The organism is Sulfolobus acidocaldarius DSM 639, from assembly GCF_000012285.1.
Classification (GTDB): Archaea; Thermoproteota; Thermoprotei_A; order Sulfolobales; family Sulfolobaceae; genus Sulfolobus; species Sulfolobus acidocaldarius.
The window spans coordinates 1,658,300-1,888,985 of record NC_007181.1 but is presented as its reverse complement, the minus strand read 5'-3'; the positions used below and the strand labels follow the sequence as shown (position 1 = coordinate 1,888,985).

Sequence of the window (230,686 nt, the reverse complement as noted above, 5' to 3'; positions counted from 1 at the left end):
CTTATTGAGAGGAGAATGAGTAAACACCTTCAAATTTTTAGGGAAAACGCTCTAACAATATTTGAGTGAATATTTTCTCTGACTGAACTTAACCTTATAAGCCTTAAATTGCAGACTGTATAACTTTTGATTGAAGGTATTTTAGATCCTGTACCTCACCTTACCTTTTAGCCCTATTTATTATTAGTACAAAAATTTATTTCTCTATTCCATGAATTTCTTAATCATCTCCCTTTCGACAATTATGATAATTGAACATAGTTGGATTGGTACCTTAGCATTACTTAAAAATAAAACAATTAGCAAAAGGTTGGGAGTACCACTAGCATTGTTTGAGATTTTCTATTACACGTATCTAACTGCCGTAATTAGTTTATTACACTCTGATCTCCTCTTCTCTACTTTCACCGTATTCTTCCTGATCACCCATGTGACGGGTGGTTCTTACTATATATTTAAAGGGGAGAGACAGTACGGCTCAGGGTTTTATAATGCATATTCCATTTATGAGTTCACTGAACTCGCTTTTCTACTTGCGGTGTTTTTCTTATTTGCTTGAAGACTTGTCTGAAGGTATTCAGGTAGAACGATAATATCCCTATTCCCTGAAGAGGGGCTGACAACAGTAATAAAGGGGAAGTAAATCCCATATCAAATATGACCCTAGTCAATAAACCTAAGTTGAGGAGTATTATTGGGATATAAGAGGGTTTCACCTTGACGTGAACACCTGTAGCTGAGATGAGCATATCTATTAGAACTACATCGACACCAAAAACTGTGTTGAATAGGAAGCCAACTGCAATACTATGTATGAAGGCATCATAACTAGTGAGAGAGAATATCGAGGACAATAGTAACCAGGTCCAGGCAATGGATAGACTAACTTTTGGATAAACTCTACCCCTTGCCTTTACTAATCCAGATCCGTGGAATGAAAGGAACCATCCTGCAAATATGAGTAGAGATGATGTCCAGTTAGGGTAAACAAGTAAACCCAATAGGAGAAAAGCGTAAGCAAACACTATCTCTTTATCCTTTATCAACCTCCCTCCAAAGACTAAACCTATATCTCTGCTCATTACTGAAAAGATAGTTAGGGTGGGGAAGATCAGGGAAATCCAGGGCAAATCCAGGAATATTTGAAAAGCTGTGACAAAAACTGTTAAGATTAGGGTCACGAATAACAGGTAATTGTAGGTAGTCGGTCTTAACCCCAGTTTAGAGGGACTGAGGTAAATCCTTGAGTGGTATATTAACATTCCTAAGGCAAGGAGGACTAGGTAAAAGCTATAAGGAGTTGAGGACAAGAGCAGTGAAACCAATACAGTTACGGCGAATCCTATAACGTAATAATCTGGTGCCTGCTCACCCTTCCACTCCATGCTTAAAGCCACAAGTATTTCATTACCTATAATGGTTAGGAAGAACCCATAGATCATTATAAACCAGTGGAACTCAAAGAATGTTGTGGGCAAAGGGTAGGGAAATCCTTGCATATCCATAAATGTCAGAACTGCAGGGATACCTCCGAAAAGAAGAATAATAAAGCCTTCAAGGAGAAGTAGCATTCCAACCCTCATTGTTCTTCCCCGTGTTGCATCTTCCACATTTGGACAATATCGTATCCAAATCTCTTTTTGAACGTCTCCTTACCCTCATCAGTCATCATTAATGGTGTCCATCTGGTATCTAGGTCTAGTTCCACATTTATGCTCTTAGCATTTACAGTTTCCTTTATGACCTGCTCTACAGTGTAAGCAATATCCTCAGTAACGGGACAATAAGGGGTGGTTACACCCACCCTTATGTATACATCCCCCTCCTCTGAAATCCTCAGCTCGTATATTAACCCAAGGTTAACGATGTCTATAGGTATTTCTGGGTCATATACATCCTTTAGTCCCTCCATTATCTTCTTTTTCCACTCATCCACATTCACAGTCAATTCTAACCCTCAAATTTACCTTTTCTAAGACCCTCTTCAACTTCCTCATGATCTCTTTCATTTGGTGGAGGAGACACTATATGAAGTATTTCCATTTCAGTCTCAGCTAAGACACCCCTCTTAACTCCTCTAGGCACTATCACTAAATCACCTTCCTTTACATTGTACTTATTATCTCCAGCTACAACCACACCTTTACCTTTTCTTATCAGAAGGATTACATCAATACTCGGTTTATGAACCGGAATGAACTGTCCGGGCTTAAAGTACGCTAGTATTACCGCATAAGTGTTTGTCCTGAAGATCTGGATGGGTGTGAATGACGTTTCTGATAGTTTCTTGTTACTATCGAAGTTCGTGACAATGGCTCTAGCCTCACCCTGAACCTCTTTCTTCTTTAGAAAAGCTATCCACTTACCTTCCTCTTCCTCCTTTGCATGATAAGCATTGATATCGAAATCGTCTCTATGGGATAAAAAGTGAAGTAAATGTACTGGTTCATGGTCGTTAATTATGTACATTCCTTCACCAGGTTTAAGTCTCTCAAACTCTTCCAAGATAAGGCTATGTCTTACAGTGGGTGAATATTTTCTCACATCTAAAACTTTTTGTGCCATGTCAATTAACTCGAACTGAATTATCTAAAACACACACCCTAAAAAGTCAGGGTCTTTCCCCTCATAAACTTTGGCACCCATCCATCAGGAATTTGTTCGTTTATTTCCTCTAGCTTCAATTCATTAAGCCTAGGATAGACGTTAGTCTCCTCTATGGCATTATGGACCTTAAGAAGTGACGATAGCATCTTAAGTGAGTTAATATCGTAAGATTCCTCAATTTGAGCCATCAGATTCCACATTGCAACATGTTGGTTCATTAACTCAATAACCATAGGATCGCTGAGATCTAGCTTTGGAAAGAGTATTTCTTCCTCTAAATAAATGTGGTATTTTAAATTTCTACAGAAAATGCTAAACTTTCTTCTCATTTCGTCACCGTTAGAGAGTTCTCTGAGTTCATCTAAAAGTCTATCTTCCTCTACGTGGTCATTTATCAACTTTTGGACTACTCCATTCATCTCCCTACACCTCTGCTACCCATAGTTCATTTCCTATCTTAGCCTTAAGTCTTAACTTGAAAATTTTCTCTGGAGGAAATCTCGTAATCACGACAAGTTTATTCATGGTGGGAGTTACCTGTAAAATGTCAAGGATTGGGAACTTGGTCGTAATGTCGTTATAAAGTTCTTCCACACTCTTTACATAGTGTTTATGTACCTCTTCTCCTATATCCTTTTCAACTTCTTCCATGACCTCCTCAAAATCACCATTTACGTTACTTAACCATTTGTTTTCTTCCTCAACAACGTGATTTATCATTACTATTGAGAATTCCCCTATTCTGTCTGTATCGGTAAATGCTCTGAGGGCGATCTTCCTTATCTCAGCGTGATCCCTTACAGTATCATCGAAGTTGACGAGTGATGATATCTTCTCCTCTTTCTTATTGTGGCAGTTTATCACAAAGTTTTCATAGAAGTCCTGATAAAAATCCAATATGAAGTCTAAGTACTTTTGGTCTTTGTACAAAAGACTAAGGGCATAAGAGTACAAAAGGGACTTAGTAGCCTTTAATATTATTGAATGTTCCTCCCTTATTTCCTCTTTCCACATGACTTTATGTTAGTGTTGAATTGTATATATTAAGAAACCCTAAATTTTAAGGTGAAGTTTTGGATTCTTCAGTCTCTAATGCCAGATTGTGATAGTGAGCTTTTAATGTGTTTTAGCTGTCATTCCCTTAACATTTAGGTTACATGTTTTTACCCTTATAGATTTATCAAGTCGCTATGAGTTCTCATAGGAAGGTCAGGAACCACGCCCTTTATGTAGTTGGGATTATGTCTTATGTGGTCTCATTAATCCCTTTTTATAATTTAAATTTCTTTAGGACGATAATCTTGATACCTATACTAGCTTATACATTACCTATCCTAGAGCGTTTACAACCTAAAGTTATGGTACTTAAGCTCAGTAAAATGGATTATATTTTAATTGTCTTAGCATCAATACCCTATCTCTTCATAAAACAGTCAATTCTCCTTCTTCTCCCCATTTCACTGATATTGTTGACATTTGCGTTATATTATTTTAAGAACACGATGTGGGGGAATGTCTTAGGTACCACATTTTTATCGTCACTGTCCATAGTTTGGAACATATTTGTCTACAACTCCTTCTTACTTCCATCATTATATTGGATACTGTACATTTTAGTTGGGGCACTTTATGTGGAGTACAAGATACCTTTTAGAAGGTTAAGTAAAGGAGTTGTTCAAGAAGCATGGGTAATTTCAGTCATCGTATTTGTTTTCCTAAGCTTATATGTCTTTAAGGTTCCGCTATTGCTACTGTCACTGATAGAACCGTCTTTACGTTTCTTAAGACCAGGACAAAAATTAGGTTCCATGAAGGATTTAGCTAGGTTAGGCAAGAGAGGAGTAAAGCGAGACGCTCTCTTCATTGCATTACTGTCTATCGTGTCAATAATATGGGCTTATCGAATCTCTCTAATAAACATCTGACCTGGAAATATAGTATACATGCATAAGAAAAACGAGTATGTCGTTAGCTCAATAACATTTAAAAATCACTCTTGTAAATGCAACTATTTCTTTCTTTAAGGGTGTAGATTAAAGAAGGAATTGCACAACTAAAGCGTCCTAAATTATTTTTCTAACAACAGTAATCTAGATCACTCACTAAGGGTACGTCATTCTCCATTAACCAAGACTCAGGAGATTATTTCGAACTAATGATTTCTTTCAGAGCTGGAATACTGTTGATCTTAATTACCTTCCTCAGTGCGTTTATTATTGCAGGTGGCATACTTATTATTCCTCCTTCTCCCAATCCAGCTACATGATTGGGATCACTCGTAATGTGCTGAACCTCTATGTTAGGTGACTCCATGGCTGTCAATACAAGATAGTCACTGAAGTTCTGGGATAAAGGAATGCCATCCTCATTATACTCAAGTGAAGAGAAAAGTGAGACCTCGACACCTTGAAATGATGCCCCTACTATTTGTCCCTCCGCCATCTTCTCATTAAGTATCTTTCCCGCGTCATGTATAACATATGCCCTTCTAATAAATGGCATTTCCGTCTCTCCAATTTCAACCTCCACCACTTGACCCATACAGCCGTAAGATATTGAAGAGTTTATTTTGCCCTCTTTAAGGTTATCAGCATAAGGTGATTGGAAGTGACCTACAGCGACTAACCCTTGTTCAGTATTTCTAAGTTTCACGGGGTCCCAGTGGAATATCCCCACCAGTTGCCTTAAGGATACCGATTTATCCTCAGTTACCGTGGTGACTTTTCCCTCCTTTATCTTTAGAGAGCTCTTCTGCACTCCTAAGAGCTCAGACGCAGCTAGCAACAGCTTGTCCTCTAAACTGTCCAGAGCCCTATTTAAGGCTTCCATGACTATGGGCGCAAATCTGCTGGAATATGTCCCAGAGGAGACAGCCCAAGGTCTCTCTGTGTCTGTCCTATATATCACGTCTACATCCTGAGGTTTTACGCCTAGTCTCCTTGATACTTGTTCCGATACTACAGTCTCATGACCTTGACCTTCATTACTCCCGTTCACAAAGACCTTGACTTTCCCATAAAGGTCAATATAGACCATCACAATATCTTGTGCTGAGGACTTAGGTAAGAAGTCCGATGACTCTCTAGCCAAATCCAGGTAACCAATATTTGTCCCAGAGGGCTCAATTATCAGGGAGACTCCTACCCCAATCCTCTTACCTTTTGCCCTCTCCATCTCTACATCAGTATTTAATTTGTCGTATAACTCCTTCATCCTCCTCAACACCTTATAACAGCTGAACGACCTATACTTACCACCAGAAGCTGTCTCATAGTACTCGTCCTTTATAACGTTCTTCATCCTTACGTCTATGGGATCCATTTTTATCTCATCTGCGAAAATATCAATTGTTGTCTCAATAGCTGTATACAAGTGGGGGGCACCGTAGCCTCTATTCAGACCGGTAGGAATAGTGTTAGTTAAAACTGCCATGTAGTTCACCTTCATGGACTTGATGTCATAAGCGCCTGTCAGGTTGCCGTGGTTCCTCAACAGGTTTCCTGGCTCTGGAGGTCTTGGATAGGCACCCAAGTTATCAATGGCTTTGATCTCAATTGCGTTTATTTTCCCACTCCTATTACCGTAAACCTTTACCACGGATTCCCTTTCAGCTCCTGCAGAGCTAGCAATAACGTGCTCTGTCCTCGTCTCCCTCCACAGCAATGGTCTCCATATTACACGGCTAGCTGATGCAATTAACGCCATGTAAGGGTAAATTGCGCTCTTTATACCGAAAGAACCTCCAATATCTCTTGGTCCTTTCAGTAGAACATCAGCTTTTAACGCCTTTGTAAGTAAATAGTGAATTGAGTACGGTCCTTGAAAGTTGGAGTATATCTCATATTTATCACCGTCGTATCTTGCAAACACCTCATAGGTCTCTAGTGGTGAACAACTGTATCTAGGGAACTTTACCCTATTTTCAACAACTACCTCTGACTTCTCTGATTCGTACTCGAAGTCACCATAAGTGAAAGTTTTATTCAACACTATATTTGATTTCACCTGAGGATGGATTGGTTCGCTTTTTAGTGAATCCTCTATGGTAACTACAGGTTTAATAGGCTCATAGTCCACCTGAATGAGCTCTTTGGCGTCCTCAGCCTCATATTGGTCCTTGGCTATTACTAGTGCTACCGGTTCACCGTAATATACAGCCTTATCCCTGGCAATGGGATAGTATTCTACCTTTGTATCCAGAGAAAGGGGAAATGGGCTTAAAAAGTTCATGAGGTCTCTAAACGTGATGACTTTAACCCCTGCTTTAGAAGCGTCACTGTAGTCTATTCTCTTTATAAGCGCATGGGCATAAGGAGATCTCAGTATTGAAACGTGTAAATGATTCTTGTACTCTTTTATTATCATATCATCGATGTAACTTCCTTCTCCCTTGACAAACCTCAGCCCTTCTTTAAACATGGCTATTTACCGTCAAACTTTGGCTTCCTCTTATTCAGGAACGCCTCTACCCCTTCTTTGAAATCTCCACTGTACTTCAACAATCCGAAGGTTTTTCTCTCGATATCATACCCAACATACATTGGTGAGTCAGCTATCTCGTGTAACACTTTCTTCAGTGCCTTTAAGGCTAGAGGTGAAAGACCGGCTAATTCCTTAGCAACTTCATACGTCCTTTCGTCTAACTTCTCTGCATCTACTATCTCGTGGACTATACCCCACTGATAGGCTAACTGAGAATCGATCCTCTTCCCTAACATGAGCATATACGTAGCCCTAGAGAGCCCTAGTACTTTAACCAGTCTTGTTATTCCCCCACTTGCAGGCACCATGCCCAGTCTTATCTCTGGTAGTCCGAACTCACTTCTTGGTGTTGCAATCCTTATATCACATGATAATGCCAGTTCTAAACCAGCACCAAATGTATAGCCATCAATAGAGGCTATTACAGGCTTAGTTATCCTCTCTGAGCTTGAAAGGTCTTCCCCCCAGTCAATTAGAGTTTCTGGAGTGAGGGAGAGGAACTCGCTAACGTCACCACCAGAACTGAAAGCCTTTCCTCCCAGCCCTCTCACAATAATTACTCTCACGTCTGGTGACTTCTCTAGCTCTAGTATTCTCTCTCCTATCTCTCTCCTCATACTCACAGTTATGGCGTTCATTTTCTCCTGTCTATCAATTAGTACCTTACCTATCCTATTCTCTTTATCCAACTCCACCTTAATCATTTATTTCACCACCAAATATTTTTGTTATAGATTTAAATTTTTATCCTTAATCTCATTAATTTATTACAATCATTCCTTCTTTACCGTCTCTGGGTTCTCAAGTGTACTTACATCTCCCAGTTGTGAACCACTCTCGATTGCCCTCAAAACCCTCCTCATGGTCTTACCACTCAGAGTATGTGGCAACTCTTTCACAATCTCCACCTCCCTAGGAACAACGTGGGCTCCTAGCTTTACTCTCACGTGGTTGATTATCTCGTTCTTCAACTCATCTGACGGGGAATAGTCCTTCTTAAGCACGATATATGCCTTTATTCTGAATCCCCTTATTGGGTCCTCAACTCCTATGACAGCTGACTCTGCGACTGCTGGGTGTGTCATTATAACGCTTTCAATTTCAACTGGACTGATCCTGTACCCTGAAACCTTTATTATGTCGTCAGCCCTTCCAAGGTACCAGAAGTAGCCGTCTTCGTCTATATAGCCCATATCACCAGTCAAGTAATACCCGTTCTTGAAACTGTTTTTCCACCTCTCCTCATCGTTCCATATACCTTTAGCCATAGCCGGAAAGTCAGGATCTAATGCCAGTATTCCCTTGGTGTTAGGCGGTAGGGGATTACCATTTTCGTCCACTACAAGTGCCTTTACACCTGGAAGCGGTTTACCCATTGACCCTATCTTAATGGGCATCGAAACGTAGTTTGCAATGACGTAAGTTGCAGTTTCAGTCTGACCATATCCGTCATGAATTGGTACCCCAAAGACCTCCATACTCCACCTTATTATGTCAGGGTCAACATACTCCCCTCCTGCGTGTATGAATCTGATTGAAGAGAGATCGAATTTTCTGGCGAGCTCAACACCCTCCTTTTTCAGTAGTCTAATCGCGGTCGGTGCAGTGGACATTAGAGTGACCTTCACCCTCTCTATGTTAGAGTACCAGGACTCTGCGTCAAATTTTCCCTCGTAAGACACTATTGGAATGCTGTTTAGCCATGCTGTCCACACCCCTGCAAACCCGGCGACCCATGCAGGATCTCCTGTGTGCCAAAACTTATCCTGTGCATGCATGTCAAAGTGGTATTTACCAGAGAAGTAATAGAAGGTCATGATGTCCTGTGAGTGCCATATTCCCTTTGGTCTCCCAGTTGTCCCTGAAGTGTACAATATCAACGTGGGATCATTTATTGACCTCTCAACATACGACGTGTTATGCACATTCTGTTCGTTCACTATCCCCTCCTCTGACGTTTTTAAGATCTTTATCCCTGAGATGTTCCTAAACTTATCAGCAAGTGATTCATGTACAATTGCCACCTTAGAGCCACTGTTCTCAACCCTATACCTAATTGCCTCCTCACCGAACGTGGAATATATGGGGACTATGACTGCCCCAATCATGCCAATAGCCAAGAGGGAAAAATATAGCGATGGTACTCTTTTGGACATTACAACCACCCTGTCCCCAGGTTTTACACCTGAGTCCTTCAAGACAGCCCCAAAACTTGAAGCTTTCACTTCAAGGTCATGGAATGTATAACTCTTGATATCTCCCTTCTCACTGATCCATATCAACCCACTCTTGTCTTTACCATCAGCATTTAGATCCATAACAAGCTTTGAGACATTTCCCTTTCCCACAAAGTTCAGCGTCTTTCTAGCGTTATCCCAGTTAAAATTCCTGTATATTTCGTCGTAATTTGTAAGATTTGGTTCCACTACTATCTTCTTGTCCCTTATTACTTCAACCATAATCCTTTCACATATTAAATATGGGGTTAAAGCATTTTTAAATATATTTATTAATTCATTATTTTCATCTTTAGTACATTAACGTGGGGTGTGGAAGGGAGTTAACTTCAAGACATTTCTCCTTCTTGTCAAGGGAAAAGTGTTCAAAAACCCGTGTAGCTGAATCTAAGGTTCAGACAACATGTTCTTTCCCAGCTTTTTAATGAAATTACTTACAATCTTTCTCTCTGCGTTCCTGAGGTGAAAGACGAAAGTGGGCTCTGAAATACCCAGGATCTCCGATAACTCCTTTGACTTTATCTTCCTGGGGTAGTCGAAGTAACCTAAATCTAGGGCTGTTGTCAACACTTTTAATTCTCTACTGGTGAGGTTTTCTGTGGGTATGTCGTCCTCAATGTTCACCTTGACTATTTCGGCAAACTCCTGGAACTCCTTAATGAGCCTGTTGACCTTATACTCATAAACCAGGAGGTTCCATATCTCTTTGCCATCATACTTCAGTGTACTTATGAGTATTCCATTGTTCCTGTTTATGATAGAGTAAATGGAGTTGTCATAATCTCTGACTAGGTCTACGTAAAACCTGTTTCTCCATTTATATATGTTGAAAATATCCTTTACCTTGCCCCTGGACTTCAGATTCATTATGTCCCTATATCCCTTCTCAGACATCAGCAGGGAGACCTTTAGAATATTCCTCTCAGGGTAGGGTGTCAAATTCAGTATGTTAGCGATCTCAGGTACCTCATAATACCTGCTCCAACAGTTCTCGTGTATAAGACTAAGTCTAAGGAACTTCAGGGGGTATTTTGTGAATGTCGCCATGATTAATTATATTTTTAACTAGTAATTAAACCTTTGTACATTAATTCAAAATTTCTTCCCGTGAAAAACGTAAACACCATGTCATATTGGAAAATACAGGTTGTAAGTTAAAAGAGATGGTGAATCTAACACAACAACCCTCTTCCTTAGCCTTATTTCACCACTTAGGGATAGTAAGTCCTCTCTTTCTCCTGTGATCACACTCTGGCTCCCTTCATTCATTTCTATCCTAAATAAGGCTATATTACTCCTCACCCTCACAGTGTTGTTTAAAGCCTCCTTAACCCTTACGTTTCCCACTATCCTCCTAAATCTGCTGAGGGAATCCTGAAGAGCCCACCCTGATGGGTGATATAGACGCTTAACCATCTCACTCAGTTTCTGCTTATTAGCCTTCATGAGGAAGGAGTCTTCCGTATACTTAAGTTTAGCTCCCTTTTCAGGCTGGACATAAGTTATAAGGTACTCAAAATCATCTCCAAGCATCTCTAACCATTCCCTATACATCTCGTTGTCCAAAATTTCAGCCTCGTGGTAGAGGAATTCGCATAAGTTTATGTAAACCTGTGGATCCACCATGGCAACGTTCACCATTTTACCTCATACCCCATTTCCATTAACCACCTTTTCCAAAAGGTCCTTGGACCATCTTCGTGGAATTGAGTTGGTCTGACTAAACCTGGACCACGCCAGTCCCTTAGAACTGGTAGATCTGAGACAGAATCTAACCCGCCTATAATTAGCTGGCTTATTCTCCTTGCCAAATTCCCTGAGGCTGACTTAGATATCCTCCTCCATATGGCAGTGTCATCCATTTCTGCAACTCCAGATGGACCAAAGTGGCTCGTTGTGACTTCATATACTCTCTTTGCTATTTCATCTGGTAGCACTCTCGGTACTACCACCCATGTCCACACTTCAGTCTTACCAGGACCTATAGGTTGCCATAACCTAATGAGGCTAACGGGAGAATTAGGTTTACCAGACTTGTCGGTCTGATCTGCAGCAGTGAAGAAACTCAAGTTAGGGAATATGGTACCGACCCAATGAGACACCCTCTGAAATACCTTATATTGTTCCTCTGACACACCTTCTGGTTTCGAATGCTCCCTGAAGTGATCTCCATAAAAGCCAAAGAAACCTGGTATACTTTCTTCAGGTGGGAATCGCATTCCGAATGCCCCAACTGGTCTTCCTAAACTGTCATTCAGATAACAGGCAGTTATTTCACTTAGACCTGGAGTCACATACCCGAACCTGGAAATGGGGCTAGCGTATCCCAACTCCACAACAGACCTGTGTGTGGTAATCGTATGTAGCCTGTCCTCTGCGAAATTAGACGCCCCTGACTTCCAGTCAAAGTCTGCAATGAACTTGATTGGCTTTCCTACAATTTTCATACCTCCGCTTGCCTTAAAGAAGATGTCCAGATACCACTTTGTTTCACCCAGGTAATCTGATAAGGACTGAGTTGAAGATCCTAAATTCCCAAAAATGAGGTTCTCGTACGTGTCTATCTTGATCTCATACAGGGAGACATCGCTGAGTTTAAACCTCTTATAAGCTATATCCTTTACGGGGACACCTACAAGCCTCCCCATATTATTATACGTCCATCCATGATAGGGACAGGTAAATGTACTAGCCCTTCCATACTCAGCTTCACATAACTCGGTTCCCATATGCCTACAGGCGTTGAAAAAGGCTCTTATCCTACCGTCCTCTCCCCTTACTACGATTACCGAGTTTAAGCCTATTCTCCTCACCACAAAGTCTCCAGGGTTTAAAACTTCATCCACAAAACCCAAGAAGATCCAGTTGTTTGAAAATATCCTCTCTATTTCCTCGTTAAATATGCCCTGGTCATTCATTGCCTTCAATGGTATGCCTAAGTCAAGGTCAGCGTTTAACATGAAATTTTCAGACTCCATGTTTATTATATATAATATTAAAACTTTACTGTCAAAATTTACTAATGAAGTCTAAAAAGTTAATGAATTCAGTGCGTTATTAGCGTCTTGTCTGATAATTAAATTGATATAAACCAGTTATAACCTGTGTAATATCTCTATTAACTTTGAGATAAGGCTTATAATTTACCCCATTAATGGGTTTCCAGATTAATATGAAAAAAGAAGAAAAATTTACTTCAAATCATTTTAAATGGACTTTAGCAACCTTTTTCACCTGGACATTCGACTTATATGACCTGTTCACTATCCTACTTGTTGCACCTTATATCTCTTCCCTGTTTTTCCCTTCAAGTATCACTTTCTTGTCTATAGCGGCAACATATGCGGGGTTTGCCACCTCATTGATCATGAGACCTGTAGGTGCTACAGTCTTTGGGTCTAGGGTATCGGACAAGGTAGGTAGAAAGAGGGCTATTTTTTACGGTCTAATAGGTCTTGTGATAACTTCCACATTACAGGGCGCATTACCGACTTATCAAGTAGTAGGAGTGATAGCACCAATATTACTGTTAGCAGTGAGACTGATTCAAGGGGTGTTCATAGGAGGCATAACTGCAGGTAGTCATGTGATAGGACCTGAGTCTGTCCCAGAGAGGTATAGAGGGATTGTAGGTGGACTAGGGTTTTCAGCTGCTGGAGTGGCATACCTCATAGCAGCTGGCTGGTTTTTCCTGACAACCATACTCTACCCTGGAAGTTCCTATCTGGTATGGGGATGGAGAGTGATGTTCTTTGGCGGGCTACTGAGCTTAGCTGTACTTGGATTTGTAAACTATTTAGTCCCTGAGTCTGAGGTTTGGACTAAAATTAAAAAGAGAGGGTCAGTGGTGAAGTCTCCCCTCAAGGAGATATTTTCGAAATACAGGTATCAGTTAGGCGTTGCACTGCTACTTTCAATTGGCTGGGGTGCAAGTTTTTACGTTACTGATGGTATACTACCTACGTTTTTAAGTAGTGTCAATAAATTAGCCAAGACTGAAATAGCAATAGTAATGATAATAGGGTCAATTGGGATGTCGATAGGACCATTAATAGGAGGGGAGATATCCCAGATAATAGGGAGGAAGATAACGTCATTAATAGGTGCAATTATTGTACTAGCAGTAGTTGGACCTCTCTTTCTCTCCCTGGGTTCACTAAAATCCGGTGACCTTAATCAGATAATTCTTCACTCTTTTGCAATCCTGTTCTTAGTCGATATAGGAGGAGGGATGCTAATGACTTACCTAAATGAGATATATCCAGCTAGCGTGAGGGGAACAGGGGTTGGCTTCACGTGGAATACTGGGTTTGCAATAGGAGGGACAATCCCAACCATAATCAGCCTAGCAGTAGCTTCAGCAGGTCTCTCTGCTTTTCCCTCTATAATGTTCTACACCTTAATAGTGGTCTCTGTAATAATATTAGTGGGTACAGTACTCACGAAGGAGACTAAGGGTACCATATCAAAGGAGGAGTATGAGATTCAGAAGGAGACTTTATAGGGTGTGGGAAATAAGATCAGAAAGCATGAAAATCGTTGTGGAGAAGGAAAGTTATGGCATTTTTCTCGAATTCAGACCTAGTCTGAGGTCGGATTATACATGAGTGTAGAGAGAGCAGAGGAGGGTGTAGTTATATGAAACATGTTCTACGTTATTTATATATGTGTGTATACAGACACACTAATAGTGAGATGACCACTAAATGAAAGCAATGCTATTACATAAATTCGGTGAGCCCTTACGCTTGGAAGATATGGATGTCCCTAAAGTCGGTGTAGGACAAGTGTTAGTGAAGGTGGACTACGCCGGTGTGTGCCACACTGACCTATCTGTAAGGTCAGGTGCGATATTTAACAGAATAAGCTCAAGTAAACCCACTCTACCATTAGTTATTGGTCATGAGATCGCAGGAGAGGTAGTAGAACTAGGAGGCAACGTAGAGGGCTTCAAGAAAAGTGATAAAGTACTTATAGATCCATGGATAGGTGATGGGTCCTGTCATTATTGCAAAATAGGTGAAGACCAATACTGCGATAATCCTAAGTGGTTAGGGATAAACGTTAACGGGGGCTATGGTGAATACGTGTTAGTCCCAGACTACAGGTATATGTTTAAGCTCAGAAACCTGTCAACTTCAACAGCCTCACCTTTAGCCTGTTCAGGTGTTACAGCGTATAGGGCTTTAAGGTTAGCTAATTTAGATCCCTCAAAGAGTGTGATGATCATAGGAGCAGGGGGAGGTCTAGGGAGCATTGCGGTACAAATAGCCAAGGCTATTCACGGAAGCTTTATAATAGGAGTGGATGTAAGTGAAGAGGGTCTAAAGTTAGCCACGAATTTGGGGGCAGACTACGTCACCAGCAAGGTGGACGAGGAGGAGGTGAGAAAGATAACTACTGGCAGGGGAGTAGATGCAATAATAGACTTCGTGGGCTCAGAGTTTACCACGAGTAACTACTACACTTTATTGGCTAAGTTAGGGAGATACGTGAAAGTTGGAACCTATGGCGGTGGACTTCCTCATGATGCCGGTCTGAGACTTCACTCCATGGGTTGGCAATTCATAGGGACTCTTACAGGTAACAGGAAAGATTTCTTGGAGGTACTGGAATTAGCAGAGAACGGTAAGATAAAGCCCATGATAACAAAGGTCTTAAGCCTGGAGGAGGCTAACGACGCCTTAGACAACCTTGAAAAGGGAAAAGTCAGTGGTCGGCAGGTACTTAAGGTCACCTAGTAAGAGGATGAAAGCCTCTACGGCATTCAATTGTAGGATCACTTGATCACTATGGGGTTTATTGGAGATCCAGTTCCGCCTATGACCTTAAGAGGGGAGGCTATGAAGAAGAAATCATACTGACCGTCTTCAGCACAATCCTTAGCCAACTCCTCTAGCCATAGCATCTCCATTATAGGTAGCCCCAAGTAGTTGAGGAAGAATATGTGCAAGGGAAGCATTATCCCCAGTGTGGAGGAGTATGTCTGCTCTGAGGCTATTGTGTCACTACCATAAGCTATGAACTCGTTTTCATAAAACCACTTCACCAGCTCACGCTCATAGGTAATTCCTGGCTCACTGAAGTCCTTGTAAAACTCATTTGGACCCTTCTCATAGAAAGTCTTCAGGAAACCCGTCCTTACCAGGATTATATCATGCTTGTTAATCTTTACGCCCTCCTCCTTAGCAGTGTCCAGTAAGTCAGAGAAAGATATCATTTCACCCTTATCTAAACTCCCTTTACCCTTATGTCTAGCTACGTCAAGTAAAACACCCCTACCTAAAATACCCCTCTCAGCTAACTTACTTACGTCGTCCTTGGCTAGACCACCGATAGTCGTCCTGGAGTCAAAGCCGTTGTATAACGTGTTGTCCTTCCAGTAATGACCCAATGCGTCAACCTGTGTACTGCCCTGTAAGTGCATTATGACAATATCATCTGCAGACTTTCCTCCCCCTGGTCTTGGTTCAGCCTTTCCTGAAATATAGGTTCCTTCGTCCTTTGTCATCAAGTGTACTGTGGGTCTTCTACCTATCCAGACTGGATCTCCCTCCTTTCTATTGATCCATAAGCCTAAAGTGAAAGTCTTCCCAGTCCTCGCAGTCATCAGTGATCTCAGTATGTGGTCTCTTGTGACGAAATTGAGAGTCCCGATCTCATCGTCTTTTCCCCACCTTCCCCAGTTCTTAGGGGCTCTCCTTAACTCTTCTTCAAAGTTATATATCATGACTTAATAAGTATAAAGAGCATTTAAAAAATTATTTAACTAAAAAACCTGATATTTAAACGTCATTTCCTACACATCCCTCGACATGGACAACAGGAGAAGTGATATTTCTCACCCACATTATTTTCTCATGAAGACTGCTCCTTTAAGGTGAAGTCGGTGAGAGACTAAGTCTTTTACCATAACAGTACGGTAATAGGCTCCGTGTTAAAGCCTTGTATTCACAGTTTGTCCATGTAACTAAACGTAAAGTTCTACCTGGACTTTACCGCTTTACATTAACTGTGAACCACACTAAGGGCACATGATTGTTTAAAAATTCAAAGTCATACTATATATACACAATGAATATACGAGATTTTATCGAGAGAGTGAGGGAACTAGGTCTCCTCAGAGAAGTCAAAGGTGCAAGTTGGGACTTAGAGATAGGAGCCATTACAGACCTAAACGCTAAGAGGAGGAAATTCACCCTACTCTTTGACGAAATTAAGGACTACCCTAAGGGTTACAGGGTTCTGACAGGTGCATTATTGGACTACAGGAGGGTGAGCTTAGCCCTGAATCTTCCTGCAAATAGTGATATAGAGCTGGTCAAGAAGTTGAGGGAGAGGCTGGCTTATGCTTCAAAGGAGTATGCGAACTACTCCCCCAGAGAGGTGAGCGACTCTCCCCTGTTAGAGAACGTTGACGTTGGCGAAAAGGTTGACCTATTCAAATTCCCTTCCCCTAAATGGCATGAGCATGACGGTGGAAGATATATAGGCACAGCTGATGCTGTTGTGACAAAGGACCCTGAGTCAGAGTGGGTAAATGTTGGGGCTTACAGAGTTATGTTAGTGGATAAGAACAGATTAGCAATTTTCATAGACTCTCCTCACCACGGTAGGATACACATGGAGAAATACCTTAGACAGGGTAAGAAGTGTCCCATAGTTATCTCTTTCTCTCCACCTCTTGACCTCTTCATCTTCTCGGGAATGGAAGTGCCCCAGGGTGTCTCTGAGTACAATTTCTCAGGAGCTGTGACGGGAAAGAGGGTTGACGTCTTGAGAGGAGAGGATACAGGGTTACCTATCCCTGCTGAGAGCGAGATCGCAATTGAGGGGTACATTACGGGAGAGTTAACTGATGAGGGACCCTTTGGAGAGTTCATGGGATATTATGCAGGGGGAAGGATGAAGAACCCAGTCATTGAGGTAAAGAGGGTTTATTACAGGAACGACCCAATACTCCTTGGTACTACTCCAGGTATTCCACCCTATGATTACTCTTACTTCAGGTGTCCGATAAGATCTGCAATGATCTGGGATATGTTAGAGAGAATTGGGATAAGGGATGTAAAGGGAGTTTGGGCACATGAGGTGGGATTCTCCAGGGCTCTGGTGGTTGTGGCAATAAAACAGGCGTTTGCTGGTCACCAGACCATGTTGGGGCATATACTAGCTATAAGCCCACTGACTTCCTACGGGGGGAGGTATGTAATAGTGGTGGATGAAGACATAGACCCCTCAGATTTAAATCAGGTGGTTTGGGCTCTGTGCACTAGGACTGATCCAGCCAACTCAATCGAGGTTGTAAAGAATGTACCAAGTACACCTCTGGACCCAATGGCTGAGAGAAAAGAGAATGTAAAAGAGTACGTCTCCTCTAGGGCAATAATTTATGCGACTAAGCCTTTCAACAAAAGCTTTCCTCTAGAGATTAAGGTGAGTGAAGACCTGGTAAAGAAGATAAAAGAGAACTGGAGTGAGATTTTTCAATGAAGTTGGACTATGCTTTGTGGAAAGTTTTAGAGGTCAGTTATTTGATTTCGCATTATCATTCTGAAAAGTATAATTTTCGTGTTAGTGAGTAGAATCTGCGGAAAAATCAATGTCTTGTTACACAAAGACGAATTTAAACCGAACAGTATGTGTCTTAAGATAGAACCTCTTTTTCATTAATTATAATGTTCTTATTACGTAATTAATTTTCTAAAACTAAGTTTTTCAGGTTTTATTTAGGAGTTCAATGGTCAGTACAGTTTGTTCTTTTTTTCCTTATAATTATGTTATCTTCCATCCGATTAAGTTGATTTTTGGTAAAAACTAGTTGACTCATGAGTGAACGGAGACAGAGTTGCTTAGTCTTATCCACTATTACCGATAGAGGCTATAGTTTTTGAAAGTGTAAAAAAGCAAAGTTTTTAAATTTTTATCGTCTATGTAATATTGAACCCAAGCCACGTATTGCCAACTGCTAGTTAGAGTGAACTCACGAGGGAGAAGATCCCTATGAGCATTCGCATCCTTATGAGCATTAGTATCTGAAACTAATTAAAGGAACTCTTCACTACTAAACGTAATGAAAATTGAGAGGAGCTATTAACCCCAACACCTTGTTTTACCCTAGAGAGGACGTATTCGTTAAAGCCTCCTACCCAATTTAAAGTAAGTTGTCGTAAAACGAGAAAAGATTATCTGAAAGTTAGTCAATCCTTTTTGATACTTGAATGGTCTTAATTAGATATAACATAGGATGAGACAGTGTAAATCTGTAGTGGTTAGGATTATTTATCAAAGGTCATTTAACCCATATTAATGAGCGCACTCTCTACTTATTAGTAACAAAAAGCATTTCTAAGGACCTTAAATATCAGCTTTATTTTAACACTCTATATTAGACTTTACTCAATTCCGTCATTAGTATTGTGTAGAGTTTTTCATACTTAGGTTTTCCAATTACGCCTGAATTTGTGACGAACTTTTGTGGCAATACAATCTTTTTCCTATAAGGGAAGCGTTTATCTGAGGTCACTACGATTGCACCGAGCCTCTCGGCATATAATGCTATAGCTATATCATACTTATATGGAGTCTCAATTACGCGGTATCCTAACAGCTCTAACCTCTTTTTAGCCCATCTAGCAAAACCTATGTTGGGGATATCAAATATCAATATCCTCCTCATGTTATATAATGTCCATCAGTAAACATTAATATTCTTTATTTATTTTGTCTCAACAACCTTAATTTTTCACGCAATTGAAAAACATGTTGTGTACTTTCGTTGGATAGTAAAGTTAGATAGAATAGTAACTCATTGACTTAACCTAGTCCAAAAGTATTCACATTTTGCAATTCCTGATTATTGATAGGGTTCAGTTTTTGGACGGTGAGCTCAAAGTGTTATTTTCAGACTCTTGGTTATTGTACATTATGAATTTCACCCTTCCGAAACCGTTTCTCCTAGACGAACCTACTCCCATCGCAATGACATCCTCTAAGATTTCATAGATAAGCTGACTGTTTTCAAGAACGGTATAGCTGAATTTGCCTAACAAGCCCAATATCTCCTTTCCGTCATATACTACCTTTTTATAGTATATCGTTGAAGGTTCAGCCCATAATACTCTATCAAGTATTTCACTTAGCAAAACTCACACCATTGAGGTATTCAAGACCTAGTTATTTCATAGCTGATTAATGAACAACACTTAGCTGATTTTTGAAGTGTTAATATTTTTCTTTAACTCAGTCACAATAAGAACTGAGAATTAATTGACAGTAATCCTTATTAAAATGGTGCTTCTCAATATATACAATGAGCTCCCAATCTAATGTTGAGGAGATCTTGGATATTGCTACAAAAATAGCCATATCGGCTTCTAAACCTGACAGAAACGGAGACCCCGTAGTGGACGCGTCTACGATAAACAACCTCTTGACAATATTACAGAATAGAAAAAATGTAGATGAGGTAATTGCATATATTATTAGGCAAATGGGAAGGGAGGAGATAGATCCTGATACAGGGAAGCTACTGTTGAAAGCATTGCAAGGTAAGGACCTGGAGAAAGCCCTTTCCATATTAGGCTATGTAAAGTGGATTTATGAGGGTATTTCAGGCTTAAATGTGGATTGGAACTCCATAAGTAAAGCTCAAACCTTCAAAGATATTGTGACCAAGCTAGTGGGGTCAATTAAATGAGTGACGCAGAGCCACCTTGCCATGACTTACATAATATATACATGATAGCTGTAGTTGAAGGAGAGTTAGTAAATGAGACACCACTTAGAGTGGGTCAAGGCAGATCTTCCTCTTTTGACGAGTTGACAGATAACCCAATAATGAGGAGAAACGGGAAGCCGATAATACCAGGTTAATCCTTAAAGGGGGCATTTAGGAGTTTAGTAGAATCTTACACTTATTCATTAAACGATAGCAAGTATAGAGTCTGTCAAATGAATGACGATGAAAAAGTCTGCAACAGTTGTGGTAATGGTACCTGTTGTATCCCCTGTGTCATATTTGGTTTTAAGGACCTATCCTCTAGGGTCTACATATTAGATGCTGAGGCTGATAACTATAAGATAAACACCAGGACTATGGTCGCGATAAACAGGGTATTCGGTGGTCAAATGACAGGTAATTTGTACAATTTAGACTTCGTGGAGCCCGGTGCCAACTTCAAGTTCAGGATGTACATTTATAACCTTAATATTATAAGCGGTGAGACAGATGATTGTAAGAGAGAAGCAGTTGAGGCAATTAAGTACCTGTTCAAGACCCTAACAACACAGGGCATATTCATAGGTGGGAGAAAATCTATTGGGTTTGGCTTAATAAAACTGAGAAACGCAGTTGTAAAATACTACGAAAAACCTGACCTTCTAAGTGAAAAAAGTAAAAAACTTGAGGAGGTGCTTTAATTGGTCAGTGCTTTTATCCAGAGGAATGTAATACAGAGGATCATAACAATTGAGGGACAGGTTGTTGTAATATCTCCCCTAAGGGTAGGGGCTGGAAAGTCAGCTATATCTCCGGGGGAACTGGCAAGAGATGTGGTACTAAAGGACTCAACTGGTAGACCAGTAATTCCAGGGTCAAGCTGGAAAGGTGTCTTTAGGTCCGCAGGAGAGAGGATACTTAACTCTAAGGGCGTGAAAGTGTGTACTGGAATAGGGAGAGATATCTGCTTGAGAAACTATGGTAAGTATGAGGATTTTCAACGATTCCTAAAGAGTGATATAAGGCAAGCTATCGACACTTTCTGGAAATACACTTGTCTTAACTGTAAGCTTTTTGGAACAATGAGCGTAAGCGGAATGGTTAACTTCTTGGATTCACTACCTATAGATTACAAACTAAACGTTAGGACAATGGTGGCTATAAGCAGGACAGAGGGTGCATCTGCAAGAAGTGCTCTAGTGCAGGTAGAGTACGTCGAGCCAAACTCTAAATTTGAGTTTAAACTCATGGGGAGAAACTTGCCAAATTACGTTGTAGGCTATCTCCTCACAATAATGAAGAATATACATGATGGGCTAACCCAAATTGGTGGTCATAAGACCAGAGGATTTGGATTCGTGAAGTTTGGTAATCTTAAGCTAACAATAAGCGGTGACCCTAAGATTGGTGAAGAGGACAAGGAGGTCCCCCAAGGTCTAAACAATGTTCAAGGGGAAGGAGATGATTTCTTCAATAAGGTAAAGCCGTATATGGAGGTGTTCCAGAACGTCAAGATTCCATACCCAGTCTCAGGCTAACTACACTTACAGGAATTCTCCAGGCATTGAGGGGTTCATAGAGCTGGAGATGAAAGTGGAGTCAGAGTTACTACATGTCGGAGGGGGTAAGTACACAATATCCTTGAATAAAGGGATATCTAAAAAAGACGTAGACCAGTGGATAGATAGTGTATTAAAGGGCAGTGTACCAGATCTATCGGGCTACTTTAATCCTCCAATTCACGAATTCAATAAGTATTCTGATGGTAGGTTAGTAATACCAGGTGCAACCATAAAAGGAATGGTGAGGACTAGACTGGAGTTGTCAATTCCAGACTCCTGTTATGTGGTGAATAGGCAATCAAATTACTCTTCACCTCGTTATATAAACATATTCAGACCAGCCTTTAGGAGATACTATCATAAGTTTCCTCAAGTATGTGTTGTTGATGACCTGTTAGGCACTGCTAAGCTCGCTAGTAGGGTCAACTTCACAGACTTTGTTGGGAGTAATGTAAAAGTCAAGAAAGTAAACATTAATAATGAAGACTATGAGTGCGCAGAGAAGGGCTCTACTTTCACAGGTAAAGTCTTATTCAGATCTATAAGGAGACCTGAGGAGATAGGTATGTTGTTGTATGGGTTTGGTTTCAGGTTAGTGAATGGAAAATTGCAACAGAAGATTCAGCTACTAGGTAGGTTTAAGTATATTGATAAGAGGTTTGGTAGGGTCTCTTTCTCCATAAGGTCTTCGTCATTGACAGGCGGTAAGATAGACTTAAGCCAGGCATTACAGAAATTCGTAAGTTCATATCGACCTAGAGATTTCAATGAGGCTTGGTAATAATGACTGATAAACTATGTATAAAATATGATCTGTCTGTGGTGATTAACTGTAGTGATAACGATCAAAAGAAATACCTTAAGTTCGTGGAAGTGGAGATGGAAAAGAGAAGGGAAGAAGATGAGGGGGGAAAAGAAGTAATACACAAGATCCGTTTACCCCGTAATCCTGAGGAACAATATCTGGCTAAGGTGATAGAGTATGACTCTCAGAGGTAAGCTTATACTCCCTGAGTTCGAAGTCAAATTCGTAGAGGAAAATAAAGTCAAAGCCCTTAGAGAGAAGATAATAAACATCATAACTCAAATATCCAATCTGTCCTGTGAAATTGCAGGTAATGACGAAAGGCAAGCCATGAACATATTAGCTGACCTGTTGGCTCTGATCTACAAGGCTCCCATGATATTATCATATGCTCCCTCTTTGCCTTCATCCAAGTATTCAGCTAATGCCTTTGAATACCTCCTGTACTATGTGATCCTCAGACACAAATATGGTAAGGAGCTCATGATAACTCCAGATTTAGGTGTAAAGGACCTCATGGATAAACTAGAAAAGTTACCTGCTGAGACAGTAAGAAATCTTAAGAGCTTCTTCCAGTCGTTTAAGGACTTAATGGATATCTATGAAGCGCTTCTGTACACCCCTGCTGACACTAGACCAGGGTTTAATTTCACTTCACTAGCCTCACATTTACAATTAACCTCCTTAGTGGTCTGGGCAATGCAACAACAGACTTATGACCAAAGTCAACTCAGGGTCGCAGCGTTATTACATGACATAGGAAAACTGGTAAATCCTGAACACCATGTAAGAGAATCTGTTGATATCCTAGAGGAGGTTTTGCGCAAATCAACAGGTGAATTATGCATAAAGGGTGGGATCGAAAAAATAAGGGACGAAGTATTACATCACCATGGTCAAATACAGACGATCTTAAATATGGCTGACGATGTGGCTGCATCCCATGATAGGATAAGTCCTATCGTAATGGAAGGTCTTGATAATCTAAACCTTTCAGTAAAAGAGTGTTACTCTAAAAGAGGCGAAGATTCCTTCAACTGTTTAGAAAGTAAGGGTGCTCAGGAGTATGAAAAGGCTAGCAAAGAGCTCTACAAATACTTAAGCTCAGTCTTACTTGACCCAAGTGTAATTCAGAAAGATGAAGCAAAAGTATTGAAGTACCTGAATGACGTAAAACCAGCACAAACCCCTAAGAGCACACAGCAAGCTTCAGCGAACACCACATCAAGGAATCCCATAGCTTATCTTGTATATGTGGACTTTCCAGGTATACAGAAATTCATAACTAATTTCCCAGGACTCAGGGAGATGTCCTTTGCGAGCTTTCTAGTTGATTTTATAACCTCCGTCTATGCCTTTGCCTTAATTGACAGCAAATTCCGAGACTTAGGTAAATCCATGTTACCAGTAGAGGCACTACTTAGCGGTTATGGCGGACACTCCTATATTGTTGTAAGGGCTGACCTCGATAAGCCTGATATTGAAGGTCTGTTTAAGAACTTGAAGTTAGAGGAAGAGCTGGACGCTAAATTAAATGTGACTGTATTGGACTTTATGTACGATAATGAAATCCTGGGAATTAACAAAATAAGCGAGGAGATCGGAAAACAATCATACAATAGGTATTTGCTCGACTTTAACGAGAGGCTCTACTCATACGGTCTTCACGAAACCTGTTCCTACTGTGGCATAAGACCTGCAGTGGACGATGTACCTATTTCGCCTGATGAGAAAGAAAGACTGTGTAAGAGGTGCAAGCTAGTCAGGGAGCTATCTAGTAACAGAGGGTTTAGTGCTAAGACTGATACTACATACATGATAGATGGGAGCTTTATTAGACCTGCTGACTTAGCCAAGAGTATATTCAAAGGCAAAGACAGTAGCGAGGGTGAATACCTGAACTACGCAATGGAATTCATTGCTGGTTGGAAAAATGAAAACGACAAAAAGTACATCTCGCTTGTTAAGGCTGACGGAAACTACGCTGGAATAATATTTTCCGCAACAGTTACGTTCTCAGACTATGTGGACAGAAGCTTTAGACTGGACTACGGAATTAAAAAAGCCTTCTACGAAACCTTGAAGGAACTTCACGAGAAGGAAACTAGTTCTGCTAATGCACAAAGTAGTACAGGAAACTCCCTAGTACCTAGAGTGCTTTCAGGAGTACTCTACTTAGGTGGAGACGATATTATGTTAATGTCCCCGTCAGTGATAGCAATACAATTTGCAGTGAGGTTGTTCAAGAAGGCTCAGGAGTATACAGGCTTTACATTTAAGGTTGGTGTTTTAACTGTGAAACCGGATCATCCTGTCCAATTTGCTTATCAAGCAGTAAATGAGTTGATGGAAAGAGCTAAGATAGGGCATCTAAATGGCTCTCCTGTAGCAATGTCTTCAATTGCAGCAATGTTATTCTCCAACAGTTTAGCTAATCGAAATGTCATAGACACTGAGATCAACAAGTACTCTGGGAGTAAACATAATGAGATTAAGTATAAGTTCTTAGTTGTCTCAAACCCTCTTGAAAATGTAGAGGAATTCCTTAAGTCCTTTGGTCTAGAGGACTTTAAGGAGTTAGTGAACTTGTACAACAACGAAAGGGAAGGGAGGAATAAGGTTAAGGAAGTACTTAGACCTATACAGGACGTTGTTGGTTACCTCTCCACAATTAATAAGGAGAACAAGGGCAGTGAGGATATCTTCTTCAAGGGCTTAGCTTACATGGTAAGGCAAAGAGCAAGGGTAAAGGAAAACCAGAGCAATACTGACAGTCAGAGAAAAGTACTCTCGACATTATTACAGAATACCAAGATTTCAAACGACGGTGGGAGTGCACCACTATACGACTATTATTTCATACTAAAGTCAATATTAGCAGGCTTAGGTGAAGCGTGATGGAATTTAAAATGAGAATCAAAAACTTAACCTCTCTGACCATAGGAGGAGGCAGTGTCATAGTAGGTACTGATATACCATTCAGTGAACTTGAGATACCTAGTTCTTCAATAAAGGGGGTTTTACGTACTGCAGTAACCCAGTTCTTACCCCAAGGCTTCACCAGTTGTAATGAGGTAGAGCCAAAAATGATCAGACAAGCCCATAGGGGGAAAGAACCCTGTGACGTATGTCAACTATTCGGTTATCCCGATGCGAGGACTGAGGGATGTGTGAACTTCATGGTCGAGACCAAGGATCTAAAGAAGTACAGGCTCATGAGGGTTTCAATTGAGGACAAGACTCAGAAGGCTAAGGAGGGGGCGCTATTCTCTCAAGAAGTCGTAAAGCCTGGAACTGAAGTAGTAGTAAATGTCATCTACAGGGATAACTGTGGTGAAAGGTTACTAAAACTCCTCTTAAGTTCTGTCCTTGCACTGAGGTATTGGAGGTTAGGGAGGAACGCACTAGTCGATGTGAAGTTAGAAGAGGATTTATGTAAAAGGGTTAAGTGTGACCCAGAAATGGGGAAAATTGTGGGTTTACTCACAAACTACATGTGGTGAGGTAAAATGAAACTACAACTCATAAAATTGGTTGTAAACAAGTACATTACCACTCAGATGAGAAAGGTTAAGAACTACTACTTCTCTACCACAGACTATATACCTGCTACTACTCTAAGGGGAGCAATTCTGGCTGAGTACTACTACCAGAAGGGGAAGATCGAAGAGGACTTCTATGTATCACCTGCATATCCACAAAATTCTGCGCCATCTCACTACTTTAGCCCAGCTGAAGGTAGAAAAGGTAGTGAGTTTGTTGAGGAGAGTAGGATATTGAGTATTAAGAACGATGAGATCAATAAAGGGAAGGATATGAGAGAGGTCATGAACCTTGGGATTGACAAGAAGCCAAGGATTGGGGTCATTATTAAGCCCAATGAAAAACAGAAGTCGCCAAATGAGACTAGGTACATAAAGTACACACCAAGTTCAACAATATTAATGCATGTAGCCATAGACAAGGTCTCAGCGTCGTCCTTCCACAGAATGTTATACGCCTATGAGTACTTGAAGTTTAACGAAATGTGGGCTTTAGCTAAGCCTGGAGATGTCATTGACACAGTAGAGCAGATAAGGATTGGTAGGAGTAGAAGCAGAATAGACAGTATTGTAAAGGTCCAGAAAGTAAAAGAGGTTAACTTGGAAGAGCCTGATGGACTAACATACTGTCTCTCACCATGTGTCCCATCATTGCTAGGCGAAAAGCTGTTTGAGATAAGGAAGCTGAGCTCAGGTAAGACCTTGGTGATAGGGGAAGAGTCTTACTACACTGGCTGGTTTACAACAGATACTCACTCTGGTGCAAAACCAGTTTTCAAGACTATGAAGGAGGGGTCCCTTGTGTATGTCGAGCATAAGGGGGACTACAGTAAATTAATGCCTGCGGGGCTAAACTTCATGGTGAAAATAGAAGACTTAGCATCACTCTTGAGTAAGGTGAGCCTATGATAACTCTTTACAAACTCGTATTTAAAACCCCCAACGGACTGAGGGTGGGCGGTGAGGATACACTAAAGCCACTGAAGTACGATAACGACTATGTCATACCATCAACAAGTCTTAAGGGCATATTCAGGAGAGTGAGTGAGATGATAGTTAACGACAAAGACCATATGGAGGAGCACCCTGTTGAGGACCTGAGTAGATATCAGAACGAGTTGAAACAAATCGAAAGCTGCCTCAATTCAAACTGCTTTGATATGAGGTTTAAGAAAATACTGAAGAGTAAGGGACTAGAGGATTCGAATGACAGGAAAGAAATGGTGAGGTTATATTTACTGTGGAACTGTCCTGTGGAGAGGTTATATGGAAGTGAGTACTTTGCCTCTGCTTTAACTATTTCAGATAGTGTTATAAGGCAGGCTGATATAGTGGAGAGGACGCATGTGGTCATTGACAGGAAGAATAAAAAGAATTTAGAGGGACACCTTTTCACAGAGGAGATACTCAACGTATATAAAATAGACGTCAATGTGGTATTGAGAGACAGTAGTCAGGGAAACAGTAAACAGGCAGGACAGAGCGAATTATGGCTAAAGACCTTAAAGTTCATGGTCAATGTGGGCACATTCGTCGGCGGTGGGAAGTCCAGGGGAATAGGTTTAATGGTGTTAGACCAGAAGGAAAGCCAGTTCGCCGAAATTAAAGACATTTATGACCAACCTAAATTCGCACCCCTTCAGGACAAATTGACCCAGGTAAAGTGAGAGGAGAGAGGGAAAATTCTATTGCAAAGACCACTTGTTTTTTATAGTTTTAAGTAAGATAAAGATATACACAAAAATACACTTGAGGCTCGATTCAAGCTGATTAAACCTTGTGTTTCTCGCTAACTTTTCCTTTCACGCAAAAGTTATTAGAGACGACCTGTTTAGGCTTCGACTACTTGTATGAGACCGAGTTACGAGAACTAAGGGATTTGTATGCAGAGAATAGGTTTTACCTCGAGGCTAAACCAATTTAACGTTTACGAGATTCACTATCGGCGAACCAGGTAAAAGGCCCTCAATTTAACAGAGCCTCTAATGACAAGAGGCAAACCGTCACTTAGGAAAAATAATTGAAGGCAAGATGTCTAGAGAACTATCTAGCTACGTTAAATGAATGCTCATTAACTTCAGGGTAGTGGGTAATTAGTTAAGAGACCGGAGATACGTTTTACTGATATACAATCAACGACCAAATCCCAACTCATGTTGATAGATTTTTCGAGTAAATTATTATGAGGAATATTTTTGACCGTCTTGTAGGTTTTATGGTAGCCAAGGCTCGTTAACTTTAAGCTTCTGGATACTAGTGTTTTCTCAATCAAGTAAGGTTAAGGAACTAAAACCTATTCAAGTTTCCTCGCCCTCTAACTACTTCTCGCCCTCAAACTAAAAACACTTGTTTTGCTCTCACATACAAAGAAATTCAATTTATGTCAAAATAAAAATACCGTCATTACATTTTAACTCATGGTATTAGGTAACTGGTTAACCTATCTATTGTAGGGTAAAAAGCGTAAAAGTTTAAGTTGTTATTCAGACTTAAAGAATTGAGAATTTGAAAGAGAGTAGGCTTTTGTTACTAAAATATACTTCAACTAGTCTAAATATATCAATCCTTTCACTTTCCTTTCTCAATTCATGTAAATTCCTGTTATGTCGTGGCGGTGACCTTTGATTTAAATGAAAAAGGGTCAATAAACTTGAGGAAAATCTATAAGTCCTGCAATTCATATTAAGGAATTGAATCAACTCGCCGTCTTGGGACATGATGAGACATATAATTAACTAAAAAATAAATAAAAATAATTATTTTCTTCATAAATATCAATTTATATAATAATGATATAATAAAATTACTTGTTAATCCTTATCTTCTTAGTTCCTTCCCAGTCTATCTCATAGATTCCGTTAGTTTCCTTAATTTTTACCTTATAGATCTTTTCAGCGTCTTCTACACTAATATATTCGTTGAGTACATCATTTAAAACCAGATTGGGATCTCTTTCCGCTGGATTACCCCAACCTCCACCTCCTCCGCTTCTTAAACTTACTTTATCACCTTTATAAAGCAATAATGAGGCTACTTTTCTCATCCTCTTAGGTTCTTCTCCTCTCTTAAATATCATACAATAATTTGGCGTCCCATTCATTCCACCCTCAACTCCCCATGTAGGGTACTTTGACCTCCCTATTGAAACTGTGAGGTAAGCTTGTTCACTCATTACGATGTAGTCCTTTATTATTCCAAATCCTCCTCTATATTTTCCATGACCAGTTCCATCACTAACGTTTAATTCCAATCTATCTACTAGAATTGGCATCCTCTTTTCGTACACTTCAGCTGAAGCTATATATGTTTCTCCATCCCCACTAGCTACCAGTCCACTTTCTCCATCGGAATTATTACTTGCTCCCCATCCTCCAGGCTGTGGTTCCACAATTGCAAAAGGTTCTCCATCTTCCTTAACACCCCCTAGTATGGTAGCGAGAATTGATAAGAAATGTCCGGCTGGAAGTCTTCCGTTAACGTGAGGAGCTAACGCTTTCCATATTAAATCTGTAGCATACGACATCGACTCCCAATAGGTTGATGTTGGAGCTGGTCTACTAGGATTAAATATACTACCCTCTGGAGCTATTACTTCTAGAGGTTTAAAATACCCAGCATTAGGCGGAGCATAAGGATCTGTAACTGCCATATATATTTCTCTCACTGCAGAGACTGTTGCAGGTAATGGAGAATTTATTGGTCCTCTAACCTGCCTAGAACTTCCAGTGAAGTCAGCTATAAATTTATCCTCAGTAATGGTAACTTTTACTTTCACATAAACTGGATTATCAGATATTCCATCATCGTCTATGTAATCTTCTGCCTCGTATACACCCTTAGGTAGCTCCTTCAGTCTCAACTTACTTAATCTCTCTCCATCTTCTATTAGCTTATCCATCGCCGTTAAAACGTTATCAACGCCATATTTCATGACCAACCTCTGAACTCTCCTGTATGCTACTCTCATTGATGCTAATTGTGCATCCATGTCCCCTAATGTGGCATCAGGCATTCTGGAATTAGCCTTTATAATGTCAATTACATCTCTATTGGGTTTACCTTCTATGAATAATTTTATGGAAGGTAACTGAAGTCCTTCTTGATATATTTCGGTAGCGTCTGACGTCCAACTCCCAAAATGCATTCCTCCTATTTCACTCCAATGTCCTTTATTAACAATGAAGCCTAGGAGAATATCCTTATAAAACATCGGCATTATCAGAGCTACATCGTTTAAGTGAGTTCCACCATCATATGGTATATTAGTAGCAATCATATCGCCAGGTTTTATCTCATCTTTCCACTTAGCCATTACTTCCCTTATGGTAAAATCCAACACTCCAGAAAATCCTGGGACACCTGGAGCTTGTACCACAAGACCTCTACCATACTTATCAGTTATACCTACAGCGAAATCTAACACTTCATATATTACAGGACTTCTGGCGGTTCTACCGAAAGCGTAAAACATTTCTTCAGAAGCTACTATTAGTCCGTTCTTAATTATTTCTAAGGTAAATTGATCCATTCATATCACCTCGTAATTATTACATTACCATAATCGTCTATTTCCCCTCTTTGTCCCTTAAGTATTATTATCGTTGATGTTGGATCTTCTAATATAGCAGGACCATGAACTTTACAGTCTGTAGACAATGTAGACTTATCGTAGACTTTAAACTCCTCGTATTTGCCATTTATGAATACGTTTCTAGTACTTTCCTTAATACTATTACCGTTTAGTTTACGCTTTAATAATGGTACCTTTTTTGCTCTAATTATTCCATATACACGGAAGTTAACGATTTCTATAGGACTAGCCGATTTAAAGGAGTAGGTCGCCTCATGTTGCAAGTGGAATTTATTTATTATTTCACCAATCTCTTTATCTCTTAATTCTCCGTTCATAACGTTAACCTTGACTGTATGTGATTGCCCATAATATCTCATTTCTGCTTCTCTAAATATCATGACATCATTTGCATTAAATCCCTCTGAGGCAAAGAATTGCAAAATCTTTTTCTCCAATTCATCAAATACACTATTAATTTTATTGATGGCATCTTCCTTGTCTATCCTAACCAATTCAGTTTTAACTAAGTCATGCCTAATATCGGCTACTAGCATTCCCCAAGCAGAAAACACACCAGGTGGTACAAAAGGTACTATAACTTTCTTTAAGTCTAATTCTTCAGCTATGAAAGGAGCAAACATTGGTCCAGAACCTCCATATGCAATTAGAACAAAGTCTCTAGGGTCATATCCTCTTTGAACAGAAACTAATCTTATTACATTTACCGCGTTATTATTCGCTAATCTTACTATGCCTTCAGCTGCTTCATCAACAGAGATTTTATAGTGATCTGCTATCCTTTTTATGGCTTTCTCTGCTAGGTCTCTTCTCACTTTCAATTTTCCTCCTAATAGCTCATTAGGATTGAGTAGCCCAGAGAGAATATATGCATCGGTGACAGTCGGCTCAGTTGCTCCTCTACCATATGCAGCTGGTCCAGGATATGAACCAGCTGCCCTTGGTCCTACTTTGAGATTATCTATCTCGTCGATCCATGCAATACTGGTACCCCCATTTCCTACCTCTACAATATCTATTGTAGGAACTTTTACAGGATAGCCTGGTGAATATGGATTCCTTTCAATATAATAATCAGTTATAATATTAGGCATTAAGTTCTCTACGAGGCTGGCCTTAGTAGTAGTACTTCCCCCATCTAATCCTATGATGTTTTTCTCATGAGCCAACTCGCCTATTGCGATAGCCCCTATTATACCTGCCACTGGACCGGATTCTAATGTGGTGATAGGAAAGTCCATAGTGAAATCAAATGTGGCCATCCCACCGTTCGAGAGCATAGCGTAATATTTCCCTTTAAATCCTCTTTTATCTATCTCTTTTTTTAGCTTTCTCAAATAGTTGTTCATCTTAGGTTTAATATAGGCGTTCAGCACTACTGTATTTGTTCTCTCATATTCTCCCCATTCTCTAGTAATCTCATGCGAGAGACTGATGAAAACGCTATCCCCTAGAATTTCCTTTAATAATTCCTTTACTTTTAATTCATGAGCAGAATTAACATATGAGTTTATGAGGGAGACAGCAATAGATTCCACACCTTTTTTTACAAGATCGTTAACCACTATTTTTAATTCTTCAATCTTTAAAGGCGATATTATCTCTCCAGATGACGATATCCTTTCACTTACTTCTCTTCTTAAATATCTTGGAACAAATGATTCTGGTTTCTTATACTTGAAATTATACATGTCTCTCCTATTTGCTCTTTGTATTTCAAGAATATCTCTAAATCCCTTCGTAGTAATAAGCCCTACTTTAGCTCCCTTTCTCTCTATTATAGTGTTTATAGCTAACGTTTGACCGTGAATAATCTCGTTTGCATTTTTCAAATCGACTTTTGATTCATCTACAGCTCTTATTACGCCTATCGAAGGATCTTGCGTAGTAGTCTCTACTTTGATCCACTCGAACTCATCATTGCTCTGGTCATAATACACCAAGTCCGTAAATGCGCCTCCTATGTCTATTCCAATTCTTATCATTATTTAATTGGATATCTACAAAAATTTAAGGATTTGTTTTCTAAAGTTTAATAACACATAGTCTTTTGAACTACTAAATCCATTCAAAGAACAAGGAGTATAAGGTTTTTATTTTTAAAAAATTATAGTTGACATGAAATGGCAAAAAAATGGGAAGATATACTTTCTAAATACCTTGATGAAAAGGACATTAAGATTTTAAAAATATTGAATAACAACGCTAACACTTCAGATGCTAAGATAGCTAGAGAAATAGGATTATCAAAAACTACTATTAGAATGAGAAGGTTGAGATTAGAAAATAAGAAAATTCTGAAAGTCATAGGAGTTGTAGTTCTTCAAAATCTAGGTGTACCTTATGCTGATGTACTTGTGAAATTAAAGAATGTAAAAGAACTAAGACAGACCTACATAAAGTCTTTGCTTTCCAATGAACTAATTTATGAGATATCTGAATATGTAGGAGAATGGGATCTTCTGGTAAGAGTTTTTCATTCTGATCCAGTTCAGTTAAAGGAGGAGATTTTAACTATAATCAATCACGATGCTGTGATGGATTACAAGATAAATTTTGCAATAAGATCCCATAAGGCGTGGGGCGCTACAATTCTAGAGTGAAAAAATTTCGCCCCATCCCATATAAAAATTTTTCGTATATCTAGTAGTCTAAAGTGATTTTATTCCATAGTTCGATATTGCAAGGTAACCTTGAAACAAAGGCTTACATATAACTGAATATTTTGAAAAGTAAATTTATCCTTAAATAACATGTAAAAATTTATTATTATTACTAAGTTAACTTAGAGTATGGAAGGAAAAAAAAGTAAAGAGGAAACTTCAAAATTTGATGATTATTCACTAGAAGAAGTACCTAAGCAGTCCAGATACGGATTCTATAACATGTTTTTAGTGTTTGCTTCTGTTTATGGTGCTATAGCTGTAATATGGGCTGGAGGAGCATTAGGGTATGGTTTAACATTCAGTCAGGCAATAATAGCAGTGTTAGGTGGTACTATAGTGCTAACAATCTTAGGTGGGCTAGCTGCCTCCATAGGTGCATATAGTGGACTTTCGACCTACGTATTATGGAGATTTCCTCTAGGTAGATGGGGAGGAAAAATTGCTGGATTTTTGTTAATTACAGTAACTACTGGAATTGGTTGGTATGCTGTTGAGACATGGCTATTTGGTATAGTTATGAATGAGATATTTCCCAATAATCCTTTCTTTTCGGTTGGTTTCGCAGCAATTTGGGGAGGTATAATAATGATCGTGATGACGTATATAGGATATAAAATGCTATCGTTCTTAAGCTATTTTACAATTCCATTTCATATATGGTTAATTGCAATAGGTATTGCGATAGTGATTGCATTAAAAGGTGGATTTTCCGCTGTCATGTCTGCTGCACCAACATCACATATGAGTTTATTAGACGGAATATCAGCCACTGTAGGATTATATAGCGCAGGAACTATAATATCCCCGGACATAGCTAGATTTGGTAAAACCGCAAAAGACGCTAGTGTAGCCTGGGTAGCACACATAATTTTCCTCTATCCCTTCCTGATATTAGGCGGCGTGGCAATGGTTCTAGTAACTGGTACATATTTAGTCACTAACGCTATGCTAGAATTAGGTATGGGAGCTGGTGTATTACTGATTATAGTATTTGGTCAATTCATAATAAATACAGATAACCTATATAGTGGATCTTTATCTCTTGTTAACTTATATCCGATGAGAAGAGAGTTAGCATCAGTGATTAATGGTGTAATAGGGACCGCCGTTGCAGCATATGTAGGATTTACCGCAGGTTCATCTATAACTCCCTTTGAAAATTTTATAACCGTATTAGGAAACATACTTCCACCTGTGGGAGGTATAGTAATTGCTGACTTCTTCATTGTAAGAAGTTACTTAAAAGGAGTTAAAGACCCTCATGAAAGGTATAAGTTTAAACCTGGTAACGCTTACTATAATCTTAATATTGCTGGTGTAGTAGCATTAGGATTGGGTGCACTAGTAGGATTTATAGTTCCATATGGTATACCTGCAATAAACGCATTGATAACAGGTTTCTTAGCATATATTCTAATATACTACATTTTTGAATTACTAGGGAAAAGTCCAGAGATCTTACCCTACACTTATAAAGGTGGGAGATTATCATGAATGTAAACAATTTATTTACATATTATTTAGTAGTAAATTTCTTAATAAGCATAGCATACATTAGCCTATATATGGCAGATGTGGCTTATTTTGTCAAAATTTATAATTTAACATATGGAGTTTTGATTCTATTTTTATGTATTTGGGATGCTATAAGATATCTCAGAAACAATAACATAGAGGATAGGACAAGAGCCGGAGTTCAATTTTCATGGCTAATAGTTTCCTTCGCACTTGGTTACATCTCAATAATTTATGCTCCAATACTATATACAACAATTTTCATAGTGGCTATAGAAAGCTTAATGTCAATAATTCAAGCAATATGGGGAGCATCGTTATTATATCTCGCATATAAAAAAGGATATTCAATAATAAAGGTGTAAATTGATGGAAACATATACTATAAGGTCTTCGGACGTAAATAATTTGGTGACTGGCGCTGCTTTCTTAGGTACTGGAGGGGGAGGAGATCCATACATAGGAGGCTTAATGCTCAAGAGAGCTATAGAGAGAAGGGGACCAGTAGAAGTGATAAGAAATGCCAAAAGTAATAACGCCCAAGTGGTCGGAAGTGCTATGATGGGTGCTCCAATAGTTATGATAGAGAAGATACCGAGCGGAGATGAGGCTAATAAAGCACTAAAAATATACTCAGAAATTACGGGTAGAAAAGTTGAATACATTACTCCTTTGGAAATAGGTGGGGTGAATTCAACTATTCCTCTTATAGTTGCTTCAGCTTTAGGCTTACCAGTATTGGATGGAGATGGTATGGGAAGAGCGTTTCCAGAACTCCAGATGACTACGTTTTATTTTTATGGAGTAGATCCATCTCCAGTAATAGTTCTAGATGAGAGGGGAAACGTTTCGGTAGTAGAAGGAATAGATGGTGTATGGGCTGAAAAAATAGCTAGGGTTATCACTCTGAGATATGGCGGAGCAGCATATATATCCCTCTATGGAACCACGTTAAACATGTATAATAAAACGGCAGTCTTAGATACGTTATCTTTAGCGCTACATATAGGTGAATTGTTAAATCAGATTAAGTTCAATGAAGTATTAGATTACTTAAAAGCTAAAATATTGTTTAAGGGAAAGGTTATTGACGTTATCAGAAGAATAGAGAAGGGATTTTCGAGAGGGTTTGTTGTAATAGAAGGAATGGAGGAGTATTCTAATAAATCCTTAAAAATAGATTTTCAGAATGAGTTCTTGATTGCAACTCTTGAAGATAATGTGCTAGTTTCAGTTCCAGATCTGATAACTGTTTTAGACATGTTTACCTTTAAACCAATAACAACTGATAGGATCAAATACGGTCAGAAAGTCTTGATAATAGGAATTCCCGCTCATGAAAGGCTCAGAACAAAAGAGGCATTAAAATATATAGGACCTAGAGTTTTTGGTTACAACATAGATTATGAACCAATAGAGAAGAGGAATGATGTAACATGGCTATAAAAATTGGTGTAGATATAGGTAGTACGCACACTGACGCAGTAGCACTAGAAGGAAGAAACTTAATATATGCTACAAAAGTAGAAACCACACCAGATCTAACAGAGGGATTACTTAACGCTATAACTGAGGTTATAAAAAACCTTGGTGAGAGGAAAAATGAAATTAAAGCTTTAATGATAGGGACTACTCATGGATTAAATGCGATACATCAAGCTAAAAGGCTAAATAGAGTAGCTGTCATTAGGATAGGATTACCTGCTGGAGAGGGCGTTCCTCCTCTTATGGAGTGGCCAGAAGGGCTCAGATCCTTTGTTACTAGCGTGCATTTAGTAAGAGGAGGACATGAATATACTGGAGAAGAGATACTACCTCTCGATGAAAACAAGATATATCAAATAGCTAGTGAGATAAATGGAAAAGTTGATAGTGTAGCGATAACATCAATATTTTCCATAGTTAATCCAGAGCACGAGAACAGAGTTAAGGATATTTTATTAAAGGAAGGAATAAGCGTACCAATAACGTTGTCACATCAAATAGGAGGTATTGGCCTTATAGAAAGGGAAAATGCTACAATACTTAACTCATTAATCCTAAACATTTTTAATAATTTAATACAAATTTTACAATCTCTTCTTCATAAGCTCGGTTTAGAAAATGTAGAACTTTATTTTGCTCAGAATGATGGTACTATCGCTTCTGCACAATTCATTAAAAAGTTTCCCATATTCACAGTAGCAGGACCAGTTTCAAATAGTATAAGAGGAGCTCATTTACTAACGGGAATAACAGACGCTATTGTTATGGATATCGGAGGCACAACAACCAATGTTGGAGTTCTGTATAAGGGATATCCAAGGGAATCAGCAAGTCCAGTTGAGATAGCCGGAATAAGAACGAATTTTAGAATGCCAGACATATACACTTTAGCATTAGGTGGAGGGACAATTATAAGAGGAGAAGAAATAGGGCCAGAGAGCGTGGGTTTCATGCTTACCAAAAGAGGATTATCTTGGGGAGGAGATACTTTTACTACTACTGACGTTTCAATGGTGGTTAAGGGAATCAAGATTGAGGGATCTAACCCAGAACTTGTAAGAAATAAATACTTAGATGGATACCTTAAAAAGATTTACAATAAAATGGTAGAATCCTGGGAGAACGCCATAGACATTATGAAAACTTCTAAGGAAGACGTTATAGTGATAGGAGTAGGAGGAGGAAGCATTATGCTGCCGGAAATTTTGAAAGGCTCTTCTAAGTTGGTAATTCCTAAAAATGCCCAGTATGCTAATGCTATTGGATGTACACTAACTAAAGTTGGGGCTACGATAGAGAGAACCTTCTCATATGAACAGACAAATAGAGATATTGCAATTAAATCACTAATAGAGGAAGCTAAGAAGACTGCGATATCGGCTGGGGCTATTGAAACATCGATAGAAGTTAGGGAAATTGAGGAGTTGCAAATGCCATATTTACCGGGTAATGCCATAAAGGTAAGCGTGAAGGTTGTGGGAGAATTAAAGATTTAATAATTTTTTATACTCATTTAATATATTTTTTGAAATTATCTCTTCTCCTCCTATTTCTCTCCATTTTGGTGAAACGGGAATTCCGATAACTCTAACCCTAATACCGTATTTAATCATATCTGACGTAATTATTTTATTTCTATAATCTACAAGATTTATTATATTTGGTGCAATTGAAACAATATTATTATTGACTTCAAATAATAAGTATTCATTCTTAACGTATAACTTAGCAATGTAATCCTTGTATTCCTCTAAACCTTGAATCGTTACTATAGCTGAGTTGAAACCTGGCAAATTAGTTCTTCTTACATCTATAACTTTTCCATGAAAGAGAATCCTACCCTTAACATAATCTAACATGGAATCCAGTCCTTCATTATTCAGTATTTTACCGATATCTATGCTAAGCGAAATACTCCCTAGTATTGCACTTTTAATATAACTCTCTCCATTCATAGGATAAATAGCAATATAACCTCTTCCTCCAAATCTAACAGTTATACTTCTAGCGATTTTTTCAGCATAGTAGTTATCAACAGAGTCTAAAATTACTTGATTACCCCTCTCATCTACTATGCACATTGGCGTAGCATTTATACCGATAAAATGCGAAGTAGTCATATAAAGTTCTGGAAAAGCTCTTCCCTCCAAATCACCATCAACTAAGGGCTTATTGGCGAATAACGAGGCAATAAATGGTACCACAGAGTTTATACCACCTATTTCTATTGATGTTATCCTGGATGCTTCTCTCTTGAGAAATTTAGATAAACATTCATAGGCTTTAAAATATTCTGTACCAGCTGGTATTTTTTCTATACCTACCAATGGAGATCCCATACCTCCTACTCCAATAATGAAATCATTATCAGCTATTTCCTGTTCATAATATAGCTCGTCTTTATTGAGTTCTTTCATTTTCGTCTTTAATATTTCATATCCTAGAAACGGATTACCTCCTCCTCCGGAGCCTAAAACTGAACTACCTATCGCTAAATGATATATATCTCTCTCAGAAACCCTATACATTATATTGACCAAATTAGAATTACAAAACTTATTTAAAAAGTTATCTAAAATATAGAGTATTTTGGTCTATGTGTCTATCGACGTTTATAGTTTTCAACCTTAAGGAAATTGTAAAAAGTCTTTAGTGGAGACACCTGTTGGAGTAAAATAAAAAACTATTTTATTTTTTATTATTGCTTTTTAGATATTTAAGATATGGCTTCAATACGTAATCCCAGAACAGAGCACCTAAGATGCCTCCTATAAAATCTGGGATACCATAGACGAAGAAATACTGCCCTCTAAAGTTGAACGCTCCAGTTCTATACCCAAATAAGTAAAGGGCTAGCATTGGTCCCCAGCTTCTGGCCTCATTTATCATACCCCCCGTTAGTTGAGCCTCAAACAATAAGAATGGCATCACATAACCTATACCAATAGCCCATGGAGCTAAGCTTTGATTGAAAAACGGTGAATCAGTGTCAGTAACCGCTAAGACTATCAATAAGAGTAAGAAAGTCATCAGCAATTCAGCGAAAGCACCTATCCATAACGGAAATACTTGATTAACTTCAGAAAACAGTGAAGTCCCGCTCGCTGAATTTGGTAGCAGTAATTCTTTAGGCCAATATTGACCCCAGAAGGATGGATTTGGATATTCTGTAAAAAACGATGCTCCTACTTGGGCATATAAAGTGGGTGGAGGATCCATTTTAGTAATAATGCTACCCCACCAGGCTAGTAATATTCCTGCTGCAGCAGCTGCTCCTAACGTTTGGAACAATATATAGGGAATTACATCTCTCCACTTCATCCTTTTTGTAACTGCGAAAGCTAACGTAACGTTTGGATTTATATGAGCTCCACTTATTGGACCTACAGCGTAAATTGCTAAGACAACTCCGAATCCCCATGATATCATAATAAATCCATAACCCGGTGATGTACCGTTAGTTACTAAGGACGCTACTACTGCACCATCACCGAAGAGCATTAAGATAAAGGTACCCACAAATTCAGCAAAATACCTCCACAAACTATCCCTTACAACTTCCGATGCCATTTTGTCTCAACCCCCAATAGTCTTAGCCCAACCTAAGGCTCTTCTCACTGCTTCTTTCCATCCTGAATATAATTTTTCCCTATATTCATCATCCATCTTAGGTTCAAATACCTGGTCAATTTTCCACTTCTGTTTTAACTCATCCATAGAGTTCCAATACCCTACACTTAAGCCTGCTAGCATCGCAACTCCCATCGAAGTCGTTTCCATAATCTTCGGTCTTACTACTTTCATTTTAAGTATGTCAGCTTGAAATTGCATTAGTAAGTCGTTCTTTGAGGCACCACCATCTACCTTAAGTGCGTCTATCTTTATCCCAGAGTCCCTCTGCATTATTCCTAACACATCCATTGTCTGATATGCCATCGATTCTAATATCGCTCTAGCAATGTGAGCCTTAGTAGTACCCCTAGTTATTCCTATTATTAGTCCCCTTGCGTAAGGGTCCCAGTATGGTGCTCCTAATCCCGTAAATGCAGGGACGAAATACACCCCACCATTATCTGGAACGCTACCGGCTAAAGGTTCTATTTCATCAGATACATCTATAGCTCTAAGACCATCTCTGAACCATTGAACAGCTGCCCCAGTGATGAATATACTGCCCTCTAAAGCATATGTGATTCCTTTACCTACCCCCCATGCTATAGTTGTTAGCAGATCGTTAGAGGAAACTAAGTTACTCCCTGTATTAAGTAAAATGAAACTACCAGTACCATATGTGCATTTCACATCTCCTTGGTTGAATGCTATTTGACCAAACAACGCAGCCTGTTGGTCTCCAGCGTCTCCTGATATAGGTATAGAAGAATTAAGAATCTCAGCGTAACCATAAATCTCGCTTGAAGGCTTTACATCAGGTAAAATAGCCTCGGGTATGTTAAGTATTTCCAATATTTCTCTGTCCCACTCTAATTTTCTTATATTAAATAGCATAGTCCTAGACGCGTTTGAATAATCAGTTACATGAGCTTTACCGTTAGTTAATTTCCATATTAAGTAAGTATCTATAGTTCCAAACTTTATTTCCCCTTTTTCTGCCTTCTCTCTAGCATTAGGTATATTATCTAAAATCCACTTTATCTTAGATGCACTAAAGTATGGGTCTGGCACTAAACCTGTCCTATCCTTTATCAACCTCAAATAGTTAGCTTTAAGGTAATCAGTTATTGGGGCAGTTCTCCTATCTTGCCAAACAATAGCATTATATATCGGTTTCCCCGTTCTAGTATCCCACATCACTGTAGTCTCTCTTTGATTCGTTATACCTATACTCAAAATATTGTTTCGATCTATCTTAGCTTTCTCTAATGCTTTATTTATAGCTAACAACTGAGCTTGCCATATTTCCTCAGGACTATGCTCTACATAACCCGGTTGAGGATAGTATTGAGTAAACTCGTTTTGCCCTATTCCTAGAATGTTTAATTCCTTGTCAAAAACGATAGCTCTCGCACTAGTAGTTCCCTCGTCTATGGCTATCACGTATTTTTCAGCCATAGCATTTTATCCATTTCTATTTTCATATAAAAATTTTTCGTAAAAAATATAATTTATAATTATTTGATGTTTACTCTTTATTACTTCTTACTATTATATTATAGTAATTCTAAACCGGCTCCCTGCAACATTTAAATTTCATAGTAGAAAAATCATAGATTGTGAAATTCAGTATGAAAAGTGGAAACAATAAACATAGCTGCTGGCAATAAAATTTAAATGTAAAATATAAATTAGTTTTTTATGGAAATAAAAACAAGCGTTCTAGTAATAGGTGGGGGAGCCAATGGTCTATTTACTGCCTTAGACTTGGCTTTAAGAGGTATTGATGTAACTCTGGTTGAAAGGAGAGACATTGGATCTGGAACTTCTGGTAGGTTCCATGGACTTTTACATAGTGGTGCTAGGTACGCCGTAACAGATCCTGAGTCAGCAAAGGAGTGCATTCAAGAAAACAATATAATTTCGAAAATAGCTCCTCACGCTATAAGAGATACAGGGGGGTTATTTTTAGGTATTACTAAAGAAGACCTGGAATTTTTAGATAAGTTTCTTTCTTCCCTAAAGAAATTAGGGATAGAGCATAAGATAGTTGATAATAATCAAGTCTTACAAGAAGAACCTTATGTGAATAAAGACTTAAAAATAGCTATTTGGGTTCCGGATAAGGTAGTATATGGTTATGATCTTTTATCAAGCATAGCCGTAACGGGGTCACTAAACAAGGCTAGAATTATGACGTACAATGAGGTAACAGAATTTATTAGGGATGGAAATTCGATAAAAGGTGTAAAGGTTTTCGATAAAATTACTAATCAAATGAACCTAATAAAAAGTGATATAATAATAAATACCTCGGGACCTTGGGCGTTTAAAATCATTACAATGGCAGGATTAGAAGAGATTCCCATATTGCCTACAGCTGGAATAATGGCAGTGTTTGGAAAAAAGGTTAATAACGCAGTGCTAAACAGACTTAGGCCACCTTCTGATGGAGATATAATAGTACCATATCAAGATACTTCAATATTGGGTACTACGGCAACTATAATTGAAGACCCAGATAATTTTACTATATCAGATGAAGACGTGAAGATGTTAATTAAAGAAGGATCTCAATTAGTGCCTGAATTATCTAAAACGAGAGTTATTAGAACCTACGCTTCTGTTAGACCTTTAATGAGAACTAGTGAGGACGGTAGAAAAGCCAGTAGAGATTTCACAATATTAGATCATGAAAGAGAAGATGGGGTATCTGGTCTAATATCTATAATAGGAGGTAAGTTTACCACTTCAAGATTAGTAGGGGAAAAGGTTGGAGATTTGGTTAGTGAGAAATTGGGAGTAAGAGCAAAGAGCAAAACTAAGGAGACTAAACTCATCTCTCCCAGTGAAATAGATTTTGAAAAATATTTGGAAAAAATTGGAATATCAAAAATATTTTTAAAAAGTGTAATGGAGAGAAGAGGATCATTAGATGAAGAGAGATATAAAACTGTTTTATATCTTCTGTTATCATTAATTGCAAGAGGGAGATGAAATGGAGATCAGCGGAGAGTTTGTGGTAAACATGGTAAAGGCAAAAGTATCGGAATTTTTCACAGAACCAAAAATGTTTACAGAATGTCTACCTAGCTTACAAGGTTACGAGATTAAGGGAGACAATGAGATAAGTGCAACTTTTAAGATAGATGTCAGTGGCTTTAATATTCCGCATATGTCTACAATTACAGCCAATATAAATGCAAAAATAATCAAAGATAATGAGAAAATTGAGATAGTCGGCAATGGAAGATCGGCAGGGGTTAGCGTAAAGATTAACATTTCGCTTAACCTATATGAAATGCAAAAATCCACAAAAGTAATTTGGAGTGCTAAAATGGATATGGGGCTTTTAACTAAATTATTAGGAGAAAATAGTATAAGAAAAATAGCTGAGTCTAACGTTAATTACATAATTAACTGTATACGTTCTAGAGTTACCTAGCCCTTTCTTTCTCTTGTAACATCCTCAATAATATTTTTCCAGAACTACTCTTACGAAGATATTTAACGAATTCCATGATTCTAGGGTAGATACTACACGAGCTTCCAACACAGTTGGATGTTGATACAATTTATTTTCAACCTTGGTGGGCCATACTTTATACCCTTCTTTATTTATCATCCTCTTTATTCTATCTCAATAAAGAAGTAACCTTTGTCATCAATATAACCTAAATCCCCAAGCTCTGAAATATTCAATGGTATTAATTTTGACGAATAATTTTCGGCTCTCCTCTTCTTTATTCCTATATACTTTAAGTAAACTAGGGCATTCGACCACTATCTCGCATTCTCTATTCAGAGGTAATACCTCACCAATGGAAGGGTCTATTATTACGACATCAACACCAAAATGTTGTATTCCAATTATTGCATTATATACAAAAATTAGTCTAGTCTGTCTACAACAATAACTCCTGCAATCTTACCCAATTCCTTTACGTCTCTATCGAGGGAAATTATAGGCAAATTCAGTCTTTTGGCAACGCTAACAATTATGGCGTCATTTATCTCTTTTAAACTTAAACTTATGGCCTCTTTTATGTCTTCCTTCTTTACTCCTACTAAAATACTGTTCTTGAGTATTTCGTCGACCTTACTCCTTATATCTTCGTCTCTAATCTTCAATCTCCTTGAAACTAGAATAAACTCAACCAGTATATTTGGTAGTATTAACATTCTGTCTAATGAATTCAACAACTTCCTGCTAACATCATGATACTGTGAGTCTTCAATAAAGTCAAATATTAAGACATTCGTGTCAACTATCGCTAATTTCCTCTTCAGCAATCCTATCGATCTCCTCTGGACTTAATGTCTCTGCTCCAGGGACTCTTACACTGACCTTCATTGAAACCCTATTACTCCGCACTTTTCTTCTCCTTGAGAGCTCTTTTCTCAGCAGTTCATTTACAACTCTTGAGATGTTCTTAGTGTTACCATATTTCTTTACTGACAGGTTCACTATAGCCTCATAAACGTCATCATCAAAAGTAACTACTGTTTTTCTCATACTTAGATTCTTAGATATTCAGATATTTAAATATACTACTGACCTCCTCCCTAAGTGATCCCCCATCGGTTCGGGTCTATATCCCTCATACAGCGGGGTGTTAAGAGGCTCAGAGAACACCTCCCCTACAAATTCACAACTGTAATCATATCTCTGTCACCCTGATAACCACAGTTTCCACATTTATGGTGCTTGAGACACCTCTCTCATCTCTTTATTACACTTAATGAAACACGTTGAAGAATACTTGTGGTCAACAAAGACAACTTTCAGACCGTACTTCATAGACTCGACCCAGCACTGTATCCTATGGTACTGTATTTAGTACGACTTGTCACTAAAACCTGTTGGTAGTTTCTCAACCCTGTTTATCACGTTGTTCAAGTCCTCCAGCAAGATAGTATTAACACGTAGTGATTTAGTCACATTAACGACCCACTTACCAACCTTCTTGGCTGAGTCCTCCAGTATACTCCTAGCCCTCCTGTAGAGGTGTCTATCCTTTCAACGACCAATTACCTTCGACACTTTACTTCCCCAATTCAACATAAAAATATATATTGGATAGGCTATCCATACCTCATGCAAAACAAAAATACCCCCTTCCTCAAGCTGTCCCTCTTCTTCATATTAGAGCTCGTCATAACTACTGTGCTCTTCATATGGCTAGATACCCTATCATCGTTTTTCAACAGTAGCATAGTCTTCAGAGGTTCCTCAACGACCTTATTTGCCCTAGGTGTCTTAGCTTACGTGTTTGGTCTAAGACACGCAGTCGATGCAGACCACTTGGCAGCCATTGACAACACAACAAGGAAACTGGTGCAAGAGAACAAACCCTCTACCTTTACAGGTCTATTCTTCTCGTTGGGACACTCAACGATAGTTATTGTCTTGTCCCTCGTGATCATGCTATCTAGTAGGCTGTTGGACAACATAAGCTCTATTCAGAGCATTAGCTCCACCCTAAGCACTTTAATAAGTGGATTTTTCCTTTACATCATAGGTTTTCTTAACTTCCTGGTTGTGTTAGAGATTTACGGGATCTTTAAACAGGTTAAAAGCGGTAAATTAGATGAGGGAAAACTGAACGAGGTCTTACTCAGAAGAGGGTTCATGAACAGATTTTTCGGCAAACTATTCAAGATTGTGGACAGCCAGTACCACCTTTATGTTATAGGTTTCCTATTCGGTCTAGGCTTTGACACAGCAACAGAGACAGCCCTACTAGCGATAAGCGCGAGCTCTGCAGTACTTTTCTCCAAAGTCCCTTTGTGGTACCTCTTAGTCTATCCTCTCCTCTTCACTGCTGGAATGACACTTGTGGATACTACAGATGGGCTCTTCATGAACGGTGCTTATAAGTGGGCTTTCCTAGGAAATCCCCTACGAAAGGTGTGGTATAACCTTAGTATGACGCTTATCTCCATCATTGTAGCCTTTCTTGTGGGTACCCTGGAGATACTCGGACTACTACAGTCAGAGTTTAACTTCAGCGGACCTTTCTGGAGTCTAATAGACACAATCAACTCCGACGTCTGGTGGGAAAATGTAGGAATTATAATAATTGGGTCATTCGCATTAGCCTGGATATTCTCTTTTCTTCTATACAAAGTTAAGATACAGAGGTATGAGTACAGACCAGGTTAATAGCACTACACTCAGTGTAATGCGGTATTGTGAGATAGCCTGTTGAGTTACTAGATGGAATAGCAGTGGATCAAACCCAGGTTAAACGATCACGGATACACTCCTTAGTGATTGTGGTGTTTTTCACCCTCCTCTTTCAATCTCAGGTAGATACTCCTCAGCTCCTCCCTGAAACTGTGGGGGTCCATATTGTGGAGTATCCCCTTTAGTGCTAAATCTAAACCAGTTTTAGCCTCTCCCTGAACTCTCCTGGAGAAATCCTCCAGTAGTCTACTGTCTATCTTTAAGAAGAAGTTCACAGCATATGGAAAGGTGTGCTTTTCCACTGCTAGGTATTTGGTCAACCACTCTTGGTCTGTCCTGGAGAGTGACTCCTCACCAGTGTGAACTACTTTACCCCTGTTGAAGATCGCTGAATGGTATCCCCTCTTTATCCCCTCGATAGCAATAAGACTCTCGTTATAGCTTCCCCTAATGCTGTATTCAGGCACACTCAGGTTACTGTACACTTCCTTTTTGATGCTCATGTTAACCCCTGCTATGGCTAAGGTCTTCTCTAGGTCTTTTGAGTCATGGGGTCTCCTGTCAACTGAGAGACCTGTCTTGGTTAAGTATCCCACGTAGTCCTTAAACCTGTGGTCATATTCCTCCATGTAGACTGTGTCCTTGAACAGTTGAAACGTAAAGTTGGGGTAGTTTATCCACTTCTTACCCTCCACTACTCCTGAAGCTACACCTATTTTCTCATTCCTCTCATGAAATGAGACGTGGTCTTGGATCCACGTGTCAGAGGGTATAGCGTCATCATCAGTTATGAGAAGGATTGAGGAGTGGGACTCCCTAAATATGATGTTTATTGCCTCCTCGTAATACCCGTCCTTTTGCTCTATTGCCCTGTTATAGTCCTTCGTCTTCACCTCTCCCTTGTACACCAGTAGTATTTCTACGTCCTTCCATGTCTTCAATTTTCTCAGCAGGGGGTAAAGGGAATCTCTTCCTAAAGTTGGAATACCTACAGTAACGTCCAATAAAAATCATTTTAATTTTGTGGCTTCACTATTTTTATATTTAAATATAAATATGAGGAGAAGAGTTTTCATGTGTCGAATTTAAAAATTATTATTCAAATTGTGAACCTTTGATAAAAACTGAGGAGAAGAAGGACTTTCATGGAAATGTAATTTAGTATCTTTCTTTAGTTATGTTAGTCAGGTAAGGGAGGGAGGTTATCGTGGGATTTAGTTAGACGGAGTTTATATTTCTCTATATAAGTAATTATTAAACTCACGTGGTTGAGTTTTACTAACACCTTTCTTACCTTATTTCTAACTCTTTAACCGATTAAAGTAATATATAATTATTTACAATTTATATCGTATTTATGTAGAAAATTATTATTAATTCATGAAACTTACTCGCAAGAGACTCTTAGACTAAATAGCGTAATAAGAAAATTTTCCAACGTCCTGTTATACACGGGGATACGTCATTTCCTCTTTCCCCTCATTTTACGCAGAGCCTCTAAGGTCTTCTCTACCTCATCTCTGGATATCTTATATTGCTGGTTATCTGGGTTGAGCTTAATTGCTTCATCCAATTCCACAATAGCCTCCTCATACTTACCCAGTGTCTTTAACACTACACCCTTCTGGTAGTGGGGCAGAGGGTCATTGGGGTTAAGTGATATCGCCTTGTCGTACTCCTTTATTGCCTTGTCATATTTCCACAGAGCCTTTAATGCGTTACCCTTGTAATAATAGTATTGGGGGTTTTGTGGATCAAGCTTTACAGCCTTATCAAACTCCTCCACAGCGTCCTCATACATCATAACGTGGAAAAGAGCCAGTCCTAACTGGTAATGGTACTCAGGGTTATTCGGGTTTAGCCTGACGCTCTCCTCTAGTTCCATTACAGCCTTCTCGTATTTTCCCAACTCGTAATAGAGGACTCCCTTCCTGAAGTGGTACTCAGGGTTATTCGGGCTCAGCTTTATCGCATTATCATAGTCCTTGAGGACGTCGTCATACCTCTTTAGCTCCTTTAATATTAACCCCTTCTGATGATAATATTCAGCCACCTGAGGGTTGAGGGATATAGCCTTGTCCAATTGGTCAAGGGCTTCTTTCAATTTGCCCATGGATTTCAGGAGAAGAGCTTTCCTAAAATAGTAAGTGGAATTCTTGGGGTTTAGCCTGATGGCAGTATCTACTTCAGCAATTGCGTCAACATACTTCTCCTGGTCCTGAAGGATAATAGCCTTCCTGTAGTAGTACTCAGGGTTCCTGGGGTTTAACTTAATTGCGTCTTGATACTCCAGCAAAGCCTCGTACTGTCTACCTAAAATTTCTAACGCCAAGCCTTTCTGATAGTGGTACTCAGGGTTCTTAGGGTCTATTTTTATAGCCTCATCAAACTCCAGGATCGCCCTCTCATACAAATCTGATATACCTGCGTTAACACTCCCACTCCGTTGTAGAGCTATTAAGGACAGGGCTTTGTAGTAATGACTGTCTGCGTGGAAGGGGTTAAGCCTGATAGCCTCATCGAACTCCCTGATAGCCTCACTGTAATTATTCAGGTTAAAGTAAGCGAGACCTCTGTTAAAGTGATAAAGGTAACCCTGATCCTGGGAGGGGTTTTGTTCACCCATCTCGTCATAATTTTTGGAAGTTTCATTAGTATTCATTTCTCTAATATAATAGTGTTCAAGAATTAAAAATGTTCTTGAGAGGACTAGCGGTTTAGGCAATGGGTTTCACCACACTGTAATATTGATAAAGCGTATAGTGATCCGAGTGACTGTTGGTTACACGTTATTTTGTACAAATACTCACGTGAAAATTGGTATTAGATTCGCTCTTTACTAGAGCTCCTTGGAACTGATCTCTTCAAAAGGAGTGAGACGTGGCAATTTGTTCAAATAAAATGGAAGAAAATTCGTTGAGGAGCTACACGCTCTTTTACTCAAACCCTAAACACTCTACCTATAAGCTTTTCAGCAGGACAATATTCATTTTTCTCCTCGTCCTTTACTATCCAGGATGAGTCCATCAGGTTGTTAAGGTAGTTATAGATCTCTGAGTCGCTAATCTCTCTACCCTCATGAATCTCCACAGCGGTCTTTATCTCGCTCCATCTACTACAGCCATTCGCTATTCTCTTCATTATTACCATATACCTCTCCTTAGCTATTAGCCTCTTAGAGAGGAAATTGTTGAACTCCTCCATCACCAACCCTTTAGCCCTCTCAAGCGTTCTGTCCATACTCTCCTCTAAGTTCCTTGTCTGGATAAAGTAGTAGCCAAAATACGTTAACCAGCCTGGTATTCCTCCCAGCTCTTCATAAACCCTTTCATATTCCCTAAACTCAACATTCACCTCCTTAAAGCCTCTCCTCAGAAACTCTATGCTCTTCTCGTGGTCAAAGGGTCTAAGTTCGACCTCATTCATTGCCCTCCCAAATAGTGGTGACTTTGGGTTTTCAACTCCCAAAAACCTGTAGAGTAACCTCATCTCACTTCCACTCATTATTATTCTCACCTTTTTGAGGTTATCAAATGTATAAGCCAATGGGTAAAGTAAGTTTACTCCCCTGAGGTTTATCAGGTCTTGGGCTTCATCAAAGGCTATAATGACCCTGTCCTTTGACCAATCATTTAGTGTTTCCAACAAGTCACTGAAGTTTAACCTATTTTTTACTCCCCAGTTAAACCTCACCTCGTTTCCTGCTATACTTACCCCTTTAACTCCCTTTAAGAAGTCTACTAGTGACGGGAACTTCCTTGTGAGTTTTTTCACTTCTCTCTCCAACTCAAGTAGGAGGTCTTTAAAGGAGATGTATGCCCTGTCCTCGAATTTCCTCAGGTCTAAGTATATGTATGGCAAAGATAACTCGTTAAGTGCTATCTTTATGATAGAGGATTTACCTGTTCTCCTGAGTCCTAAAACTAGTGTAATTGGTGAGGAAAGTGATCTGACCCTGTTTATCTCCTCATCTCTATTAAAGAAGTCCTCCCTGTTGTCCTTTGGAGTTGGGTCGAAAAGCAACTTCTACCCCTAGAAGTAACTTCTACCCCTAGAAGTTAATAAATTTTGGTGACAGTTTTAACTATTCACAGTAACACCTACGAGAGGAAAGTGTTGTAATTCCATCCTCCAATACTACGAATCCCTATGAAGACCATAAGTAAACCTGTCCAGTCACTTCTCAGTTAATTAAGGTAAGCTTTTCCTCCTGCTTTCTAGAAAGAATTAGAGTAAAATTTTGCTTTTCGTATATTCTTCTTTGACAACAGGAAAGTTAAACAATTTAGTTCTAGGTGAGACAAAACAGACACCTTTCATAGATTATCACCAATAAGGCTCGTTTAACGCAGTACTTTAAGGAACTGTTAAGTGAGCTGTATCTTTAAAGATAGACAATATCCCAAAGGAATTATTAGATCCCTTTATTGGGGGGATAATTTAGGTAAGACTTAAATAAATAATCACCATATTAAATATATGTGGAGGGGAAATATACAGGAACCGAGATCATTGAGAGAGCTAGAAGGACATCACTAATTTTCTCTCTAGTTAACCTTTTGTTAGGAACAATTTTAGTCCTAACTGATCCTCTCTATATGGTAGGGTACATAAACAGGGTATTTGTTGGCATAATGGACATCATATGGGTGGGGTATGTAGAGTATAAATATATTAAAGCTTACAGAGTGCTTAACAATGTAGAGGGACTAGGTTATAGATCTCTAAGATATTATGTGAGACTAATGTTAAGGACAGCTTACCTAATTCCCTATGTCATGTTTATTTTAGTCATTCTAATATTTACACTGTATACCTTCATCCATATCCTAGGAGTATCTAAGACACTATCCTATATTCTCGTTATACCTATGATAGGTGCTGGAGTAATAGGTGGTTTTAAGATCCACAGGTACATCGAGAGTCTTGTGAATACTCTCGGTGGAAGTGACTAGTCTCAATTGGAGACTCTATAGATAGAGACCCTGAGAATTAAACTCTCTTTAGTGGGCATTCTAATATCTGATAGGACTTGAGATAAAAGAAGGTTGTTTTATCTGAAAGATATTATGAGACTTTTAACTTACACTCTAGAACTCATTACATTCCATTTAAACCTGTCAATTGTCTGGGCTAAATCTCTTACCCCTATGACGTCCCTTATGAGCAATTCCCGTTTGTCCCTACACTGTCATTCCCATCATTCTATTGACATTCAAGGTCAAGTGTAGGGACTTAGCCCTCAACCACTCACCTAATCTTACGGTGAGTGGGTCATGGGACTCCTTCGAGCCCAACGGCATTGGGCTCACATAACCAGCCTTCTTTAAGAGGTTGTATAACGCTACTACATCCCTATGCCACTCCTCTCTACCCTTCTCACACATGCCCACCCTTGGAGCAGAGCTCCCATCGGGTGGGTAAATGATTTTACACTCATGTATTGGACAAACAGAGGAAGTATAAGCAGGGTTAACTAGTAAAACAGGTACACCAAACTCCTTAGCCTTCTCTACGATAGCATTTTTCAGAGATGCAAAAGCAGACTTGTAAATCCTGTCCCTCAGCTGTTTGTCCTTAATGTCTTGAACCATCTTCTCTGGAGTATTTTTAGGTAAGTCTTCTAGCACTATACCCTTACCCTCTCTCAAAGCCTCAGTGACAATCAGCTTAGCCAACTTTCTACGAATGTCCAATTTCTTAAACCTCTCTTTCAAGCTCTTCAAAGCCCTCTTAACATCCCTATCCTTCGTAGACCTACCCTCACTAATCCTCTTCCTCTTGTAAGCATAACCTAAAGTAATCTTCTTAACACTAGTCTCTACCAGTAAAGGTTTGCCGTCTAGCAGTAAGGAAACATTGTCCTCGTTTAAGTCAACTGGTATGAAGCCCTTGACGTCGTAAGGCTTTGGTAATGGTTTCTTAAAGACTGGGTAAAGCTTAACCACGTTTCCTTTACACAGTTTGAAAGAGGACTCGCTAGCTAGAGCCCAACCTTTATTGTAGTACTTCCAGAACAGTTTAGTGAAGAATGGCTTTAATGACACCCAACCCTTTCTTGTAGCAATCCTAACTTCGCCTAGGGAAAACCTCCACAAGTGGTCGTCTAGGTGGACAGTAACATTTCTAAGTTCAGGCTTGTCAGTGTACGTTTTTCCTTCCTTTTTCCTCCTCATAAAGCTCTTTAACCTAGCACTAGCGTCTTCACAAGCTGTGTAGATGTAATGAGATGGTAGAGAGGGGTGTCTAGCCCTTTCTTGCCTATAGATACCGGCCTTAAGCCTTGTAAACGACTTTATGTTATTCCTTAAACCGTAATCTATGGCGTCCTCAAGTATTTGCTTATACTCCTCCTCAACCTCCTTGAGCCTTGTATAAACTTCTGAGTTGACTTTAAGGCTTAACATTACAGTCCTAACTAGGTGATCATCACTTTTCACTTAACTCACCTATCAACTTTTTTACACCTTCTCTCAGCAACGTCTTCTTATGACTCCTTATACCGTAAAGTTTACCAGCAAAGCTTGTAACTATTGATAACAAGTCCTCTACAAGCTCTTGGTACGCATCCTTTGGCTCTTCACCCAGTACGACTTCTACCCTAACACCAAACTGTTGGAAGAAGTACTCTAGGTACTCGAACCCAAACCTAGTAAGCCTATCCTTGTAAGTTATAACTACAACATCAACCTTTCCTTCTTTGACTAGCTGGAAGAGTTTTAACAAGTTCTTCCTCTTAGTGTTTAAACCACTTGATATGTCACTTAATGTATCGACTACCTTATATCCCTTTGCCAAGCAATAGTTTGTCAGGTATTCTATCTGCCTATCTAAATCACTTTTTTGGTCTGATGATGATACCCTAGCGTAAATGACTGCTCTAACTTCGTTAGTTATCTTATTCTTTAAAATCCTCTCGACTTCACTGTAAGGTATCCTATAAATACCACCCTCAGTCTTAACAGCCTTTATCTTACCTTGATCAATCCACCTCAACAAAGTCCTATAACTTATGCCTAGAGTTTGGCAGACTTCCTTAGGTCTCAGTAGTTTTTCCACGAGTAATGTTTCAATAAATGACTATAAAAAGATTTTTGTGACAATGAAAAAGTATACAGCCCTCTTTCCACACTATCTTTATGTCTCCTGTCCCGTCTTTACCGCTCATCACCTTCACACCTTCGATCTCTAGGAGAGGTATCTTAGCATCATTGTACTTTAACCCCTTCTCGCTCACAATCACGTAATCACCACTATATCTAAATATAAATATCCACGGAACTAGCTCTACCACAATCACGAGAGGTAAGAGGGATTTGAAGGTTATTACAAGATAACCCGTGATGAATAGGGTCATTACGTAGTTTATGAGGTACAATGTATGCAATTTCTTACCTTTTGTCGTAAAGAATTGAGCCCTTGGCATCTAACAACCTATTAATTATATTATTTGTTCCTGTTAATTAAAATTTTTACCATTCAGCAGATGATCCAGTTCACTTAGGATTAGCCCTGTTTATGTCAAGGGAGAGTGGCTCTAGGACTGACCCTATTGGTACATGCTTAATATGTTGTGCATTAAATTCATGAGAGGTGTGTATAAGAATCAGTCTAACTGCTTCAAATTTTTCCACACTACGTCCGATGTGAACAAAAAAGTATCCTAGTTTACACGGGCGATATCAAAACGTAAAAGTATGATGACATGACTGTAACCTCAGACTAATTTTTCTCTTCTAACCTCTTTAGCCACTACACTCCAATTGGTCATACTTTCAAGTGCTTAAAGTTAGTCAGTCTCAGTTTCTCCACGATCTCCTCCAAAGCTCTTTCCTTAAGCTCCTTCACCCTCTCCTCATTAAACCCACCATCTTTTCCTAAACATACGGTGTCAAACAGATATCTGTCCCTCATACTTCCCATTTCCTGGGATATGTCCTTCAACACATCTGAGCTCAGGTCAAGGCTCTCCACTAGGAACCTCACTTCCCTCACTATCTTCCTAATAGAGTGAAACTCCACCTCCTCCTTCAACCTCCTGTAGTCGTTGTAGATCCTCTCCGCAACTAGGAGTCTGCTACCGTAAAGTCTTGGGAGCAGGTACTTCCTCATGACTTGAAACATACTCACAGTCTCCCTAGCTAGCTTGTCTCTGCTATCACTCCTGACACAGGCTAAGATGTCCATGTCCCTTATTTTCCCAAGCCTCTTCATCAACTTACTCGCCCTTAACACGCACTCAGGGTTGTTATGTAACTTATACGTTGTCCTGGCTATGGTCAAGTACTTTCTGAGCTCCACCCTAGCGTCGTGTATATCCTCCTGAGATATACCTGTTATGAGGAGGAACTTAATGAGGTGGGCGTTGGCATACCTTTCAGGCGTCAATTTTCAGCTCCTCCCTCACTAACCTCTCTATCTCCCTGTTAACTTCATTCACGTTGTTTTTAGTAACTAGGACATTTGGGGAGATCGACTTCAAGTGACTCTGAAACTCCTTCACGTATTTCTTATACGCCAAAAACGTGTCTTCCTTCACGTTGAGGTCAACGCTCTCACTCAGCGGGTCAAGAAACCCCTTCCTCTTTATGATCCTCCTCATTATCTCTGTGGGGGGCGATATCAGGGAAATTGAGAGAGACGCCTTAGGCAGCATGGAGAGTACCCCCTCGACCCACTCCCTCTCCAGTCTCCTGGTCAGAGCCCAAGCCTCCAGTGTCAGGACATAACCATCAGCTATGACAATAAAACCTGAGTCCAGTGAGGGCTTCACTAAATTCTCCGTCTGGTCTGCTAGGTCAGTTACATAGGCTAAGAACAGTGTCCTCCTCTGGAACACAATGTCCCTCTTCACACTGGCAATAGCGTCCGCCATGAGCTTTGACGACTGTATACCTATAGTTGTAACCACATATCCCCTGTCCTCCAGGTAGTCCCTCAAGCTCTGAACGTGGGTGGTCTTACCTGAACTCATTATACCCTCTATTGCTATAATCCTTCCCTTCTCCATAACTCCATCACCTTACCTCTTATCTCACTCTGTACTTGTCTTGGGTCCTTTGTGCCGTCAACAACAACAAAGTTGTTCTCCTCAGCTATCCTGTCGTAGACTTCTATGATAGACGACTGGTACTTTATGAAGCCCTCCTCAGGGGTAAGGTTAGGGAATACATCAGCCCCAGCCTCTGTTGGCTTGATCTGTCTCCTTGAGCTCTTCAACCTCTTCAGTGCCACCTCAGATGGAACCCTTATGTAAAAAGTGATGTCAGGTTTGACAGCAAAGGAGTATAGCTTCTTGACCCACTCGATGTCGACCCCCCTCACACTGTCCCTTGCATAGGCAGTGTATATGTACCTGTCAGCTATTACAACAAACCCACACTTTAACATTGGTAGTATGTACTTCTCATACCTGTCGGCAAAGTCAGTCGCGTGGATTAGGCTAAATGTCAGTGGGGTCAGTAAGTTCTTCTTCTTAGCCTCCTTTATGATGTCGTGGATCCACTCAGATGAGTTCCACTCGGTTATGAAGGTATACCTCCTCTTTGACAACCAGCTCTTGAGGAGGGAAGCCTGACTTGACTTACCCGAACCGTCTATCCCCTCAAAGGCTATGAGAATACCCTTCATAGCACACCAGCCACTGACGACTCTACTACCCTCCTTATCTCCTTCCCCTTCTTCAGGACTTCAGACTTGTTTGTGACACTCTTCAGTGAGCCTAAACTCTTTTTCTTCAACTCCCCAGTGGAGGCTTTACACAGGAGGGACATCATGACCATCTCACTTGCAGTAAACCCGGGCACCACAGCGTACTTAGTGAATTTGTGGCACATCTCGTATGGGTCCAGAAACCCTGTCATCCTCATTATACCTGATATGTACGACGCCACCTTCATGTACTGGTCATTGAAGTAGTTGTATAACTCCCACGGCGGGTCAACATTAAACCAGTAGGCTATTGACTCCAACCACCTCTCCCTGGGGTTGTCAAAGACTCTCTCCATTAGTACACCTTCCCTCAGACCAAAGGAGGAGATCATGATGGTCGGACTGTCCAACGCGTTACCTAACTCCTCAATGACAACTGAGGCTGTGTGCACTGTGTATGACCTCTCCTTACCTATCCCAGGTAAGTTCTCCCTCTCCTCAGGGTCGAGGTTCATTAACACCTTGGAGTACTTGCCTATCTGTTTTGTCTTTATCACGTAACCGTGGATGGACTTAAGTGGAAAGGCTGAAACTCTAGCGTCCATCTTCGCTATTGCCCTTATATTCCCCCCTGAACCGACAAGCACTCCCTTTATGGGTTTTAACACCGAGAGCTCACTCCTTATCCTCTTTCTCAACTCACTCTCGTCTTTCAGCTCTCTAGCTAACTTCAGTGCCCCAAGGTCAAAGTGGTAGACCTCCTTAACTTGCCTAGAGTCAAAGTAGACCACTTCAAGTGACCCTCCTCCAAGGTCAAACATTGCCCCTGAGTCCACAGGGAGAGTGTTCAGTACACCTACGGCAGACATCTCCCCCTCTTCTTCCCCTGTGAGGACTCTCATTTTAACCCCAATAATCTCTGACAGTAGTTCAGCCACCTGGTTGCCGTTGGAGGCATACCTGAAAGCACTTGTCCCCACTAGTTTTACGTCCTTTATACCCTTCTTGTTGAGTATTGCCCTAAATGACTTGAAGACCTTCTCAGCTTCGTTTACCCTGTCAGGGGAAATGGGGGAGCCCTCCTTCACCCCCTCTCCAAGTCTCAAGAAAGACTTCTGGGAGCCTAAAATCCTGAAAGTCTGGTTTGGGAAAAGGTCGTAAATACACAGCCTTGTGGAGTTGTAACCCGTGTCTATTACCGCATATCGCATTCACATCAACTTCATTACCTTCTGGTTAAGTAGTAACTTCAACTGCCCTTTACCCTCCTTGGAGTCGTACTCCACAACGGCAAGGGCACCCTTCTTCATCTCAACATTACCCCCACACAGGCTCTTTATCAAGTGGGAGAGAAAAGGCTCATGTCCCACAACTAGGATACTTATGTTGTCCAGGTCTTTCAGCCTGTTTATGAACTCAATTGGGTCCCTGTCAGGGTTGAGCTCATTAAGGGTCTCTATCTTGCCCTGGTCCTCCCCTAACTCGTCTAATATGACTTCGGCACTCTGGTAAGCCCTCATCAAAGTACTGGTCAGATACCTGTCAATTGTGTAGTCCATCTGGTCAAGTAATGACGCAACTCTCTTCATCTGCTTTATACCCTTCTTTATGAGTTTCCTGTCCTTATCGTCGGTACCGTCTACCTGGGGCTCAGCCTCCCCGTGCCTAACTATGATTAAATTTATCATAATGTATAATTGTTCTCTAAAGTAATAAGCTTTTTCGACTTACACTATAGAGGGCTGTGGGCTTTTCCAAACCCTCTGATCCCCTGACTTTTTCCAACTTAGACCGTAGAGGGCTGTGATGAAGAATTTATACCTCCTCGCACTAGAGTATAGTGTGATCCTTACCTCAGACGAGGCAACCTACCACTCCTTACCCTCCCTCCCCCTGAGGCTCATACCTGACTTCTTCCCCGGGAGTAAATACCCTCCATATGGCTTGAGAAAAATAGAGAGCTTAGTCAACGGTGTCGTTGTCCCACCTCACAGGATAGAGAGATACTTGAGGACAGACAAAGTGTTGGGGATTTACGTCAATGACCCCTTAAATCAGACTGAAGTCTCTGCAAAGCTCTCTGAGATATTTGGAGAACCGCCCTACGTCTTCCACGCATTCCAGGAACTATCAAGGAGAGTCTCAAGGCTAAAGGATAGGTATGACTTCAAGGTAATAGTGGGTGGTCCTGGTTCATGGGAGTTTTCACTCAACACTCCAGAGTGGGTCGATACTGTACTAATGGGGGAGGCTGAGGAGACATTGCCCAAACTGCTTAGAGAGGGTAGCGATAATCTACCTAAGGTAGTGTATGGGGAGAGGGCGAAGAATTTCGTAGCCATCAGGAGACCCTCTTCGAATGCAGAAGTGGAGGTAAAGAGAAAGGACAGGAAGATACCCCTAGAGGTGGTTGAGGCAGAGTTAGAGGTCCAGTCAAGGTACCACAACTACCTTAACCTGATATCGGATGACCTGCTCTCTTATGGTACAGAGGACGAAATCTTAGGTCTCCTGAGGTTAGCCTCCAGTTACGGTAATGAAAAGAAAGTTGTATTTTCTCAGATAAGCGCTGAGTCCTCATACCGCTTTCAACTGAGCAAGATCAGGGAAGTCCTGAGGCTCAGTGAGAATAACTGGAGGTCTCCCCTCTTGATCAATCGACCTAACTCCTGTGTTCTAGGCGAAATAGACACTGGGGTGATCAAGGAATTGAACAAGAACTTCATTTACCCCATGGTGTATGTACCTGAAGAGAGGGTCGGGGACTTCATGGATCACAAAGTCCTTCTAATCCCGTTGCCTCAGACTGAGAAGTTTTACGATGTCTTATACAAGTGCTGGGTCCACGATAAGGGGGTATTGAGGATGAGGTTCAGCAGGGTTATCGACTACGTGTTGGACAAGAACAGGGAGACTAGGGGTGAATACTTGAAGAGGTTGAATGTTAGAGGTGTCCATGTCTTCAATCTGGTCTTACTTCTCATTAGGTCATATATGTGGTGACTTTTGTATTGCGGAGCCCCACACTTCTCATCATGTTTAAGATTAAAACGTATTTGTTGGAAATATACAGAATCAAGGAGGGTTAGGAATGAGTTAACACTTCATTACTCTCTATGCTAGCTCTCGTCATATTCCTCAGGTATGTCAATCAGCATTTCTTCAATCAGTTTATGGATTAATCATAACTTACTAGGAACGTCGAACACGATCGTGTTCTTTCAATTCTTTTTGGGATACATTCAAGGATAAGTTCAGCATGGACTATAATCCAAAGACCCCGGACTTTCAATCCCTTTTGGGATTCATCTGGTTTGTTTTTATATCCCTTGTCTTATTTTTCCCTTTCCTTGTATTTAAATTTTAGGTGTTTTATGGGGAACTTTAATGCGACCTTAAGTCCTAGTAATTGTGTTTAGGTTTTTTGGTCGCATGGTGCTTAACTAGAGTTGAAAGATGGTTGTGTATTTATAAATGTTGAGGGGTTGTAACTAAGTTGGGATGGGTCGCATTGAGACTCGAAAAACAACATTTATAAACTTCATGAAAAGATCGAAGAAAAGAGTAGTTACTTTCCCAGTTTAAGGTTTTCTCTTAGTATGGTCACCTTAACTTATTTTCATTCTTAAATGGTGTACTTAGAAAATTTTTTAAAATAAGGATATAGAAAAAACATATAAACAGCTTTTTAAATCCCCTTGTTTACGTTAAAATTTTAGCCCTATATATTAAAAATTTTTTATTCCGTCAAAAATACAGAAAATCAACTAGAATATTACTCAATACCTAGAGTTAACCACGACACACAGAAACTTGATATCGAGCAGCTGTAACTGATACGTTATGTTACTGAACAATATCAACAGGGTAAGAAGAAAAGCCTTGATAACATGACGACAATTCCTGCCCTCTGAGGAAGGCAGTATACTTTGCACATCTCAGCTTATATGATGACGCTGGAAATACTTTTTCTGAAGTCCACATCAATTCATCCCATTCCCCTCTTCCGCCGACCTACCGATAACTAGGAAGATAATATCCACGGAGTAATGTCATGAGTTGTCCCTTGAACTTTATGGTGCAAGATAAAAAAAATCATAAACTAGACACGTACTGTTGTTTTCACTATGACTAATCCTTAATCTCATTGTAAAAACCCCCTAACTACACGTAGATATATCCACTAGGATAGAGTCCTACTTACCTTTATGTAGGAAACCCCCTTTAACCCTAACCCTAAAGTTTTTTACTTGTCATGTCCTTTTATCATTGTGTTTTTCACAGTCCATGATATAATGTTGCTGTCCAAGAGGATGAAACAGACCCAGAGAGTTATTTCGGAAGACCTAAGGGGGTGGAACTGGAATGAGCCACCTATATACTCCCCCTCAACTACTCTGCTCAACGTATCAGACCTTACAAACGGGCTTTGTGAGACCAATAGATACGCTTACCTGAGGCACACTGGGGTAAAATACCAGGTCAAAGAGGGTGTGGCTGACCTACATTATGTTTATGTGGAGTCAATAGAGACAATTAAGAGGCTGATATATGAGAACGGTAGCTCACTGGATGGGAGTAGGCTTAGGACGCTTATGGGCGACGAGTATTATAAGGTAGCAGAGAAAGTCTATGACCCATAATCGGCTAAAACCTTGTGGGACTACATAACTAACATATATTCAGCCGAGCTAGACAAGCATAGGAGTAAGGGTTTCCTCTCTAAGGACTCTCTTGTATACCTTGTGACACCGTTCCACGTTGAATTTCCAGTTGACGGGTCACTTATAGGGTTACAGCAGAACATCAGAGTGGACGCCTTTGTCCCCTCAATCCAGCTAATAGCTGAAATGAAGACCGGGAAGTATAGGAGGGCTCATGAGCTGTCCTTAGCTGGATATGCGTTAGCTGTGGAGAGCCAGTATGAGATACCTATAGACTTTGGCTATTTGTGTTACGTGAGTGTCTACGGGGGTAGCGTAAACCCAAATTGCAGGTTAATGCAGATTACCGACTCATTAAGGAGCGAGTTCCTAGAGGTTAGGGACAGGGTAGCTCAAGCTATCGAAGACGGTATGGATCCAGGTTTACCTAAGAAGTGTGACAACAACTGCCCATATCTCAGTTATTGTATGGGAAAGCGATAAGAGACCTGGACTGAGAGAAGAGAGGTTAAGCCTTTGTAGTCTTCATAGAGTATAGTGCTGAGTGCTTCACTGTTCAAGTTGTAGAGACAACGCGCAGTAAACTAATGCATGTACTTTTTTCCCTCAGGACTTTTACCGATCTTAAGAAACTGCATGATGGATTGGGATTCTATGTCCAAGTTACTTAAGACCTAGCCTCACGTCTACTTCTAGCCCAGCTATGACAGTGTGTACTTACCCATAAATAGGGGTGTTAAACATACGCTTATCAATCTCATCGTGATATCGAATAAATGGTTTACTCTGTCAGGTCTTAAGACAGACAAACTCCCCTCAACTGGGAAGTGTACATAGTCCATTAAAGTATAAGCTCCCCCCACCTCTAACGTAGTCAACACTAAAACGCTAGCTATGGGTAGGGTAAGTCAAATTGAAACAACATCTTTACTCTCTCAGTTGTATATTGGGAGGGATATACGTATGTATATACACACAATACACATAATTGTTGCCACGCTAATATGTAATTGTAGCAATGATTACCGGATCTACTATAAAGCACTACTTTTACTGCCCAGCAATTGTGAAGATAGAGAGCCTGGGCTTTAGGGAAAGGGTTACGGAGGCTATGGTGGAAGGTGAGGAGGTATAAAAAGAGAAAATCGTCCAGTTCTTATATCCTCTCCTAAAGGCTAAGGATGTGATAAAGAAGCCCTTCTTACGCTACAGGGACTTAACAGGTCAGCCTGACTATATCCTAGCCTTCTATCACTACTTTTCTCCGTTAGACATCAAGGCTGGTGAAAAGGTAAGATTGGACCACAAAATGCAAGTTATCTTTTACTCCTACCTGATGGAGAGAAAAGGAATGTTGGTAAAGGAAGGTTTAATATATTACGTGAAGCTAAAAAGGATAGTTAGGGTCAAGTACACTAATCAGGAGAGAAGATATATCGAGAGCGTAATTAATAAGATAAGGGGAACAGAGAGCGGAAGGAGAAAAGAGAGGATAGTCCAACCTGCAAAGAAATGTATCAACTGCGGATTCTTGCCCTACTGCAATCCCCTAAGGCAAGGGAGTCTTTATGTAAGGGAGATATAGGTGTTGTATTGAAAACTTTTCAGTATGTCAGACCTGTTAAATTTAGGTCAAATACGTGGGTTTATAAGTCTATTTATAAATATTTTGATAAACATATTTTGAAAAATAATTACAGATTGCCTGAGATGGCTGAAGAACTTTTTAAGTTTACGTTACTAAAAACATAATTGTAGGTTTGATGAATCGCACTCTTTTCTTCGATCTTTTCATGAAGTTTATAAATGTTGTTTTTCGAGTCTCAATGCGACCCATCCCAACTTAGTTACAACCCCTCAACATTTATAAATACACAACCATCTTTCAACTCTAGTTAAGCACCATGCGACCAAAAAACCTAAACACAATTACTAGGACTTAAGGTCGCATTAAAGTTCCCCATAAAACACCTAAAATTTAAATACAAGGAAAGGGAAAAATAAGACAAGGGATATAAAAACAAACCAGATGAATCCCAAAAGGGATTGAAAGCTCTGTTCACAGAAATATTTGTCAAGCTCAATCTTAAAGGATGAATCCCAAAAGGGATTGAAAGAGTTTTGGGAACACTTCTCTTCCCTTTATCTGTTAGTTCATAGATGAATCCCAAAAGGGATTGAAAGCTCAAATCGTTTGCGTACTGTTTAAAGCTTTTTAAACTCGATGAATCCCAAAAGGGATTGAAAGAGCACCCTATTTTCAGGTGCTGGCTGACTAGAACTTTGATGAATCCCAAAAGGGATTGAAAGGGGTATAAATAAAGTATGCCAGCCTGTGCTAATGACAGGATGAATCCCAAAAGGGATTGAAAGAGTTTATTATGTCATTGGACAGCAAGTCATACGAGAGATGAATCCCAAAAGGGATTGAAAGTTTTCTCCTTTTTTCATAATACTTCTTTCCATATTTCCGCAGATGAATCCCAAAAGGGATTGAAAGGCTCTGCTAACATTAGCCTCTTCTCCTGCTAGAGCTAGATGAATCCCAAAAGGGATTGAAAGATCTTGTCGCTTATGTGAACGTCTAGGGAGTCGATAATGATGAATCCCAAAAGGGATTGAAAGCCAAACCAAGTTAGGTTTTATGTTGAAGGGGACTCTGATGAATCCCAAAAAGGATTGAAAGACGGCAATTATGGTTATATCATAATGATAATGCTAAGTCGAGCGTATTAGACTAGTTATATCTAAGGGATGCGCTTTACTCACAGGTAGTATAGGAGTAGTGTAGACTTGGAGGAGGAATAACGCCATTTATTAGCTCTACCTCCACAATAGTTTAATGCAGCAATAATGTCGTCTCTGGACAATCAATATAGATCTAGAATTGCTAGGAAGGGGTGCGTTTTCGTAAGCTATACTTCTCCTCACACGCACGTTAGTGTCTGTACTGAATTACAAGAAGATCTTCTACTTTAACGGCACAACACAGAGCTCTAAGCGATAAAAAAATTAATAATGAAATAAATATAAAATTAAGTATGAAAGATGGGAAAAAGATAGCATTCGTTAAGGACCACGGGGCTCACCTGAGGGTCAACAAGGGAATGATAGAGTGCTCAGTTAAAGATGAGGTCAAGTGGTCTGTGTCTCCTTCAGAGTTGTCCTCGATCGTCGTGATCTCAAGGTCAGCTATATCCTCTGAGGTGATAAAGTTAGCCTATGAGCATGGTGTAGACCTGGTATTCTTCGAGAAGTATGAACCAATAGCTAAGCTCATACCAGCTAGGTATTCTGGGTCAATGAGGCTTTGGCTGAAACAGATGCTTGTAGTGCACAGGAAGACCATGTACTTGTACGCAAGGGAGTTTGTCTACGGCAAGCTTCACAACCAGATGATGACACTAAGGTACTATGAGAGGAAGTACTCCTTAGACCTTAAGACTAGAGTGCTAAGTGAACTTGCAAAGAGTGTGTTAGCACTTACAGATGTGAAAGAGATCATGCAGGTTGAAGCACAGGGTGCCAAGGTCTACTGGAGTGGAGTGAAGAACTTACTCCCTAAGTCCCTGGGGTTTAAGGGGAGGAAAAAGAGGATTGAACTTAACAAGGACCCCTTTAATGTGGCTTTAAATATAGGCTACGCCATGTTGAGGAAGCTGGTCCTCTCTGCTCTCATATCTGTGGGGCTCAACCCCTATATAGGTTTTTTACACAGGGTGAGGAGCGGTAGGACGTCACTGGTTTTCGACTTAATGGAGGAGTTCAGATCTCCACTTGTGGACAGGAAGTTAATAGGGATAGCAAGGGAAGACCCTGAAAAAGTTAAGGATCCTAAGACAGCCTATACACTTAACCTGGACGAGGACTTGGTGTATACTCAGGCTAGGAAGTTGGCAAACTCGCTACTCCACGACGAAGAGTATAAGCCATTCCTCAGTAAGTGAGGTACAATGTTATATGTGGTGTTTTACGACATAAGTGATGACGACCTGAGGGGGAAGGTAGCTGACTTCCTTAAAAAGAAGGGACTGGTAAGGTTGCAGTTCAGTGTTTTCTTTGGAGAATTGAACTCCTCTAGGGTTAAGGACCTGACAGCAGGCTTAAGGCTTTACGCCAAAAGGAGGTCTGAGGGGGAGAGGTTTAACGTGTTGATACTGCCTGTCACAGAGACCCAGTTTAAGCAGAGGATAGTAATAGGTGGTTCAGGAGAACATGAAGAAAGGGGAGACTCAAACGTGTTGTGGTAAGTGTGATAGGAGTGTTCCCGGTGTGTATTTCAGATCAACATGGAAAGCCTTGTGTTGAAGACCTGAAACATATTTTACATGAAGGGGGGGATCTAGACACAGACTGATAGAAGAGCGACAAACCCCCTTCGGGAGTAAGTCAGAGTTCTAACTTAATCTATCTAGTTGTATTAAGGTGATTTGCTGACACTTGAACGGTGTTTCTACCCAAGTGTATGGGGAGAGGCTGACTGGACGGACTAAACAGGGTAGCCTTCAACATACTCAGTGTACAATTGGTCTTCTCTCACTTTATCTACATGAATAATTTTGAAATGACCATTGTGACTAAGAAGGGAAATTAGACCCTTTCAAGTTATCACTCCCGTTCTAGGATGAGTTGAGTGTTATCCCCTCTCCTCAAACTCAGAGGTATGAGGTCACTTTTTTGTTTAAGTTTGCTGAAAAATAGTTGCATACATATACACTCTCTCTTCACCTGTATTGTTTTTCTTCCCCAAACAATTACTATCTACCACCTACCCCTTCGTCGCTCGGTAACAGTAATCCTTATAAAAGTGTTCTTCGGAATAGAATGCATGCTTGAACTTCTTTTCCTAAGAACCCATGATAAGTTGTATAATATGCGTAGTCCACGACGATTGTGGGCAGTGCTTCAGGGATTTAAGGAGCATGAAGATACACGCTGAGAAGAGCCAAATACCTTATTGTGTGGTGTGTAAGAAGGAGATAAGGTCAAGGAACTTTAGCGACCTTAAAAGGCATTTGAAGAGGTGTAAGGATGACAGACACCAGAAATACCTCATCAGCAATTGGCAACTGTTCAACTGAGGGGTAAGCCTAGAACGGACAGACAATGTCTAAACTACTACCGCGTCACTCTTTTTTCCTTTCCAATAATACTGAACCTCTCACTCCACACTTACCCTGTCTACCTTGACGATATTGCTATAGTGAACCCTTATGGGAGGGGTTCTCTGAGCCTTTCGACTTCACCATATAAGGGATATAGACCCGAAAAGGTGAGGGAACCCTTCAGTGGTTTATCAGTCTATGTTAGAAAAGTTTATAAGATATAGAAAAAAGAGTCAGATAGTTTAAAACTAATTAGTCAGAAGAACCTGTTGGCTATAACAACAGCGAGTATTATCACTGCAGGAATATCGTCAGCCATATCGTCGGGATGAGGAGCTTCTATAATGGTCCACACTAACTTTATTGCCAGGGCTACAACAAATACGGTTAAATAGATGTTGTTAAGACGTTTTAGACCTTCAACTGACCTTGACCTCATGGCAAAGTATAACACAATGCCCACGATCCCTAGAACTAACACCAAAATATCGTCTAAAGGATAGACCATGTTGTCAGCTATTTCTGCTGCAATATCTGACCCAAACACTAATAGGGTTATGGAAAAGAAGAGAAATACTCTTGTCCTGGCTACCAACTTTTCAATCTCATTGGAATCTGGCATATTAAATAATAATAAATAAAGTGTTTTTTTAAAGTTTTTCTTTTGCTTTTATGTATTGACTACAATTCTAGTTATTTTGGTATAAATTGGTTTTTTGTTTGTTTACAGGTGTATTTTTATTGTAAGTTGGAGCATGAATACCATAAACTTTTCTGTGTCCACTAAATAACCCCTTTAAACAAGTATTAGACATGGTAACAGATATCGTGGGTTAACCTTAACCTCTAGTTAGCTAGTTTTCGTCTGAATAAGAGACTTAATTGTCTGGTTTTAGAGAGGAGTCTCATTCTCCCTCGCTGGTAAGTCCTATCACACGTTACACTAACACCACTAAGACCATATTCCCTCATCATCACTGGAGTTAAAGTAAATGAAGAGAATGTATAAAAATGTAGTTGTCATACACTATTATTGTGATATTCTACACATCCTTTGAGATCACTACTGACCACGACATAATACTCCCACCTTTCACCTCAAAGTTAAGTAGGTTAATATTGGTGAAGCTCTCAGACACATACTCAAAACTCCAGTATCAGAACACTTCTTATAAGCCCCTGAGGGTGACTGTTATTAAGGACCCAGAAGGGAGACCTGTTTACGCAAGGGGAAGGGGAAAGTCGATAATTAACGGTAATCAAAGTTATTCCTTTACCTTTTCTTTTCAGGACGAGAATATTTTCAGAGAAATAATGGAGAAAGTACAGACTACAGTCGAGGCGTGGAATACTAAGTTCCAGGTCAACCTAAAGGACATTAAGGTCGTAGACCAGACGGAGAGCCTTAGATCTGAGAGTAAGCTTTACAGGATGGAGTTTTTAACACCCACCCTCCTACAACCCATAAGACCTAACCTGAAGAGGAAGGACAACAGGTTCGTCCTCTTTCCATATGTGCCCATACTCCTGTTCTCCATTGTTAAGCACTGGAACCAGAACATGGATCAAAAAATACACGGAGTCACTGGGCTTAAGACGTTATATTATATGAGGGAAGTGGACTACAGGCTACGTCCAGTCACAACTTATTATGACGGAAAGCCTGTGAGGGGCTTCACAGGGTGGACCGTTTTTGAGCTAAGGTCAAAGAGGAACAGTAAGATCACTAGGAATGTCCAGAAGTTGCTGGAGTACGCAAACTACTTCGGTGTAGGCAAGAGTAGGGCAATTGGCTTTGGTGAGGTAAATGTTAAGGTAATAGATGAATGAGGAAGTATTGTAGTATGGGCTCATTACGGGCAATCAACTTAGTCCAGTTTTATGTCTTAACCGGTTTTATGTCTTAAAGAGTAAGTACTTAATACTCTTGGGCTTGAGGGTTGATAATCTCTGAGCTGTAAGTACATGTGTGAAAACATGGTGCCACTATTTAACCTGAGACGACCTTGTGGTGAACCTCTCTTCAAGACATCCAGCCCTGTGTCTTCATATCCAATGACAAAGCTATCCATGGGATCAGAGGCTATAAAGGTGGAGTTTGAGACGGATTAAATTAGTTCCACGTAGAACCTCTCTTCCAAAGTAGTTTTATAAATGCTTAAAGTTAAATTTTATTCAATGTCTAGTCTATATTTCTACTCACATGAGTTCAGACTCGCAGTCTTTTCGTTAGTATGCTTAGTTGCAATACATTATGCCTTTACGTATTTTTACCCTCACGACTTAATTTCCGAGGTCATCGTTCTAGTGAGTGTAAGTGTTTTTTCCTCCCTTATCTCTCTCGTCTTTCTGAGGGGCTTCGAACCAGGGAAGTATCTCCTCTGCTGGTATTGGGCGTATTTCATTAACCTATTCTTTCTGGGCACTCAGACCCTTTACCCACTGGACTTAGGTACCTTAAACCCCGTTGCGTGGGCATTCCTCTTCTCTATACTATCACTGATAGTAACAACTATCGTCAGGTTAATCAGGAGAGGGGATGAGATAAGTAGTTCGCTCTCCGCATACCAGTTATGGGCTTCCACAGTCTATTACACAGGTCTTCTCTATGCCTCCCAGTACATATTACCTTCTTTGTTAAAGTTCTTAGTGCCTATTCTTTTCCTATCCTATGTCCTCTCCTTCTTTGCTTTCAGGTTAAGCAAAAGTACCTACTTCAACCTGTGCCTTGTTGGGCTCTTCTTAACAGCGATCTACATGTCTAAAAATGCCATAGTAAATGCAGACCGCACATTCCTCCTATTCCTCTTTGTATTTTCTCTAGCCTATTATTACCTCACAATGAGGGTGGTGCTTATTAACACTGAAAATGGGTTATATGGTGGTGTTGTATCGTCCTATACCTCAACCATATTCTTCCCTCTATCAGTGGTTGTCGTCTGGTATTTTGTCCACGAATTCCTCTTAATATTTCCTCCTGTAAATGCCAATGTCTTCCTCTCGCTCTTTTTACCCTCAGCCATAGGAAGTGTTCTAGTGGACACCTTAAAGGGAAGGAAGTTACCAAGTGGTATAGTGGGAGGAGTTGGAATGGCAGATGGACTTTGGTTGGACATGGTCAACTTGGTCTTGTACTACCTTTTCATAATAAAATTCGGAGTATTAGACGGCTCTATACTCTACCTAGTAGTAAGCCTGTTAATACTCAGGTTCTTGTTATAGATATCCCAATAGCGAGGTGGATCTATCCTAAATCTCTGGACCTGTTATATGTCCAGTGGTAAGATATACAATTGTTTTAAGATATGTTACTGGTAACTGAGTCTATTACCTTTTTAGTTTCCGATAAGAACTTATCGGTCTCTCCAATCTCCTTGAACTTATAGATAATTGTCAAGACATAGGTATTCCTCAATGCAGGATAATTACTTAGTCTTATCAATGAATTCTCTTCAGTGATCTCAAAGCCACTTAACTCCTTACCAAAGAGCTTACAATCTAACTTTAGATTTCCTTTTACTAAGATCTCTGAAACAAGTTCTATAAAGTCTATGTCCCCTAACCTTAATTCCTTTACTATCTCCTTAAAGTCACTAACCGCTTTAGGAATTTCATCAAATGATGAGACTGAAAAGCTCATAACTCCTGAGCTGTTATTAAACTCGAAGACTATTGAGTCCTTACTTGCCGTGAAACTACCTATTACTATTGACCCCGGTGGTGATGGAGGTAAGTCTCGGGGGACTATGTACGCATTATCTTGTATAACCTTAATCATATCTCTGAGGTCAATAACGTGAGGATAAGAGAACCTTATTGTTAGTCTACAAGACCTTAATTGCATATCTCCGGACACCTTCCTGTGGTGATATGGTTACGTTAGGGTTTGTATATATAATTCTAGTTTCGAGCTCTGGGGTTGTCTTTAGTATCTTTCTCTTTTCTTTTTCAAGAAACCCCATATACTCTACTAACAATTCCTGAACAAATGAGATAGCTCTAACTCTGTCCTTCTCGTATAGCAAATCTAATAACTTAGCCTTATTCTCCTCATCAATGTACTTCGCAATCTCCCAAATCCAGTGGTATATTGCACTTCTGGTTATCCCTATCTTCTTAGCTATTTCAGAAATATTGACATTGTATTCATCACGTAATATGTTGACTATTTTTACGCAGTCTGTCTTAGTAAGAAACTTTCCAAAAGATTCACCAAATGTCATATGTATATTGATAGTACACACCCATATATATTTCCAACTTCAGTTAATTGTTCCTCATTAATGAGGTTCAGTATGACCATAAACTTAAAGTAGATAAGGCAGCAGGTGATTTGCAAAACTTCATAATTGGGATGAATCTTGAATTTATTGCTAATTATTCAGTCTTTGGCTCCTCTTGTGAGATCCCTGGACATGCAAATTTTTATCCTCTCCTTAAGATAATATGCCACGTTTATGGAAGAATGTGAACTGCCCTGCGATAGGACCAGTGTTGATGAGCAATTTAAGAAAATAATGAATGACCTGGTTAAACCATATCCTGGTTTTGAAAACTTAATTAAGAATATAGAGGTTGAAATGAGTTACACCATGCCAGGGAAGGGAATAGTAAGAGGAGTTTATGATTATGAATCTGGCACTCTCAAGGTATTCTGCATACGTTATAAAGTCTGTGTGGAAACTCTAATCCATGAAATCTTACACTCGAATAGGAAAACTAAGAGGAGAGGTATTTTTGACGAAGGGCTTACCGAGCTGTTCACTCTATATTATCTAAAAAAATTCTTACCTCAATGCATAGACCACAGGTTAACTGACGCATTATGTATGATAAACAAGGAGTATGAGTATTATGTCAGACTATGGGGGAGTATAGCTTTGGAAGTTGGTATTGAGAGACTATGGAAATATTACACGAGAGGTAATGATGAGTTATTAGATGAAATTGAGACGAAAGAGAATTTATTCGAATCTGAAAAACTAGTGCAACAAAAGTTAAAGATTAAGATATATGACTTGATCGATATATTAGACAAATTATGATAAGACATCATTCCTAAAACTCTGAAGCTTAATTAAACTCGTACAGGTTTTACGACTATATAGTACGCAAAAGGTCAATAACACATATAGCATGGGCAAACCATGAGTGCTTTAAAAATATTATGTTAGACCTTTAATGTCAATCTTTGTAACTACTACTAATGAAAGCAACTGACTTGTAACAAAATGGGGAAAACCTCGCCCTGGTGGTAGGAAAGTATATAAACTTCTCTCTTTTATTTTTCTCAGTTGATGGGCAGGGAGGAAACTTAAAGGGTGAGATTAGAATCAGGACTATCAGTCTAATAATGTCTCTCAGACTAGGCATATGTCAGAGAATCGAGGAGGTAACCCTGATTATTGTAGTAGAGGAAATCAGTATCCGATCCATTCGCTGACAATTGACTCAATATATATCTTTAAATGAGGGCTAAAACCTTAGCCGGAAAATAAGCCATAATGTCGTTAACCTCTAAATGAATGAATGTTATTAATTCATTACCGAGGAAGAAGAGAGTTTTTGACTTTTACATTAGAGAAATGAGTGTTAAATTGCCCTAAGTAAAAGTTGACAGGTAAGTGTTCAGAGAACTTATTTGAGGAGAGTTTATCTGAGAACACTCTTATTATTACTTAGTTTTAAACTAACGTAATATTTCTTAACATATATCTGTAGACTTGTTTGCCCCTCAGATGTAAATAAAGAATTAGATCTCCACCCTTACCAGCTAGAAATAAAGGACAGTCGTGTAAGGTTTATTTGAGTGTACTTCTTACAGTACACTATGGAAATTCAAACTGTCACCATAAGGATCGATACAGAGGTGTTAAAGAAGATCGATGAACTAATAACGTTAGGTATATTCAGCTCTAGAAATGAGGCACTGAATACTGTAATCAGGATAGGACTGGATGAGTTAAAGTTTTGGAGGGAAATAATAAGGAAATATGAGGATTTGAAAAAGAAAAGGGTAGAGGTCTTCATAGATAAGCCACTTGAGGAACTCCTCAAAGAAAGGGATAGGTTTTGAGATATCTCGACACTAGTGTGATTGTACTAGCCATAAGTAAAGAAGACCTATTGCTTTAGAGGAGCATATAGGTGGTGGAGTAATATCAGAGCCAGGGTTGGTGGAACTAACGAGTTATCTCTCAAGGAACATCAACGATAACCCCTTACCTTATGTACTCAAAGTAATTAATGACTTCAACCTGACAGTATCAAGCCCTGACGATAGTTATGTGAAGATGCCCTATCTGGGAAAGGTAAGAAGTGTAGTCGCAGTCTCACTAATTATTTCTCAGAGAGTAAAGTTAAGGACGTTAGACTTATTACACGTCTCCTACGATATTCTCCTGAGAGTAAAGGAATTTGTAACAGCTGACAAGGAGTTTGCAAAAGCAAAAGATGTCCTTGATGAAAATGGGATTAACCTGAAGATTATAGTGTAAGCGTAGTGTAGTAACCTCAGTCCTTATGTCTCTCTAGAATATCTCACATTGACCAAAGAAGCTCCTTTTCCTACTCAGACTCTTACTCTCGCATTGAGATCTCTGTGTCCCTCAAATCTATGTTATTCTGGAGTTGCCTTATAGTGACATTAGGATAATGAGCTATTCATAATTCCCTTGGTATATCACAAGAAGGTTTATAGTGAAAGAGCGTTTTTCTTACAAATTAATGAAAGCCTTGCCTTATGGCGGGGAGGAAATCAGTTGAAGGAGAATAATTGTTGCCTTGCTGAAAGATTAAAAGATTCTGGTTTCACGTCTTTATTTGCGTATTCCTGAACACGATTAAGTAGATTACTGTTAGCAGGAAATCTAGTACCCCGCTCATTGTTAATGCTTGAGATAATGTTATTGGGTATACCAATGGGTTGTATGACATGGGGTTGAGGTAAAAGCTAATTGAGCCTATAGCCATGTCCATCTTAGTCCTAAATATATATTCGTAATTTGAGACTAGGTTTAATGATGCAGTTGGAAACAGAATGGTAACTAACAACCCTAATACTGTGGCACCAGTTTTATTCCTGACCAAAGAGGTAAGTAACAAGAGGACAGAATAGTTAAGTAAGAAGAATAGTACTTCCAGCAGTAACTGGATATCTCTTAGGATGAAGTAGAGAAACGTTAACTGTATTATCGCGTAGAAGCCAACGTAAATTAGGAGAGATATCATACGTCCTATCGACAAAATATCCCAGCTTCCCAAAAGCGAGATTTCAAAGGCAGTTAGCTCATTAGACCTAAAAATGTGAATAGCTCCAGATACAAGGATCAAGAAGTTACTAAAGATGATAAGATTCATTAGGAATACCATTCCAGTTTGCTTTTCGTTAGACATTAAGAAGAAATAGTTCCATATCGAATACTCTCCCAGGAATGTGAACAGGTAGATTGGTACTATGAGCTTAAGGGAAAATAGTCCCTTAAAGTACCACCATAACTTACTTATAATATCTCCTCACCCCTATACTCTTAAAACCTAATATCTTTCCCTCCTTAAGCATCCTGCTCAGTTGTTCCTCAGTGGACTTAACTACCATGACACTCTGAACTTTGGATAAAACTTCAAGACCCAGGTCAGTCATATTGTACCTCACGAAGACCTCGTATATATTTGAGTCTTTTATTTCCTCATAAGACCCACTCCATACTAGCTTTCCATCCCTCAGTATTACTAGGTAGTCGGCTAACCAGTCTGCCTCATCAGCTACATGGGTGGTTATCACGAACTCGAAGCCCCTCTTTAATAAGTACTCACCCAGTAACCCAACCTTCATGGGGTCTAGATGTGCGAACGGTTCGTCAAGCACCTTAATCTCAGTTTTTCTGCATATAGCTTGTGACATGTTTATAAGCTGTGTCTGTCCGCTCGAAAGGTCGTTAATGTGACTGTTAGCCAAGGACTTCATGTCCAACTGTTCCCAAAAGAACTCCATGCAGTCAGAGTCTTCAAACTCCTTCAAGAAGGAGTAGTAATCCCTGACCTTCATGTTGAGCTCAAATCTGGGCTTCTCAAAGGAGAAGGAAAGTAGCTTCAGTACACTTCCCTTATGCCTGTAGGGCTCTATGCCGTTTATAGTTAAGTTGCCTGAGTTTGGTCTAAGTAAGCCTGAAATTATGTTCAAGAGAGTAGTCTTTCCTGAGCCGTTGTGACCCAATACTACAATGTTCTTCCCCTCAGCCTTAAAACTCACGTTATCTAGAGCTTTCCGCTTTCCTAAGACCTTTGTTAAACCGTTGGACACCAGGATCATGTTTCATCTAAGCCTCCTCCTGATGTAGAGGATAATCATTATAACACCAGTGTAAAATAAGATAGCGTTTATTGGGAAGACAAGCAATGAACCGTAAACTAAGAGCTGATAGTCTATTACTATATAGGGTTTAACGTTGGAGTTGACAACACTAAATCTGATGTCTACAAACGACCTTGACCCGTTTTCGATAGCCTTAAGTAAGGAGTCGTAGAAAGGTAATCCTTTGTACAGGAGATTTGTCAAGAATAAGGAAAAATCTTTGCTTACGTTAAGCGGTACCATTAGATACTCAGGAGGGTTAGTGGCAGCTGTAAAGTTTTGGTTATTAAACTCTACCACCTGTAGTGCTGCTTGTTTGCTTGCTAATAAGTAGTACCCTATCGGGTTAAAAGGTGTTATATTTATCACGGGCTTACCATTAATCGTGTTAGGCGTAATATACATTCCATGTACGTTGTATGTATCAAACCTTGTATTTAAAGCAGTTTTATAAGAGAAATTCCCTACCGTGGTATTATATATTTTAATTACCTCTGGAAACTTTGGATTTACATTGGGGGAAGGAAATATTATGTTAAATATAGCTGGATCTTTAACTACTTTGTGAACTTCAATCGCATATCGGTAGTTTTCTCCTGCTCCTTTTATCGTGAAGTTCACCTGGTCAGAATTATATTGCCCAGGCTTTAACGGATAATCAGTTTGTAAGTTAGGGAAAAATTCATCTACTCTTATCGTATTATTTCCTAGAAAAGTAATGTTTAAAAGCACAGAGCCACCATTGATAAATGTTCCATCTGTAATTGAAAAGAGATTAGTCCCATTATATATGAATTTTGCACCAGGCACTAAAGAGCCATAAGGTATTTTCATATAAACTCCATAGTAATACATAAGTAATGGGACTACGCTAATAATAACACTAATAACTAATAAAATAATTGATAATACTAGAAAAATACTTATCTTAAGCACTTTCACCATATTCACCTATCTAACCCGAGAAGTCTAAAGTTATGGTTACAGGTAGCTGAAACGCTGTATTGGATGAATAACTGTCCTCATTAGTATTTGTTCCGTAATACACGGTGGCATGAGTCGGGTCAATAGTGTTATAATATATGTTATCATATAGAGTACCTTTAACTGTTTCCTGTAAAGGTGGTAAAAGAGGAAGGAATACTGAGACGTCGATTTCAAATGGAACCGAACTCGCTATAGAAGCTTGAGATTGCGATACTGAGCCTGTCATTGTTACGGCTCCTAATGATACTGAACTAATTATAAATAAATAAAAGTAACCTTGTCCTCCGTAGGGTCCTAAATTCCACGTGAAAGAGTTTATTTCGCCATTACTTACATATACATCAAACCCTACGGTCAACCACACTCGTCCTGTTAAATAACCTATCGTGTAATGACTCATTCTTGCTCCTACTGAATTTGGACCATAATGATCTGCGCTAACTACGAGTAATCCATTATTAGACAATAAGAATGTTACCACTACCATAGCTAGAAAGAATGCAGATCTCAGACATTTGTATATTTCTTTTTGATCTACTAGTTTTACCCGCATAACTCTCACATTTATATTATTTTAGTTCTCCTTTTTTTTAACTCTAAATGCTTTATAATTCACCAGCTTTCTATCTAAAATCTTCATAATAATTTGCTTATAAACCATAATATTACACTTTCAACAAGCAAGGACATCCTAAAAATATTTTAGCAAAAACCTTAAATATAACTGTAATCAAACAGCTACTATTTCCTTGTTAACTTAATATATAGTTAAATAAAAAACTCGGTTTTAGATGAGAACTAAAACCAAATAGAGGACCATTCACCTTAAAACACAAACAAACAAAAGAGCGTTAGATTATACAAATCAGCATCAGCTTAAACCCTTTTCAAGAGCACTTTAGCACTAGAGATGAATCGCTACCCTAAGGTGCAGGCGGGATGTCTAGGGAAACTCTATTGACAGACTCTGGGATCAAGAAGCCTTTAAGCCTTGAACTGGCTATCTTCTTGCCATAAGCGAGGCCTTCCACATTTTGTAAGATTTAAATCACCTTGCAACGCTATTCCCCCTTAAGAATACAGTATAATATTCCCTGTGGTCTTCTATAGCTTTATTACATTATTCTTTTAAATACTTGTGGAGTTTGAGTAAACAGCATTTTTAAATGTTTGTGGAGTCTAATTACACAAAAATAATCGAAGAGTTTAATCCTTTGTGGGTTTCTAAAGATCTAGTTAAGAACAATGAGTACTATAAAAAATTATGAGAATTCTCCAGTAAGGTGGGACGTCGATCTTGACTTATCTTTATAGCCTTTTTCATTAAACTTCTTGTTTGGTCCTAGGCAAGTGGGAAAGTCAACAGCACTTATCCTTTTAATCAAAGAGCTGTTGGACAAGGTTGACAACCAGAGGGCAATCTTTTACTTCTCTTGTGATAAATTAGTAGACTATAAAGAACTAGATGATATACTTTCAGCTTACTTGAGGTTAAAGGAAAGGGAGAAAATTAGAACCTCGTATATATTACTAGACGAGGTGACCTTTCCCAAGGAGTGGTATAGAGCAATAAAGTTACGAATTGACAGAGGAGACTTCAAAAATGACGTTTTAATACTTACAAGCTCACTATCAATGAAGGCTAAGGTAGAGATCGAGAAATTCCCAGGTAGAAGGGGTAAAGGAAAAATTCTGGTAATGTATCCATTACCCTTCTCAGAGTACGTTAAGCTCTTTGGTGTCCACATACCCCAGGGTGACCTAGACTTTGCGATAAAATAGCACTCCAGATACATTGCTTACCTACCACACCTCAACAAGTTATTCGAGAGTTATCTCTTAACTGAAGGATTTCCTAACGCAGTAAAGGACTTCTTTTTAACAGGGAATGTTAGTCTAACTACAGCATCAGATATGATAAGTTTCATCATAAGTGATATTAACAAGCTGAGGAGGAGTGAGAGGTTCTTCAAAATTACTATTAAAGCCATAATAGAGAGGGCTTCCAGTACTTTCAGCTTTCACACGCTTTCAAGAGATTTTGGTGTTGGTACAGTGAAGACCGCAATTAGTTACGTTGAACTACTAGAAAAGCTCTTTCTATTGAAAGCAGTTGAGGCTATTGACCCTAACAGTGGAGTGCCCTTACTGAGGAAAGAAGTTCTACTTTATAGACCCCATGCTCTATAACGCATTCTCTAAATGGACTATGACTAAAATTCCTGACGACACTAAGCTAGCTGAAGCTGTAGCAGTAACTCATCTAGCAAGACTCTTTGACGTGCATTATTTGAAAACTGTCCAAGACGAAGTTGACGTAGCCTTTAGGGAGGGTGATAAGTTAGTGGGCTTAGGGGTAAAGTATAACAGAGCGAAGGGTAGAGTAGTGAGAATGGGAAAGGTTAAGGAGTTTTACTTCATAAGCAAAGATACTTTAGACGATAGAACTATACCAATTCCACTGTTTTCAGCTATGTTAAAGGTTACTATAGTGAGGGAGCTCGAGTTCTTTCAGTCCTAGAGAGTTTGTGTTGGAGACAGCTTGGTGTCTGTGATAGAAATGGCTTCAGTAATACGCAATAAATACCTTGAACTCCTCAGAAAGGGTGAAAAAGCAATGGCTAAAGGTTACATAGAGTTTCTAAACCTGGTCTTATCTCAAATTAGAAACAATGTTGTAGAAGTTACATTTAGTGACATCGAGGAGGGTATCAAAATAATGTTTGAGAGGGACGTAAACCTTAGCGAAGCAATAAACGCTATAATCGCCAGGAGACTTAAGGCCATCGTCATCAGTAACGATAAGGACTGGGTGAGGCTAAAAGATCTAGTCAAAAGAGTAGAGAATGTGTAGCAGTTAAGGACGTAGATTAATTACGCGAAAAACGTGACTACTTCTGGCAAACTCTTTGTGTATGGGTAACATTTTCATTAGCCTCCATAAAATTCAATTTTAACTTATGCCGTTAGGTCTTATTCTACTACGAAGATTGTCTTTAACCATCTCGTGTCTCTCTTTGAGTTCTGTGTTAGTCCATGCTCGTTAGTGTTAAGCACGTCAGCTTTTATGCGAGGAGATCAAACGTATACACCTTCCCTCGCCTCCTATTAATCCTCGCCCTCACACTAAAAACACTTGTCTTTTGATCATAAGTGGAAACAATTTCAATTTATGTTAAGATAACAAAATTGTTGTCAACATATACGGGGGGGGGATACTGAAGAAAAAATAGTCAAGGTCATAAGACACTCTACTTATTTACTCTTTCTCTCAAACTCCTTCAGTAACTGCCCTAACCCTTCGTAAGCTAGTAAGAAGCCCACAAGCGTAGTAATGCCAAGTGGTATTGCACCTAGGATCCCACCTATCTTGACAAGACCATTCTGGAACTTCTCCCCAACTTGGTATAACGCAACTCCTATTAGTATTGTAGCAAAGGCGTTCACTACGGGTATTACCAGCAGTAAAGTCCCTATCTTACCTAAGCCTACGTTATTCATGTATGGTGTGAGCCCCACAAAGCCGTTGTAAAGCCTGGTGAGCCCAATAGCGATTATTGCAATCGCCAATACACTAATGCCGATTATAAGGGACGCGGAATTAAGGCTAGTGGGAGCCATGAATATGCCCACTATGAGCAAGAAGACAGCTAAGAGGTAGATTGGTACTCCGAGTAGGGCGAATATCACTCCATCCCTCAACTTCTTAATTGAGTCGTAGATTGTGTCCATGTGGTTATATACTATTGAGGAGTATAAAGCTTTACCCTTTATCAAGAAGTTGGCCAATTTTAGACACTTTGTTTTTCACATATCTACTCTAAGGTTGTGAGCCTGAGTTTTTAAGTAGTCAAGAGTGTAAGCATGGAATCGAGTGGAATGAGGGTAGTTAACTTCGAGATCTTCTCAGTTTTTCTATTACTATGCTTAGAGGCTGACATAGAGGTTGAGGCTGAGAACCAACAGGGTGTTGTGACTCGGAGACTATCTGACACAGTCAGGACTGATCTTGAGCCTGGTGACATGGAGATTTTAAAGGCAATAAAGGAGGGTTATGTGAGGATTAAGGACATAACTAGGAAGATAGGTAGGCCTGTTAGTACTACTTGGAGGAGGGTAAACAGGTTGGTGAAAGAGCGTTATCTAGAGAAGGATGGGGAGATGTTTAGGCTAACGACTAAGGGTGAGATACTTGTTCAAATTAGTGATGTAAGTAGGGAGGTGGTTTTCAAAAAAGTGGAGTAACTCGAGTAGTGGGATTGATGAAAGCGGATTGATCAGCTCTAGTAATGTTTAAGAAACTTTCCTTTTTTCAAACTTTTTATTCAAAATCTTTATAATTGAGTATATTAAGGTATTTAAATGATTTAATTTTTACACTTAAGAAGGTGAATAGTATACCTTCCCTAACCTATACGAAGGTCTTTAAAACTAATTTACTTATTGACTAACTCTTCCGAGCAATTCCAAATACGTTATGAGAAATTATTATTTCACTTTTTCAATTCCGTGGAAAGACAAACACAGGTTTTATCATGGTTTCTAAACCAGGTTAGTAAACTTTAAAGCTACACTTTGAAAGTAGTTACGATGATGAAGCCTCGCCTTGCTTATCTGCGAAGAGACCTTGTACTACTGACCTCTTGGAGTTTTAGAACTAACCCGGTCAACTCCCATTGAAAGATTAGTGGGAGAGTATCATGGAGTAGAAGCAAGAGATAAGTAACTTGGTATAGGGGACATTGAATGGTGTTTAAATGATCAATAAGTATAGTATAATTTTTATCATCAGCTTTTTAGAAGACAACACTACCGTAGTACCTTAGCCTCTAACCCAATAAGAACTTATACAAGGGGACTAGTTTAATGGGTTTTCCTTCAGCTACCCTTTCCTCACCCTCAATGTCATAAGTCACTATTATCTGTTCCCTTACCCTTAACTTCTCATTTGCCCTTATCAATCCCTTTATCTCCCTATCTTCCACTTTATCCGTAGCGTAGGATACCTGAATTAGCCTGCTATTTACCTCGTCGTAGAAGTCAACCTCATAATCCTTATCCTTTATATAGTACAAACCTTTTAGTTGGTTTTCTTTTAACAACTTGAGCGCTACCATGTTCTCTATAAGCCTACCCCTGTCCTTCTTCCTCGCTGCCACCCTCGAGATTAAGCCTGTGTCCACGATATACACCTTCTTATTGTATGTCAACCTCTCCCTCAGTTTCTCTCCATATCTAGGTAAAAAGTACACTGAGTAAGCATTCTCCATGCCGAAAGACCATTGAAACACTGTCTTTTCATCAATTCCCATAGACTTAGCAAGTCTGCTTAAGGAGACCTCTGAGGAGTAATAGGATATGAGTGTGTTAGCGAAGTCCTTGAATCTGCCTATCTGCTTTATCTTCAACCTCGAGACTATATCTTTAAAAAGTATGTCATTATATATGGTCAGAGTCTGTTCCTTACCCAAGATCAATGACTCAGGGAATCCGCCTACGTCTATGTAACTTTCGAGCTCGTTCTTTATCTCTGCCCTCTCCCTAGTTGAAAGTAACTCCCCAAACCTGACTCCCTTGAACTTCAAGTATTCCCCGAAGGAGAAAGGAAACAATACGTAATCAGAATGTCTACCTGTAAGATGGGTAGCTAGCTCTCCTGAGAGCATTTTTGAGTTACTTCCTGTGACTACTAATCTCTTTCCGCTTTCTCTCAGCCTTGAGGCAAATAATTCCCACCCCTTCACGTTATGGATTTCGTCAAATACCATATACTCCACGTTACCATACACCTGATAGATTGCCTCCTCTAATCCCCTCAAGTCCTCAGCCCTAATGCCATATAAACTCTCGTCATCGAAGTTTACGTAAGAGAACTTAATGCCTTTTAAGAGCATTACAGCCAATGTCGATTTACCGCTCCTCCTAACGCCTAGTATAGTTAAGATGTTAGGAATCTTCAGATGATCAAGAATATTTGGAACGTCCCTTGGTACGTAGTCCCTTGATAGTTTGTCCTCTAGGATTTGTTTCTGGTCTGTTAACACTTTTTTCAACTCTTCTGGGAACATATGTTAGTATACTTCAGTAAGTTATAATAAAGTTAGTGGAATATACTCCAGTATATCTTAACTTTCGTAGGAAGCATAATGAAATTGTGAAGTATGAAATGCAATTATTAAGTTACTGTGTGGGGAAGTATATGTGGATATAGTGCCGTCATGAGGATAAAAAAGTACCATGTAAAGTACTTCTATTTCATGAATGCAATAATTAACTAGCAAAATACCTACGTATATTCCTCCTGATCAACGAACTTTACTTTTTACGACGGCACTAATATCCACACATTCTCTCGCCCTACATAAAATAATCCTAGTGAAACATACTTGTTAAACAGATTGCTCATCAAGCCCAAACATTGCAAAAAACATATAATTACCGAATAGTACTATCTAGTTTAATGAAGTTTTTAAAGAGGACTAATGAATACGGGTTTACATAATTCCACGGAGTACTATTACGTCTTAGATCAAAGATATTTAGTCCCAATTTATCAGTACTCGAGATAGGTAGAAATTGATAATTTTTACGAAATAATCTATCTGGACGAGGATAAAATCTCTGCCAAGCCAATAGTAGAATTCTCCTTCTCCAACAAAGGTTATTTGCACGTCAGCAAGTTTTTACTAAACGAGATAGGCAATAATGGAATCCCCCGCCCCAAACTCTACGGTAATGAAGATCCATATGAGTATTGTAATAAGTTCAAATTAGATCCTCAAGACATGAAAGAACTTAATGACTATTATTCTCTGTTTTCACCTATGAAGGAGGAGACAATCAGTTTCTTCAAAGACTCTTTAATATTAGTCGGAAGGCAAGAAAGGTTAAAGGAGGCATTACAAGGTCCGTGCCCTATAGGGTGTCTAGCTCAATACAAAGGAAGAGGGGATTGCATTAGGGTCGTGAAGAGGTGGTTATATCAGCTTTGGGTGTTGAAGCTTGTTATAGAAGCCCTCAAAATTGATAAACTATGCAAGAGGCCATATGAAGAAAAACCTAGAATTGAAATCTTGCAAGGGTCACCCACACCTGCCGTTCTAGGTAGGAGCGCCCTAGGATATGATGTTACGATTTGGTTCGAATTCCAACCTACTGAAGACATTCATTTAGTCTTACCATTAGCTAGACGTAAGAGAACCTCTGTCAGGCCTGACATCGTAATAACTAAAGGATTAGTTCAAGACTATAACTATACGTCAAGACTACTGGATGTCATTAGGAACAGGAGTATAATAATAGAGTGTAAGGAGGACCCATACAATAAGTGGGGGAGAAGTATTAGAAATCAATTGTCAGACTACAGAGACCTCTATGCACCTAAGCGAATTATAATAGCGAGCTTAAGATTGACACAAGACATCCAAATAGCTGACAAGACCTTTCAAACCTTTCGCCACTTAATGGGCAGGTAATAAAAGAGTTCAAAGAGTACTTGGTCAGAGGACTTGAATTACTCTCGTAATTTGCGCTGTTTTGAGATGAAAAATTTAATTGTTGTACTAGTCAGTTGAAATTGATGCTTACATCCTTAAATTCCATTAAAAGAGTAAAAAAGTAGTTCTCTTTTAACAAGTGATGTCTATGTTGACAACCATTTTGTTATTTCGGCATAAATTGAATTTATTTCTGTTTATGAGGAAAGATAAGTGTTTTTAGGATGAGAGCTATATTTCTCAAATTTACTAGACTATTCAGCAAGGAAGTTATCTGTTTCGCACAAGTTGGCGTTCATACGATATGGGTTTAAACTGACCTGAAATTCATCATTCGCTATCATGACACCAAAACACAAGGCTGCTATTCCGACATAAGGAAGTATATTTACTGAGGCTCGTAATTCTCAATAAAAAATTCTTTCTAAACCTGAGCATAAGTTGTTAATTATCTCATCAGTGGTACTGTTCCTTCGCCTTAACTGTATCTTTACTTTTAACGTTGTTATCGTTTATATTTTCTACATCCCTAATAACCCTTTGGGCTATTTCATCTGGTATCGATATTATGACACCTTTACCCTTTATGATCATGTTAAAGCTACTCAAAAAATACTAAAGAGGCTCTACTGAAAATAATCAGTAGATGACCTTCTTCTCAGCTTCTACTAAATGTTAGTTCAAAACGGATATAATTCTAGATTTCAGAAGATTATATTCATAATACATGCCTTGAATTAGCAGAGGCTAAGTTTAGACATGGATAAATATCCTAATTTTCATATATTAGGCTATGCACTCAGAATGGCTATCTTACAGGGACTCGTTCAAATTCCTAGAGGAGAACCTTGACGAGCTAAAGAAGTACATAGAAACAAAGAACTTTTACCCATGTATTTTCAGGAGTAGTAAGGAATTAAATTCCAACCTTAATGGGTCAATAATTTACTCAATCCTAGGGGAAATCGGATACGTCTACTGGGGTGATAACAAGGGCTCAGTGAGAATAAGGGGGGAAGAGATAACAGGTTATATATTTCCTGCACTCTTCCGTAGATACTTCGAGTCTTACTTCAAGGTAAATGGAGACAGAGTTGAAGAAACACCAACACCCAACAAAGCACTAATAGGACTGCTCTATGGTCCTGAAATCGGTTACATTGCAGCTGGCGTAGTGACTGATATAAACCTTGATGCTGTAAGGAACTTTAAGCTATGGAAAGAAGAGGGGGATAAGTATTGGATAGTCAGGTTCAGAATGAAGGTTATATGGTTACCTGATTCACTGATGACAAAGATTGAGGAGCTAAAGGATAAAATATTGGAATGGGCTAAGCTTCGCAATGAGCCTCCAGATCTTCTAAAAGACCTCAAGGGCGAAAATATACCTAACGTTAACCCGAACCAGGCCAATAACTGCTATAGGGATGACAACTACGTAGAAGCTATAAAGAATTTCCTCCTAGAAAAGTTCAACAATAACGAAGTGTCAAAGACCATTCAGTTTTATAACGAGATCTCCTCCTGGCTCGTCCAAAAGGTTCCTGAAGAAAAACTACCTATTGTTGACTCAGGGACTAGATGCAGGCCATTAAGTGAAGCGTTAAAGATCGCAAGGGAGAGGATTGTAAATGAGGTATACATTCAGGATAATACTACAATTGATTATATGTTGAGTGTATTAAAGAACGGCAACATCCTCCTAGTAGGTCCACCGGGAGTAGGAAAGACACAGATAGCAAAGATCATAGCAGAGTCGCTATGTGACGACTACTTAATGGCTACTGCAAACGCCCTATGGACGAGGAGGGACTTGATAGGGGGAGAGAGCATAAGAAATAGTAGTGTAATATGGAAAAAGGGCATATTGATGGAGGCATTCCTCAAAGTACCTAAGACTACTGAGGAAGTTCTCTTCCCTGTTATCTTGGACGAGATCAACAGGGCAGATATCGATAAGGCTTTTGGCGACTTCTTTACAACGTTTTCCTCAGCTAGACCAGAGGAATGGGTAATACCCTCTTGGCTTGTGGAGGAATTAAAGTATTACTCCTCATTTCAAGAAGAGCTGAAGCCGTTACTTAGCGCTCTACATAGCGATAAGCAGAGGCTAAGTAAGATAAGGATAATAGCCACAATGAACCTAAAGGACTTAAGAAACTTATACCAGCTAGGAGACGCACTCACCAGGAGGTTCTCAGTGTTCTACTTGGAGTGCCCTAAAAATTTAGACGATGTAGAGTTCGTAATACAGAGGATGAAAATAAACCTACCTCCTCAAGTCTTAGATGACCTCAAAAGTACTGTAAAATTGATAAGGGATAAGATGAAGACTGAGTTCTGCTTCTCCACAGCTACTGTTTCCAAGGTGCTGACTCAGTTAGGGGTATTACAGCAACTGAGGTCAAGCTCAACTAGTGAAATAACTCCTGAAGATATTGTCATGCTCATTAAGACAAACCTAGGTACCGTAGATCGCAAAGTGGTTAATAATGTTAAGGAAATTCTCGAAGAGAAGAGAACCAAGGTAAAAAAGGCTTAGTGAAAGTTTAGTCTGCGTGGGAAAAGTTTCCAGTCCTGAACAAAAAGCTTTTTTACAACATTGGCATAATAACTTCATATTGAAGCTACATGATAGAGACATCTGCCTGATCCGGAAGACAGCGAAATATTACTTACAATACAGAAGAGCAGATACGCTATCAAGGTTAAAGGGACTGTTAGGTGAAGTCGAGAAGGTTAACCTTGAGGACACTGAACGCACAATAGCTTCCTATTTAGCCTACTCAGCTACTAGAACGGTTAACATGTGCATAACTTCTGCCCTAAGGGACTTATGGATTAGACGCGAATATACTATTCATCTTGGAGACGACATCGTAGGAGTGATCGATGTGGCTAGATCAGTGCCATACTACCCTTTTTACTACGCCTCTCTCCTACCAAATCTGAAAATGGACGAGCTCTCATACCTCTCATACATAGCTAGGAAGGTGATGAAGTTGGCAATTGAGAGGTTAGAGAACTCTAAAGTGATACCCTTCCCCTTCTTTAAGGAAATGAAAAAAGAGATTAAGAGGCTTAGGCAAAAATTGGAATTACTCCCCTCTCCTTCCTCCCCTTTAGTAAGTGATTCGTCACCAGACTGGCTGAAGAAGGCTTATTTTGCCTACGTTATAGCCGAGAAGCCTACTGTGGGTGTCAGAGATCAGGGGGAAAAGATTGGTGTGAAACTCGTTTTGAGTAAGCTATATGAACTCTTCGTTTACATGCTTGTTGCGAGGGTACTAGAAAGCTCTGGATTCTCCTTGAGTATTGATGAGGGATCCATTAAGGTTAAAGATGCTAACATTGTGATTATTTTCAATGCACCTCCGTCAGGAACTGACGTCATAGAAAGGATTGACGAGCTAGACCCTAACAAAGAAATTAATTATAGGATTAGGGGGAGGCCCGACATATCGATTCGCTATGATGACAGGGAATTGATATTAATTGAGTGTAAGTACTCTGAAAAGCCTAGCTATATTACAGAAGGTAGGTTCAAGGTAATGGCTTATACTTATGAATATGGGGCCGGAGCCTCACTCCTCGTTTTCCCCGGGATAGGAGAGGGTGTTAAGAGTGAGGAGGAATTTGGTACGTTGGAACTATACCGACTAATGGGTGAAAAGGGATGGGTTGATATTAGGCTCAGAGACGGAAGGAAGATCTACATGGTTAAGGTTGATCCCCTTGAGGACACTAATACGTTACTAAACAGAATGTCACAAGTGTTACTCTCGATACTTTCAATAAAACGAACGTGACCGTAAAGAGGGTGAGGTTTGATTAAGTGAGAGTTGAGAAGACTAGATACTAGTAGTCGTTCTTGTAACTCCATTCTTAAGGGCTCATACTTTTTTATTTTCAGGACAATAGACTTCTTTATCCTAGTGTGATGGATTTTAGGTCTCTTTCATAAGGATAAGGGCTCGCACTAGAGTTTACCAGGTTTTTTCCACATAAACTAATGCGTAGTTAAAGGTTTAAAATCTAGAAGATACTCCAATACTTCATAAATTTTCCTAGTTAATGATAGGAATAAGGTGTTTAGCGGATACTAATAAGGCTAATCTCGTATTTTCCCCCGTAAAAACCCTCGATGTTTAATCCACTAATGGATTTGACTAATTCTAAAGAGAACGGCTCTTGAATTAGTATTAGTCTTTCGACCGGCAGAGCTAAGCCTTTAGAATTCATCTCACCACCTCTTGTTGAACACGAGCAGGGATACTTATATACACATAGGCACTATTTGCCTTTACCTCCTCCTCAACAGTACTATGGCTATTATAACTACAACTACTATCACAACTGCTGTGATCAAGTACAGAGTGGGCACTAGGTTAGGTGTTGCAGAAGATTGACTCCCCTGAGTTAGAGGTTCAGTCTGTGTAGAGCTCTGAACACTACTCCTCATATAACGTCAAATGTAGTATGTAAATTCTCTTAAAGTCTACCTCGTCAACGTAATTGATTAAAGGATAGATTGCTGAAGCATCAAAAGCAACTTATCTCTCATCCCTACCCTACCTAACTATTTCAGCCCACTCCTCCTCGCTAATACCCTGCATATGTTCTTGGAGTTTTCTGGCTATAGTTCTTATCCTCTACATCTCTTTCTCTCCTATAGCCTCTTCAAGTGCCTTCTCTACCACTTCCCTCAGGTTAATCCCTCAACTCTTCTGCCCTCCTCTTCAGTTCCCTTCTCACCCTTGTTAAAATGACGTCTGACGTAACTAGGTATTCATAATTATGTATGAAAGTATTGCGTAAACGTTGAGTTAATAGAAGTCAATAATGAAGTTTAATTCTACTGACTTCCTCCTTGTGCTAAGAGGCATGTAGTCATCTCGTCATGTCCTAATCCAAGCAAGAAATATAGCATTAGGTCATCATAAGGGATATATAAAGGTTATGTAGAGAATAACATGGACAAAAATACTAAGCCATAGCTTAGGCTCTCCTCATGACAAGAAATCCTTTACGTTTTTCCAACACTCCCCATAAGATATCACAACGTCTTCACCATTGAGGTTATCACTCTTCTTGACCTGAACCTCTACAAGGTTTCTCAACAGCCCACCGTGGGCTATGAAGTTCCTTATCTCGTCCTCTAACTTCCCTCCACATTTCTCGCTCTTCTCTTTTTCAGTTTCAAATGTTAAAGGGTAAATTTCACTATACTTCACCTTCCCCTTGCAGACAATCTCTTTCCCCTTTTTCTTCACCGTACTAAGTAGCACACTTACCTCGTGAGATATGATAGCAGAAGAAACTTCAGATATGAGACTGTATACAGTTTTGGTAAGTTCATTGAGCACCCTTAGGTTAACCTCTCCGTGTACATCGAAGCTGTCCTCTATAGCCTTTAGTAGGAGGTTAAGGTATATATCGTTCCTCTTCTTTGCCTTCTGTTCCCTAAGATTGTAGTCAACTACGAGTTTTCCTGCCTTATTTTTCAGATTCACTTTGTCATAGACACTGTCCAGACTAGGTATCTCTATCTTACTCTCCTGAAGGTATTGTGAAAGGGCTAGTGGGGCATTATAAATTAACGCATTATAAGGTATAAGTAGTCCCCTATCACTTATATCTTCAAGTGTCCTTATCCTAGGTTTAGCATCTGTGTTAACTTTGACTATTACAAACTCTTCATTACTTGAGGGTATAGCGTTGTAGAAGCGTACCCTAATCTCTTTCTTCAGCTTGACTGACAGTATGCTGGCTATGTCCCTGCTCATGAGCTGTGTCATTATGGCAAAGTAGTTAATACCGTGAGTAGTGTCAACAATTATCTCATCGATATCCTCATCAACGTCTTTTCCATTAATAGCGTCAAAGAGGGCTATCAAACCCACTGAGTACATGAAGTCATAGACTGACTTCGACTCAAAAAGAGGTGAAATGTGGACTAGGCTGGACGTTTATTGAAGTCCTGAGGTTTGAGGGGAGTATAAACACCTCGTGGTTCCTTATTCCCAGCCTATCTAGTATGCAAGACGTGTAGTCCTTAACCTTCTTTACCAGCTCCTCGTAAGTACTTATAGGTTCATTGAGCCATACTGCTTCTCCCCTTTCAGCCGTGATGTAGGCGTTAATCTTTTGACCACATTCTTTACACTCGTCGTTTATCCGTTTAAGGGTGGTGAATACTATGGAGTCCTGTACCAGGACGTAAAACTTCTGTATATCGCTGAACTTCTCTGCTAGTAGTCTTAGGGAGGATATGGAGGCAATCTTTCTTGGGTTTTGGGAGCTGTCCTCTCCGTCTATGTATGTTACACTCTTCCAAGCTGACGGGTCTCCCCATGACGCGATTACTAACTTTTTACTCATGTGATATTTTTCAGGAGATTTCATTCATAAAGATATTTGGAATAACACTCCAAATCGCTGGAATGTGGTCTTAAAGTCCGGGTCGACTAGTTATTTGCTCCTCAGCCTTTTTTAGCTCTCTCGTAGAACTTTGGACGGACTTAATTCTCTTCAGATGGCTTCTCCTCATTTTCATAAAAGTTAATCAGGAGAAAACCTCTAAAGAGTCAGCTCCTTTAAAATGTCTTAATAAACGTCTGAGTTGGCATGGTTTCACTTTTAGATATCAAAACATACCATACAACTTCTTAGCGTTAGAACACTGCTTTGACTTTACTTTTCAGCTCTTCATCATTACTAACTAATTCTAATTTGTTCTCAACAGCTGTAGCTACATGTATTGAGTCCTCCAGGTCTAACTTATACATTTTCATAACTCCAGTTATTTTGTCCCACGGAGGGAGATCTAAGTACTCGATACCTAGGGAGTCTAGAGCATCGACTACGCTCTTTGCAAATTCGTGGTCCCTTAACGACCTTCCTAGAACCTTGCTTAACACGAGTATTACAAAAAGGGGAGTTATCGAGGAAGTGTACTTCTCCACAGTGTTAGCTAACCAATACTTAGCCCTTTGTCCATTGGTCCTGTCCCCGGTAAGGTAGTAAACAAACACGTTAACATCAAAGTATCTAGAAGTCATTTCTTGTCAACTCTGAGAGCGACTCCCTCAAGACCTTATCTACGTCCATATCTCCAGGATCTTTCCTAAAAATACCGTAGTATCTGTCTATATCTATTTCCATTGGTTCCAAAATTATCTTGTCCCCCTCGACCCTTATTTTTAACATCCTTGTTTTTATTCTCTCTCTGATCTCCTTGGGTATCGTGATCCTTCCCCTGTCGTCCATGACTACTATCTCAGTCTCCATATTTTCCCATTTCATTACCCACATATATAAGCCTTTCCACTCCACTTTTGAGTTTGGTTATGGTTGATAATTTTGATGTAGTAGGATCAAGTTTAGCCTCATATCCCAATAGGAACGAAGGGCTGAATGTTGGTTGAGAAAGTTGATGTTTTACTTCTATGGCTTATTAACCAGCATTAAAGATTGTCTTCAGTAGTCTGTTTAACGTTAAGGATCTAGCTCTAACAGATTAGCTATTTATGCTGGTGTTGAGTTGATCTGCGACACTACAGTTATGTAGTTTACGCGAGGGACCAGTTTAGTTTGTGAAGTTTCACCATCTTTGTCCATCATAGTTGGATATAATAGACGTTCCCACAACTGAGACAATCACATGCAAAGTCATATTATTACATTAACTATAATAACAGGTTAATTTAAAACTTTACTAATCTATGTAAACTCAAATTATTCAGATAATTTACTTCAAAACAAATTTTAAGCTCAACTGGCAGAATTAAATTGCAGCTGATCACAGTCGTCTAGACGTGTTTATTTGAAGGCGAAAAATTTTCCTCCTCTACTTTAAAGCTGACCTTACCTTGACCGAGTTTGCCCTTCATTTCTAACACTCCAGTCTCCCTTAAATTTTCACAAAAGGAGAGGAAACTAAACTGATATGATTAGGGTACGGGTCCTATCAAGACTCCATGAAATAAAGACTTTGTTGTAGAATAACTAATCTATAGGCTGAATAAAATTTCCTCTCTATTAGCAAAACTGAAAGACAGTTTAAGTCCCTTATGTCCCCTTGATCCGCATTCAACTTAGGTTATACTCTCTTTTAACTTTAAGTGTAACGATATCTCCTTAACTGAAGAGTTGTAATCTCTAAACCTGATAGACGTAAACTTACTAATAAAGGAGCCTATCAGACCTATAGAAGAGCGCTGAAGTACGCATATCCCTCCTCCCTACCCATAAATACTGAACGAGAACCACACAAGGTTATCTTTATTAATTTATCTCGAGAAAAAAAGTATGAGATGGTTAAAGCAGTAGTATATATAGAACATTCATCAACTGTCTGCAAAAGTCTCAAGTTCATTAGAGATGTGAGAGTCAAGTGCACACAGGGTAGTAAGATCGAAGCCCTAAAAAAGTACGGCATACCAGATGACGACTATCACTTTGCGAAATCCTTCATCCATGACTGCTTGAGGTTAAATCCGAAGGAGTGCATTGCAGTCATTAAGGACGATAGGATAGAAAAGCTCATAAAAGGTCTCATTAACGAAATACCAGAACTGAAGTACAGGGTCACAGTGACGATAACGCATAAGTTCTGCATGAACAACGACGAGATGATTGAGTTTGCAAAGAGGATACTGACCAAGTACCTGGTAGCTGAAAAGAGGTAGTTTTTACCTAAAGTGAAGAATTTTCCCCACGTGAAAGTACAAGGAGGGTCTCGAGTTAGAAGGCAAGATTTACAACCACTTTTACTTCTACACTTAAGTCTCTTGTAACTGATAATCAAATCGTAAGATTGAACCATTTTTACGCTGATTCATCCGCTAGTCAAGGCGTAGTTTCCACAAAGACTGTAGAAATACTTATAAAAGCCTTGATAGATTACCTCATATGCAGTCTGGAGACCTTAAACACTTAAGGCGTGGGCTCACCCTCATGGTTATATTCTACACGGTCTTCACAGTCTCTGACATAGCCCTCATCATATTTCTTGAGCCGTATATCACTTCAATCCTCAACACGTTGACCAAGGTCCAACTGCTAGAAGCCTTACCAACCTCGAATTTACTACTTGTCCCCCTCATGGGTTTAGGCATAACTTTCTTTCTACTCATACCAATCCCATTTTACTTTATGCTTAGGGGACTGAGGGGATGGTGGAAGGCTGGACCGTCTTTAGTAATAGCTTCTCCTGTGGTCTTCATCATCGCTCTATGGGAACTAATGAACAGGAGCTCAGGGGATTTCCAGATAATTGAGATCTTTGGAGTCTGGGCTCTGTTGTACTTCCTTGGTCTGCTAGTGACCTCATTTGGGGTATACAGTAGGGGAAAGGAGTTCAACTACAGGGGGCTGATGACAGGAGGAATTATAATGGTCTTAGGCTCGTTCACCAGCTTCCTGCCAGTACTCATGCTTATAGGCTCAGGGATAGCACTTTTATCCCTCCCACAAGCTGTACAGCCCAGTAAGCTCAGGTATGGGGACTTACTGAAACTCGATGCGGTGAACCAAATCCACTTTGCTGATAGGGAGGGAATTAAGAGGATAGCCAAAAGAGGAGCCTTTTTCCTTTCCACAGTCTTGTCATTGCTTATGGTGGGCTTTGGTATATTGGGGCTCTTCTCCATAGCCTCGTACTTTGCCTTCCCCTTCATGAATTCAATGGCTGGTATTCCTGATATTTACCTCATACTACTTGCCCTATTAGTTTTCCTACCCTTACTTATCTCGGGGATATCAATGTACTACAACAGGGGAGTAGAGACTGTGTTACTAGTCCCCTGGAGTGAGGTGAAGGACATTGTGGTCACACAAGTATTTACCTACCAACGGGTCAGTCTATTCCCAGCTGTCACTAGGGGAGTGTATTCACAAGAGGTAGGAAGGGTTGTTATCATCACGAGAGATGGTAGGACTATAGACATAGGGAATGTAATCTCACCATACCAGAAAGTGAAGTACTTAAAGGTAAAGTATGGGATAGGAAGTCATTGAACTCTCCTGGGGATGTGTACAACTACGTGATCTTGGTCTCTAAGTAATATTCCTACTATTTTGATACTATTTTGATAGCCCATTAATTTTTCCAACCACCCTATGCTAGTCTGTCGTTGTGATCGTGAAAATCATGGGACAAGTCTCGACCTAGAGATCCTACACGCTTATTAGGTAGCTAAACTAGAGCCCCTGTCCTAGAGTCCATGGGTTGACCTCCTCAAGCCCCGAAAGGCAAGTCTTTCCTCATACCATGAGAAAGGCTTTTCCTCAACCGTGAAAAGGACTGTTTCCTGTCTTCCAAGAGACATTCTATGATACGCCCTCCTCCCCTATTCTCACATAACTCTCTAAGCCCCATCTAATCTTCGAGAGTCTATTACTCACTTAGCCTAGGTTACACTTAAGTGGACACAATTTAAGTACAAAGAGGTTTCGAATAGTAAATCAGCTTCTTTTAACAGCCTTAGCTTAGGATTACCACAATACTCTATGAAGAGACCTTGGTTGAGAATATGGGATCATCATTCAGGGAGCCTTGGTCTCTCTGGTCATCTTCATTGAGGGTGTTTGCCGTAATCGAGTCTTGGAGAAAAAGTACTTTTTAGTTATTTAACTAGCACTTAAGTAATCATTGGACATTCAAGGAACAACTCCAGGGACTCCATCACTATAGGGGAAAGACTATTAAGTAGAGCAACAGTGTTTCGTGTCAGGGCATGACTACCTCGACACCTAGCTTCTCTGCAACTCTAGCCTGTTTGTCATCTCTCGTTATCAGTTGAGCACTGTGCTTTAAACATGCAGCTATGTAGAGAGAATCGTAAAACGTGAGGTTATTGTTCATTGCAATTTCAAACGCGTTCTCGACGTATTCCATCTCGTTTAGGAGCAGTAATGTCCTCTCATTTAATAGTTCAAACAACACCCTTTTCATTCCAAAGGCAGTCTTATCGTCTATTAGCTTTTTGACATTTTTCATTCTCCATATAGCGTTCATTGTCTCCTTTACCACGTGTTCTATGGAATGGGCTGGTGTGAAAAACTTTAAGATATCATCCCATCCCTCTTCTTTCAACACTAAAGCGGTGAGGGCTGAGGCGTCAACTATCCGCATCCCTGTCTTCCCTTGTTAATTGTGACGATATGCCCTTTTGAAACCCCCAGTCAGCATCTTTCAACTCTTGTAGAATTTTATTAACACCTTTTTTTGCCTCGATTTCAGCGATCTTTTGCTCCACAAACCCTCTCAACTCCTCTGACCAGTTGACCTCAGTCCTGTACAACTCCATCTTCTGCTTAATCTCCCTTTTCACCTTAAAACTGACAACTTCAGACATATGATAGTATATGGTGAGGTAGACCTTTAAAGTTTACTACGCAGTTTTACCCATGTATTCATAACTTTACGACAAATGGTTAACCTCGCCTTGACATAAGTTTCCTGACAACGCGTATTTTAGGTTATTGAAGGTTAAAAGGGATTTTGAGAACCTTGAAAAAACTCTATTCTCCGTACTATTATCAATTCGACTTAAACAGGTCTAGCATAATTAGCTTCTTGTCTTCAGGACTCAAGTGAAGGCGACGTTCCCTTTCCATCCGTCCCGCAGTAAAACAGGAAGTTATCCTTATGAGTACCACGTTTTCAGGTATTTTAAGGACATGTGAACTGAAAATAAGGGAATTTTCATTCCTATAGGCTGTTATGCTTTTGAGTCTGGGCTAATAGTTTTCTTCATGTTAATTAGCCTTAGAAGGTTCCATGTTTACGTGATATTAAATGGTATTAAGTTGGAGAACTGGAGGGATAGTGTTGTATTTATGCATGATAGGGCGTAAGTCTAACTAGCAGGAGTAAACAATCATTTCCCGTAGAACTCAACAGGGGAGAGGATAATGAGATAGTTAGAGGTGTTCTTCCTAACGCAATTCACTCTAAATATATTTGCATAAGCGAGAATAGAATTGAATTTTATAGTGGGGGGAAATTGTTTCACATGTCAGTCTTCTCATGATAATTACCCAGCAACTCACAACGTTTTAAAGATTTTTAATCGATTGTGAGAAGTCTAATTTTCACCTTCTCTCGTGTATAACTTAAATTGTTTAAACATCCAATAGCCTTTAATTGTAAAGGTTTTTGGTCAAAAGTATAGTGAAAATGTTTAATTAATAAACTGACTCGTGAAAATTTTGTCAGACGAAATTTTATATTAGCAGACTACTTTCTCTTATCCCATTCCCCCCACACAATACTCTACACTTACGAGAGGTAGGCAAAAGTCTCTACCTAGTTAACTTGCCTAACCTTGCATTACTAACGTTTGCAGTTATCTTATAGTTGACCTAACCAATTGAGAAGTTATTTTACATTATTCTATCACCCTAGTCAGAGGTGTAGCTTGGACTTAAGGATTACACAAACACTGCTATTTCCACCTCTCTTATCTTCAGATGGTAAACTAGTTAGCTAGAGAGAGACCTTGTAAACTTCCCTCTTAAACTACCCTTAAAGATGTGACCTATCTCTCTTTAACCTGGCTTTGACAAACTTGGAAGCTGGTAAATTTCTCTTTACTTAGTTTAAATTTACAAAATGTTTATATTTATTAAATACTACACAATCATATGGACATATTTGAGGCGGTATCAAACGAGATAAGGAGAAAGATATTAAATATGCTTGAAACCCCTAAGAGTTTCTCTGAGTTATGCGAAAGGCTTAACTTGGAGAGCTCTGCCCTAGCTTTTCACCTGAAGAAACTAGATGGCTTAGTAACTAAGGACGAGAACGGCAATTACGTTCTTTCAGAGTTAGGTAAAAAAGCCTTGTCCATAATAAACACTATAGAAAGCCAAAACTTAGTACTAACAGATGACCAGAGGGTAGTAACACCAATAGTACTTGAATACGCTGATAAAGTGGTGATAGACAAGAATATGTTGACCAAGATTAAGGAGGAGAATAAGAAGTTAGTGATAAGAAACGTGAACGAGGTTATCTTCAAAGGCGATATTGATGAAAACCTATTGAACGAGGTGCTAGAACTTGTGGAGAATGTTATAACTGTTCAATCCCCTCCTAATCTGAAGGACGTCATATCAAGAAAATCTAAGCAAGTTATGTCAATTGAAGAGGGGAGTGTTGAGGAAGATCAAAGGAGTGGTAAGGAGACAATCAGTGAGGATATAGGAGAGATTATTGGCGGAGTTGGAGGACTAGTGGGGAAAATAATATCCAGAGTTTTCAGCACCGATGACTCCTCATTTAACATAGGTTCACACCTAAGGGTATTGTATGACGGTCCCCTGAAAGTCAGTGATAGTTTAAGTGTTGAAATAGATGGTGGCGTGGTAAAAATAAGCAAGGGAGATCCCCATCTCTTCGCCAAATGTCGCCATGACGGTGACCTTGACATATATGACAGTAGCATTAGTGCAGATGGTTGTTACTTAAGGGTCACTTACCCTGACTTGAACCAACTTAAAGTAAACGTTGACGGAGGAAAAGTTGAGATAAACGGCATAAAAGCGAATAACTTGAAGGTCAATGTGGACGGAGGGCTAGTTAACCTAAATATGGAGTGTAAGGACTCTGTGGACATTTCCTTAGACGGGGGGAAGGCTGAGGGGGATGTCCACTTTAAAGATACTACTAAAGCAAGACTGAACATTGATATAGATGGGGGAGTAGGGAAATTCGGTGTTACAGTGCCCAAGGAGTTTAGCATCATAACCTCGTCTAGAGTGAGCGGAGGAGTTACGAGATTACCTCCCAGTAAAGCCGGGAGTAAGGGTGAGTTAGCGATAAATACTAATGTTGATGGAGGGACAATAACGGTAGATGTAAAGGAAGCGTGACGCGATGTTTTAACGCTCTGTAGTTTTTTAAATTCATAACAGTCTCAGACTGTTGAGGGGTTTCCTTGTTGACACTGCACACTGCATGTTCCAGAGGATGCAATATCGATAGACTCTAATAAACTTACGTAAAATAAAAGCCTGTTTCGAAGACCCTTTTTACAGAGCAAAGAGTTGAAAGTAATGTCAAGACGAAGGGCTATAATTAGTCTTTGAGATTATATACTCTCAACTAATTACTAGTTTATCTAAGACGCTAAAAATGGTCTTGATTTACGAAATGGGAAAGCACTCTAAAAATAATGAGCGACCAAGGAAAACAATTATGGTAAAGGAGTAAGTCAACCTAGTACTGTTTGACATAATGAGTAGCTTCAACTGTTTAGACTCTTGGAACACTTTGCTCCTAACCTCAGCCCAAGAGTAAACAAAGGACGTTCAACCATGAGAAGCTCATCTTAAACGATCTCTATGAGCTTCTTCGCCATGGTAAAGTACCTCACTGCCCTCTCCTTATCCACTACGTGTAGTTCAACAGGAGCGTCAAATGGTAAGCTATAAACGTCCATAGCCCTCTTCATGATGTTTATCCATATCTCTTTAATCTCCGTGTCAGTTAACTTCCCCTCAGAGACCACTAGAATGTCTATATCGCTCAGCACTGTTACCCTACCCTCTGCAACTCCGCCAAAGACGTACACTTTACAGTTGCTACACAAGTCTTTAGTGGCTTTAGCCATGATCTCTGCGTATTCTCTCCATCTCCTGAGGTGCTCAAATCTATGCTTTACCCAACTTGACATTATCAACTATCTCGTCAAGGAGTTTTATTAGACTTTCTGCTGTTTGGACTGAACTCTCAGCCTCATACCTTCCAAAATCAATGTCTTCATACCTAGAGCTTATGTATGCTTCCTCTATGCCTAGTAAGGTATCCCTGTTCTCTTTAGTAAACTCTACGATTCTCCGAGACAACTCCTTATATCCATTCTCCTCCAGTAGTTTAGTAAGGTAACTCAACAGTCCCCTTATACCATGGATAGTGTACTCCTTACCAAAGAGCTCAAATATCACTGCCTTAGTGTAGAGCTGAACTGCTTGCTCGACATGAAAAATGGCTATGTCATAATATCCGTTTTTCAAGTCGTCCTTGGCGTTATCGAGAAACCTTAAGCCCCTCCTCTTTAGCCTTTCGACCCTTAAACCGCTCATGCAGATAATAATTGTGTATGTGGATATAAGAGTTCATGGGAAAAACCCATAGAGGTCTAAGGAACTGTGTCTCTATATGAGCTTTTAGCTGCTAGTAAACCAAAAACACTGACTTAACTTCTTTAGGTCAATCACTCTTTAAAAAGATTTAGAAAAAGATTTAGGACTCTGAAAATCCTGTTATACCTCACCAGCTTTAAAGCTAGGGAGTCTGAAAGCGAATTAGGAGAATTTAGAATCAAAACAGACAAACTTACTATATAGTAAATTGTTTACTTTACACTAACACCTATGTGGTAGGGTCACATATATGATTTGTTATCAAGTTGTCCCTCAAGTACTGTCATTTTACTACAGCAATCCACCTTATCTCAACCAGGGATATACGTTTACCTTTTAGGATTATGTCAGACTAGCGAGTATGAATAGCCATTTCCCATGGAACTCAACAGGAAGCACGATAATGAGGTGGGTGAAAATATTCTTCTACAACACGATTTGGTCTAAATATACTTTGCATAAGTGAGAATGAAATTGAATTTTATGAAGTGGACAAAATTGTAGTCCACATATGATAAGACAAGATCTAAACTTTTAACCTTAAATAGAGTGTATAAATTGTGTACTTATTGTTGAAAGGAAGGTTGGTGAATTTCAGTCAAAGCCTAACAGATTATCTTGAAAAGAGGAGTGACATCATTAAGCAATATCCTTCTGACACCTTCCTCTGGGGAACAAGGAGAGGATTCTCTTACTTTTCTAAAGGAGTCGGAGTTTTCCTTTATCTATCTAAGGCTCAAAACTTTCCAGGTGGAATAGTGCTTTACGGGGAACTAAGAGAAAGTAAGGAACTAAACCAGAAGTATTAGCCTGAGGGCGAATGGCCTATACTCTTACCTATAAAAGTTATTAAATTTGCAAAGAACGTAACGGAATACCCTAAAGACCCAACTAAGTGGAAAGTAGTGACTTATGAAAAAGTTAAGGACTTGGGTATAAGACTAGTGCTTAGTTCTGGTCAAAAGATCAATGACGAAATAGGTGAAAGGATTATAAACTTACTCTAAGTTAAAGGTCTGCAATAGTGTGTAGAGAATAAGTATGTAAAGTTATTTGATACATCGTGAGTACTGTAAATATACAGTTCGTCTCACAAAGGGCTCGATTCCATGTAAGAGTCCGGTCATGTTACAGTCATTTCAGAGAAGTTTAAGAAGTTCATTCAGGTCTAGCTAATTAATGACGATAAATTACTGAACTTTGGGAAAAATTTCTTCTCATGTCAAGAGTACCTTCAATTTGAAGGGTATTATATAACAACACGGAGCCAAAGAGAGTGAAGTTTTTGAATGTATTTGAATACCTTAACCACAAACCAATGAACCGCCCTAAGAGAATTCTAGCCCTTCAGGCGAGAGGGGAGTCAGATGAGAGTAGTTCTTGGAAGATTTAATGACTATTTTGTCGTAGTCTAAATTTATTGTGGCGAGACTTAAAAACCAGTGCTCTTATCTTCCAGACCTTGAATTTGAAGTGGCGTCTCTAGATCGTTAGCACATAAAGTCAGTATAATATAATATCTCGCTCCCCTTAACGTCAATGACCTTCTGGTTTAGTATTATTTTCAAGTTATTTTCTTTAGCTTCTCTTAAAAGTTCTTCTAGGACTACTTTATGTCTAGGCTTGAAGGATTCACAGACACCAGTTAATTTTAAGAAAGGGTTAATATGTTCAATCCTAATATACGCATCACCATACTCATAATATAGCTCACTGAGGTTAAGGAATATTATCATCTTCAATAGTCCATCCTTGATATCCTCCTCTGAAGGTAAACAGTTAGACTTACTGTTTTTCGCTTCCACTATACATGCAGTCTTCGACTGTAAATTCACGTATGCTTCATCAATAGTGAAGTGATATAATCCCCCTAGGTAATTCTCGATATCTATAGGAGCTTTCTCACCTGTTATATTCTCCTTGGGCTGAGTGGTCAACACTTCCCTCTGTTGAGCTTTTTCTGACTGTGTCCTAGAATGATTTTTAAATTTTTCCAGGTCTCTATAAACCTCTTCCGCCTTATTTTTGGCAGACTGAATATCTTTTAATCTTACATTTAATCTCTGGGAAATTCTCTCATAAGCTTCAATAGCCATATTCATCAGGTCACCTATTTTATTCACTTGATTTATGTTCCAGTGCAGTGCATCAGATTGCCAATTAGATAATTCCTCAAATTGAGCTTTTAGGTACTCGTAGTCGAATCTCTGACTGGTAATTTTGCCCTGCGACTTTTTAGAAGCTTCAACGTAATATCCTAGGATCACATATACACCTAGTAGGCTCATTAGGGATATCGTATCCCACTGTATGAAATCTCTATCTCCTTCCTCTCCCTCATCCTTCATTACAGGTATGATTGTGACTTTTTTACCTGAAAATTGTAACGTGTTATACACCCTTGCATAAGGGTAAGACCTGGTGCGTTTAGGAGAGACCCACCAACTCACGGCAAATTTGTGACTTCCCAATTTGTATATAAACGCTGTCTGATTCTCTATTCCCTCCTTTAAAAGAGAGTACTCGTGAAGTACAGGCATTTTAAAAGAAGCTTTGTACCTTATACCCTCTATCTTTCCATAGAACTTCATATCCGGATCATCCACTCTTCTCTCACTGAGATTTCTTTTCTAACTTTTCGTTTATTTTTTCCCTCAGCTTAGTCCTAAGCCTCTTAGCGTCACTCCTCTCCACGAATACGACCTCATGGTTGTCAAATAAGGTAGGATGCCCAACCCTCTCCCTGATCACTTCCTTTAACTCCAGGTCTATCTCATATCCCACTGCATTTCTACTTAATATCCTAGCCACGTACAGTGTAGTCCCAGTCCCTGCAAATGGGTCAAGTACTGTGTCCCCCACATAGGAATATAGGGTGACAATCCTATTAGCGAGTTCTTCAGGGAAGGGTGCAGTGAACTTTGAGTATTTGTTGTTTGGAAGTACGTTAGTAATCTCCCACACGTTGAGGTACCACTTTTCCTTCTGGAACTTGTTCACGTCTATCTTGCTTTTTTCTTGGTTAGTAGTGTGGAACTTTCCAGGCTTTTTGAAAACTACTATGTCCTCATACACGTTATCGGGGTAGTAGTATAGTGGATAAGGGTGCTGTATTAAAACACCACTCCTCCTACTTATCCTTATGTAACCCTCAGGCTTCTTCCATATTATACGCTCTTGGTACTTGAAGCCAAGGTCTGTCATTATTCTTATTAGGTCAGCAACAATAGGGTAGAGCACTCCTTCAATCCTAACATCTGAGGTAACGAAAACAGCCACTCTACCGTCATCCAATACCCTGTATAGCTCTTTGCCAACGTCCCTTAGTAAATTCAAATACTCCTCATAACTAGGGAACAGGTCGGGAAAGTCAAAGGGGGCGTTATAATAAGGAGGAGAAGTCAGAACTAGTCCTATGCTCTTGTCCTCAACTTCGCTCATGTTTCTTGAGTCGCCAAATATTACTTTAATCATATGAGAATAACTCCTTTAATATACCTTATAAGTTTACGGACGATAAGGAAAAACCACACTACTGATAAAAACAAAACGGTATGACACCGTGGTGGACCATGAGAGACTTTAAGAGACTATGAGTTATGACACTGACATATCTAGTGTACAACGGAGAATTTTCATTTGATTTTCCCTGTTAAGACTAGGTGGACTTAAACTTCACAATAAAAAGTTATTTTTTACCACACACCATAATTACACATGGGAGTTAACTGACTTATTAAGACAGGAATATATGGTCCGTCTCGTCTAAACCTTTCGTGTTGAGTGTAGCATTCGTTATACTTAAACACAATTTTACTTACACCGTTGTGTAGTCCCTTTTTTAACAAGTATGTTCAACTCTCTAACTCCTTATTTTTACGCAAGTGAACTCCATCATCCCTCTTATTATGTAGTCAAGATTAAGCTACTTTACTCCATAAATTCTAGGAGTGTTCTAAGTCATTAAAAGTGTATTGACGGTCGTAGAGAAGTTGTTTCTTACAAACACAAGTTACTTAGCTCTCCTGCGGTTGACGAAGCCTTAGGGAGATCAAATTCCTCCATAGGAGGACCCTTAGTTGCGGAAGATCAGAAGTTAGTCTATCTTCAGGACGGTGTAATATATGCCTTAAACTTTTCCCTGAGTTTATCGTAGAATTTCATGTCTATAGTTTGTGGACTTATAACCATTCATTGCTATAATGGAGGTATATCGATGGGCTCCTCCTTATTTAATCCCATTTAGATGGTTTTGTCCATTACTACCCTTACCTCTTTGACATTAAACACTTCCTTTAATAATAGTATTGCAAACTTTAAGTTCTTCAACACATACTCCATATTCTCTTCAAACAATAGATCCCCTTTCAGGCTACATTTACAGAGAAGTATCTCCAGACTGTGGGTCATTAAAATAAGATGAATCGACGAAAAGGAGAGAGATGATAGTGTGATTTATAGACTGATATATGAAATGCCGATTCCCCTCTTGTTTTGGTACATCGAGGGAAATTTTCATGTAGGAGAGATTAAGTTTCCTTCTAAATACTTTTCAGTAATAGAGGTTGTTTAATTTTAGATAAAAGAAGGGAATTTATAAATTTATTTATAAACACTACTATGAACGTCTTTTGAAAAATTATACTATGAGCAAAGAAAATTATGAAAAACTTTTCAAGGTGACCTTACGATTTAAGTAGTTAATACTAGGTGTAATCTTACCATAATTTTCGATTTCGTCATAAGGTTTATAAACGTCATTTTTCGAGTCTCAATGCAACCTATCCCAACTTAGTCACAACCCCTTAACATTTATAAATGCACAACCATCTTTCAACTCTAGTTAAGCACTATGCGACCAAAAGACCTAAACATAATTACTAGGATTCAAGGTCGCATGATTAAGTTAGGGGCTTAAGCAAAAGTTTATTAACAAGAACGTCAAATTTAGGATAAGGGAATAATAAATACATCAGAAGAATCCCATAAGGGATTGAAAGCATATCATCATCTCTCATCATCTGCCTGCAACGTATCGAAGAATCCCATAAGGGATTGAAAGTCACATTCATCCCTATAGACATTTATTGAAAACGAGGAAGAATCCCATAAGGGATTGAAAGTTTGCTTTAACATAGATCGGTGAAAGCATCTCAAAAGGTAGGAAGAATCCCATAAGGGATTGAAAGTAAGTATATATCATTTGAATGAATGTTGAGAGCCACATTTAAAAGTCCCATAAGAAATTGAAGGCCGTATTCATTTTTATATAGAACTTTAATTATTGAGTAGAAGAGGTCAGTAATGAACATTTTAACTATTTACTTTCCCATTTCTCTACGGAGAAGTTCATTAAGAACTTTGATGATAAGAAAAGGACTCTATTATAATGAAGTAAAAAGTGTTTAAGTCAAGCAAGTGAAGCATAGGTACTAAGAGAGTCCTTTAAAATTTTATAGGGTATATCCCCATGAAGTATCTACTTATCATATTCGATAACGTAATCGAGAGGCGTGTTAAGGGCGTATAAGTTATGCAGGATTGAAATACGCTCAATTCTTGCATCATGTATAGGCTATAACAGAGAGCTGGTCATGAAGAGTTTTAAGAGAAACTCTTTCTTTAGATAGAGAATCACTTTAGGAGCCCTCATACCCTTTTATCTAGTTGAGACATAGGAAGAAACTAGTGAAGATAAGTGTAGATATTTTTCTAAGTCAAGTAACCTCGCAAGATGCCGTGATCTTTAGGTTTGATGATCTTGATTTACTTAAAGTAATAAAATAATAAATATTCACTGATCATTTTTACCCTAAACATCTTTAATTAGTAAAAGAATAAAATTAATAAATTTGATCTCTCTATAAAATTACATAATGAGTTTCAATCTTAACTCCAGATTAGACAAGGCTAAGGATATAGCCATAAAGATAGCTAGGGTAGCTGTTAGTGAGTTTAGCAAGTTGCCTGAAGTAATACAAGGGACACAAGAAAATAAGAGTATAATTATTCCGCCTGAATATACCCTCCCTAAAGGACTAGAGATGTGCAGTAAAGAGGCTTCTCTTTATTTCACTTTCGGTGTAGCTTTAGATTACATGACTGACTCTGACAAACTGTGGGAGAACCTCAGAAAGCTATATGAGGTCTCAATGAACAAGAGTACTAGATACCCTACCGTACCCTATGGACTATTTTACCCTGAAGTCATTACGGGCTATAAGAACAAGCAAGACGATTTGAGTGAAATATTAAGGAGTATGGTAAGACCGAGGTCACCAAAATACGGTGCTGGTTATTGGATAGATATAGCAGAAAAGCTCCAAGCTCGTTTTAACTCTGACCCCAGAAACATAACTGATAGGGAGAAGTCTGTATATGAGGTGTTGGAACAAGTTGAAGAGTTTAGAGGACTAGGAGGTTCCAAACTATCTGCCTTCTACTTAAGAGTTATGTGGAGCTTGGGTCTGTTCAAGATCAGTGACCCTGAGAATATTCCAGTAGCTGTTGATACTCATATTCATCATTTCACTTACGCTAGGTTATTCGGACATAGTCCTAATAGTAAGAATATTACCGACCGCGAAAAGGAGAGGTTAAAGGACTTCTGGAACTGCGTGTTTAAGCTCGCCGAAGACCAGATAAAAAGTCAGTCATTGTTTCAGCTAAGTTTTCCTTATTACCACTGTGGCGAGAAAACTTGGAAACATATTAATCGGATCATTCCTGGGTACCTAGATGTGGTCATGTGGAAGTACGACATGTATAAAATCCCGCTATAACTCTCTAGTTTAAGTTAAGTATATGGGCACTTGTTCGTCTTTATACCCTTTTTATTGACAAGTCTCTTTGAAGTCATTTTTATCGTGTGTAGGTGATTACTTATCTGATGGGAGCTCTGTCCCTGAAGTGGGTAGTGGACATGTATGAGCCGTGCCATTCGGCTCAAAGGAGTCCCATGACCTAACTTTCGTCAAGATCCACAGGTAACTAAGGGCAAATTCACTACACCTGACCTCGATTTTCGATAAAACGAAGGAACAACAGTGTATGGGAAAACAGTTTTGTAGAAACACATTAAGACTTCAGTCCATCACCCTTCCCTTCCTTGTCTCACTCTTCCTCTTAACCTTAAGTATTGAAAGCATCGCAGGGAAATAGATCGTCCTTATCACAAACGTGTCTATCAAAAGCGATATTATGAACGCTATGCCCAACTGCTCAAGGAACCCAATGGGGATTAAGGCTAGTGCACCCAATGACGCAGCAAGTATTAGTCCCAGAGAGGTGACTACTATTCCCGTCCTCGATATGGCAAGCTGAATCCCCCTCTTCTCTCCGTGTTCCTGCATATCCTCGACTACCCTTGATATTATGAACACAGTGTAGTCATTTCCTAAACTCATCAGTATAACGAAGAGTATTACTGGTATAAGGTAGATAAGGGCTTGGTTCAGGACAAACCTAGAGATCAAGTAGAGGAGCCCTGTCGCCCAGGTTATACTTATCAGCACACCTGAAATGGAGATCAGGGGGAACTTCCAGGACTTAAAGGATATGCCAATGATCAGGGCTACAAATAGTGTTATCAACACTTCTAACTCTGTAAAGTCTTGGGTAGTCTCAGCTTGCTGGTCGATGACTGAAGAAGTCAAGCCACCAACTAGGAGGTCGTGGTACTGTCTCAATGCGTTAACTGTGTGTATTGCGTTAGATGAGAACGGGTCGTATTCAGTGTAAGCGGTGAACAACAAGTAGCTACCACCCACGACAAACGCTGAGATGTTTGTGTTGTTTGCAATCTCCTGCCCATTAACATATGGTCCGTAAACCTTTGTTATGCCAGGGGTTGAGAGTATCTCCTTAGCTGTTGCTATGATCTGGTTTTTCAGTGCTGTGTTGTTGGAGTTTAGATCACTACTACCGTTAACTTTCATTAGGACTATGATAGGGTAAAGCTCATTGGCACCAAACTTGTCCTCAATGAAGTTCAAAGCCTTAACTGAGGGAAGGCTTGATGGTAACCCTGCGTTAAAGTTATAGGTAGTGGGAAGGTTTAGGAAGAACAGGATAGCCGGTATAGCTAAAGCCAAGATGACTACAGCCACAACGTATTTTCTCCTGACTGAGAGGTCACTCACCCTGTAGAACCAAGATCTCTCAAGGTTCTCTGTCGTCACTGTGTTTAGCCCACCTTTTGTAAAAACTCTCTTCCCAGTAATAGCGAGTATTGATGGTAACAGTGTTAAGATCAACGCGGTCGATATTACAACAGCTGAGAAAAGTACTAGCCCCCAGCTCAGGAAGTTGGGGACTAAGGAGAAGGATAATAAGCTAATTCCCACAGTTAGCCCACTTATGAGGACTGCCCTCCCAGCTTTACTAGAGGCTACCTCTAGAGCAGCTTTGTCTTCCCTCCCCTCCCTCAACTCCTGTCTGAATCTAGCTAGGATGAAGACAACATAGTCAGTAGTAACACCAACCAACACTGCAGTTAGGGTATAGTTAACTACGAAGTCCACATTAGTGACTAGGGCGCCCACTAAAAAAATGGCAAAATAGCCTATGAGCGTGGTTACGGATATGAACAGGAGAGAGACTAGCGAACCCTTGTAAGACCTTAACGTTATCCCTACGGCAATGGCGAGTATTATAAACACTAAGCCAAAGGCAAATGCGTTCTTAGAGGTTATCTGTTGGGTCTCATAGGCTATAGCCCCCTCACCTGTAAGTGAGGCGTTATCGCCGAAGTACTTTTGGGCGATGTCTTTGACCACGGGGTAAGCCTGTTGAGAGGGGGTTTCACCGTTTGGTAGTATGAAACCAGATGACTTATTGAATGTCAGAAATAGGAGGAATGTGGTGTTGTCAGGGCTGACATACCTAGAGGTGATGAAACTGGGAGCCCCTTTCAGACCGTTCTGTTCAACGTACTTGACTGAGTACTGGTGGGCTAGGGTAGTGTTGTGGTAAACACCTGAAAGCACAGCCGTTAGGAAATTTATGTAGTCGCTGAAAGGTGACTGAACACTTGACAGGTATGGAATATTCTTAGACAACGTTGAGTTCTGGAAGGAGAGTGACTGGTTTGCTGAGTAAGGGGTAAATGGGTTTTCCTTGACAACTACTATTAGAGTATCGTTGTTATAAGAAGTCCCGTTCAAAATCTTGTTCACTATCGCAGACTCGCTGTTAGACGGTAAGCTCTGCCCTGTGGAGTAGGAAATGTACTTGGTGTAGTTCATCACTGCTGGGGTGATAAGGATCAAAATAACTACCCAGACAGCTATTATCAACCACTTCCTTCTCAGTATGAAATTAGTAACTGCCATGGTAGTGTACTGGGTGAGGGCGTATTAAACTCCGTCTTAGAGGTGAGCTAAGAAAGATTTATATACAGAGGGGCTTAGGAGTTGTCCCTCCAGGGATTGAAGACAACTGGTTTAATGTTTAGAGAGAAGGACAGGTGTGTGTCTTTTCTCCTTATATACTACTCACTCTCAGTCTCCATCATACTGTAGATCTCAGCTATCAGGAAACCTATAATTATCCATGACATGAATACGTATACTACTATAGGTACTGAACCTGCAATAGAGTATATTAGTTCGTATACTGTGTAAAGGGCTGAGGCAACACCTACGATTAACTGTATTTTCCTCTTGAGTACTTTCTTTATGGATATCCTGATGAGGGAGAAGTTAGCAGACAAGTGGACAAAGAGGTTGGCAAACAAGGCTACGGAGGATATAAGTATGAAGGCTGTGAAGATACTTCTCAGGAAGTACAGTCCCACGGAGATTATGGCAAAGTATATCAGAACAGATAAGAGGACTGCCCTCACTGGTCCCTTATAGCTTTCAAACTTTGCAAAGAATTTCGGTAAGAAGTTTGACGAAGCCATAGCGAACACTGTCCGTGAGGTGGCAGTCAGAAACGCAAGGCTCCCCACAATTCCGTCATTGATTGATGCGAATAGCACAAATACTAATGTGAGTAAACCCAGTCTGTCCCTTATTAATGTCAAGATATCCACATTGTTCATGGATAGGTGGAAGTAAGAGACATATGTACCTATAGCATATACGTCAAAGGCTGCCAGGAGTCCACCTACCAGGATTACTGTTATAATAGCCTTACTTATAACATTCCTGGCGTTTTTAGTCTCACCTGATATTGGAGCAATTGACCCGTAACCTGTTGGGATGCTTGATCCAAATAGGATTGCTATGGCTAATTGGCTTAAATTCAGCTTCAAACTGAAGGGGTTATACAGGTGGAAGCCAGTTGATTGGATCAGGAGAACTGCAAGTGCAGTCATCATTATTATCTCAAGTAGAGTAGCAAATATGGCGTATTTTGTGCTTATCTTTATTCCGAGTATACCGAGAAGTGCGGAGATTGACATTACACCTAGTGTCACGATCCAGGGGTTGATGTTCAACACGTGGTATAGGACATACGCAGTACCGAAAACATAACCTGCACCATAAGTAGTTGAGTAGAGTATGTACATCCAACCTGTCTCAAATCCTAGCCTTTTGCTGAGTGAATAGAAGGCATAAGTGTAATATCCACCCTCCTTTGTAAACCTCTTAGACAGTTCATAGACAGACATCCCGTTCACCAAGACAAGTAGTGTGCCCAGAATAATGGCTATTGGACCAAACAGACCTGCATATAGTAAGGCTACGACACCGTAAGTCAATATGCTTAGGAAGGGTGACTGTCCACCTATGGAGAGGAAAACAATATCTGTGAAACTCAAATGACGTTTGGGCTCTTCTGGTACTCCTTTTGCTTCACTCTTGTCCATATAAGGGTTATTCACGTAACGTTCGTATTTAAATTCTACCTAACAATTTATGGTAACCAGATAGATTATATCTATTTCATTATATTAAATATTTTATTATTCAACAGTAAAAAATTATTAGACTGTTGAAATTAATTAAAGACAGGTATTACTCTCTTAGACAGATTACTAAAACAGGACTATAATACGCTAAATTGACCATGAATTCAGTTTTACGGTTCGTTTCTGTGACTACATTGGGGAAGTTAAAAGGCTTGAGAGCGTTGTAGTGGTTCGAACTCAAGAGGTATTAACATGATGAGACAATTGAACTCTTACTCCTCTCTAAAGGGTTTAGACAGTGGAACAACATCTCGTGTCACTCTACTTATTGCTAACTTATTTTACTTTTTAGCTTTTTATCGAACGTTAACACACTTAGCCCTAATCTCCTCGTGGTGGAAATTATCAGGAAGTCATTAAAAGTCATCATATTTTCTTGGCTCACTCCTTATTGCAAAATACAAGTCCTCAAGGATGTTCTCGATAACTTCCACTTTAGGGTCACTGAGTGTACTCTCTATGACGCTCCTGACTTCAATCCCATTCTTCACCAAGAAGTAAGCAATTTCCACTATACTAATAAATGGCAAGTAGGCTTTATCTAACTTTTTCCATCCTTTAGTACTTGTTCATGAAAGATATGGTTCAGGAAAATCCCATCTATGACGAAATTGGTGTCAACAACTCCCTCCAACTTCCTCTCCTGCTTCCTCTATTACTTTATTGACCTCTTCATCAGTAAACTTCCTACCTAACTTTAGGTTTAAGGACACTAAGTCACCCTTCTTTTTGACCAGTATTATTTTATCACCCTCGGTATACACTATGAGTTTATCACCGACCCTGATTCCCAGTTTTTGCCTGATAGTAGCTGGTATTGTTATTCGGTAATTCCTGGTGACTCTGCTCTCTTCAAACATATTTAGTAACTAGCCCTATTAATATATAAACTTCTTTTCTATCCCCCATGGTTAAATGAGAACATAGTAACGGATTTCTCAAGTATATCATGACGATTCCCAAACTCATATCGCACTTTAAAATTACACCACAACTGAATTTTGGTTCGCTATATTTTTGTTTCTCTCATTTTTCTCGTAGAAATTCATTAACCTCTGATTTAACATTGAATTAAGCAAGGTAGAAGAATACACGAGCGAATAGACAAGGTGTAAGTTATACCTACGTTTTTGCGCTAACAGTAGATCCACTCTGGAGTCGTTTCTTGGAGAAGATCTTAAAAATTTTCCTTCCTAAGATGAGATCCCTCATTGGGGAGAGTAAATAAAGTTATTACTTAAGCTGTGGTAGAAGTCTTATATCTTCTCAAAATACGGTACCTTTGATTCCTTCCCCAGGAATTTCACCCTGACCTTATCCCCTATCTCTACTGGCACAAGGAAGTTTGTGTACAACCTAAACCCCTCCTCTAGTTCCACTATACCGTAATAGACTTCTTTGTTGTCTCTGTCTCTGAACTTTGTCACAGAGAACACTGACCCAATCCCCCTACTCTCCTTCACCTCAAGCTCCCTACTCCTACATTTTGGGCAGTAGTCCCTGGGGTAGTAGAAGGAGTGACCGCATCTAGTGCACTTTAGATATGGTAGTTTCTCTTCTCTAAACATTTCTTGGTATTTCTTCTTTATCTCTTCAAACATTTCCCTCACCCAAAACCATGGTAACTGAGTGACCCCTGTTCCACCCTCCTATGCCATTTATCAATACCCTGTTAACGTCTTTCACTTGGTGGTTAGTAGCCATGTTATTCAGCTGGAGTATAGCCTCCTCTAGGATCACACCACCACTCATGAAGGCAGGCTGACCTACATTTAATGACCCTCCACCAGTGTTCACAGGGACCTCACCCTGATAGGTGATGTCAGTCCTCTCCACAAACTCCCCACCCTTCCCCTTCTTGGTCAAGCCTATGTCCTCCATCTGGAGCATTACAGTGATTGTAAATGAGTCATAGAGCTGGAAAGCGTCAATCCTCTCAAGGTTAACCCCCTTACTGCTCTCCACTGCAGGGGTGTAAACTATGTCAGGTAGTTCTGGAGGCATCTCAGACCAGTGGGACTCACCGTAAAACTCGACCTTCAAAGGTCTCACATCAGACTTCCTCTGGTGCTTACTCACAACAAACACGTGGAAGCCGTCAACGGGGTAGACTATCTCAAGGAGCCTCAAAGGGTCGCTCACCACTCTGGACTCTAAAACGTCCTTAACAGTCAACGGTGTCCTGTACATCGCCCTCTCATTTCCTAGGGCATTTTTCCTCTGCATAACTGCGATTAAGGCTCTCTGTTCATCACTGGTTCCGAACAACTTTGAATGCCTTTTTGCTACCAGGGCGTAGTCACTTACAGGGTTAAGGTCTTGATAAACTCTGAAAAGGTCGTCGTAAGGGGTCAGTTGCACACTCCCCAGGAACCTGTCTACAGCATCCACTGTAACCTTATTCTCCCTCAGGAAGGAAGCCTTTCCCCCAACTACACATAGGGCTGTGTCTATCTCTCCAGCCTCAATTAACTTCTCTGCCCTGTAAACCATGGTCAGTGCTGAGGGTCCGCCATACTCCACAAGCTCTATTACTTTGGGTCTTATTCCAAGGAAAGAGGGTATCTGAAATGACGAGAAGTGTAGTGATGCCTTTCCGTCAAAAACTCCCGGTAAGACAGTGTAAAACAGACCGTCTATGTCCTTCAGGTCAACAGTAGCCATATCTAGGGCTTTACTTACAGTCTCAGCCAAAAGCTGGAATGTTGACCCCTCATATTTTTTGTGTATTGAACTTGAGAACCCAACTATCATTTCACTCAACCCTGTATTTCTCTATGACCCTCTCATCTAAACTAATTCCCAGACCAGGCTTATCTGGGGGCAAAAACTCACCGTTCTCATACCTTATAGCCTCTCCTGCTAAGCTCTCCCTCAGGGGATTATACCTTAAATGGTACTCGATTATAGGTGAGTCTATCACAAGGGCTGAATGTAGGCTGGCAACAAAACTTATCCCACCTGCAGAGTAATGGGGAACTACAGGTAGTCCAAACGCCCTAGCCAAGTTACCTATTCTCACCATTTCGGTTATCCCTCCGTTCCACGATGCGTCCACCTGGACTATGTCAACTGAACGCTTAGTGATGAGATCTCTGTACTCGAAGAGTGTCGAAGCTGTTTCATATCCAGCTATTGGTATGTCTAACGCCCTAGTAAGCTCTGCACTCAGGTCTGGTAAGTCAGTGGATATGGGTTCCTCGAAGAACATCACTCCTAACTTCTCCAATTCCCTTCCCACCTTTAGGGCTGTGTTGAAGTCATATACATTGTTCGCGTCTACAGCAATGTTCAGTGAATTCCCAAAGTTCTCCCTTATTGCGTTAAGCCTCTTCATGTCCTCTTGAACACTTAACCCACCTATCTTAATCTTTACCGAAGTAAACCCCTTTTCAATATACCCTTTGACCTCCTCCAGTAGTTTCTCCATATCCTTATCTTGCCTGTAATATCCTCCAGTGATGTACCCTCTTATCCTCCTCCTCTCCCCTCCAAGCAATTTGTAGACTGGGGATCCCAGCTCCTTGCCCAGCAAGTCCCACAGAGCGATATCCACACCGCTCAGTGAGGATATTGTGACACCCCTTCTCCCTAGCCTGAAGGTGGTCTTATACATCTTATTCCATAGTCCCAGGATGTTAGAGGACTCCTCTCCCAGTAACAGAGGTCTGTAGATTTTTTCAATTGTTGTAGAGACAACATCAAGTATACCGTAAGCTATAGCTTCACCGTAGCCTATTTCTCCGTTGCTAGTCACAACACTTACCACAGCGACGTCCATGAAGTGCTCTGCCCCTCCCTTAACAGCCAATGCGTCCCTTTCATAGAACTCCTTTGAGGAAAGCTTGGTTACTTTAACTTCACTTATTTTCATTCCTGAACGCCCTCCTCATAATTTTGCCTGATGGGGTTTTAGGTATTTCCTTTACAAAGTTGACCACTTTAGGCACTTTATACGGAGCTAGACGTTGCCTACAGAAGTCAATAATGTCCTTCTTCAGCTCGTCACTCTCACTGAACTGTTCCCTGAGCTTTATGAAAGCCCCAACTGTCTCTCCCCTGTATTCATCAACTACTGAGACCACTGCCACCTCTTCCACAGCAGGGTGCATATACAAGACCTCTTCCACTTCCCTGGGCATGACCTTAAAGCCTGATGCGTTAATCACGTCTTTCTTCCTGTCAATAATGTAGACCCACCCGTTCTCTATTTTTCCAATATCGCCTGTGGGCAACCAACCGTCCTTAAACTTCTCCATCCTCCAATACCCCGAGACGACCTGTGGTCCCCTGACCAGGAGTTCCCCGTCATTGCTGACCATTACCTCAGTGTTATAGACAGGTATACCAGAACTTACCACGTTGTACTCACTGTCAAGGGGTAAGTCCCCTTCATAAGGATATGGCCACAGTGTCGCAGGTGAAGTGGTCTCTGTTAGACCCCATGCCATGTATATCCATGAGCCCAGCTTTTCCTTCCACTTCATCTCTAATGAACGGGGCATAGCCATACCTCCTGAGGACCACAACCTCATAGAGGATAGGTCTTCCTCACCCTTGTACGCATTGACCATGGAGGTGTAAGCTGTGGCAACTGCCATGGTAACTGTGGTCTTTTCCTCCTCAACCACCCTCAGGGTAAGGTCTGGGTTAAACCTGAAGAAAGTAGTTATCTCAGAACCGGAGAGAATTGAGGACGTTATCCCAAAGATCTGACCTGTTATGTGAAAGAAGGGGGCAATAGCCAGGTTCTTGTCCCTCTCACTAAACTTGAACCAGTGTTTGTATATAGTAGAGGAGGCAAAGATGTTTGAATGGGTTATTGGTACACCTTTAGGTTTACCTGTAGTCCCAGAGGTGTAAACTAGTAGTGCTATATCGTCTGATCTCACATCGGTTTCGTGTCCATTAGCTTGTTTACCACCTGATTTAAAATCGAGTTCCTCATTACAGTCCTTCAACTTCCAAGCCTTACTGTACTCACTTGGTATTGGACCAAATGTCTCTGGATTTGTCCTGACCACAGGTATCTTGTCTGTGCTAATAGACTCACATGAGGCTATCATTAGCTTAGCCCCAGAGTCCTGGATAAGGTAATCCAGCTCCCTCTCTGTATAAGAGGGGTTCACTGGTAAGACAATCCCTCCCCTTTTCCATATGGCGAACTCAGCTATTATAAACTGTGGGATATTCTGCATGGACAGGAGTACAACGTCGCCCTTCTCCAGGTCTAGACTAGAGGATACTGAATTGACCATGTAGTTGAGTTGCCTGTAACTTATCTTCCTTCCAAAGTAGCTTACTGCTACGTGGTCTGAGGAACTTCTCTCCTCTAATGCTTTGACTATGGAAAAAGGGTTATCTAACTCTTCTAGCTTTTCCCCCCTGACTATCACTGTGAGAAGCCTCCAGTTACTTCGATCTCAGCCCCGCTTATGTATGACGCCTCATCAGAGACTAGGAAGGCTATAATGTTAGAGATTTCCTCTGGTCTGCCCATCCTACCTGCGGGGATCCTCTCCAGGAACATCTTCTTTATCTTGTCAGGTAGTGGGGCAGTCATGGGTGTGTCAATAAACCCTGGGACTATGGCGTTGACTGTTATGTTGTACTTACCTAACTCCTTTGCCAATGTCTTTGTGAACCCTATTAAGCCAGCCTTTGCAGCTGAGTAGTTTGCCTGTCCTACGTTACCTTTCCAACTGATTGAGGACATGTTGATTATTCTCCCCCACTGATACTTTATCATCCCCTCAACTACCTGTTTCGTCATGTTGAACGCTCCGTACAAGTGGACTTTGATCACTTGGTCCCACTGCTCTCTGGTCATTTTAACGAAAAGGGCGTCCCTCAATATTCCGGCATTATTTATGAGTATGTCTACATGGTCTATTCCTAGAGAACTGAGGGCTTTGTTGTAGAACGCGTTACAGCTGTCCCAGTCTGTTACGTCTAGGTGTAAGCCTATGACTTTCTCGTTTTTTGTGGCTTCCCTAACGCTTTTTGCTTTCTCCTCTATGTTTGGGGCAATGTCTCCCATTATTACACCATAACCCAGTGAGGCTAACTTTATTGAGGTTGTATAACCTATTCCGCTCCCTCCTCCTGTTACGATCGCGTATCTCATAGAGAATTATTACGCAAATGGATATTTATATTTCATTATATTTTTGGTGTAAACTAATTATGACAGGACAAGTATTATAGTTAAAAAATTAATATTTACAGGTAAACGTTCATTAATTTAACATAAGTAAAGGTAATGGGTGACAATACTCTCTGGATATGAAATAAAAGACGGAAGAAAAGAGATCTACAATTTTATTAAAGAAGAACATTTCCCAAAGATATAACGCCAGAATAGTCAAATGAGGAGCTGAGCTTACCCCAGCAGTTGTTGTTAGTGATGCCAATAAGATCGAAATACCTGTTATTAATTACGATTACAGATAGTTACGGGCGTTACATATTATTTCCCATGACTTCACGATTATGACTCTTTAGATATAGCCTCACGTAGGCTGAGGTCTCAGGGTTAAGCTCTCCCTCATGGAGGCCTATGGAGAGTGGTCAAGTGCCTATGTAAACTTTCCTCCCATCCTTCAGTGTTACCTCCAGACACTTTCCACCCTTTCTAAGGTTATAGTACGTGACTTTTCCGTCTATTGTAGTTCCTGCAAATATTACGCCCTTAGTCCTAAGTAAATTACAAATTTCATCGGGTGCAGTTGTCTCCTCTATCCTTGTTATATCGTCTCTCTTGATCATTACGTTATACGAGAGACCGGGAATCTTTATTGTTATTCCATTATTGTTTATTTCGACACTCATGATTGTCTATCAACTTTTATAATTATAAATTATATCTGAATGTGCAATGGACTTATTCAGTTAGAAACCATGAGATTTTATTAGCTAGAATTACAGAAAACATAAGTAAGAAATCTGACTTCCTCCCTAAATGAAAAGGCTTTTCTCGTTTTGTATTATACCTCCCTCACACGTCTACCTCTATCCATCCACTATTGTCCCTGATCTGGTATGTCTTAAGCCCTAGTTTCTCCTTGGGTGCATCAGGTGCTACGTATGGTGGTTCTAACATATTACCAGTATTTAAATCAAACACAGCATGATGACAGAAGCACTTTACAGTTAGTTTCTCCTCATCCAGTTGACCCAATATGCACCTTGCGTGGCTACATACTGCGTCCATTGCATACAGTTTGCCCTTAATGTTAGCCATAAAAATTACTTTATCTTCCACCTTGACAGATGCGTACTTTGCCTTCTCAAGTGCCTTTGCGGAGATAGTTCTCTTCCAAACCATACATTCTTTTCATAAAGCTGAATATTTAAGTCTATTAGTTCAGGGGAGACTTGATGAGATGTCCTACTCTAGGGAATTAGTCTTGATATAGCACGTATCAAGAAGGAGATACATATCCATGCAATCTGGCTCCATCCTCACCATAAAAGGCGAGGCTTTCCTCACATCGTTAGTTCTTAGTCTCCTCATAATCACAATACATTACTTTTAAGATCTGTATCGGAAATCTCCCAATATGCTTCAGGTTTAGTCTGTATTGCCCAAGGAGACCAATCTACTACCTCCATTAGCCCGAATTAGACATTATGTGGCTTAGAAAACTTTAAACACGTTCTACCTTTTGTAGTTCAACGTTACTCAATAGGTAAATGGTAAGGGCTAAGAGCAACACCACTATTATTCCTGACAACGGATTGAGTTGACCTGATAGGAATGGGAATAGGAAGTTTATTTTAACACTAAGTCCCAGTGCACTTATAATGAAGTCCATAATCAGAGCAATGATGTCGTTCTTAAATATTATCCCGATAATAGTGGACATTAACACCAAAATGTAGATCTGGATAATGAATTTCGCAAGTGTAGTTAATGATGAGGTCATCCACAATGCCATGGCAATTGGTAGAACTGGTATGGTGGAGAACAGGAATAGTCTGGTGAGTATAATTTCCTTAGGGGATATTCCAACAGTATAGGTTAACGTGTACATTATTCCGTTAAACAGGTTACTTAAAACTAAATAAGTACAGATAAAGGACAAGAAAATAACTAGTATGAGATAGTTTATCATTATGTAAGAGTTCAGACTTATTTTGTATATCCTTTCGGCTATGGGCAACACTGTGAATATTAAGGGACCGAAGTAGCTTAACCCGTTTATTTTAATCTCTTTTACTATCCAGCTTTTCATCTTCCTCGACCATCCTCCTGTAAAAGACACTTAGATCAGCTACATCTATACCGAGAACCCATTCCATGTTCACATCCTTACTTTTAAGCTCAGTCAGGATACTTTCCAAAGTCGACTCACCCTCTATAAGTACAGAGTTCCCAAAATGATTCCCTCTACCCAAGAGCTTAATGATTTCCTGAGGTCTATTTGTTTTAATAATGACCAAGTTACCGTACTTATTACTGAGCTCCTTCAGGGTCCCATTAAATACTATCTTACCTCTCCTGATTATAACCAGGTTCGATGCTATATTGTTAACCTCTGAAAGCTCATGGCTAGCTATAAAGACGTTCTTCGCCTTACGGAGCAATACGTCATAAAACCTGACCCTCTTATCCGGGTCTAAGTTAGCTGTAGGCTCGTCTAGTATGTAAAGGTCTGCGTCCCTACCTAGGGCTATTGATATGCTGACTAACTTAGCTTGTCCAGTGGACAGTGAGTTGAAGTTCTTTTTAAGTATCTCCTCAGCACCTAGTTGATAGACTATCTCCTCATCAGCCTCAGCTATCTTAAGAATGTTTCTCACTTTGATATCGGGAAATACGGGCGTGTCAATGCTAAAGGAAACCCTCTCGTGAATCCGCTTACTGTCACGACACTCAATTCCTAAAATATGGCATTCTCCCTCATACTTATAGACACCTGCTAACACCCCTAAGAGAGTAGATTTTCCTGCACCGTTTGGACCAACTAACGCAGTGTATCCCTCTCTAACTTCTAAGGAGACATCGTCTAAAACCACTTTCTTACCAAACCTCTTCACAAGGTGTTTAAGGGTAATCATCTGCTCATCACCTCCTTCCTCCCTAGTAGTCTAATTGATAAGAGGACTAAAATAGAATTGTACGTGAGTAGCAGAACCAAGACCAAGAGATTGTGATAAAGAACTTGTAATAATACAGGCTCATTAGGAATCCCGGCACTCACATAGCTTGCCTCATCCTGTATATATAATGGGAACAGATTAGGTATCTGAATAGAGGATATTATGAATACAATTTGTAGTATAGTCCTCTTAGCGAAGTAGAAAACTGACAGGAGTATGGTAAAGAGCTCTGGAGCCAAGAAGCTGGTGACCAACGGGTAAACTATTCCAAGATCTTCTAACTTATTTGGGTTTGAAGCGAAAGTCACTGCCACAGGAAAAAATATGTTATTTACATACTGGACTAGGAATATGAGGATATACATAGTTGTCAAGGCGAGTCCGCTGTTTTTAGAGGAAATAAGGGCTAAACTCATTAAGGGTATTGGAGACATTAGCGCTGACTGCAGAAGTAATTTATTTATGAAGATCCTCTTAATATCAATCCCATAATGATAGGATATGTTAAAGTCCACCCTCCTTCTTAAGTCAGAGCCCAGGTAATAGTTTGTCAGAACGGATGCTAAAAGTGGATAAATAAAGAGTAATAGTACTTTAGCCGATGAGAAACTGACTACAAACGTAAATAGGGAGAGGGAGAGATATACCCAGAAGCCCAGTGAGTTAACGAGCCTATTGATTTCCAACTTGATTACTCTAAGATCTAATGCTGGATTCAGCATATCTCTCACCTGTTTCTGAGCGAGCTCAATATCCCATACACCATCAATGAAATAATAAGGGAAATGGCAATCAATGACTCTAACGTTTCACCATTGATTATTATAGGAGCCTTTATCTCAGTCAACTTTATCTGAACTATGTTTCCCCTTTGGACAACGGAGTTTATCACAAGGTAACCATCAGATAGCTTAACCAGAAATTGGTTACCAAGGACTTTACCTATAAGAAATGGAAATCCTAGACCTTGAGATATGGTATTCTGATGGTAGTTAAGAACTGTGATACCATCAAATTTAGTTACATTTTCGTATATTAACTGTACCCTAATACTCTTCATTAAGCCTATTTTGCATGCGTCAGGGTCAGTGAAATTGACACCCAGAAGTATTGGATAGTGGGAGATATATGAGATGTTACCGTAAGAGTTTGAGTATGTAGTTAGATACGACCCATTACTTAACCTTAATATGCTTGCGTTTAAATGCAAACAGCCCTGTGGGAAAACGATGAATTTGGAAGAGACATTTTTATCTAATGGGAAGAGTAAGAGAGAATAACTCAATTTTTCTACAACACTGCTGTTCAAACCGTTAAGTGAAAAATACTCATAAACGTAGAGTGAGATAAAGGATGCAATAAAGACTAGAATTAGTATCAAAATACCTTTCATCCACATTAATATGTTCACCTAATTTATTACCCAAAACATCCTGTATAGTAATCCACGTTCTGGTTAGACAGTCCTGCCATAACATGTGCATAACAATATCCATATCCACCAGCCTGCATATAAACGTCGAAGTACCCTGAGGCTAAATATACTTTTCCTATAAAAGGTAGGACGACATAAACTTGTATAGTAGAATTTGACGTGGACAATATATTATATGGGTCAGTTAAGACTGCGTTAGCAGAGGTCTGTTTCTCCACGTCGAACACAGATCCTGGACTAGAGATTTGAACTATTGGCTTTTCAAAGTATACTACTCTTCCATATTCATCCGAAGTCCAAACTTGAGTGTGAGTTATTCTATATATGACCTTACCGAAAAGGGTTCCATCCACATATACGTATTTACTGTAGACATTACTAGATGCGTTTACGGTCTGTAGGGACATTAGAAAAAGGCTAAAAAACACAAATGCAATCAGTGTAAAAAGGACAGCAATTTTTTCTATTTTTTCTGTAATCAAAGTGAAATAACACCCTCAGTATATCTATAATTGTACATATATTAAAATTTTACCATAAGATTTTAAAAACAGACATGAATTTGAACCTAGACTAAGAAAAATCTAAGAAAAGCAAATCACAATTAAATCAACACGAAATCATACTATGGCTAATATATATGGAAAAAGTTATACACTTGTGATAAACTTTTAGATGTCCTGGGTATAACTGGTTAATCGCCTCCTTTACCTCAGCAATGGGTTTTCCTGTTCCTCAGAATTTGTGGATTAGTTTTATATTAAACTAGTCCAGTTGCCCATTGGAGTCCCTGTATTTTAAACCTCGATTTCATCTGTAAGTGTAGTCTAGATCGTCTTAACAACTTTACGTCTAAAGTGGTCTTAACCACTCGTTTCCCATGAGTATGAGTCCCTGTTCCCTCAGTTTATTACAGCTTTGTCTCTTTTTATAATGAAAAAACTCCCACATTATTTCTAAAAGTGTCAAATTATCAGAAATAGTATTTAAACTTTCCTTTGGTAACTTGACGAGAATAAGTTTATAATTTAATTGTTCAGTATTGAACTAGATCCAAAATGGTCCAATACAAGTGGATTGCCCTTTCAAACACCACAATTGGTGTTTTAATGGCGTCAATAAACGGAACAATAACACTGATCTCTTTGCCAGCAATATTCAGAGGGATAAACATAAACCCATTAAACCCTTCCTCCTTCGAATACCTCCTCTGGATACTAATGGGGTATAACGTCGTCACTGCTGCCCTCTTAGTCACCTTCGGTAGATTGTCAGACATCTTTGGTAGGGTGAGGCTTTACAACCTAGGCTTTGCGATTTTTACGGTTGGTTCGATATTGCTGTATATAACACCTAATCAAGGAACTACGGGGGCACTAGAGCTAATCGTGTTCAGAGTTGTACAGGGTATTGGTGCAGCTTTCCTCTTCTCAAATAGTGCAGCAATAATAACTGACGCTTTTCCGCCAAATGAGAGAGGTAAGGCTTTAGGTATAAACCAAATAGCGGCGTTAGCTGGTTCACTGATAGGTTTAGTTATGGGAGGTATACTTTCAACGTTAAACTGGAGGTATGTGTTCTTAGTGAGTGTACCTGTTGGGTTACTTGGCACAGTATGGAGCTATCTGAAACTAAAGGAGACTGGAGTGATAAGTAGAGGGGAGAAGATAGACATACCCGGTAATGTGACCTTTGCCGCAGGGCTAATATCAATCCTCCTGGGTATAACTTATGGCTTAGAGCCTTACGGTAGTAGTGCCATGGGATGGACGAATCCTTATGTAATAACAGCTTTAGCTATTGGTGCTGGACTACTGATAGCATTCCCGTTCATAGAGAGGAAAGTGAAGTACCCAATGTTCAGGTTAGAGCTCTTTAAGATAAGGGGATTTCTGATGGGTTCATTGTCTCAGATACTCTTCTCATTTGCGTTCGGAGGAGTGATGATAATATTGATAATACTGCTTCAGGGCATATGGTTACCTTTACATGGCTATAAGTATGAGGACACTCCGTTTTGGGCTGGAGTTTATACACTACCAATGATGCTGGGCTTTGTGATTATGGGACCAATCAGCGGTGCATTGTCTGACAAATACGGTGCAAAGTACATCTCGACAGTCGGTCTAGTAATTATAGGTACAGCGTTCTTAGCGCTAAGTACTTTGCCCTATGACTTCAATTACCCTGAATTCGCTGTAACTATATTTGTACTTGGCCTAGGGAGTGGAATGTTCGGTGCTCCAAACATAGCTGCTATAATGAACAGTGTGCCAAGAAACAGTAGAGGAGCTGCCTCAGGTATGAGGACTACATTGCAGAACAGCGCTCAAACAGCTAGCCTGGCCCTGTTCTTCACCATAATCATAAGCGTGTTGATAAGTAATTTACCAACAGCCTTATCAAACGCAGTAACTCAAGCAGGGGCACCACAGTTAGCACCACTGCTATCTAAGATTCCAGCGACTAGTGCACTGTTCGCAGCTTTCCTAGGTTATAACCCAATAGGCACTATCCTCTCCCTATTGCCCAGTCAGCTCTTAGCTACAATAAGTCCTAATGCAATTGCAACACTGACTAGTACTTATTGGTTCCCTGAGACTATAGCTCCACCGTTTATGAACGCATTGAGGGTTTCATTTTACATTGGTGCAGCTTTAGTCTTGATCGGTGCAGTATTCTCCATAATGAGGGGTGAAAGAGTAGTGTATGAAGAAATAGCAGACCAGCCTAGGGCTGGTGGTGGAAATGGCTCAGCTTGAAGCAAAGGAAATTGAGATACTTAGGTTACTCTCAACTCTATATAAACAACTCCATAAGGAGGCAACTCGAGAATTAGGTAACGAGTTACTTCCCTTAGATGTAGGCATACTTAATGCCATATCCAAGGGTGTTAACTCCCCAGTGAAATTAGCCCATACTTTTGGTGTGTCCAAATCTGCTATAACATATGCTGTTGATAGGCTTGAGAGGAGGGGATATGTCCTAAGAGTTAGGAGTGAGAGGGACAGGAGAGCTATTACTCTTCAGATAACAGACCAAGGAAAACAACTCCTAAAGAGGATTGAAGAACTATACGTGACCTTAGTGAGGAGAAAGCTCAGTGTACTATCTGAAGAAGAGTTGAACACCTTGTTGAGCATATCTACAAAATTAGTTGAAAGAAATAAGTTAACACCCGTAGAAGATTGATATTTTTTGAAATAATTGGGCGAGTCTTGTCCTCAAATTGTCAGCACGATTTTGGGATAGTAGATAAGTTTATATATTAGTTAAAGTTATAGTATTAGCGTGGAGAAGGTAAAAGTTACTAGGAACTACCAGGTCACGATACCTTCATCTGTGAGGAACGTCCTAGGAATTAAGGAGGGTGATATTTTGGAGGTGTACGTAGAGAATGATAAAATAGTGATGAAGAAGGTAGAGTCTAAGAGACCTAGGATAAAGATTGAAAAACTTATGACCATAGAATATATAGAGGAAAGTATAGAGAGAGGCATGCATGAAAATTTTAGTTGATACTAACGTACTAATCTATGACCTCGTGGAGAACTCAAAGTTTCACAAGGAAGCTGAGGATATATTGGACAGAGCAGAAACTTGGGTCATACCTTCTGTAGTCGTTCATGAGCTAGTATGGTTCTTGAGGGCGAATAACCTGGAGAGAATGGACTACGTATCAGCATATGTGGAAAGCCCCAAGGCTGAAATAGTGTGCGAGGACTTTGATGTTTTAAAGAACGCAATGGAAATAATACTGAGGGAAAAGATATCTCTTTCTAGGTATAATGACCCAGTAATACTCTCACACGCGATTCTCAGGAAGTTACCACTTTCGACGTTTGATAGGAGACTCTCCAACTTGGCAAAGAGGTACGGAATAGACATAGTTAAGTGAAGAGGCTTTAACTCGACTAATATTTATGATGCGAGCACAAAAGGCAAAGAGAAACTTATTCTTTGACAAAGCCTGTTCTCTCCTCGTATTGTATTACATGTAGACTAACAATAGTTACTAAAACGCGTTTAGGTAATGTCGTGGTTAAAGGACTAGTCAAGAGATAATAGGCTGTCTGAAAAATGGTTAAACGGTACAACACAGAACTCTAGTGCTCAATATTTAAACCTAGGACTCGGTTTACTATCTCTTCTTTAGCTATGATGTCTTTGTCAAAAGTAATGAACACTGAAGCCTTAACTAGAGAGGCTGAAACAACCTGGAGTACGTCGAGTGTCTTGAGCTTTAGCCTTGGGCTTAACTGGAGAGCTTTCTCAAAAAGCCTGTTAAAGTCTATTTCAACCAGCTCCACATTACACACCTTTAAAGCGTATTTAACTGAAGCTTTAGCTAATACATCGTCTTTGAGCTTCCTTGAGTAAAAGGAACTCAACTCTAAGAGGGTCACCTCACCTGTCACTAACTTACCCCTTCTCTCCTCTACGATTTCTCTAGCCCTTTCATAATTCGCGTCCTGTTCAACAAAGGAAAGAATAACGTTTGTGTCGACGTAACAGTAATCACTCATACCTTTCCTTCCTCAAGTCCTCCGTAGACAGTCCCTTATAGGGAAAACCGTCATTTAGCCACTTCTCTACTAGTCTTTCCACCTCCTCTTCTAGCCTTACCATCCTCTCTACCTCTGCCCTACCGTATTCTATCAAGAGGTTCACAGCCTCGTTCTTAGTCTTAGCAATTCCTAGTTTTACCATTCTCTGTATTAGATCATAAATATCGTCACTTACCTTGATTGTTATGGGTGTGCCCATATAATATGTCAGTATACCTATATCTTATTAAATTTTTACCTATCTATAGTATGAACACAGTAGATTTGTCATATGCGACAAACTTTTTGTTATTTTAAGGTATATGTGGACGATACTGAACTCCTATCAACTTTGTGCTCACCAACCTGCTCTCCTTCTTTTTATCCCTCACTAGACTCATTCACAGACGTGGTGTTGTAGTAGAGATAAAGCTTGTTAACTCCTTATTTCTTAAGTATTGCCTATAGGTAGGAGTGGAAGAAGGGAAGCTTATGCGGATAACTTTCCACAGTGTAATAGCCACCACGTCGTTAATGTAGGTGAGGTTCAGGGTAAGCAAGATTATAGTGAAGGACTGTGGTAACAATTCTTAGAGCACTAAGCACAAGTATCCTAAGCACTTCAGGGAGTTAGCCTTAAGAATAATACTGTGGATTTTACCCCTCTCACGAGTGCCAAAAGCTAGTCTTATTCTCTAGCTGACCTCCTCCCCGCCATAAATGGCGAGGGTTCCCTTAGGACGGTTCATTAGTTTATGGTTTACCGCCTTCACTCTCATCGCTTCATAGCTAGTGGATGCATTAAGCACCCACCCCGCTCCACTCGTCCAGCGGTAGACCACTGGGCTGGTCTTAGCCCACTTTACCCATATCCCTTGGGTGTAGGAGCCCTCACTCCACCCTCCTTGGGACTCGGGGATATGTGTTGAGAGGGAGGGACACATATACGTACGCCAAATGCCCTTGTGGGCTTCCCTCCCTCAAAAAGACAATAGTGTTTTTAGACTAAAAAACCTTTACCCCGCCTTAAAAGGCGAGGCTTGTCTTTCGCTTTGTCACCTTTTTCATAGGTTCATCGAGTCATTGAGGTTTGTTGCCCCATACCACCTTAATCAAATGAGTCTCGATTTCAAGGAAAAGAGGAAGTCAGTTTAATAATAACATGACTTAATAATATAAAATATGGATAAGTGGATAGTTCCTAGGGAGAAATTTTCTAAGCTCTTCCCTTTTTCCGTTGACGCCAAAGATTTTTTTCTAAAATATATTAAGGATGAGAAGTTTTCAGTGTGTTATATCACAGGTAGATTAAAACAAATTGCAGATCATTTAACTTATTCCTTTCAAGGGGAAATCGGACATATGTATTGGAGTGTGAGGTATAAGGGTGTAAATACTAGGGTGGTTAACAAGTACGTTCAAGTTTACTTTGATAATAAAGAGGGTGATATAAATGATAGTGTACTGGTCTCTTTCGTATTTGCAAAGGAACTTGGACTATTGGGCTTTGGAATAATAACTGACGTTGAATTAGACGCTTTAAGAAAATATGTTTACACTGACGAGACGAGTGGGTTTTACCCATTGAGGATAGGAATTAAGGTATTTTGGCTTCATAACAGCATAATTAATTCATGGAAGGACTATACTAAGTGGGAAGGAATAAGGAAAACGCGTAACTCACCTTTAATTCCATTACCTGCCGGTGTAATATGTATTGAAAATTTTAAAGGGAAGCCGGTTAAACCATTTATTAAAGACTTCATACTTGAAATGGAAAGAGGGATTGAAGAGACATTATCCTTCTATAATGGTTTAAAGGAGGAACCTAGGAAGGACTTTAATCAGGCAAATACGTAATTCTGATTTTTTACAAGTATATGATAACATTACGTGAGAGGTAATCCACAAAATTTTTAGGTGAAATTGTAGTTTATCTAAAGGTAAAGGATTTAAGCTATAAAGGACCTGCCAAATGTAATTTCAACTATTCTTCTTAATCAGTAACTTAATCAGCCATCAAATTGTTCTTAAATTGAACAGTATTCTACTCATCTGACCTCCTCCTCGCTCTAAGCGTTATCCTTGTCGACTCGGGTCTACATCCCTCGTATAAGGCATTTCAGGCTCTTTTTCATCTAAGGAGAAAGATTCCTACTTTCAAAGTTTTTGTAGCATCAGTAAACTCTTCTCTCAAGTAAGTAAAATTCTGTGCGTCTACAGCAGTTTTTGTTATCTAGATATTAATTAAATTTTATTCTTCTTGAGAAGTTTTTTATTTACTTGGACGAGAATAGGATTAGGTTCTGTTTATGAGTCCTATAGCCTTGGTATTATTCTCTATATAGCCTATCTTTCCCCATGGGTTTATTAAGTCATTGAGCTAAGTTGCATGATGCTACCTTACAAAATAAGGGAAGCCTTTCCCTTCGGGGCAGTAAGGAAATCAGCGAATTTTAATCAGCCCTTTATTTGCTCAATAACTCCTTAAACTCGTTCAGGCTCTTTGTGTATTCCTCTTCCAGCTCGTTATCCCATATGTCTTTAAAAGAAGTGATGTTGTCTAAAATAAACTTAGTTAATTTTATGATATCCCTTATCGCCTCTTCCTTTGAAGAATAGTTGGTAATGCCCTTATATATTCCGTTATAAGCATAGGAGTGTAGAAGGAGTGCAGTTGAAGTTACATTTGATAGGTCCTTGTATCCCAAATCCTCCAACTCTTGCGTTATTCCCTTTATACCCGTGGTTGGAGCGCAAAAACCTATCTTATTGTACCACTCCTTTTGCTTTTCATCTTTACCTAATTTATCTAGGTTTAGCGTTACTAAAGCACTAATGAATGCCTTCCATGCCAAGAAAATCTTATTAGCCGAATTTCTTGAATACCCATCCTTCAGCATCTTTATTGATAGTCTAACCTCGAACAACGATTCAAGGACTCTATTACGTGCATAACCCTTTCTGTCTTTTACGTTAGGAAATTTTATTATTTCCACGAATTTCTTGTGATTACACTCATTAAAATACTTTAGTCAAGTGACGCACTGTGTACGTAGTTTGGCTACAATTACACTTCTCCCATATAGTCTCACTCATGTAGATTATGAAGGTTTAATCATTTTATAAGCCTCAGATCACCTCGTTCTATCATTTTAATGACGTTAAAATGGAATAGCACTCTCAGTTGACAATAGGTAAATTTACTGATAACTGTTGCTAGTAGAGATTCTTCAAATCTATTATATGTTGTCCTAGGTGATACATTATTTATAGGATTACTTTATCTGTATTTTGATCGAATCCCTTTAATGAATTACATTTTTCATGTTTTATAACAAAATTATAAAAAATTACTACTGACACGTATTGGGCCACAATAAAAGCGTAAATCGGATAAGACTTAAAGGAGGCATAAAAATTAGTAATTGTTATTTTTAGACGTATATCAACATTATACTAACAAATAATAATAATAAAAAAATTTTACTTTTCTTTTAATAAAAATCCTAGTGTATTTAGGTGATTTGTATCTTAGATAGAAGTTAACTTTCAACGTTTACGCTTTAACTCAGACTTGAGATTCTACGCTTTTCTACAGGATCATTTCTCTCTATCTCACCTTTTCCTTCAAAGTAATTCAACAGGATGGTCTCTAACTAATCAGGGACAATAGATCATATAAAAATTTTTTATATTTACTTTGAAACAATTAATAGATAAATATGAGTTGGGAACCAAGCGAGGAGTGGAACAGAGCCTTAAAAATGGCTTTCGTATCTTTCTCCGCAGGTATGTTCTTAGAGTCCTTCATCTTTGGACTGGAGTCCATTGCAACTAATTGGTACACCGTGCCTAAAATTCTGGAGAGTTTGTTACTCGCCTGGGCTCCCCTGTGGCTTATAATTGGTATAGCATTTGCTGGTCCCATAGCGGATAGGATTGGTAGAAAAACCACGTTATGGATCACACTGGCTATATACGTTATTGGAGGGATAGGATTAATTTTCTCGTTTAATTACGTTCTAGTGCTTATCTTCACCGCTATAATGCTATTCAGTGCCGGTGGAGAGATGAACACCATTATGGCAGCTACACATGAGATCATGCCTCAAAGGAACAGAGGCAGAATAATGTTTTTAGAAATAAACTTCATAAACCTAGGGGGAGCCGTACTAGGAGGACTAGGTCTATTAACCCAGTTCTCATCTATTTTCTTTCAAAGGCTAGTTCTCGGCGCAGTTATTATGGTAGCAGCTGTAGTACTCTTCATCACCAGGCTAGAGTTACCCGAGTCAGTTAGGTGGTTAAGTGCTAAGCGTAAAATGACCAATGGAGGTAGCGTAGTAAAACAGGGATTAGATAAGGACACAGCGTTTAAGCTGTTTGTGACTACAGCTATTGCATTTGCTAATTCCGCTGGATTTGGTCTAATAACATATGTGTTAGGACCTTACTTCTTTTCAAATCTAACCGGGACTATAATATTTGTGGCTGACATAACTGAGTTCATAGTTGGCTTAGTGGTTTCCTTCTTAGCAGATTCCTTGAGTAGGAGAGGGCTACTATTGTGGTCTAATCTCGGCATAGTGGTATTTACATTCTTAACCTATTATCTCATCCCCGCTTGGAAGTCAGACTTAGTAATATTTTGGGCTCTGTTAGTTGCCATAAATGCGTTCACAGCTGTGCAATACTTAACAGAGGATACGTTCAAAGCTGAGTTGTGGTCCACCATCAGAAGGGGAACTTATACGGCAATTGCTAGGGTAGTTTCAATAGGTCTTTACATACCAACCATATTCCTCACTCTATCCTTCTCGTTATCTCAATACGTCCTATTTAATCTAGGGATATGGAGCATAGGGTTGTTTGCTTCAGTCCTATGGTACATTTTTGGATTTGAAACAAGTAAGGGAACGAGTATTGATGATATAGAGAAAAAGAAGGTATTTGAAGATTAAAGGTTTTTAAACGCTTTTTCCAAAGTACTTCTAGTGATACTAACACCTATCATGACGCCTTCTACTCTTGACCCATGAGAATGGCTCTCAACTTGGTCAGGGAAAATAAGTCTCTTCATGAGCTAAGAAAAAGTGTGTGGGAATAAAGACATTACTAATTGTTACGTTGAACACTAAATGTAGAGCCAGCTATGTACTTACTAATCTATTCTCTATGACCTCTTTAACAATCTCCTGTCCTCACTTATACTCTCCTCCCTTTTACACACCTAGATATAACTTGTCGATGTTGCCTAAATCTCTTTTTCAATATCCTTAACTAAACTATAGCTTTATGCGTTCTATGACCCTCATCTGTCCGTTAATGTGTATTATGACCCTAATCATCAAGTTTTACTTACCCCAGCCTCTAAGAAGTCCCTCAGGTTTCTCATTAAGTTCGTGATCCTTTGTTAAGAACGTAATCTTTACTCAATCAGTACTGGGTTAACATACTTCTTCGCCTTTTCTTGTTGCTTAATGTCGTTCGTCACAAGCCTTGCGTTAGCCTTCATTGCTAACACTATGTACAAAGAGCCATTACCGGTAGCTCCTCAGTTAGGGACAATTTTAGGACTTCGTCTACGTACCTTGCATACTCGTGTACCCTTACTAGCCTGGTCAAGTCGTTCTTTAAAACATTAATAATTAGTTTAGCTTCGTCAACCCGTAACTCCTTTAACAAGTACACTTTCTTCCACACAGCGTTCGTGGTCTCAACCAAGACCAATTCAATGGTCTCTCCGTCCTTTAGGTAATTTGTTACTCTTTCCCTTCTTCTCTTGTCAAGATCTTAACGAGGGTTGAGGCATTAATTACTGTCCCTATCTTCCCTCACCAACCTCGCTACTTCCCCCCTCTTCACTCCCTTGATGTCTTTGAGCTTCTCCTCTGTCTCCCTCAAGATCTCCTCCTCCTTTAACTCCTCTGTCTTACGGGCTATGAAGTTTTCTATCTCCTCTCTCCACTTTATATTATATTTTTGCATCTCCTCTCGTAGACGCTTATCTATCCTTATACTGTAGACTACTTTCATTATAATATCGTATATATTACTGATTATATTTGAAGTTTACGTAATACGGGAAAAGTATGATGTAACTTATTTAGTCAGTCCTAGTTCTTCAGTAAAAATATTTGGAATACTAAAATAGTATGTAGTGGTGGTAAGTAAACCTTATGTACACATTCCACCCTACTTGTGAAAAGTAACCTGCTTGAGTCCTCCATGGGTTAGAAAAAGCCCTAGGGAAGGAAATGTCTTAACCTAGCCTTGATGAAGAACTCGACAATCCATGATCCTTATTTGTCAATTTCTATTAACCTTGAATATAAAAATCTTGAATTAACGTCATTTGTATTCCTTATTGTATTCACTCTGATTAAGAGGTATGGTAGAGAAAAATACTTATAACTTCTTCGACCCTGGGATAAGGCTAGGGATGGTTCAGGGTAATATCAAAGTTTGTTAATTAGACCTCTGGACATACTTGAATAGTCAAAGGACTATACAAGTGGGTGTTCACGATAATACACAGACAAGGGAATGTATCTAATATTCTTTTTCTAAGGATAAGAAAACCTTCAAGAATGTTAAAATACACTGCCTAGAGGGAGGTAAACGGGTAAGTAATGATTACAACGTTTACTTCGCCTTGATAAACCACACCGTAATATAGCCAATATTACGAAACGAGAGCAATGAGGGACAAACTCGTCAGACTTAATAGGGTAATAAAGACAGTAAGCATAGAAACGCTAAAGTACGCACCATATATATTTAAATGGGATTACAACTACAATTTATAGCTTCATGACGGCATTATATACACACATGAGACTTGTCTATCATTTAAAAAGTAGTGGGTCAGGCAACACGTTTATATTTACCTCCGATTTTGTGATACCATAAATTGAATTTATGATTAAGATGTCCTTGTGGTCTTAATCAAGAAGCAAATTTATATTATACCATGAAGAATTTTTAAGTGGGAGTATGATAGGGGAAAAATTCGAGAGGAAGGCTGACGAGAAGGGAAGGATATACATACCGGAGTATAAGGGAAAGACTGTTTATTTAGTCGATTCAGGTCACGGCTATTTCATCACAAGCGATAAGGGATTAGCTGATGCCGTAAGTAAAAATGCTTCTAGCTTCGTCACTGAGGAGTTTTTAAGGTTAGTTACAGAGCTAGATTTACAGTTAGAAGACGTTCACAAGGAGGCAGAAAACGAGTTAGCTAAGAGGTTTTTAAAGCAACTCAGTTGAGATAGTATGGAGACGCGGAAAAGGCTTTTAGACACGGACGTCCTATTGTCTAAAAAGTTTGTGGAAGTCAAAGAACCGTACGTTGTCAGCCTAATCTCCATTATAGAGATAACTTCAGTAATACGGAGGAAATACCTTGAACTTGCCAAAAAGGGTGAAAAATCAAGGGCTGAAGGGTATATAAGATTTCTAAACCTCACGTTATCTCACATCAGAAATAATGTCGTGGAGGTGACGTTTAGGGACGTAGAGAGAGGTATTGAGCTAATGTTTGAGAGGGACGTAAATCTAGGTGAGGCAGTGAACACTATGGTCGCCAAGAGACTAAATTTAACCGTAATCAGCAGTGATAAGGACTGGGAGAGTCTAAGGGATATTATTGATGTAGAGAACATGTAGTGGATGATCTCCTAGATTCTAAGATTTGTGGTTTACCCTCAGATAAAGGAGTTCAGCCTTTCACAGGGTTTTACCCTCGACCTCACTCCTTAAAAATGCTTTTCCACCATAAAATTCAATTCATATCAGGACAAATTGTTGTCCACACGTAAATTATGCAGAGTGAAGATTTTCTAAATTATTTAAATTAAACGTACGTATATTTTTTTAAATTATATAATAATATCATACGGTATATATTTTGACATACAGATTTAAATTAACAATTTTCTGATTTATCTATTACCTATATTAGAAATATTTATATATTTAAAAATTATAAGTATACACTGAAGTTTTATGACAGAACAAAAGAGGGCAAATCCCGCACCTCTTGGTCTATCTGGTTTCGCCTTAACAACCCTAGTTTTAAGCACATATAACGCAGGTCTGCTAACAAGTGGACAAAACGCAGTTCTAGGACTTGCAGCATTTTATGGGGGTCTAGCACAACTCTTAGCAGGGATACTCGAGTATAGGGCAGGTAACACATTCGGTTATGTAGCGTTTTTCACATATGGAGCGTTCTGGGAGTGGTTCTTCTTAACGTCATTAGGGATCTTCGGAGGAGTAACCGCTACTGGAATTGGCTATGTACTAGTAGCGTTCGGAATATTCACCCTAGTGATGTGGTTCGGTACCTTCAAATCAAACCTAGGGCTGTTCATAACATTTTTGCTGTTGTGGATAACGTTCTTCCTACTAGGAGCAGGTGCAATGATGGGAAACAACACACTATTCCATGCTGGAGGTTACATAGGAATTTTAACAGCCATAGCTGCATGGTATACAGGTCTCGCAATAGTAGTAGCTGAATCACTGGGCGCTAAACCACCACTAGGAAAAGCTCCCATGTCTTAACCAATTTTTTTATTTTTGTTTTTCCCCTTTCTTGGGAAAACCTATCTTTCGAAGTATTGAAATACATTAGTATGATTTAGTAATGTATAGTAGCTTTTCATTAATTTATGCTCTAATACAAAATTCTCTCTTCCTAGAATATTTTGAATTTAGCGTGTTGTCCTCGGCTAAATTTCTTCACTATTATTTCATTTTATGACTGGCTTCAACGTCCTCCTCACCACCATAAATGGTGAGGCTTTCCTCACTTTGTAAGATAAAAGAGGTAGAGAAACAACTGTTGTACCTATTCCCCGTGGTATTAGTATAATTTCACATATTTAATTAGTTTTTCTTCTAAGAAACATTTTTATTATTTAGATTACTTAAATTTATTTATGTCCTCTGCACTCCAGGAGATCTTAGATAAAATTGATAGAAGTAGAGTGACGAGACTGTACTGGATCATAACTGTTCTAGCTGCTATAGGGGGATTTCTTTTCGGCTATGACACCTCAGTCATAGGCACTGTAGCAGTGTTTGTCCCCTACAACTTCACTGGTTTCCTTTTGGGCTATGAGATAGCAAGTGCGTCTTTAGGAGCAGCCATCGGTGCACTTATAGGCTATTTCTCTACAGACAGATATGGGAGGAAATCCCTCCTCATCGTAGACGCAGGTATCTACACAGGTGCAGCCATACTGACCGCTCTGAGCGTAAACGATATAATGTTTTTGGTGATGAGGACAATTATTGGAATCGCAATAGGTGCTGACTCAGCAGTAGCGACTTCTTACATAACGGAATATGCCCCTAAAGATAGGAGGGGCTCTCTAGCAATTATGCAACAGTGGATGATAACAATCGGTATACTTGGCTCATACCTAGTGGGCTCAGCTGTACTTTACATCGCTCCCTCTCTAGCTTACACTGTGGACTGGAGATTACTCCTGGCTTTAGCAGCAATCCCCTCATTAATAGGCTTAGTGTTGAGGTTTATGATGCCAGAGTCACCGAGGTGGTTGCTGGTCTCAGGTAAGAAGGAGAAGTTGAAGAGTGATCTGAGGAGGCTCGGTCTACAAATTGATGACAGTCTATTGGACAGGGCAGCCTCAGAGGTCAGGAGTGAAGTTAGACAAAGTTTTGATATAGCGACTAAGAGGGCATTTACTATCGTAGCCCTGTGGATAATTTTCCAACAGATCACAGGTATAAATGTGCCATTCTACTACGGTCCGACCATAATCGAGAACCTGCACCTGTTCAGTTCCACCTCAAACCCTATGTACTCCCAGATCAATTCAGTTTTGGCTTCCTCAATTCTGGCTGTCATAAACACTGCAGCGACATACATTGCCTTTAGGTATATAGACAGGATAGGTAGGAGAAAGTTAGCCCTCTCTGCCTATACTGGTATGTTAATATTTGACCTCATTGGTGGTATTTTAGTAATGCAGGGTGTCTTGGTAGGTGCATTGATAGCATTTGCAGGTTTCATAATATTCTTCGCCTATGGCGTTGGAGGTACAGGGTGGTTAATCCAGGCTGAGTATTTTGACACTCCTGTTAGGGGGAGGATGGCTGCAATAATAGCGTTAATAGACTGGCTGGCGAACTTCATCATAATTGAGGTGTTTCCAGTTATGCTCTCTACAATAGGTTTAGCAGGCTCCATGTTTGTGTTTACTGCTCTTGATGCCATAGCTTTAGGTCTCTTCTACAAGTTACTCCCCGAGACTAAGGGTCTATCCCTAGAGACTATAGTTAAAACGTTCAGGGAGACTCCACTTACCAGAGTGGTCTCAGAGTTTAACTCAATAACTAAGGGAGAAGAGATAAAGGTTAAGGACAAGTAATGGAAAGACAGGGTGCATAAGGAGGAATAGGAAACATGATATTATTTATTTTTTCTTCTCTTTCCACTTATCCCACCTGGGGGGAAAGCTTAACTCATTTTGTAAACCAGAGCCTATGAAGCCTTAAGTTAAACATTCCGCCCTATAATGGGTTATACCCTATGAAATTACATTAAAATTTGAAAAAAATGAAGATGTCTTCATTCTCTAGCGGCTCAGTAATAGTATGTTATCGTTATTGTCTCGGTTGCACCGTTTATGAGGTTGTTATTCCCTACCCCTACACAGTAGTTAGAGGGAAGGACTGGGAACACTGCAGTTCCTTGGGAACCTACACTAATGGAATTATCATAGTTTATACCATAGGCATTCCAATACACTCTGGCGTAGGTTTGGGTAGTAGTTGAACTCTGTACATTTACTACAATATACCCAGTGTAGTTCGCGGTATAGCACCAATAACTGAAGTAACCAGCAGGCTGATTGACAACCTGATTCGATATCAATGTGTCGCTATAACTTAAAGATAAAACCTGTTTGTAATAGTTTAATTGTTGTTCTGATGTTTGATATTGCTGCTGTAATGTTTGATATTGTTGTTCTAATGTTTGATATTGATCTCTGTAATAGTTTAATTGTTGTTCTGATGTTTGATATTGCTGCTGTAATGTTTGATATTGTTGTTCTAATGTTTGATATTGATCTCTGTAATAGTTTAATTGTTGTTCTGATGTTTGATATTGCTGCTGTAATGTTTGATATTGTTGTTCTAATGTTTGATATTGATCTCTGTAATAGTTTAATTGTTGTTCTGATGTTTGATATTGCTGCTGTAATGTTTGATATTGTTGTTCTAATGTTTGATATTGATCATTCGTTTGACCTCCACCATTGTTCGTTACAACTGTGTTTGGAACACTGGACTGACCTATAACAAATCCTATTATTGCGCCTATAATCAAACTTACGAAGACCGCCACGACTATCTTTATTCCTGGTGTCATAACTTAATATAATGTGGAGATTTTAATAAAGATTGTGAAACACAGAGATTAACCTCAATTTTTTAACAAGAACTGAAAAAGCCCTCTCCTTCTAGGCTGAGTCAGGTTCCACAGTTTTGTGAATTATTCGTCTCTAAGGCGAGTTGGACATTAACCTTATCTTTTTCAAATCACTATATTAAGGTATTTTTAAAATCGATAAATTAAAATACCTAAATAAAAAAATATGTCTATGGAGATAGAGGAAGGTTATAAAAACATTTTAGGTCTTAGAATCTACTACAAGCTCTTCAAAGCTAACAGTGAAAAGAAGCTAATTACCCTCCACGGTGGACCTGGAGGTTCCCATGATTACTTGGAACCATTGTCTGAATTATCAAAACACGGAGTAAATGTCCTGTTTTACGACCAGTTTGGATGCGGAAGATCTGAGGAGCCTAAGGAGCTGAGCAAGTACACCGTAGACTATGGAGTAGAGGAACTGGAGGAGCTGAGAAAACAGATATTTAACGATAAGGTGGTTATCCTTGGTCACTCCTATGGGGGGTTATTGGCTTTGGCTTATGCGATCAAATACAAGGAGAACCTCAAGGGCTGTAGCCTTTTTTATTGACATAATTGACCATACCTCGTCATCTAGATTTACAAAAAGGTTTTTTAACTGGTAGTAAGTAGTAGTTAATGGGATGGTAAGGCTCAGATGCCCTAAATGTGGTCACGTGTGGGAGTATAAGGGAAAGAGTATGTACTATGCTACATGTCCAGTGTGTATGAGGAAAATTAACGTCGAGAAGAATAAGGTGGGATAAATGGACGGCAACCATATAGTTAGGACTGTAATGTTAAGCCTTAAAGTCAACTCAGAAGTTTATGCAAGGCTCAAGGAGGTTGAGGAGGAGTATAAGCAAATACTTGAAGACGCCATAGATTACGGTTTAAGGAATAACATAAACTCGTTTACAAAGCTTAAGGCCGGTATCTATAGGCAAGAAAGGGCTAAACATCACTCTTTACCTTCTCATTACATCTACACAGCTTGTGAGGATGCAAGTGCTAGGTTAAAGAGCTATCTGAAGAGGAGGAAACAAGGCAAGGCTTATACAGACAAGCCAGAGATAAGAAATGTCTCTGTCCACTTAGACGACCACTTGTGGAAGTTTTCACTAAGCGAAGTTAGGATTGTAACAAGAAAGGGTTGGGTGTCATTAAAGCCATTTTTCACTAAACTATTCTGGAGGTATTATAATGACGGTTGGGCTTTGGCTAGTGAGTCCTCTTTCAAACTGTGTAAGGGTAATGTGGTTAAGCTTTACCTAGTCTTCAAGAGACCATTACCAAAGCCTTTTGAGGCTAAAGGGTATATACCAGTTGACTTAAACGAGGACAATGTCTCAGTACTGCTAGATGGTAAACCTTTACTGGTAGAGACTAGTGTCAAGAAGATTACCCTTGGTTATGCTTATAAGAGGAAGAGGATTAGTGAGGGTAGGTCTACAAAGGATAGAGTTGTTAGGAGGGCTCTGAAGAGCTTGAAAGAGAGGTTTAAGAAGTTAGACATTCGTAGAAAGTTGGCTAAGCTGATTGTTACTGAGGCTTTGAGGGAGGGTAAGGGTATAATCCTAGAGGATTTGCCAAAGAACACTCCAGAGAAGATGGTTCAAGACATTAAGGACAAGCAGTTGAGGGACAGGATTTACAAGTCTGCTTTCGCCTCTCTGAAGAATGCTATCGTAGAGAAGGCTAAGGAGTTTGGTGTACCCGTCTTGTTGGTTAACCCTGCTTATACTTCCTCTGTTTGTCCAATACATGAGTGTAAAATCATTTACCCACCCGATGGGAGCTCTGCTCCAAGGGTGGGTGTTTGTGAGAGAGGAAGGGAAAGGTGGCATAGGGATGTAGTAGCGTTATACAACCTCTTAAAGAAAGCTGGTAATGTGAGCCCAATGCCGTTGGGCTCGAAGGAGTCCCATGACCCACTCACCGTAAGATTAGGTGAGTGGTTGAGGGCTAAGTCCCTACACTTGACCTTGAATGTTAATAAAATGATGGGAATGACAGTGTAGGGACAAACGGTTGATAGTCAGTAGTGGGCTCTCGAGTGTGCCATACACTGTGAAAGAGATGCAGAGGTTGATAAACGACCTGCCTGAAAAGTATAAGGCAGCAATAAGGAAATACGACCAGCTGAAGGACTACAAAAATCCAGAGTATTTAGAGGCAGTCAACTACTTCTACAAGACACATCTACTGAGATTAGACCAAATGCCTGAGGCAGTGAAGAGGACGTTTGAATACCTGGAGAAAAGGAAGACCTATGAGATAATGAACGGTCCAAATGAGTTCACCATCATAGGCACTATAAAGGACGTCGACTTAACAGACCAGTTGAAGAGGATAGCTGTACCGACACTCATAACAGTGGGTAAGTACGATGAGGTGACACCAAATGTTGCAGAGCTCATCCACAAAGGGATCAGAGGTTCTAGACTCGTGTTGTTTGAGAACAGTTCACATATGGCAATGTGGGAGGAAAGGGAAAAGTACTTGAGCACAGTCCTGGAGTTCATAAACCAAGTCTACCAAGTAAAATAGGTAAGATGTAAATGGTGAGGAGAAGGAAAAAGGTAAAACCCCTTTTACGCATATATTCACACTAACGCCTGCGTCTCTAGACATCTAAGGAAAAAGAGATATGCCTAGATGTGCCCATGGTTTAACATCCCTTTCCTTACCACTGTGTACCCTTGACAACAGGGGTCAACAGGGTACCTAACTTGGTAATACTTATCTCAACCACATCTCCGTGTCTTAACCCCTTGTCTTTCCCAGGAATAATGGCAGTACCAGTTGTCAATATAGTCCCGTCAGGTACCGGGTTATCCCTCAACAAGTACTGAATCTGTTCCTCAATCTTTCTCCTCATCTTGTTCGTGTTCACACTGCCTTCAAAAAGGACTCTGCCCTCCCTCATTATTTTCAACCTTATATCAAGGCTGTAGGGGTTACCCACCTCATCTGGTGTTACAATAAACGGACCAAAAGCACAGCAACCATAGTATATCTTTGATTGAGGTAAATAGAGCGGGTTGTCAGCCTCTAAGTCCCTAGCCGATACGTCGTCCAAGATTGTATAACCTAGAATTTTCCCCCTTGAATCGATCACGACCGCCAACTCAGGTTCAGGTAAAGTCCACTCTGAGTCACTCCTCACCACTATTGCCTCCCCATGTCCTACACACCTGTTCCCCGTAGCCTTGAAAAATATCTCAGGTCTCACTGCGTCATACACTTTCTCGTAGATTGTCTTCCCAGTTATTCTAGCCACGTCCTCCTCTGAATACCTCTCCCTAGCCATCTCATAACTTATACCTGACCCCCAAACCTCTATGGGGTCAAATGGCTTAGTTATCCTGGTGTCCCCATTCTTAAACTTCGTTAGCAGTTCCTCCAGGTTGAACCCTATTACCTTGTCACCTAAAATCTCCTTACTTTCAGAATACCTAATTAAAGCTTTAACTGGGTCTTCATCTAACTTTACTACATCGTTTCCTACTATAGCGTAATGTACATAATGTGAACCCTTCTTTACTACTCTAAATATTCTCATTTGTAACCCTCTACTCGTGACTGTATTTACGTGACTGTATTTAAATGTAATAGCAAACATGTTAACATTATATGATAAAAATTAGAATGATAAGATAATACGTATGATGAAATCGTATCAGGAACTGGCATATAAGTGGATAAGAGGTAGTGGAGAGGAGTACCTAGACGTAAACCCTGCAGACAAGGAACATGTATTGGCTAAAATAAAACTATTTACAAAGGATGACCTCAAAGAGTCCCTGAACAAGGCTCTGAGTAAGTTCGACGAGTGGTCAAGGACCCCATCACCAAAGAGGGGTCAAATACTCCTTAAGGCAGGAGAGTTAATGGAACAGGAGGCAAAAGAGCTAGCACTACTTATGACACTTGAAGAGGGTAAGACACTGAAGGACAGTATGGCAGAAGTGACCAGGAGTTATAATCTCCTGAAGTTCTATGGTGCACTAGCCTTTAAAATAGGAGGAAAGACACTGCCCTCATCTGACCCCGATTCGAGGATATACACTTTGAAGGAACCCTTGGGTGTCGTAGCCCTAATCACACCGTGGAACTTCCCCTTGTCAATACCGGTCTGGAAGTTAGCTCCAGCACTAGCCACAGGTAACACAGTAGTCCTAAAACCTGCCACCAAGACCCCACTGTTGGTAGCTAAGCTGGTTGAAATACTCTCCAGGGCTGGACTACCTGATGGAGTTGTCAACCTAGTTGTTGGAAAAGGAGGGGAACTTGGTGACATCATAGTCTCTGACGAAAACATATCAGCCGTGTCCTTCACAGGCTCCACTGAGGTGGGAAAGAGGATCTACAGGTTAGTTGGTGATAAGAACAGGATGACGAGGATACAGTTGGAGTTAGGGGGAAAGAACGCCCTCTACGTTGACAGGAGTGCTAACTTAGACTTAGCGTCAGAGTTAGCTGTTAGAGGAGCATTTGGGTTGACCGGTCAGTCCTGTACAGCGACTAGCAGACTAATAGTCCACAAGGATGTTTACGGTCATTTTAAGCAAAAATTGATAGAGAGGGTGAGGAAATGGAGGGTAGGTAATGGTACTGATGACGTAGACATGGGACCTGTTGTGGACGAAGGTCAATTCAAGAAAGACCTAGAGTATGTGGAGATTGGAAAGAGGGAGGGGTTTAAGCTGATCTATGGCGGAAACGTAATCCCAGGTAAGGGCTATTTCCTAGAGCCAACAATATTTGACGGCGTTACACCTGAGTCAAGACTGTTCAAGGAGGAGATCTTTGGACCTGTTTTAACCGTGACTGAGGTTGGAAGTTTAGACGATGCAATTTCCCTTGTCAACAGTGTGGAATACGGTCACACTGCAGGTATAGTCTCAACAGACATAAAAGCAATAAACAGGTTTGTAAGAGAAGTAGAAGCAGGAGTGATAAAGGTGAATAAGCCGACTGTGGGTCTAGAACTACAAGCTCCATTTGGTGGTTTTAAGAACTCTGGAGCTACGACATGGAAAGAGATGGGTGAGGAGGCTTTAGAGTTCTACTTGAGGGAAAAGACAGTTTATGAGGGATGGTAACCTTCACGTGAGTACGAGAGCCAATCCGAGAGAGGAAAGCCTTGCTAGCGTGGTTTGTGAACAACAATTTTTCATTAGGTAAATAAAATTTTACTCTAACCATGCTAGTGGATTTCGAGCCATATCTGAAAATTTTATCTACACTATGCAATAAACATGACAATAACCTACCTCCTCTACGACCTAAAGGCGAGCTTGCCTTTCGTTTTGTCAACAATTGTTATGCTAGAATGTGAAATTTATTTTAATCCACGGAATAGAACATCTAGTTCACCGAAATCTCCTAGTTGGCGTCATATTGAAGAGGAAGTTCCCCTCTCGTACTTAACTCCTTATTCGTGTATTAGGATAACCTCTGGGATATTTAGTTCCTTAAGTTCTTTCTCCTCTCTAGATAAGGCTCTAGTATTTTTTACCTTTGCAGTAGCTATTGTTGTACAGTCAGTTAATGAGATAGGGTATTTACACTTACACTTCCCAGCCTCACTGATTACTTTCCTATTAACCCCAACTACTCTAAATAACCCTGAACTTATTAGATGACTAACTACTTCCTCAGCCTTCTCCACACCCAAAGCTCTACAGGTAATGTAATAGGTTTCAACTAAGCTCAACGAACTAACTATAGGTCTTATTTCACCGCCCTTTATCTTGTTAAAAATTCCCTTGTACTTCCCCTCAACAAAGGACAGTAATACACCACTATCAAGGACTAAACTTCCTGACAATTCTGTCTTCGTCATCACTCCTCCCAGCCTTCAACATCTCATAGAGCTCAACGCCTTTAGCCACTCCAAATACCTGATCTAATAGTTCAGGTCTTTTCACCTTGCTCTCTTTTAACAAGTAGTTTATCGCGTCATCAACAGTGTACTTTCTTCCGTACTTCATCTCCAATTTGCCTATTAACTTTATTAATTTCTGTTTTGTTCTAGCTTTAACCTTGATTGTTACTAATTTTTCTCCTTTTTCCACTTCTCCTACCACTGTAATATTCCACACTATTTTTTATAAACTTTTCATATGTAAGAGGTTCTTCCATGTATCCTTATCTTACTCTCCCTAAGGGTTCACAGGATTTCATGACAAAAAGAGGACGAGCAGCCATTGGAGGAAGTCAATAACATATTTAAAAAGATAATACCTATATTATATATGCCATCTGTGGCTGAAGTAATAACAAAAGTATTAGAGGAGAGCGGAGTCCAGAGGATTTACGGTATTCCTGGAGACTCAATAGACCCTCTAGTTGACGCAGTGAGGAGATCAAAAGTGTCCTACATCCAGGTGAGACATGAAGAGGGAGCTGCATTTGCCGCATCAGTTGAGGCAAAGATCACAGGCAGACCTGTTGCGTGTATGGGTACCTCTGGACCAGGATCAATACACCTATTAAACGGTTTATATGACGCAAAGATGGACCACGCACCTGTCATAGCGTTTTCAGGTCAAGTGGAGTCAGATATGTTAGGACACGACTACTTCCAGGAGGTCAACTTAGTCAAGTTATTTGACGATGTAGCAGTGTTTAACCAGGTCCTTATTAACCCTGATAACGCAGAGTACACAGTGAGGAGGGCTATCAGGGAGGCTGTCACCAAGAGGGGAGTTGCACACATAAACCTCCCTGTGGATATATTGAGGAAGTCCTCGGAGTATAAGGGCAAAAGGGAGGAGATTGTCCCGAAAGTGGAATATAGTGTGGACTTCTCCAAAGTGAAAGAGTTGATCGAGAGGAGTGAAAAGCCAGTGTTAATGATAGGCGGGGGAGCAAGGGGTCTTGGTGAACAGATCAGTAAATTTGCAGAGAGGATAGGATCCCCAGTAATCTACGCCCTTAACGGAAAGGGCATACTACCTGACCTAGACCCCAAGGTAATGGGTGGAATAGGGCTACTTGGGACAAAGCCCTCCATATCTGCGATGGACAAGGCTGACCTGCTCATCCTGTTGGGGACTTCATTCCCCTATGTTAACTTTCTAAACAGAGACGCTAAAGTAATCCAGGTCGACATAAACCCATCAAACATAGGAAAGAGGATTGACGTCGACATATCCCTACCAATACCTGCAGAGGAGTTTCTCAAGATAGAGGTAAAGGAGAAGGACGAGAAGTTCTATGAGAAGTTGAAGGGAGAGAAGGAGGACTGGCTGGACAGGATAAGTAAGCAGGAGAGCAGTACAGATACACCCATGAAGCCCCAGAGGGTAGCTTATATAGTCTCACAGAAGTGTAAGGACGACGCTGTAATAGTCACAGACACGGGTAATGTGACAATGTGGACTGCCAGGCACTTCAGAGCCTCAGGAAAACAGACATTTGTCTTCTCCTCATGGCTGGGGTCTATGGGCATAGGAGTACCTGGGGCTGTAGGTGCATCATTAGCCACAAACAGGGAGAGACAAGTGATAGCCTTTGTGGGTGATGGTGGATTCACAATGACCATGATGGAGTTGATAACAGCAAAGAAGTATGGGCTCCCTATCAAGGTCATTATCTACAACAACTCGAAACTGGGGATGATAAAGTTCGAACAAGAGGTCATGGGTTACCCAGAGTGGGGAGTAGACCTGTTTAACCCAGACTTCTCCAAACTGGCTGAGTCAATGGGCTTTAAGGGGTTCAAGCTGGAGGAACCCGGTGAGGCTGAGAGTGTCATTGAGGAGTTCCTTAACGCAGAGGGAGGGGCTGTACTGGACGCAGTAGTTGACCCAAACGAGAGACCCATGCCACCTAAACTGACCTTTAAACAGGCAGGGGAGTACGTGCTATCAATATTCAGGGAGAAGCTACAGGGTGACTAGGTTGATAGTGATACTGGGGGGAGGGTTTGCAGGTGTCTCAGCTTACAACCAGAACAGTGAGGCAGTGGTGGTGGACAAGAAGGACTTTTTTCTCCTAACCCCATGGGTGATAGACTACGTGTGTGGTCTTAAAGAGTTGGAAGACGTGACAGTGAAGTACAAGAGAGTCGTGTTGGGTGAGCTGAGGAAAATAGACTATAAGGGTAAGAGGGTTATACTTGATAAGGACAGGGAGATAAGGTATGACAAACTTATAGTGAGTCTGGGTCACCACCAGAACTTGCCCAGGTTAAAAGGTGCAAGGGAATATGCACATAAGATAGAGACACTAGATGACGCTGTAGCACTGAGGAAGAGGCTTGAGGAAGTAAAGAACGTGGTCATAGTTGGTGGAGGTGCTACGGGTGTGGAGTTAGCTGGGAACATCAGGGGGAAGAACATTACATTAATCCACAGGAAGGAAAGGCTACTGCCGACAATGACCACAGGGTCGTCAAAGAGGGCTGAAAAGCTGTTAACAGAGCTCGGTGTGAACTTGATGCTGAAAGTGAGTGCAGAGGAGATAACTAAAGAAGGTGTTGTTACATCTAACGGGTTCGTGAAGTCCGAGTTGACAATATTTGCTGGTGGTCTCAAAGGTCCACAGATCATAGACACAATAGAACACAGGAATAAGGACCACAGGCTACTTGTTGACAAGTACTTAAGGTCAGTGGAGTTTAATGACATTTACGGTGCAGGCGACTGTGCCACATTTGAAAACGAGGACATCCCCATGTCAGCTAACACAGCTGTCATATCTGGTAGGGTAGCCATGAGGAACGCTATGGGAGAGGAGGTCGAGTTTAGACCCAAGAGGTTAGCTACGATACTGAGGGTTGGTGAGGACTTCTTTGGTGATTTTGGTGATAACTATGTGGAGGGTAACTCAGCTAGGCTGTTGAGAAGTATAGCCTACACCGAGTCATTGATGTTACCGGAAAAGTTGAGGAGATAAGAGGACGATATATAGATAGGATTTTAAATAAGTGTTTTTTAAATGTGTGACTACACGTTGTTAGTCCCTAAAAGTTTTTTACGTGCAATGAGAGGACAGAAAAGTTTGATAACTACTCAGTGCATGAGATAGTGTTTAAGAGAGAGGTGATTTCAGTCAATTATCCCCTATTGAAAAGATGATGAGTTAAATTCATGGCGCCGCGGTATGAGTGGTGATTAAGACCGCTAAGCTGATCACTAGTTACACTGGTTATAAATTAGTGAAGTTTACAGCGTCAATAAAAAGAGTTTCATATAACTTCTTTTGATACCCTCTCTCTTCTCGTCATCATCAAGCACTCTAGTTGGACTTCATGGACTATTTTCCAGTTTAAGGTATAACATTTACTCACCTTTTTTATTGCATACACATGTCTTGTTCTGAATGAAAATATAGCCAAATTACCTTCTATCGAAAACTCAGGGTAACTAAGTTTCTCACGCAAGTTAATGTTTTCATGATATTACAGAAAAGGAAAATTTCCCCACTTTTATTGAAAAAGCATATTAAGGAGACACCTTTAAATGTGGAGGTCTAAAAGGCTTTTATTTAACTGAGATATGATACTACCATGGAGTCATATTCACTCATAACCCCCTCCAACACTTCTATTAATGTTTATGTTTCATCTAACGTATCTTTTCCTCCCTCACCTAACATTATAATCAGGACCTTTAAGGACGGTATTTATATAGATTTTGGAGGCGAGCCTGAACAGGTAGAGTACCACGATGCTAACGTATAAATATGGAGGGATAAAAGAGGAAATATAGTGGCAATTGACATCATGTATGAGGAAAGTGTAGATAACCTATCAAACAGTTAACCTTATAAATTTCGATATTTTGTCCTTAGAGCCAGGTGTTTATAAATCTAGGATTGGACTCCCTACTTTATACTTTACACTCTCCTTTATACTCTCAACTTCAGTTTATTTAGTTTACTTTGAATTATTATTACACGGGTTTATTTTGATTACATTAAAGTTATAATTATGGACAAATACTACCTGGCACTACTCGGTGAGGCAGGAGCCACTGGTCTAGCAAAGGCATTTTACATGAGGTTTAAACTCAAGGAGTTAGAAAAGGCTTACCACCAGGAGTTATCACATTGGACTTATTTTAAGAAGTTCAGGTCGTCTAAGTTGGAGAAGCCTATATATTACGCACTTATCGTCTTTGGTTTACTAGTTTCCATCTTCGGTCTAAAGGTCACTAAAGCCGTTATAAGGAGATTAGAGGCAGGCGCAATCAATTTTTACCTAGAGAGGTTCTCTGGGGATAAAGACGTTGAATGGATAATAGAAAATGAGAGGGAGCACATGGAAATTTGAGTGGACTATTAATCCTTTTGAAGGACATAATCTAAATCTTTCCTAACGGACTTTACAAGCTTACTTCAAAAGATCCTATACTCTCCATGAGAGATAGGAATAAAGCCTTGAAGTTCAACTGAACCCTCCACTTTAGAGTATGACAACGTTTAATAAAGACTTTTTGTGCATAATTGATAATCAATAATTATGAGAAGGGTAGCCACGATTCCAGTTTCTGATACTGTGAAGGTAATCTTGGAGAGGGAGAAGGGAAATATGAATTGGGATGAGTTCCTGTTGATGTTAGTTAATGAGTACAAGAGAAAAAAGAGGGAAGAGGGAATAAGTGACCTGAGGAAAATTTTAACTGAGGACGACATTAGAGAGATATAGAAAAGTCATGAAGATATGCAAGAGGAATTTAAATTATGACTCTTATGGATACTCCAGTCTTAATAGAGATATTAAGGGGAAGAATAAGTGTTATCGGTGACTCTTTATCCGTTATTTTTACGATATACCCAGTAAAGTCACCAGCGTTTACTATCCCTTACGTTTAACCTATCTTCAGCCCATTAGTTCACAAAGACTTATCTCCGTAAATTGGAAAAAGTAAAATGGTGAGGAGACGATGTTAAACATAATTCAGGTGTCATGGGCTGTATCCATCTACATGACTGTCTCTAAATGTAGATGATATCTTTTAGCATATCCTACTTTCCTGGGGTGTTTTAGTCCGCTAAAATACTTATCCGAGAGACTGTTTTAGTTTAGTAAAACATAGTATCCACATGGGTTACTTTATGTTATGGACAACGAGAAGCTAGAGGGTATAATACTCGATCAGAGGGAAAGTATGGAAGACCTGTTATCAAAGGAGAGAATAATAAAAAGAGAGCCTTTGACGTGTCCAACTATTTAAATCACTCAAATTTGTTAACTGTCCTAAGAGTAACGAGACACGATAAGCCAATCTTTTTCTACACGCTCTTTAAGGACATCTCAGATAACTGTGCCTATAAAATTGATGTATCTAGTACAATCATTTCCATTCCGTTATTACACTAGTAAGAGGGTTTTCTTTTCTAGGCTGACAAGGGGACTTTATGTTAAACTTTTCCATTTCAACCTCTATTACTGAATCTACTATATGCCCGATAGTTAGTCCTATTGAAGTCGCTAAAACCGTCTTTGCTATATTATCAATAACCCTATCATCGGAAATCTTGTAGTCGCTTAAGTGGAGTAGCAGATTTGCACCCACACCGAGAACGATTTTACCTAATGGTGACATGTTAGTCACCTCAGATACTGAATACTCATCAACGCCATTGTTAAGTTTTTTACACAACGTCTCTAAAATACCGTCCAAATCCTCATATATTTTTGGCGCCTCTCCTTCAACTCTCAAAGAGTAAGTTTTTCCTTCTACCTTATACCTTATTATAAGCTTTACCATAGATTTCGGCTATATACCCACTGTTATATAACTTTTGCATCCACTAACTCTCTCCCCCGCGTAAAGGGTAAAGTTTTATTCGTTACGTAAAGACTTCAGTTGTGTTACACGTTGAGAGACGAACCCTAATATACAATACCGACATACGTATACTGGTCAATGCCTAAACGATGTATATCGTATTTAGATAAGGGTAGTAGGAGACAAGTAGCTTCCCTTCCTAAGAGCTAGACCGCTTATGTTAAAACTCTACCTGTTAACAGTATCGTTCTGCTCTCCTCCTCCCTGGAATTGAAGCTTCATCGACTCACCAGCCGAATAATTTCCGAGATCGGAAATAAATTGTTATAATAAATAACTTTTACCTTCTTTTTTGTTTTAAACTATTTATTAATTTTCTTATATACATCATTATAAAAACATGGTCTCTAACAGACCAGTCTTAACGTTAAAGTGGTCAGAATTAGACTTATTAGCCTAGGTTCTTATAACTTTTGTGGTACCAGAAGAGAGGTTTAGGAGTTACATTGCAGAGTGGTTAACCTCCTCATTACCAAACATTATAAAAAGAGATATCTCACTACCGTTACAGAGAGACTACATAATAACTGTAACAGGAGGTAGAAGAAATGGCAAGACATTCTTGCTATACCAAACAATACAAGAACTAATGAGGAGTGGTCTCGCATCTCAAGACGAAATACTTTACGTTGACTTTGAAGACTACAGACTAAAGGGCTCCAAGGTAGATGATCTGGACAAGATCCTGACCATCTTTGTGGAGCTTACTGGGAAACAGCCAAAATACGTTTTCCTGGACGAGATACAAAACATAGAAAATTACGGGAGCTGGTTTAGAAAGAGATCGAATTTCAGAGTCTATCTCTCTGGTTCCTCATCAAGCCTGACTCCATTTAGGATTGCTGAAGAGCTGAGGGGGAGAAGTGTGAACTATGAAATTTACCCCCTGTCCTTTAAGGAGTTTTTGAGGTTTAAAGGCTTTGAGTACAACAAGTTAATGGAATACACTGTTCAAAGAGGTAAAATCTTATCACTTCTAAGGGAATACTTATACCACGGTTCATATCCCGCAGTTGTTCTTGAGATCGAGAACAGTGAGAAATTAAGGCTATTGAAATCCTACTTTGACTCCGTTATTGTTAGAGACTTCTCGATAGTTAAGCCCGATATCGCCTCACTTTTCGCCAGTTATTTGATATCCAACTACGCTAGACCAATAACTATCAATAAGGTCTATGGATACATGAAGGGCTTAGGGATTAAGATAGGAAAGGAAACGGTAATAGAACTCTTTGAGAGGGCTAAAGAGACTTACTTCTCGTTCTTGGTAGAGGAGTTCGAGAAGAGCGAGAGAAAGAGGAAAGCTAATCCGAAAAAGCTGTACATAATAGACACAGGTTACCCTACAGCCTTGGGCTATGAGTTCTCGATATCCCACGCCATGGAGAACGCAGTGTTTATAGAACTCTTAAGGAGGGGGTATAGAGAGGTGTTCTATTGGAAAAAGAAAAGGGAGATAGACTTTGTAATAGCTAGAAATTTCAGTCCCACTACTCTAATTCAAGTAACATATGCTGGTGATAGGGTAGAAGATAGAGAAGTTGAGGCTATAGTGGAGGCTAAGTCTGAGCTTAAGGTCGATAATGCGATCATACTGACTTGGGACTATGAAGGCGAGATCAATGGTATTAAGGCAATACCCTTATGGAAGTGGCTACTAAGCTAGAGTGTTGGAGAGAGCTGAGAACATTGACTCCATCTAACACTATTCCTACAACTCTCTGAACACGTCCATATGAGAGGAGGAAGTAATTAGTTATGTGTTACCTCAGAATGAATATTGATCAATCTATCGGTCACTATACTACATTATACCTGACCTCAGCCTTACTCTTAAAGTCAGACTTAAATCCTATATACTCATAACTGTTCCAGGTAATAACATCGTAAGTCGTAAATATGCTCTCTACTCTCTCCCAAGTCAAGAAATGTTCATACATCCGTATGTGAGTACTAAATTACCCTTCTTTAACAACCATCCATTCCGCATCTGACTCCCCTCTTACCTTAAGAAGCGAAGAGTGTAGTTGCCTTATGAAATGACGTAACATGGATTTAGTTAAACCATTAACTATGACGTGTGAAGTGTGAAGTCGAGAATTATATTACCAATGCTATGAAAGACCTAACTACAAGAAGTCTTAATTCTTTACATGAGGGAGATAGACTCCCCCTTCAGGGAGGTGAGGAGATCAATTAAGTCGAAAGACTGTTTAACGTGAATTTTGCATTTGTCTGAATCCCTATCTAGCAAAAGTAGTTTATCGATTTCCATTCAGGTATCTCATGAATAAAACCTACCCTAAATTAGAAAGGACTAGGTAATACTCTGTGAGAGCCTTCTGACCTCAGTAATAACTATCTTGGCAATATTTAGACAGTTTATCGCAATTCCCTCATCCATACCTGTATCACCATAATCTGCGTCTTTCCTCCTCTCGTAAAGGTATAACACATCTTCAGCTAATTTATCCTTACCCAGGTGTTTAAGGATATTTATCAGCTTATCGTCCCTCCTAGGTATCGTCGAACCGAGCTTTATTGCTAAGTACTCTATCTCTTTTCTCACAGCGAAATACGAAGCTGAGACTGACTTGTTAAAACACTTGAATTTTAGGTCGATCTCCGCTTCGTTAAGCAGAATATCAGCCTTGTTCATTTTCTTCGACAACGTGGAAGTTTATTGAGCATTTATACTTTGCGTTCACCTCCAGTGCTGTCCTAGCTATCTCCCTAACAGTCTCATCATCCTTACTCCTAACCACAACAAGAACATTACTATCATAGCCGTTAAAATACTCTACACTAACGACATTACCTAGTTTCATCAACTTCTCCTTGAAGTAATTAAACGAAGCATCACAGTCCTCTCCTTCACTCCTGTACGTCAGAAAGGCTTTAATGAGCTCCTTATCGTTTTCACTTGCAACGTGGAAGTTTATTGAGCATTTATACTTTGCGTTCACCTCCAGTGCTGTCCTAGCTATCTCCCTAACAGTCTCATCATCCTTACTCCTAACCACAACAAGAACATTACTATCATAAACTAGTTCATCCTCGTTCTCTAGTCCAATTATCATGACCAGATTATCGCCAAGCTTATTGACTAGACTTTCTGAGAACTTAAATAACGCCTTCCCCCAATCACCTGCTAAGTTTATTACGTACATAGTATTAAGTATGACTTTAAGACAAATAAGGGTTAATGGTATGCTGGATTAGTGTAGATTTGATTTAGAGAAAACTCGATATGAAGAGGCTACAAGAAAAAGATAAGCCTCGCTGTTTAATAGGTCAGCTACTCTACTCAGGGAGTTTCCCTCATTGGTTTATGTATACACTACCCTACTAAACTAACCTTAGTCATTAGTTTTATATCACTGCTTAGCTAGAATATGGTATGAGCACGGTAAGTGAGCTAAAGACTAGTGTGATAATCAACGTGTACAAGCGATACCAATATCTCCCTTTTGCACTAGAATCAGTTTTTACCCAGAGCGTTAAACCCAATGAGGTCATAGTCATTGCAGACGATCCGGACAAGGTCCCTTACAGAGACAAAGTTTACGTTATAGAGTCTAAGGACGAGAAATATGGCACCAAGATAATTGAAGGCTTTAGGGCTTCAACAGGCGATTTAATATTTTTCCTGGAAGATGACGACCTCTTTCACAAAGATAAAGTAAAGATAGTCAAGGAAATCTTTCAATCTAAAAAAGATGTGGTAGCAGTACACAATCTCCAGGAATACATAGATACAGAGGGGAACGTTGTGATGGACCATAATAGATTTTCGTAATATATTACCTGGCAACCGACCACAAATATTATACTAAATAAACAAAATATTTTAAAAATATACAAACAATATCCTCTACTTCACCATAATGTTTCATCTATGACTATAAGAAGAGACGTTATCGAAAATAACAGACAAATATTTAACAGGATAGAGTTATCGCCTGACTTTGTGTGTTTCATTACTGCACTGAGAGAAGGTCAACTATTACACATTGCTGATAAATTAACTTTATATAGGTTAGGCGCTGGAAATTCCCAGTTCTCAAAAGGGAATTACAAACAAATCAAGTCACTATTCTGTATATGGAATAGATTCGCGCTCGACTTATCGATACTTTACGAATACGTAAAAGGTGACCCTGTCTTAAGGAAATTAGTATTAAGTCAGTTAGCAATACATTCTTATACTGTTTGGATTATCAGTCCTTATTCTACCCATTGTAAAACTACATATGAAATCTCAACTAGTGATATGCTAAAAATAATATGGTCGAGTTTATACGAAGCCAGAGCGTTAATGAGAAGGAGAAGAACCATTAAGTACCTTATCTTACTAGGATTCATTAGCATGTCACCATTAGTTAAAAGGAAGAGGATTGCGAACTGGTGGTTAAAAAGGAGAGGATTTGACCCGAAATTTTTCGAAACAAATTGACTATCTCAAATACCCTTGGGAAGAAATCAGTTTAATTTAGTCAAAATAACAAAATTGTTGTCTATACATCGACTGTAAACAGTGTATCTTCCTCTGACATTATTCCTACAAGTCTCTAAACTCATTTACCTTTCCAATTTCGCATTACTTCCAATTTCTCCATAAAAACTCTGCAAAGTAAAGAACAGACAATTTCTATTCTCATTCCTTTATTCTCTTGTAATTTCCTTAGATTCTTAATTCTTTAAATTCTAAAAATTTTCCTGTCTCAAGGACTGACAAATTTCCAACTTGTTTAACATTCACCCAGTATATCCATGAGATCCTCACACAGGAGTTTTCTTAGCTCAACTCTGAGTTCAGGACATACTATAATATTAGTTATTTTTAGTCTCGATGTTATTTCCGTGTCCCAGCCTGTATTACTACTATGCCGTCATCGATCACTCCTATATCGAATTATTATGGATTTCAACCACCTCATTATTCACCTTATGAAAATCCCTCCTAAGTGTAGTAAATCCAACAGCTAAAATACCAGTTGTGTCTACACTAAAGCTATTATCCTAATTTTTTACAAAATGGGGAGCGTCATTTATGGCAAGGAGGAAGGAAGTCAAACCCTTTAATATAGCAGTAACACACCCATTAATTTAACAAGATAAACAACTCACTTACGAAGCCCTTTTGGCGAATCTTATCTTTAAATACAAAATTAATCCCTAACCCATCCTTCTTCATGCTAACTCCCCCTTCTCACAACATAGGAAGAGAGATAACAGTATATGTATTTCATCATCCCTGCCATAAATTTAGAGTTCCTCAATTTGTAATGATACTATACTCACATAACAACTGGAAATGTCAGAAAGCTCTCAAATTTCCTTCAACTGATTTGATTATTCCATTAAACATGTTCTGAGGAGTAGAAGTTAATTGTAATGTCTCAGACTATGTCAGATATAACCAATTAATCCATACTTCACAACTTAATTTAATGACAAAATCACATTAAGAAAACAGTAAAGTGATAGTAAAACATTCTTACCCCTTATAAGTTTTAATAAATGTTTATTCTCTCTAGGATAAAGTCTATAAATAGAGTCATGGTCGTGGAAAACTCTTCGGATTCATTAAATATGTTTTGACAAATGAAAAATTTTATATTAGTCTTTATCTCAATAAAGTATGTATTTTTATGTGATCGCTGACGCTTAGAGGTAAAGCAGCAGAACTTCTTTATAACCTATCCTCTACTATTGGAGTATCACCAGACAACTACCTAATTTCAGTTTTACAGTCAAGGACTACCAAAAGGGTAGAGCACCTCCCCTTACAATTTAAGGCAAGGATAGCAGAGATAATAACAGAAGCCTCATATACAACTTTTAAAAACGTCTATGTAGTCTGGAGTGGTGGAAAGGACAGTACTTTAACACTTTACTTCGCTAAAGAAGTAGCTAAAAAGTTGAACAAGGAAGTTAAAGCGATTGTGATAGACCACTTTATGCACTTTGACGAGACCTGGGAGTTCATAGAAAGGGTAAAGAAGGAGTGGGGGGTTAGTGTTGTCGTTAAGGGGAATGAGAGGCTTAAAGGTCATAAGTACGGTGACGTGGTGAAGGTCTCTGAACTGTCAAGAGAAGACAGGGAAGAGCTACAGAGGCTAGGTTATAACAGGGAGGAGTTTGTCTTTGCCCTAAATAACATAGCTGGTAATCACTTATTGAAAACTGTACCGCTTAAGGAGGCAGTAAAAGATCTAAAGATTGATGCCCTCATTGTCGGGGTGAGGTGGGACGAGAACCCGGCTAGGGCTAGTGAGACCTTCTTTTCGCCCAGGGAAGACCCACCACACACTAGGGTTCACACTATACTCCTCTTCACAGAGAGGGACATATGGGAGTTCACACTTGGGAACAGACTACCTGTTCACCCCTTGTATTATAAGGGCTATAGGAGTTTAGACGACAAGTATGAGACTAAGAAGGTGAGCGATAAACCTGCGTGGGAGCAGAACTTAGAAAACACTCCTGAGAGGGTAGGTAGGGCTCAAGACAAGGGGAATATAATGGAGATACTTAGAAGACACGGGTATATGTAATGAGGAAGGAAAAGAGAGTTAGCTATGGAGAGACCTTGCTTGGTAAAGGTGCATCTAATTGAAGAGACCTAATATGATCTTAATAGTCCTCTACACACTCAGGTATGATTACTCTCATGGTTTAGACAAGTTGTTGGAGTACGGGTTTGTAAAATACGAGAACGCGTACTCTACCTCTCCCTGGACTTTACCCTCTCACATAAGCATGTTCACTGGTCTCTATCTTACATTCCACGGAGTCTATGAGGGGTATGAAATTCGTAGTGTTACTGACTATATGTAGCTAGTAAGGAGAGCATTGAGAAAGTATGATAATGTAAATACCGTTTTAAGAGAGGAGAGTTATCAGACTATAGGGATAAGTACTAACTTCTTTGTAATGAATAGATTTGGCTTTAACTTCGATAAGAGCTTAGCAGTTTACACGCCAGCAGAGATTGTATTAGACAGAAATGATATGCTTACTATTGTTGAGTAAAGGAAGTTATTTAAGAAGTCTAAAAGTGGGTTTTTGTAGAGATTTAACAAAAGAGTTTTGAAGCTCACTACTAATTACGTTGCTCACGACCTGTGTTTTCGATCAAGAAAATCGCTCAGGAGAAAGGGAAGTGTTGTATACAAGGGTTGTAAGCAGATAACTAATTGGGTAAGGAAAAAGATAAAAGAGTTAAGCATACCTTATTCTCTCTTCATAAACTTGATGGATGCACATGAACCATATTCCAAGGAATATGTTTATGAAGGTAAACTATCAAATAACAGTTAAAAAATTTATTGAACCAATACGTTAAAGGTTAGACTACTTTAGACGTTGTAGATTATTATAAGACCTTATATACCAAGCACGCTGAAGCATGTATGCGCTAGATTTGTCCACATTCTACGAATACGTAAAAACTGACCCTATCTTAAAAAATTAGTGTTAAGTCAGTAAGTAGCATTGTCTATTTTAGTTTGGATGACCTATCATTATTCCACTCATTGTAGAATTAGGTATGAAGTGTGAAATAATGATATGCTGAAATTAATATTGTCAAGTTTAAATGAAGCCAGAGCACTAATGGGAGTGAAAAGAACCATTAAGAATCTTATCTTACTAGGAGTTGTTAGCATGTCACCACTGGTTAAAAGAGAGAGGATTTGACCCGAAACCGTTCGAAACAAATTGATTATTTCCGATACTCTTGAAAAGAATGAGTTTAATTAAGTTAAAATAGGAAACAGGATATCCCATAAACTTATTCAAGGACTCAGGGAAAGAAGTCATATACCTTTCACACCCTTCACAGTCAATCTTCAGTATTGCATCTTCACTACTCAAAAATCTTATTACCACATGTTCAATAGAATTAGCCTCAATCTCCACTCCCTCATCTATTAATTTCAATTCAGCATAAGGGTTTAAGACACCAGGATCTACTTTTATCACCTCTTTCCTCTCCTATATGGCATACTTATGAGTAATTATCCTTGAGCTAAACTCATTAACTTGGATGTTCTTTATTTAGAGTTGACATTACTTGGGATAGAGTTCAAATTCATAGACAATTTTTGACGTTTTTTAGGGCGAAGTATATTGAGGAGCCATAGATTTAACTTCATATATCGACTACGACTCTATCCTCTACGTTTAAAGGCTTATATTCTTCAAGGATGAAATTCTCTACAAGTCTTCCTGCTATGTTAACAATAACGCCTCCCTGAAAGAATTTGAATATCTTATCTTTATATTTTAAGAGCAAGTAATCCTCAACTACATTCATCCCCAAATTTCTATTAACTCAGTTAGTAACTTGTTTCAAAGAGGCTCGTAGTAAGTTAAGTCCTTTAGTACTCTAAAACGGGACTTCACTAACGCTTTGAAGAAGTAATTTATTAGTTTAGGGTGGCTAACTACTAGCCTTAATGTTTCTTTCGTTGAGGTGTGTAACAGGCTGAATTGAAATGGTTTGTCACATTAAAAACTTATCTAACAACTCATTGAGTTTAGCATGAAATCTATCAAAGCTGAACCTGTATCTTGATTCAAAGACCTCTTTTCTAAAAACTGGATTAACTTTCATAACTTGGCCGATAGCAGAAATAGCCTCTTCAATGTCCTCATAGCCAAAGCCATACTTACCATACTCTGTTATGTCCTCCCAGGGTCCACCCACCTTAGGTACAACAGGTATTAGTCCATATGATATAGCCTCCGCTACCGAAAGTCCATAATGCTCATACCTCTTTGTTTGAAGGAACACGCTACATTTTCTAAAGAGAATATCTTTATTTTCTTCATTAGGATTAGGTATAATGTTGACGTTATCAGGTGATTTAGCCCTTAAGGAGTTGAAATAACTCTCATCACCTTTGTTAACTGCGCCTGCAACAATGAATCTGTATCTACTTCTCTTAGCAATTTCTATCACTACATCTAGTTTTTTCTCCCTATTTATCCTACCGAAAATTAAAACACATTCTTCCCTATTATCAAGCTCTACGTTCTCAGGCATCTTAACCGGTAAGTTAATAACATGTATAGAGTTTGGAGTTACTCCTAAGATATCAAGTGAACGTGAGACCATTTTTCTTGCATAGTTTCCTGTCACTATCAAATTCGCCTTCTCGTATTCCTTGTATATGCCTGACAGCTTCAGTAATTTGACGCCTATCCAGTTCCTTATATTGCCATTTTCATCAGTGAAGGGAGTTAAGAAGTTCTCATGGACGAGGTTTAAGGTGCCGTTATACACAAACACATTAGGGTGATTATTAAATACGAATAATGTTCTACTATTATTAACGTTCCTCTTCTCTTTTTCTATGAACTTCTTCAATAGCCTTCTTTCTCTGAACATTCTTATAGGGAAAACGATAAGAGGGTCGTTTTCAGAGTACGTGTATTTTCCTTCAAATACTCTATCGAACCGTAGTTTGGGCAGTTTTGGGTGAAACTTATCTGTATAGAGTAAGAGGTAATCAAACCTTTGCATAATAGCGTTATAAATATTTATGAATGCAATTTGTCCTCCACCAAGCCTAGTGAACTCCTCTATAAAAATTATTCCTCTCTTACTCATAAGGGGATACCTATAAGAAGATCCTTTACAGATTATTTAAGATTAGGCGGGAATTATGACTTATAATTTTCCTTTCATTAGTAATTCAGAGCAGGAAGGAACTTTCTAAACCATTAAAAATTGATAAATCATATACTTATCTCTTGAGGAATATTATTCCAATTGTGGAATTAATTTTTCACTGCAGATAATTGCTCCTGTAAAGGCACTAACTACATTAACATAATTACACTTTATGACTATATGATAAGGACGTCCTCCTTAAAACATTACATATATGTTTTAAGAGGGAGTTGAAGCCAGTTTTTTTACATTCTCCAGTTCGTGTAATGTAGCTTCAGCTACCTTTTCCCATGACGAATAAAATTTTATGAGTTCTTCTACTTTAGGGTCAAATAACTCTCGAATGTCCTTTTCCATTAAAGATTCTAGCGTTTTAGCCATTAACTTATAGTTCCCTACAGGGATTTTTATAACTGCTTTAATATCACCGTAAATTTCGTTGATAGCTGGTAAATTATAAGCTATAACAGGTGTGTCTAAGGCTAACGATTCCATGGTTATCAGTGAAAAACTTTCCTTATAAGAAGGTAATAAAGTGACTTTTGAATTGGAAATTATCTTGTATAATTCATTGTTCATGAAAGAGCCTAAATATACTAAGTTGGGCGGGAATTTACTGAAAAGTCTTTCCATTTCCTTATGATTATCAAAGGATCCTGCTAACATGATTTTTACGTTTGTCTCTTTTGCTATCTTAATTAAGTCTATAATACCTTTAAGATATGTTATTCTCCCTGCATACAAAGCAAAGTTTTCCTTTACTTTTTTACTTCTAAAGTGACTAATTGAAGTTCCGTCTATTGCATTAGCAGGTTTTAATACGTTTGTATATACTTTATAATCTTGGGCTAGCCTTTCAAGTTTAGATTGCTTAATGATTGCTCTAGATACTGAAAGGATACCTCTTAGTACACCTTCTCTTAATGCATTTACAAACCTCCTTCTATTAAACATGAATATATACGTAATCCCAAGATCATAAAACAGTCCTTTAATTCCTAATACTTTACGGTACCCTCTCCCGAACGAATTCGCGTAAGATTCACTCTGTAATAATATTACTAAAGGTACATGAAGTTTCTTTGCAATCATGTGTGAAACCTTAAAGTGGTACTCATTTTCGCTCATATCATATACTAAAGAAAAATTTTCACGTAAATCATTTGAAAACTCCATATCTTTCTTTGGAATATAACCAGAAGTAAGCGTTAACAGATAAGGGAATATATTTTCTTTTTCTTTTTCCATCTCCAAGTATTTCCAAACCTCTGGGAATACCTCTACTCCATTGCGTTCTAGCTCTTTTAAGTTTAAATACTTCCTTTCTTTTTCTTCAGGAGATTGTGGGATTGCGTGAATAAAGGGTATATATAGTTTTACTTCCAGACCTAGTTTCGGTAATATTTTAAGAACCTCTCTAGCATGTTTTGATGCGCCTCCAGGTGAAAGAGGATCTGTCACTACAAGTACTTTCTTTAACATATCTCTTACAAGACTGTAGGTTGTTATGTTCTTATTAGTTTTTCTACTCATAAGATCATTACTTACTATGTTTGATAACTCTTGCGATATAGATATAGACTTAGTAAATCCGTGATTACTCTGGAGTTGATGTGGTAAACTCAGGTTAAGTTATGTGCCTCAGTAATAATACCAGGTTAATTCGTAAATGAACCATAATTGATCTCCTAACGTTCATTAGCTTCCTAAAGACGAGAGATTTTAAATGTTAATATAGTACAAATTAGTTATAAGTATAACCATGCTTAGTATAACATTCCTTATTGGACGCTTACCTTTAACTGGAGGTAACTACTCCATACTCGAAATAGCTAATAGACTCTTAAGGAGAGGATTTGACGTAAAGATAGTCACTACAGGAGCTAAGGTGTGGTATTATGATCACAACAAAGTCCCCATAATATACCCTAAAGAGCCAAAGGTGTTAAAGTACTTACTTTCACCTCTCAGCTTTAAATACAAAATGATTAAGGAATTTGCAGGATTTGACTATTACTATGCTCTATCTCACCTTTTAGGGATTGATTTCGACTTTGCTAAAAGGGTTATGGAGATAATACCTCAGTCAGACTTACTAATAGTAAATGAGTTTAAAACAGCTTTATGGGGTTTCTTAGCTAAATGGCAAGGAAAAGTAAAACGCTTAGCTTTTTTCCCTCAGCTATTAGTGCCAATGTCAGTTCTGTATTCAAGTGACCCTAGGTGGTATCTTTCTTATTTCCTACCTCATGATTACTACTTTGCATTATCAAACATAGATGCTAAGTTAGCAAAACCCTTGCTCAGAAGTAGTACTAGAGTCTTTGTGACTGGAGTAGGTGTGGATAGTAAGTTATTTAGAGTTCTAAAAAGTTACGATAAACGCGAGAAAAACGTTATCATGACTATTCTCAGAAGCGAGAAAATCAAGAACTCAGAGTTAGCTATACGTACTTTGAACTCTTTGGCTGAAAAGATTAACTTCTCTGCAATAATTGTGGATCACGGTGTGTTAAATACTTTAAAAGACAAAATCAAGTTCAAATATATCAGCTATTCACATCCAACATATGAGGAGATGGTCAAATTATATAATGAAGCTTCTGTGTTTTTAATAACTTCTAGACTAGAAAGTTATTCGTTAACCACTGTTGAGGCAATGTCGTGCGGTACACCTGTTGTAACCACAGACAACATAGGCATGAGGGCGTATGTAATAAATAGAGAAAACGCGCTTGTAAGTAAACATCATGACGAAAAAGAGTTACTGAGTCTAGTTCTCGAAGTGTTAAGTAACCCTCGCTTAGCATTAAGACTGGTTGAGAATGGGATAAAGACTGCTAAGGCAAATGATTGGGATAACGTGATAGAACGTTGGATTGATGTCTTGAAACAGATTGAAGTTGATATATAGAGTAAGCTGATAAAATAGGGATCAGGAGTCACCACTCACAAAATCGTTGATATATTCTCATTAATTATTTATATAGTATGAACAAAAATTTCATTCACATATATAAAATTCAATTTTATATTTGTTATGCTAATAACACTTGAGTAAATCGAGTTATACACTGAGATAGATACCTTTAGTCGTATAGCTATCATCCTCCTTGTATGTAAAGCAATGATCAATATTTGGAAATCTATATATTAAACTCCTTGAACACTAACTCAGTAAACTCCTCTTATTAAAAATGTTAACATAGTGTTTTGTATCAAACCAGTTAAATGCGTTGTATGCTAGTGCCTTGCCATATACGGGGATCATTTTTCTTCCTCCAGTCCATAAGTTTAATACCGTTCAACATTACATAGCTATTAAAACTACTCCTTAGACATAAAGAATGTAATTAGTCCAATCTCACAGTGTCTAATAACACGTACATAATAATACCTAAATCACCAACAAGACCTTAATCTTGTTAATAAGTAAGTAATCTCTCGCTTGATGTCAAGATAAAGCCCATAATTAGTTAGCAAACTTATGGAGGTAGTAGAGTAATGTTATGTGTGCCAATATAGTCTCCCAACTAGACTATCAAGTAAAAGGCAAGCCTCTGAGATTTAATCCAAAGCGTTGAAACCTTTTTACCTATATACATTAGAAGAATAGGTATTATTTGAATGAGGTAAAGCAGTTCTAATCTGTTTACTTTCCTCACCTCATAACTAGTTCTAAATCTCACCCTGAAAACACCTATTTTAGATCATAAACAGAAGAAAAATTAATTTTATATTAAAATAACAAAATGATTGCCCATACACATCATGTAATTATGTACGCAAAGTTTGTTGGTCCTTTTTGCATCAGAAGGGTGATACACAGAGTATGTTAGCTGGACAATTAACACGTTCATGATAACATAAATTAAATTACAAGGAAATGTTTTGCTACGATTTTTACCCATATAACTGCACTGTACCCATAAATAGGAAATGAACCATTTCCTCAAAAATCAATGAAACACTAACAGTTCTTTAAAAGAGATTTATCTCCATATCAAATAACCGAACTTGTGAACCCATTAAGTCCTGGAATGAATTTTCTCTCTACCTTAGTTTTGAATATACTTTTAACCTATATTCTTCTTGTTCTTTGTCAACCTGATTACGCCTGAATTTTTTAGTATCATCGCGTAAATTCAATTAAGCTGAAGTTTTCACACATTATATATAATGTATAATTACTTGATTATAAGAGAGATTGTCTAAAAGTTATCCACGGACGCCGAAATGAGTAATCTGGTTTACACTAAATTAACTTTTCCCTTGTTCATAATACCCCTCTTCTTCTTGTTCCTCTAATTTTATCTAACCATTTGTTGGTCGCCATCCATTATCTTATACTTTAATGTTCTAGGCAAGTTCACGGAAAGTAACTTTGGAATGGCTATTTTCATAACCTTCAGATGACTTTTCTCAACCAACATCCTTTTTCCATGAATAGCTTTGATATATAGTGGTTTTATCTCGGACTATTTTGCTGATTATAGATGCTGTTGCGAGTGTTAAGGCTGTAAGTCTGTCCTTGTATCTTATTCCCAAACTCTAAGGATATTTAGTGCATCAATTCCCAAATCATAAATATTATAACAACAAGCTTACTTACCTACATTTTAGTGTAAATCAAGGAATATTACCACTCTATAACCATGAACTTAAAGGTTGGTATTAATATTAATTTCTTTTATCTATTTAATTTCAAAGGAATTTATAATTATAACTATTTTTATAATTATAAAATCTTTAAAAATTATAAAGAAAGGAAAAAGTTTCACTAGCTATAAACCTTTTACCTAAAAAACTTAGAGGAATGAGCAGAATTTTATTTCTTTTTATAAGTAAAATACGAATTCTAGGGTTTCCCTAGTTGGTAATATTTTTTACATCGATCATGAAAAATTTTGAGCTGTACGTTTCATGTCATTTTTATGATAACAGCAAACACTAACATAAAAGAACAGATTTTTATCATTATTAAATAATTTCATCTATTTATTTTATTATTAAAAAATTTAACATAATAATTGGGCTAAAATAAATAAAAAGACGTACTCTACAAAATACATTAAATGGTTTAAGTTAAAAATATAAACTTGACCTTATAACTATATCTGTCATGGCTAGACGTTATGCATTCTATGTTAATTATAATACAATACTTTCCTTATCCCGATACTTAAAACGAGACTATGTTGTCTTGATTATTATGAATGTCATTTTCAACATTCTTGTGAATTTGATGTTTTATATAAGGTTATATGATCTTTACTCTGGTGCTTTTGACCTAGGTATTTTCTTACAGGAGCTTTATTCTACTCTGCATGGAAGAATATTTTATGATTCGCCTAATTTTACATATTATGGAGTAATAAGTGGATTGGGTATCCACCCATATTTCATAATGTTCTTCTTATTACCGATATACTATTTTTTCCCATCTTGGCTAACGCTTTCATTAACTCAATCTCTTATTATATCATTATCATCGATATATGTATATAAGATAGGCTCTACATTATTTAAGGAAAATGGATTTAGAACATTACCACTAATATTTACTATCCTGTATTTATTTAATCCTCTTTCTATATCTGGTTACCTATATGATTTCCACGCAGAAGTGTTTTTTCCTTTATTTTATTTAGGTGCATATTATTATTACCTTATTAAAGCTTGGAGAAGGTTTTCCACATTCATTATCTTTTTACTATTATCCATGGAAGCGGCGTACCCAATAGTTATCCTATTTATGATTTACTTGATAATAAAAAGTTATAAAAAAGGAACAAAAATTAAATTTTTTCTTAAAAATACTACATTATTTTTAATTTTTATTATTATATCAATAATAATGGGGCTAACTATACCTCATTATCTTAACTCTATTTTCGCAACCTCTTCTCATTCCTCTACTACCCATTATCTATACTCTACTATAACTTATTTATTTCTAAAAGGAATAAATTATGCGTGGAGCTTTAAGTCGAGTTTTTGGCTTATGTATTTCGCTTCCTTCGGTTTCCTTCCGTTGTTCTCCCCCATAGAGTTACTGCCAGCTCTACCATATATTGGCACATCTTTATTTTCAATAATGTTGACGTATTCAGGAATAGGTTACCAATACGTGTTTATCGCATTAGGACCGATGGCAACAGCCTCACTACATTCATTAAATACATTGTTGAAAAGACCAGGAGTAATTAAGGTAGCTCTAGTTATAGTTCTCTTTATTTCATTTCTACTAAATCCTTTTACATATAACAACTTACAAGCTATGAATTCCCCAAGATATTACGGTGGAGGGTATGTTCCACCCTTCAATTTAAGTTTAGCTAATTCAAATTACGAGGTCATATCTAATATGACTTCATTAATACCTGAAAATGCTGTTGTGTTAGCTAGTAATAATTTATTTCCATTTGTGGCAAATAACCTTAATTCCTACCCGTTATATGGTAGTTTAATAACATCTAGCCAATTAAAATATTCACCAAGATTTCCAGACTATATTTTCCTCAGTGAACCTGAATTGTTTCTAAGTTACATCCGAGGAAATTACAGTATGTTGGCAGAGGCAAACGGTCTACTCTTACTTAAGGCAAATTACACTGGTCCCATAGTCTACTTTAAACCGTTTTCAAAGTATTTCTCTGCATTAAACTTCTATGTAGGATCACCGACTTATTTTGAAGTAAATGATCCTCAAATTGGCACAGTTTACGTATATAAAAATGGCACTTATCCATTAAATACACCTCTCTGGTATGGTCCCTATTACAACCTACCTACAGGTACTTACGTAGCTCAGTTCTACGTCAAATTAGAAAACGTCCCACTTTATATTACAAACCTTATGAGAGTTGAGGTTGTAAGTACGTCCTCAGGTACATTGAATTATAGTATCATATCTTCAAATGATGTTGTTCAAGGGAAGTGGATGGTGTTTAATATAATATTCACGATAAAAGACTACTTTGAACAACTAGAGTTTAGAGGTTTATCTTACTATCCAAATATAACTATATATTTCGGAGGTGTTAACATAACTGAGATAAGTCCTTACTCTTTCTATTTCTATCCTGCCAGCATGTTTGATGTTTATCACGGTCAGAAAGTTTACAGCCCATTTTTAGCACCTTATATAGTCAGTGATGAGACTTCAGAATTTATATGGTACGGTCCTTATGTGACCTTACCTAAGGGCAACTATACTGTGTATTATATAATCGGCATAGATAACACCGCAGATCTTAGTCTATATAAAAACACTACAATATTGAACATAGATATACCTATTGAGAAGGTTAGTAAGATAATTGTATCTAAGGGCATTACTGCCAATGATCTCTTAAGAATTAATGATAATCTGTTTCTAGTAAAGGTAAATATTACTTTAAATTCAACGACGAGTTTTATAGAGTTTAGAGGATTCAACTTTAACCTGCCTGCTCATATATACTTTTATGGAGTATTAGTAACTTATTCAAATGATACATATACTTTAAAGTATTTTGAAAATAATTATCAATTGTTCCTTTATAACTTTCAATTTAAGTAAAATCTGAATTTTTTCTCATTTAATTCTCCTCCAAACCAAAAATTTACTATAATAATTCAATATTACTGTCTAGACCTTATAGTCTAAATAAAAAGGTCAAATATACTATTGTAGAGAATTGAGATAATTTATTAAAAAACTAGGGGTATAATTATCATAGTCTGGCACTATTATTGCACCGTAGAAATATACTTCTCCTTCGGCATTAAAATTAAATCCTCTAAATTCAACATAACTTGTAGTTTGGTTAAGCGAAAACGTCAAGGGGACTAGATAAACTCCATTAACATTATATCTAATGAGTTCACTATCGTTGATGTTCAAAGTGTTTAAAATGTATTTGCCTATGTCATAGGATATATCTAAAGTAAGTATAGTAGTGTTAGGGGTAAAGTTCCGTTTATTTAAGTCCATAGAGAAAATATAATAGGCAGTGAAATTTCCTTCTGGTAAGGTTATATAAGGACCATACCAGATAGCTGTACTACTATTTAATACTATGTCACAACCACCTAGTATGAAATTTCCTTGGGTCTGCTTAATACCATTAATAGTGGCGAAATCACAGGCAGGATATATGTAGTTTACATATGGACTAATCTGAATTAACTTGACACCTGCAAAATAAATGTTGGATTGATTTGATATAGAGAAGCCTCTGAATTCCACACTCGATAATAGCTCATTATAAGGAATAGTAAATAATAGATCGAATTTCATCCATTTTCCTTGAACGATGTCACTCGAGTTAATTATTTTGTAAATTGGAGACCCATAAGGATTTATATTAATGTCTATCCTAAGTAAACTACCGTTAGTAGTGACGTTATCAAATTTAAGATAGAATTCAGCGAGATATGTACCTTGGGGTAAATGAATGTAAGGACCAAACCACAGAGTAGCTCCATCGGATTTATAACCATTTTTAACGTACATATAAACTTTCCCGAATTGATTATCATTTACCACATTAACTTGTGTGGGTGGAACATAAGACCAAATGTAAAAATCGTAGGCAGGGATAAACTGAATTAACGGGGCAAATAGTTTCACTTCTCCTGAGTAGTTCAACTTATATAATGATATACCATTGGTCTCAGCATATATACCATAATTTCCTTCAATTGAATTAAAAGACGGGGTCAAAAATGACCCGTCAATTAATAAGTAATTAGGTGTAGGTGCTAATCGTTTCAATACGTTTAAATTTTTCAATATATTTAAATTTACGTTAGAGTATGGTGGAAGAACATATGCATTCATACTATTTGAGACAAACGGTAAGAGATCAGTAGTTGCTACTATACTGGAGTTTGGTGGAATAAGTGAAGTAAGCTCATTAATGTACATTTGGTTAACACTAGCTAATGTAGTATTAAAGGATGGAGGATAGCCGGGCGAGACTATTTTTGGGGAGTTATAGGATTGAAAAGTAGTATAGATGTAGGGATTGAAGAAAACACCAATAAGAAGGACAAACACTAATGCTACTCTTACTACCCTTTTTATATCATGTATTTTTTTCAAGGTGTAAACTAAAGCAACAGCTAACATAGGTAGTACTAGGAAGAAGTAGTAATACCCTGGTGTGTAATAATTTGGATAAAATGACATAACAGTAAGTAAAATGTAGGGTAATGCTGGTAATAATTCTAGAGGAGAGAAAAGTGATAATGCACCAAATGATCCAAATACAAGTAGCCAGTATTCCAGTTTATTAAGTATATCATAATTAACGTAATTTAACGAGTAATATTGTTCAATGTCTTGTAAGATACTATGTGATGTACCAGTATACTTAGTTTGCAGAAAAGTTGGAAGTGTTAATGCAATGACTATAGTAGCTACAATCACAGATAAGAAAAGTATATTTCTCCTAAAGAACGACTTGCTAAGTAACTTGTTATTATTTTTGTTCTTTATAATCAAAAGAACCATATAAGTCAATACAATTGGGTATGATGCCTCCGATGTGAGTAATAACAATGCTGTTGATATTATGAATAGCTTCCATCTTTTAGTAAGGTAGTAATAGTAGGACGCTAGATAAAAGAGGGGTATGAATGATAAAACCTGGAAGCCAGAGAGAAAAGATGCAACTGTTAAAGGATTAAATAAGAAGATCATAGATGATATAACTGGAAGTAACTTACTCTGAGGTAATACCTCTCGAGCTATCTTATAAAGGTAGAGGGAAGCCAATGTTAGTACAAGAGATTCCACTAACGATAGGGTCAACCAAGACGGAAATGCCTTGTACAGGGGTACTAAAATATATAGTATGAGGTAAGGATGTATGGCTAACCCATATGGAATTCCCCTAAAAAGTAAATTTATAGTATCATAGAAGGGCTTTCCTTGAGATGCGGAATACAACTCTTGTATGAACATGCTCAAATTGTAGGACGAATAGTTGAGATTATAAAGCACTACGAAAAACAAGAAGTTTATAATAATGTTAAATAATACGAAAGAAAGTGCCAGAATTATCAGGTGATAGTTGTTTATCAGTGTTTTGAAGCTTAATTTATCTCTTGATAACTTTAGCCTACGCACAGAACCATATGAAACGCTTGACTTATAAAATTATTGAGAGATATTAAAACTTGGAGATGCTAATCACGATCTCTTTCCTCAGTATAGACTAAGATATGTTAATAGATGAAGTTGTTATATTTATCATTACATTAAGATTAAAGTCTATTACGAGACGTTAAGGTCACTCTTACTAATGATTTGGCCCTGAAGCTACACAAGAAATTTTTACGTATTATGAGCGTAACCTCGTATTTGTACAAAGTTTGCTCTTTAGTAAAGTGTTATATTTTAAGTTCAGTAGGGCTATAGTACATGGTTTTAACCTGAAAGAAAATTTGATTAACAGGCATCTTCGAAACGTACATTAGTATATGGGTCAATCTAATTTAATTTAAGCATCTTTGTCGTCCAGGAGATATTACGAGGACTAAATATTTAAGGGTTAAGTTTCGTATGTTTACGAATATATGACAAGAAGATTTTTCCTTTTTTATAACACTATAAGTTATTATTTGGACTAGGACAATAAACCTCTAAATACCCTTTTTCTTACCAATTTTACCTTTTAAACCTAGCATAAATCATTCCAAGGTCTCTAGCATGCTTTTCAACCTTTACCTCATAACCTTCCTCCCTTAACTTCTCGGCTAAACTTCTATATTCAAAATCCCATTCAATAATTATTTCAGGTATACCTTTTATGTCCGAGATAACTCTCCTTTCACACCCTTCACAGTCAATCTTGGCTATATCAAAAGGTCCGAACTTCTCTAGAAGTGTATTCAATCTTACTTCTCTTTCATTATCGACTGTTGATAGAGCCTTATCAACTACTATTACGTTTCTTATGTCATTTAGTTCCAGGTTAACTTTCATATACTTGACCTTTTTCGGATCAGGCTCAACTGCTACTACACTTTTCGCCCCCATTAGGCTGAAGTATATTGGTGAGTCTCCTATCGCTGCCCCAATGTCTAATACCTTCTTTTCCCTTACATCTGCCTTTCGATAGTCGTTAAATGCATCTCCTGGGAACCCATCCTTCCAACCCCTTAAGATCAGGTTCTTACCAAGAAAGGAAAAAGTGACCTCATCATCGGTCAACTTCTTTACGTCCAACCCTGACAACAGAATAGCCTCTAGCCTAGTCAGTTCAATTACTTCTCCATATTTAAACGCACATTTGACCCTATCCTTACTTCTGAATATATCTATCATCACGCTATACCAGTTCTTGTAAGTTTTCTTGTATTGTCTCAAGAGTTCAATTAGTCTCTTTATTGTAGGACTGTACAATCTAACTTTTACTCCCCTGGATTCAATTATAAATTTTTTCATGAGAAGTGCTTTAATTTAGCCACTTAGTCTATAATGATAATTAAAATCATTTTCAAACCACTTAATTATTTTTAAATATTAAGGTTAGACTTTATATACTGGCAGTTTTAGATAAATTGGAATATGGACTTTCTCAGGGCTCGCCGGCTTGATCTTATCTTTTATCCACCTACCTTATTGTTAGACCTATTCCTTCTCGAACACTACTTGAAAGGTGGGATAATTTACTGGATAGATTCAGGCTTTCCGTTCATACCTTCCCTCTGGCTTTATAAGATATTTGTAGATTATTGGAATTATAATTTCTTTCCTGGTGCTCCTTTCTCCTATTCACAGCATAACCTCTTCACTGCACTAATATTTTACCTTTTAATTCAGGTTCTTAACCTCTCTTTCTCCACATCAGAACTGGTATACCTTCTCTTGTTCTTTTTCTTAGCCAAAGTTGGGTTTGTAAAGATGATTGACACTCTCCTCTCGTTGTTAGGTAGAGAGACGAATAAGTCATACATCTATCTCTCTGGGATTCTAGGAGGGTTTATGTATACATGGGGGTTCTTTGGATATAGACCACCGATATTAGGGGTTAATTATCCGTTCTTTGTCTTTTATATGCTATTCCCACTCCTACTCCACTTCGCAATGAAGTATGTATTTTTGGAGAGAAATTACCTGACGTTGACCCTTTTGCCTATTTATATCATCATGTTAAGTGGTAATCAATTTGTTACTGCCTCCTACACCCTTTGGATCTTAGTAATTTACCTAATCATGTTCATATCCTTATACACTGAGAGGAGAAAGAATATTAGCTTCAAGTTATTCCTCACAAAGAATCTCATTTTATATGGTTTAGCAATTATAGCCGGATTGGAGGAGTTATATAATGTTTATTTTGCATCCTTAAATGCCTTCTCTAGCGGTGTTTATGGACAGTTTAACGGGATGCCACTGGCTATTGCTGAATTACAAGATCAGTATAACAGTTTTACACCTCTGTCACTCTTTTCACTCTTCGCTCCTAATCGGTATACTTGGATTGGTTTACTCCTCTTCGTCGTATTAGTTATAATCTCTATTTTGTCTGTGAAGAATAAGACTGATAATAAGTTATTCAACCCTTCCTTTTTCAGTCTTCTGATCATCGGAGGGGCAACAGTAGGTTTCGTAAACCTAGTCCCATTATTTTCATTGTCTCAATCTTCCATAGGTTTCATTGCTGTAGGATTGATGTTTAGCGTTCAATTTGTTTTCTCTGGATTCCCCGTAGCATTTTTCCTCTCTTTTTTAGTTTCGTATGCAATAGTTATCTTTTTGAGGACTTTCAATAGTAATCGTAAGAAAATACTATCGCTACTTTTCCTGTCAATACTGGTCAGTGTTTACATGTCCACTTTTGTTGTCTCTGATTCTTATCAACAAATAAAGACCTTTGATTATTTACCAGTTGCAGCAACTAATGTGTTCTATCCTCCAGAGGAGCTTTTAGAAGTAGGTTACTATTTACACCAGAATGCAGAAAACTATAATGTATTATTATTACCTTTACAGTATATTGCAGGTATATATTACATTCATGATAACGTTACCATGGCTTCATTGCACAATATTGACCCTCTCTCTCAGTTCATAACGGGCACAATTGTGAAGCTTCCCATACCCAACACGGTTACGAACCCGCTTTACTTGTACTTCCCTGGAAATTTTAAGAATGTGACAAATTTCCTAGTCCTGCTTGGTATAAAGTACATAGTATTGAGCAAGAATGAGTATCCTGGTCCAGGAGTGCCATTATATCAAGCTGGTGGATACCCATGGAATTTCAGTAAATTTGAGTATTACCTTTCTCACTTACCTAATGCGACATTAACTTTGGAGAACAACTACTACAACGTTTATCGGATAAACCTAAATGTCAGCCTAATCTATGCCTCAGAGGGTATAGTTGTAAATACACTGGACTATAACCAAATTTTCCTAACCTACTCCAACAATCTATTGACTGCTCAGAGGCAGAGCTTAATTTACGGTAATGGTGCTGTAAACATAACTAACATTTCAGGCGTTAAAATGACAGTTATAAATAACTACAACAACGTGATGTATGTTGTAAAGGTCAACGCTACAAAGCCATTTTACTTGGTGCTAGATGAGGGTTATAGTAATTTTTGGAGAGTCATAATTAAGAGTCATGAGGTGAAAAGTCATTATCTGGCAAATGGTTATGCTAACAGTTGGCTAATGCCAGCTGGTGAATATACTGCTATTGTAGAGTTTTATCCGGCTAACATTATTCCGTACTTTTTCATAATCTCCTTACTGAGTCCAGTAGTTATCGCTTTGATAATTCTAGTGAAAGATAGGATTCGACTTCGTCATGTAAGATGGGAAAAATAATATAATGGCTAAAATGTGATTATACTTGATAATGGAAAAACCGATAGCTATTCTGACGAGCCTAAGGATATTGAAGAACAACTCTTTTGAAGGTGGTGGGGAGAAGGTTGAATATAATTTGGTGAAACATCTTCTGGATAAAGACAACGTTTTCATTTTACCTAAGTTGAACTCCTTCCTCGATGGGAATAATTCATATTCGTCCTTGAGCAAAATATCGGACAAGATCATAGGCTTTGAATACCTAGAGGAAGACCTGGACCCAGTTGAGAGGCTGAGGAAGTTTGTGGAGAAATTAAAGGGTAATAGGACAATCCTACTAGATATAAACTACGGTCCGTCATATAGGTTTTACAGGATGTTTAAGTTTTCAGAGCTTTTAATGGAGCCTTCGCTTAAATATGGTGAAGTCATGTATATATCTTACAAAGCAGATCTTAGAAGTTCGGTACTTCTTCAAGGTATTGCATCGCATGACTACTTTTTTGGAGTACCCCTAAATGTATTACGTTATTTAAAGAACAGATTAAGGGGTTTTCCAATTGACGTATTTATTAATCATAAGAATAAGATAGTCTACACTTTGTATAAGGGATTTAGGGAGAAGTTTATAGTGAGGAAATTGAAGAACTCCCCAAATGTGGTAAGGATTTATGGTATGTCTCCAGGGCAACTAAACTCTCTCGGAGTCCTTAATTCAGGAAAGGGTAAAGTACTTTATCCTGCAGCAGCCATAGAAGGAGAGCTACTCTCGTTTAGGGAGAAGAGGACTGATAAGGATGACTATATGGTGTTTTTTGCAAGACTTTTACCTTTAAAAGGTACTTTGGAACTACCCTTTATCCTCTCTAAAGTCAAGGAGATAGTGAAAGAGGCTAAACTCTTTATCGTAGGGAAATTTCCCGAGGACATTAGAGGAAAGAAGAATGAGAGTTTTCAGGATTACTTCTTTAACCTTGTGGAGGAAATGGGCTTGTCAGACCACATAGTATACAAAGGTTATCTGACTGGTAATGAGCTTTATGATGTGGTAAGTAAGGCTAAATGTGTAGTTTATCCTTCTCATGAGGACACGTTCTCCCTCAGTATTCTTGAGTCCATAACTGTTGGCACACCTGTAGTTAGTTATGATATTCCTGGACCAAAGAGTGTATTCAATGGTCTTCCTGCAGTTAAGTTCGTAAGGGAGTACGATATAGATGCCATGTCAAAAGAGGTGGCAAATCTTTTCAAGGCTGGATGGGAGGACTACAGGAAGATTGTCTACAACGACAAGGTAGAGAGTTTCATAAGGGATCATACAGGATGGAGGAATGTAAGCGAAAGGCTATATGAGGATTTAATGAAAGTATAAGGAGAAGGGAAGATATGCCCAAAGACTTCAGTGTCATTATAACCTCATATAATAGGAAACAGTTCCTAACTAGTTTAATTGACTCCCTCCTAATTTACACCAAGAATTATGACTCCGAGATTATAGTTGTTAAAAACTTCCTTGACGAGAGGATAGATTCTTATCTTGATTCCCTGCCTGTGATTAACATTTATTCGAAGGATACGACATTGGGTGGTAAGTTAAAGGATGGCATCAGTAGGAGTAGTGGTAATATTATATTCTTTGTAGAAGACGATGACTTATTTCACCCTGACAAGATTCCAAGGGTCCTAAATACATTTGGCAATAGAGCCAGCATAAGTAGAATAGATTTTTATCATAATGCAGCATTAACTTTCTCCGACCAGATCCCCAACAAGATTGAGGTAAAGAATGAAGTAGACGTTTTTAAGCCATCTAATAATTCAAGGTCATTACTTAACACTCTTTATCATAAACATAAGGCAGGATTTAATGTAAGTTCTATAGTTCTCGACAGAAATTTTGCTGTGGAGTCATCTGATCTTCTAGGAAAAGTGAAGTTAACGGCTGACACTTTCCTTTTCTTTTATGCTTGGGAGAAAAGGAGAAATATAGCTATTGATAAAAACACCCTAACTTTTTACAGGAGAGTTCAGCAAAGTAAAGATACAGTTAACCTTGAGGTATTCAAGATGCAATTAGAGGATGCTGAGTTATTCGAAAAGGTGTTCACTGACAAAATAATTATGGAGAACATTCAAAAGATGAAAGTGTATAGAGAGTTGTTATATAAGATTATGTCAGGCGAGAAAAGTGGATTAAGTTACGTTTGGAGAATTGCTAAGGATCTTCAGTGGATTAAGTGGGACTGGTTTATGTTTCTACTTTCTGTAATTAATTCAGCATCAAACAAGTTAGCCAGGAAGATCTACCTTAGGATGTTAAGGAGTAATTCGATGTTTAGTTAACAATAGATTAAGAGGACCTCCATATACAAACGTGTTAGAGGAATAGTAAGTCGTGCTTTTACTAATAACAGATTTACTTTATCTTTCAACCTTTACTCTGATTGATGTATATAACTTAAAAGTCTCTTAGACTGCGTCAATAGAGAAAAATATTCGGCTCTATTTCTACATTTTTGTGGTAAGGCTTCTTCGTAACCTCTCTCATAAACTTTTAAAGTAACCTCATAAAACTCTTTTTCGTTAGAGACTAACCATCCTGTTTCATCATGTATTATGGATTCCGAAGGACCACCTGAATACTTAAAAGCAATAACTGGAGTTCCTGACGCCATGGACTCTACTGGAATATATCCGAAGTACTCAAAATCAACAGGGTATAATGTAACTAATGCAGACGAGTACAAATCTCTTAACCTCTCTTCATCTACTCTGTCCCCTAAATATTCTGCCCCGTCGATTTTATACCCAATCACTTTCAACTTTATCCCAGAATTGGCAATCTTTCTCAGCAAGTCTATATGAGTAGGGTATGATCTCTTTAAAATCACTAATGCAAACTTTTCTTTTTCAGAAGAATATTTAAAACTATCAATATCTATGGGTGGGTATACAACTCCCTGTGGGACCCTGTTGTAGAAAAGGGAAACAACTAAAGCGCTTGTATTACTATTAGCCAATAACATATGATACTTCGATACAAAGTCTGAGAACCTGTGGGAGTTTCTAACTAAGAAAAGACTAACTAATCTCTTTAGAGTACCCTTTTTTGCGTAAAATGGCTTCCATAGGAACACGCTCATTAATGCTCCCTGACTCCAGTATATAATACGTCCTTTGATACTATTTACCACCGGTACCGCCTCATCATTGGTAACTATGCTAATAGAGTCGTTTACATAATTGGCAATTTTCTTAAATGGGCTTGGAGAACCAAAGAGTAGAGATATATCATAATAAACGCTTCTAGGCTGATCTAGACTAATTACCTCTATGTCATTGTTTTTAAGCTCCTCTTTAATACCATCCTCTAGCCCAAGAGACACAATCTTTACTTTTACTCCATGCTTACTCAAACCTTTAGCAAAGTTTATTGTTGCCCTACTTTGACCGTCAAACTTCTTAAGGTATGTCGTAATTAAACTAATCTCCACATAATGCATATATTCTTTAGTGAATTAATTCTTAACCTTATCCAGTCCATGTAGAAATATTAACACTCATACTTAAGTATCAAGGTCTTAGTGGGAAAGGGATTGATCGTTGACATGTTTAAGGATACAACAATCGAGCTTCTCAAGAAGACTAAGCTTTGTAAAAAGAGCGTGAGCTTAGGAGTCTATCTTAGAGATTTTGTGAGATGATAAAAAAGTTCCTAAAAGCAATTGGAAGGTTTTTGACTATGTCAAGATATATGAGTAGTGTAAGGTATGTGAGAAAGGTAAAGTACTTTAGCAAGTGGGGTTATTATTTTCTCTTGGACAGTAAGCACGTGAGAAGATATTATAACATGCTAAGTAGTGATTTTCAGAAATGTTGTAGAGATGATCATGTTAGTTTGGCGAGTAAGATGTTCAAGATAATAATTAATGTGAAGATAAGGAAGAATTTCGTGTGGGAGGCTAATGTTTCAAAATTCTTAGAAATTGATTTCCATCTCTCCTCTTTACTCTTAAAGTTTTTACTTCAAAACCTGCAAGGAGTTTAAGGATTGTTTTAGGATGTTGTAGACATAGATAGCGTAAGCATCTTTAATTTATCACCTTGTAAAGTTAAATTGAAGTGTTCATCATATTTTTTATAATGAAAAAGCATACGACTATTGTGTTCTCTCAGAAAGCGAGATTACTCCCCATCATGTCTTTAATAGCTTTTAACGTGATATTTTCCGTATTTTGGTGGTTATACACAAGGGGAGATGTTATATATTACTGGGACGGGGGTTTTCCCCTAAACCCGTTAAACTTCCTGGAGAGATACGTGAATATTTGGAACTACGGAGTCTTTCCGGGAGGTCCTGAGTTCGGATTTGTTACTTACTTTCCTCTCGCTGTATTAAGCGTTCCATTTTACATACTAGGTCTAGGAATAGGTTTAGTGCAGTGGATAGTTGTGCAGTTAATGGCAAACGTTGCTTATGTAGGAATCCTCTATACATTCAAGTTCTTCAGGAGACAAGAACTTGACCTATTGGACTATCTCTTTGTTATTTTTGTCACCTACTTCTTCATTCTGGACTACTACACTATTGGTATAAATTGGATAATGGGGGAAATTGTTCCACCTCTATATGGTTACTTTACTACTCCTTTACTAATCTACTCTTATCTCAGACTGATAACAGTCAACTCAATTAAACAATCATTAAATCTTCTTGTACTTGTATCATTAATAGGTCTAGGAGGCATGATATATGAGTTTCAGACAATGACAGCTTACTTTATTTTATTTATGATAGTGGTAACAGTTCCCTTGATCAAGATATTCCAATTATCCGTTAGAAAAGTCTTATTTAGGTTCTTACTTTTCTTCACTATTCTCTTAATTTCTGGCTCCTACCTAATCTTTTATCTCTATTTCTCAAGCACGGGAGCATATTCTTCCTCTCTCCAGACGTTTTCAGGTCAAAACGTTGTAGTATATCAATTATTGGACACCTATAAAAACTATAACCTTTCTACATCTTTTCTGCTTTATTATCCTGCAATATCTGTAACTCCATCTCTCCTTAATTACTTAGTTGGAGCTATTGGACTCGGTGTAACTGTTGTTGTACCATTAATATTCAGTGTCATCTTCAGAGCTCAGCCAAAGATGTATTTCCCTCTAAGATTGTCCTTAACTTTAACTCTGATATTACTCTTCCTCCTCCAAAGTGGCGTGATAAGTCTAGTCCCACTCATTGAATCGAATATAATCAAGTTACCTATTCTTGGTATATTAATTACAGGCTTTTCGTACATGGTGCAACCGGTGCATGTAGGTTATATGATAAACTTGAGTCTCCTAATTCTCCTCATACTAAGTTATGACTTCATAAGAAGACATCCCTTCCCCGCTAGAAGAATAGTTAATGCTCTCCTCTATTTATTTTTGCTCATTAATTCTATAATATTTTCATATGTAGGAATAACTCATTCATCTACTAGTTATTACAGCCTTTTGTTAGGTAATACAGACGAGAAGATCCTGAATACCTTTAACTATCCTCAGTGGTTTGTTGCATCTTCTGAGGTGTTGTCGAAAGCTGGCTATAATAACGTACTGTTCTTACCTATACAGTTAGCACTCTCAACAGCCACATATTACAATGGAAGCTGGGTTGGATCAAACACACCTCCCCAAACCTACTTCTTCATGGGCCAGGTGATCTCGGATGCTGGCAAATCACCCATTGTCTTCGTATTGGCTAAATATTTACCTTCAAACAACATAACAGACCTAGTAAATTTACTTAAGGTACTTGGTGTTAAATATGTAGTGTTAAATAAAGGAGCATATCCAGGTCCGGGTACATTCGCTAGACCATACTATAATTTTTCAGGGGCTTATCCATGGAATTTCACAGCTTTTGAGATTATGTTGAACTCCTCAAAAGGGTTGAAATACGTTGGAAGTTATGGCCCGTATAAGATTTATGAAGTTGAAGGCAACGTACCCTTAGTTTATGCGAGCAGTGGAGTAACAGGTAATTTGAGTTATGATGAAATCTTTTGGAATTTCTCTACTGGAAAGTTCAAGGCTTTTAATGTCTCATTTATTGACGGAGGACCTAAGCTAAATATCTCAAACGTGAGTAATGTGCATTTAGAGTATCAAATTGAAAGTCCCGATAAAATAGTAGTTAAAGTAAACAGTGACACGAGCTTTTATCTTGTCTTTACAACAGGATATAATCATTGGTGGGAGTTATCGGTAAACGGTAAAATTAATAATAATCACTACGTAGCTAACGGATTTGGAAATGCCTGGTTAATGCCATCTGGGAATTACACAGCAACTATTGAGTTCAAGTACAGTAATGTTAAAAAAGTGCTATTTTTTGTGTCATTCCTACCGTTACTCATTTTGTCATCTCTATTAATTAGTGAAAGGTTGCGTGAAAGTAAATAGTGGAGACTGATAACATGTGACTTTAATGAACAGTGAATTCCAGTATATCGAATTTTTTATTCAACAGTGTCTTAATCAATTTATGACATGAAAGTTTTCATCCTAATAAGTAGCCTAATATGAATGGAATGCCTCTAACCACATACAGGGTATACAGTCCAAGTTTACTTCCCTTGCATATTTTCCTCTTCTTTCTAGATGTCTTAGTCAAAATTTGAAACTCAGTTCCTTTCAATATCCTTAAACTCCTCCCATACCTATAATATTTTCTAATTATGCTCAAGAAAGTTTCATCGCCATAATGAAAAATCAATGAATCTCTAATAACATGTAACTTATTGGAAAACATTCGAGACGTAAAATAAATCAACTCATGATCAGGATATAACACCTTATCAAACTTATCCCCCAGTTTATCCCTTAACAACTCAAATGTCTTAGTAAGCAGTTCTGAGTTAAATGCTCTGGGAAGTAAAAAACCTTTAACTGCATCTGGTTCATTACAATTTATGAGGTTATCCTTGTCAAGTTGTGCTAATCTTATCCACAAAGACGAATTCCCTACTTCAGCCTCTCCCACGATTATCATATCGTGTTCTATTTCTGATAGTATTTCTAAAGTATCTTTCCTTAGAACTCTAGTCTCATCAAGAACTAAAGCCTTTTCTCCTGATGAATTTTTATGGGCTAAATATCTAGCATTTAACAAGTTCACTTTCTCCCTGACCTCCTTAAACCCATATTCTCTTATGAGGTCTGATATCAATTCGTCACCAGAATTTACGACTATCACCTCAAAGTCTTGATAGGTTTGGGTTCTTATGGACTCTAACACATTTCTTAGATACTTCCCATGAACAACTGGGATCTCAATCGACCACATTATATTTATCTTATGTTTATCTGCTTTATATTAAAATCCCTCATTTCCGATAGAGAGACTTGAAAACGCTTTCATTTGGCTTAAATATTATAATACTTAATAGTATTGTATGAGATCTGTGATAATTCTGTTGATGCTTTTCCTTCTCTTGATGTTAATTCCAACCTACACCAATTCTCTTATGGTGCAACTTAGTTATCCTAATAGTGTATATTTGGGTCAGAATATAGAAATTAAGTTCTCTGTCTTAGAGACCAAGATAAACTCAATAAATTTCCCTAACATCTCTACAGGTGTCAAGTTAATAAAGAATGGTAACCTATTAACTTACCAAGGTTTTGTGGCTAACTATATTCTATTCCCTGTTAACTTCTCGATATCAAATGAGATGATAGTCTCATTCGTGGGTATTTGTAATCTTTCAAGGATATCAGGTATAGTTTTTTATGGGCAAAACTTTACTCCGCCACTACCTGACTATAAGTCTAACACGTCAATACTTACAGTCGCTCTGAACGGATACCTATGGCAGAACATGAATAATAGTTGGGACCTCATAGGACCTATACCTGGTCCGTCAGGAAACTATATAGGGGATACTTTGATAATCAATAAGCCTGTTAATTATACAGTTGTGTTGACTGATGATAACGGGAAGGCAGAATTATCTAGAGTATTTATAAATGGTAGTGAATATTATGTAGGCATTAAGACCAATTTTCCGTGGAATATAACGTATGTTGGTTTTAGGTTAGATAACGCCACCGTTAGACCTTTAGAGTTCTCTGTGATAGCACCGTTCTCAGATGAGCCATACGTAGTTTTCGTTAACAATCATCAATATTATAGTGGTTACACAGATAATTATGGTAACGGTAAATTTACTTTAACTGTAAATTCCACGTCCATGACAGTAAACATAACTTTCCCTAAACTGAAGACCTTTAAAGTGATAAACGTATACGGAGAGTCTCCTCCTCAAGGAAGTGTAGGTATCAAAGTTGAATACCCTGTAGAGCCTATGCTTATATTCGGTTTAGCCATAGCCATAACTGCAGTAGCGTTCACTTTAGACATCATTTATAGGAGAAAAGGAAAGTGAGGCTAGGAGTTCAGTCTATTAAATACCCAACGCTGGAACCTTACCATTAATGGATAGTAAAGTAATTTTTTGAAGGGAGAATAGAAAATTCTAAGCCTGAGAAGTGATAACGCCATAAGGACTATAGTTTTTGACAAGGATTTTCCTATTTTGCTGCCATCCTCGTCATTTAAGTATTGAATTTCAACTTCCTTTATGGTATATCCTCTTCTCTTAAACGCGTAAATTATGTTAACATCAAATAATAGATCGTTAGAAATTAACTCGTCTGCAACACTGATCACTTTACTTCTCTTAACTACTTTAACACCTGATTGGAAATCTGATATTTTTCTGAGACTAGGAAAGAGAAGCCTTACAAGAAATATGAAACCTTTATGTAGTATGTATCTCTCAGAGGAGATATTAACAAATCTTCTCTTAGTTATTACTAAATCAGCATCAACTGATAGAACCTTTTCCAAATCATCTCTTGTGGTAGGTAGATCTGCATCTATCAACAGTATTCTATCTACTGAACTATTTTCTATTCCAATCTTAATGGCAAGACCTTTACCCAGTCTATTTGGACTCTTAAGCAACTTAACCCCATTAAACTTCTTCACAACCTCAGGCGTATTATCTTTTCCGTCATGAACAACAATTATCTCGGCGGAGTCGAACCATATACCAAGGCATGACAACGTATTGCCAATTCTATTCTCTTCATTGTATGCCGGTATCACAACACTAAGCATTCATAACATCTTTATTTCTCTGTTTTATAAAACTTTACCAATCTCGTAGGCAGAAAAAACCATTTATTTTCGGACCTCTAATACTTAAGTTACGTGTTCACACTATTAGATAGTGGATGAGAATTATTATACAAAACATTGAAGACAATCCTAACTCATAACTGTACTTTTTAGTTATAAGATATGAGAAGGAAAGTAATATAGGAGGTAATACATAGGTCCATGTAATTCCAGGAATTATAGAGACGATTGATATTACTGACAAGGGTACTAGATCATGAATGTCAAATTTTTGTAACAAGTATGACACAGACAGGAAGACACTTATAATTGAAAAGTAAAGTGTGTGGCTAAAAAGGATTCCCATAATAATAGTTAGAGCGACCACAATAACATTAAGGCTATCCTTAAGTTTAATCCCCCCTAGGGCGAAAACTGGGTTAAAGAAGAGTGCCAATACGGCTGAGAGCGAGAAGTGAACGAAAGCGTTTCTCTCCCTAAAGATAAAAACAGCGTAAATAACTGAAAGGGTTAATGCCACATATGATAGTGGGAAGACAAGGTATTGAAGCGCTATGAAAAACAGGATAATCTCTATAAGTAGTGAAATTATACCTCCTACTATTCTAGCATTCATAAGCTTAACTAGTTTTTTAAACCTATTCGAATCCGTAGTCCTTAATATCATGCGTAAAGTTGAAACTATTATTAAGGCTATGGAGGAGTAAACTAAGCTCTGGTATGACCCTTGAATGAGTAAATAAAGTGAAAGGGGTATGAGAAAATACTGTGAGTAAGTTAATACCTTTCCCTTCTCTAGAAAGTAAATAACTATGAGTATTAAGATTAAGGGAGGAAAAACTGATGAGAATATAGACAGTCCTGCACTGACCAATACCATTGAGATTGTCCTAAAGTATTTCTCGTATCTGTTATATACTAAAGAGAGCAAAATAAGTAGTAGACCATAAATCCCTTGTTTAAACCCTTCTACATAAAGTAATATGCTAGTAGAGAAGAGGGCTGGTGGAAACACAAGTGCTGACCCTAATGATACAAGAAATGAGGGTAATGGAAAATACGAGTACAAGAGGGGAAATATAGCTGATAATATGGCGATGGCATGATATCTCGTGACTTTTATTTTATATAGAGTTGTCAGAGATAGAACTCCAAACAATATAGTATAGAATGCTAAATCATAGGGGACATAGCCTTGTGTCGCAAGTATTAGCATTATTATACCTCCACCTAAAGTACCTCTAATATCCACACCTAATAGTAGGAATGCAGTTAGATACAAGATAAGGTATTTTTGAACATCACCTAGGGGGAGAATGGAAACTCCCAAGATTATTAGGACTGAGGATAATAACCTAGAATACTTACTCGCCAATATTCCTATTGAGGATAGAGCGTATATCATTGGAACATAGCTTGTCTCTAAAGGATATACCATAGGGATTAGAAATGAAACTATTGATGCATAAGGGAGCAGTCTTTGCTCATCTAATAAATATGTTAATCCTACAACTAATAGTGCTAAAGGTAAGGAGTATTTGGTATTAACTAGAGACGCTATAATTAATAGCGCAAGGATCAGTGCACTCCTTAAAGAAAACACAAGTTTACATCTTCCTAGTAGTTTATAAGCTTATTTGGATTAGGGAGTAGTTTTACAAAGTTCTTAAATTCTCCGTTAAATCATGCTAAAGAAAGTGAGGCAGTTACTTAGATTACACAGAGAACTTGGGTGAAACTCCTTACCATTAATCGTTTTCGGTAATTCTCTTTAAGTAGTCATAGTATTTATTGGCTGCAATGTTCCAGTCGTATTTTAAGGAAGCATGGTAACTATCCAGAGACATTTTTTTCATAATATTTTCATCACTCAGTATGTAGTCAATATACTCGGCAGCCTTTGTATAATCTTCATAATCTACCAGAAAGCCGTTTTTCCCATGCTGTATTATCTCAGGTAATGAGCCAACAGAGTACGCTACTGCAGGAGTTCCAGAAGCATTCGCCTCTGTTATAGTCATACCCCATCCCTCAATGAATGAGGTAGATAGGACGACCCACGCAGACTGGTAAAGCTTAATCTTTTGATCCTCTGGAATTCTCCCTAAGTAGATAATATTGTCAGAAGAAGACGAAGCTTGGATTATTTGGTTCTCGATGTCCTTCTCGCCTTTACCAACAATAATAAGCTTAGCTTTAGTTTTCAGCATTTTGAATATTTTAATTGCATGTAATGGGTTCTTATACCTTTTCAGTCTTCCTATCCATAAGATCATAGGTTCAGGGGATTTCTCTCCTGGTCTGAATTTGTCATGATCTACACCATTATGAATAACCTCTATTTTATGCTCATCTATTTTTAGTAGCTTAATTAAGTCAAGCTTTGTTGAGTGTGAAACAGCTATAATCCTTTTATACTTCTTCAAATATCTTTCTAGCTTTTTTACAACGTAAGCCAAAGGCTTAGATAATTCATAATCAACTACATATTGATGTACATGATGCACTAAAGCTACAGTCCTCTTATTAACTAGATAAGAAAAGAAAGGAACAGCATGAGCTACACTATCCATAACAACATCGTAATTTTTAGCGTATTTTAATGAGTGAAAGTGAAGAGTTACTTTGTTACCTTTATGAATTAGCTTTATACCGTCAATCTCGTTCCTCCCTTCCAATCGGGTATTTTCACTTAGCCAATGAATTTCTATACCATTCTCCATTAGTCTTTTACTAACTTCATATATTACAACCTCAGAGCCACCAGCATAAGGATGGAAGATGTCCCTATGATTTACGACGAGAACCTTCAAGCTTACTTAACAGTGCTCTCTCAGACTTATATTATTATTTCATTTAAACTATAGGAATATTACTCGCTTGGTTAGAACGAGCAAAAGCGTCTTAATCTTAAGCCTCACTCTCAAGGTAGTTCACTGATTGTAATTCAAGATAAGTTGCTAAATGCAGTAGTTGATCTTAAGGAAGGTTTAGCGAACTTTAAGAGGTATATTAACGCTGAGTTTATACAGGGTAGTATCCCTGAATACCTGCAGGCTAAATTAACAGTTTCGAGAGATCTAATGGTACTCACATAATTTATTATATAACGAAATTGTCTTTAAGGTTAGGACTCTGGTGAAAGGTTTAATGATTAAGAGCCAACAACTAAAGTGTTTCGACCTAAATTTTTCAATAACTCTGATAAAGTATGGGAACACATCATTTTTGATATATTTAGGGGGGAAAAATTTTGTATATAAAGATTTTTACTCTGGGAAAAAAGTATAAATTAACTTGGTAATAAGTTTGAATTATCGAAATGAAGATTAGTTTTAATAAATTTAGTATGGCTAAATATTAGCAAAATATACATGGTAGAGTATGAATTTAACACCGACCTGGACCCTAATTAATACATTCGCGTCTTAGTCTAGGAAGCGTAAATTTGTATAGGTTGAAATGTAATTACTTACAGTAAGTGATGAGGAAAACGTTGAAGTTTACAGTACATAGGTAGCTAAGGCTATTGGATCTTCTCTTAGCTCTTATGATTTAAGGTAACATAACTTTTAGGCTTTCAATAATATATCGATAAAAGGCGTCAATTCTTAATTACATCGAATTACGTTTGTAACATCCTCGAAACTTAAAACCTAACTTCAAATTTCTCTCCAAATTTTCATAATTACAGGACGCCGAAATTTAGAAGCTTAACCCTCACTCAAATTATTGGTTCCTCATTCACCTTCATTACTATCATTATGGTATATGCATCTTAATGATCTGTTCTAGAGAAAATCATACTGGGCTCATTTAAAGCATATACATGGGAAGAGTCCTCTTGTGACCTAAAATCTATTGTCCTTTGACGACTCCAAATGAATATCTTTTTTATCCATTTTGTTTAATACCCAATGATGATCACGAGATGGCTCCTTAACAACAAGGGATTAGTGATCCTTATAATATTGGATACGGTACTTTTCCACTCGCTTATAAGCTTTGATTACAAGGCTTACTGGGACTACACTACAATACCTTATTTCATCAAACTTAGCCCAACCTACATATTTAACTCTATGATAGGGATAACCCAAAATGTAGGAACCCCATTTAATATAGTGTTCTCCCCAGGCTTAATGTTAGTCTTTACACTCTTTCTTCTGCTAGGTAATCTTGGGATAGGCCTCTACTATTTCCTTTACATCCTCTCGTACTCTGTGGGGGTTTATTACCTTACGAAAACCCTGTCAAATGACGATATGATATCCTTAATGGGAGGTTTAATAGGGACAATCAACCCAGGGGTAATGAATATTATCGTAGACACGCCAGGAGCTTTATATCTAGCTTTTCTACCCTGGTTTATTGGACTATACTACAGGTATAGATCTTTAAGGAAGAAAAAGTATTTATATGCCCTATCTTTTCCTTTAGCCCTCTCTAGTGTCTATGGTCCGACTATAGTAGCCTTAGGAATTTCAGTAATCTCCCTGGAGACCTATTTCTTAGTTAGAAATAGAACGAGAATCAGGGAGGAAGTTTTCGTGGCAGGAAAAGCCATATTGTCGACGGTGTTATTCTTCCTTCTCTCTCACTTCAATGCTATCTTTGATATTAATTACACAGTAAATATGCTGATGGACTACAGTATACCACCAAAAATTCCAGGGTTCAATATAGTAGACGTCTTGACATATAACACTGCGCTTGGATACCAGAGGGTCTTCCAGAATGTATCGACTATACTTTTTGGTAATGCGTATCTGGAAATATTTAATTACCTGTTAATAGCTTACTCTGTCCTTTGTATTATATCCCTCTTAAATAGAAAAGTTGAAGGTATATTTCCTTTAACCTTTCTCATATTAAGTTTAGGAGTCATGAGCTATTCAAGTAATTATCTTGGTCTTTATAGTCTATTCCAATCAATTTTCCCAATACTAACTCACGTGAATCCAGCCGAATATACTGTGTTACTCTCCATATTTTATTCAGTTTCAACCGCCTACTTGAAAGAGCTACTCAATTTTCCATATAGGTTATTGTTACCAGTCATGGTAATCCTCCTTGTCATAATCTCAATTATACCTATGTCTTTATTTCTAAATTCAATGTGGACTCCAGTAACAGTACCTCAGGAGTTTATTCAAACCTATAACTCCCTAAATGGTCTTGTGTTGTTTGTCCCTTCTGTATACGCAATAAACTTTAATTATTATCCTTATGTGAACTCTGATGAACAGTTTCCAATATGGTTTACTGTAACTTTTTTCAGTATGTATCCTAACTACTCTATAGTTCCAGTGCCACCAATTCCTAAGCAGCCTTACTACCAACTTGTGTACTCTCTATATGCGGGTAACAAGACTGAATTTATGCAGTTAGCAATGGAGAGTGGGTTGAAGTACGTAGTATGGTTTAATTCTTCAACTTATAAGAACTACGATGTCCGTTTTGCCTTTTTGTCCAAAGAATTGAGCCTGCAGGAGTTGATTAACACGACTGGATTTAACATATATAAGAGCATAGGTAGACAGGTGGTAATACTTCAATCACCATACCAAGTTAATTTGAGTCTTGAAGAAAGACCTTTCGGATTCCTAATTCAGTTCAACAACCACTCATCATTTATTACAACTCCTTTAGTATATAGAAACGACTATATACTTTTTTCCAATGGAGAATTAGTAAATGACAAAGGATTTCTTGCGGTCAAAACTAATGGAAGTTCAGTCTTCATAACCTCATGGTATGCGATAATAAACCTGCTGAATGAGATCGTTGTTGTCGTACTACTCATATTAACAGCCCTCCTTATCTTCAGGAAAAGGAAGAATGATTAATTAAAAATTACTTACGGCTTCTGATTTTTGTGAACTATTTATCTTATTACGTAGAGTTCTCTCCTAGATTTCACTAGTGAATCAAAAAGTCTCGCACTTATAAGCTTAAGTTTAAGAGCCTCTAATCCTTGAATATTCGCTTTGGTAAAGTTAATAAAATATTTAGAATCATAGATAACTAAACGATCCTTATCTTTAAGGTTTTCACTTAGGCTTGGTACTAATACTTATGAGCTTGATATCTCCTTTTCTTTATATCTAAGGTAACAAATAGTCCCTTAAGTATGTCGTATATTACGTTGTAGAATGTCAACCCTCATATCATTTATATCTGGACTCACAATTTAATTTCAACGTTATTTTAGAGGTATACTAATCATTTGAGGTATCAAGAAAGTCCTTAAAAAGACGACATTTAAGCTTTCATTCCCCTTGATACGTATGAGACTTGTTCGCTCTTAATTAATTCCTCAAATAAAAGTGGACTTACCTTATCTCCAGAGTATACCTCATGGCCACGTTTATTTTTCCCTAATTAATAATTCCTATACTTATCTATTCTTAACAAGAGGTAAAGCAAATTATCACGATCTAGAATATTTCATTCATTATAGAACTTTATATATTTTTAGGAAAGACTTTATAAAACTCTGTAATTAAATTAGTGTAATGAATCCTATTAGCGGGGCTCTTAAGTTTTTATCCACAACAATTCTAAACGGAATCTACGCCTTAATCTTCTTCCTTCTTGCAGCAAGATTTACTACACCAGAATTTGTCGGAATGATAGCAACAGTTCAACTTTTAGAGGTTTTCGTATCAAACTTTACAGGTTTACTCTCATGGTATGTAGCGAGTAGGGAGATAGCATATAATTTGAATAAAGATAAAAAACTCCTGGACGATATAATTTTAACCTCCTTAGGTTACCCCTTTCTGGCAATCCCCTTTATATTTCTTCTTGCGTTCGTCTTACCAAGATATGTAGTTTTAGCCGTACCTTACATGTTCCTTTACTTGTATGGTAACTATCAAAGATCCGTTCTAGGTGGACTCGGTAAGTTTACTGAGGCCAACATAGGTCTAGTCATTTTCTTAACCTTCAGATGGTTGTTTTCGATTCCCGCAATATTTTTCAACAATTTCGAAATTATTATCCTTATATGGACTTCGGGAGCACTCTTACAGGCTATTTATTATTGGTTAAAGCTTCCTAGAAAGCTAGAATTCAAAACTGGAGTTGCTTCTAAGTTGATTAAGGAGGGGCTTCCCATATATATCTCCAATGTCATAAACTTTATTGCTTCTCAGGGAGATAGGTTGATAACTGTATACCTTTTAGGCTTGTATGACCTGGGAATATACCAATTAGTTACCTTAATGTCAACATTTCCTAACAATATGCTACTTTCACTTATCAGCTCACTTCTTCCCTCTTCAGCCTATTACCTGTCACTGAATAAGGACATGTCTTACATGACATCATTGACCCTGAGATTTTACGTCCTATTATCAGCCCCCACAGCTGTAATTTCTTATGTCCTCTCAACAGTATTTTTAACCACTTTCTTTCATGAGTATTTGCCAGGTCTTTTAGTACTACAGCTCCTGGTAGTCGCTCTTTCAGCTCTCTCTCCGTTACTCTACCTCTCAACTCCAATTATCTCCCTGAAGAAAGACTATAAGCCCTTACTTTATGTGGGAGTAATATCTGGAGTTGAAGTGTTGGTGTTGTCACTGTACTTGATACCCCGTCTAGGGATTTTAGGTGCTGCCATAGCACAGGTAGTTAACGCACTCACGTCTTCAATTCTACTACTGTACATTTGTCTCAGACAAAAGGCATTAGTCCTTGGTAGTATGGAAAAGAGGAGTCTCCTGTTACTGCCTATTCCCTTCTTAGCGTTTATCTCTTGGGAAGCGTCTCTGGTTATCTTACTGGTAGCTATTAAGTTCTTGAAAATCATTAGCCGTGAAGAAGCTATTTTAACACTTAACTTATTACCGAGACAACTAAAGTTATTTGGAAAAATCCTTTTACTCATATCAAGTTAAGTTACGGGCTCTTTAGTTGTTTTAACAGAGTTATCTCAACTGGGTTCTTTTCCATTAGGTTTAGTAATACTCTAGTTGAAAGTAGAGAGGTTAGATTGACGTTGATGTCTTACCCTCTTCATAATTTTCTTATTTTAACTGTTGAGAGAGGTGGAGGTAATGAAGAGCCACTTAAATTGAAAAATGTCTAGTATGTAGATTAATACAATTAATATGTTATTCAAGGTGTATATAAACAAAGATAATAAACTTTATTAATGTATAGTTGTCTTGAAATAACTAATGGACTTTGTCTTCTTTACAGATCCACTGACTTCAGTCTATGGTGCAGTGAGACCTGCTTTGACAGTTTCAAAGGAACTTGCAAGAAGAGGGCATGATGTGACCATTTTAACCCCTTATAGCATGTTAAGTGACTTTCATAAAGTGAGGATTGCGGAAATAAAAGAAAAAATACAGAGGAGTGGTAAAACTGTCTTAACTAAAATACCACTACTCAGAGAGTGGATGAAAGCATTGATCTTACCCTACGTACACGAGAGGGAGAAATCAGAATCTTTAGTCATAAACACATCAAGTTCACTGATAACTGAGGCAGATGCATATTACGGACAGGGACAGATCACGAAAGCGATAGACGATATGTCACAATCACGGGATTTTCCACTCCGTTATAAAGTAATATACAAGTTTATCAGGGGAATGCTAGTCAACCTCGAGAAGAGACTAATGATGCAATTTAGAGAAAACTCAGCACTTTTTATTACTAACTCAAACTTCACTAAAAGCCTTTACGAGAGCTGGGGGATTAAGGTTGACCATGTAATATACCCTCCCCTAGATCTAGAGGTCTTCAGACCAACAACCCAAAAGCCAAGCAGGGACTATGTATTAGCATACTTGGGTATTAGAGGAAAGGAGACTAACCTAAAGGTCATTAAAGAGTTAGCTAGACAAGGTGTTAAGATCAAGGCTTTTGGCAAATCATCTAAAGAATACGAGAAAGAGCTAAGCTCCCAAAACATAGAAATTTTAGGATATGTAGACGATAATACATTAGTTGACCTCTACACCAATGCTCTCTTCACTCTTTTCACTTTCACCCATGAGCCCTTTGGGTATATACCAGTCGAAAGCATGGCATGTGGCACACCTGTAATCACTTATGATAAACAAGGACCAAAAAACACTGTGAGCCATAACAGGACAGGATGGTTAGTATCTAATGACGAGGAGTTGGTAAGAGAAGCTATAAGGATATGGAAGCAAGGTTATGACGAGAGTTCAATTAAAAATAAGTGTTTAGCAAACGCACAGGAATATGACGTCAAGAAGATTGCTGATGAGTGGTTGAATTGTTTAAACCAACTACGTTGTGGTGTCAAGAGTTAAAGATAATCAGCAATGTTACACAGAAGTTACCATCGGATTCTTAGGGTATTATCAGGGAAAAGAAGAAATGAATAAGGAGAAGTATGTATGTACATACGTATCTTCGCATATGATTAGTAATGCATATAGCCCAATTCTAAGCAGGGATTAAATTTCTAAATTAGTTCATTACACAAAAGGATTCTCATATAAAATATATATGTCATTTCCCAGTGGGTTCTTGTTAAATAAGATGCGGGACTTTACCTATCACCATGTAATGTTATCTAACCGTAGACCAGTCCCAGACCAATTTATTGAAGATTGATGAACTGCCCCATGTTAGTTACTAACCGATTTATTTGAATTACTTATTTATTTTATCTTGATAGACTTCTTTTACATAAATTACGCTTACAATGCTCCAGCTTCATACTCGAAGAAGAGACTCTTCATATTCATATTCTCTTACTTGACGGATACCCCTCTCCTAACGACAGTTTAGTAAGTTTGCTAACAAACATTTTTATTATCACTTACTAACAGGGATTTTATGGGTGACGCCAGCAAACACATACAATTGACTTCTTTACTCCTGATATTCTTGTTCTCAGCTTTGGCGATCTACTCAATAAGCTTTGTCTTACCCACTCTTATGCAAATATACGGTGAGGCTGTGGCGTTTTCAATAGCCCTGAGCTGGATAGGTGGAGGTATAGGGGGTCTCATAATGGGTGTTTTCGGTGACCTGAAGAGTAAGAGGTATGCCCTTTTACTCTCTATAGTACTCTTTGCACTACCCATGTTGGCAAATGTCGTTCAGCTGAACATTATAGTGTTCTACATAGTGTGGTTCCTCATAGGGTTTGGAGTTAACGCTGTAAACGGGATAAGTTACGTCTATGTTACTGAGCTTGCCCCATCTAGAACCAGAGGGTTCATAGGGAGTATAATGCAGGGCTTCTACTTCCTTGGGGCAATATTAGGTCTTGTTACATCTTTCATAGTTAAGGGTGATATCTTCGTTTATTTCTTAATAGTTTCTATCCTCTCACTACTCAGTATACCACTGTGGGTGTTTATTCCTGAGTCCAAGTGGAAGGGTAACTTCTCCTTTAAACTACCAAGGGATATGCTTAAGGTGACAGTGTTTGGATCAATTTTCTCAATAGGCTCATTCCTATATCTAGTCCCCCTTGTTTCCCTAAGTTTTACCCTGTTCTCATTTCTAGGCTCTAGGCTTTACGTTGTTATTTTCTCAGCCTTTATACTGGGGATGATAAGCTTCATGGTGTCTGGGAGGATTTCAGACACGGTCGGTAGGAGGTTGTCGAGTTACATATTTGCAGGGATAAGTATAGTGTCGTCTATCACACTCTTCCTGGGAGCTACTCTCTCTGACCCAGTTCTGCTAATTGGCTCTTTCATAGTTCTGATAGTTGGGTCTTCATTTTTTGCCTACTTTGGGGTATGGATGAGCGAGGTGTACCCTGTAAACTTCAAGGCGACTGGTACCAACATTACACTCTTTCTGGGTAGACTGATAGGTGGAGGATTTGGGGTGACACTTGTACTTCTGCTACCGTTTGGGCTGGGGAGGGACTTGGCGATATCTACAGTCATATCTTCAGTTTTAGTCCTAATGTCGGCAACTCAAATACCTGAGACTGTTAAAAAGTGATTGGAGACGTGTAGGGAGAACTGTTTTTCAGTGAGACCTCACCTATTGTGTTGTCCTCTTTTGTTTAACCCAGCGAAGTCTCTCCTCCTCAAGTCACAGTTAGATTACGAGATTCCTGTATATCGAGGGTTTTAAGGGCAGTCTGTAAGGTAAGAGTACAAATCCTCTCATTAGTGGGTTTTTGTCGACAATTAGTCAAGTACATGAACCTATGCAGAGAAGAGAAATAAAACCCATTACTTAACGCAAACTAGTGTTGATAGAACTTCTTCAACCACCAGCCTGGGACCCTAATATTCTCTACTCTGTCAAAGTAGTCATAGGGCTTTATATCGAGGACTGGAGTACCATCAACAGCGTTTATACCTCCAACCTGGAGTATATTACCCTCTACCTTTAGTAACTCGACAACAGATATCCCTATGGGATTGGGTCTCTCGTGGGTCCTAGTGGCGAACACTCCTACCCTTACCCCCTCATGGAAATCTCTCACCAGATTACCGTCAAATTGGGATAGGTGGAGGTGGTAGACGATTATAAGGTGTGAGTAGTCCTCTATACCCCTTAACCCTTCTTCATACTCCTTGTCCACGACAATCTTCACTACACTCCTCCTTGACGGGGAGTTGTCTTCTCTTTTCACGTAGCCTATGTACTTAAAACAACACGACATTAAAGAAGTCTAGACCGACAAATATTTAATCCTTTTCTAATGACGAGGAGAGAGGACCTTGTATTATGCCTTCATATACATAAGGTAAACATAACATATTTACGTCAATAGGACTGCCGCTTAACATGAAAGGTGACACGTCAAACTTCTGTAAAGTCTTTTTAAGTCTGATAAAAATGTCGGATTCCTCAATAGCTCGAAAAGTCCCGTTCTTGAAGTCTAATTTAGGATAGCGTGAGGACAACGATAAACTACATGGAGTGTAATAATGGAAATACTCCTTTGACGTTATTGTATTTCTAGATCATTTATCATTCAAAACTTACTGAACACCTTTATTGCTAAAACTCCCTGATAGATTGGATTAGTTGAGGAATTAGTTTTTATCCATACTCTTATATATCTCTGTCGACTTTATCTAAAGTTCAGCCGAGACATTCAAAATGTGAAAATAAAGACGGCTGAGTGAGAATTGAGAGAAAATTTTTCTCCTTACAAAAATCATGTTATAAAAAATAAAAGCAGTTTCAGAATGTGCTGATTATGATAGTGCAAGGTTTACAATTCCTAATACCTGGTTCTCTCCAATCATTGGGCCTTGAATAACAACCGAACTGAATACGTTATTTCTTACTCCCGCGCCATAGGAGTAATCAAAGAGCGAGTAGTAAATGTATGATTGGCTCACTGACGCGTTAGGATAAAGTGATGCAAAAGCCTTGTAAATACTGAATTCTTGATTTGCCTCACTTGAGTTGGTAAACACCATTGTCAATATGTTGACAGTGGCATTTTGTCCGTTAATATTACAGTTTAGGAATTCCACTACTCCTGAGAATATAACTTGGAGCAATGATCCCCTTAATGGAACAATTCCAATAAGACTTATTGAGATGTTAGATAAGTAGGTAGTGGTATGGGTTCCATTAACATACGTCAGTTCATACTCTCCATTTGCTAATTTATTTATTTGGACTGACTTATTGGACTCTATTTGACAACTCCCGCCTAAAGCAGATCCTACACTACTTGCAGGGATTATCTTAGCCTGTGCACTGGTGCTGAAAAAGGAGAAATAAACCACTAATCCCACAACTATCACTACTGCAAGCACTGTTCCTAAAATCACGTACTTTAATGGTCTTCTAGGGGGAGGGGGTGGGGGAGAGCTTGGAGTATTTGGGGGCGGAAATGACATGATAGATATAAGTTTAACGGCATTTATAAAGATTATGGACTCTTTTTATTATAAGTCTTTTCATGTATACGCAGAGATAATTAAATTTTCATGTGCTAAAAGCATCTAGGTAGAGTGAACTTTAATCTTAGCGCTCTCGCTGAGTTTGCAGATATGATCTCACTTATAAAGGATGAGCCCTTAGCCTCTCTCGTGTTGTAAACCTGTTTGCTCTACAAGGCATTAACACACATACTTACTTTTAGAACATAAGAATAACACAACTTTCTTAATTTTGCAAAGATTAAGTCCTACCTCCCCTTTCTTACAAGAACTTTTAAAGTCCATAGTTTTCTCCTTATTTCATCACAAGATCGATATGGCATATTACTAAGCAATAGATCGAGATAATCAGTTAACCCACTAAAGGCCATGAAACATTGCTAATTTAACCATAAAAATTTTCCAGAGATTAAATACTAGTATGCGAAGTTTTTCATAATCCCATTTCAAGTAGGCTGTTTTGTGAACTCCTTGCATATTTCGTTCTAAGCCTCTGTGTGAACGTCTTCTATTGACTCTAAATCCATTTCTGTAAATAACCTTGAAAACTCGTTACCGAAGAAAATAGCCACTCATCGGCTCTCTTCTTAAACTTCTCACCTCTCGTACTCCCACACGTAGAAATCTTGATTCTCTAGCACAAAACTATTACTTCGAATCTACCTTTGTGGTTAAGACTACTAGGGAATGAGCTGTTCTACGAAACCCTGTTCTCATTATATCCATATGCGGTAAATGTTTTATTATAGTATTTATTATAGTATTGGAGAAAAGGTATAAATCATAATAAATCCACATTTCAGTGGTTACTTCATGTTAGAGTGATCCCAGTCTATTTATTGCTCATGTTAATCATCTCAAGTCTAAAGGTTCTCGTGACGTGTATATACTCTCATTGAATTGTTGTATTATGACGTTATTTCATAGAAGAAGAGGTGGTGGAGATCTACTTTATTTTACTGTTTAGTAGTCTGTTCGACTCCTTAGGTCTTTTCTTACCTATCCTTAACCGAGAGTAAGAACGACTTTTCGTATCCTATTTTATTATCAAAAATTATGTTATCAAAATGTATCAGACCGGCTAATTAAAGGTTTAAGTCTATATCGTATAAAATTAACGCAAATAGTTTTTGAAAGACTACACTAGTACTTTAATAACTAAATGTGATTTAAAGGTACTAAATACAGCTCTATCAACGAGTACTTTAAAGACATTCCTATACACATGTAGGGAATTGTACCCTGACCTTCTACCATGAATAAATAAAACCCTTTTAAAAAACATAATATTATACGATCTGAAAAGTTTACTAAGTACGCAGTTATATACCCAGCCATAGAACGTAGTCATTCCTCAAATCTAGTTGTACACTAAAAAATTTCATTCTCATGGTAGTGGAGACTAATGAGAATATCATAATGATCCATAACAACAGTAAAATTATTACTTTTAGAATCATTGTTTGGTACTATACCCTCTTTTTACTCACATAAAATATATAAGATATCCATGACCTTTGATCTCATATTCCAAAATCTTCATTCTTTTTCATAGATCTCAACGTTAACCCTTCTAGGTATAATAGCTTCCTGCTTAGGTTTACATGTCTTCTCGCTCATGGGATACTTTTCAATTTTAAATAGGCTTCCAAAGCGGACATCATCGCCCTTTACCTTCCTTTCTCGTCCTGGTCAAAACAAATCAAACTGATGTGGGAGTATTAAAGGCGTAAAGGAATTTTGTGTTATAGGAGTTGAGCCATGTTTATGTTTTCCTACAACTCTCTCATCACTTACTTTAGGTGATATCAAAGGTGCCTTAACTTGAACAGTTATGCTTTTGGTTTGACTGCCAAAGATGTATTTAAAGTGAAATTCCTGCTCCTTTAAAGAGACTCATAAAAATTAGTTGCTAAAACAAACCTTATGACTCATTTGTGTACTAACGATTTAAGGATTTAATGTTCCATTATTTAATGTTTTGAACCTAAAAATATGTAAACTGTTCCAAGAGCTTTTTCTTCAAAGATCTTTAGGTCAAGGATTTTACTTATAATGTTTCTCAATTGGTTATTTGTGGGTATCCTCTGATAAATGTAGAAAATGTATTTGTAATCCCTTGATTTAGCTCCGACCAGACATGCTAAGTAAGGCTGAATGTAACTTAAATAAAATGACGCATACTTCCTGTACATCACGTTATCTGATTTCCCCATTGCTATCACTCCCACGCAATTTCTGGACACCCTAGCCATCTCTTTTACTACTTCCCCTATATCATCTGCAGAATGTAAAGCGAAACTGCTTACTACACAATCAAAACTTTCATCTCTAAAAGGTAATTTATAGAATGACCCTTGAACTCGATCTGTTTTAACAAAAGAGTTTAATAACATATTTTCAGCATAATCAACCATGACCGTTTCAGCTTTTATCATTTTATTAATGACATAAGATAGTTCACCCTTACCGCATGCAACATCTAATATTCTTCTTGTATCAGGATAGTAGTAAGATATATATTTTACCAGAGTTGCCCTCCATTCCACATCCTTAAAGAATGAAATTAAGGCGTTAGCTCGATCATAAAATTTTGGTAGGTCGTTATAGATCCGCTGCAATTCCTCATTACTAATTCTTGGCACGTGAATAAGAATGTAATACCTAACTTTAAAGCTTTTCAACACTAAGCGAACTAGTGAATAACCCACTTTTATAATGTGAAGTAGTAGAGAGATTTTTTATATGATAAATAATCCTCTTTTAAGTGAAAGATATTTATTGATGGTAGTATATTTTAAGTAGAAGCAGATATTTTTTACAGTTTTAACTAGATTATGATAACTAGAGTAAAGATTTAAAAACCTCATTAACTCTATATATTAGACCCTCAATTTAACTTTCCCTCAAATCTTTAAAGCCTCTTCTGTAATTCTAGCTTCTTAAATTCCTTTACAATTTTGACAGCCTTAATTTTTCCGTATATATAAAAAGCGTTATCAGAGTTTTTACCTTCATAAATGCAATACAACCATACACAGAAAACATGGAGAAGAATACTTCAATAGGTTTCTTAAAATGGAACCTCATCTTAACCTATGAATAAGTATTTCTTTTACCTACAGTTAGAGTTATGATGCGATCCATGTCTAAAGAAAGTAAAACGTCTCTTTTTATAACATTTGGCAATGGTGAAGTTAGATACTCCGTAATATGACTCATCAACCTTTCTTCTAATATCGAGGATCAATTGCCGTTGTTTAATGGAAGTCTTATTCTGACCGCTTTAACGTTAAAACTGGTCTACCAGAGATCACGCGTAGACATAGTTGAGGAAAAAACAAAGGTAGAAACGTGAAAAATTATTGTACTATAATCATACAGACGAATTTGTATACCTCTCACAAGAATCATAGTTAATAGGAGAAAGTAAGAGAAGACTGATCTTTTCTCATAGTTTATATGAGACGAGGTTCAAAGGAATAACAAGTTTTTACGTTCATTAGAACTAGGGAGAACATAAAATGTTTTCATGTCAACTTAAAGAATATACGTCCTAATAGGGTTAGACCCTTCAACGACGTTATCGAAATTTTCATTCTAACACAAATACTTGTTGCAAAGTGCAATTACACTACTAGTATGACGAGTAGGATAAAGAATTTATTTTATAGTTCATTAATTCTACATGTGGGTTCACTAGGTCATGATGAAGTACTTAGAAATTATATGTTGGCAGATTATGGGCAAAGCCCTGTAATGTGTTATATACATGACCTCTTTAAGGGTATTTTACCAGCAGGTAGAGATAAAAATGACTCTACTTACTACGAGATATGCGACCATATTGCAAGTATTGCAGAAGAGTCGGAAAAACTAATAGAGGCACAGTCAAGAGACCAGGAGCTCTTTAAAAATGTCATGAATGATTTGCCTTCAAAAATAGTCATTTCCTTTGATTTAAGGGGGTTTCCGATTTTATTAGAGGAAAATAATGGAAGATCAATCAAGGTAGAAAGATCATTGTTCCAAAATTGGTTTAAAGACCTTAGTAGTGAGTACGTAAGGAATTTTATTGACTTCAAGTATGGTAATGGGACTTATGATCAACTACGTAATATTGCAGAAAATGGTAAGCCGTTTGACATGAAAACTTTTAGTTCTCTAATTGACTCGATCAAGTTTTTTCCCCAGAGAAGTTGGATTTCTGGTAACGATATATCTGTTTTAGCACACCTTAAGGGTGCTTTATTAGCAGATCTATTGTTTAGGAAAGGCGTCGTGAAAGTGTTCAGCATTTCTAATCCTTTCGAGACCGATCTAAGAACCCTTAAGGATGTAAGGGGACTATATATCATTACTAATATTTTCCTGTATCATCTTAATCTTTGCCTGTGGGATAAACTTAATATAGATTTTCAAAAGGCTCTAGAGAAGGTTCTAGACACGGAGAATTTAGGGCTTTATGCTTTCCTAAATATGTCCATAGTAGACTTCTTCAACTCATTCGTGTTCAACGTATACATCCATGAATCTGAGGAGATTAATCCTAGTCAAATAAAGAGCTTTTTAACTGTCTTCTATAACGATGAAAAATCTCTAGAAGAATGTACAAAGACTAGTCTTAAAGATACCATTGAGACAATATACACACATGCGTGGCCTAAATTAGTATCCGACAAACCCCCTAAACGCACTGAAAGGAAAAGCGATATAATATTAGTAGTCTCAGAGTTAGGTAAGGTTGAAAAGGACAGCGAGGATAAGATAAAGTTAGCTGAGAAAGTTAATGAATTACTGAAAACCACAGATCATACCGATTATTTCAGGATCATTAAAATTGAGTACGATGGAAGTATCACTTCGGATAAGTTATGTGATAAGTGTAAAGTCAGGAAAGCCGTAAAGTTGGAAGATTCCATATGGGATGAACTTAGGAGCATGTTTATTGTCAAGGAGGATGAAAGGCTTTGTGACATTTGTTTAACCACTAGAATAGCAAGTAGCTTAATTGGAGAGGTTAGGCAACAGACTGGAGATGAGGGATTGTATCTAAAGAGGACTGAGAAAATTTTAGTGAGACAAAGCATCGATGAATTTGCAAAGGGGAAAGATCTTATTTACCTTGTTTTCAAGTTAGATATGAAGCACGTTTTAAAGGACAGAAAAATTAGTATATCAGATTTCTTTGAGGTTAATAAACTAGAAGTTAGCCTAAATGAATTCTTGTCTGAAATTATAAATGTAATTAAAGGCATGACCGAAAAAATAAAAGATTTTTACCCTGTAAAGAAAGATTGTAATTTCAATCAGAATTTTCAAGGATGTATAGAATTATTCTTGAGGAAATATTTAGAAAAACTATCTAGTTTAAGTAAACCAGACGCAGACACCATTTCTGAATTTTTAGTAGAGTGTCTGTGCAAGTCTGAAAATGGAACAACTCTCAAAGGTATGATAAAAAGTATACTAATGATAAATGGGGTTGACAAGTCAAAAAAGAAGGATAACATGTTAATAAACAATATAGCTCGGAAGACACTGACAAATGATCCAGAGAATGAAATGAGATTAAAATTTTTTAAAAAGCGTCTAGAATTTGTAAAGATGATTAGTGCTGAAAACAATGAAATGATTGATATATCCATCTCTTTAGATAGGACTTTCTCACTAAAGATCCATTTCTCAATTCTAGTAGAATATCTTGAATACCTACTAATAAATAGCAACATAGATTATATCACTTTGATACCTTCATCATCAACTACTGAGTATTCTATGCTCGCTATTAAGAAAGATGATTTACCAAAAGTATTAGATTTAATAGGCAAGGTCTTTGGTATCTTTGACACTCCTGGTAGAGCTCAGGAAGCAATCCTTGAACATTCAATAAAAATTTTCCTTATAAAGGCAAAGCCTGAAACACCTCTATATATGGTATTTAGGCTCTTAGACAGAGAAGTTACAGAGATTAATGGCAAGGACGATATCAGGGTAGTAGATGTGGTGCCAGTGATATTGAACAAAGGTGGTATGCCCATAGGTGACCTTAATTCTTTCAGTTATAATGAACTATTTACTGCTTTCAAAAGGATATCTGAGCATGGAGATCCTCAGAAGCTCAATGAATTCGTAGTATCTTCTGCGCCAGATGTAACTTATCCAGAGTTCAGGGAGTATAAGAAAGTAGAAGGGTTTGAGAAATACGTAAAGAGGTATTCATCAGATCGAAAACCATTCTCTGTTAAATATGAAAGAGATGATATTATAATGGCATACGTGGCGAGGTTGTTGGCATGAAATTGTTAAAGGCTGTTCTAAGGGCATACAATGGATATAGAGCGGATGTACTACCATCTACGACTATTGCAGGTGGTTTAGTCTACGGTATGGTGATAAATAAGGACACAAGGAGTTATGATATAATGTTCACTAATTTCTACATCGTTAAACGAAATGGTAACAAAGTTAAACACTATGATAGATTAAGGATAAGGCTAGATAGAGTTGTGAACTATTCCATGCCATATTTGTACCATAAGCTAATCTCAAAGGATGGTCCGTATGTGGACTTTCAAGGTTATGTGATATCTAGTGACCTGCGATCCGTTGAAGATTTGTTGAAAAAGTATCTAGTTCTAGTTGGGAATAACTATACTGTATTCGAGATGGTTGAAATATCCGAGTATACGGCTAGAAGTAATGAGTTATGCGTTCACAATCTTCCTGTGAAAGACGTGGAAAGCCTAGGGGAATATAGAGGTTACTTAAGGAGAATTACTGTTCAAAGGTTTAACAACACTAATTTCTTAGGTCTAGATAGAAAAGTGTATTATTTTGATATGCAAGACAAAAAGGTAAAGGAGGTGCAAAATGATCGTAATGTGTTACTATGCACATTTAGGTACAACGAATCCAATGAATTTGGTAGTTTCTACAATAAATTCCCTGGTTCACTGGATTCAATTGAGCATTATACTAAAGAGTATGTGAAAGCGGGTACAGGAGTGATTGCGCCATGCGATGGATATTGAAGTATGACCCTAAGAGCCCTAAAATATACGCAATTAGAGTTGAGTTGGGTTCTAATATCGAGAGGAGTCTTTGGACACTGAAGTCGTTTATAAGATGCTATGCACTTCTATGCAACAGAGATTTTGACAGGAGTGTATTTGGTAGTGGTAAAAAAGACCTACCTTTCATGTCGAGGATTTTAATGTCTTATGAACCTAATGAATTAAAAATAATTTGCTTGATAAATGAGCAAGAGGAATGCGACAGACTGTTTAATATGATCGAGAATGCCCTAAATTACATAACTATTAAGGAAAATGGGAGCAGAAACATTATAGATAGGAAGAAAGAGGAGGAAATTTTATCGGAATGTTCAAGTACTCATTGATACTATTTTTGCATTAACTATTCCGAACCCTCTAGACTTAAACCTACCTAGTCTCACTACACTATCGTTAATTACACTAACTGCTCTCTTTATTACCTCCTGACACTCTTTATCTTCACACAAAACAGTGAACTCTATGGGATCTTTGGACATCATTACACTTAGACCTTCCCTATTCTCCTTATACTCCCTACTGAATTTTAACCCTTTAATCTCAGTAGTATTTAAAGGTCGAATTTGATAAATAATTCTGAGTTTCCCCTTCACACTACCGTTACCAAAAACTCTGCAGACCTTACAAGGTCTTTTTAGCTTACGGATTATATCACCTAACACTTCTAAATATACGCTTGCCTCCCTACTATTCCTGTTCTCTAACAGATCCTCTATATCAGAGCACATAAAACTTAGTCTAATTTGCTCCTCATTATGTATTTTTTTCTTTATTCTATCTATGTTACTTATAATGGTTTTGGAACTTAGAATTTCACATGAGACATCAGGATACCCGTAAACGGCTGCAGACCTCAAAAAGCCTTTTATTGTAGATGGGTTGATATAAGGATAACTATAAAATATACTAGCGTTGAACTCTACTTTTCTATCTGGAGAGGGTTCACCAGATATAACATAACCAGTAGATGGTTCTAACCTTATGACCAATTTAATCATGGGTCTTTGACCCCCTGGTTTTTGTAGTCTATCAATATTCCTAATTTAGAGAGTGCCCTCTCTCCTAGCAATGTCTTATTTATGTACACTACTGATATACACTCCAAAATGAGATTTTTTCCGTTAAAGACAACTTCCACAATTTTAGCCCTCGTCAGGTATCCCCTTCCATCGCTCAAGCTGACCGGAGGGCCGTCATATTCATATCCACCTATTTTACTGAATATATCGTGTGGAAGTAAGCACTCTCCGTCAAAGCCAGTATCTATCTTGAAACTAACGTTAATCCCGTTTAAGTTTAAATCGAGATTCATAGGTGATATTCACCATGTGTTTTTATTTGGTACTTTTTACCAGATTTATCAAGCTCACTTGTAATTTTCTTTAAATCATCAACAGATTTAACCTTAGTTACTCCTTCACCTTCAATAACCACCTCGTACTCTACCTCACCCTCAGTGACCTCTACCAACGAAGAAGTAAAACTACTCGGGTATAGCTTACTAATGATACCATTAACTATAGTCGGATTAGGAGCTGGCTCACTCTCCTTTAACCCTAAACGTCTACCCCTAAATAAGGAGTGTGTTGAAAACTCAATTATCTCAGGTGGGAGGTGCATCTCAAAGGTACCGTACCCAGCTGTACCCCTACCTCCTATCCAGACCTCTCCCCTCTCTGCCTTGGTCTTTAGTATTCTTAACATCTCCCTAACCTGGTTGAGGATAGAGTTATCTAGCACTGCAACAAAACCCAAGAATTTAACACCCGGAGGTATTATCTCTTCCGTGAAGATCTTCCCTTTTTCTGCAGTACCTGTCAATCTATTTATGGCTATATGAGTACTTCTCTCGATATACACAGGGAATGGGTCCACAGCTATTAAGTCCGTAAACTTGACTTTTCCCCTTACCCCTGAACTACCTAAAACATTACACACCTTACATATTTGGTCTCTCTCCATAAGCTTTAACCACAACTCTTTCTTTTTTCTCACACCTTCGTCTTCTATAATACTTAAATTAACACATTGGTCTAGGTCTGAAGTTACGTAACATGCGTCCTTACTGTTCCAACCAGTTACGTTTAAGTAGAGTATAATTAGCTCTGTAATGTCGTCAGGAAGATTTGTGTTTTTAATCAGCCCACCCGATATATACCTCCGTAGTTCGCTCTTCATTTCCTCAACCAGTTCCTTAACCGTATCGCCATGATTAACACTATATTCATTAATTATATTCTTGATTCGTTCTTTCTTAACCTCTCTCCTCTGATAACCTACATTATTCCATCTTAGGTATTTCTCATATGTTGACCTCAGTAAACCTTTAAAAGATGTCGCAGGTATTGCTGGAATATAGTAAACTTCGTTAGAATCTTGAAGGGGCAATTTATAAGTTACTATATCAGCAGAGGCGTAGTCAAAATATACACCCGTAGATCCTATCCTAGTTATCGACATGGTTTTTATTAATACAGGTATGACCTTAATCAATCATGCCCACCATAAAAACTCAGTATTATATCTCTCATCTCTTTAATTGCCTCATCGAGTTTATTCTGTATTAAAAGGCTAAAGGTTTTGTCAATTCTTGGTCCATACTCTTCATTTCTCAGGTACTTCAATGACTTTACGCTTAGGGCTAGTCTTTTTACTATTTCATCATTAACATGTCCAGATAGTTTGTATTGCATCACTACATTGAGTATTACCTTCAACTTCTCGATATCGTTCTCAGTCCTTTTGTTCTGCATAATTAAATATTGTTATAGGATTTTAAAAATTTAGTAAGTTAAACTTTACGTTAACCGTTCTACAAAGTTATTAAAAACAAAACACATTAAAGCGTAAAGACACTTGAGAACTATGAGATGATTAACAACCTATGCCTTATTAAATCTCATATAACATCAGGACTATACTGTTTTTATTTGTTCAAGACTCGAAGAATCTTTACCAACTAAACCTCTTCCCGACCTAACGAAATATCCTATAAACCTCACTAATCAACACCTCCTCATCACATGAGATGTTTCCATCCTCCATATTTTTAGGACAAAAATGCTACAGGCTCTAAACCTGTTCAGGAAAATATTAACAGTCATATGTGTCAGAATCACTTTATGTCTCCAAATCCTATATAGCGTACCAAAGGTTTCTATGTGATCTTTCAGCCAATATCTAGATATTACCAGAAGGTTGACGTCACTGTCATCTGTGTAGTCTCCTATGCCGTATGTACCAAATAAGATGACAATTTTAGATCTTACATCCTTATAAGGTTCAATAGCTCTTAAACCTTTTTCACCCAACTCACTATTACTCCAATGTAATTCAGAAAATTCTCCGAATAATTTTGTGTAGGAGTCTATGGAAATACCTTTAGTATAGACATGGGGATGTATAATAACTTCCATTTTTTAGAGGGGTTTACATACTGAGGTACTTTAAGGATTTATACCCTCCCGAAGAAATTCATGAGTGTGGGTTTAGCACAGAATCATGATAACAAAATTCCCATCTGCCTGCACGACAAAGTGAGGACGAGTCCCACAATCCAGTGATGAATTCAGAGGTGGTATATAGTAAAAGATGTCTACACATACCTCAATTAATCCCATTTTTCACAGGAGCTCCAACAGGAACCTTGGAATACTCTCTTCTGATAGCACAGTAACACCCCTTGGGTATCCCCTATGAGCCCTCCCACTCTTCACCTCTATCTTATACTCTCCTGAGACCACGCCTATTTCATAGGAGCCCTTGAAGAAGTAGACCTCACCGAACTTCCTGAACAGATGCTCTTGGACTACGCTCTCCAAGAGAGCACTGTTATTAAATTCTCTTCCTACCCACTCAGAGGTTGAGTGTAATATGAATGGATCCCGAAAGAACACTTTCTTTTCCTTTCTGACAGCTTACTTCGTCTCCCTCCTTTAGAAAGGCAATTCCAATCAGGAGTATGTCGGAGAGAAAATCTAGGTACTCCCTTACCGTGTTGTGGGAAATCCCAAGTTCATTAGCTACTGAATTGTAAGATATTGCTGAAGGTATCTTGTCCATCAGTGAGTACAGAATATCCTGAACTATTCTTGGACTCCTACTGTGCTTGTACACTTCAGACAATATCCCGTCGATTAGGGCACCTCTCGCATCACGGTTACCGTTAATAGACTTAGGAAATCCTCCCTTCATCTTATAATCTTCAAACAGAGCTAAGGCTCTGGAATTATCGTAGAGTAAGCCCTCTCTCTTGTGACCTAAGACCTCTGCAAATTCCGGGAAAGATAATGTGGGCACCTTAATCCCTTTCCCTTTACCCTTTCTTCCCGGAAACTTCTCTGGAACCTTTGTTAGACCTAGCGTGGAGGAACCGCTCACTATGATAACATCATCCTTAAACTCCCCCTCGTCAAGGAAGAACTTTAGTACCCTCCACCACTCGTCAACAGACGTAACCTCATCGAGGACTATTAAGTTTTCAGTCTGACCCCTTTTCTTCCTCTCTTTGATCACATTCCCTAAAATCCTCCTGAACTCTGAAAGGGATGTGACATAGTCCAGATCCATGTAGTAGATAGCCATTGGCGAAAAGTTCCCCCTCTCTATTACCTCCTTTATCAACAGCTTTAGTCCTGTGGTCTTTCCAGTCTGCCTAGTGCCATAAACAAAGTTTAAGCTGAAGGGCTCTAGAGAAAGCTCGCTGATCCACCGTGGAGTCCACCTGTACTTCTGAGAACTCCACTCTGCTAGGTGCTTATCCTTTGACTCCCAGTTCTCGTAGAACCACCAAGGATTAATCCTGTTTATTACTTCCTTATTTGATAGTTTACTGACAAGATATTTATAAACCGTTGTCAGTGGACTTACAAGTATTTTTTTAATAATTAAACAGAATAAAGGTAATTATACGAAAACTCCCGATGAGGCAAATATCACTGAGAATTTCTGAATACCTCGCTTCCCTGAATTAAAAGGCTCTCCCAATTTTATTATCTAACTCAAATTAAATTTGAGAAACGACACTTCATTCAAATAATTAAAAATGTATAGAGTCGCTGTGAAAGTAGGAAAAGATGTTTCAGTTATATTTTCTATTACTTACTCTTTAACTCAACTCAGTTGCAGTATTTATCAGATTCTTTGTACTTTCATCTTTAACCTCATCCACATCTAGGCAAACGTTTGTAATATGGATCTTGTACTGTTTCATTGCCTCCAATAACATCTTATCTTCCTGTGCAGTCTTAGCTTTACTACAGTCTGAAAGGAGTATAAATGCCCTTCTGATCTTTGCATCGATCCTAGACTTAGAACATGTAATCTGGTCTATGGCTTCTTTCAGATGCTTTTCGTTTAGCTTTTCTTTGATTTCTACCAGAATTGCCTCATAACTTTCATTATTCTGGCTTTCGAAGCAATACCTCTTTCTCTCTTCTTCATTAACTTTCATAGTCACACATAGCGCATCGACGCTCTTTCCAATCCTGTAGAGCTTATCATATTTTATGCACAAGACTCCTTCTCCAACACTTATCAGCTCATTTAGTTTCAATATTCTCGTCCTCCCTGCTTATCAGCTCTTTTATACCCTTATCAGCCACAGGGAATATAGTCTTAAACGTTTCTACATAACCTTCCTCATCTACTTTCCTTTCTTCTAACACACCTTCTACAATCTCGTAGATCTTCGAACCCTTAGATAGCTTTGCTACATACATTGGTATCCATTCACTGTGAGTAGTTATAAGCAACTTTTTAGCTTTTTCACGGGCTAATCTTTTTGCTACCTCAATCTGTGCATTAACGTGCAAGTTTATTTCGGGTTCTTCTATTATCACCGTCTTCAATAGCGGATGCTGTAGGGCAAGCTCCACAGGGATAAATTGGTATATTCCAGTAGACACCAGTGAAGAGTTCACCTCTTTTCCCTCTTTAGACACCTTAATCATCAGCTCCTTATTGACCTCTATTTCATGACCAAACAAAGTAAATTTAGTATTAGGCGTTATATACTTTAGAAAATCGGCGATTAGGGGCTTAACTAGGCTAGCGGACACTGGAGGTAGAATTAGCCTGTTTAAGTTGCTTGGCAGATAAAATATTGATGCTATTCTCTCAGTACTAATGTATGCCACAGGAGAATAGGAAGGGTCAACTAAGAACCTTGTGAGGATAAAATTCCCTATTGAATTCTCAAGACATATCTCTGGTCTGTTACCCATTACCACAATTTTACCGTCTGGGCTTATGGAAGTAACACAGCCTGGAAAGTTATTGGAGGTCTTAAATATTTGGACGTTTAGGTTTTCTCTCTGGTCAACTTTTGGAATTACTTCAACGTTTTCCTTATGTAGAATAATTTTAATTTTTTCGTTTTCTACAACACCCTCAGTCTCCCGAAATCTTATAAGCTCTCCGATACTGGCTCCAAATATAGAAGTTAGTGTCCTTTTAACTGCTGCACCGATTAAATCTTTATTCTCTTCCATTATGTCCTTATAATTTACTGGAATCTCGAGGGAGACCTCCCTATTTTCCTCTATCTTAGCAGGGAGCTCTAGCTTATACTTTAAGGGTCTGTCTACCATGATCAATGGATTAAGTAAAAAGTACACTAACGCGGCAATGAACGTCTTTCCGGTCGCATTTCCACCAACTATCACGGCTTTATCAGAAAACTCGAGGTCAGCCTCCTTAATGGGACCAATGTTGTTAATTCTTATTTTCATACTTTGTGTTAAAACTTGCCAAGGTAAAATACTTTCCTAAAGCCTTTTCTAGAAGACATAATTAAATATAGCCTTTATACTGGCTTTAGATATGAATTATTTTCTTCTTTAAGTATAGCTTATCCTTTATTTGGGGTTATGGGAAAGTTGGTAATACTGGTAGATAAGGGATTAGATAGGTTTCTAAACCTCTACACTTCACTGCTTGAGCGGTGTACTACACCTCTGATCCAACATAATAAAGTAAGGATAATCACTTTAGTATCTATACCTTAATCTTTTAAATGATTCTGAACCTCTAATCCTTAAACGTTGATTATTGTATGTCTTTACTATACTTATCATGTCTATACAGGAGTTGTGAAAGCCGAGGGTCTTAAGAGAGAAGCTGAAATTACTAGAAGCACATCAAGAGTCTTGTGGTGAAGTTTGTGGCTATTTGGATTACTTCTTCAGAAAGTGAGTTAAAATCTAAACCTCAAATAAGGTCACATTAAAAGAATTTAAAGCATACTTTACATAATCCTCAATTAATACCTTTACTTGATAGAATAATACAAATTTAATTCTAAAAGTGATACCCTCAAACTTGTAAGAAACTTGTCTAGAACGACTTGTAGTTATGCAAAGTCGCTATACAAACCTATAAGTATGCTCCTTGGCTTATTCTATTTCCCTTACCTCAATCCCTTTTAGACCTCCTCTTTCTTGATCCTTCCTTATAATTTCACCCTATCTACACTATCACCAAGGTTAAAATCTTCATAACAGCGGAGCTAAACCATGTAAAGTTTTCGAGACCTTTAATTTGGGTGGTCAATAACCTAATTGTGAGCTAAAATGTTTTTAATATATTTACCTAGATTAATATGTGCATACTAAGATTTGTAGTCCCTCTATTGTTATTACTCCTCTCTCTTTCATCAACCCACTCCTCTGGGGAGATAATTTATGAACCCACAAACTATGGATATGAATTCGGATACGTGGAAATGGAAGGAATCCAGTCCATAATAACTATGTATAACATTTCTCTAGCCTCTGGATCACCTATGATCTCCGTACAGCAGAACATCTACCTGAACGTGAACGGAGAGAGCACGTTCGTCCAGAACGTAATACAACCTTTAACTAACAACGAGTCTATCTGGACCACCAGTGTTTACTATAACGGGCACTATGACGTCTCTCGTCTATCTTACCTTATGGGAAATGAGATAAACTTGACCACTATTTGGACTCCTGAAGGAAACAACACCGTGATAACCTTCTACGCGTCAGACGGGACTTCAACTTTCGAGAAGACCTACATCTTGGAAGGAAAGTTTTTGGACATAATATACGATGGCTATACCATTGGTACTGTTGTAGCGGGCTATGGAAATGGGGAGATATCCTATCTGGCTAAGGGTTTTAACATATCGATAGTGAGCTTATACAAGTACAATGGGAGCTGGTATGTCCCGCCAGTAGCTTACAGCGGTTGGGTTAACACCGGAGAGCGAGCCTATAACGGTACAGCTTACTATTACAACGGAAGGGTCTGGGTAGTATATGGTAACGTTACTAGCCCTCAGCTACTCTATAACTTCAGTGTCGTTATAGTCAATAACACGGTATACACTTTCCCTCCAGACAGCCTGTGGGTTTCGAATGGTGAACACTTTTTCGAAAATCAAACTCCATTTGATAGTGGAGATAGGGTAAGCCCGTTCATGACCATAAACTACACGTTCGCACTAGAGAAGAAGATAGAGTTGAGTTTTCCCCAACCTGTGGAAATAGACGGTGTAAGGTCGAAGGTGTTTTACCTACCGTCTCCTGAGACCGTGTATATAGATGAGGGTGGGAGGCTTGTGGCAGAATACGTTAACTCTTCCATTAACTTTACCTCAATCAATAGCTCTAGTAACTCTACTTCAATGAATACCTCTAGTAACTCTAGTCCTTCATCGTCGACGACCACAGAGGGTCTATCATTATATGTTGTTATCACGGCTCTAGTAGTGGTGGTACTGTTACTACTTGTGATTAAATACACGAAAAGGGGAGGAAGGTAGATGAGGAGGGCTTTGTGGAGTCATTTAAGACTATATTCCCTGCTTCTAATTAGGGTATAAAAGAGCTGATAAGCAGGGAGGAAGAGAACATTGAAACTAAATGGGCTCATAAGTGTTGGAGAAGGAGTCTTGTGCATAAAATATGATAAGCTCACAACATATGGAAAAGCGTAGATGCACTCTGTGTAACTCAGAAAGTTAGTTATGAGAAGGATGAAGTAAGATACTGCTTTGAGAGCGGAAAGGACTACAGTTATAAGGCGTTTTCGTGGAGATCAAGGAAACGCTAGATGAAAGGTATATGAATGATGCTATAGAACATATTAAATGTTCTAAGGCTAGGATTGATGCAAGGATTAGAGAGATACTCCTTTCAGACTGTAGTAAAGCTAAGAATGCAGAAGGAGATAAGATGTTGCAAGACACTATAAAAGAGCATAGAGTCTTTATTAGACATACCTGCATAGACAAGGACGAGGTAAAAGATGAAAGTATGAGGAGTTCAATATTTACCGTGTTCTGATTGGTCAGAGACTAGGAAAAAGCAACTGAATACCTTTGCTAACGCTCAAAAACTGTTTTAGTGGGAAAGGTCAGGTATCGTAACCCCTACACTGCAAAATTAACGTTGTAAAGTCTCACAGCTTAGATAAGAGTATTACCATAACCAGGATTAAGTTAAATTATAGAGGGAGCCATTTCTTAAAAATTCATGTCATCACTCATTCACAGGCTTTCCACCTTTCACTGAGAAAAGGTCACACTTTAATACATATTCAACGTAAATATTATCATGGAAGCTGAGACCATTACAAAAACCTTTGAGAAGGAGTTCGGCGACAAGAAGTTCATAACGAACGACAGAGTCCTAGAGGAAGAGTCCAAGGCTCCATACCTTGTCTCCCCAGTCCTATCTAAAATGGGCAAAAAAGTGATAGGGGTCGTCATGGCAGATGACGAGGAGGACATATTTAACGCTGTTAGGTTGTGTGACACACACCACATACCACTGCTAGCCAGGGGAGCCGGTACCAGTACTATAGGACAGGTCTTACCTATTTCTCCCTCAACCATTGTCTTAGACATCAACAGAATGAGGGAAGTAATAGAGTCAGACGACTCCTGGGTGAGGATAACCCCCAGTGTGAAAGTGTTTAAGGCTCTTCAGTACCTGAGAAAGAGGGGTAAAGAGCTAAGGGTCTACCCAAGCAGCTTCTACATATCCACCCTGGGGGGATATATAGCAGGGGGAGACGTAGGGATAGGCTCATTTCAGTACGGCTACCACTTCGACAACGGAGGGATAAACTCCGTCAGAGTCGTTGGACCCACTGGGAAGTATGAGCTAAGGGGTGAGGACACACTAGGGGTAGCCCAAGCAGCCGGGACTACGGGTATAATCTCCTCAGCGGAGTTGGCAACAGTGGACTATGAGGACTGGAAGGACCAACTAGTCACGTTCAACAGCGTAGAGGAAGTGACAAAGTACTTGGTGAGAGTAAGAGACTACAAGTCCAAGATAAGGAGGATCACAATAGAGGACAAGGAGACACTCTCGTCAGTAGCCAAGGACAGGTTAGATAAGGTAGGTGAGTGGAACGTAATAGTTGCTAGCACTCTGAGCCTAGGAGAGGAGGTCAACATGAGGTTCCTGGACGAACTTGCCTTTGCTGCAATTTACGTCACAATGAGCAGGTTGACCAGCTTTAAGGACTACTTCTACGAGGTAAGGCTCTTACCCTTAGAGAGCTTCTCAAGGGTAGTAAAGCAGGTGAAGATGGCTCTAGGCAGTAGTGTATTAGTCCACGGGGACGTTATGACCCTGAGGGGAGAGACAATAGTCTACACAGTGTTCATGTCAGATAAGGGCAATTTCCCAGTGATTGACAGCATAATGACAAGGGAGGGGATACCCTTTGAAATTCACTCAATAGAGGTGAACTACAGGGTGGACGAGGAGTCAAGGTTAAACTTAATGAAGAAGTTGAAGAGGACCATTGACCCCAACAACATACTCAACCCGGGGAAGTTGTTACTATGATGTCGAAGACCTTAATGGAAGTCATTGACCTCTTAGAGTCCAAAGACCCCGTTGACAAGGTCAGGGAGAGGTTAAAGGGAAAAGTGGATGAATATGAGGAGAAGCAGTTGGGAGAGGTCACCTACATTAAGTGCTTATATCGTGGTAGAGGTAAGGACAGAGTAGAGGTCTTGGGCAGGTTAGGGGCAATACAGGTGAGACAGGAGAAGGGCTTAGTGTCTGATGCTGATGGCGCAATAGTTAGCCTAACTGTCCTTTTTGAGTTGCTGAATTTAAGGGAGAAGGGGGTAGAGCTGAACGTTGACGTCTCTTTCGTGACAAACATCTCCTTAGACGCTAAGCTCATACCCCACAGACCGTTTAACTTCATGGTCCCTCTTATTGGTCTTGACGAAGCTTTAAGAGAAGAGGTAGACAGGGAGGCTAACTTAATACTGTCAATAGACTCGACAAAGGGGAATAGGATAGCCAAGTATGACGACTTCGCTATAACCCACGTTATAAAGGACGGGTACATCCTTAAGGTGAAGGACGAGTTAGTGGACATCTATAACAGGGTCACTGGACATGAGGTTTATTTTGTACCCTTGACCACTGGTGACCTCACCCCAATGGAGTATAACGTCTACCACATAAGCACCTTGGTCTCACCTTGGTTGTACTCTAACTCTCCCCTCATAGGGATAGCTACTGTTTCAAAGCAAGTTGTCCCCGGTTACGTAACTGGAGTTCAAGACGTAGAGATGTTGGAACACGCCTCCAGGTTCTGCTTGGAAGTACTCAAGTACGTGGAGAAGGGAGGAACGGTCTATGAGGAGAGTGAGTTAAAGGAGCTGAAGGAAAAGTTAGGGGAGTCAAGCCTCATGAGGTTAAAGAGGAATTTTTAGAAAGTTTATGTACTCAAATGGTCAAACCAGCCGAGTCAGACAACCTAACCTCTCATGTATCATACTCGATTAACCCAAATGACACACAAGACATGTTGGATCTCGTTGGTTTAAGCTAAAATCCCTGAAAAATAAAAACGAAAGAGGCTGTATCTCCTAGTCCACATTAGTCACAGGGACTGTCTCTCCTAGGCATGACAAAATCTCTAGCCTCGTCGTAGCACTCTCAACCACACACCTTCTTAACTAGACGATTATCCCTCAAGAGCACATAGGTTTATTAAAAGAGGAGAGGACTCTAGGTGTATGAGCCTTGGTAGAGAACATGACATAAAGGAGCGACAAGCCTCGCCCTCTGGGAGAAAGTCAGTAGGAGTATTTAACATTGTTGACTACTATATCTAACCGTGGCAATTAGGTCTTGCTCATTCTGTACAAAATATTATGCGTATTTTTCTCTTGTCGTTATTACCTTAGTCGTTTAGGCGAGATATTTTTCCATAAACTCGTTAAAGGATATAGTATTACCTTTAGAGATGAGCTCTTTGTCGTTGCTCACTAATATCAATTTCTCCTTAGCAGAGACGTAGACATAAGAAGCATCGTAATATGTAATGCCCTTACTTATAGCTATTCCTATGACCTCGTCCAGAGGAGGGTCGTCGATGATGTTAAACTCTCCCATTAACTGTTGGAAGAGGAGGGCTACTTCTTTAGCGTTCTTAATCCTCCCGTGTAGAAAAGCATCTTTCCATATTGCATTCCCTACCTCATATAAAGTTAAATGTAGTATGTAAATGTTCTTTAGGTCCACCTTATCAACGAATTTGATTAAGGGGTATATTGCTGAAGCGTCAAAAAGGAATTTACCTCTCATCCCTACTCTCCCTGACTAATTGAGCCCACTCCTCCTCACTTATACCCTGCATATTTTCCTGGATCTTTTTAGCTATAGTCCTAACCCTCTCCATCTCTTTTTTCCTTATAGCCTCCTCAAGTGCCCTCTCCACAACTTCCCTCAGGTTAATTCCCAACTCCTCAGCCCTCCTCTTCAATTCTTTTCTTACTCTTACACTAATTACGTCTGACATAATTATGTATACGCATCTAGGTCTAAAAATTTAACGTAAACGTTAAGTTAAGAGTTATGAACGGGGAAGCTCTATTCTACTGTCCTCTAGCTAGAGAATAGTCATGTGGTTTCCATGATTCTTAGGATTTGTAATATCTTGACTATACTTGGCGTTAGGGGAAGTTGTAAATTAACACATGTAATGAGCACACTGACACTTGACAGAAGACCTGTTCATAAGCCATGTCCTATTCAAGTTCTAGTCGGCTTATGTGAACTTATTATTTTCTTTCTTAAGGCAATCCTAAGGGTGGAGTGCATATTCTAACAAATGCTTTACCCACGAGATTTCTACAATCTTATGGGTAAAGTTTATTTAAAATGTTATGCTCGGAATGTTATGCTCGCTCCATGATAAACTGATAACACTAAATCCTAGATTTTGTTGTTTCTCTTCCGGGTCAATAACGTTAAGTCCTAATGGTTACAACTTTTCTTTGACAGTTAGTTTTAAATGAAAATACTTCCTTATGATTAACCAGGAAGTTAACTATTTCTTTTGATTTTTTTCTGCACTCTCTTTTTTGCCTTTAAACATGCATTTAGTTAACAATTTATCACCCAGCTTCTTAGTAATCTCCGTGGCGTTTCTACTCTCCTCTAATATATTTGTGTTGTATTTTAGTAGCCCAGACAAGTAGGTTTCGTGGATACTTCTCTACTTCTCCTCTTAGCCCTTTTAAACTCTTCAATGAGAGATTGGGCTAAAATCTAGACATATGATTGGAGAGGATGAATTGAGGATCTATGTATTCTAAGTTTGAATGATTCCCATGACAGTCTCGTCGGATACAATTGCAATTAAGGTTGCAACAGACATCACAGCATCTGGTGTGATACTGACTTCCTCCTCGCTCTAAAGAGTGAGGGTTACCTAGGGCAGTTCACAGGTCTGTAGTTTATCACCTTCACTTTTATCACTTCATAGCTAGTGGGCTCAGAAGCCCGCTCCGCTCCACTCTTTCAGTGGTAGACCACTGGCTGAGCCTTCAGCCACTCAACCCCTATCCCTTTGGTGGAGTTGCCCTAACTCCACGCTCCTCGAGACTCAGGGATATGTACCAGGAAAGAGGGACACACACTGACTGACCCATGCTCTTACGGGCTTCCTCTTAATAACAACTTTTCTCTCGTAAGTAGAAACCTTTACCTCGCCATAAACGGCAAGGCTTTGTCATTCTCTCATCATTCTATTTTAAATAGTTACAGTGTTTTAGTTTCTTGTCGTTATTACTAAATTAGATATACGTACATGGGATTCACTAAGAAAGTTTTAGTTTCTTGTCGTTATTACCGATTGTTGTGATTGTTGTTCTTGCTTTTTAGCGTCGTTTTAGTTTCTTGTCGTTATTACCAACATAAGGACCTGGAGTGATCACGGGGAGCCCAGTGTTTTAGTTTCTTGTCGTTATTACGGGAGGGAGTTACAGTAATAATATCTACGGAACGGTGTTTTAGTTTCTTGTCGTTATTACCTTTCAATTGATGCTGGTGATGCTTGAGCTAAAATGGTTTTAGTTTCTTGTCGTTATTACTAGTACTATCTTTATATTCCTATATTTTCCTCCTAGTTTTAGTTTCTTGTCGTTATTACTAGTACTATCTTTATATTCCTATATTTTCCTCCTAGTTTTAGTTTCTTGTCGTTATTACTAGTACTATCTTTATATTCCTATATTTTCCTCCTAGTTTTAGTTTCTTGTCGTTATTACTAGTACTATCTTTATATTCCTATATTTTCCTCCTAGTTTTAGTTTCTTGTCGTTATTACTAGTACTATCTTTATATTCCTATATTTTCCTCCTAGTTTTAGTTTCTTGTCGTTATTACAAGGCTTCCTCTTCTTGCTGGGTAAGCCTGGGGAGTAGTTTTAGTTTCTTGTCGTTATTACTTTTAGGGCTACTATGGTGATAGCTACTGAAAATAAAAAGTTTTAGTTTCTTGTCGTTATTACAAGGAATTAAAGAAGTTAGGACTTCAGGACAATGTAGGTTTTAGTTTCTTGTCGTTATTACGCTTTAAGGTCGAAATCAGAGATAATGAGCATAATGTTTTAGTTTCTTGTCGTTATTACAAAAATGTGCTCATCTATGTTTCACCCTGTTGCACGTTTTAGTTTCTTGTCGTTATTACAGAGTTTGTTCTTAATTGGCCAGCAGACTAATTTTAGTTTTAGTTTCTTGTCGTTATTACCTTCCAGTCTTCATTTCTGGCTCACCCCCAGTCAGCGTTTTAGTTTCTTGTCGTTATTACATACTTAATCCCTGCAATCGCAGGTTCAATGGTTCAAGGTTTTAGTTTCTTGTCGTTATTACAGCACGTAACGAAGCTCTATAACTACTACGTAAAGGTTTTAGTTTCTTGTCGTTATTACGTTGACGAGGGCTGGCTCTTTGTGAACTACCCTATGTTTTAGTTTCTCGTCGTTATTACTGAAAAACCCTATATTTCACGAGACAAATGAAGAGGTTTTAGTTTCTTGTCGTTATTACGAATTGTGCTGATGCCGAATTATCAGGATCCCATGTTTTAGTTTCTCGTCGTTATTACAAGTCGCAATAGCTAATTCGACTAAACTAATCGCTGTTTTAGTTTCTTGTCGTTATTACGCCATCGAGATTATAGCACCCATCAGAATAATTACGTTTTAGTTTCTTGTCATTATTACGAGAAACCCCTCTAACCTTTTTAAGAAGTCCTTTACAGTTTTAGTTTCTTGTCATTATTACTCAATTCTTCGTAATGCTCGGGTTTTATGATTATTTTGTTTTAGTTTCTTGTCGTTATTACAGTAACTATATACTTCCTAACGGAACAACTGTAAGTTTTAGTTTCTTGTCGTTATTACACCAGTCTTATCTACATATTTTCAAAAGTAATAGTGTTTTAGTTTCTTGTCGTTATTACAGATGAGCATGGCGTAGTATCCATAAGTGCTGATGTGTTTTAGTTTCTTGTCGTTATTACACAACGAAAAAGAAAAAGCATTGAAAATAATTGAGGTTTTAGTTTCTTGTCGTTATTACATTTATATACATACACTCCATTTTCCTTAAATTTGTTTTAGTTTCTTGTCGTTATTACTGCTGTTCATCAGGCTCAGTATAGTACCTGCATGTTTTAGTTTCTTGTCGTTATTACGTGTGTCTTACCACTCATAAAGCTCTCCCACATACGTTTTAGTTTCTTGTCGTTATTACATTGATACGATTCTTGCTGAGGCGAGAAAGTATTCTCTTGTTTTAGTTTCTTGTCGTTATTACATAATTTCAATCCTGAAAAACAGCTGTTCTACTTCGTTTTAGTTTCTTGTCGTTATTACCTCTACTATTGCTGATACTGATTTGCCTTCATCCCTCGTTTTAGTTTCTTGTCGTTATTACACTATCTTCTTCTGAGTAGTAGTGGTCGTAACGTTGTTTTAGTTTCTTGTCGTTATTACTTTTTGACAGCATTCGATAGAGGTTAAAGGTTTTTTGTTTTAGTTTCTTGTCGTTATTACTGGTTGTTTGGTGAAAACCTCTAGGGGGACACATTCGTTTTAGTTTCTTGTCGTTATTACAAAAGCTTTAGCTTTTTCAACTATCTAAGACATAGTTTTAGTTTCTTGTCGTTATTACTTCAATTTGTTTTCCTGAAAAAATTAGTTGTAAAGTTTTTAGTTTCTTGTCGTTATTACATCGTCACCACCCACGAGGGCTTTTACGAATACGAGGTTTTAGTTTCTTGTCGTTATTACACATACTAATAGTCTTACTCAGCATGAGGTTGATGAACGTTTTAGTTTCTTGTCGTTATTACTTCTTGCTTGCTATAGCGTTAAGCAAGTAGAAGTGCGTTTTAGTTTCTTGTCGTTATTACTTGGATATAGAATTGTCTCATAAAGACATTGAGACTGGTTTTAGTTTCTTGTCGTTATTACTCCATAAAAGGCTTTGGACAAAAACTCTTTGGTGGTTTTAGTTTCTTGTCGTTATTACGACTTCATATAAAGATTTGAGTTGCTGTTGCTCATATGTTTTAGTTTCTTGTCGTTATTACTTTAAGCCAAATTTCTTCTCAATGTCCTTTGGAATTAATGTTTTAGTTTCTTGTCGTTATTACAAGGAAATTGATGGAAGTTGCAGCAGAATTAGAGGCTGAGTTTTAGTTTCTTGTCGTTATTACTACTTACCGTTTCTTCTATCATCTCTCTATTCAGGTTTTAGTTTCTTGTCGTTATTACGATGAAGTTTATGATAAGCTCCAAACAATATATAGTGTTTTAGTTTCTTGTCGTTATTACTTGTATTGCTGATTGCCAATATATGCAATGTATCGTTTTAGTTTCTTGTCGTTATTACTCCAAAGCCTTCTAATAAAAGTGCAAAAGTCTGATGTTGTTTTAGTTTCTTGTCGTTATTACATTGTAATGCCATTATTTACTGAAATTGAACCTGGTTTTAGTTTCTTGTCGTTATTACATCATTCATTTTTTCTGCCCCAATATAATATACGATGTTTTAGTTTCTTGTCGTTATTACATTGTTGACTTTTCCTATCCACTTTGTGTACTGGTTTTAGTTTCTTGTCGTTATTACTATGTTACGCTCATACTATATTTCTAAAAGTAATGTAGTTTTAGTTTCTTGTCGTTATTACGTAGAAACCTCTCTGTGTCTCTTGGATTATATAGAAATTGTTTTAGTTTCTTGTCGTTATTACACTTATTTTTTGTCTTTATCTCACTACTCATTTTCTGTTTTAGTTTCTTGTCGTTATTACCGTGTGGAAGTTGATGGCTGATCTACAATTATTCGTTTTAGTTTCTTGTCGTTATTACTAAATGCTTCCTGCACAGCACCTAAATTGGCAAACTTTTGTTTTAGTTTCTTGTCGTTATTACCCTAGGCTTTGCAGGTATTAATGCCTGTGAGCCAGTTTTAGTTTCTTGTCGTTATTACTATCACAACAAATACATTTTTGTATACCGCTACTGTTTTAGTTTCTTGTCGTTATTACTTTGGGTCAGAGACAAAGTTGTCAGTTTAATGACAAGTTTTAGTTTCTTGTCGTTATTACGAATTTGTATCATTTACTGGAAATCTGAAATTATTGTAGTTTTAGTTTCTTGTCGTTATTACTACTAGCTTCTTTGCTATCTTCTCAGCCTTGTTGGTTTTAGTTTCTTGTCGTTATTACTTGTAATCCCAGTGCTCTTTGCACTTAACCCAGAGAGTTTTAGTTTCTTGTCGTTATTACTCACTTACGACATATGATGCTACTTCATGCACTGTGTTTTAGTTTCTTGTCGTTATTACAATAGATCACACTGTTTGACATTAAAGAGCACAAGTTTTAGTTTCTTGTCGTTATTACACCTAAAAATGATAAAAATCTAAGACTAACGTCGAGTTTTAGTTTCTTGTCGTTATTACTTGTTACTTTTAATGTAAAGAGTAAGGCTTAAATATGTTTTAGTTTCTTGTCGTTATTACAGGTAATAGATCTTGAGGTGACGTCAATCCAAATTGTTTTAGTTTCTTGTCGTTATTACATAATCAAGGAGGCATCTATGTTACTGGGCATTAGTTTTAGTTTCTTGTCGTTATTACAGGCCTGCCTCTTCTAGTCCTTCTTGTGCACTTAGAATTGTTTTAGTTTCTTGTCGTTATTACATGTTTCCTTGAACAAAAGCGATATCATAAAATTGTTTTAGTTTCTTGTCGTTATTACTGTTCTACGTTAGGGTACTTTTTTATGAACTTTTCAGTTTTAGTTTCTTGTCGTTATTACAAAGAAGAGCAGAAAGTAGTAGAGGACAGAGAAGATGTTTTAGTTTCTTGTCGTTATTACTGATCGTTGGCTTCATCAATTTTACATTCTTATTTCCTGGTTTATAAATATTTTCTCTCCTTCATTGTCAATTTTGTTCCCTGGGGTGCGGAAGGGAGTTTTAGGCTACACAGGGTAACCCTAAAACCATTTTACGTAAGGATACGGAAGGAAATAACATAATACCCAAAATTTATTAATTATGATAAAAGTTTATTATTTTTGAGAGAAAAATTTCTATTATGTCCATTCTAGTGATTAAAAACGCTACAATTATGAGGAAAGGCTCAGATCTTCAGATGACATGGTCCGTTGGAAAGAACTTAACTGTGTCTAGTCTGGACCTAGAGTTAGTGGTCATTGTCGGTAATAATGTTAGGCTAACATCAGAGGTGATCTTGTTCCTTTCCAGTCTAAATATACCAGTTCTCGTCCACGGAAAGAGAAACGATGTGGTCCTAGTGTCGCCGTTCTTGAACTCTTTAGTGAACGTGAGGAGGAAGTTTTATACTCTAAGTGATGATATGAAATTATATTTAGCCAGGAAGTTCATAAAGGGTAAAATATTAGGAATGATAAACGTGGCAAAGTACTTTATGTACCTTACGAAAGTCCCAGTGGAGATTGACCTTGAGTTGAAACAGATCGACAATACGAAATCGATAGATGAGCTGAGGTCAGTAGAGGCTGAGATGAGTAAGGCGTGCTGGGAGCAACTGAGGAAATTCTTACCTCCCTCTTTTACCGGGAGGAAGCCTAGAAATGAGGATGAGATAAACAGGGCAGTGGACTATGCGTACTCGGTGATTTACGCCCTATGTACTCACTCCCTGATAGCCTCTGGTCTCGATCCCTATGGAGGGTTGATGCATGTGGAGTACCCAGGAAGGACAGCGTTAACCTATGATTTCTCTGAGATGTTTAAGCCTGTTGCAATACACTCAGTGATTGCTGTCAGTAGAAAGGTGAAGCTTAAACTAGACAACTCAGGTTACCTGTCTAAAGAGTCGTTAGGGCACTTGACGAAGCACTTATATGAGACCTTACACAAGGGGAAAAGGAGTGTGAGGGGACAAATTTACTCCATGGGGATGAAGACTAAGAACTTTATTGCAGAGGGTATTGATTTTGAGCCATTCGTATACAAACCTAAGCAATAAGATGAATTAGAGGTAAGCTCAGGTATGAACGTGTCTAGCTAACTTAAGACTTCGTGTGGTAGGAGAAGTGAGGGTGGATATAGGAAGGGTTTCTCTATAAAGGTAGTACAGTTAGCCCTTCACAGTAATCTTACGGGATCAGTCGCGTATAATATACGTCTATTACCTTAGTAATGATTTAGAACAATTTTGTTGGATGAGCACTTTCTCGTCCCCGTCTTAACCTTAGTCTTCCTTTATAATAACTTGGTCCGAGCGTTGGAAAATAGTCTGAGCCCTGTATATATAGCCTTCATACTAACTTGCGCCTAGGTAATTTTCCTCAATATTACTAGTTTACGTTGGTCTGATATCAAAGGGTGGACACTGTGATAAGGACGAGAGTTTGCCTGTACATGAATTTGGTCAGATGACGCTTTCATCTTACGTGTGTAATAGATGATGTAACTGTTTCAGTCCAAGTATCTGTGAGAAAGAACCTTTTAGACTAGGGAAGACATTTTGTTAGTATATTTTGTACTGTATACTCCCGTCGTACACACCGTCTTACTTATTTGCGGAGTGGTGATATTAAAATAAGATGTAATACTTTCCTCCTACGTGCTCTGGAATTAATGGACACGTATTGATCAACAGGTTATCGTTTATGAGAGAATGTCTTTCAGGTTATTTTTAGCTTTTCCCTCCAATCCTAAGGTTTAGTTTGATTTAATTACAGGATAACCATCAGGGTGTTTTACATCCACTCCGGACAGATCCTCTTGTATATACAAGATGGACAGAATTTGTTCCTTCTTCCCTCCACTCTCCCGTTAACTATACGTTGTAGTTGATCAGCAATGTAGTCCAAGACCCTCCCGTTGGGTATTACCAAGTAGCCGAAAAGTGGTTGGTCTTCAAATATCGGAGGTGTGGTCGGCACTATCAGTGTTGAGCATATTATGTGGTCTTGCATGCACATGTAAGAGTATATCACACTCCTCATTAACAGGTATCTAGGGAAGTCCTCACTTCTAGTAATGGTGAACTCAATGGCTAAATTACTTATTAAACCATCAGGTACTCCTATTATCTTAGCCCAGTCCCCAAAATTGAAGTAGATCTCCAGGGTCTTCTTTTCACCAAAGTTAATGTCAGTTTCACGCTCATAGCTCAGCCTGAGATCCCTCTCCTGTGAGTACTTGTAAAGGTTGTACTTACCTCTGAGTTTACACACTGATATGTCGTCAAATATCCTCGCCGGCAACGTATATTTGTAGTTCGTTCTTTGATATCTTATTCTGGGTGACGATAAGAGTTCTTGAGAAGTCAACGTTTTGGACTGGGACGATAACCACTGAGTCTCTCTCTTCAAGATATTTAGCAACTCTTTCCGATATGAGGAGGGCTCTATTCCAAGAGAGTCGTCCTGCATAGACTGATCTAGATATAAATGATAGACCGTAACGGCGTAGTAACCTCCTAACCTTACCTCTGACCTTTTCATCTGAAATGTCATACGCCACAACCACGTACATAATACAATATTATTATTGTATAATTTTCATGTTTAAAAATCTGTCATCATAATGTAGACCAATATCAAAATTTGAACACCCATATTTTGGTGGGAAATATAATTTACGGTCGTAAAGGACTCATAACAAGTATGATGCAAGACTGTTTTAGTTTGATTATTATATCCACAAATTACCTCAAGTTTCCTCAGAGAAGCAATATTAATGGACAAAATTGATAACAAGACATGAATTATATCAAGTGCTCTTTTTTGCAACTAAGTAATCATCTCTCATTACCAATGATTTTACTCTCGTATTTCCCTTTTCGTCATACAGTAGTTGCCTCTCCTTACGTTGACTTTCATGCTAATCTGAAGGACTAACAACAAAAAATATGTGTGTATGAAAGCGTGGAGATAACATTTTTCATGACGAAAACACGTTGACCCTTGCATCTAAATTGTAAACAGATTCAACTAACTCAAACACCACCATCTCTCAATGAAAGACGTTGTAACATTCGTCTCATTTAGCGGTAATCTCTGCGAACCCGAATCCAGCAGCTCTCCCTGTCCCTACCCCCATAATGTTGGCGTGAATGAATATCTCCCTAAAAATGTTCATCACCTCCTTTCTCAATCCTTTCCTTACAAAGAACTTCAAATAACCGACTACACCCGGTAACCATTTCCCGTCATAATAGTACCAGACCTTCCTCACAGTATTAAGGTTGTTGTGCGACTCTAACAGCCCGTACGATAACCTTATTATATTCCTCTTGTACGTCTCCCTGAAAATTTCAAATACATTAGTTGAAAAGATAAACGCCGGGAAAGGGAGATATCTCCTATACTTAACTCGGTCTAAATCAGCCAACTTCTCAAAGGGGTCCTTGAACATAGATGGTGTAATCAGTTTCACCTTTATCTGCGAGAACTCTGATGGGAAATTATCAAATTCAACTTGATTATATTCAATAGCCTTAAGCTCTACGTTAAACTCACCGTACTTCATTTGTAGACCGCTGAACAGAGACGTCATGACCTTACTCACCTCTGGCTCCAGAGACATATCATATCCCAAATAGAAGGAGAACTTTCCCTTTATGGTAATTGGCTTAGGAGGTAGATTGGGCTTATGGTCCATCTCAAATCGGTTAACTATATGCTTAGGGTATACCGCTTCGTTGTTTTCGTCCAACAGCGAAGTAACTCTCATAGGTTTAGGCTGAACTTTTTTCTTACCTTCGAAAACTTCTTGGAGGTCGGGGTTGGCATTTATGAGGACAGTCTTGACAAACTTCCCTGTGTAATCATTAGTGATAAACGGGGTAGGTATATTTACCTTAATCTTCACAAGCTTATACATCTTATCTACCTCTCCTGTCAAGCCTGATCATCTCATCCAGAAGGATCTTCCCTAATTCGTTGAGTTTGCACATCTTCGGTCTCTTTTCTGTACACTCCACTAGGTCACTTATTTTGCTCAGTTGCTTAGATATAGTAGAGACAGTCTTATTTAACCTAGATGCGACCTCCCTTATTTCCCTCATTTGGGTCAGCTCAGACATCAACTCAATCATCTCTTTGCTCTCCGGTGGTTTAGGTACTCTTATAATTAGTTCATACGAGTTGTCCATGTTCTCTGTGAACGAGATTGTCCTTATCTTTTTGAACGGAGAAATCAAAATGGAATAGTAATATGAAGCTAGACCTAATATTCTCATCCCTCCTATTATGTAAATTTCCACTTCATCGAAGTCCCTCAAAACCTCATGGATCTGTGAGATTATCATTTCATAAGAAGTACTAATGTCAATATATTTAATAAAATATTTTAACCCTAGTTTTGATATATAGTCAATGGCGAATCTTATAGCCTCCTCTGACCTCCTCTTGTTGAATTCGTCTGTTGAGAGTACAGAGAGCAGTACCACCTGTTCGTTCTCGTTAATGCCTCTGTTTGTGATAGCCTTCACTAGGTTCTCGATTGTGAAACCCATGGTAAATGCTAATGCCTTTTTTGTTACACTCATGTATTAGATTATTACTTCAAAGTTTAAAAATTATTTTGATGAAAACCTACAATTTAGTAAGGGCTTTTCCCCGGCGAAATGTTTTTATATGTGGAGAAGGATACAACTATTATGGAATACAATGATTTAGTGAAAACTGCTTTGAGCTCCATCACGTTCAAGGAAGGTGTCAGAGAGGCTAAAGTCCGTTCTCCACAGAGCTTCGCGTTCCACACAATATCAGTTGGCACTATAGCTTACGAGATATGTAGGACAATCTATGAAATGAGTGATACAGGTAAGACGACTCTTGATACTCTTTCTAAAACATATTCCATACCATGGGAGCAACTCTGCTTCTTTGGCGGGTTTATCCATGACTGGAATAAGTTACCCGGTGAAGATGAGTCTGTTCAAAATAAGGAGGACAGAATGGCTAAAAAAGAGGAGGAAGCAAGGGCTATAATAACAAGGATAGCTGAGCTAACTAAGAACCCCAATATTAAACCTGACCTCTTTATAAGGAGGATAGCCCTTACTGCTGAGGGTCCACTACCAGATACTCTACATCTACCCCTATGGATAGCAGTGAAGTTAGGGGACATGTTGATGATAAGCGATATCAGGAGTGTTAACGATGTCTATTACTTCATGAACTCTCCCAGCTATTTACAGGCTATAAATGCTCTGAAAAGTGTGTACGGAATTGAGTTGAGGACTTTATCTTCTTCTCCCAGGTTATTCACACTTATTGCCTCCAAGCGTTTGGTAGAACAGTTGAAGTCAGAGGCTGTCCCATTAATCTCCTATACCGACGGGTTAGTTTACCTCTCAAGGGTGAACTCCCAACCGATATTTCTGTCAAAAGTGTATAATGTGATGGAAGAGATAATGTATGGCTCTGGCAGTGAGGACAATTTAAACAATGTGAAGGAAAACTTGAACAAATGCCTACAAAAGAACATAGATATTTTCAAAGAGTTGGAACTCAAACCAGAAGTTATAGACGACGAAGAGAGAGTAAAACAAATACCCAATTCCATTTTCCCCTCAAAAATATGCAAGCCATTTGAGGACTTAGTTGGTCTGCTTAAGCCAGAGAGTGTCTCGAAGCTTATTGACGATCTGGTGGCAGAGTACAAAGATGTAGCGCCTTGGGCTTTAATATTGTACTTTGCTGAGAAGTCCAATAAGAAAGACCAGATCAAGAAAGAGCTGGGCTTAGGGAAGGCAAAAGAATATGTAAAGACCTTCAAGTCTGAGGAATTATTAGAGAAGTTAATCCCTGTCTTAAAGAAACTATATGGACAGAAGAGAGAGACTATAGACCAAAATCTGCTCTCGTTTGTAAAGAAATCCTTCGGAGGAGACATTGAAGATGATCTGTCAAAGGTTGTCAAAGAACCCATGTCCTACTGTATAGTTTGTGGTATGCCAATATATGAGGAGAGTGCAAGATTTACCCAATATGGATTCTCTATAGGCGCTAGGGGTGGAACAGTAGAGATCTTCATCCCGAGGGCTAAGGCTATGGATGACATAGACAGGCTAAGAGATGACTGGAAAATCTGCCCAATATGTAACTTTGAGGCAGGCTATCTCTCTAAAGTTTCAAAACCACCTTTCGCACTAGTTTCCTTTTACCCTGGTATACCGATAAGGCTCTTGGAGTCAATAAATGTAGGTAATGATTACGAGGGAGATGTGTTTCAAATGATTGAGGAAAACTCATACTACTATGATGTATTCGAGAGTAGCGGTGGTGATATCAAGAGTGGGTCAGACCAAAACTTAATAGTCAGTTACTTGAGTTCAAAGATACTAGTTCCCTATAGGCATTTCACAGATAAGGATATCAGAATTTCCACTAGGTTAAGCAAAACTGATGTAAATGATCTCATGAGGTATGTTCCACTACTTTCCATAGTATATCTTGCTTCACCTGTCTTTATCTCGTCTACAATAATGAACATCCCTATGGAAGAGGGTAAGATCAAGGTGGACTCGGTCTTCAACTACAGCTGGATGACGTACAGTAAGGAGAGGAAAGACGTTAACTACAGAACATTGCTCATATTGTTAGCATATAAGTCTAAGTATGAGGCACTTGTGAGTATCTGTAGGGGTAGTGATATTGAAAATTGCGTTAACTCCATGGTGGAGGAATCTGACTTGTACTACGCCGTTGACCCCTCACTTTTTGTAATAGCGTTTGGGTTGGGAATAGGTTCCGTAATGGACGAGAATAAACAATTTTACGACTCAATTTTACGTTATTTAAATTTTTTAGATTTCGTAATGGGAGAGGTGAGTGAAATGGGTGAAACCTTATCTTCTTCAATAAATCTCCTTTCCTCAGAACTAGTCAATGTAATAAAGAAAAGGTCCTCCAAATACGATGTTGTAGGTTTCTTCAGGGACGGAGTTGACGTATTCTTTAGGACCTCTTCTCTAACACTAAAGAAGGAGGACAGGATCAATTTGGCGGTGAGTGATGCAATCAGTTCCCTAGAGAGCAAGTACACATTAAGAGATGAGTCCAAGTCAAAACTATTTTTTGCCCTTAGAGATATTTTTGAGAAGTTATACGATATAGAAAATAATAGTGATAGGAGTCTTGCTATACGTATAGCAAACTCCTTGACTACTTGGATCTACTTACAGTTTTTATATTTCGAAAGGAGTGGTGAGAAAAAGTGAAAGGTAAAGATTTAGTGAAGGATTTGTTTGGAGATAAAGCCATTGATTTTTTTTCTAACCTAAGTAAAGAAGACCCAAACGCTGTGATACCAAGAGGAAGAGTAGTAAATGTCTATGTCACATTACAAGCTGAAAATGAGCTATTGATAAGACACGAGGGAGGAGAAGACATATCACTAGCAACACTGGGAAGTGAGAAATATCCAATCATATTATATGATAAGATCCAGTCGGCATGGAGGAGGAATCTTTTAGCGTTATTGAGGAAAGACTATGACAAACACATAAGTGAAATTGACGCCCTAAGAGGAAAGAGCAACCCTTGGAACTGTATGCTTAGACCCACATCGGCAGCTAAGAGGGAGGAAGAGAAAATGGGTGGACTTTGCAGAGAGTGTCCTAACTGTATGACGTTCGGCTTTGCTGTAGCTGAAGATGCTAAGTACAACTTAAAGAGCAGAGTTGAGGGTGACCTGTTCATAGCTACTACTCCTGAGCAGAAGAGCGTAGTGGTCAGGACATTTAACGCAGTTGATGACGCGACGAAGACTACATTTATAGAAACTGAGGGTACTAGAACTGGAAGTCTATTCAGGTTATCATTGGTAAAGGGTGGTACCTTATTTGTTGGTAAAGTATCAATGAAGGACGTAACACCGGCTGAGTTCAGTGTATTGGTTTTGTCCTTAGCGACAACTGCGAGGATAGGCGGTAATACCACAGACTTCGGTAAAGTAAAAATAAGGATACCCGCTGTAATACTATCACCTTATGAAATGTCATCTGGCTTAGACCTATTCAACAGCGCTAAGGGTCTGGACAGTGTAGACCAGGTGAACGCAAAGGTAAGGGAGAGGGTGAAGAACTTCAGTAAGGAGGGATTAGTGTACACTTTCGATGACTTAGGAGACCTAGTGGTAAAGAAACTGACAGACAACGGTAACATAGACCATGAGATAATGTTAGAGGCTTGGAAAGACGCTATTAACCTCAGGAAGTCAATAGAGCTATTCGTACAGTCCAAGAAAGGGACTAAAGATGAGAGTTCTTGAGGCGCAGTTCACCTTAGAAGGTGTACTAATATTTTCCACAGAGGTGAGACCTGCAGTATCACAGGGTCAGGCAAAGGGATCTTACATAAACCCTTTGCCATACATACACAATTATCCGGTAATGTATGGGCTAATGGGAAAGTCAGCTGAGGCGTACTTTGTGATCCCATCTTTACATGAAAAAACTTATGCCGGTAAGGTAGGTCTAAGATATACCTCCATCAGTGATATGATCAGTAAGTTTAAAAGAGGTCAAGAGGACTCCCTGTACGCTTTTCCTCTCATGCCTAAGCGTATAAAGACTATGTCCTTCCTGATGTCCTCAGAGTCATGGAGCTACGCTTTACCTGTCAGGGGGAGGATAAAGAACGTATACCCCAGGTTGACAAGCTATACGGCATTTGCCCCAGAGAGCGTCTTTTTCACTTATTTAATCGTAGTTGGAAACCCCCCTCTTCCTAAGTGGATAAGAATAGGTAAAAAGAGGTGGGGGATTATGAGGGTCGATGTGAAGGAGATACAGGACTTCAAGGTAGAGAAGGTCAAAGATGAAGTGACTAATATTCCCGTAAACATCAAAGACGCAGAGGAGTTCGGATATAAGATAAAGTCCTCTTCCAAGTTAATAGAGACCCCTAACATTGAGGAGGGTGTAATAGGCTGGGCTACCCTCGATGAGTGCGTTCAGATAGTGACAAGAGGGTCTAAGATATGCTTACCTATACCAGAAGGGGTGTATAATAGTGCGATGTAGAGTGTCATTCATGAATAATCGCTGCAGGGGTCTTAAGACTACTACAGTTGAACGTGTATATTTTCACGTTTCAACTTATGGTGAGGTGATAGTAGACGTATGTACGTGAGGTGGTAGTCAAGGAAGTGTACCTCGAAGAGGGGAAAGTGACAGTAAACGGTATAAGACTACGTAAGTTTCAGGAGGAACTTCTCTACAGTCTCGATAAGTACAGGAGGATACTTCTCAGGGCTCCTACTGGATCAGGGAAGACATTCACCCTCATTGTCAGCCTACTTAAAAATTTAGGGAGAGGTATGCCTGTAACTGGTCTATACCCGTCAAAGTCCCTAGTGTACGACCAGTACGAGTCCTTAAAGAACACATTGATAAGGATGGGGTTTTCAAACAACGGCGACTACTTCATGGGTAAGATTAAGGTGGAGGGAGTAGACCAATCTGAGGGTATTCCGGAAGAGGAAGAGGTGAAGCTTAGAGTTGTGAAGTTGACCAGTGATACTAAGAGGGAGGTGTTTGAGAGCTTAGAACATTTCATCCCTAACCCTAAAGAGTTACTACTTGTTCTCACAGTCCCAGAATATCCTTACATGTTCCTCTCTACCCTAGGGAAAAGTCCCCACTCGTCTCAGTTAATAGAGATGGCTATGAAGGGAATAAGGTCAGTTAACATGAGTAAAGCTACCCTAGTTAACTTGTTCAATGATTTTTCCAGGTTCTTCAATGGCTACTTTTTTGTTGATGAGTTCCACCTATATAACGGTATAGAGAGGAGCTCACTCAATGTATTGGTGGACATGGTCGAGTTTTACTGGAAGTACCTAGGGACCCCGCATAGTATAGTCTTCTCCTCAGCAACCCCTACATCCATGACTTTTGATAAGGTAATTACAGCTCAGTCAGGACAAGGTAACTCAGTAATACGGAAGAGGACCAAGGTGGTGTTTCACTTAGTCCTAGGTGAAAGACAGGCTACTACTCAGAGTAATTCAAACATAGACGTTTCGAACAGAGGTAGCAACCCCCAGGAAGCTTTAGTAAATTACATCATTTCAATGGCTGAGCCACCAACTAAGAAGACAGGGATTATACTTGATAGGGTGTACTACATAGCAGAGCTCTGTGACAAAATAACCTGGAACGACGTAGCACTAATATGGGGACTAGATGTAAGTTATGGGAGATGCGTCAAGAGAGACGTGGGTAGGGAGTCGAAAGTGATAGTTGGAAACAACGCCCTGTCATTTGGAGTCGACATACCTGACCTCGACTTAGGGTATATAACGTCTAACGATGCAGAAACACTTATACAGCGTTTTGGGAGGTTTGGTAGAATGAACAAGAATATAAGTTCAAATAGTCCAAGTGAGTCAACCGCTGAGGTGCACATATTTGTTGAGGCTAACAAAAGGGCAGCGGACTCGCTAAACAAGGTGAACGGAAAAGAGTTAACTTATGAGGAATTCATTCAACTAATAAATAACATATATCAAGGGAGAGTCTATGATAAGTTGGACCAACTAGAGTTCTCGAGGTTAAGGGAGAAAATAATATTTGACACCTTCCTGTTGGCATACTATATAGCAAACGGTGATATGGCACTACCGGTAATGAGAGAGAATTGGAGGGATGTAGACGCAACGATTAATGTAAGACCTTCATCAGAAGACTACTTCAAGATATTTGCCTTCAGACCCGAAGGAATTGAAGGTAAAATCTGTGGGGACTCAGGGACGGAGAACTTCTTCACTCTACTCAGAAACTTCAGGTATAACAGTGAGGGAGACTGTTTCCAGCTCAAAGACCCCTTAAAGGAGTACCCCTACTTATTGGTGGACAAGCTTAAAGGCATAGAGGAGTGTAAAATAACGACTTTTCTGGACTTCATGGATAAGGCGTATCACCCAAACCTAGTCTTGAGTAGGAATGGGATAATAAAGACCAAGCCCAAGAATATAGACTCACTGAAAAACACTTACCTGATCCCAATAACTCCGAAATGCATACAGTGGGATAATTTCAGCAATATGGCTAACCTAGTTTCGAGTTATGCCTCTGCCCTTGTCGTATGTGAGGGAGACCTGAAAGAATACTGTAGATACCCTAAAGCACTACTTTTGTTTTTATGAGAAAATTCCTAGATAGTAAACTGTACAACGAGAATTTTTTACCTACTCGGTGTGGAGCATGGGGAGAGAGTTTTCCTTCTTATTCCATTACTTTTTACTGTAATATACATTAACTATGACAAGTCAACAGGATCAAGGAATAATTAGAGGGTGACGTGAAAAATTAGCTGAAAACTCTCATGGTAGGCTTCAAAACTGTTAATGTTACCTGAAAGGAGTCTTGAACTAATTAAGCCAACAAGAATATTATTATCATCATTACTACAAACACTAACTAGTTAAACTCTCTACTGAGTATAACCTACTTCGTGTCGAGAATTAGTTTTTAAATCACAAAAATCAGTTCGTATGGACGAAAAGTATCGGTGCCCCTTAGTCACTTGCTTAAAACTCTCTGAGATTTCCCTACGAGGATCCCCTCTTATTTAGTCACTTAGTTAAAACACTAAAACCTAACGGAAAGATAGTATAGATAATTTGCTTATTCTAGTTTAGGTCTACATAGGAGAATGAGCAATGGTATAACGTACATTATGTTCATATCCCGTGGTACCACTATTAGTCATAAGGACACAGTCGTAGTTGTCTTTACATTCATATGTGGAATTATTTTTGAACAATTTAATATGTTGTAGGGCTTGGGATCTCATGAACAGTTACAGTAGGTGAGCCTCTACACTTACTTCATTGAAGTTTGTCCACTGCGTTAAAAAGTGTAATATATAAAAATTTTTAAGTTACAAATATACCTTTAAAAATTTTTAATTTTATTACATGCCTAGATAATTAAAAGTAAGAGCTTCATTGAGTCTAGTAGTAAACTGTCTAAAATTCATAGAATTTTATTATACACTTATTAGTCTACCAGGAGAACATCGAAGAAATTCATGGATAAACATAAAAAAAGAAATGGAAGTGGTATTATGTTATTTCCTTCCGTATCCTTACGTAAAATGGTTTTAGGGTTACCCTGTGTAGCCTAAAACTCCCTTCCGTACCTAAGGGCACAAAATTGACAATGAAGGAGAGAAAATATTTATAAACCAGGAAATAAGAATGTAAAATTGATGGAGGCAAGGATCAGTAATAACGACAAGAAACTAAAACAGAAAATATCTCAAGGAGGGCGAGGAAGTATGCGAAAGGTAATAACGACAAGAAACTAAAACTGGATGCTGAGTTAACTCCCCAGTTTACCGTAGTAATAACGACAAGAAACTAAAACTTTTAGCCTGACCATTTCCCTCGTTAAAAAATAAGGAAAGTAATAACGACAAGAAACTAAAACTTTCACGCTCCATGACCTCAGTGAATATCTCATTGTAATAACGACAAGAAACTAAAACTCATAGGGGCTATATTCAACAATACGTTGCTC

Annotated in this window: 212 protein-coding genes, 5 pseudogenes and 3 CRISPR repeat arrays (2 of these 220 cut by a window edge); of the genes and pseudogenes, 101 read left to right on the top strand and 116 right to left on the bottom strand. The window is 38.6% G+C overall.

Features of this window, described 5'->3' with window-relative positions; translation table 11 throughout:
- Both SACI_RS10015 and SACI_RS11900 read left to right on the top strand, forming a co-directional pair.
- Positions 1 to 69 carry the 3' portion of a hypothetical protein gene (locus SACI_RS10015; RefSeq protein WP_011278868.1) on the top strand. Its footprint begins 585 nt before the window's first position, so only the last 69 of its 654 coding nucleotides appear in the window; the start codon falls outside the window, past its left edge; its stop codon occupies positions 67 to 69.
- A 142-nt stretch (positions 70 to 211) separates the two neighbouring features.
- Complete coding sequence (locus tag SACI_RS11900) at positions 212 to 559, top strand: hypothetical protein (RefSeq protein ID WP_011278867.1); 348 nt, start codon at positions 212 to 214, stop codon at positions 557 to 559.
- Here the strand turns inward: SACI_RS11900 and SACI_RS10010 are convergent.
- From SACI_RS10010 to SACI_RS09990, 5 genes are read right to left on the bottom strand one after another with little or no spacing between them, the layout of a single operon-like run.
- The gene (locus SACI_RS10010; protein WP_011278866.1) at positions 513 to 1,583 is read right to left on the bottom strand and encodes a hypothetical protein; all 1,071 of its coding nucleotides are present in this window, start codon (positions 1,581 to 1,583) and stop codon (positions 513 to 515) included. The genes SACI_RS11900 and SACI_RS10010 overlap by 47 nt on opposite strands.
- Positions 1,580 to 1,912: a metal-sulfur cluster assembly factor gene (locus tag SACI_RS10005; protein WP_048054437.1), complete on the bottom strand. Its 333-nt coding sequence runs from the start codon at positions 1,910 to 1,912 to the stop codon at positions 1,580 to 1,582. Before SACI_RS10005 ends, SACI_RS10010 begins: the two co-directional genes overlap by 4 nt.
- A gap of 38 nt (positions 1,913 to 1,950) precedes the next feature.
- Positions 1,951 to 2,565 carry a DUF2249 domain-containing protein gene (locus SACI_RS10000; protein ID WP_011278864.1) on the bottom strand — a complete coding sequence of 205 codons (615 nt, stop codon included), beginning with the start codon at positions 2,563 to 2,565 and terminating at the stop codon, positions 1,951 to 1,953.
- A 38-nt stretch (positions 2,566 to 2,603) separates the two neighbouring features.
- Positions 2,604 to 3,026, bottom strand: coding sequence for a hemerythrin domain-containing protein (locus SACI_RS09995; RefSeq protein ID WP_011278863.1), 423 nt, complete (start codon positions 3,024 to 3,026; stop codon positions 2,604 to 2,606).
- A gap of 4 nt (positions 3,027 to 3,030) precedes the next feature.
- Positions 3,031 to 3,621 (bottom strand): hypothetical protein, encoded by a 591-nt coding sequence (locus SACI_RS09990; RefSeq protein WP_011278862.1) that lies wholly within the window; start codon positions 3,619 to 3,621, stop codon positions 3,031 to 3,033.
- 176 nt (positions 3,622 to 3,797) lie between these two features.
- On the opposite strand from SACI_RS09990, the gene SACI_RS09985 reads away from it, so the two are divergent.
- A complete protein-coding gene (locus tag SACI_RS09985; RefSeq protein WP_011278861.1) occupies positions 3,798 to 4,532 on the top strand; it encodes a hypothetical protein in 735 nt (244 codons plus the stop codon).
- Between the two features lie 217 nt (positions 4,533 to 4,749).
- Here SACI_RS09985 and SACI_RS09980 read toward each other — a convergent pair whose 3' ends face one another.
- The 6 genes from SACI_RS09980 to SACI_RS09955 form a co-directional block, all read right to left on the bottom strand.
- Positions 4,750 to 7,026, bottom strand: a complete 2,277-nt coding sequence (locus tag SACI_RS09980; RefSeq protein ID WP_011278860.1) for a xanthine dehydrogenase family protein molybdopterin-binding subunit — start codon at positions 7,024 to 7,026, stop codon at positions 4,750 to 4,752.
- A 2-nt stretch (positions 7,027 to 7,028) separates the two neighbouring features.
- Positions 7,029 to 7,793, bottom strand: coding sequence for an enoyl-CoA hydratase/isomerase family protein (locus SACI_RS09975; protein WP_011278859.1), 765 nt, complete (start codon positions 7,791 to 7,793; stop codon positions 7,029 to 7,031).
- Positions 7,794 to 7,862: 69 nt separating this feature from the next.
- Entirely contained in the window at positions 7,863 to 9,548 is a 1,686-nt protein-coding gene (locus SACI_RS09970; protein ID WP_011278858.1) for an acetyl-CoA synthetase, read from the bottom strand.
- A 165-nt stretch (positions 9,549 to 9,713) separates the two neighbouring features.
- Complete coding sequence (locus tag SACI_RS09965; protein ID WP_011278857.1) at positions 9,714 to 10,373, bottom strand: helix-turn-helix domain-containing protein; 660 nt, start codon at positions 10,371 to 10,373, stop codon at positions 9,714 to 9,716.
- An 81-nt stretch (positions 10,374 to 10,454) separates the two neighbouring features.
- The gene (locus SACI_RS09960) at positions 10,455 to 10,967 is read right to left on the bottom strand and encodes an aromatic-ring-hydroxylating dioxygenase subunit beta (protein ID WP_011278856.1); all 513 of its coding nucleotides are present in this window, start codon (positions 10,965 to 10,967) and stop codon (positions 10,455 to 10,457) included.
- The gene (locus SACI_RS09955; RefSeq protein WP_011278855.1) at positions 10,961 to 12,304 is read right to left on the bottom strand and encodes an aromatic ring-hydroxylating dioxygenase subunit alpha; all 1,344 of its coding nucleotides are present in this window, start codon (positions 12,302 to 12,304) and stop codon (positions 10,961 to 10,963) included. Before SACI_RS09955 ends, SACI_RS09960 begins: the two co-directional genes overlap by 7 nt.
- Positions 12,305 to 12,498: 194 nt before the next feature.
- Here SACI_RS09955 and SACI_RS09950 point away from each other — a divergent pair, with 194 nt between their 5' ends.
- Both SACI_RS09950 and SACI_RS09945 read left to right on the top strand, forming a co-directional pair.
- Positions 12,499 to 13,830 carry an MFS transporter gene (locus SACI_RS09950; protein ID WP_011278854.1) on the top strand — a complete coding sequence of 444 codons (1,332 nt, stop codon included), beginning with the start codon at positions 12,499 to 12,501 and terminating at the stop codon, positions 13,828 to 13,830.
- A gap of 202 nt (positions 13,831 to 14,032) precedes the next feature.
- Positions 14,033 to 15,067, top strand: coding sequence for an NAD(P)-dependent alcohol dehydrogenase (locus tag SACI_RS09945; RefSeq protein WP_011278853.1), 1,035 nt, complete (start codon positions 14,033 to 14,035; stop codon positions 15,065 to 15,067).
- Positions 15,068 to 15,105: 38 nt separating this feature from the next.
- On the opposite strand, the gene SACI_RS09940 is transcribed toward SACI_RS09945, so the two are convergent.
- Positions 15,106 to 16,056: a cyclase family protein gene (locus SACI_RS09940; protein WP_011278852.1), complete on the bottom strand. Its 951-nt coding sequence runs from the start codon at positions 16,054 to 16,056 to the stop codon at positions 15,106 to 15,108.
- A gap of 344 nt (positions 16,057 to 16,400) precedes the next feature.
- Between SACI_RS09940 and SACI_RS09935 the strand changes: the two genes are divergently transcribed.
- Positions 16,401 to 17,819 carry a UbiD family decarboxylase gene (locus tag SACI_RS09935; protein ID WP_015385892.1) on the top strand — a complete coding sequence of 473 codons (1,419 nt, stop codon included), beginning with the start codon at positions 16,401 to 16,403 and terminating at the stop codon, positions 17,817 to 17,819.
- An 895-nt stretch (positions 17,820 to 18,714) separates the two neighbouring features.
- Here the strand turns inward: SACI_RS09935 and SACI_RS09930 are convergent.
- Together SACI_RS09930 and SACI_RS09925 are read right to left on the bottom strand one after the other, a co-directional pair.
- Positions 18,715 to 19,005 (bottom strand): hypothetical protein, encoded by a 291-nt coding sequence (locus SACI_RS09930; RefSeq protein WP_011278850.1) that lies wholly within the window; start codon positions 19,003 to 19,005, stop codon positions 18,715 to 18,717.
- Positions 19,006 to 19,195: 190 nt separating this feature from the next.
- The gene (locus tag SACI_RS09925; RefSeq protein WP_011278849.1) at positions 19,196 to 19,471 is read right to left on the bottom strand and encodes a hypothetical protein; all 276 of its coding nucleotides are present in this window, start codon (positions 19,469 to 19,471) and stop codon (positions 19,196 to 19,198) included.
- A 167-nt stretch (positions 19,472 to 19,638) separates the two neighbouring features.
- Here SACI_RS09925 and SACI_RS09920 point away from each other — a divergent pair, with 167 nt between their 5' ends.
- From SACI_RS09920 to SACI_RS09880, 10 genes and pseudogenes are all read left to right on the top strand, one after another.
- Complete coding sequence (locus SACI_RS09920; protein WP_011278848.1) at positions 19,639 to 20,025, top strand: hypothetical protein; 387 nt, start codon at positions 19,639 to 19,641, stop codon at positions 20,023 to 20,025.
- Positions 20,022 to 20,201 carry a hypothetical protein gene (locus SACI_RS12395; RefSeq protein ID WP_062414743.1) on the top strand — a complete coding sequence of 60 codons (180 nt, stop codon included), beginning with the start codon at positions 20,022 to 20,024 and terminating at the stop codon, positions 20,199 to 20,201. Before SACI_RS09920 ends, SACI_RS12395 begins: the two co-directional genes overlap by 4 nt.
- Before the next feature lie 12 nt (positions 20,202 to 20,213).
- Positions 20,214 to 20,747 (top strand): annotated as a pseudogene (csx7, locus tag SACI_RS09915) (CRISPR-associated RAMP protein Csx7); the annotation flags it as partial.
- Positions 20,748 to 21,584 (top strand): type III CRISPR-associated RAMP protein Csx7, encoded by an 837-nt coding sequence (gene csx7 / locus SACI_RS09910; protein WP_011278847.1) that lies wholly within the window; start codon positions 20,748 to 20,750, stop codon positions 21,582 to 21,584.
- Between the two features lie 49 nt (positions 21,585 to 21,633).
- Entirely contained in the window at positions 21,634 to 22,389 is a 756-nt protein-coding gene (locus SACI_RS09905) for an RAMP superfamily CRISPR-associated protein (RefSeq protein WP_011278846.1), read from the top strand.
- Between the two features lie 2 nt (positions 22,390 to 22,391).
- Positions 22,392 to 22,607 (top strand): hypothetical protein, encoded by a 216-nt coding sequence (locus SACI_RS09900; RefSeq protein ID WP_011278845.1) that lies wholly within the window; start codon positions 22,392 to 22,394, stop codon positions 22,605 to 22,607.
- Positions 22,591 to 25,311 (top strand): HD domain-containing protein, encoded by a 2,721-nt coding sequence (locus tag SACI_RS09895; protein ID WP_011278844.1) that lies wholly within the window; start codon positions 22,591 to 22,593, stop codon positions 25,309 to 25,311. Before SACI_RS09900 ends, SACI_RS09895 begins: the two co-directional genes overlap by 17 nt.
- Positions 25,311 to 25,916, top strand: coding sequence for an RAMP superfamily CRISPR-associated protein (locus tag SACI_RS09890; RefSeq protein WP_011278843.1), 606 nt, complete (start codon positions 25,311 to 25,313; stop codon positions 25,914 to 25,916). Before SACI_RS09895 ends, SACI_RS09890 begins: the two co-directional genes overlap by 1 nt.
- 6 nt (positions 25,917 to 25,922) lie before the next feature.
- Positions 25,923 to 26,864 (top strand): RAMP superfamily CRISPR-associated protein, encoded by a 942-nt coding sequence (locus SACI_RS09885; RefSeq protein WP_011278842.1) that lies wholly within the window; start codon positions 25,923 to 25,925, stop codon positions 26,862 to 26,864.
- Complete coding sequence (locus SACI_RS09880) at positions 26,861 to 27,622, top strand: RAMP superfamily CRISPR-associated protein (protein ID WP_011278841.1); 762 nt, start codon at positions 26,861 to 26,863, stop codon at positions 27,620 to 27,622. The genes SACI_RS09885 and SACI_RS09880 overlap by 4 nt, the downstream gene beginning before the upstream one ends.
- A 1,136-nt stretch (positions 27,623 to 28,758) precedes the next feature.
- Here SACI_RS09880 and SACI_RS09875 read toward each other — a convergent pair.
- Entirely contained in the window at positions 28,759 to 30,483 is a 1,725-nt protein-coding gene (locus tag SACI_RS09875) for a hydantoinase B/oxoprolinase family protein (protein ID WP_011278840.1), read from the bottom strand.
- Between the two features lie 5 nt (positions 30,484 to 30,488).
- The gene (locus SACI_RS09870) at positions 30,489 to 32,531 is read right to left on the bottom strand and encodes a hydantoinase/oxoprolinase family protein (RefSeq protein ID WP_011278839.1); all 2,043 of its coding nucleotides are present in this window, start codon (positions 32,529 to 32,531) and stop codon (positions 30,489 to 30,491) included.
- 138 nt (positions 32,532 to 32,669) lie between these two features.
- On the opposite strand from SACI_RS09870, the gene SACI_RS09865 reads away from it, so the two are divergent.
- The 5 genes from SACI_RS09865 (at position 32,670) to SACI_RS09845 (ending at position 37,708) form a co-directional block, all read left to right on the top strand.
- The gene (locus SACI_RS09865) at positions 32,670 to 33,149 is read left to right on the top strand and encodes an Lrp/AsnC family transcriptional regulator (protein ID WP_011278838.1); all 480 of its coding nucleotides are present in this window, start codon (positions 32,670 to 32,672) and stop codon (positions 33,147 to 33,149) included.
- A gap of 189 nt (positions 33,150 to 33,338) precedes the next feature.
- On the top strand, positions 33,339 to 34,706 hold the full coding sequence (locus SACI_RS09860; protein WP_011278837.1) for a purine-cytosine permease family protein: 1,368 nt from the start codon (positions 33,339 to 33,341) through the stop codon (positions 34,704 to 34,706).
- A gap of 71 nt (positions 34,707 to 34,777) precedes the next feature.
- Positions 34,778 to 35,092 (top strand): hypothetical protein, encoded by a 315-nt coding sequence (locus tag SACI_RS09855; protein WP_230937917.1) that lies wholly within the window; start codon positions 34,778 to 34,780, stop codon positions 35,090 to 35,092.
- A gap of 4 nt (positions 35,093 to 35,096) precedes the next feature.
- Positions 35,097 to 36,173, top strand: a complete 1,077-nt coding sequence (locus SACI_RS09850; RefSeq protein ID WP_011278835.1) for a DUF917 domain-containing protein — start codon at positions 35,097 to 35,099, stop codon at positions 36,171 to 36,173.
- A complete protein-coding gene (locus tag SACI_RS09845) occupies positions 36,164 to 37,708 on the top strand; it encodes a hydantoinase/oxoprolinase N-terminal domain-containing protein (RefSeq protein WP_011278834.1) in 1,545 nt (514 codons plus the stop codon). The genes SACI_RS09850 and SACI_RS09845 overlap by 10 nt, the downstream gene beginning before the upstream one ends.
- Here the strand turns inward: SACI_RS09845 and SACI_RS09840 are convergent.
- The 3 genes from SACI_RS09840 to glpK form a co-directional block, all read right to left on the bottom strand.
- Positions 37,697 to 38,740, bottom strand: a complete 1,044-nt coding sequence (locus SACI_RS09840; protein WP_011278833.1) for a DUF917 domain-containing protein — start codon at positions 38,738 to 38,740, stop codon at positions 37,697 to 37,699. The two genes, SACI_RS09845 and SACI_RS09840, sit on opposite strands and share 12 nt — an antisense overlap.
- Positions 38,741 to 38,900: 160 nt before the next feature.
- Positions 38,901 to 39,782: an aquaporin gene (locus SACI_RS09835; protein WP_011278832.1), complete on the bottom strand. Its 882-nt coding sequence runs from the start codon at positions 39,780 to 39,782 to the stop codon at positions 38,901 to 38,903.
- A 6-nt stretch (positions 39,783 to 39,788) separates the two neighbouring features.
- Entirely contained in the window at positions 39,789 to 41,282 is a 1,494-nt protein-coding gene (gene glpK / locus SACI_RS09830) for a glycerol kinase GlpK (protein WP_011278831.1), read from the bottom strand.
- Positions 41,283 to 41,525: 243 nt separating this feature from the next.
- Between glpK and SACI_RS09825 the strand changes: the two genes are divergently transcribed.
- The gene (locus tag SACI_RS09825) at positions 41,526 to 42,821 is read left to right on the top strand and encodes an FAD-dependent oxidoreductase (protein ID WP_011278830.1); all 1,296 of its coding nucleotides are present in this window, start codon (positions 41,526 to 41,528) and stop codon (positions 42,819 to 42,821) included.
- Between the two features lies 1 nt (position 42,822).
- The gene (locus tag SACI_RS09820) at positions 42,823 to 43,269 is read left to right on the top strand and encodes an SRPBCC family protein (protein WP_011278829.1); all 447 of its coding nucleotides are present in this window, start codon (positions 42,823 to 42,825) and stop codon (positions 43,267 to 43,269) included.
- Here the strand turns inward: SACI_RS09820 and SACI_RS12390 are convergent.
- From SACI_RS12390 to SACI_RS09810, 3 genes and pseudogenes are all read right to left on the bottom strand, one after another.
- A pseudogene (locus tag SACI_RS12390) lies at positions 43,262 to 43,695 on the bottom strand (long-chain fatty acid--CoA ligase); the annotation flags it as partial. The gene SACI_RS09820 and the pseudogene SACI_RS12390 overlap by 8 nt on opposite strands.
- Before the next feature lie 20 nt (positions 43,696 to 43,715).
- The gene (locus tag SACI_RS09815; RefSeq protein WP_011278828.1) at positions 43,716 to 44,117 is read right to left on the bottom strand and encodes a PIN domain-containing protein; all 402 of its coding nucleotides are present in this window, start codon (positions 44,115 to 44,117) and stop codon (positions 43,716 to 43,718) included.
- The gene (locus SACI_RS09810; protein WP_011278827.1) at positions 44,089 to 44,340 is read right to left on the bottom strand and encodes a hypothetical protein; all 252 of its coding nucleotides are present in this window, start codon (positions 44,338 to 44,340) and stop codon (positions 44,089 to 44,091) included. The genes SACI_RS09815 and SACI_RS09810 overlap by 29 nt, the downstream gene beginning before the upstream one ends.
- Before the next feature lie 582 nt (positions 44,341 to 44,922).
- On the opposite strand from SACI_RS09810, the gene SACI_RS09805 reads away from it, so the two are divergent.
- A complete protein-coding gene (locus SACI_RS09805; protein ID WP_011278826.1) occupies positions 44,923 to 45,990 on the top strand; it encodes a HoxN/HupN/NixA family nickel/cobalt transporter in 1,068 nt (355 codons plus the stop codon).
- A 104-nt stretch (positions 45,991 to 46,094) separates the two neighbouring features.
- Here SACI_RS09805 and SACI_RS09800 read toward each other — a convergent pair whose 3' ends face one another.
- The 3 genes from SACI_RS09800 to SACI_RS09790 all read right to left on the bottom strand — a co-directional run bounded on the left by SACI_RS09800 (position 46,095) and on the right by SACI_RS09790 (position 50,037).
- A complete protein-coding gene (locus tag SACI_RS09800; protein ID WP_011278825.1) occupies positions 46,095 to 47,018 on the bottom strand; it encodes a glycosyltransferase family A protein in 924 nt (307 codons plus the stop codon).
- Positions 47,019 to 47,476: 458 nt separating this feature from the next.
- Positions 47,477 to 48,739, bottom strand: coding sequence for a tetratricopeptide repeat protein (locus SACI_RS09795; protein ID WP_015385760.1), 1,263 nt, complete (start codon positions 48,737 to 48,739; stop codon positions 47,477 to 47,479).
- 215 nt (positions 48,740 to 48,954) lie between these two features.
- Complete coding sequence (locus tag SACI_RS09790) at positions 48,955 to 50,037, bottom strand: AAA family ATPase (protein WP_011278823.1); 1,083 nt, start codon at positions 50,035 to 50,037, stop codon at positions 48,955 to 48,957.
- A 458-nt stretch (positions 50,038 to 50,495) separates the two neighbouring features.
- Between SACI_RS09790 and SACI_RS09785 the strand changes: the two genes are divergently transcribed.
- The gene (locus SACI_RS09785) at positions 50,496 to 50,969 is read left to right on the top strand and encodes a hypothetical protein (RefSeq protein WP_011278822.1); all 474 of its coding nucleotides are present in this window, start codon (positions 50,496 to 50,498) and stop codon (positions 50,967 to 50,969) included.
- Between the two features lie 228 nt (positions 50,970 to 51,197).
- Here SACI_RS09785 and SACI_RS09780 read toward each other — a convergent pair whose 3' ends face one another.
- The 8 genes from SACI_RS09780 to sixA all read right to left on the bottom strand — a co-directional run bounded on the left by SACI_RS09780 (position 51,198) and on the right by sixA (position 57,353).
- Entirely contained in the window at positions 51,198 to 52,421 is a 1,224-nt protein-coding gene (locus SACI_RS09780; protein WP_048054436.1) for an RNA-guided endonuclease InsQ/TnpB family protein, read from the bottom strand.
- A gap of 22 nt (positions 52,422 to 52,443) precedes the next feature.
- The gene (locus SACI_RS09775) at positions 52,444 to 53,073 is read right to left on the bottom strand and encodes an IS607 family transposase (RefSeq protein WP_011278820.1); all 630 of its coding nucleotides are present in this window, start codon (positions 53,071 to 53,073) and stop codon (positions 52,444 to 52,446) included.
- A 10-nt stretch (positions 53,074 to 53,083) separates the two neighbouring features.
- Positions 53,084 to 53,440, bottom strand: a complete 357-nt coding sequence (locus SACI_RS09770) for a hypothetical protein (protein ID WP_015385759.1) — start codon at positions 53,438 to 53,440, stop codon at positions 53,084 to 53,086.
- 341 nt (positions 53,441 to 53,781) lie between these two features.
- The gene (locus SACI_RS09765; RefSeq protein ID WP_011278819.1) at positions 53,782 to 54,402 is read right to left on the bottom strand and encodes a hypothetical protein; all 621 of its coding nucleotides are present in this window, start codon (positions 54,400 to 54,402) and stop codon (positions 53,782 to 53,784) included.
- Positions 54,392 to 55,024 carry a dTMP kinase gene (locus tag SACI_RS09760; protein WP_011278818.1) on the bottom strand — a complete coding sequence of 211 codons (633 nt, stop codon included), beginning with the start codon at positions 55,022 to 55,024 and terminating at the stop codon, positions 54,392 to 54,394. The genes SACI_RS09765 and SACI_RS09760 overlap by 11 nt, the downstream gene beginning before the upstream one ends.
- Positions 55,003 to 55,644 (bottom strand): dTMP kinase, encoded by a 642-nt coding sequence (tmk, locus tag SACI_RS09755; protein WP_011278817.1) that lies wholly within the window; start codon positions 55,642 to 55,644, stop codon positions 55,003 to 55,005. Before tmk ends, SACI_RS09760 begins: the two co-directional genes overlap by 22 nt.
- A complete protein-coding gene (locus tag SACI_RS09750) occupies positions 55,641 to 56,876 on the bottom strand; it encodes a Ppx/GppA phosphatase family protein (RefSeq protein WP_011278816.1) in 1,236 nt (411 codons plus the stop codon). The genes tmk and SACI_RS09750 overlap by 4 nt, the downstream gene beginning before the upstream one ends.
- Positions 56,877 to 57,353: a phosphohistidine phosphatase SixA gene (sixA, locus tag SACI_RS09745; protein ID WP_011278815.1), complete on the bottom strand. Its 477-nt coding sequence runs from the start codon at positions 57,351 to 57,353 to the stop codon at positions 56,877 to 56,879.
- A 118-nt stretch (positions 57,354 to 57,471) separates the two neighbouring features.
- Between sixA and SACI_RS09740 the strand changes: the two genes are divergently transcribed.
- Entirely contained in the window at positions 57,472 to 58,668 is a 1,197-nt protein-coding gene (locus SACI_RS09740) for a hypothetical protein (RefSeq protein ID WP_015385758.1), read from the top strand.
- Between the two features lie 843 nt (positions 58,669 to 59,511).
- Here the strand turns inward: SACI_RS09740 and SACI_RS11955 are convergent.
- On the bottom strand, positions 59,512 to 59,649 hold the full coding sequence (locus SACI_RS11955) for a hypothetical protein (RefSeq protein WP_155589491.1): 138 nt from the start codon (positions 59,647 to 59,649) through the stop codon (positions 59,512 to 59,514).
- A gap of 287 nt (positions 59,650 to 59,936) precedes the next feature.
- Between SACI_RS11955 and cas4a the strand changes: the two are divergent.
- The 4 genes and pseudogenes from cas4a to cas2 (SACI_RS09720) all read left to right on the top strand — a co-directional run bounded on the left by cas4a (position 59,937) and on the right by cas2 (SACI_RS09720) (position 64,579).
- A pseudogene (gene cas4a / locus SACI_RS09735) lies at positions 59,937 to 60,812 on the top strand (type I-A CRISPR-associated protein Cas4/Csa1).
- A 700-nt stretch (positions 60,813 to 61,512) separates the two neighbouring features.
- A complete protein-coding gene (gene cas4 / locus SACI_RS09730; RefSeq protein WP_011278813.1) occupies positions 61,513 to 61,914 on the top strand; it encodes a CRISPR-associated protein Cas4 in 402 nt (133 codons plus the stop codon).
- A 443-nt stretch (positions 61,915 to 62,357) separates the two neighbouring features.
- Positions 62,358 to 63,015: a CRISPR direct-repeat array (repeat unit 25 nt; unit sequence GATGAATCCCAAAAGGGATTGAAAG).
- A 355-nt stretch (positions 63,016 to 63,370) separates the two neighbouring features.
- Entirely contained in the window at positions 63,371 to 64,276 is a 906-nt protein-coding gene (gene cas1, locus SACI_RS09725; protein ID WP_011278812.1) for a CRISPR-associated endonuclease Cas1, read from the top strand.
- Positions 64,277 to 64,282: 6 nt separating this feature from the next.
- Complete coding sequence (gene cas2 / locus SACI_RS09720; protein ID WP_011278811.1) at positions 64,283 to 64,579, top strand: CRISPR-associated endonuclease Cas2; 297 nt, start codon at positions 64,283 to 64,285, stop codon at positions 64,577 to 64,579.
- A 1,111-nt stretch (positions 64,580 to 65,690) separates the two neighbouring features.
- Here cas2 (SACI_RS09720) and SACI_RS09715 read toward each other — a convergent pair.
- On the bottom strand, positions 65,691 to 66,056 hold the full coding sequence (locus SACI_RS09715; protein ID WP_011278810.1) for a hypothetical protein: 366 nt from the start codon (positions 66,054 to 66,056) through the stop codon (positions 65,691 to 65,693).
- 413 nt (positions 66,057 to 66,469) lie between these two features.
- Between SACI_RS09715 and cas6 (SACI_RS09710) the strand changes: the two genes are divergently transcribed.
- Positions 66,470 to 67,264 carry a CRISPR-associated endoribonuclease Cas6 gene (cas6, locus tag SACI_RS09710; RefSeq protein ID WP_230937919.1) on the top strand — a complete coding sequence of 265 codons (795 nt, stop codon included), beginning with the start codon at positions 66,470 to 66,472 and terminating at the stop codon, positions 67,262 to 67,264.
- Positions 67,265 to 67,612: 348 nt separating this feature from the next.
- Positions 67,613 to 68,656 carry a hypothetical protein gene (locus SACI_RS12005; protein WP_011278808.1) on the top strand — a complete coding sequence of 348 codons (1,044 nt, stop codon included), beginning with the start codon at positions 67,613 to 67,615 and terminating at the stop codon, positions 68,654 to 68,656.
- A 76-nt stretch (positions 68,657 to 68,732) separates the two neighbouring features.
- Here the strand turns inward: SACI_RS12005 and SACI_RS09700 are convergent, their stop codons facing one another.
- Together SACI_RS09700 and SACI_RS09695 are read right to left on the bottom strand one after the other, a co-directional pair.
- Positions 68,733 to 69,278 (bottom strand): hypothetical protein, encoded by a 546-nt coding sequence (locus SACI_RS09700; RefSeq protein WP_011278807.1) that lies wholly within the window; start codon positions 69,276 to 69,278, stop codon positions 68,733 to 68,735.
- A complete protein-coding gene (locus SACI_RS09695; protein ID WP_011278806.1) occupies positions 69,259 to 69,657 on the bottom strand; it encodes a helix-turn-helix domain-containing protein in 399 nt (132 codons plus the stop codon). The genes SACI_RS09700 and SACI_RS09695 overlap by 20 nt, the downstream gene beginning before the upstream one ends.
- Positions 69,658 to 69,891: 234 nt before the next feature.
- On the opposite strand from SACI_RS09695, the gene SACI_RS09685 reads away from it, so the two are divergent.
- The 3 genes from SACI_RS09685 to SACI_RS09675 all read left to right on the top strand — a co-directional run bounded on the left by SACI_RS09685 (position 69,892) and on the right by SACI_RS09675 (position 71,931).
- The gene (locus SACI_RS09685; RefSeq protein WP_015385754.1) at positions 69,892 to 70,479 is read left to right on the top strand and encodes a hypothetical protein; all 588 of its coding nucleotides are present in this window, start codon (positions 69,892 to 69,894) and stop codon (positions 70,477 to 70,479) included.
- Positions 70,480 to 71,264: 785 nt separating this feature from the next.
- The gene (locus SACI_RS09680) at positions 71,265 to 71,510 is read left to right on the top strand and encodes a ribbon-helix-helix domain-containing protein (protein ID WP_015385752.1); all 246 of its coding nucleotides are present in this window, start codon (positions 71,265 to 71,267) and stop codon (positions 71,508 to 71,510) included.
- Positions 71,511 to 71,610: 100 nt separating this feature from the next.
- A complete protein-coding gene (locus SACI_RS09675) occupies positions 71,611 to 71,931 on the top strand; it encodes a hypothetical protein (RefSeq protein WP_011278803.1) in 321 nt (106 codons plus the stop codon).
- 313 nt (positions 71,932 to 72,244) lie between these two features.
- On the opposite strand, the gene SACI_RS09670 is transcribed toward SACI_RS09675, so the two are convergent.
- From SACI_RS09670 to SACI_RS09655, 4 genes are all read right to left on the bottom strand, one after another.
- Complete coding sequence (locus tag SACI_RS09670) at positions 72,245 to 72,793, bottom strand: hypothetical protein (RefSeq protein WP_230937920.1); 549 nt, start codon at positions 72,791 to 72,793, stop codon at positions 72,245 to 72,247.
- A gap of 139 nt (positions 72,794 to 72,932) precedes the next feature.
- A complete protein-coding gene (locus SACI_RS09665; RefSeq protein ID WP_011278801.1) occupies positions 72,933 to 73,745 on the bottom strand; it encodes an ATP-binding cassette domain-containing protein in 813 nt (270 codons plus the stop codon).
- Between the two features lie 3 nt (positions 73,746 to 73,748).
- On the bottom strand, positions 73,749 to 74,732 hold the full coding sequence (locus SACI_RS09660) for a hypothetical protein (protein ID WP_015385750.1): 984 nt from the start codon (positions 74,730 to 74,732) through the stop codon (positions 73,749 to 73,751).
- Between the two features lie 10 nt (positions 74,733 to 74,742).
- A complete protein-coding gene (locus SACI_RS09655; protein ID WP_230937921.1) occupies positions 74,743 to 75,327 on the bottom strand; it encodes a hypothetical protein in 585 nt (194 codons plus the stop codon).
- A gap of 797 nt (positions 75,328 to 76,124) precedes the next feature.
- Here SACI_RS09655 and SACI_RS12295 point away from each other — a divergent pair.
- The 4 genes from SACI_RS12295 to SACI_RS09645 all read left to right on the top strand — a co-directional run bounded on the left by SACI_RS12295 (position 76,125) and on the right by SACI_RS09645 (position 77,628).
- A complete protein-coding gene (locus SACI_RS12295; protein WP_230937922.1) occupies positions 76,125 to 76,556 on the top strand; it encodes an ATP-binding protein in 432 nt (143 codons plus the stop codon).
- A 132-nt stretch (positions 76,557 to 76,688) separates the two neighbouring features.
- A complete protein-coding gene (locus SACI_RS12290; protein ID WP_230937923.1) occupies positions 76,689 to 76,964 on the top strand; it encodes a hypothetical protein in 276 nt (91 codons plus the stop codon).
- A gap of 19 nt (positions 76,965 to 76,983) precedes the next feature.
- Positions 76,984 to 77,295: a hypothetical protein gene (locus SACI_RS12285; protein ID WP_230937924.1), complete on the top strand. Its 312-nt coding sequence runs from the start codon at positions 76,984 to 76,986 to the stop codon at positions 77,293 to 77,295.
- A gap of 24 nt (positions 77,296 to 77,319) precedes the next feature.
- A complete protein-coding gene (locus tag SACI_RS09645; protein ID WP_011278798.1) occupies positions 77,320 to 77,628 on the top strand; it encodes a hypothetical protein in 309 nt (102 codons plus the stop codon).
- 401 nt (positions 77,629 to 78,029) lie between these two features.
- Here the strand turns inward: SACI_RS09645 and SACI_RS09640 are convergent, their stop codons facing one another.
- The gene (locus SACI_RS09640) at positions 78,030 to 78,506 is read right to left on the bottom strand and encodes a DUF973 family protein (RefSeq protein ID WP_230937925.1); all 477 of its coding nucleotides are present in this window, start codon (positions 78,504 to 78,506) and stop codon (positions 78,030 to 78,032) included.
- Positions 78,507 to 78,638: 132 nt separating this feature from the next.
- Between SACI_RS09640 and SACI_RS09635 the strand changes: the two genes are divergently transcribed.
- Positions 78,639 to 79,019, top strand: coding sequence for a winged helix-turn-helix transcriptional regulator (locus SACI_RS09635; protein ID WP_011278796.1), 381 nt, complete (start codon positions 78,639 to 78,641; stop codon positions 79,017 to 79,019).
- 584 nt (positions 79,020 to 79,603) lie between these two features.
- On the opposite strand, the gene SACI_RS09630 is transcribed toward SACI_RS09635, so the two are convergent.
- Complete coding sequence (locus SACI_RS09630) at positions 79,604 to 80,842, bottom strand: ATP-binding protein (RefSeq protein WP_011278795.1); 1,239 nt, start codon at positions 80,840 to 80,842, stop codon at positions 79,604 to 79,606.
- 597 nt (positions 80,843 to 81,439) lie between these two features.
- On the opposite strand from SACI_RS09630, the gene SACI_RS09625 reads away from it, so the two are divergent.
- Positions 81,440 to 82,249 carry a hypothetical protein gene (locus tag SACI_RS09625; RefSeq protein WP_011278794.1) on the top strand — a complete coding sequence of 270 codons (810 nt, stop codon included), beginning with the start codon at positions 81,440 to 81,442 and terminating at the stop codon, positions 82,247 to 82,249.
- 477 nt (positions 82,250 to 82,726) lie between these two features.
- On the opposite strand, the gene SACI_RS12120 is transcribed toward SACI_RS09625, so the two are convergent.
- Positions 82,727 to 82,864, bottom strand: coding sequence for a hypothetical protein (locus tag SACI_RS12120; RefSeq protein ID WP_015385749.1), 138 nt, complete (start codon positions 82,862 to 82,864; stop codon positions 82,727 to 82,729).
- A gap of 199 nt (positions 82,865 to 83,063) precedes the next feature.
- On the opposite strand from SACI_RS12120, the gene SACI_RS09620 reads away from it, so the two are divergent.
- Positions 83,064 to 84,812, top strand: a complete 1,749-nt coding sequence (locus tag SACI_RS09620) for an AAA family ATPase (protein WP_011278793.1) — start codon at positions 83,064 to 83,066, stop codon at positions 84,810 to 84,812.
- 79 nt (positions 84,813 to 84,891) lie between these two features.
- Positions 84,892 to 86,079, top strand: a complete 1,188-nt coding sequence (locus SACI_RS09615) for a hypothetical protein (RefSeq protein ID WP_230937926.1) — start codon at positions 84,892 to 84,894, stop codon at positions 86,077 to 86,079.
- 494 nt (positions 86,080 to 86,573) lie between these two features.
- Here SACI_RS09615 and SACI_RS12115 read toward each other — a convergent pair whose 3' ends face one another.
- From SACI_RS12115 to SACI_RS09595, 5 genes are all read right to left on the bottom strand, one after another.
- Positions 86,574 to 86,732 (bottom strand): hypothetical protein, encoded by a 159-nt coding sequence (locus SACI_RS12115; RefSeq protein ID WP_015385746.1) that lies wholly within the window; start codon positions 86,730 to 86,732, stop codon positions 86,574 to 86,576.
- Positions 86,733 to 87,279: 547 nt separating this feature from the next.
- Positions 87,280 to 88,182: a TM1812 family CRISPR-associated protein gene (locus tag SACI_RS09610; RefSeq protein ID WP_011278791.1), complete on the bottom strand. Its 903-nt coding sequence runs from the start codon at positions 88,180 to 88,182 to the stop codon at positions 87,280 to 87,282.
- Between the two features lie 22 nt (positions 88,183 to 88,204).
- A complete protein-coding gene (locus SACI_RS09605; protein WP_230937927.1) occupies positions 88,205 to 88,651 on the bottom strand; it encodes a TM1812 family CRISPR-associated protein in 447 nt (148 codons plus the stop codon).
- 293 nt (positions 88,652 to 88,944) lie between these two features.
- Positions 88,945 to 89,331 carry a type II toxin-antitoxin system VapC family toxin gene (locus SACI_RS09600; protein WP_011278789.1) on the bottom strand — a complete coding sequence of 129 codons (387 nt, stop codon included), beginning with the start codon at positions 89,329 to 89,331 and terminating at the stop codon, positions 88,945 to 88,947.
- Positions 89,321 to 89,560 carry an AbrB/MazE/SpoVT family DNA-binding domain-containing protein gene (locus SACI_RS09595; RefSeq protein WP_176586700.1) on the bottom strand — a complete coding sequence of 80 codons (240 nt, stop codon included), beginning with the start codon at positions 89,558 to 89,560 and terminating at the stop codon, positions 89,321 to 89,323. The genes SACI_RS09600 and SACI_RS09595 overlap by 11 nt, the downstream gene beginning before the upstream one ends.
- 1,025 nt (positions 89,561 to 90,585) lie before the next feature.
- Between SACI_RS09595 and SACI_RS09590 the strand changes: the two genes are divergently transcribed.
- Together SACI_RS09590 and SACI_RS09585 are read left to right on the top strand one after the other, a co-directional pair.
- Positions 90,586 to 90,960 (top strand): hypothetical protein, encoded by a 375-nt coding sequence (locus tag SACI_RS09590; RefSeq protein WP_011278787.1) that lies wholly within the window; start codon positions 90,586 to 90,588, stop codon positions 90,958 to 90,960.
- 223 nt (positions 90,961 to 91,183) lie between these two features.
- Positions 91,184 to 92,290 carry a hypothetical protein gene (locus SACI_RS09585; RefSeq protein WP_011278786.1) on the top strand — a complete coding sequence of 369 codons (1,107 nt, stop codon included), beginning with the start codon at positions 91,184 to 91,186 and terminating at the stop codon, positions 92,288 to 92,290.
- 712 nt (positions 92,291 to 93,002) lie between these two features.
- On the opposite strand, the gene SACI_RS09580 is transcribed toward SACI_RS09585, so the two are convergent.
- Together SACI_RS09580 and SACI_RS09575 are read right to left on the bottom strand one after the other, a co-directional pair.
- Complete coding sequence (locus tag SACI_RS09580; protein ID WP_011278785.1) at positions 93,003 to 93,407, bottom strand: type II toxin-antitoxin system VapC family toxin; 405 nt, start codon at positions 93,405 to 93,407, stop codon at positions 93,003 to 93,005.
- The gene (locus SACI_RS09575; RefSeq protein WP_011278784.1) at positions 93,394 to 93,630 is read right to left on the bottom strand and encodes a type II toxin-antitoxin system VapB family antitoxin; all 237 of its coding nucleotides are present in this window, start codon (positions 93,628 to 93,630) and stop codon (positions 93,394 to 93,396) included. The genes SACI_RS09580 and SACI_RS09575 overlap by 14 nt, the downstream gene beginning before the upstream one ends.
- 1,291 nt (positions 93,631 to 94,921) lie before the next feature.
- On the opposite strand from SACI_RS09575, the gene SACI_RS09570 reads away from it, so the two are divergent.
- Entirely contained in the window at positions 94,922 to 96,154 is a 1,233-nt protein-coding gene (locus SACI_RS09570; protein ID WP_011278783.1) for a winged helix-turn-helix domain-containing protein, read from the top strand.
- Positions 96,155 to 96,612: 458 nt separating this feature from the next.
- Here the strand turns inward: SACI_RS09570 and SACI_RS09565 are convergent, their stop codons facing one another.
- Positions 96,613 to 96,957, bottom strand: a complete 345-nt coding sequence (locus SACI_RS09565; RefSeq protein ID WP_011278782.1) for a nucleotidyltransferase domain-containing protein — start codon at positions 96,955 to 96,957, stop codon at positions 96,613 to 96,615.
- Positions 96,935 to 97,366: a HEPN domain-containing protein gene (locus SACI_RS09560; RefSeq protein ID WP_011278781.1), complete on the bottom strand. Its 432-nt coding sequence runs from the start codon at positions 97,364 to 97,366 to the stop codon at positions 96,935 to 96,937. Before SACI_RS09560 ends, SACI_RS09565 begins: the two co-directional genes overlap by 23 nt.
- 620 nt (positions 97,367 to 97,986) lie before the next feature.
- Between SACI_RS09560 and SACI_RS09555 the strand changes: the two genes are divergently transcribed.
- Positions 97,987 to 98,235, top strand: a complete 249-nt coding sequence (locus SACI_RS09555) for a hypothetical protein (RefSeq protein ID WP_015385742.1) — start codon at positions 97,987 to 97,989, stop codon at positions 98,233 to 98,235.
- Positions 98,236 to 98,916: 681 nt separating this feature from the next.
- Here SACI_RS09555 and SACI_RS09550 read toward each other — a convergent pair.
- The 4 genes from SACI_RS09550 to SACI_RS12420 form a co-directional block, all read right to left on the bottom strand.
- Positions 98,917 to 100,032 carry a hypothetical protein gene (locus SACI_RS09550; protein ID WP_011278780.1) on the bottom strand — a complete coding sequence of 372 codons (1,116 nt, stop codon included), beginning with the start codon at positions 100,030 to 100,032 and terminating at the stop codon, positions 98,917 to 98,919.
- A 7-nt stretch (positions 100,033 to 100,039) separates the two neighbouring features.
- Positions 100,040 to 100,900, bottom strand: a complete 861-nt coding sequence (locus SACI_RS09545) for a DNA-methyltransferase (protein ID WP_011278779.1) — start codon at positions 100,898 to 100,900, stop codon at positions 100,040 to 100,042.
- Positions 100,901 to 101,668: 768 nt separating this feature from the next.
- Positions 101,669 to 101,782, bottom strand: a complete 114-nt coding sequence (locus tag SACI_RS09540) for a serine/threonine protein kinase (RefSeq protein WP_230937928.1) — start codon at positions 101,780 to 101,782, stop codon at positions 101,669 to 101,671.
- Positions 101,783 to 102,433: 651 nt separating this feature from the next.
- Positions 102,434 to 102,562 carry a hypothetical protein gene (locus SACI_RS12420; RefSeq protein ID WP_420834780.1) on the bottom strand — a complete coding sequence of 43 codons (129 nt, stop codon included), beginning with the start codon at positions 102,560 to 102,562 and terminating at the stop codon, positions 102,434 to 102,436.
- Between the two features lie 740 nt (positions 102,563 to 103,302).
- Here SACI_RS12420 and SACI_RS09535 point away from each other — a divergent pair.
- A complete protein-coding gene (locus SACI_RS09535; protein ID WP_011278778.1) occupies positions 103,303 to 104,208 on the top strand; it encodes a hypothetical protein in 906 nt (301 codons plus the stop codon).
- 303 nt (positions 104,209 to 104,511) lie between these two features.
- On the opposite strand, the gene SACI_RS09530 is transcribed toward SACI_RS09535, so the two are convergent.
- From SACI_RS09530 to SACI_RS09460, 16 genes are all read right to left on the bottom strand, one after another.
- Positions 104,512 to 106,758, bottom strand: coding sequence for an MMPL family transporter (locus tag SACI_RS09530; protein WP_011278777.1), 2,247 nt, complete (start codon positions 106,756 to 106,758; stop codon positions 104,512 to 104,514).
- Between the two features lie 158 nt (positions 106,759 to 106,916).
- Positions 106,917 to 108,242: an APC family permease gene (locus SACI_RS09525; protein WP_015385888.1), complete on the bottom strand. Its 1,326-nt coding sequence runs from the start codon at positions 108,240 to 108,242 to the stop codon at positions 106,917 to 106,919.
- A gap of 458 nt (positions 108,243 to 108,700) precedes the next feature.
- Entirely contained in the window at positions 108,701 to 108,856 is a 156-nt protein-coding gene (locus tag SACI_RS12000) for a hypothetical protein (protein ID WP_162465564.1), read from the bottom strand.
- Positions 108,857 to 108,961: 105 nt separating this feature from the next.
- Entirely contained in the window at positions 108,962 to 109,204 is a 243-nt protein-coding gene (locus SACI_RS09520) for an AbrB/MazE/SpoVT family DNA-binding domain-containing protein (RefSeq protein WP_011278775.1), read from the bottom strand.
- A 396-nt stretch (positions 109,205 to 109,600) separates the two neighbouring features.
- Positions 109,601 to 109,945: a Zn-ribbon domain-containing OB-fold protein gene (locus tag SACI_RS09515; RefSeq protein ID WP_011278774.1), complete on the bottom strand. Its 345-nt coding sequence runs from the start codon at positions 109,943 to 109,945 to the stop codon at positions 109,601 to 109,603.
- Complete coding sequence (locus SACI_RS09510) at positions 109,938 to 111,098, bottom strand: thiolase family protein (RefSeq protein WP_011278773.1); 1,161 nt, start codon at positions 111,096 to 111,098, stop codon at positions 109,938 to 109,940. The genes SACI_RS09515 and SACI_RS09510 overlap by 8 nt, the downstream gene beginning before the upstream one ends.
- A 1-nt stretch (position 111,099) precedes the next feature.
- The gene (gene araD / locus SACI_RS09505) at positions 111,100 to 112,218 is read right to left on the bottom strand and encodes an arabinonate dehydratase (protein ID WP_011278772.1); all 1,119 of its coding nucleotides are present in this window, start codon (positions 112,216 to 112,218) and stop codon (positions 111,100 to 111,102) included.
- Positions 112,205 to 113,740 (bottom strand): AMP-binding protein, encoded by a 1,536-nt coding sequence (locus SACI_RS09500; protein WP_011278771.1) that lies wholly within the window; start codon positions 113,738 to 113,740, stop codon positions 112,205 to 112,207. Before SACI_RS09500 ends, araD begins: the two co-directional genes overlap by 14 nt.
- The gene (locus SACI_RS09495) at positions 113,737 to 114,471 is read right to left on the bottom strand and encodes a beta-ketoacyl-ACP reductase (RefSeq protein ID WP_011278770.1); all 735 of its coding nucleotides are present in this window, start codon (positions 114,469 to 114,471) and stop codon (positions 113,737 to 113,739) included. Before SACI_RS09495 ends, SACI_RS09500 begins: the two co-directional genes overlap by 4 nt.
- A 443-nt stretch (positions 114,472 to 114,914) precedes the next feature.
- The gene (locus SACI_RS09490) at positions 114,915 to 115,175 is read right to left on the bottom strand and encodes a hypothetical protein (protein ID WP_011278769.1); all 261 of its coding nucleotides are present in this window, start codon (positions 115,173 to 115,175) and stop codon (positions 114,915 to 114,917) included.
- A 166-nt stretch (positions 115,176 to 115,341) separates the two neighbouring features.
- A complete protein-coding gene (sdx, locus tag SACI_RS09485) occupies positions 115,342 to 115,671 on the bottom strand; it encodes a sulredoxin (RefSeq protein ID WP_011278768.1) in 330 nt (109 codons plus the stop codon).
- A gap of 322 nt (positions 115,672 to 115,993) precedes the next feature.
- Positions 115,994 to 116,581, bottom strand: coding sequence for a hypothetical protein (locus SACI_RS09480; RefSeq protein WP_011278767.1), 588 nt, complete (start codon positions 116,579 to 116,581; stop codon positions 115,994 to 115,996).
- Positions 116,553 to 117,407 (bottom strand): ABC transporter ATP-binding protein, encoded by an 855-nt coding sequence (locus SACI_RS09475; protein ID WP_011278766.1) that lies wholly within the window; start codon positions 117,405 to 117,407, stop codon positions 116,553 to 116,555. The genes SACI_RS09480 and SACI_RS09475 overlap by 29 nt, the downstream gene beginning before the upstream one ends.
- Positions 117,404 to 118,171 carry a hypothetical protein gene (locus SACI_RS11995; RefSeq protein WP_011278765.1) on the bottom strand — a complete coding sequence of 256 codons (768 nt, stop codon included), beginning with the start codon at positions 118,169 to 118,171 and terminating at the stop codon, positions 117,404 to 117,406. Before SACI_RS11995 ends, SACI_RS09475 begins: the two co-directional genes overlap by 4 nt.
- A gap of 5 nt (positions 118,172 to 118,176) precedes the next feature.
- A complete protein-coding gene (locus SACI_RS09465; RefSeq protein ID WP_015385737.1) occupies positions 118,177 to 118,848 on the bottom strand; it encodes a hypothetical protein in 672 nt (223 codons plus the stop codon).
- A 20-nt stretch (positions 118,849 to 118,868) separates the two neighbouring features.
- Complete coding sequence (locus SACI_RS09460; protein ID WP_011278763.1) at positions 118,869 to 119,366, bottom strand: hypothetical protein; 498 nt, start codon at positions 119,364 to 119,366, stop codon at positions 118,869 to 118,871.
- Positions 119,367 to 119,942: 576 nt separating this feature from the next.
- Between SACI_RS09460 and SACI_RS09455 the strand changes: the two genes are divergently transcribed.
- From SACI_RS09455 to SACI_RS09440, 4 genes are all read left to right on the top strand, one after another.
- Complete coding sequence (locus SACI_RS09455) at positions 119,943 to 121,646, top strand: MFS transporter (protein ID WP_011278762.1); 1,704 nt, start codon at positions 119,943 to 119,945, stop codon at positions 121,644 to 121,646.
- Positions 121,633 to 122,076 carry a MarR family winged helix-turn-helix transcriptional regulator gene (locus tag SACI_RS09450; RefSeq protein ID WP_011278761.1) on the top strand — a complete coding sequence of 148 codons (444 nt, stop codon included), beginning with the start codon at positions 121,633 to 121,635 and terminating at the stop codon, positions 122,074 to 122,076. Before SACI_RS09455 ends, SACI_RS09450 begins: the two co-directional genes overlap by 14 nt.
- A gap of 99 nt (positions 122,077 to 122,175) precedes the next feature.
- Positions 122,176 to 122,403, top strand: coding sequence for an AbrB/MazE/SpoVT family DNA-binding domain-containing protein (locus SACI_RS09445; protein WP_011278760.1), 228 nt, complete (start codon positions 122,176 to 122,178; stop codon positions 122,401 to 122,403).
- Positions 122,387 to 122,782 carry a PIN domain-containing protein gene (locus SACI_RS09440; RefSeq protein ID WP_011278759.1) on the top strand — a complete coding sequence of 132 codons (396 nt, stop codon included), beginning with the start codon at positions 122,387 to 122,389 and terminating at the stop codon, positions 122,780 to 122,782. The genes SACI_RS09445 and SACI_RS09440 overlap by 17 nt, the downstream gene beginning before the upstream one ends.
- Before the next feature lie 208 nt (positions 122,783 to 122,990).
- On the opposite strand, the gene SACI_RS09435 is transcribed toward SACI_RS09440, so the two are convergent.
- Together SACI_RS09435 and SACI_RS09430 are read right to left on the bottom strand one after the other, a co-directional pair.
- Positions 122,991 to 123,410, bottom strand: a complete 420-nt coding sequence (locus SACI_RS09435) for a type II toxin-antitoxin system VapC family toxin (RefSeq protein ID WP_011278758.1) — start codon at positions 123,408 to 123,410, stop codon at positions 122,991 to 122,993.
- Entirely contained in the window at positions 123,403 to 123,651 is a 249-nt protein-coding gene (locus SACI_RS09430) for a hypothetical protein (RefSeq protein ID WP_011278757.1), read from the bottom strand. The genes SACI_RS09435 and SACI_RS09430 overlap by 8 nt, the downstream gene beginning before the upstream one ends.
- A gap of 238 nt (positions 123,652 to 123,889) precedes the next feature.
- On the opposite strand from SACI_RS09430, the gene SACI_RS12350 reads away from it, so the two are divergent.
- The gene (locus SACI_RS12350) at positions 123,890 to 124,015 is read left to right on the top strand and encodes a hypothetical protein (protein ID WP_257719735.1); all 126 of its coding nucleotides are present in this window, start codon (positions 123,890 to 123,892) and stop codon (positions 124,013 to 124,015) included.
- A 598-nt stretch (positions 124,016 to 124,613) separates the two neighbouring features.
- Complete coding sequence (locus SACI_RS09420) at positions 124,614 to 125,291, top strand: hypothetical protein (RefSeq protein ID WP_011278755.1); 678 nt, start codon at positions 124,614 to 124,616, stop codon at positions 125,289 to 125,291.
- 608 nt (positions 125,292 to 125,899) lie between these two features.
- Here the strand turns inward: SACI_RS09420 and SACI_RS09415 are convergent.
- Positions 125,900 to 126,430 (bottom strand): PaREP1 family protein, encoded by a 531-nt coding sequence (locus SACI_RS09415; RefSeq protein ID WP_011278754.1) that lies wholly within the window; start codon positions 126,428 to 126,430, stop codon positions 125,900 to 125,902.
- A gap of 726 nt (positions 126,431 to 127,156) precedes the next feature.
- Here SACI_RS09415 and SACI_RS09410 point away from each other — a divergent pair.
- Entirely contained in the window at positions 127,157 to 128,395 is a 1,239-nt protein-coding gene (locus tag SACI_RS09410) for an MFS transporter (protein ID WP_011278753.1), read from the top strand.
- Positions 128,396 to 128,957: 562 nt separating this feature from the next.
- Here SACI_RS09410 and SACI_RS09405 read toward each other — a convergent pair.
- Both SACI_RS09405 and SACI_RS09400 read right to left on the bottom strand, forming a co-directional pair.
- On the bottom strand, positions 128,958 to 129,164 hold the full coding sequence (locus tag SACI_RS09405; RefSeq protein WP_015385736.1) for a hypothetical protein: 207 nt from the start codon (positions 129,162 to 129,164) through the stop codon (positions 128,958 to 128,960).
- Positions 129,165 to 129,245: 81 nt separating this feature from the next.
- The gene (locus SACI_RS09400) at positions 129,246 to 129,470 is read right to left on the bottom strand and encodes a type II toxin-antitoxin system VapB family antitoxin (RefSeq protein WP_011278752.1); all 225 of its coding nucleotides are present in this window, start codon (positions 129,468 to 129,470) and stop codon (positions 129,246 to 129,248) included.
- Between the two features lie 960 nt (positions 129,471 to 130,430).
- Between SACI_RS09400 and SACI_RS09395 the strand changes: the two genes are divergently transcribed.
- The 4 genes from SACI_RS09395 (at position 130,431) to SACI_RS09380 (ending at position 133,837) form a co-directional block, all read left to right on the top strand.
- Positions 130,431 to 130,703 (top strand): hypothetical protein, encoded by a 273-nt coding sequence (locus SACI_RS09395; RefSeq protein ID WP_011278751.1) that lies wholly within the window; start codon positions 130,431 to 130,433, stop codon positions 130,701 to 130,703.
- Positions 130,704 to 130,709: 6 nt separating this feature from the next.
- The gene (locus SACI_RS09390; protein WP_015385735.1) at positions 130,710 to 131,102 is read left to right on the top strand and encodes a PIN domain-containing protein; all 393 of its coding nucleotides are present in this window, start codon (positions 130,710 to 130,712) and stop codon (positions 131,100 to 131,102) included.
- A gap of 339 nt (positions 131,103 to 131,441) precedes the next feature.
- Positions 131,442 to 132,002 carry an acetate uptake transporter gene (locus SACI_RS09385; RefSeq protein WP_011278749.1) on the top strand — a complete coding sequence of 187 codons (561 nt, stop codon included), beginning with the start codon at positions 131,442 to 131,444 and terminating at the stop codon, positions 132,000 to 132,002.
- A 377-nt stretch (positions 132,003 to 132,379) separates the two neighbouring features.
- Complete coding sequence (locus SACI_RS09380) at positions 132,380 to 133,837, top strand: sugar porter family MFS transporter (protein WP_011278748.1); 1,458 nt, start codon at positions 132,380 to 132,382, stop codon at positions 133,835 to 133,837.
- Positions 133,838 to 134,052: 215 nt separating this feature from the next.
- Here the strand turns inward: SACI_RS09380 and SACI_RS11500 are convergent, their stop codons facing one another.
- Positions 134,053 to 134,841 (bottom strand): hypothetical protein, encoded by a 789-nt coding sequence (locus SACI_RS11500; protein ID WP_052283899.1) that lies wholly within the window; start codon positions 134,839 to 134,841, stop codon positions 134,053 to 134,055.
- A gap of 226 nt (positions 134,842 to 135,067) precedes the next feature.
- Between SACI_RS11500 and SACI_RS09370 the strand changes: the two are divergent.
- The 4 genes and pseudogenes from SACI_RS09370 to SACI_RS09360 form a co-directional block, all read left to right on the top strand.
- Positions 135,068 to 135,436: pseudogene (locus SACI_RS09370) on the top strand (alpha/beta fold hydrolase); the annotation flags it as partial.
- A 91-nt stretch (positions 135,437 to 135,527) separates the two neighbouring features.
- Positions 135,528 to 135,650 (top strand): hypothetical protein, encoded by a 123-nt coding sequence (locus SACI_RS12345; protein ID WP_257719736.1) that lies wholly within the window; start codon positions 135,528 to 135,530, stop codon positions 135,648 to 135,650.
- Positions 135,651 to 136,904: an RNA-guided endonuclease InsQ/TnpB family protein gene (locus tag SACI_RS09365; RefSeq protein ID WP_011278746.1), complete on the top strand. Its 1,254-nt coding sequence runs from the start codon at positions 135,651 to 135,653 to the stop codon at positions 136,902 to 136,904.
- Positions 136,905 to 136,914: 10 nt separating this feature from the next.
- Positions 136,915 to 137,433: pseudogene (locus SACI_RS09360) on the top strand (proline iminopeptidase-family hydrolase); the annotation flags it as partial.
- A gap of 136 nt (positions 137,434 to 137,569) precedes the next feature.
- On the opposite strand, the gene SACI_RS09355 reads toward SACI_RS09360, so the two are convergent.
- Complete coding sequence (locus SACI_RS09355) at positions 137,570 to 138,448, bottom strand: fumarylacetoacetate hydrolase family protein (RefSeq protein WP_011278744.1); 879 nt, start codon at positions 138,446 to 138,448, stop codon at positions 137,570 to 137,572.
- 106 nt (positions 138,449 to 138,554) lie between these two features.
- On the opposite strand from SACI_RS09355, the gene SACI_RS09350 reads away from it, so the two are divergent.
- Positions 138,555 to 139,991, top strand: a complete 1,437-nt coding sequence (locus SACI_RS09350) for an aldehyde dehydrogenase family protein (protein WP_011278743.1) — start codon at positions 138,555 to 138,557, stop codon at positions 139,989 to 139,991.
- 332 nt (positions 139,992 to 140,323) lie between these two features.
- Here the strand turns inward: SACI_RS09350 and SACI_RS09345 are convergent, their stop codons facing one another.
- Together SACI_RS09345 and SACI_RS09340 are read right to left on the bottom strand one after the other, a co-directional pair.
- The gene (locus tag SACI_RS09345; protein WP_230937929.1) at positions 140,324 to 140,734 is read right to left on the bottom strand and encodes a type II toxin-antitoxin system VapC family toxin; all 411 of its coding nucleotides are present in this window, start codon (positions 140,732 to 140,734) and stop codon (positions 140,324 to 140,326) included.
- Complete coding sequence (locus SACI_RS09340) at positions 140,697 to 140,978, bottom strand: hypothetical protein (RefSeq protein ID WP_015385732.1); 282 nt, start codon at positions 140,976 to 140,978, stop codon at positions 140,697 to 140,699. The genes SACI_RS09345 and SACI_RS09340 overlap by 38 nt, the downstream gene beginning before the upstream one ends.
- Before the next feature lie 168 nt (positions 140,979 to 141,146).
- Here SACI_RS09340 and SACI_RS09335 point away from each other — a divergent pair, with 168 nt between their 5' ends.
- The 5 genes from SACI_RS09335 (at position 141,147) to SACI_RS09320 (ending at position 145,546) form a co-directional block, all read left to right on the top strand.
- Entirely contained in the window at positions 141,147 to 142,796 is a 1,650-nt protein-coding gene (locus tag SACI_RS09335; RefSeq protein ID WP_011278740.1) for a pyruvate oxidase, read from the top strand.
- A gap of 7 nt (positions 142,797 to 142,803) precedes the next feature.
- The gene (locus SACI_RS09330) at positions 142,804 to 143,793 is read left to right on the top strand and encodes an NAD(P)/FAD-dependent oxidoreductase (RefSeq protein ID WP_230937997.1); all 990 of its coding nucleotides are present in this window, start codon (positions 142,804 to 142,806) and stop codon (positions 143,791 to 143,793) included.
- A gap of 613 nt (positions 143,794 to 144,406) precedes the next feature.
- The gene (locus SACI_RS12110) at positions 144,407 to 144,580 is read left to right on the top strand and encodes a hypothetical protein (protein ID WP_015385730.1); all 174 of its coding nucleotides are present in this window, start codon (positions 144,407 to 144,409) and stop codon (positions 144,578 to 144,580) included.
- A gap of 249 nt (positions 144,581 to 144,829) precedes the next feature.
- Complete coding sequence (locus SACI_RS09325) at positions 144,830 to 145,171, top strand: hypothetical protein (RefSeq protein WP_011278738.1); 342 nt, start codon at positions 144,830 to 144,832, stop codon at positions 145,169 to 145,171.
- Between the two features lie 189 nt (positions 145,172 to 145,360).
- Positions 145,361 to 145,546, top strand: a complete 186-nt coding sequence (locus SACI_RS09320; RefSeq protein ID WP_011278737.1) for an antitoxin VapB family protein — start codon at positions 145,361 to 145,363, stop codon at positions 145,544 to 145,546.
- A gap of 649 nt (positions 145,547 to 146,195) precedes the next feature.
- Here SACI_RS09320 and SACI_RS09315 read toward each other — a convergent pair.
- The gene (locus SACI_RS09315; RefSeq protein ID WP_011278736.1) at positions 146,196 to 146,612 is read right to left on the bottom strand and encodes a hypothetical protein; all 417 of its coding nucleotides are present in this window, start codon (positions 146,610 to 146,612) and stop codon (positions 146,196 to 146,198) included.
- 496 nt (positions 146,613 to 147,108) lie between these two features.
- On the opposite strand from SACI_RS09315, the gene SACI_RS09310 reads away from it, so the two are divergent.
- On the top strand, positions 147,109 to 148,359 hold the full coding sequence (locus SACI_RS09310) for an ATP-binding protein (RefSeq protein ID WP_011278735.1): 1,251 nt from the start codon (positions 147,109 to 147,111) through the stop codon (positions 148,357 to 148,359).
- Positions 148,360 to 149,010: 651 nt separating this feature from the next.
- On the opposite strand, the gene SACI_RS09305 is transcribed toward SACI_RS09310, so the two are convergent.
- Together SACI_RS09305 and SACI_RS09300 are read right to left on the bottom strand one after the other, a co-directional pair.
- Positions 149,011 to 149,352 (bottom strand): HEPN domain-containing protein, encoded by a 342-nt coding sequence (locus tag SACI_RS09305; protein ID WP_011278734.1) that lies wholly within the window; start codon positions 149,350 to 149,352, stop codon positions 149,011 to 149,013.
- Entirely contained in the window at positions 149,339 to 149,863 is a 525-nt protein-coding gene (locus tag SACI_RS09300; RefSeq protein ID WP_011278733.1) for a hypothetical protein, read from the bottom strand. Before SACI_RS09300 ends, SACI_RS09305 begins: the two co-directional genes overlap by 14 nt.
- Positions 149,864 to 150,093: 230 nt before the next feature.
- Here SACI_RS09300 and SACI_RS09295 point away from each other — a divergent pair, with 230 nt between their 5' ends.
- From SACI_RS09295 to SACI_RS09275, 6 genes are all read left to right on the top strand, one after another.
- Positions 150,094 to 150,492 (top strand): glycosyltransferase family 2 protein, encoded by a 399-nt coding sequence (locus tag SACI_RS09295; protein WP_011278732.1) that lies wholly within the window; start codon positions 150,094 to 150,096, stop codon positions 150,490 to 150,492.
- Positions 150,493 to 150,591: 99 nt separating this feature from the next.
- A complete protein-coding gene (locus SACI_RS09290) occupies positions 150,592 to 151,149 on the top strand; it encodes a hypothetical protein (RefSeq protein ID WP_011278731.1) in 558 nt (185 codons plus the stop codon).
- Positions 151,150 to 152,356: 1,207 nt separating this feature from the next.
- A complete protein-coding gene (locus SACI_RS09285) occupies positions 152,357 to 153,253 on the top strand; it encodes a phosphoadenosine phosphosulfate reductase family protein (RefSeq protein ID WP_306308647.1) in 897 nt (298 codons plus the stop codon).
- A 58-nt stretch (positions 153,254 to 153,311) separates the two neighbouring features.
- Entirely contained in the window at positions 153,312 to 153,536 is a 225-nt protein-coding gene (locus tag SACI_RS11720) for an alkaline phosphatase family protein (RefSeq protein ID WP_230937930.1), read from the top strand.
- Between the two features lie 15 nt (positions 153,537 to 153,551).
- On the top strand, positions 153,552 to 153,731 hold the full coding sequence (locus SACI_RS09280) for a hypothetical protein (RefSeq protein WP_015385724.1): 180 nt from the start codon (positions 153,552 to 153,554) through the stop codon (positions 153,729 to 153,731).
- Between the two features lie 57 nt (positions 153,732 to 153,788).
- Positions 153,789 to 154,019, top strand: a complete 231-nt coding sequence (locus tag SACI_RS09275) for a hypothetical protein (RefSeq protein ID WP_015385723.1) — start codon at positions 153,789 to 153,791, stop codon at positions 154,017 to 154,019.
- 348 nt (positions 154,020 to 154,367) lie between these two features.
- On the opposite strand, the gene SACI_RS09270 is transcribed toward SACI_RS09275, so the two are convergent.
- The 4 genes from SACI_RS09270 to SACI_RS09260 all read right to left on the bottom strand — a co-directional run bounded on the left by SACI_RS09270 (position 154,368) and on the right by SACI_RS09260 (position 157,911).
- On the bottom strand, positions 154,368 to 154,682 hold the full coding sequence (locus tag SACI_RS09270; RefSeq protein ID WP_011278729.1) for a hypothetical protein: 315 nt from the start codon (positions 154,680 to 154,682) through the stop codon (positions 154,368 to 154,370).
- 169 nt (positions 154,683 to 154,851) lie between these two features.
- Positions 154,852 to 155,016 carry a hypothetical protein gene (locus SACI_RS12105; protein WP_015385722.1) on the bottom strand — a complete coding sequence of 55 codons (165 nt, stop codon included), beginning with the start codon at positions 155,014 to 155,016 and terminating at the stop codon, positions 154,852 to 154,854.
- A gap of 189 nt (positions 155,017 to 155,205) precedes the next feature.
- Positions 155,206 to 156,315 (bottom strand): glycosyltransferase, encoded by a 1,110-nt coding sequence (locus SACI_RS09265; protein WP_011278728.1) that lies wholly within the window; start codon positions 156,313 to 156,315, stop codon positions 155,206 to 155,208.
- 282 nt (positions 156,316 to 156,597) lie between these two features.
- Positions 156,598 to 157,911 (bottom strand): glycosyltransferase family 4 protein, encoded by a 1,314-nt coding sequence (locus tag SACI_RS09260; protein WP_011278727.1) that lies wholly within the window; start codon positions 157,909 to 157,911, stop codon positions 156,598 to 156,600.
- Positions 157,912 to 158,140: 229 nt separating this feature from the next.
- Between SACI_RS09260 and SACI_RS09255 the strand changes: the two genes are divergently transcribed.
- On the top strand, positions 158,141 to 159,292 hold the full coding sequence (locus SACI_RS09255; protein ID WP_011278726.1) for a glycosyltransferase family 4 protein: 1,152 nt from the start codon (positions 158,141 to 158,143) through the stop codon (positions 159,290 to 159,292).
- Between the two features lie 619 nt (positions 159,293 to 159,911).
- Here SACI_RS09255 and SACI_RS12100 read toward each other — a convergent pair.
- Together SACI_RS12100 and SACI_RS12340 are read right to left on the bottom strand one after the other, a co-directional pair.
- Entirely contained in the window at positions 159,912 to 160,067 is a 156-nt protein-coding gene (locus tag SACI_RS12100) for a hypothetical protein (RefSeq protein WP_015385721.1), read from the bottom strand.
- Positions 160,068 to 160,688: 621 nt separating this feature from the next.
- Positions 160,689 to 160,811, bottom strand: a complete 123-nt coding sequence (locus SACI_RS12340) for a hypothetical protein (protein ID WP_015385720.1) — start codon at positions 160,809 to 160,811, stop codon at positions 160,689 to 160,691.
- 779 nt (positions 160,812 to 161,590) lie between these two features.
- Between SACI_RS12340 and SACI_RS09250 the strand changes: the two genes are divergently transcribed.
- On the top strand, positions 161,591 to 163,942 hold the full coding sequence (locus SACI_RS09250; protein WP_011278725.1) for a DUF2079 domain-containing protein: 2,352 nt from the start codon (positions 161,591 to 161,593) through the stop codon (positions 163,940 to 163,942).
- A gap of 105 nt (positions 163,943 to 164,047) precedes the next feature.
- On the opposite strand, the gene SACI_RS09245 is transcribed toward SACI_RS09250, so the two are convergent.
- A complete protein-coding gene (locus SACI_RS09245) occupies positions 164,048 to 166,498 on the bottom strand; it encodes a DUF2079 domain-containing protein (RefSeq protein WP_011278724.1) in 2,451 nt (816 codons plus the stop codon).
- A gap of 540 nt (positions 166,499 to 167,038) precedes the next feature.
- Positions 167,039 to 167,818, bottom strand: coding sequence for an FkbM family methyltransferase (locus SACI_RS09240; RefSeq protein ID WP_011278723.1), 780 nt, complete (start codon positions 167,816 to 167,818; stop codon positions 167,039 to 167,041).
- Between the two features lie 123 nt (positions 167,819 to 167,941).
- Here SACI_RS09240 and SACI_RS09235 point away from each other — a divergent pair, with 123 nt between their 5' ends.
- Genes SACI_RS09235 through SACI_RS09225 form a run of 3 tightly spaced genes read left to right on the top strand, consistent with a single transcriptional unit; the run spans position 167,942 to position 172,540 of the window.
- Positions 167,942 to 170,215: a hypothetical protein gene (locus tag SACI_RS09235; protein WP_011278722.1), complete on the top strand. Its 2,274-nt coding sequence runs from the start codon at positions 167,942 to 167,944 to the stop codon at positions 170,213 to 170,215.
- A gap of 31 nt (positions 170,216 to 170,246) precedes the next feature.
- A complete protein-coding gene (locus SACI_RS09230) occupies positions 170,247 to 171,569 on the top strand; it encodes a glycosyltransferase family 4 protein (RefSeq protein WP_015385717.1) in 1,323 nt (440 codons plus the stop codon).
- A gap of 14 nt (positions 171,570 to 171,583) precedes the next feature.
- Positions 171,584 to 172,540 carry a glycosyltransferase family 2 protein gene (locus tag SACI_RS09225; protein ID WP_011278720.1) on the top strand — a complete coding sequence of 319 codons (957 nt, stop codon included), beginning with the start codon at positions 171,584 to 171,586 and terminating at the stop codon, positions 172,538 to 172,540.
- Between the two features lie 92 nt (positions 172,541 to 172,632).
- On the opposite strand, the gene SACI_RS09220 is transcribed toward SACI_RS09225, so the two are convergent.
- A complete protein-coding gene (locus SACI_RS09220) occupies positions 172,633 to 173,700 on the bottom strand; it encodes a glycosyltransferase (RefSeq protein ID WP_011278719.1) in 1,068 nt (355 codons plus the stop codon).
- Between the two features lie 197 nt (positions 173,701 to 173,897).
- Here SACI_RS09220 and SACI_RS09215 point away from each other — a divergent pair, with 197 nt between their 5' ends.
- Both SACI_RS09215 and SACI_RS09210 read left to right on the top strand, forming a co-directional pair.
- On the top strand, positions 173,898 to 174,245 hold the full coding sequence (locus SACI_RS09215; RefSeq protein ID WP_015385716.1) for a hypothetical protein: 348 nt from the start codon (positions 173,898 to 173,900) through the stop codon (positions 174,243 to 174,245).
- Between the two features lie 95 nt (positions 174,246 to 174,340).
- The gene (locus SACI_RS09210) at positions 174,341 to 176,650 is read left to right on the top strand and encodes a hypothetical protein (RefSeq protein ID WP_011278717.1); all 2,310 of its coding nucleotides are present in this window, start codon (positions 174,341 to 174,343) and stop codon (positions 176,648 to 176,650) included.
- 97 nt (positions 176,651 to 176,747) lie between these two features.
- On the opposite strand, the gene SACI_RS09205 is transcribed toward SACI_RS09210, so the two are convergent.
- Positions 176,748 to 177,533 (bottom strand): glycosyltransferase family A protein, encoded by a 786-nt coding sequence (locus SACI_RS09205; protein ID WP_011278716.1) that lies wholly within the window; start codon positions 177,531 to 177,533, stop codon positions 176,748 to 176,750.
- Between the two features lie 109 nt (positions 177,534 to 177,642).
- Between SACI_RS09205 and SACI_RS09200 the strand changes: the two genes are divergently transcribed.
- A complete protein-coding gene (locus SACI_RS09200; RefSeq protein WP_011278715.1) occupies positions 177,643 to 178,635 on the top strand; it encodes a hypothetical protein in 993 nt (330 codons plus the stop codon).
- A 2-nt stretch (positions 178,636 to 178,637) separates the two neighbouring features.
- Here the strand turns inward: SACI_RS09200 and SACI_RS09195 are convergent, their stop codons facing one another.
- The 3 genes from SACI_RS09195 to SACI_RS09185 form a co-directional block, all read right to left on the bottom strand.
- On the bottom strand, positions 178,638 to 179,372 hold the full coding sequence (locus SACI_RS09195; RefSeq protein ID WP_011278714.1) for a glycosyltransferase: 735 nt from the start codon (positions 179,370 to 179,372) through the stop codon (positions 178,638 to 178,640).
- A gap of 97 nt (positions 179,373 to 179,469) precedes the next feature.
- Positions 179,470 to 180,996 (bottom strand): hypothetical protein, encoded by a 1,527-nt coding sequence (locus SACI_RS09190; protein WP_011278713.1) that lies wholly within the window; start codon positions 180,994 to 180,996, stop codon positions 179,470 to 179,472.
- 145 nt (positions 180,997 to 181,141) lie between these two features.
- Entirely contained in the window at positions 181,142 to 182,206 is a 1,065-nt protein-coding gene (locus SACI_RS09185; protein WP_011278712.1) for a glycosyltransferase family 4 protein, read from the bottom strand.
- A 144-nt stretch (positions 182,207 to 182,350) separates the two neighbouring features.
- Between SACI_RS09185 and SACI_RS12095 the strand changes: the two genes are divergently transcribed.
- The 5 genes from SACI_RS12095 to SACI_RS09165 all read left to right on the top strand — a co-directional run bounded on the left by SACI_RS12095 (position 182,351) and on the right by SACI_RS09165 (position 190,349).
- Complete coding sequence (locus tag SACI_RS12095) at positions 182,351 to 182,491, top strand: hypothetical protein (protein ID WP_015385713.1); 141 nt, start codon at positions 182,351 to 182,353, stop codon at positions 182,489 to 182,491.
- Positions 182,492 to 183,313: 822 nt separating this feature from the next.
- Entirely contained in the window at positions 183,314 to 185,242 is a 1,929-nt protein-coding gene (locus SACI_RS09180) for a hypothetical protein (protein WP_011278711.1), read from the top strand.
- A 669-nt stretch (positions 185,243 to 185,911) separates the two neighbouring features.
- On the top strand, positions 185,912 to 187,297 hold the full coding sequence (locus SACI_RS12090; RefSeq protein ID WP_011278710.1) for an oligosaccharide flippase family protein: 1,386 nt from the start codon (positions 185,912 to 185,914) through the stop codon (positions 187,295 to 187,297).
- A gap of 282 nt (positions 187,298 to 187,579) precedes the next feature.
- A complete protein-coding gene (locus SACI_RS09170; RefSeq protein WP_011278709.1) occupies positions 187,580 to 188,689 on the top strand; it encodes a glycosyltransferase family 4 protein in 1,110 nt (369 codons plus the stop codon).
- 532 nt (positions 188,690 to 189,221) lie between these two features.
- The gene (locus tag SACI_RS09165) at positions 189,222 to 190,349 is read left to right on the top strand and encodes an MFS transporter (RefSeq protein ID WP_011278708.1); all 1,128 of its coding nucleotides are present in this window, start codon (positions 189,222 to 189,224) and stop codon (positions 190,347 to 190,349) included.
- A gap of 250 nt (positions 190,350 to 190,599) precedes the next feature.
- Here the strand turns inward: SACI_RS09165 and tsaA are convergent, their stop codons facing one another.
- From tsaA to SACI_RS09145, 3 genes are all read right to left on the bottom strand, one after another.
- Complete coding sequence (gene tsaA / locus SACI_RS09160; protein ID WP_011278707.1) at positions 190,600 to 191,022, bottom strand: tRNA (N6-threonylcarbamoyladenosine(37)-N6)-methyltransferase TrmO; 423 nt, start codon at positions 191,020 to 191,022, stop codon at positions 190,600 to 190,602.
- A 541-nt stretch (positions 191,023 to 191,563) separates the two neighbouring features.
- Positions 191,564 to 192,220, bottom strand: a complete 657-nt coding sequence (locus SACI_RS09155; RefSeq protein ID WP_011278706.1) for a hypothetical protein — start codon at positions 192,218 to 192,220, stop codon at positions 191,564 to 191,566.
- A 2,015-nt stretch (positions 192,221 to 194,235) separates the two neighbouring features.
- A complete protein-coding gene (locus tag SACI_RS09145) occupies positions 194,236 to 194,949 on the bottom strand; it encodes a class I SAM-dependent methyltransferase (RefSeq protein WP_015385709.1) in 714 nt (237 codons plus the stop codon).
- 1,003 nt (positions 194,950 to 195,952) lie between these two features.
- Between SACI_RS09145 and SACI_RS09140 the strand changes: the two genes are divergently transcribed.
- From SACI_RS09140 to SACI_RS09130, 3 genes are read left to right on the top strand one after another with little or no spacing between them, the layout of a single operon-like run.
- Positions 195,953 to 198,562: a hypothetical protein gene (locus SACI_RS09140; protein WP_230937931.1), complete on the top strand. Its 2,610-nt coding sequence runs from the start codon at positions 195,953 to 195,955 to the stop codon at positions 198,560 to 198,562.
- Positions 198,559 to 199,296 carry a hypothetical protein gene (locus SACI_RS09135; RefSeq protein WP_011278703.1) on the top strand — a complete coding sequence of 246 codons (738 nt, stop codon included), beginning with the start codon at positions 198,559 to 198,561 and terminating at the stop codon, positions 199,294 to 199,296. Before SACI_RS09140 ends, SACI_RS09135 begins: the two co-directional genes overlap by 4 nt.
- The gene (locus SACI_RS09130; protein WP_011278702.1) at positions 199,281 to 199,664 is read left to right on the top strand and encodes a type III-G CRISPR-associated protein Csx26; all 384 of its coding nucleotides are present in this window, start codon (positions 199,281 to 199,283) and stop codon (positions 199,662 to 199,664) included. The genes SACI_RS09135 and SACI_RS09130 overlap by 16 nt, the downstream gene beginning before the upstream one ends.
- Here the strand turns inward: SACI_RS09130 and SACI_RS09125 are convergent.
- The 9 genes from SACI_RS09125 to SACI_RS09085 all read right to left on the bottom strand — a co-directional run bounded on the left by SACI_RS09125 (position 199,650) and on the right by SACI_RS09085 (position 206,069).
- A complete protein-coding gene (locus SACI_RS09125) occupies positions 199,650 to 200,336 on the bottom strand; it encodes an RAMP superfamily CRISPR-associated protein (protein WP_011278701.1) in 687 nt (228 codons plus the stop codon). The genes SACI_RS09130 and SACI_RS09125 overlap by 15 nt on opposite strands.
- On the bottom strand, positions 200,333 to 200,650 hold the full coding sequence (locus SACI_RS09120) for a clan AA aspartic protease (protein ID WP_011278700.1): 318 nt from the start codon (positions 200,648 to 200,650) through the stop codon (positions 200,333 to 200,335). Before SACI_RS09120 ends, SACI_RS09125 begins: the two co-directional genes overlap by 4 nt.
- Positions 200,647 to 201,831: an RAMP superfamily CRISPR-associated protein gene (locus SACI_RS09115; RefSeq protein WP_011278698.1), complete on the bottom strand. Its 1,185-nt coding sequence runs from the start codon at positions 201,829 to 201,831 to the stop codon at positions 200,647 to 200,649. The genes SACI_RS09120 and SACI_RS09115 overlap by 4 nt, the downstream gene beginning before the upstream one ends.
- On the bottom strand, positions 201,828 to 202,091 hold the full coding sequence (locus SACI_RS09110; RefSeq protein WP_011278697.1) for a hypothetical protein: 264 nt from the start codon (positions 202,089 to 202,091) through the stop codon (positions 201,828 to 201,830). The genes SACI_RS09115 and SACI_RS09110 overlap by 4 nt, the downstream gene beginning before the upstream one ends.
- Before the next feature lie 252 nt (positions 202,092 to 202,343).
- Positions 202,344 to 202,754 (bottom strand): hypothetical protein, encoded by a 411-nt coding sequence (locus tag SACI_RS09105; protein WP_011278696.1) that lies wholly within the window; start codon positions 202,752 to 202,754, stop codon positions 202,344 to 202,346.
- A 207-nt stretch (positions 202,755 to 202,961) separates the two neighbouring features.
- Positions 202,962 to 203,159 carry a hypothetical protein gene (locus SACI_RS12280; RefSeq protein WP_015385707.1) on the bottom strand — a complete coding sequence of 66 codons (198 nt, stop codon included), beginning with the start codon at positions 203,157 to 203,159 and terminating at the stop codon, positions 202,962 to 202,964.
- Between the two features lie 34 nt (positions 203,160 to 203,193).
- Entirely contained in the window at positions 203,194 to 203,961 is a 768-nt protein-coding gene (locus SACI_RS12275) for an AAA family ATPase (protein WP_015385706.1), read from the bottom strand.
- Positions 203,962 to 204,445: 484 nt separating this feature from the next.
- A complete protein-coding gene (locus SACI_RS09090) occupies positions 204,446 to 204,892 on the bottom strand; it encodes a hypothetical protein (protein WP_011278695.1) in 447 nt (148 codons plus the stop codon).
- Complete coding sequence (locus SACI_RS09085) at positions 204,879 to 206,069, bottom strand: AAA family ATPase (RefSeq protein WP_011278694.1); 1,191 nt, start codon at positions 206,067 to 206,069, stop codon at positions 204,879 to 204,881. The genes SACI_RS09090 and SACI_RS09085 overlap by 14 nt, the downstream gene beginning before the upstream one ends.
- An 869-nt stretch (positions 206,070 to 206,938) precedes the next feature.
- On the opposite strand from SACI_RS09085, the gene SACI_RS11985 reads away from it, so the two are divergent.
- The 4 genes from SACI_RS11985 to SACI_RS09065 all read left to right on the top strand — a co-directional run bounded on the left by SACI_RS11985 (position 206,939) and on the right by SACI_RS09065 (position 211,057).
- Positions 206,939 to 208,129 carry a hypothetical protein gene (locus tag SACI_RS11985; protein WP_011278693.1) on the top strand — a complete coding sequence of 397 codons (1,191 nt, stop codon included), beginning with the start codon at positions 206,939 to 206,941 and terminating at the stop codon, positions 208,127 to 208,129.
- A 268-nt stretch (positions 208,130 to 208,397) separates the two neighbouring features.
- The gene (locus SACI_RS09075) at positions 208,398 to 208,652 is read left to right on the top strand and encodes a hypothetical protein (RefSeq protein WP_015385704.1); all 255 of its coding nucleotides are present in this window, start codon (positions 208,398 to 208,400) and stop codon (positions 208,650 to 208,652) included.
- Positions 208,653 to 208,922: 270 nt separating this feature from the next.
- Positions 208,923 to 210,170 (top strand): FAD-binding oxidoreductase, encoded by a 1,248-nt coding sequence (locus SACI_RS09070; protein ID WP_011278692.1) that lies wholly within the window; start codon positions 208,923 to 208,925, stop codon positions 210,168 to 210,170.
- Positions 210,167 to 211,057 (top strand): DUF1177 domain-containing protein, encoded by an 891-nt coding sequence (locus tag SACI_RS09065; RefSeq protein ID WP_015385703.1) that lies wholly within the window; start codon positions 210,167 to 210,169, stop codon positions 211,055 to 211,057. Before SACI_RS09070 ends, SACI_RS09065 begins: the two co-directional genes overlap by 4 nt.
- A 481-nt stretch (positions 211,058 to 211,538) precedes the next feature.
- Here SACI_RS09065 and SACI_RS09060 read toward each other — a convergent pair whose 3' ends face one another.
- Positions 211,539 to 211,934 carry a type II toxin-antitoxin system VapC family toxin gene (locus SACI_RS09060; RefSeq protein ID WP_011278690.1) on the bottom strand — a complete coding sequence of 132 codons (396 nt, stop codon included), beginning with the start codon at positions 211,932 to 211,934 and terminating at the stop codon, positions 211,539 to 211,541.
- On the bottom strand, positions 211,924 to 212,148 hold the full coding sequence (locus SACI_RS09055; RefSeq protein ID WP_011278689.1) for a hypothetical protein: 225 nt from the start codon (positions 212,146 to 212,148) through the stop codon (positions 211,924 to 211,926). The genes SACI_RS09060 and SACI_RS09055 overlap by 11 nt, the downstream gene beginning before the upstream one ends.
- Positions 212,149 to 213,399: 1,251 nt before the next feature.
- Positions 213,400 to 218,024: direct repeats of the CRISPR family, unit length 24 nt; unit sequence GTTTTAGTTTCTTGTCGTTATTAC.
- A gap of 221 nt (positions 218,025 to 218,245) precedes the next feature.
- Here SACI_RS09055 and cas1 (SACI_RS09050) point away from each other — a divergent pair.
- The gene (cas1, locus tag SACI_RS09050) at positions 218,246 to 219,163 is read left to right on the top strand and encodes a CRISPR-associated endonuclease Cas1 (protein ID WP_011278688.1); all 918 of its coding nucleotides are present in this window, start codon (positions 218,246 to 218,248) and stop codon (positions 219,161 to 219,163) included.
- Positions 219,164 to 219,899: 736 nt separating this feature from the next.
- Here cas1 (SACI_RS09050) and SACI_RS09045 read toward each other — a convergent pair.
- From SACI_RS09045 to csa3, 4 genes are all read right to left on the bottom strand, one after another.
- Positions 219,900 to 220,379, bottom strand: a complete 480-nt coding sequence (locus SACI_RS09045) for a hypothetical protein (RefSeq protein ID WP_015385701.1) — start codon at positions 220,377 to 220,379, stop codon at positions 219,900 to 219,902.
- 10 nt (positions 220,380 to 220,389) lie between these two features.
- Positions 220,390 to 220,680 (bottom strand): CRISPR-associated endonuclease Cas2, encoded by a 291-nt coding sequence (gene cas2 / locus SACI_RS09040; RefSeq protein WP_011278686.1) that lies wholly within the window; start codon positions 220,678 to 220,680, stop codon positions 220,390 to 220,392.
- A 507-nt stretch (positions 220,681 to 221,187) separates the two neighbouring features.
- The gene (gene cas6 / locus SACI_RS09035; RefSeq protein ID WP_011278684.1) at positions 221,188 to 222,051 is read right to left on the bottom strand and encodes a CRISPR system precrRNA processing endoribonuclease RAMP protein Cas6; all 864 of its coding nucleotides are present in this window, start codon (positions 222,049 to 222,051) and stop codon (positions 221,188 to 221,190) included.
- Entirely contained in the window at positions 222,032 to 222,697 is a 666-nt protein-coding gene (gene csa3, locus SACI_RS09030; protein WP_011278683.1) for a CRISPR-associated CARF protein Csa3, read from the bottom strand. Before csa3 ends, cas6 (SACI_RS09035) begins: the two co-directional genes overlap by 20 nt.
- A 111-nt stretch (positions 222,698 to 222,808) precedes the next feature.
- On the opposite strand from csa3, the gene SACI_RS09025 reads away from it, so the two are divergent.
- The 4 genes from SACI_RS09025 (at position 222,809) to SACI_RS09010 (ending at position 229,308) form a co-directional block, all read left to right on the top strand.
- Complete coding sequence (locus SACI_RS09025) at positions 222,809 to 225,376, top strand: hypothetical protein (RefSeq protein ID WP_230937933.1); 2,568 nt, start codon at positions 222,809 to 222,811, stop codon at positions 225,374 to 225,376.
- The gene (cas7d, locus tag SACI_RS09020) at positions 225,373 to 226,428 is read left to right on the top strand and encodes a type I-D CRISPR-associated protein Cas7/Csc2 (protein WP_011278681.1); all 1,056 of its coding nucleotides are present in this window, start codon (positions 225,373 to 225,375) and stop codon (positions 226,426 to 226,428) included. Before SACI_RS09025 ends, cas7d begins: the two co-directional genes overlap by 4 nt.
- Entirely contained in the window at positions 226,415 to 227,182 is a 768-nt protein-coding gene (locus SACI_RS09015; protein WP_011278680.1) for a CRISPR-associated protein, read from the top strand. The genes cas7d and SACI_RS09015 overlap by 14 nt, the downstream gene beginning before the upstream one ends.
- A 125-nt stretch (positions 227,183 to 227,307) precedes the next feature.
- Positions 227,308 to 229,308, top strand: coding sequence for a DEAD/DEAH box helicase (locus tag SACI_RS09010; protein ID WP_230937934.1), 2,001 nt, complete (start codon positions 227,308 to 227,310; stop codon positions 229,306 to 229,308).
- A 1,083-nt stretch (positions 229,309 to 230,391) separates the two neighbouring features.
- Positions 230,392 to 230,686: direct repeats of the CRISPR family, unit length 24 nt; unit sequence GTAATAACGACAAGAAACTAAAAC (it continues 7,631 nt past the right edge of the window).

Bases quoted from the DNA above. Each gene is read 5' to 3' on its own strand.
- SACI_RS11900 (WP_011278867.1), top strand. From the start codon at position 212: ATGAATTTCTTAATCATCTCCCTTTCGACAATTATGATAATTGAACAT.
- SACI_RS10010 (WP_011278866.1), bottom strand. From the start codon at position 1,583: ATGAGGGTTGGAATGCTACTTCTCCTTGAAGGCTTTATTATTCTTCTT.
- SACI_RS10005 (WP_048054437.1), bottom strand. From the start codon at position 1,912: ATGGAGGGACTAAAGGATGTATATGACCCAGAAATACCTATAGACATC.
- SACI_RS10000 (WP_011278864.1), bottom strand. From the start codon at position 2,565: ATGGCACAAAAAGTTTTAGATGTGAGAAAATATTCACCCACTGTAAGA.
- SACI_RS09995 (WP_011278863.1), bottom strand. From the start codon at position 3,026: ATGAATGGAGTAGTCCAAAAGTTGATAAATGACCACGTAGAGGAAGAT.
- SACI_RS09990 (WP_011278862.1), bottom strand. From the start codon at position 3,621: ATGTGGAAAGAGGAAATAAGGGAGGAACATTCAATAATATTAAAGGCT.
- SACI_RS09985 (WP_011278861.1), top strand. From the start codon at position 3,798: ATGAGTTCTCATAGGAAGGTCAGGAACCACGCCCTTTATGTAGTTGGG.
- SACI_RS09980 (WP_011278860.1), bottom strand. From the start codon at position 7,026: ATGTTTAAAGAAGGGCTGAGGTTTGTCAAGGGAGAAGGAAGTTACATC.
- SACI_RS09975 (WP_011278859.1), bottom strand. From the start codon at position 7,793: ATGATTAAGGTGGAGTTGGATAAAGAGAATAGGATAGGTAAGGTACTA.
- SACI_RS09970 (WP_011278858.1), bottom strand. From the start codon at position 9,548: ATGGTTGAAGTAATAAGGGACAAGAAGATAGTAGTGGAACCAAATCTT.
- SACI_RS09965 (WP_011278857.1), bottom strand. From the start codon at position 10,373: ATGGCGACATTCACAAAATACCCCCTGAAGTTCCTTAGACTTAGTCTT.
- SACI_RS09960 (WP_011278856.1), bottom strand. From the start codon at position 10,967: ATGGTGAACGTTGCCATGGTGGATCCACAGGTTTACATAAACTTATGC.
- SACI_RS09955 (WP_011278855.1), bottom strand. From the start codon at position 12,304: ATGGAGTCTGAAAATTTCATGTTAAACGCTGACCTTGACTTAGGCATA.
- SACI_RS09950 (WP_011278854.1), top strand. From the start codon at position 12,499: ATGAAAAAAGAAGAAAAATTTACTTCAAATCATTTTAAATGGACTTTA.
- SACI_RS09945 (WP_011278853.1), top strand. From the start codon at position 14,033: ATGAAAGCAATGCTATTACATAAATTCGGTGAGCCCTTACGCTTGGAA.
- SACI_RS09940 (WP_011278852.1), bottom strand. From the start codon at position 16,056: ATGATATATAACTTTGAAGAAGAGTTAAGGAGAGCCCCTAAGAACTGG.
- SACI_RS09935 (WP_015385892.1), top strand. From the start codon at position 16,401: ATGAATATACGAGATTTTATCGAGAGAGTGAGGGAACTAGGTCTCCTC.
- SACI_RS09930 (WP_011278850.1), bottom strand. From the start codon at position 19,005: ATGAGGAGGATATTGATATTTGATATCCCCAACATAGGTTTTGCTAGA.
- SACI_RS09920 (WP_011278848.1), top strand. From the start codon at position 19,639: ATGAGCTCCCAATCTAATGTTGAGGAGATCTTGGATATTGCTACAAAA.
- SACI_RS12395 (WP_062414743.1), top strand. From the start codon at position 20,022: ATGAGTGACGCAGAGCCACCTTGCCATGACTTACATAATATATACATG.
- SACI_RS09905 (WP_011278846.1), top strand. From the start codon at position 21,634: ATGAAAGTGGAGTCAGAGTTACTACATGTCGGAGGGGGTAAGTACACA.
- SACI_RS09900 (WP_011278845.1), top strand. From the start codon at position 22,392: ATGACTGATAAACTATGTATAAAATATGATCTGTCTGTGGTGATTAAC.
- SACI_RS09895 (WP_011278844.1), top strand. From the start codon at position 22,591: ATGACTCTCAGAGGTAAGCTTATACTCCCTGAGTTCGAAGTCAAATTC.
- SACI_RS09890 (WP_011278843.1), top strand. From the start codon at position 25,311: ATGGAATTTAAAATGAGAATCAAAAACTTAACCTCTCTGACCATAGGA.
- SACI_RS09885 (WP_011278842.1), top strand. From the start codon at position 25,923: ATGAAACTACAACTCATAAAATTGGTTGTAAACAAGTACATTACCACT.
- SACI_RS09880 (WP_011278841.1), top strand. From the start codon at position 26,861: ATGATAACTCTTTACAAACTCGTATTTAAAACCCCCAACGGACTGAGG.
- SACI_RS09875 (WP_011278840.1), bottom strand. From the start codon at position 30,483: ATGGATCAATTTACCTTAGAAATAATTAAGAACGGACTAATAGTAGCT.
- SACI_RS09870 (WP_011278839.1), bottom strand. From the start codon at position 32,531: ATGATAAGAATTGGAATAGACATAGGAGGCGCATTTACGGACTTGGTG.
- SACI_RS09865 (WP_011278838.1), top strand. From the start codon at position 32,670: ATGGCAAAAAAATGGGAAGATATACTTTCTAAATACCTTGATGAAAAG.
- SACI_RS09860 (WP_011278837.1), top strand. From the start codon at position 33,339: ATGGAAGGAAAAAAAAGTAAAGAGGAAACTTCAAAATTTGATGATTAT.
- SACI_RS09855 (WP_230937917.1), top strand. From the start codon at position 34,778: ATGGCAGATGTGGCTTATTTTGTCAAAATTTATAATTTAACATATGGA.
- SACI_RS09850 (WP_011278835.1), top strand. From the start codon at position 35,097: ATGGAAACATATACTATAAGGTCTTCGGACGTAAATAATTTGGTGACT.
- SACI_RS09845 (WP_011278834.1), top strand. From the start codon at position 36,164: ATGGCTATAAAAATTGGTGTAGATATAGGTAGTACGCACACTGACGCA.
- SACI_RS09840 (WP_011278833.1), bottom strand. From the start codon at position 38,740: ATGTATAGGGTTTCTGAGAGAGATATATATCATTTAGCGATAGGTAGT.
- SACI_RS09835 (WP_011278832.1), bottom strand. From the start codon at position 39,782: ATGGCATCGGAAGTTGTAAGGGATAGTTTGTGGAGGTATTTTGCTGAA.
- glpK (WP_011278831.1), bottom strand. From the start codon at position 41,282: ATGGCTGAAAAATACGTGATAGCCATAGACGAGGGAACTACTAGTGCG.
- SACI_RS09825 (WP_011278830.1), top strand. From the start codon at position 41,526: ATGGAAATAAAAACAAGCGTTCTAGTAATAGGTGGGGGAGCCAATGGT.
- SACI_RS09820 (WP_011278829.1), top strand. From the start codon at position 42,823: ATGGAGATCAGCGGAGAGTTTGTGGTAAACATGGTAAAGGCAAAAGTA.
- SACI_RS09810 (WP_011278827.1), bottom strand. From the start codon at position 44,340: ATGAGAAAAACAGTAGTTACTTTTGATGATGACGTTTATGAGGCTATA.
- SACI_RS09805 (WP_011278826.1), top strand. From the start codon at position 44,923: ATGCAAAACAAAAATACCCCCTTCCTCAAGCTGTCCCTCTTCTTCATA.
- SACI_RS09780 (WP_048054436.1), bottom strand. From the start codon at position 52,421: ATGTTAAGCCTTAAAGTCAACTCAGAAGTTTATACAAGGCTCAAGGAG.
- SACI_RS09770 (WP_015385759.1), bottom strand. From the start codon at position 53,440: ATGCCAAGGGCTCAATTCTTTACGACAAAAGGTAAGAAATTGCATACA.
- SACI_RS09760 (WP_011278818.1), bottom strand. From the start codon at position 55,024: ATGGAGAAGGGAAGGATTATAGCAATAGAGGGTATAATGAGTTCAGGT.
- tmk (WP_011278817.1), bottom strand. From the start codon at position 55,644: ATGAAGGGTATTCTCATAGCCTTTGAGGGGATAGACGGTTCGGGTAAG.
- SACI_RS09750 (WP_011278816.1), bottom strand. From the start codon at position 56,876: ATGCGATATGCGGTAATAGACACGGGTTACAACTCCACAAGGCTGTGT.
- sixA (WP_011278815.1), bottom strand. From the start codon at position 57,353: ATGATAAATTTAATCATAGTTAGGCACGGGGAGGCTGAGCCCCAGGTA.
- SACI_RS09740 (WP_015385758.1), top strand. From the start codon at position 57,472: ATGAAGAATTTATACCTCCTCGCACTAGAGTATAGTGTGATCCTTACC.
- SACI_RS11955 (WP_155589491.1), bottom strand. From the start codon at position 59,649: ATGTGGACTTCAGAAAAAGTATTTCCAGCGTCATCATATAAGCTGAGA.
- cas1 (WP_011278812.1), top strand. From the start codon at position 63,371: ATGAAAGATGGGAAAAAGATAGCATTCGTTAAGGACCACGGGGCTCAC.
- cas2 (WP_011278811.1), top strand. From the start codon at position 64,283: ATGTTATATGTGGTGTTTTACGACATAAGTGATGACGACCTGAGGGGG.
- SACI_RS09715 (WP_011278810.1), bottom strand. From the start codon at position 66,056: ATGCCAGATTCCAATGAGATTGAAAAGTTGGTAGCCAGGACAAGAGTA.
- SACI_RS12005 (WP_011278808.1), top strand. From the start codon at position 67,613: ATGTCTAGTCTATATTTCTACTCACATGAGTTCAGACTCGCAGTCTTT.
- SACI_RS09700 (WP_011278807.1), bottom strand. From the start codon at position 69,278: ATGCAATTAAGGTCTTGTAGACTAACAATAAGGTTCTCTTATCCTCAC.
- SACI_RS09695 (WP_011278806.1), bottom strand. From the start codon at position 69,657: ATGACATTTGGTGAATCTTTTGGAAAGTTTCTTACTAAGACAGACTGC.
- SACI_RS09685 (WP_015385754.1), top strand. From the start codon at position 69,892: ATGGAAGAATGTGAACTGCCCTGCGATAGGACCAGTGTTGATGAGCAA.
- SACI_RS09680 (WP_015385752.1), top strand. From the start codon at position 71,265: ATGGAAATTCAAACTGTCACCATAAGGATCGATACAGAGGTGTTAAAG.
- SACI_RS09670 (WP_230937920.1), bottom strand. From the start codon at position 72,793: ATGAATCTTATCATCTTTAGTAACTTCTTGATCCTTGTATCTGGAGCT.
- SACI_RS09665 (WP_011278801.1), bottom strand. From the start codon at position 73,745: ATGATCCTGGTGTCCAACGGTTTAACAAAGGTCTTAGGAAAGCGGAAA.
- SACI_RS09660 (WP_015385750.1), bottom strand. From the start codon at position 74,732: ATGGTGAAAGTGCTTAAGATAAGTATTTTTCTAGTATTATCAATTATT.
- SACI_RS09655 (WP_230937921.1), bottom strand. From the start codon at position 75,327: ATGCGGGTAAAACTAGTAGATCAAAAAGAAATATACAAATGTCTGAGA.
- SACI_RS12290 (WP_230937923.1), top strand. From the start codon at position 76,689: ATGATAAGTTTCATCATAAGTGATATTAACAAGCTGAGGAGGAGTGAG.
- SACI_RS12285 (WP_230937924.1), top strand. From the start codon at position 76,984: ATGACTAAAATTCCTGACGACACTAAGCTAGCTGAAGCTGTAGCAGTA.
- SACI_RS09640 (WP_230937925.1), bottom strand. From the start codon at position 78,506: ATGGACACAATCTACGACTCAATTAAGAAGTTGAGGGATGGAGTGATA.
- SACI_RS09635 (WP_011278796.1), top strand. From the start codon at position 78,639: ATGGAATCGAGTGGAATGAGGGTAGTTAACTTCGAGATCTTCTCAGTT.
- SACI_RS09630 (WP_011278795.1), bottom strand. From the start codon at position 80,842: ATGTTCCCAGAAGAGTTGAAAAAAGTGTTAACAGACCAGAAACAAATC.
- SACI_RS12120 (WP_015385749.1), bottom strand. From the start codon at position 82,864: ATGATCATAAAGGGTAAAGGTGTCATAATATCGATACCAGATGAAATA.
- SACI_RS09620 (WP_011278793.1), top strand. From the start codon at position 83,064: ATGCACTCAGAATGGCTATCTTACAGGGACTCGTTCAAATTCCTAGAG.
- SACI_RS12115 (WP_015385746.1), bottom strand. From the start codon at position 86,732: ATGAGGAGTAGTGTTCAGAGCTCTACACAGACTGAACCTCTAACTCAG.
- SACI_RS09610 (WP_011278791.1), bottom strand. From the start codon at position 88,182: ATGTACTCAGTGGGTTTGATAGCCCTCTTTGACGCTATTAATGGAAAA.
- SACI_RS09605 (WP_230937927.1), bottom strand. From the start codon at position 88,651: ATGAGTAAAAAGTTAGTAATCGCGTCATGGGGAGACCCGTCAGCTTGG.
- SACI_RS09600 (WP_011278789.1), bottom strand. From the start codon at position 89,331: ATGACTTCTAGATACTTTGATGTTAACGTGTTTGTTTACTACCTTACC.
- SACI_RS09595 (WP_176586700.1), bottom strand. From the start codon at position 89,560: ATGGAGACTGAGATAGTAGTCATGGACGACAGGGGAAGGATCACGATA.
- SACI_RS09590 (WP_011278787.1), top strand. From the start codon at position 90,586: ATGGTTAAAGCAGTAGTATATATAGAACATTCATCAACTGTCTGCAAA.
- SACI_RS09585 (WP_011278786.1), top strand. From the start codon at position 91,184: ATGCAGTCTGGAGACCTTAAACACTTAAGGCGTGGGCTCACCCTCATG.
- SACI_RS09580 (WP_011278785.1), bottom strand. From the start codon at position 93,407: ATGCGGATAGTTGACGCCTCAGCCCTCACCGCTTTAGTGTTGAAAGAA.
- SACI_RS09575 (WP_011278784.1), bottom strand. From the start codon at position 93,630: ATGTCTGAAGTTGTCAGTTTTAAGGTGAAAAGGGAGATTAAGCAGAAG.
- SACI_RS09570 (WP_011278783.1), top strand. From the start codon at position 94,922: ATGGACATATTTGAGGCGGTATCAAACGAGATAAGGAGAAAGATATTA.
- SACI_RS09565 (WP_011278782.1), bottom strand. From the start codon at position 96,957: ATGTCAAGTTGGGTAAAGCATAGATTTGAGCACCTCAGGAGATGGAGA.
- SACI_RS09560 (WP_011278781.1), bottom strand. From the start codon at position 97,366: ATGAGCGGTTTAAGGGTCGAAAGGCTAAAGAGGAGGGGCTTAAGGTTT.
- SACI_RS09545 (WP_011278779.1), bottom strand. From the start codon at position 100,900: ATGATTAAAGTAATATTTGGCGACTCAAGAAACATGAGCGAAGTTGAG.
- SACI_RS12420 (WP_420834780.1), bottom strand. From the start codon at position 102,562: ATGTTAAAGCAAACTTTCAATCCCTTATGGGATTCTTCCTCGTTTTCA.
- SACI_RS09535 (WP_011278778.1), top strand. From the start codon at position 103,303: ATGAGTTTCAATCTTAACTCCAGATTAGACAAGGCTAAGGATATAGCC.
- SACI_RS09530 (WP_011278777.1), bottom strand. From the start codon at position 106,758: ATGGCAGTTACTAATTTCATACTGAGAAGGAAGTGGTTGATAATAGCT.
- SACI_RS09525 (WP_015385888.1), bottom strand. From the start codon at position 108,242: ATGGACAAGAGTGAAGCAAAAGGAGTACCAGAAGAGCCCAAACGTCAT.
- SACI_RS09520 (WP_011278775.1), bottom strand. From the start codon at position 109,204: ATGTTTGAAGAGAGCAGAGTCACCAGGAATTACCGAATAACAATACCA.
- SACI_RS09515 (WP_011278774.1), bottom strand. From the start codon at position 109,945: ATGTTTGAAGAGATAAAGAAGAAATACCAAGAAATGTTTAGAGAAGAG.
- SACI_RS09510 (WP_011278773.1), bottom strand. From the start codon at position 111,098: ATGATAGTTGGGTTCTCAAGTTCAATACACAAAAAATATGAGGGGTCA.
- araD (WP_011278772.1), bottom strand. From the start codon at position 112,218: ATGAAAATAAGTGAAGTTAAAGTAACCAAGCTTTCCTCAAAGGAGTTC.
- SACI_RS09495 (WP_011278770.1), bottom strand. From the start codon at position 114,471: ATGAGATACGCGATCGTAACAGGAGGAGGGAGCGGAATAGGTTATACA.
- SACI_RS09490 (WP_011278769.1), bottom strand. From the start codon at position 115,175: ATGAGTGTCGAAATAAACAATAATGGAATAACAATAAAGATTCCCGGT.
- sdx (WP_011278768.1), bottom strand. From the start codon at position 115,671: ATGGTTTGGAAGAGAACTATCTCCGCAAAGGCACTTGAGAAGGCAAAG.
- SACI_RS09480 (WP_011278767.1), bottom strand. From the start codon at position 116,581: ATGAAAAGCTGGATAGTAAAAGAGATTAAAATAAACGGGTTAAGCTAC.
- SACI_RS09475 (WP_011278766.1), bottom strand. From the start codon at position 117,407: ATGATTACCCTTAAACACCTTGTGAAGAGGTTTGGTAAGAAAGTGGTT.
- SACI_RS11995 (WP_011278765.1), bottom strand. From the start codon at position 118,171: ATGCTGAATCCAGCATTAGATCTTAGAGTAATCAAGTTGGAAATCAAT.
- SACI_RS09465 (WP_015385737.1), bottom strand. From the start codon at position 118,848: ATGTGGATGAAAGGTATTTTGATACTAATTCTAGTCTTTATTGCATCC.
- SACI_RS09455 (WP_011278762.1), top strand. From the start codon at position 119,943: ATGGTCCAATACAAGTGGATTGCCCTTTCAAACACCACAATTGGTGTT.
- SACI_RS09450 (WP_011278761.1), top strand. From the start codon at position 121,633: ATGGCTCAGCTTGAAGCAAAGGAAATTGAGATACTTAGGTTACTCTCA.
- SACI_RS09440 (WP_011278759.1), top strand. From the start codon at position 122,387: ATGAAAATTTTAGTTGATACTAACGTACTAATCTATGACCTCGTGGAG.
- SACI_RS09435 (WP_011278758.1), bottom strand. From the start codon at position 123,410: ATGAGTGATTACTGTTACGTCGACACAAACGTTATTCTTTCCTTTGTT.
- SACI_RS09430 (WP_011278757.1), bottom strand. From the start codon at position 123,651: ATGGGCACACCCATAACAATCAAGGTAAGTGACGATATTTATGATCTA.
- SACI_RS09420 (WP_011278755.1), top strand. From the start codon at position 124,614: ATGGATAAGTGGATAGTTCCTAGGGAGAAATTTTCTAAGCTCTTCCCT.
- SACI_RS09410 (WP_011278753.1), top strand. From the start codon at position 127,157: ATGAGTTGGGAACCAAGCGAGGAGTGGAACAGAGCCTTAAAAATGGCT.
- SACI_RS09400 (WP_011278752.1), bottom strand. From the start codon at position 129,470: ATGAAAGTAGTCTACAGTATAAGGATAGATAAGCGTCTACGAGAGGAG.
- SACI_RS09395 (WP_011278751.1), top strand. From the start codon at position 130,431: ATGATAGGGGAAAAATTCGAGAGGAAGGCTGACGAGAAGGGAAGGATA.
- SACI_RS09390 (WP_015385735.1), top strand. From the start codon at position 130,710: ATGGAGACGCGGAAAAGGCTTTTAGACACGGACGTCCTATTGTCTAAA.
- SACI_RS09385 (WP_011278749.1), top strand. From the start codon at position 131,442: ATGACAGAACAAAAGAGGGCAAATCCCGCACCTCTTGGTCTATCTGGT.
- SACI_RS09380 (WP_011278748.1), top strand. From the start codon at position 132,380: ATGTCCTCTGCACTCCAGGAGATCTTAGATAAAATTGATAGAAGTAGA.
- SACI_RS11500 (WP_052283899.1), bottom strand. From the start codon at position 134,841: ATGACACCAGGAATAAAGATAGTCGTGGCGGTCTTCGTAAGTTTGATT.
- SACI_RS12345 (WP_257719736.1), top strand. From the start codon at position 135,528: ATGGTAAGGCTCAGATGCCCTAAATGTGGTCACGTGTGGGAGTATAAG.
- SACI_RS09365 (WP_011278746.1), top strand. From the start codon at position 135,651: ATGGACGGCAACCATATAGTTAGGACTGTAATGTTAAGCCTTAAAGTC.
- SACI_RS09355 (WP_011278744.1), bottom strand. From the start codon at position 138,448: ATGAGAATATTTAGAGTAGTAAAGAAGGGTTCACATTATGTACATTAC.
- SACI_RS09350 (WP_011278743.1), top strand. From the start codon at position 138,555: ATGAAATCGTATCAGGAACTGGCATATAAGTGGATAAGAGGTAGTGGA.
- SACI_RS09345 (WP_230937929.1), bottom strand. From the start codon at position 140,734: ATGACGAAGACAGAATTGTCAGGAAGTTTAGTCCTTGATAGTGGTGTA.
- SACI_RS09335 (WP_011278740.1), top strand. From the start codon at position 141,147: ATGCCATCTGTGGCTGAAGTAATAACAAAAGTATTAGAGGAGAGCGGA.
- SACI_RS12110 (WP_015385730.1), top strand. From the start codon at position 144,407: ATGGAGTCATATTCACTCATAACCCCCTCCAACACTTCTATTAATGTT.
- SACI_RS09325 (WP_011278738.1), top strand. From the start codon at position 144,830: ATGGACAAATACTACCTGGCACTACTCGGTGAGGCAGGAGCCACTGGT.
- SACI_RS09320 (WP_011278737.1), top strand. From the start codon at position 145,361: ATGAGAAGGGTAGCCACGATTCCAGTTTCTGATACTGTGAAGGTAATC.
- SACI_RS09315 (WP_011278736.1), bottom strand. From the start codon at position 146,612: ATGGTAAAGCTTATAATAAGGTATAAGGTAGAAGGAAAAACTTACTCT.
- SACI_RS09305 (WP_011278734.1), bottom strand. From the start codon at position 149,352: ATGAACAAGGCTGATATTCTGCTTAACGAAGCGGAGATCGACCTAAAA.
- SACI_RS09300 (WP_011278733.1), bottom strand. From the start codon at position 149,863: ATGTACGTAATAAACTTAGCAGGTGATTGGGGGAAGGCGTTATTTAAG.
- SACI_RS09295 (WP_011278732.1), top strand. From the start codon at position 150,094: ATGAGCACGGTAAGTGAGCTAAAGACTAGTGTGATAATCAACGTGTAC.
- SACI_RS09290 (WP_011278731.1), top strand. From the start codon at position 150,592: ATGACTATAAGAAGAGACGTTATCGAAAATAACAGACAAATATTTAAC.
- SACI_RS12105 (WP_015385722.1), bottom strand. From the start codon at position 155,016: ATGAATGTAGTTGAGGATTACTTGCTCTTAAAATATAAAGATAAGATA.
- SACI_RS09265 (WP_011278728.1), bottom strand. From the start codon at position 156,315: ATGAGTAAGAGAGGAATAATTTTTATAGAGGAGTTCACTAGGCTTGGT.
- SACI_RS09260 (WP_011278727.1), bottom strand. From the start codon at position 157,911: ATGAGTAGAAAAACTAATAAGAACATAACAACCTACAGTCTTGTAAGA.
- SACI_RS09255 (WP_011278726.1), top strand. From the start codon at position 158,141: ATGCTTAGTATAACATTCCTTATTGGACGCTTACCTTTAACTGGAGGT.
- SACI_RS12340 (WP_015385720.1), bottom strand. From the start codon at position 160,811: ATGTTGGTTGAGAAAAGTCATCTGAAGGTTATGAAAATAGCCATTCCA.
- SACI_RS09250 (WP_011278725.1), top strand. From the start codon at position 161,591: ATGAATGTCATTTTCAACATTCTTGTGAATTTGATGTTTTATATAAGG.
- SACI_RS09240 (WP_011278723.1), bottom strand. From the start codon at position 167,818: ATGAAAAAATTTATAATTGAATCCAGGGGAGTAAAAGTTAGATTGTAC.
- SACI_RS09235 (WP_011278722.1), top strand. From the start codon at position 167,942: ATGGACTTTCTCAGGGCTCGCCGGCTTGATCTTATCTTTTATCCACCT.
- SACI_RS09230 (WP_015385717.1), top strand. From the start codon at position 170,247: ATGGAAAAACCGATAGCTATTCTGACGAGCCTAAGGATATTGAAGAAC.
- SACI_RS09225 (WP_011278720.1), top strand. From the start codon at position 171,584: ATGCCCAAAGACTTCAGTGTCATTATAACCTCATATAATAGGAAACAG.
- SACI_RS09220 (WP_011278719.1), bottom strand. From the start codon at position 173,700: ATGCATTATGTGGAGATTAGTTTAATTACGACATACCTTAAGAAGTTT.
- SACI_RS09215 (WP_015385716.1), top strand. From the start codon at position 173,898: ATGATAAAAAAGTTCCTAAAAGCAATTGGAAGGTTTTTGACTATGTCA.
- SACI_RS09210 (WP_011278717.1), top strand. From the start codon at position 174,341: ATGAAAAAGCATACGACTATTGTGTTCTCTCAGAAAGCGAGATTACTC.
- SACI_RS09205 (WP_011278716.1), bottom strand. From the start codon at position 177,533: ATGTGGTCGATTGAGATCCCAGTTGTTCATGGGAAGTATCTAAGAAAT.
- SACI_RS09200 (WP_011278715.1), top strand. From the start codon at position 177,643: ATGAGATCTGTGATAATTCTGTTGATGCTTTTCCTTCTCTTGATGTTA.
- SACI_RS09195 (WP_011278714.1), bottom strand. From the start codon at position 179,372: ATGCTTAGTGTTGTGATACCGGCATACAATGAAGAGAATAGAATTGGC.
- SACI_RS09180 (WP_011278711.1), top strand. From the start codon at position 183,314: ATGATCACGAGATGGCTCCTTAACAACAAGGGATTAGTGATCCTTATA.
- SACI_RS12090 (WP_011278710.1), top strand. From the start codon at position 185,912: ATGAATCCTATTAGCGGGGCTCTTAAGTTTTTATCCACAACAATTCTA.
- SACI_RS09170 (WP_011278709.1), top strand. From the start codon at position 187,580: ATGGACTTTGTCTTCTTTACAGATCCACTGACTTCAGTCTATGGTGCA.
- SACI_RS09165 (WP_011278708.1), top strand. From the start codon at position 189,222: ATGGGTGACGCCAGCAAACACATACAATTGACTTCTTTACTCCTGATA.
- tsaA (WP_011278707.1), bottom strand. From the start codon at position 191,022: ATGTCGTGTTGTTTTAAGTACATAGGCTACGTGAAAAGAGAAGACAAC.
- SACI_RS09155 (WP_011278706.1), bottom strand. From the start codon at position 192,220: ATGTCATTTCCGCCCCCAAATACTCCAAGCTCTCCCCCACCCCCTCCC.
- SACI_RS09135 (WP_011278703.1), top strand. From the start codon at position 198,559: ATGAAATTGTTAAAGGCTGTTCTAAGGGCATACAATGGATATAGAGCG.
- SACI_RS09130 (WP_011278702.1), top strand. From the start codon at position 199,281: ATGCGATGGATATTGAAGTATGACCCTAAGAGCCCTAAAATATACGCA.
- SACI_RS09125 (WP_011278701.1), bottom strand. From the start codon at position 200,336: ATGATTAAATTGGTCATAAGGTTAGAACCATCTACTGGTTATGTTATA.
- SACI_RS09120 (WP_011278700.1), bottom strand. From the start codon at position 200,650: ATGAATCTCGATTTAAACTTAAACGGGATTAACGTTAGTTTCAAGATA.
- SACI_RS09110 (WP_011278697.1), bottom strand. From the start codon at position 202,091: ATGCAGAACAAAAGGACTGAGAACGATATCGAGAAGTTGAAGGTAATA.
- SACI_RS09105 (WP_011278696.1), bottom strand. From the start codon at position 202,754: ATGGAAGTTATTATACATCCCCATGTCTATACTAAAGGTATTTCCATA.
- SACI_RS09085 (WP_011278694.1), bottom strand. From the start codon at position 206,069: ATGAAAATAAGAATTAACAACATTGGTCCCATTAAGGAGGCTGACCTC.
- SACI_RS11985 (WP_011278693.1), top strand. From the start codon at position 206,939: ATGTGCATACTAAGATTTGTAGTCCCTCTATTGTTATTACTCCTCTCT.
- SACI_RS09070 (WP_011278692.1), top strand. From the start codon at position 208,923: ATGGAAGCTGAGACCATTACAAAAACCTTTGAGAAGGAGTTCGGCGAC.
- SACI_RS09065 (WP_015385703.1), top strand. From the start codon at position 210,167: ATGATGTCGAAGACCTTAATGGAAGTCATTGACCTCTTAGAGTCCAAA.
- SACI_RS09060 (WP_011278690.1), bottom strand. From the start codon at position 211,934: ATGAGAGGTAAATTCCTTTTTGACGCTTCAGCAATATACCCCTTAATC.
- SACI_RS09055 (WP_011278689.1), bottom strand. From the start codon at position 212,148: ATGTCAGACGTAATTAGTGTAAGAGTAAGAAAAGAATTGAAGAGGAGG.
- cas1 (WP_011278688.1), top strand. From the start codon at position 218,246: ATGTCCATTCTAGTGATTAAAAACGCTACAATTATGAGGAAAGGCTCA.
- cas2 (WP_011278686.1), bottom strand. From the start codon at position 220,680: ATGTACGTGGTTGTGGCGTATGACATTTCAGATGAAAAGGTCAGAGGT.
- csa3 (WP_011278683.1), bottom strand. From the start codon at position 222,697: ATGAGTGTAACAAAAAAGGCATTAGCATTTACCATGGGTTTCACAATC.
- SACI_RS09025 (WP_230937933.1), top strand. From the start codon at position 222,809: ATGGAATACAATGATTTAGTGAAAACTGCTTTGAGCTCCATCACGTTC.
- SACI_RS09015 (WP_011278680.1), top strand. From the start codon at position 226,415: ATGAGAGTTCTTGAGGCGCAGTTCACCTTAGAAGGTGTACTAATATTT.